Below are 228,549 nucleotides of genomic sequence, written 5' to 3'. Positions count from 1 at the left end.
CCAATGTGGGCTCTATTGTTTGTAACACCGTTTAGCTGATAGTCAAGGTCATGTGGCGGTCTGTTTGAAAAGCGTCCAAACTGCGACTGACAGCTCAATCCGCCCTCAAACGAACATTTCTTTCCATGCATGCATTTAGCAAGATTCGACTAACATTCAATCAGGACAGTCCGCAGTCGCACGAGGACGACGCGGCAGGCATCGCGGTGCAGGACGCCAAGCCGACCCTGCAGGCGCCACCGATGTACAAGGTGGTTTTATTCAACGATGACTACACCCCGATGGATTTCGTCGTAGAAGTGCTCGAGGTGTTTTTTAACCTGAATCGTGAGCTGGCCACCAAAGTCATGCTGGCCGTCCATACAGAGGGACGGGCAGTCTGCGGATTGTTTACCCGCGACATCGCCGAGACCAAGGCAATGCAGGTCAATCAATACGCCAGGGAGAGCCAGCATCCGCTACTCTGTGAGATCGAGAAGGACGGTTAAACGCCGACCACTTGGGTATGAGGTGAAGCTATGTTAAACCGTGAGCTCGAAGTCACCCTCAATCTTGCCTTCAAGGAGGCACGTTCGAAGCGTCATGAGTTCATGACGGTCGAGCACCTCCTGCTGGCTCTATTGGATAATGAGGCTGCAGCCACTGTTCTGCGTGCCTGCGGTGCAAACCTCGATAAACTCAAGCATGATCTGCAGGAGTTCATCGACTCCACCACTCCGCTGATCCCCGTTCATGACGAGGATCGCGAGACACAACCGACGCTCGGGTTCCAGCGTGTGCTGCAACGGGCAGTTTTCCACGTGCAGAGCTCCGGCAAGCGCGAAGTAACCGGCGCCAACGTGCTGGTTGCAATTTTCAGTGAGCAGGAAAGCCAGGCCGTGTTTCTGCTCAAGCAGCAGAGCGTGGCCCGGATTGATGTCGTCAACTATATCGCCCACGGTATCTCCAAGGTTCCGGGGCATGGCGAACACTCTTCTGAAGGTGAACAGGATATGCAGGACGACGAGGGCGGTGAAGCATCTTCCTCAGGCAATCCTCTGGATGCCTATGCCAGCAATCTGAACGAATTGGCGCGCCAGGGGCGCATCGATCCGCTGGTCGGTCGCGAAAGCGAAGTCGAGCGCGTAGCTCAGATTCTGGCTCGTCGTCGCAAGAACAACCCGTTGCTGGTCGGTGAGGCTGGGGTCGGTAAAACGGCTATTGCCGAAGGCCTGGCCAAGCGTATCGTGGACAACCAGGTCCCTGATTTGCTCGCCAGCAGCGTTGTCTACTCGCTTGATCTGGGTGCCCTGCTGGCCGGGACCAAATACCGCGGCGATTTCGAGAAGCGTTTCAAAGCGTTGCTCAATGAGCTGCGCAAGCGTCCTCAGGCTATTCTGTTCATTGACGAGATCCACACTATCATTGGTGCTGGTGCGGCATCAGGCGGGGTGATGGATGCCTCCAACCTGCTCAAACCGTTGCTGTCGTCTGGCGAGATTCGTTGCATCGGCTCCACGACCTTTCAGGAGTTTCGCGGGATTTTCGAAAAAGACCGCGCCTTGGCGCGTCGCTTCCAGAAAGTCGATGTGTCCGAGCCTTCGGTCGAAGACACCATCGGCATCCTTCGTGGCCTGAAAAGCCGTTTCGAGCAGCATCACAGCATCGAGTACAGTGACGAAGCGCTGCGCGCCGCAGCTGAGCTTGCGTCGCGTTACATCAATGACCGTCATATGCCCGACAAGGCGATCGATGTTATTGATGAAGCCGGTGCCTACCAGCGTCTGCAGCCTGTCGAGCAGCGCGTCAAGCGCATTGATGTGCCTCAGGTCGAAGACATCGTCGCCAAGATCGCGCGTATTCCGCCAAAACACGTCAACAGTTCGGACAAGGAGCTGCTGCGTAACCTGGAGCGCGATCTGAAGCTCACCGTGTTTGGTCAGGATGCAGCTATTGACTCGTTGTCGACGGCGATCAAGCTTTCGCGTGCAGGCCTCAAGTCGCCTGACAAGCCGGTCGGTTCGTTCCTGTTCGCAGGCCCTACCGGTGTCGGCAAGACCGAAGCCGCTCGCCAGTTGGCCAAGGCGTTGGGTGTCGAGCTGATTCGTTTCGACATGTCCGAGTACATGGAGCGGCATACCGTTTCCCGTCTGATCGGCGCGCCTCCGGGCTACGTCGGTTTCGATCAGGGCGGTCTTTTGACCGAAGCCATCACTCGTCAACCGCATTGCGTGCTGCTGCTCGATGAAATCGAAAAGGCTCACCCGGAAGTCTTCAACCTGCTTTTGCAGGTGATGGACCACGGTACGCTGACCGATAACAACGGGCGCAAGGCAGATTTCCGCAACGTGATCGTGATCATGACCACCAATGCCGGGGCTGAGTCCGCCGCGCGTGCTTCGATCGGTTTCACGCATCAGGACCACTCGTCTGATGCGATGGAAGTGATCAAGAAGAGCTTCACGCCGGAGTTCCGCAACCGTCTGGACACCATCATTCAGTTTGGCCGTCTCAGCCACGAAGTCATCAAGAGCGTGGTCGACAAGTTCCTTACCGAGCTTCAGGCCCAGCTGGAAGACAAGCGCGTACTGCTCGAAGTGTCCGAGGCGGCGAGAAGCTGGCTGGCGCAGGGTGGTTACGATGCGGCGATGGGTGCCAGACCGATGGCTCGCCTGATTCAGGACAAGATCAAGCGGCCGCTGGCTGAAGAGATCCTGTTCGGCGAATTGTCAGAGCACGGCGGTGTGGTTCACATCGATATCAAGGATGGCGAGATTACCTTCGACTTCGAAACCACAGCAGAAATGGCCTGACGCCGAAGCCTCGCTCCGCATCGTGAATGGATGCGGGGCAGGCCGGGGTCTCTGGTTGTATGAAACAGGCAAACAAAAACGCCCGGCTTATGCCGGGCGTTTTCGTCAATGCCTGTTTAACGAGCGCGGTAGGTGATGCGCCCTTTGCTCAGGTCATAGGGCGTCAGTTCTACACGCACTTTGTCACCGGTCAGAATACGGATGTAATTCTTGCGCATCTTGCCGGAGATATGCGCGGTTACGACGTGCCCGTTTTCCAACTCCACGCGGAACATGGTGTTGGGCAGGGTGTCGACGACAGTGCCTTCCATTTCGAAGCTGTCTTCTTTCGACATGCAGTAAAGCCCTCGGTATACAAATGAGTGGCCCGGTGCAAGTGGCGCCAGGCAAAAGCGGCGTGCATTGTGCCCGAAAAAACCAGTTTAAGCCAAGGGGTTCAATACAGAGTGACCCATCTTTGATTGGTAAGTAGCTCAATGGGCCGATATTGGGTCTTGTAATTCATCTTTTTGCAGTTTTTGATCCAGTAACCCAGGTACACCGCCTGCAGTTGAAGTCTGGCGGCTTCGGCGATCTGCCACAAAATCGCGTAACGGCCCAGACTGCGGCGCTCTTCATCAGGTTCGTAGAACGTGTAGACCGCGGAAAGGCCGTTGGGCAAAAGGTCGGTGACCGCAACTGCCAGCAGTCGTTGGTCGACGCGAAATTCGTAAAAACGCGAAAAGGGCAGGTCGCGAACCAGAAATGTCGAAAACTGTTCACGGCTGGGTGGAAACATGTCGCCGTCAGCATGCCGTTGCTCTATGTAACGTTGATAAAGATCGAAATATTCCTCGGTGAAGGCCGGTCTGGTGCTTTGCACCTGTACATCGGCATTACGTTTCAAAATCCTTTTTTGCTGTCTGTCGGGTACAAACAGGTTCACGGGGATGCGCGCGGGCACGCAAGCGCTGCAGTTCTGGCAGTGGGGGCGGTAAAGATGATCGCCGCTACGGCGAAAGCCCATGTCCGAGAGGTCGGCGTAGACCTGCACATCCATTGGCTGGCTGGGGTCCAGAAACAGGGTAGTCGCCTGCTCTTCAGGCAGGTAACTGCAGGTGTGCGGTTGAGTGGCATAAAACTTCAGCCTCGCCAGCTCTGTCATGGTCGTCGCCTAATGGTAAATCCTTACCTGTGAGTGTATGCCAGCCTGTCAAACTCGCCTAGATGACCAGTCGGCACCGCTTGGCTGATCAAGATGCCCGGACAGATAGTCGGCAAAAGTCTGCCGAGGAATCGAGCGTGCGCCGAAACTGTGAAGGTGTTGGGTCGGCATCTGGCAATCGATCAATACAAAACCCCAGTCGGTCAGGTGCTGCACCAGCGTGGCGAATCCGACTTTGGAGGCGTTGTCTGCACGGCTGAACATGGACTCACCGAAGAACAGCTGGCCCATTGCCAGGCCATACAGCCCGCCGACCAGTTCATTCTGATCCCAGACCTCGACGCTGTGCGCATGGCCGCGTCGGTGCAACTCAAGATAGGCATCCTGCATCGAGCCGGTGATCCAGGTTTCATTGGCGTAACTTCTCGGCGCAGCGCAGGCCTTGATCACGCTCGCAAAATCCCGGTCGAAGGTCACGTGGTAGCGAGACTGGCGCAACATTTTGCCGAGGCTGCGCGAAACATGCAGTTCTTCGGGAAACAGTACGGTACGCGGATCGGGAGACCACCAGAGAATCGGCTGGCCGTCCTGAAACCACGGAAAGCAGCCGTGCCGGTAGGCATTGATCAGGCGATCGGCTGACAGGTCTCCACCGGCGGCAAGTAATCCGTTGGGCTCGCGGAGGGCTTTCTCCAGTGGCGGGAAATCCAGGCTATTGCGGTTCAACCAGGTCAGCATGGCATCACAACTTTGCGGAAGGGGAGGGCGCACCCGCCTGTCAGTGCAACTCTGTGCGGCAGGCGTGGTCACAAGCGGTTGTCATTATGGCGCGTACCTGGCACATACGGTAGGGCAAGAGCGCGGCGATGATGGTGCAGCCCTTGAAGTTGTGGGCGGTTGATAGAAACACGTCATAAGCCTTTGTCACAAAACGGAATGCATGCTCAAATTGAACATCATCAGCGAACATGAAAGCATGTCCCGCATTGCGGAACTGTCTGAAGTCGGTCTGACGCGTTTTCGTACAGACCCCAGCGCCTGTAAAGCCGTACAATGCCCGCTTTGGGCGTTATCATTCAAACGTCTGCCGAACGGGCTTCCCGATGTCTGCTATCCCTGTTCATGCGGGAGCATTCAGCGCCGTCCGACAGCCGTTTCTGGTCAATCAACGAGATGTTCGCGCTACAGCGCAGGAATTAAAGCGTTTTGAAGAAATCCACCCCAGCACCCAGCGCTGTTCCGCTTTGGCGGCAGCAATTGCACTACCGGCTCAAGGAAGGGGCCCTGATCGCCTTTGGCGCCCTGTGCCTGTACCTGATAATGGCATTGTTGACCTACGATCAGAGTGATCCCGGCTGGAGCCACACCAGCAGTAACGCCGCGCAGGTGCAGAACGCTGCGGGGCGCGCAGGTGCCTTCTGTGCCGATATACTGTTCATGATCCTGGGCTATTTCGCCTATATCTTCCCACTGCTGCTGGCAATCAAGGCCTGGCAGGTGTTTCGTCATCGTCACGAACCCTGGCAGTGGAGCGGCTGGCTCTTCTCCTGGCGTCTGATCGGGCTGGTATTCCTGATACTGGCGGGCGCGGCGCTGGCGCACATTCATTTTCACTTTTCGGCAGGCTTTCCGGGCTCTGCTGGCGGCGTGCTGGGCGAAGTGCTGGGCGATCTGGCCAAGAAAGCCCTGAACATCCAGGGCAGCACTTTGCTGTTCATCGCCCTGTTTCTATTCGGTCTGACAGTATTTACCGATCTGTCATGGTTCAAGGTCATGGACGTCACCGGCAAGATCACCCTTGACCTGTTCGAACTGTTCCAGGGGGCGGCGAACCGCTGGTGGACCGCCCGTGCCGAGCGCAAGCAGATGGTCGCGCAGTTGCGTGAAGTCGACATGCGCGTCAACGATGTGGTCGCGCCCGTTGCACCTGACCGTCGCGAGCAGGCCAAGGCCAAAGAGCGCCTGATGGAGCGCGAAGTGTCGCTGAGCAAACACATGACCGAGCGTGAAAAGCACGTGCCTGCGGTTATTGCGCCAGCCCCTTCAAAGCCTGCAGAACCGAGCAAGCGGGTCATGAAGGAAAAACAGGCCCCGCTGTTCGTTGACAGCGCAGTCGAAGGCACCTTGCCGCCCATCTCCATCCTTGATCCGGCAGAAAAGAAGCAGCTCAACTACTCGCCAGAGTCCCTGGCGGCGGTCGGTCATCTGCTGGAAATCAAGCTCAAGGAATTTGGTGTCGAGGTCTCGGTTGACTCCATCCATCCCGGCCCGGTCATTACCCGTTACGAGATTCAGCCGGCCGCTGGCGTCAAGGTCAGTCGCATTGCCAACCTCGCCAAGGACCTTGCCCGCTCACTGGCGGTCACCAGCGTGCGCGTGGTCGAGGTGATCCCGGGCAAGACCACCGTCGGTATCGAGATCCCCAACGAAGACCGCCAGATCGTGCGCTTCTCCGAGGTGCTGTCGACCCCTGAATACGATAATGCCAAGTCGCCGGTCACCCTGGCGCTGGGCCACGACATCGGCGGCAAGCCGGTGATTACCGACCTGGCCAAGATGCCCCACTTGCTGGTGGCCGGTACGACCGGTTCCGGTAAGTCGGTTGGTGTGAACGCCATGATCCTGTCGATCCTGTTCAAGTCCGGCCCGGAAGACGCCAAGCTGATCATGATCGATCCGAAGATGCTTGAGCTGTCCATCTACGAAGGCATTCCGCACCTCTTGTGTCCGGTCGTTACCGACATGAAGGACGCTGCCAACGCCTTGCGCTGGAGCGTTGCCGAGATGGAACGCCGTTACAAGCTGATGGCGAAAATGGGTGTGCGTAACCTTTCGGGCTTCAACCAGAAGGTCAAGGATGCGCAGGATGCCGGGGAGCCACTTGCCGATCCGCTGTACAAGCGGGAAAGCATTCATGACGAAGCGCCGTTGCTGAGCAAGCTGCCGACCATCGTGGTAGTGGTGGATGAATTCGCCGACATGATGATGATCGTCGGCAAGAAGGTTGAAGAGCTGATCGCCCGTATCGCCCAGAAGGCTCGTGCGGCAGGTATCCACCTGATCCTCGCGACACAGCGTCCATCGGTGGATGTGATTACCGGTCTGATCAAGGCCAACATCCCGACGCGCATGGCGTTTCAGGTGTCGAGCAAGATCGATTCCCGGACCATCATCGATCAGGGCGGTGCCGAACAACTGTTGGGCCATGGCGACATGCTATACATGCCGCCGGGCACCAGCCTGCCGATTCGCGTGCACGGCGCGTTTGTTTCCGACGAGGAAGTGCATCGCGTGGTAGAAGCCTGGAAACTGCGTGGTTCGCCTGACTACAACGACGATATTCTCGCCGGTGTGGAAGAGCCCGGCAGCGGCTTTGATGGCGGTGGCGGCGAAGGCATTGAAGACAGCGAAAGCGACGCGCTTTACGATGAGGCGGTCAAGTTTGTACTCGAAAGCCGCCGCGCATCGATTTCTGCCGTGCAGCGCAAGCTGAAGATCGGCTACAACCGCGCAGCGCGCATGATCGAAGCAATGGAAATGGCTGGCGTCGTGACCTCCATGAATACCAACGGATCGCGTGAAGTTCTGGCTCCAGGACCGGTGCGCGACTGATTTTTATCACCCCGAACTGCGGCGGCAGCGTGCAAGTCACGCTGCCGCATCATCATCGACTTCAAAGAGGAATCCCATGCGTCTTATCCGCATGCTGTTGGCCACCGCACTGACCTTCTCCGTGATGTCCGCCCATGCCGACAGCAAGGACGTGGCACGCCTGACCCAGTTGCTGGAGAAATCCCAGACCCTGACCGCACGCTTCTCGCAATTGACGCTGGACGGTGGCGGCACGCAATTGCAAGAGACTACCGGCGAAATGACGTTGCAGCGTCCAGGCCTGTTCAACTGGCACACCGATGCGCCACAGGAGCAGTTGATGGTTTCCGACGGCAAGAAAGTGTCGTTGTGGGACCCTGATCTGGAGCAGGTCACCATCAAGAAGCTCGATCAGCGCCTGACCCAGACCCCAGCCTTGCTGCTGTCCGGTGACGTGTCGAAGATCAGCGAAAGCTTCGATATCACGGCGAAAGAGGCGGGTGGTGTGATCGACTTCGTGCTCAAGCCCAAGACCAAGGACACCCTGTTCGACAGCCTGCGTTTGTCATTTCGTAACGGCATCATCAACGACATGCAACTGATCGACAGCGTGGGCCAGCGCACCAATATCCTGTTCACCGGCGTCAAGGCCAACGAGCCTGTTGCGGCCAGCAAGTTTCAGTTCCAGATTCCCAAGGGTGCTGATGTCATTCAAGAGTAAAAGGGTTAATTCCTGATCATGGATCTGTTCAGCCGTGAACCGATAGCTCAGCCTCTGGCTGCACGTTTGCGTGCTACCAATCTGGATGAGTACGTCGGTCAGGAGCACGTGCTTGCCCACGGCAAGCCTCTGCGTGAGGCACTGGAGCAGGGTGCGCTGCATTCGATGATTTTCTGGGGCCCGCCCGGTGTGGGCAAGACTACCCTGGCGAGGCTGCTGGCCAAGGTGTCGGACGCGCATTTCGAGACTGTTTCCGCCGTGCTGGCGGGGGTCAAGGAAATTCGTCAGGCAGTGGAAGTCGCCAAACAGCAGGCCGGGCAATATGGCAAACGCACGATTCTGTTCGTCGACGAAGTGCACCGCTTCAACAAGTCGCAACAGGATGCGTTCCTGCCTTATGTCGAGGATGGCACGCTGATTTTTATCGGCGCTACTACCGAAAATCCTTCGTTCGAACTCAATAATGCCTTGTTGTCCCGTGCCCGTGTCTATGTGCTCAAAAGCCTGGACGAGGCGGCGCTGCGCAAGCTGGTCCATCGTGCTCTGACCGAGGAGCGCGGGTTGGGCAAGCGCCAACTGACCCTGAGCGATGAAGGCTTCACGATTCTCATGGCCGCCGCTGATGGCGATGGTCGGCGCATGCTCAATCTTCTGGAAAACGCGTCCGATCTTGCCGAAGACGGCAGCGAGATCGACGTCGAGCTGCTGCAGAGCCTGCTGGGTGACAGCCGACGTCGCTTCGACAAGGGCGGCGAGGCGTTCTATGACCAGATATCGGCTTTGCACAAGTCAATACGTGGTTCTGATCCCGACGCAGCCCTGTACTGGTTTGCCCGGATGATCGACGGCGGCTGCGATCCGCTGTATCTGGCGCGTCGCGTGGTGCGCATGGCCAGTGAAGATATCGGCAATGCAGATCCGCGCGCCTTGCCGCTGTGCATGTCGGCCTGGGACGTGCAGGAGCGTCTGGGCAGCCCCGAGGGCGAACTGGCAGTAGCGCAGGCCATCGTCTATCTGGCCTGTGCGCCAAAAAGCAACGCGGTTTACATGGCCTTCAAGGCTGCAATGCGCGAAGCCGGCGAGCATGGTTCGCTGGAGGTTCCGCTGCATTTGCGCAATGCGCCGACCAAGCTGATGAAGCAGCTCGGTTATGGCGAAGAATACCGATACGCCCATGACGAGCCTGAAGCCTATGCGGCAGGTGAGGACTACTTTCCGGACGAGCTGGAACCACGGCAGTATTACCAGCCTGTGCCACGCGGTCTGGAACTCAAGATCGGTGAGAAGCTCAGGCATCTGAGCGCATTGGACGATGCCAGTCCCCGCCAGCGGAGAAAGTGATGATCCAGACCATTCTTGCGGTGTCGATTGCCGGGATCGCTGGTACATTATTGCGTTTTGCAGCGGGTACCTGGGTAAGCGCCAACTGGCCACGACATTTTTACGCAGCAACGCTTGCGGTCAACATCGTAGGGTGCCTGATAATCGGCGTACTGTATGGATTGTTTCTGCTGCGCCCGGAAGTGCCCATCGAAATTCGTGCCGGCTTGATTGTCGGCTTTGTAGGCGGTCTGACGACCTTTTCATCCTTTTCACTGGATACGCTGCGCCTGCTGGAAAGCGGGCAGGTACCGCTGGCCCTTGGTTATGCCGGTATCAGCGTATTCGGCGGGCTGCTCGCAACCTGGGTTGGCCTGTCCCTGACCAGACTTTGATAGACGAGAGAACGATATGCTCGATTCCAAACTGTTACGTACTCAACTTCAGGACGTAGCGGATCGCCTGGCTTCCCGTGGCTTTACACTGGATGTGGCGCGCATTGAATCGCTGGAAGCCCAGCGCAAGGTGGTGCAGACCCGCACCGAACAGCTGCAGGCCGAGCGCAATGCACGTTCCAAATCCATCGGTCAGGCCAAGCAGCGCGGCGAAGACATTGCGCCGTTGATGGCTGACGTCGAGCGCATGGGCAACGAGCTGAGCGAAGGCAAGGTCGAGCTGGACGGCATTCAGGCCGAGCTGGATGCGCTGGTGCTGAGCATTCCGAACCTGCCTCACGAATCGGTGCCGGTCGGTGCTGACGAAGAAGGCAACGTCGAAGTGCGTCGCTGGGGTACGCCGACTGCCTTCGATTTCGAGGTCAAGGATCACGTTGCTCTGGGCGAGAAGTTCGGCTGGCTCGACTTCGAGACCGCTGCCAAGCTGTCCGGTGCGCGTTTTGCGTTGCTGCGTGGCCCAATCGCGCGCCTGCACCGTGCGCTGGCGCAGTTCATGATCAATCTGCATATCAACGAACACGGCTACGAAGAGACCTACACGCCTTATCTGGTGCAGGCACCTGCGTTGCAGGGTACAGGCCAGTTGCCCAAGTTCGAGGAAGACCTGTTCAAGATCACCCGCGAAGGCGAAGCTGATCTGTACCTGATTCCGACCGCGGAAGTGTCGTTGACCAACATCGTGTCGGGTGAAATTCTCGATGCCAAACAGCTGCCTCTCAAGTTTGTTGCCCACACCCCTTGCTTCCGTAGCGAAGCGGGTGCGTCGGGTCGTGACACGCGTGGCATGATCCGCCAACACCAGTTCGACAAGGTCGAGATGGTTCAGATTGTTGCGCCTGAAGACTCCATGGCTGCGCTTGAATCGCTGACCGGCAACGCCGAGCGCGTTCTGCAGTTGCTGGAACTGCCGTACCGTACGCTGGCGCTGTGCACCGGCGACATGGGTTTCAGTGCCGTGAAGACGTACGACCTGGAAGTGTGGATTCCAAGCCAGGACAAGTACCGCGAAATCTCTTCGTGCTCCAACTGCGGTGATTTCCAGGCGCGCCGCATGCAGGCCCGCTGGCGCAATCCGGAAACCGGCAAGCCGGAACTGGTCCACACCCTCAATGGGTCGGGGCTGGCGGTGGGTCGTACACTGGTCGCGGTGCTGGAAAACTACCAGCAGGCGGATGGGTCGATTCGTGTGCCCGAGGTGCTCAAGCCTTACATGGGCGGCCTTGAGGTCATCGGTTAAATGGAATTTCTGCCGCTGTTCCATAACCTGCGTGGCAGCCGGGTGCTGGTGGTCGGCGGTGGTGAAATTGCCCTGCGCAAATCACGCCTGATTGCCGACGCTGGCGCAGTGCTGCGCGTGGTTGCGCCAGAAATCGAGGCCCAACTGAGCGAGCTGGTCGTCCAGAGCGGCGGTGAGATGATCCTGCGTGGCTACAGCGAAGGCGATCTTGATGGTTGTGTGCTGATTATTGCCGCGACGGATGACGAGCCGCTCAATGCCCAGGTTTCCCATGACGCCCGGCTGCGCTGCGTTCCGGTCAATGTGGTGGATGCCCCGGCGTTGTGTACGGTTATCTTTCCGGCGATTGTCGACCGCTCGCCATTGGTGATCGCTGTGTCCAGTGGTGGCGATGCGCCAGTGCTGGCACGTCTGATCCGTGCCAAGCTGGAAACCTGGATTCCCTCCACCTATGGGCAGCTCGCCGGGCTGGCTGCGCGCTTTCGCAATCAGGTCAAAGGTCTGTTTCCGAATGTGCAGCAACGCCGAGCGTTCTGGGAAGATGTTTTTCAGGGTGCCATTGCCGACCGCCAGTTGGCCGGGCAGGGGGCCGAGGCCGAGCGTCTGCTGATCGCCAAGATCGCTGGCGAGCCGCCGCCGGAGACCGGCGAGGTGTATCTGGTCGGTGCTGGCCCCGGTGATCCTGACTTGCTGACTTTCCGGGCCTTGCGCCTGATGCAGCAAGCGGATGTGGTGCTGTATGACCGCCTTGTCGCGCCTACGATTCTGGACCTGTGCCGTCGCGATGCCGAGCGTGTCTATGTCGGTAAACGCCGTGCAGAGCACGCTGTTCCGCAGGAACAGATCAACCAGCAACTGGTTGCACTGGCCAAGCAAGGCAAGCGAGTGGTGCGCCTCAAAGGCGGCGATCCATTTATCTTCGGCCGTGGCGGTGAGGAAATCGAAGAGCTGGCTGCGCATGGCATTCCGTTTCAGGTGGTTCCGGGTATTACCGCCGCCAGTGGTTGTGCGGCGTATGCCGGTATACCGCTGACGCACCGTGATCACGCACAGTCTGTGCGTTTCATTACCGGTCACTTGAAAAACGGCACCACAGACCTGCCCTGGTCCGACCTGGTTGCGCCTGCTCAGACGCTGGTGTTTTACATGGGGCTGATCGGTTTGCCGGTCATCTGTGAAGAGCTGATCAGGCATGGTCGCTCTGCCGACACGCCTGCTGCGCTGGTCCAGCAGGGCACGACGGCCAATCAGCGTGTGTTTACCGGCACTCTGGCCAATCTGCCGCAACTGGTTGCCGAGCATGAGGTGCATGCGCCAACGCTGGTAATCATCGGCGAAGTGGTCAAGTTGCGTGAAAAACTGGCATGGTTCGAAGGGGCTCAGGCGACTGTCTGAAGCCGATTACGGATAGCCCGTTCGGGCTATCCATCCTTTTTTGCCAATCTGTCAATTGCTCCAGACACCCTCACCGGACAGCCGCTCCCGGTCGTGACCTGCCTGCAGATCAAGCGCTGGACCCTTGGGTATGATGCCGGTCGGATTGATGGTGCGATGGCTCGCGTAGTAGTGGCCCTTGATGTGCTCGAAGTTCACGGTCTCCACGATACCTGGCCATTGGTACAACTCACGTAGCCAATTGCTGAGGTTCGGGTAATCCGCGATGCGCCGCAGGTTGCACTTGAAGTGGCTGTAATACACCGCATCGAAGCGCACGATGGTGGTGAACAGGCGTATGTCGGCTTCGGTCAGGTGTTTTCCCGTCAGGTAGCGCTTTTCGCCCAGCAGGTTTTCCAGCACGTCCAGTTCGGCAAACACATCATTGAATGCATCTTCGTATGCCCCCTGCGAGGTGGCGAACCCGGCCCTGTAGACACCGTTGTTGACGTTCGGATAAATCTGCTCGTTGAGCTCGTCGATGCTCGCCCGCAAGGCTTGCGGATAAAAGTCCAGCGTGTTGCCGGTCAATTCGTCGAATGCGCCATTGAACATGCGAATGATTTCCGCAGACTCATTGCTGACGATGCATTTCCGCTGTTTGTCCCACAGCACAGGGACAGTAACGCGTCCGGTATAGCTGGGATCATCGGCCGTATAGCGTTGGTGAAAGAACTGGAAGTCATCCAGTGCATCGCCGCTGGAGCCTTTCTGCTTATCGAAAGTCCAGCCATTTTCCAGCATCAACCAACTGACCACTGAAACGCCGATCAGGTTTTCCAGTCCCTTGAGCTTGCGTACGATCAGTGTGCGGTGTGCCCACGGGCATGCCAGTGAGACATACAAGTGGTAGCGGCCGGCCTGTGCAGCAAAACCGCCCTCACCGGATGGCCCCGCTTGTCCGTCGACTGTGACCCAGTTGCGTCGTTGCGCATTTTCGCGCTGAAAGGCGCCATCTTTGCTGCTTTCGTACCACTGGTCTTGCCAGTGTCCTTCGACCAGAAGACCCATGTCTGACTCCCATTTCCAGGTTGTAGAGCTTGGAGGTCAGCCAGGGCGCATCGGTTCGACCTAAAACGCGCAAGATTATGGGGGCTGGTGATCGTCACAGCCGATAGGTCAAAGGTTCTTGGCGCGGCGATCCCAGAACACTCGGGCTTGCTCGAAAGCGTCGTCGCGAGCGACACCCAGGCCGCGCAGGGCAAGCGCGATTGTCGATATCAACGCCAGTTGCGGGTAGCTTTCTTCGATTTCCCCGCGCCATAAGGCCAACAGTTGCTGCGGGTCGAGTGTCGCCGGTTTTACGTGACGGCGCGGCGAAAGCGCTGGCCACTCCTCGTCCCAAGGCTGGCCGCCAGTGGTGCCGTACAAATGGCTGATGGTGTCCGGATTAATCTCGATTTCGCCACCGTCACCCTTGACCACAATGGCGTTGTCGCCCAGCAGGCTGCTGGCATCGCGATGCACGCTCTGATAGCCCGGATGAAAGATGCTTTGCAGGCCGCAACGGGCCTGAAGCGGGTTGAGAATGCGTGCCAGAGAATGAATGGGGGAGCGCAGGCCCAGCGTGTTGCGCAGATCAATCATGCGTTGCAGCTGCGGTGCCCAGTCCCCTAGCGGAATGAACGCTATATTGCCTTGCTCAAGCGAGGTTTCGACTGCTGACCAGTTGCGGCACGGGGGAATATTCAGCAGGCCGAGCAATTGTTCGGTGTACAGGCGTCCAGCAGTATGGGCACCGCCGCCGTGCAGGAGGATCTTCACGCCGTTTTGCGCCAGACACTTGGCCGCCAGCAAGTACCACGGCAGATGACGCTTTTTCCCTGCGTAGGTCGGCCAGTCGATATCGACCTGAATCGCCGGAGCATTCAGGCGTTCGCGCACGGCTTCGGTAAACCCCGCCAGTTCCTCAGGGCTTTCTTCCTTATGGCGCAGCAGCATCAGGAATGCCCCGAGCTGAGTGTCCTCGACTTTCTCATCGAGCAACATGCCCATGGCCTCTCGCGCTTCTTCGCGCGTCAGGTTGCGCGCACCGCGTTTGCCTTTGCCCAGAATGCGCACAAATGTCGCAAAGGGATGCTCTTCAGGTGTTTCGGTAACAAGCGCGGCGTAATCGTTCATATGCAATTGGTCGGTTTAGGCAGGCCCGCCAGCTTGGCGGCGAGTTTGGCGGGAGTGCCGTTGAACAGGCGGTTGAGGTGCATGCTGTTGCCTTTTTCCGTACTCAGCTTCAGTGCGGTGTATTTGATCAGCGGCCGAGTGGCTGGCGAAAGCTGAAACTCGGCGTAGAAATCCCGCAGCAACTGGAGGATTTCAATGTGCTCGGCACTCAGGGCGATACCTTCCTCAGCGGACAGGGCGTGGGCGACGTCCAGCGACCAGTCGTTGAGGTCCTGCAGAAAGCCATCCTTGTCCAGTTCGATGCTGTGCCCGTCAATCGTCAACTGTTTCATAGCCAGGTATTGACCTTGTCGAAGCGTAAGGACAGTTCCACGAAGGCAGGGTAGTCGATGCTGTTTACTCCGGCGGGCAGTGGCAGATTGCGTGCCTTGAAGTCTTCATCAAGCACAAACAACTGCAATGAATCGGCCAGGGGCTGTAGGGATTTCAATGGTGCGCATGACGGCGTCAGTGCATAAGTAGCGTCGCCACAGAGCAATACACCGTCGTCACGGCCCAGCAGGCGCAGGCAGCTTTCCAGTCGGGTGTCGGCAAAAGGCGAATGGGAGAGAACGTGCAAAGTAGCCATCAGATCGTAATCACCTCGTCGTAGCGGTCAAAAAGTGCCGACAGTTCGGAGCGTGTGTACAACTGACTGATTTCTTCGCTCAATGCGCTGGCAGGGATGCCGCGCTCGGTCAGGCTTTGCCCGCAGGCATACAGGTCTTCAACGCCGAACATCGACAGGGCCTTGAGGTTTGCGGTCAGGTCTTTCTGTTGCAGGGCGTCGGGCAACTGCTGCGGCGACAACTGGAAAACCCCGTCATCCAGAAACAGCAGTCCGACCGACAGATCGAATGCACCACCCGCCAGCACGATGTCCAGCGCTTCACGGGCACCGGGACCGGACCACGGCGATTGACGGCTGACTACCAATAATGATCTGGGCATGTCACGGCCCTCCAAAGCAGATCAAACGATCAGCCGATTGCACGGCATCGTGCAACTGCCCCAGCCCGGACAATTCCCAAGGCTCCCGCAGATTCGCCGCTGGCCGCTGATAACGCTCGGCCTCTTGGGCATCAAGCACGCCACGACGCAGCGCGGCGGCGATGCATACCACGCCATCCAGGTGGTGTTCGGCGATGAAGTCACGCCATTGCAGGGCCATATCCTGCTCATCCTGAGGCGTCACGACATTGGCCGACGCGCTGTGTACGCCGTCTTGATAAAAAAACAACCGGACGATCTCATGTCCGCCTGCGAGTACGGCTTTGGCGAACAGCAAGGCTCGTCGCGAGGAGGGCGCATGGGCGGCGGAAAAAAGCGAGATGGCGAATTTCATGATCGGCTCTGCCAACAAAACATCCGCAATGATAAAGAATTCAAGGGCCGACGTGTGAGTTTGGCGCGGTTCGACCTGCAAGCGCTGGGTCAGGGCGCAACCGTCTGAGTGTCGATTGATGTTCATCGGGCATCAATCGATGAAAACATAGCACTTATCGTTTCAAAGTGTGTCCGGCAGACTCCTTACCCATAAGCGCTTACAACACTCTAATAAGATCGCTGGAGAACACTGATGCACAGCTCATCCCCATCAGGAACAGGCAACACCCGGTCGAAGGCCGGAGCAGTATTTCGCGTCACTTCAGGCAACTTCCTCGAGCAATTCGACTTCTTCCTGTTTGGCTTTTACGCCACCCAGATCGCCTCCGCCTTTTTCCCGGCCAGCAGTGAGTTTGCTTCGCTGATGATGACCTTCGCGGTCTTCGGTGCGGGCTTCCTGATGCGCCCGTTGGGTGCCGTTATTCTGGGCGCTTACATCGATGACGTGGGCCGGCGCAAAGGCTTGATCGTGACTCTGTCGATCATGGCCAGTGGCACGCTGTTGATTGTCCTGGTGCCCGGTTACGCGAGCATCGGCTTGTGGGCACCGGCATTGGTGCTGGTCGGCCGCTTGCTGCAAGGCTTTTCCGCAGGCGCGGAATTGGGCGGCGTGTCGGTGTATCTGGCAGAGATGGCGACACCCGGCCGCAAGGGCTTCTACACCAGTTGGCAGTCAGGCAGCCAGCAGGTGGCAATCGTTGTCGCCGCCGCGCTGGGTTACGGCTTGAACCAATGGATGACACCTGCTGCTGTCGCCGACTGGGGCTGGAGAATTCCGTTCGCCATCGGCTGCCTGATCATCCCGTTCATTTTCCTGCTACGCCGCAGCCTGCAGGAAACCGAAGAGTTCGCCACGCGCGCTCACCGTCCGACCATGCGACAGGTGTTCGCGACGCTGCTGCAAAACTGGCGCGTGGTGATTGCCGGCATGCTGATGGTGGCGATGACTACCACCACGTTTTACCTGATCACCATTTATGCACCGACATTCGGCAAAACCGTACTCAATCTGAATACCTCCGATGCGCTGCTGGTGACGTTGCTGGTCGGTGTCTCCAACTTTATCTGGCTGCCGGTCGGCGGCATGTTGAGCGACCGTTTCGGACGCAAGCCGCTGCTGGTAGCGATGACCCTGCTGACCATCATCAGCGCTTATCCGGCGCTGTCCTTTCTCGCTCAGGCGCCAAGCTTTGCTCATATGCTGGAAGTGCTGTTGTGGTTCTCGTTTCTCTACGGTTTGTATAACGGCGCGATGATTCCGGCGCTGACTGAAATCATGCCGGTAGAGGTACGGGTGGCCGGTTTTTCTCTGGCCTATAGCCTGGCGACAGCAGTTTTCGGCGGTTTCACCCCGGCAATCTCGACCTGGTTGATCCATCTGACCGGTGACAAGGCTGCACCTGCTTACTGGATGACGTTCGCTGCAGCTTGCGCGCTTGGCGCGACCCTGGTGCTCTACCGGCACCTTTCGGTTCGCCCGCAACTGGCTGTTTAATAAAGGAAAAAACTATGAAACTGTTGCATAAACATCAATTGGCGGTGCTTTTTCTGGGCTGTATGGCAGTCAGCGTTGCCGCTCAGGCTGAAGAGCTCAAGGTCATGACATCAGGCGGCTTTACTGCTGCATATAAACTGCTGGGGCCGCAATACGCGACGTCTTCCGGGGATACACTGGACACCATCCTTGGCCCGTCGATGGGCAAGGCCCCCGAGGCCATTCCAAACCGCCTGGCTCGTGGCGAGCATGCCGATGTGGTGATCATGGTCGGCTATGCGCTGGATGATTTGATCAAGCAAGGCAAGGTAGACCCGGCATCGCGGGTCGAGCTGGCCGATTCGCGGATCGGGATGGTGGTGAAGGAGGGGGCGGCCAAGCCTGCAATCGGTACCGACAGCGAGTTGAAAGACACGCTGCTCAAGGCGAAGTCGGTTGCTTACTCCGACAGCGCCAGTGGTGTGTACATCGAAAAAGAGCTTTTCAAAAAGCTCGGTATTGAGAAGGAACTCGCGCCGAAGGGCAAGATGATCGAGCGCATCCCGGTTGCTTCAGTGGTTGCCAAGGGCGACTACGAAGTGGGCTTTCAACAGGTGGCCGAACTGTTGCCGGTTCCCGGCGTGACATTCGTGGCGAAGATTCCGGAAGACGTTCAGTCGGTTACCCGCTACGCCGCTGGCATTCCGGTCAATGCCGAGCACCCGAAGCAGGCGAAGGCATTGCTCGATTACCTGGCGTCCCCAAAAGCGCAGGCCACGGTGCAGTCTACCGGGCTGGATTCAGTTCCCCGCTGAACGTAGCGGCATCTTCCTGACCAGTCGTTCCAGTTCAAGGGCTGCAGGCGTCAATGTCCTCCCGCGACGTTTGATCAGCCCTACGTTGCGAACCACTTCAGGTGCAACCAATGGCACGCTCACCAGAAACGGGTGAGCGGTCATCGGCATGGCAATCGAGGGCACCGCCGCCACGCCGAGGCCGGCCTCCACAAGGCCGATCATGGTGGTGACATGCCGCGTTTCGCAGATACTCTCCTTGTTCGGGCGTGAGAGCGCCAGCGCCTGATCCAGTACCAGACGGTTACCTGACGTTATGTCCAGAGCGATGTAGTCGTGGCGGTACATTTCCTCCCAGCTCACGCTGGCGCAGGTCGCAAGCGGGTGATCCCGGCGGCAGGCCATCACATAGCGTTCCTGAAGAAGCAATTCGAAGTCGACCTCCGGTGCTAGATTGCCGCTGAAACTCACCCCGAAATCTGCCTCGCCAAGGGCAACCGCGCTGTTGACCTCGTTGGCGCTGGCATCCATGACCCGGATTCTGATTTTTGGAAACAGCTTATGAAACTCGCTGATGACCTGCGGCATGAAGTAGTAGGCGGCTGACGGCACGCAAGCAATGGTGACGCTACCCATCCGGGTGGAACCGACGCCATCGATGGTCATCAATGCGATGTCGAGGTCATCCAGTATTCGCTCGACCTGAGGCAGAAATGCACGGCCCACCGTGGTCAGGCTGACCCTGCGGGTGGTCCGTTCAAACAGCTTCACGTTCAGCGCAGACTCAAGCTTTTCTATACGGCGGCTGAGTGCAGGCTGGGTGATCTGCACGGTTTCAGCGGCCTTGCGGAAGCTGCCATTCTCGACCACGGCACGAAATGCCTGGAGGTCGTTTAGGTCGAAATTGATGGGCATTGCATGACCAGGATTATTGATTCGGTATGGACATCAATATATCAGGTTGCGCGGGCAGGGCAGTCAGGCCGTCAAGGTCTTCGCAAGCGCAATCGCGTTCGGTATATCAAGCTGGCTGGAGGCAAATGATTTGATCAGCAACGAATTTGGCAGGGCCCAGTCCCACTTCTCCCGTATCAGATTCTTCACATCTTTCAGCAGTGGTTCCACGTCGGTTGCGTCCAGTTCCGCAATCCTGCCCAGTGCTGTCAGCACGCTTTCCTGAGAGGCGCTGATTTCGAGTACTAGTCCCGAAGCTGTGCACATGACCCCAGCCTGGTTAAGCAGCAAGCACAGCGCATCATTGGTGTAGTCGCCCGCCCAGGTCAGCAGATAGCTGTTTGAGGTCGATCCCGTCAGACACTGGTCAGCTAGCCCCAGCCGGTGAAATGTCTGGCGCGCTTCCGCCAGTAGGACTTGTGCATTGGCATCGAGGAACGGGCAGGGGGTGACCTCCGTCAGTACCGCGCGCATTTCTTTACGCACCCGGTCATGGATCTTTGCGCCCAGTCCGTCGAATACCGGAGGTTCGCCGCCACGGGCGCGTTTGACAGTAATGACTTTCTTTTCCAGGTCCACATCCATGACCTGCCAGCGTTTGCCTGCAAAGATGATGCGTTGCCCGAGGGTCAGCGGGCGGCTGACAGGAATGGAACCTAGCGGCTTGCCATCGAGAAGCAGCCTGAATTCTTCGTCGCTGCTGAACGCGCTGTAGAACTCGTAGTGGTTGACCAGCTTTTCACCGATCTCGCCAGGCAATAGCAGGCCAGAGCTGTCCTGGACGATCAGTTTCTTTTCACCCAGAGTCTTGAGAAGGGCCATGAAGTCGTTTTTATCAACGGCCGCGAATGTTCCGCTCGCGATCAGCTCATTCCAGAGCTGTGAAGCATGTGCACCACCTTGCTGCGCAATCGTAGACAGGCATTGCTGGACCAGCGTAGAGGCGTGCAGGCCGTTTGCTCTTGGAGGTTCGAACCACTTTTCGATCAACAATCGAATCATGGCGATTGTCTGCACCAGGTTTTGCCGGAGCTGATCCGAGAGGTCTGAATCAGGTGTCAGGGTGTCTTCCTGGCAGTAGGCGCGAAGTGTGGCGGGCTCACCTGCGCGACGCCCGGAGCGGCCTAGTCGCTGGCGCAGGCTCGCCACTGATGGCGGAGGTCCGATCTGCGCGACCGCCTTGATGTTACCGATATCGATGCCAAGTTCGAGGGTCGTTGTGCAGACGGCCGAGGCGGGCGGGCTGCCGGCCTTCAGTGCTCGCTCCGTATCTTCACGCAAGTCTCGGGACAAGCTTCCGTGGTGAGGCAGGAACTCGTTCGGCAAACCGTCGTTTTCGCACAAATGCCGCAGCCGGTCGGCGTACCATTCAACTTTGTCGCGGCTATTGGGAAAGATCAGATTGTTACTGCCACGTAATACCTTGTACATATGCGCGGCTATAGCGTGTCTGGTCCCGGAGACATCCTCTTTCTGCTCTTCATCCTGATCGTTGTCGTCGTCTTTTGTGACGACCATCTGCAGGTTTGCCGCCAGTTTCTTCATCGGCAGCATGGTGTAACCACGTACCTGAACCTGAAGGTCCTGGCCCGACGTTTGAGAAATGATTTCGTCCATGCGCTGGCCTTGCCCCGGACGCAGGAACTCGCGGGCGAGCGCCATCTCACCTAGGGTTGCAGACAGCCCTACGCGTGGCAGCTTTTTGCCGACGACCGTTTCCACGCGATGCATCAGGGACTGCAATTGTTTGCCGCGCTCGCTGCCGATGAAAGCATGTAATTCGTCGATGACGATGTAGCGAAGGGGCTGAAAGAGGCCAGCAAGTGCCGAGCCCCGGTTCACGAACAGGGCTTCCAGCGACTCGGGGGTTATGAGCAGTACACCGCTGGGCGATTTCAGAAAACGATGCTTTCTGCTTGCCGAAACATCCCCGTGCCAGCCGACCACCGGGATCTCCAGATGCTCGCAAAGACGTGTCAACCTGTCCCACTGATCATTGATCAAGGCTTTGAGCGGGCTGATATAGAGCACAGCGCCCGGCGCATCGGTATTGTTGAGCAAATGGGTCAGAATGGGCAGAAATGCCGCCTCGGTCTTGCCCGCTGCGGTGGAGGCCGCAATTATAACGTCGCGATCAGCGTCGATCAGCGCAGGGATGGCCCATTCCTGAGCATCCCTTAGCGATGTCCAGCCTTGCGACCACACCCATTGCTGTACATTGGGGTGAAGCCGTTGGAATGCGGATGAGTCAGAGCTTGAAGCTTGTGAGTTCATTATCGGCCTCTACAGTGAAATCACTTTTGCCGCCGTCATCCCTGGCAATGTCAATGGCGCCCACAAGGTTTCTCCAGTTGGCCTCAGGGTTTTGCTCCAGAACCGCCAACAGGTTGATAAACGCGGTAATGGTGGTGCGTGGCGTTCTAAAGTAAGCCTCACCCAGACGCTGACCGCAGTGCTCGATAAAGGCCGGGATCGCCTCTTCCGGAAGCAGGTATTGTTCCGCGTCGCCGTATGCATAAACGTTACGCAGGTTCAGCAGCAGGACATAGAAGTCCTCCGGGGTCAGGCTGGTCAGCCGAATGACAGGGCCGGAAAGATCAACGTAGCCTGTCTTGGCAAAGGTGTTTTCTGCAAGGCGCGATTGCAGGGCCGGGTAGCTGTAGAGGCCGCGGCGAGTGTCCATCAGAAATTCCGGCGTGCCGCCCAGAACAAAGCCCAGCCCGTCAGTCGATCCTTGCAGGGAGTCATTGAGGATGCGCAGGATCTGTTCATAGTTCGCATTGCGAGCCTGCGTGTTGGCAAGCTTGTAGAGGTTGACCAATTCGTCCAGGCACACCATAAGCCCGCCGAAGCCTGCCAGACGCACAAATCGGGAAAGCAGTTTGAGCTGATCGTAAACGGACGCGTCGTCAACGATGCTTCTGACTCCCAAGGCCGCGCGAGCGTCTGTCCTGGTTGTGAATTCTCCCCGAAGCCAGCGGATTGCATCGGCTTTCAGCTGTTCGTTCCCTTCGTTAAAGCCTCGGCAGTAAGCGGCTATGACTTCGGCAAAGTCATAGCCGTTGACCATTTCCGTAAGCTCGGCGAGGTTCTGGCGTATGACCGTCTCGCTGTCTACGCCTTTGCTACTCGCGTGGGTTCTGGCCTGGGAAATAAACTTTTCGACAATACCCTGAAGTGCGCCACCGTCCGGCTTGGTGCGTGTAGACATGTTCTTCGCAAGCTCGGCGTACAGGGAGCGGGCCTGACCGCCCGAGGCGTGCAGGCGTCGATCGGGGTTCAGATCGGCGTGCATCGTCACCAGCTTGCGTTCCATCGCAATGCCTCTGACCAGGTTGAGGAAGAAAGTCTTGCCCGCGCCATACTCGCCGACCACGATGCGAAAGGCAGAACCGCCTTCGGCCAGCCGGTCTACATCCTTGATAAGAGCTGACAGCTCACCCGCCCGTCCGACCTGGATCAAGTGCTGTCCGACACGAGGAACGACACCCGCGCGCAGTGATTGAATGACCGCATCGCGATCCTTGGCTCGTATCTTGTTCATAGGGCAAGCTCGCTTAAAATATCCGGGTTGATTTCGATAGGGTCATCGCCCTCGGAAACCGGCATGTCGAACAATTCGAATGCCATATCGTTGATTTGCTCCAGCGCGCCGTCGAGCATCAACGCCATCTCCGCCGTTGCGATTTCCAGCTCTCGTCGACTCCATTGGTTGCGCGAAACCAGCAGGCGCAGAAACGTAGAGTGGCCCGCATCAAGCCCATGAAGATGGGCGTCAGTGTCTGGGGTGTCTTGTGATGCATCGTCTTCGGCTATCTGCTTGTCATCCTGCTGCTCGTCCTCCTGATCGTCGCGAAAAACATCAGCCAGCAGCGCCGACGCCTCTGCCGTTTCACGTCGCAATTGGGCAACCCTGCCCATGTCCAGCACGATTCCGGAGCCTGGCTTCTTGTCGGGCCCTGTTGCTGTAGTGGCTGACAGCGCTGTCGATACCGGGCCTGTCTGCGAACCGGCCGCAGCACCATGGAGGTTGCTGTAAAGGGTGTGAGGATCGAGTCGAAGTGCCCTGTATATCCGCTCAAGCAGTCTGACTTTCTCAGGCGTAACCGCTCCGTCAGCGTGGGCCAGGTGAGTCAGGCAACCGACGATGGTCTGCTTTTCGTCCTGATTTAGCGAGCTCAGCTTCTTTTTCAGGCTTGCCAGGTTGGGCGGCTGCTGCAGTTGCATCAACATATATGCCTTGAGACGTGTTCGATGCGAGATACGCAGATGACCCCATGAGTCGATATGCTGTTCGAGCAGTGCAACTGCACGCTGGCTTGTGCCTCTATCAACCGTTGCAACACTGCTGGCGAGATCCAGCGTGACAACAGCCGCATTGTAATCCACTGTCACCCTCGACATGCCTGGATCGGGCTCGGTCACAAACAGAACGATGCTGTCCTCAGGTTTGGGCGCACGATTGCCTGCCAGCACATCCGGCTCCATACCTATGTGCATGCCTTCAAGCACTTTTGTCAGCGCGACGATCTGGTTGCGTGCCTGGGCACCGTCAGACTTGAAACGTATGGCCAGTTGATCAAGCGTCGTCAGCTTCGTAGCAGTCCTGACCTCCGATTGAAGCTGTCGCAGTTCATGTCTGGCGTATTCGGGCCATAGCGACACGGGCAGCAATAGCAGCGCCTCCAATGACTCATGCTTATTGAGATCATCGGCATTGCGGCCCATGTACCGACTGAATGGAGCAAGTACTGAAGCACAGCTCTGCACGAGGAGTTGAATTTTCTTGCGAGTGGCGGACGTAATGCTGACGTCTGGCAGGTCGCCCACCGGTATTTCCGGTACATCGAGGTAGGCGGACGATGGGCGATAGGCGACCCATAGTCTGGTCTTGTTTCTCAGCAGCTTCAGGCCATCGGGAAACTGTTCTTCATATTCGGCCCTGAACAGCCGCTGAAACAGATCTGTGCATCTGCCAACAGGTTTGCCACGCGAGATATTCGGATCCGTCAGCGCCCAAGACAAGGCCCAGGATGCATTCAGCGGGTGTTTGTCGATGGCCATCTGACCTAGCGCCACTCGCAGCACGATGGGCATTTCATAGTAGTCGGCCGACTCCATTGGTGGCTCGCGCAAATACATCTGCCCTGAAATGACAGGCATGCTCAGGTATTCGAGAAGCCGCGAAGCCTGGTTGCAAAACGAAAAATCCCGATGATAAACAGTCCGCAAACGCTCGATTTCCTCTCTTAAAGCGGGAATTTCTTTTCGTGCGTCGGGATCAGAAAGGCTGTCGATCAGTAAACGCCGTTCAAGGCCGTGGAAAAACATGAACAGGTAACCGCTGCTTGCTTCAGGATCGCAACGTCCCCCTGCCAGCCACTGCAGATAGCCCCGGCGTGCCGCAGGTTCGAGGTCTTTATAGGTCGACCAATAGTATGCCGACCGTGCAGCGGGAGGCGCATCGGAACCGGCCACCGGCAAGGCAGCGTCTATGAAAGAAGGTTCGGATAGCCTGAATTCCGGGTTTTGCGTTCCTGTGTAGATCATGCCGCCGGGCAAGGTGATATCGGCCACGTTGAACGGCTCCCCTGGACGCAGCCATCTGGCCTTCGCCGGACGATCAGGTGCCTTGGGAATGCTGAAAGAGTTGGTGCCGGGAGAGTACTGCCGGATGGTAAAGAACTCAGACTCACGCTCTGTATGGCGCATTTGCGGAGCGAAGGCCGAGGGCGCCTGTTCCGGCGCTATGTCCGCCTGCGGTTGTGTACCGCCAACAAGGTTGGGAGACGGTCTGCTGAAGCGCGCATAGCGCCCTATGGCCAGGTCGGAGAAGCCCTCATCGGAAGCCGTTGTATGGATACGGTCGGGATAAGGCTGAGTGCCGCCCGCGAGATTGCCTGACGCTCGACTGAAGCGGGCATATCGACCGATCGCGAGGCGTTCGAGCTCTTCATCGATAAGGCGTATTTCAAAGGTGTCTGACACTGAGCCGTGACTGTCAGACTCGGCAGCATGCCGAATCTCGCCCGCGTGGGGTTGCGTGCCTCCAACAGGATGGACAAGCGTTCGGCTGGGTGCCATTGGGATCTTCCATGGTTCATCGGCTGGCAAACTGGCAGTATCCACATTTTGTCAGCGCGGGCCAAGCGTGGGCGGATGAGCTTGCGATTGCATTAGCCAAACCCCAGAAACGACAAAGCCCTGAATAATCAGGGCTTTGCGCTACCAAATATGGCGGAGGCATAGAGATTCGAACTCTAGGACCTGTTACAGTCGGCAGTTTTCAAGACTGCTGCCTTAAACCACTCGGCCATACCTCCACTATCGTTGCGGGCGCCATAATACCGGAATGAAACAAGCTGTCAAACTCTGTGACTAGCCAGTTGCAGCGCCTCTGTTATGATCTTTGCAACTCAACATTTCAACAGGAAGGAGTTTCGCCATGCGCGAACAGGATTACAGCCTTAAAACCGGCATGCAGGCCGACCAGCTAGAGGTTAGTCGTGTCCTGCGCAACACTTACGGTCTTCTCGCTCTGACGCTGGCTTTTAGTGGTGTCATGGCATTTGTCGCTCAGCAGATGCGCGTCGGCTATCCGAACATTTTCGTGGTACTGATCGGCTTCTATGGTCTGTTTTTCCTGACCAATAAATTGCGTGATTCGGTCTGGGGCCTGGTTTCGACCTTCGCCCTGACAGGTTTCATGGGTTTCCTGCTTGGCCCTATCCTTAACCGTTATCTGGGCATGGCCGGTGGCGCCGAAGTGGTTAGCTCCGCTTTCGCGATGACCGCACTGGTTTTCGGCGGTCTGTCGGCTTACGTGTTGATCACCCGCAAGGACATGAGCTTCCTGGGTGGCTTCATTACCGCAGGCTTCTTCGTTCTGCTTGGCGCGGTAGTGGCCAGCATGTTCTTCCAGATCAGCGGTTTGCAACTGGCGATCAGCGCAGGCTTCGTGCTGTTCTCGTCGGTCTGCATTCTGTTCCAGACCAGCGCGATTATTCAGGGTGGTGAGCGCAACTACATCATGGCGACGGTCAGCCTGTATGTATCGATCTACAACCTGTTTATCAGCCTGCTGCAGATTTTCGGCATCATGAGCCGCGACGACTGATGACTTCGGCCTGAGTACTCAGGCCGTTGCGCTTCAAATGCGTTAAACAAAAGCCCCGATCTTTCGGGGCTTTTGCATTTCCGGGATTTGAGAAGTGTCAGGATCTCAGGTGATGGCGATATGCCTTTCCGGCAGCCTGGGAAGGGCAAGCCGGATTGGTCAGAGACTGTCCGTCCAGTCAAATTATGCATGGTAGGCAACCTGACCGATCAGTCATCTTTATCAAGATTGTCCTAGTCTGCTCAAGCACTTATCAGCTTTTGATCATCACAAAAAATAATATCGGACGATTCCCCAAGGCCTGTGGCACTTCCTCGTTTTGGGCTAATTGACATCATGGAACAGAGCTGGACACAAGATTTCTAAATGTGTCAGCTTTGTTACGCTTCAACGCATTACGCACCACAAGGCGAGTGACTGGACTCTCTCGCTACAGGGGGAGTCCTGCCGTACCTAACCTGTTAATCAGCAAACAAGGAAGTGTCATGACGAAAGTCAAAGAAAATGCTGCAATTCAACTCTCTGCTGCTACCAGCACCTCTTTCGACCAGATCAATACGTTCGCTCACCAGTATGACCGTGGCGGTAACCTCACGATCAATGGCAAGCCTTCGTACTCGGTCGATCAGGCCGGCGATTACATCCTTCGCGACAACGCTGCGTGGACTGATCGCGATGGCAACGGCACTATCAACCTCACATACACCTTTCTGACCGCCAAACCTGCCGGGTTCGACAATTCGCTGGGGACTTTCAGTGCGTTCAACGCACAGCAGAAAGCACAGGCCGTATTGTCGATGCAATCCTGGGCAGACGTTGTCAAGGTCAGCTTTACCCAGGCCGCTTCCGGCGGCGACGGGCATATGACCTTCGGTAACTACAGCAACGGCAGCGCAGGCGGGGCGGCTTTTGCCTACCTGCCCAGCGGCAACAGCCGCACTGACGGCCAGTCCTGGTACCTTGTCGATAACAGCTACTAGGTCAACACCACCCCGGACAATGGCAACTACGGCCGTCAGACCCTGACCCATGAAATTGGCCACACCCTGGGCCTGTCTCACCCTGGCGACTAAAACGCTGGCGAAGGCAGCCCGACCTACAAGGATGCCAGCTACGCAGAAGATACGCGTGGCTACAGCGTCATGAGTTACTGGAGTGAGTCCAACACCAACCAGAACTTCGTCAAGGGCGGCGCTCCGTCGTACTCTTCGGCACCGTTGCTGGATGACATCACTGCCGTTCAGCAGCTCTATGGCGCGAACATGAGCACCCGTGCCGGTGATACGGTCTACGGTTTCAACTCCACCGCCGGGCGTGATTTCTACAGCGCCACTTCTGCCTCTTCCAAGGTGGTGTTCTCGGTGTGGGACGGCGGGGGCAAGGATACCCTCGACTTCTCGGGTTTCACCCAGAACCAGAAGATAAACCTCAATGCGGCCTCGTTCTCGGACGTGGGTGGCATGGTGGGTAACGTTTCAATTGCCAAAGGCGTGGTGGTTGAAAACGCGGTGGGCGGTTCGGGCAACGACCTGTTGATCGGCAATGCCGCTGCCAACGACCTTAAAGGTGGTGCCGGCAACGACATCATCTACGGTGGTGGCGGTGCCGACAGCCTGACCGGTGGTGCTGGTGCAGACATTTTTGTGTTTGGTGCCAGTTCCGATTCCAACCGTGCAGCGCAGGATACGATTCGTGACTTTGTCAGCGGTCAGGACAAAATCGATGTATCGGCCATTTCCACGCTGAGCGCGCTGCAGTTCGGCAACGCGTTCAGCGGCCATGCCGGCGAAGCGATCCTCAGCTACAACCAGAGCAGCAATCTGGGTAGCCTGGCGATCGACTTCACAGGTCAGGGTGTGGGGGACTTCCTCGTAGGGACTGTTGGTCAAGCGTTGGCTACTGATATCGTGGTTTAATCTGTAACAATCATGGACGACCCTGCTGTCGTCCATGATCTGGAAAGTACCCCATCATGAAGATCAATCACGTTGTTCGAATCGTGCCAGTGGCTTTTGCGCTGCTGGTGGGTATTTCTGGAGCAAGCATGGCCATGAGTTTGAAACTGCCCGACCCAGCTGAGCGAAGTGGCAAGTGGCGACTTTCGCTTCAGGGAAACACGGACGAAGTTTGTGAGCTGCACCTCAACACTGATGTACCGAAACTGACGGGCGATCTCGCCTGTGCAGTAAAGTGGTTGCACGAAGCCCCCACGGGCTGGTTTCCGACTCCGGATGGCCTGGCATTTACCGACAAGGAAGGCAATCGCCTGATTCACCTCAATAACATGGGGGAGCAGATCTATCAGGCGCGTCTGCCCGGCGGTGAAGTGCTGGTTCTTGGACGGCTCGCCGATTAAGCGTTTCATGGACCTGCGCGAGTTGTTTGTTAAAACCCAGGGATGTCACTCCGTCACCAGCAAGACCATCAAGGAACAACCATGAGTGCGTTGCCCCAAAGCGCCCGGCCGCCGCTTTATAAAGCGCTGGCTGACTACAAGAGCGCGTTGATTGGTGTCGGTTGTTTTACCGCGCTGATCAACGTGTTGATGCTCGCTCCATCGATTTACATGTTGCAAGTCTATGACCGTGTACTGACGTCGCAGAACCAGACTACCCTGGCCATGCTGACGCTGATGGTGGTCGGGTTCTTTGCGTTTATCGGCCTGCTGGAGATGGTCCGCAGCTTTGTGGTAATCCGCATCGGCAGCGAGCTGGAGAGGCGTTTCAATCTGCGCGTCTATCAGGCTGCGTTCGAGAGCAACCTGCACGCCGGACAGCGTCAGGCTGGGCAGGCGCTGGGTGACCTGACCTTTATCCGTCAGTTTCTCACCGGACCGGCGTTGTTCGCGTTCTTCGACGCCCCGTGGTTTCCCATCTACCTGGCGGTGATCTTCCTTTTCGACCCTTGGCTTGGCGTGCTGGCCAGTGTGGGGACAGTGTTGCTGGTCGGACTGGCCTGCCTCAACGAATGGCTGACCCGCAAACCGCTGGCCGAGGCCAGCGGGTACTCGCAGCAGTCTGCGCAATTGGCGACCCGGCACCTGCAACAGGCCGAGGCGATCCAGGCGATGGGCATGCTCGAAGTGTTGCGGCGTCGCTGGTTCCATGTGCATGGGCGCTTTCTGGCCTTGCAAAACCGTGCCAGTGACACTGGAGCGGTGATCAGTTCGATCAGCAAGGCCCTGCGCCTTTGTCTGCAGTCGCTGGTGCTGGGCCTGGGCGCACTGCTGGTGATAAACGGAGACATGACCGCAGGCATGATGATCGCCGGTTCGATCCTCATGGGAAGGGTCCTCAGCCCCATCGATCAACTGATCGCAGTCTGGAAACAATGGAGTTCTGCACGCCTGGCTTACGGACGTCTGGACCAGTTACTCAAGACCTACGCCGAGCCCGCGCCGCGCATGCCACTGCCAGCACCGCGCGGTCAGATCAGCGCGGAACAGGTCAGCGCTGCGCCTCCGGGCAAGACATCGGCGACGATTCAGCAAGTGAGCTTTCAACTGCAAGCTGGTGAAGTGCTCGGTGTACTGGGAGCATCCGGTTCCGGCAAATCGACCCTGGCACGCGTGCTGGTCGGTGTCTGGCCGGTGCTGGGTGGAACGGTACGTCTGGACGGGGCCGACATGCATCGCTGGGACCGCGAGGCGCTGGGCCCCTATATCGGTTATCTGCCGCAGGACATCGAGCTTTTCGGTGGCACCGTGGCAGAAAACATCGCGCGTTTTAGCGAGGGCGACGCGAGCGCCGTGGTTGCTGCTGCGCAACTGGCGGGCGTACACGAATTGATTCTGCGCCTGCCGCAGGGTTACGACACGCGGCTGGGCGACGATGGCGCTGGCTTGTCAGGCGGTCAGAAACAGCGCGTCGCGTTGGCCCGAGCATTGTATGGCGATCCGCGACTGGTGGTACTTGATGAGCCCAATTCCAATCTGGACGCCGCGGGCGAAGCGGCTTTGACTCAGGCGATCGCTGAGCTCAAGACCCGCGGTTGTACCGTCGTGCTCGTCACCCACCGCACACAGTCTCTGAACCAGACCGATCGTCTGCTGGTGCTGAGCGAAGGTCGCATGCAGGCATTCGGCACCACGGCTCAGGTGTTGCAGGCCTTGTCCGGACAGGCATCGCCCGGGCAAGCACCGCAAGCGCACCCTCAATCGCAATCTCGCCCTGCACCCGCCGGGCTTTCCATGAGCCGTCAGTACGGCACGCAGAACAGGCAGTCCGACGTATGAACAGCCCCATCGACACTCATTACGCCGTGCCGGGCAAGGAGCGCGGCGTGCAGTTCTTCGTTCGCGCAGGCTGGATTCTCATGCTGGCAGGGGCGGGCAGCTTCTTTCTGTGGGCCAGTCTCGCCCCGCTGGATCAGGGCATTTCCGTGCAAGGCACCGTCGTGGTGTCGGGCAAGCGCAAGGCCGTGCAGTCGCTGGATGGCGGCGTTGTAAGCAAAATTCTCGTCAGCGAAGGCCAGTCGGTAAAGGAGGGCGAGCCGCTGTTTCGCCTTGATCAGACTCAGGTCGAGGCCGACGTGCAATCGCTGCGTGCCCAGTATCGAATGGCCTGGGCCAGCCTGGCCCGCTGGCAGAGCGAGCGCGACAACCTGGATGAGGTGCACTTTCCCGCAGAACTGATTGCCGCCGGGCAGGGGCAGAACCCCGACCCGCGTCTGGCGCTCGTGCTTGAGGGCCAGCGGCAACTGTTCAGCAGTCGGCGACAGGCGCTGGCTCGAGAGCAATCCGGTTTGCAGGCGAGTATCGAAGGTGCCGGGCTGCAACTCGCCGGTATGCGCCGCGCTCGATCGGACCTGCTGGCTCAGGCTGACTCGCTACGCAAGCAACTGAGTAACCTGGAGCCCTTGGCGCAGAACGGTTTCATTCCAGGCAACCGTCTGCTGGAGTTTCAACGCCAGCTTTCTCAAGTGCAGCAGAGCCTGGCGCAGAACGCAGGCGAAACCGGGCGGATAGAGCAGGGGATCGTCGAGTCGCGGTTGCGTCTTCAGCAGCAGCGCGAGGAATATCAGAAAGAAGTGCGCAGCCAGTGGGCCGATGCCCAGGTCAAGGCGCTTACCCTTGAGCAACAACTGGCTTCGGCAGGTTTCAGTCTGCAGCACAGTGCAATTCTTGCCCCTGCTGATGGCATCGCCGTCAACCTGGGCGTGCACACCGAAGGCGCAGTGGTGCGTGCCGGTGAAACCCTGCTGGAAATTGTACCGCAGGGCACACGGCTTGAAGTCGAAGGGCGTCTGCCGGTGCAGTTGATCGACAAGGTCGCCAGCCATTTGCCGGTCGATATCCTCTTCACTGCGTTCAATCAAAGTCGCACGCCGCGGGTTTCCGGTGAGGTAAACCTGATTTCCGCCGATCAGATGCAGGATGAGAAAACCGGCCAGCCCTATTACGTGCTGCGCACTTCGGTGGGCGATGCGGCACTGGAAAAACTCAACGGGTTGGTGATCAAGCCGGGCATGCCCGCTGAAATGTTTGTGCGCACGGGTGAACGCTCGCTGCTCAATTATCTGTTCAAACCTTTGCTGGACCGTGCCGGCTCCGCGTTGACGGAGGAATAGGATGTCTCGTCATCCCCTGAAAGCCGCTTTGCTGACGGCCATCCTGCTGGGCACTGCTTCATTGAGTCATGCGATGGGCCCGTTTCAGGTCTATGAGCTGGCGCTTCGCAACGACCCGACTTACCTGGGCGCGCTCAAGGAGCGCGATGCGGGCCTGGAAAACCGGGTGATTGGTCGTGCAGGCTTGTTGCCGCGTGTTTCATACAGCTACAACAAAGGACGCAACGACTCCAAGGCCACCCTCAAAGGCGGCCGTGAAGACACCACTGACCATCGCCACTACAACAGCTTTGGTTCAAGCCTGACGGTTCAGCAGCCGCTGATCGATTACGAAGCCTATGCCAATTACCGCAAAGGCCTGGCCCAGGCGTTGTTTGCCGACGAGACCTTTCGCAGCAAGAGTCAGGAATTGCTGGTGCGGGTTCTGACCCTTTATACCCAGGCACTGTTCGCGCAGGACCAGATCAATATAGCCCGCGCTAAACAGCAGGCGTTCGACCGCCAGTTTGCGCAGAACCGGCAAATGTTCCAGCAAGGCGAGGGTACCCGCACCGACATTCTTGAAGCGGAATCGCGCAACGAGCTGGCGATTGCCGAGCAGATAGAAGCCAGCGACGAGCAGGACGCGGCCCTGCGCGAACTGGCCGCGTTGCTGGGCGAGCCGAGTATCGATGTTGCGCAGTTGGAGCCGTTGAGGGACAGTTTTCAGGCGCTGGTGCTGGCACCGTCCAGCTTTACCGAGTGGCATGCGCTGGCCATGGCCAACAGCCCGATCCTGGCCTCGCAACGCCAGTCGCTGGAAGTGGCGCGATACGAGGTGGAGCGCAACCGCGCCGGGCATCTGCCGACGGTGAATGCTTACGCGAGTATCCGTCAGAACGAATCGGACAGCGGCAACACCTACAATCAGCGTTACGACACCAACACGATAGGTATCGAGCTCAGTCTGCCGCTGTACGCCGGAGGCGGCACCAGCGCCTCGGTGCGTCAGGCCAACAGCAAGCGCGAGCAGGCGGAATACGAGCTGGAGGGCAAGACCCGCGAAACCCTGATCGAGCTGCGTCGCCAGTTCAACGCCTGTGCGTCAGGGGTGAGCAAGTTGCGCGCTTATCAGAAAGCACTGGTCTCTGCACAGGCACTGGTCGAGTCGACACGTCAGAGCATTCTCGGCGGCGAGCGCATCAGCCTGGACGCACTCAACGCCGAACAGCAGCTTTACAGCACCCGGCGTGATCTGGCGAAAGCCCGTTACGATTACTTGATGGCCTGGATCAAACTGCATTACTACGCCGGTACGTTGCGCGACACCGATCTGGCGCGTATTGACGAGGCCTTCGTTGTGGCGCGCTGAGTGTCGTTGGTCAGTTCTGCGCGGTGAAACGCGCCAGCGAGAAGGCTGAAAGGTCTACATCGCTGGTGCCGTGAATACAGCGTTGCGCAAGGGCCAGCCCGAGCCCGGCTGAGTGTTTGAAGCCGTGACCGGAGCAGGCCGAAACCACTGTCACGTTCTTCAGATGGGGGTGTTCATCGATGATGAAGTGGCAGTCCGGCGTGACGGTGTAGGCGCAGACCGAAGACTTGACCACGTTCGGCGTCAGTCCCGCAATCTTGCCCTGCACCTGGGTCTGGAACATTTCCTGCTCCTCCCTTGCCGTAACAGTGCGGTCCAGCTGGTCGGCAGCGGATGCTTCAATGTATTGCTCGGTGGCGACCTTCATACTGTTTTCACCGGGCAGGGGCGGGAAGCCATAGTTGACATCATCCTCCCCGGGCCCGTGAGTCAGAATGAAGCTCGGCGAACGTGGTGCAAAAGCGGCATTCTCCTGCAATTCGAACCAGAACAGCTTTTGCCGGCACACCCGCAGCAGATCGCTAAAAGGCGCGCCGAGCAATTCGGCTGACCACATGCCCGCACTGACCACGACCTTGTCAGCGATGATCGTGCCCTTGTCGGTGGTAATACGCACCTGATCACCCTGTGCCTGTAAGTGCGTGACCGTCTCATGGGTCAGCAACCTTGCGCCGTGTTGCCTCGCCAGACGCAGCTGTACCGCGATGCAGCGCTCTGGCCGGACAAATCCGCCTTCGGGTTCAAAGTAGCCAATGGCGGTATCCCGAACAGGGGTGAATTGGGGAAAGCGCTCGCGAATGGCCGCCGCCGACAATACTTCGTGCTTCACGCCATAGGTGCGGGCCAAAGCGATGGTCTGGTGGGTGAAGTCTTTACTGTCTTCAGGATCGTACGCAGGGCTGGAGGTCATCACCAGCACTCCGCACTGCTCGAACAGCGACTCGCCGCTCAGCGCCTCAAGTTCGCGCCAGATGCTGTGCGAACTGCGTACCAGCGGCAGGTATTGCGGGCCCTCGCCAACCGACAGTCGTGTGATGCGGGTATCGCCGTGGCTGGAGCCTTGTGTGTGCGGAGGGGCATAGCGATCGACGCCAATTACATCGACTCCGGCCTTCGCCAGTTGATAGACAGTGGCTGCACCCATGGCACCCAGACCGAGCACGGCCACTTCACAACGCTGCTGCATAATCGGAATGCCTTGATAAATCGCCTATTTCACGCCGGACGGCCTGCCGAATCAACCGCCAAACGTGCATAAGGTTATGTCACGGAGCCCCAAGGGCCATTACCAGTGCCATCACACATGAGGGTGTGGGGAACCTGTAAAAATTTACGCTTGCGCTGCTCAGGGTTTTTAAGGTCCGAAATTGATGAAAAGTTGTCCACGGAAATCGTGGGTATGTCTGTGGGTAACTTTTTGAAACCCTTGTTACACGTGGCTTACAGCTGTGTGGTTATTTTATGAACAGCTCATGTTTTGCACTTCCATGGTGCTGCCACCAGGCTGGAAGACAGGTCCGCCATAAGCGATTTAAAGCACAAAAAAGAAATATTTTTCAAAAAAAAGCGCGACCCTCATCAGGTCGCGCTGCTTTTTTTACGAGTCAAGCGATGGTTGTTACACGAGAGGCTGATCGCTCCATTCACCGTTGACCAGACGACGCAGGCCCAGAGGGTTGGCATTCTGCAACGCAGGCGGCAACTGGCTGTCGGCCAGGTTCTGATAGCAGACCGGGCGCAGGAAACGGTCGATGGCCAGAGTGCCTACCGACGTGCCACGTGCATCCGAGGTTGCCGGGTACGGGCCGCCATGCACCATGGCTTCACAGACCTCAACACCGGTCGGGTAGCCGTTGAACAGAATACGGCCGACTTTCTCTTCCAGTATCGGTTGCAGCCAATTGTATTGGCTCAGGTCTGCAGGTTCGCCGATCACAGTCGCGGTCAACTGGCCACGCAAGGCTTGCAGCGCGTCTTTCAACTGCGCATCGTCAGCGACCTCGATTATCAGCGTGGTCGGGCCGAAAACTTCTTCCTGCAACAACTGGTCGCCGTTCAACAGCAGACTGACGTCAGCCTTGAACAACTGAGCCTGAGCCTGTTTGCCTTCCTGCGGCTTGCCAGCCAGATGCGTCACGCCCGGATGCGACAGCAAATGCTCGACGCCTTTGCTGTAGCTGCGCAGACCACCCGCGTTGAGCATTGTCTGCGGCGCCTGACTGCCCATCTGTTCGGTCAGTTGCTCGACGAACGTCGAAAACGCCGGGGAGCGCAGGCCCATGACCACACCGGGGTTGGTGCAGAACTGACCGGCACCCATCACCACCGAACCGGCAAGCTCTTTGGCCACAGTTTCGCCGCGTGCCTGCAGTGCACCTGGCAGCAACACTACCGGGTTGATGCTGGACATCTCGGCAAACACCGGAATCGGCTGTGGACGCTCGGCGGCCATTTTGCAAAGAGCGTTGCCGCCGTTCAGCGAGCCGGTGAAACCGACGGCCTGGATAGCCGGGTGTTTGACCAGACCTTCACCCACGCCGTTACCGAAGATCATGTTGAATACGCCTTTCGGCATTTGGGTGCGTTCTGCGGCGCGGATGATAGCGCTGGCCACCAGATCGGCAGTCGCCATGTGGCCACTGTGCGCCTTGAACACCACCGGGCAACCGGCAGCCAGTGCAGCAGCGGTGTCACCGCCAGCAGTGGAAAACGCCAGCGGGAAGTTGCTCGCGCCGAACACGGCAACCGGGCCCACACCGATGCGGTACTGGCGCAGGTCGACGCGTGGCAACGGCTTGCGATCCGGCAGGGCCAGGTCAATACGTGCACCGACGAAATCACCGCGACGCAGAACCTTGCCAAACAGGCGCATCTGGCCGCTGGTACGACCGCGCTCACCCTGAATACGTGCCTGGGGCAGAGCGGTTTCCTGGCAGACGATGGCGACGAAATCATCACCCAACTGATCCAGTTCATCGGCAATGGCGTCGAGGAAGTCGGCGCGACGGGCCGGGCTCAGTTGACGGAATTCTGGAAAGGCAGCCTTGGCGGCGAGGGCGGCAGCGTCGATTTCGCCGTCGGTAGCCTGATGGAAGCTGTAAGGCAGTTCTTCGCCTGTTGTGGCATCCAGACTTTTTTGCAGGCTTTGGCCAAGAGCGCTGCGGCCGCCAGCGATGAAATTCTGGCCGAGAATGTTAGGCATCGGTATCTCCTGTTGTTTTGAGGTTGGAGGTCGGTATGGAAGGTATCCGGACCGGCGCTCCTTATGGGTTGCCGAGTTGCTTTACAGATTGTCAGTGATGTGGCGTGTAAAAGCAGGCCAGCGATCATTTTTTCTAAAACCAGTGGGCAGTCATCGTACAACCTGATTCGCTGCTGATGCAACTGTCGGCCTGATTTGCCAAGTCAAGCGCCGCTGCTCTTTATAGCGCATGGGCGCGATCAGGCTTCTATCGTGGCGCGCTTTTGTGACCTTTTAAGGTGGTGTAGCGTTGAGGTTGTGCAATGCATCCAGCACCTGGCGCAACGCCTTGCTGACCGGTTTGTCCTGGCGCAATGCAATTCCCAGCGTGCGGCTCAACCCCGGCACCAGCTGCAGCACCTGCAAACCGCGGCGGTGATGGACTGCAGCAACCGCCATGCGCGGCACGATGCTGTAGCCCAGGCCCGCAGCAACCATTTCCTTGATGGCCTCGATGCTGCCCAGTTCCATGACCGGCTTTACCCGGATCCCGGCCTGCAAGAACCATTCATTGATCAGCAGCCGCGTACTGCTGCCTGCTTCGAAGACCACCAGCGGTAGTTCGCAGAGGTGCTCCGGGGTCATTTCAGCGGCAATCGGCTGCTGGCTGCTGGCGAAGATCGCCAAGAACTCATCCTCAAGCAGCGGGGTGATATGCAGACTGCGACCCGAGGCGGGCAGCGTCACCAGTGCGAGATCCAGACGGTTTTCTTCCACAGCCTTGAGAATGCCGTCCGTGTTGCCGGTGCTGACCCGCACATCCAGTTGTGCAAAGCGACGGCGCAGTGCCTGCAACATGGGCGGCAGCAGATGAATGCAGGCGGTTGCGCCGGTACCGATCGCAACCTTTCCGGCAACGCCGCTGGCGTGACTGGACAACTCCAGCAGGGCGTCTTCGACCACCGCCTCAATGCGCGCAATATGCTCCAGCAACGTAGTGCCCGCCGAGGTGGGCTTGAGCCGCTTGCCTACGCGCTCGATCAATTTCAGGTTCAACTGGTCCTCCAACTGCCGAATTTGCAGGCTTACCGCTGGCTGGGTCAGGTGCAGTCGCTCGGCCGCTGCGGAGAAGCTGCCGTGCGCTATGACCAGCGAGAAGGTATGCAAGTGATTCAGGTTGAGTCGGCGCATGGCAAAGTATTTCTTATGCTGTGAATGATAAATCATAGCTTTTTTAACGGCTTGGTGAGCGGCATGATTGCACTCATCCAACGACATTTGCCCAGAGCCCGATATGACCCCGACCTTTATCCTGCGTGATGCGTGTGATCAAGACATACCTGCCGTACAGGCGATCTACGCCGATCATGTGCTGCATGGCATTTCCAGTTTCGAACTCGATCCGCCGAGTGTCGCCGAGCTGCTGCAGCGCCGTGCGCAGGTGCTCGTCAACGGTCTGCCATATCTGGTGGCCGAGCTCGCCGGAGAGGTGGTTGGCTATGGCTACGCCACACCCTATCGTCCGCGTCCTGCCTACCGCTTTACTGTAGAAGACTCGGTCTATATACGGGATGGTATGGGCGGGCGGGGCATCGGTCTGGCATTGCTTGGCGAGCTGGTACAGCGCTGCGAACAGGGCGGTTGGCGACAGATGGTCGCGGTGATCGGCAATAGCGAGAATATCGCGTCGCTGCGTCTGCACGAGCACCTGGGTTTTCGCCGTGTCGGGGTATTCGAGTCAGTCGGCTTCAAGCACGGTCGCTGGGTGGACACCGTGCTGATGCAGCGCATGCTCGGCGACGGCTCGGGCAGTGCACCTTCCGAACGGGCCTGACTGACGTGGACCGCGCTGATCTGTCCAGGCTGACGGTAGTCAAACTGGGGCTCGCGCAACTGATCAGTTGGGGGGTGACGTTTTATCTAACGGGGGCTTTCGGCAATGCGATTGCCGATGATCTGGGCTGGAGCGGCCAGCAGGTTTTTTCCGGGCTGTCAGTTGCGCTGCTGGTCATGGGCCTGGTTTCGATCTTCAGTGCGCGTTTGCTCCAGCGTCTCGGTGCACGGCAGGTATTGCAATACGGGGCCGGGCTCAACGCGCTTGGCTGCTGCATGCTGGCTGTGTGCGAGACACCTCAGTCGTGGTTTTTTGGCTGGGCAGTGCTGGGCGTCGGCATGCGTCTGTCACTTTACGATGCGCTGTTTGCTGCATTGGCAGCGCTGTTCGGTGCACGCTCTCGGGCGCTGATGGTGCAGATTACCTTGTTGGGCGGGCTGGCTTCGGCGGTATTCTGGCCGCTGGGCCACGGCTTGTTGAATGCGTTGGGCTGGCGTAGTGCGGTTGCTGTCTACGGCTGCCTGGCATTGCTCAGCGGGTTATTGGTCAGCGGCCTGCCGGACTCCCGGTTGCCGGTCTTGAACGCCGGGCCAGCCGCGCCTGCGCCCGCTGACACCACTGCCTGGATACCTCAGTTCGGCTACGCCCTGAGCATGTCCCTGATCGCGTTCCTGTCAGCCGGCTTGTCTGCCCATTTACCCGCGTTGCTGGCTGGTTTGGGCGTGCCGGTCGTGCTGGCAGCGCTGTGGGGCATCGGTCAGACCTGCGCGCGTCTGGCGCAGGCTTTGTTGGCGCAGTCGATGCCAGCGCTGCGCCTGAATGTCTGGGTCGCTGCCGGAATGGTGCTGTGTTTTACCCTGGGGCTGCTCAGTCAGGGCCATACCCTGCTGGCCTGCATGTTCCTGTTCGGTTATGGCGCGATGAACGGGCTGGCCACATTGCTGAGGGCGAATCTACCCTTTGAGCTGTTTGCACATTCGCATTACGTACACCTGCAGGGCCGATTGCTGGCTCCTGCCTTTCTGCTGTCAGCTGGCGCTCCGTGGTTTTTTGCGTGGGTGCGTGAAGCGCAGGGCGGCAGCGGTCTGCTGTGGTTGTCGCTGGCGATCAGCCTGGTGTTGATTGCAGTGGCAATTGCATTGAATCTAAATGGCCGCGCAAAATGAAATTGTCCAACAATCCGGTTCAATAGCGTTGCCAGTAGTCGCCTGAATGGTTAGGGTACGCGGCTGTTCAAGAAGGAGCCTGATATGACTCTGCATGACCCCACGGAAACGGGCACGGCAGTCACCCGGCAGCGGCGCGCGCCAAAGGGTGAAAAGCGCCGCAAAGAGCTGCTTGATGCGGCCTTGCAAGTGTTTTCCCTTGAGGGCTATACCGGCGCTTCGGTGGCTAAGGTAGCGGCCATCGTCGGTATTTCCGTCGCCGGGCTGCTGCACCATTTTCCCAGCAAGATTTCGCTGTTGATGGGCGTGCTGGACCGACGCGATGAGGTCAATAGCCGAATTGCTGCCGAGGTGCGCACCGACAACACGTTGACCGGCCTGCTTGGCGGCCTGCGCGCAATCAACCGTTCAAACGCCACGGCGCCCGGCGTGGTGCGTGCCTTTTCGATTCTCAATGCTGAAAGTCTGCTGGAAAACCAGCCAGCCTTTGAATGGTTCCAGACGCGCTACGAGCGTATTCACGCGCACTTGATGGGACAGTTTGCAGGTTTGGTGGAGCGCGGGGAGGTGCGTGCGGATGTGGATCTGGACAAGATCATCCGGCAGATTCTGGCGATGATGGATGGCTTGCAGATTCAGTGGTTACGCTTTCCCGATCAGGTGGACCTGGTCGAGTGTTTCGATACCTACATTGCGCAGGTCGATGCAGCGGTAAGGGCTCGTCCCTGAGCCTTTATTTGTCCGTTTACCCTTCAGTCAGCTAACGCTTACTCGACGGTCTGCTTGAATACACCGCCGGTCTTGACCGGTGGTTTCTCGACCAGAACCGAGTTCAGAGCGGAGCGTGGCAGCGGTTTGCTGGTGGTGGTCGACAGTTCCTGACGGAACGAGTTGACCAGCTTGGCGTTCAGGCGGATGTCCTGCGACGAACCACCGAGCGACAAGTTGAAGGTGTCGGCATCAACCACCCACTGATTGGTTTTAACGTCGAAGTAGGCCAGCGAGCGGTCATTGAGCTCAATGGTCACGCGCTTGCTTTCGCCCGGCTTGAGGAACACTTTCTTGTAGCCTTTGAGTTCCTTGATCGGACGCTCGACTTTCGGGTTCTGCTGGCCCACGTACAACTGAGCGACTTCAGAACCGCCAACCTTGCCGGTGTTGGTCAGATCGAAGGACACCTTGATCGGCGTATTGCCCACCGCAACGCCCGGCGTCACTTTGATGTTGCTGTAACCGAACGTGGTGTACGACAGGCCGTAACCGAACGGGTAGAGCGGCTTGATGCCTTTCTTCTCGTAACCGCGATAACCCAGCATCAGGTCATCCTTGTAATCCATGTCGGTCAGAGTGTTCTGATTGTCGAATTTCGGGAAGGAAGCGTAAGCCGGGTTGTCTTCGATGTTGCGTTCGATACTGATCGGCAGCTTGCCCGACGGGTTGACCTTGCCGAACAGGATCTCGGCCAGAGCCTGACCACCGTTCTGACCCGGGTAGAAGGCATGCAGCGCTACCGGAACCTGTTCGATCCAGTCGCTCATCTTCAGACCCGTACCGCCATACATGGTCACCACGGTGTTCGGGTTGACCTTGGCGATGTTCTGGATCAGCTCGTTCTGGAACTCAGGCAGATCGAAGCTGTGGTCGAAACCTTCACCTTCGTATTCGTTGCTGTTACCCACGGCAACCACAACGGCGTCATAGCCGGACAAGTCCTGAGGAGCGTTCAGCGAAGCCGAACTCAGCTGCACACCTACCAGGCCACCCATGGTCGACAGGTAACCGGCGCGACGCGAGTACTCGAGCTTCACATCGTAAGACTGGCCAGCTTCCAGATTGATCTTGGCGAACTCTGGAATGGTCGGCGGGATGCTGTTGCCCGGCAATGGCTTGCCGTCACCGTTGTCGATGATTTTCTTGCCGTTGACCCACAGACGCACGGCGCCGTCGGCACGAACCTTGAACACCTGCTCGCCGCTCTGGGTCGGGGTGACCTTGCCGGTGTAGCGAATCGAAGTCGACGATGTATCGCCATTCAGTTCGCCAGCGGTCGAACCTTTGCTGGTGTACGGATCGGACGTCGAAGTGTTGCTTTCGAACGGCAGGTTCTTGTCGTTGGCCCAGTCCAGGTCAACATGCTTCTCGGTACGGGTGACCGCTGCATCACCAGACCAGTTGGTGTTGCTGAAGTACTCGACTTTCATGCCCTGGACTTCATTGCCAGTTGCGTCGGTGGTGGTCCAGGCACTGGTGCTTGGGTCCAGCGACAGGCCTTCGATGAAGTCGACTTTGGCGTTGGGCGCGATTTGTTGCAGACCGCTCAATTCGCTGACGTAATGGCTGGCCAGGACGAAGAAAGACAGCTCGCAAGTTGCGATGCGTGCTGTACGCTATTTCTTGCCCGGTCTTTATCCGATTTCTGCCTTTTGCAGAATTCACTTCTTTTTTCTGTGGAGTTAACTACGATGAAATTCTCTGTAATCAGTGCGGGCGTTGTTCTGGGTCTGGCCCTTAGTGGTGCAGTAGTTGCCGCTGAAGCGACCGATGACGATGCAACATCCGGTGCAAGCGATTCGACGGTCATGACTCAGACCCAGGACGCCAAGGCAGCGCAGAAGGCGCAAAAGCAGAAGACCGAGACGACAAAAGGTGGTCGTCCACAGAACGCAACTCCTCAAAAGCAGTCAAATTGATCGTTTGAAGCCTTTGAGCACAGCACTTTCCAGTCGGAGAGTGCTGCAACATGTCCCTCCGAAGTAGCAAAATGCCCTCATTCATGCCGCCAGTTCCCGTCGATGTTTCCCGCCTCCTCATTCCGGATGCCGCGCAGGTTTGCGCCTGGCTGACCGAGCACGCGGGTCTGAAAATGGCCGATCTGGAGCGGGCGCAACGTTTGCAGCAAGAGTCTGAAGGCACCGAGCTGCTCGGGCTGTTGACTCGTCTGGGTCTGGTTTCCGAATTTGAACTGGCCCGCGCATGGGCAGCCCTGTTGCAGGCACCGCTGCTACTTGCTGACGCTGTGCCGCCGCTGCTCGACCCCTTGCCGCCTTTGACCGAGCGCTTCATGCGCCACTATCAAGTCGTGCCCGTAGGCTGGAGCGATCAAGGGCTGCAAGTGCTCAGCGCCAACCCCGGTACGTTGTACCCGTTCCAGGCCATCGCTTATGCCTGCGAAGTGCCGGTGCGGCTGTCCATCGGGCCGCGCAATGAAGTCGAAACCCTTATTGAGCGTTATTACGGACAGGGCCGCTCGGCAATGGGCACCCTGATCGAGAACCTGGATGAGGAGGGCGGCTCGCTGGAAGACATCGAGCACCTCAAGGATCTGGCCTCCGAAGCGCCGGTCATTCGTCTGGTCAACCTGATTCTGCAACGCGCGGTCGAACAGCGTGCGTCGGACATTCATATCGAGCCGTTCGAGAGCCAGTTAAAAGTGCGCTATCGCATCGACGGCGTGCTGCATGAGGCCGAAGCGCCACCGTCCAGTTCTTCGGCGGCGGTTATTTCCCGGGTGAAGATCATGGCGCGGCTGGACATCGCCGAGCGTCGTCTGCCGCAGGATGGCCGGATCATGCTGCGCATCCAGGGCAAGGAGCTGGACCTGCGGGTGTCTACGGTGCCCACCAGCTTCGGCGAATCGGTGGTCATGCGTTTGCTGGACCGGCAGACCATCAATTTCGATTTCCCCAGCCTGGGTTTCGACGGCGAGCGGCTGGATGAATTTCTCGACGTGCTGGAGCGTCCGCACGGCATTCTGCTGGTCACCGGGCCGACCGGCTCCGGCAAGACCACCACTCTTTATACTGCGCTCTCACGGCTCAATACCGCCGAGCGCAAGATCATCACCGTCGAAGACCCGGTCGAGTATCAGCTCGAGGGCATCAATCAGATTCAGGTCAAGCCTTCCATCGGCCTGGACTTCGCCGGGGCACTGCGCTCCATCGTGCGTCAGGACCCGGATGTCATCATGATCGGTGAGATGCGTGACCTGGAAACCTGCCGTATCGCCATTCAGTCCTCGTTGACCGGTCACCTGGTGCTCTCGACGCTGCACACCAACAGCGCGGCGGCGAGTATTACCCGTCTGCTGGACATGGGCGTCGAAAGCTACCTGATCGCCTCGACGGTCAACGGCATTCTGGCCCAGCGTCTGGTCCGCCGTCTTGATCCGGCAACGCGTGAAGCCTTCGATGCGCCGCCGGAGTTGATTGCCGAGCACGGGCTGGAGCGCTTCACTGACGAGCGCCCGATTCGCCTGTATCGCCCGCGTGCCGATGCACCTGGCGGCGGTTACCGGGGGCGCAGTGCAATCACCGAGTTGCTGGTCATGAACGAAGAGCTGCGCAGTCTGTTGATGCGCCACGCCGACGCTTCGACGCTGGAAGAAGCTGCCAGACGCGGCGGGTTGCGCACGCTGCATGAAGAGGGCCTGCGCCAGGCCGTTGCCGGGATGACCTCGCTGGAGGAAGTGCTGCGCGTCACCCGAGGTGAAGGCACATGAGCCTGTTCAAGTACCGCGCACTGGATGCTCAAGGTGCGCCGCAGAACGGCACGCTGGAAGCCCGCGACCAGGATGCTGCAATCGCCGCGCTGCAAAAACGTGGCCTGATGGTCTTGCAGATTGACGCGGCCGGTATGGGCGGGTTGCGCCGCGCACTGGGCAGCGGCTTGCTCAATGGGGCAGCGCTGGTCAGTTTCACGCAGCAGCTCGCAACGTTGCTCGGTGCCGGACAGCCGTTGGAACGATCTCTTGGAATTCTGCTCAAACAGCCTGGACAACCGCAGACCAAGGCATTGATCGAGCGCATCCGCGAACAGGTCAAGGCCGGCAAGCCGTTGTCCGTTGCGCTGGAAGAAGAGGGCACACAGTTTTCGCCACTTTATATAAGCATGGTCCGCGCCGGTGAAGCCGGGGGCGCGCTGGAAAGCACGCTGCGTCAATTGAGTGATTACCTTGAACGTAGCCAGCTGCTGCGTGGCGAGGTCATCAACGCGCTGATCTATCCGGCCTTTCTGGTGGTCGGCGTACTGGGCTCGCTGGCCCTGTTGCTGGCCTATGTAGTGCCGCAATTCGTACCGATCTTCAAGGATCTCGGCGTGCCGATTCCGTTGATCACCGAGGTCATTCTCAACCTCGGACAATTTTTGAGCAACTACGGCCTGGCTGTTCTGGCGAGCCTGATCGCGCTGATCTGGGGCATGGCCATTCGCATGCGCGACCCACAGCGCCGTGAACGCCGCGACCGCCGCATACTCGGCATTCGGGTAATCGGTCCCTTGCTGCAACGCATCGAGGCAGCGCGTCTGACTCGAACGCTTGGCACGCTGTTGACCAATGGAGTGGCGTTGTTGCAGGCGCTGGTGATCGCTCGCCAGGTCTGCACCAACCGCGCCTTGCAGGCGCAGGTGGAGCAGGCTGCCGAGTCGGTGAAGGGCGGCGGCACGCTGGCCAGTGCGTTCGGCGCGCAACCGCTGCTGCCGGATCTGGCGCTGCAAATGATCGAGGTCGGCGAACAGGCGGGCGAACTGGACACCATGCTGATGAAGGTCGCCGATGTGTTCGACGTCGAGGCCAAGCGCGGTATCGACCGCATGCTCGCCGCGCTCGTACCGGCGCTGACGGTGGTGATGGCGGGCATGGTCGCGGTGATCATGCTGGCGATCATGCTGCCGCTGATGAGCCTGACCAGCAATATCTGAATCCATGAAAGAGGAAACCACTCCGATGACTTTTAGCCGCACACGCTTCAAACCCGCACGCCGACAGGGCGGTTTCACTTTGCTGGAAATGCTCGCGGTTATCGTATTGCTGGGCATTGTTGCGACCATCGTCGTGCGCCAGGTAGGTGGCAACGTCGACAAGGGCAAATACGGCGCAGGCAAGGCTCAGTTGGCCAGCCTGGGCATGAAGATCGAAAGCTATGCGCTGGACGTCGGTTCGCCACCCAAGACTTTGCAGCAACTGACCGAGAGACCGGGCAACGCCTCGAACTGGAATGGCCCTTACGCCAAGCCTTCGGACCTTAAAGACCCGTTCGGCCACGCGTTCGGCTACCGCTTCCCGGGCCAGCACGGCAGTTTCGACCTGATTTTCTACGGCCAGGACGGTCAGCCGGGCGGCGAAGGGTACAGCGCCGACCTGGGCAACTGGGAGTAACGTTCAGCATGAGAACGCCTGTCGCAAGCCGGGGTTTTACCCTCATGGAAATGCTGGTAGTGCTGGTGTTGATGAGCATTGCCGTCGGTCTGGTGGGGTTCGGTCTGCAACAGGGTTTGAGTACCGCCAGTGAGCGACGCGCGGTCGGCGACATGGTCGAGGCGCTTAGGGCAACCAGAGTGCGTGCGATTGTCACCGGTCAGCCTGCACGCACTGAGTTCAATCTGCGCAAGGCGACTTTCAAGGCGCCCGGCAAGCGTGAGGTGCACTGGCCTGAAAATCTGCATGTGACCATGCAGACCGCGTCGGATCTCGGCTCGTCCGTGGAGTTCTACCCGGATGGCGGTTCCAGTGGCGGCAACGTGGTTGTCGCCGACGGCGACCGGCGCTGGCGTATTGATATTGGCTGGCTGACCGGTAGCGTTCAGGTACGGTCGCTTTAATGAAAACATCGCAGTCGGGGTTCACCCTGCTGGAGATGCTTGCTGCATTGACCGTTATGGCAGTGTGCAGCGGCGTTCTGCTGGTTGCATTCGGGCAGAGCGCTCGCTCTCTGCAACAGGTGTCGCGCAGTGACCGGATCAGCCATGCAGCACGCACGATTATGGATCAGGAAAGTGCCGGCCCGCTGGAAAACGGTACGCGTCAGGGAACACTCGCAGGCATCGACTGGACCCTGGATATCCGTCAACTGTCGGGTGCCAATGGTGAGGCACGGATGTTTCGCCTCGACCTGATGCTCAGCGAGCACCAGCGCAAAGCGCAGTTCAGTACGCTTAAACTGCGCGGCGCTGTCAGCGGGGCCGGATCATGACCCGCACCCAGCGTGGCTTCACGCTGCTGGAAGTACTGTTGGTGATCAGTCTGTTGGGCGTGCTGCTGGTGTTGGTTGCGGGGGCGCTGCTCGGTGCCAACCGTGCGGTGCTCAAGGCCGAACGTTACACCGTGAACCTGGACGAAGTCCGCGCCGCGCAGGCGTTTCTGCGTAGCTCGATTGGTCAGGCCCTGCCGCTGGATACGTCTGCCGAAGACGACGTCAACAGCGGTTTTTTTGAAGGCTCGGCGCAGCAGTTGCGCTTTGTCGCCACGCTGCCCGGTGAGCTGGGCGGTGGCATACAGGTGCACAGCCTGGAACTTGGAGGGCCGCAAGGCCATCGGTCTTTGCAAGTGTCTTTTGCTCAGGTCCAGTCTGGTGCAAACGGCATTGCCCTGAAACCTTGGGGTGAGCCTCAGGTGTTGTTGCAAAACGTCGAGTCACTGACGTTCAGTTATCGCGGGCTGACCCCCAAGGGCAAGCCGACAGGCTGGATGGCCGAATGGCCCTGGCCGAATCGTTTGCCCGGTGCTGTAAGGATCGACCTGAAGACCAGCGGGGCGGTGAAGTGGGTCCCCGAAGTAGTCGCTTTGCGTCTGGACCTGTCCGGTGGGGCGGGCGGCGAATGAATATAGCCAATCGACAGCAGCGTGGTGTTGCGCTGCTGGTGGTGCTTTGGGTGCTCGCGCTGTTGAGCCTGCTGCTTGGCGGGCTGGCCGGGTGGGTGCAACTGGAAAGCCGACAGGCACTCTGGTTGCGCCAGAACACTCAGGCGCTGATGGCCGCCGAAGCTGGCATGAATATGGCTGTGCAGGGTTTGCTTGATCCTGCGCAGCGCAAACGCTGGATTGCCGATGGGCGTCTGGTGTCGTTGCGGATGGATGATACGCAATTGCTCGTCAGCATCAGGAGCGAGCGCGGCAAGCTGGACCTCAACAGCGCGCCGGTGGCGGATGTATCGCGGCTGTTGCAGGCCTGCGGCGCGGCTAAGAATCAGGCCAGCGGTATTGCCCAGGTGCTGGAAGAGCAGCGCAACGGCGGTCAGTCACCGTTGCGGGTGGTTGAGGAAGTACGCCAGTTGCCGGGCATGAGTCAGGCGTTGTATGCCCGGCTGTTGCCGGAAATAACATTATGGAGCGGCCTTGATCGGCCCGACCCGGCATTCGCTTCGGCGTTGCTGCGACGGGCCTTGAACCTGCCGAACCAAAGCGCGGTCGGGGCCGATCCAGGTGAAGTGCTGGCCATCGACAGCCGCGCAGAAAGACCGGGCGGTGTGACTGCCCTGTTACAAACCACTGTTTTATTGAGCCCATCGGAGGGAGGCGCACAGCCCTACAGGGTGTTGCGTTGGCAAGAATGAATTCATCAGTTTCTGCACGTCTGGCGCCTGTCTACGCGTTACGCGAACAGGTCGCCCGGCAGTGGCGTGGCAGTCCGGCGCAACACGGTTGGCAATGGTGGGTCGCGGAGCTTCGCGCCTGCCTGCCGCCGCGTGTGCGTCGCTGGCTGGGCCGCGAGACCCTGGAGCAGGCGCACGTCTGGCCGCTGGTCGAGCCGCTGCCCGATGCATCGCCTCAGGCACGACGTGTGCTGTTGCTGCCAGCGTCGGCGGTGCTGGTGCAGCCCCTGCAACTGCCAGCTGCCGCGGCGCGCAATCTGTCGACTGTCGTCGGTTACGAGCTGGACCGCTTCACCCCGTTCGACGCTGGCCAGTTGTATTTTGTGGCCCGTCAGGACAGTCGCAGCGCCAGCTTTGTGCAGGTCACACTGGTGGCGATATTGCGCGAGCGGCTGGACGCGATACTCAGTGAGTGCGCCGAGCGCGGTTTGCGTCCCGATGCGGTAGATGTCGTCACTGACATGGGGACTGCCGACATGGGTACTGGCGGGCAGCGTATGGGCATCGACCTGTTGCCGATGCCACTGCGCCCGCAGCAATCGCACTCCGGTCATCGTTTGCAGCGCTGGCTGCTCTGGCTGTGTGCCGGTTTGCTGCTGAGCGCCATGCTGTTGTGGCTGAATGACCGGCAGAGTCTGCTCGATGACATGCAGGCCAGTGTCCAGGCGCAGAAGGCCCAGGTGGGTGAGATTCAACAGCTGCGTCAGCAGTTGACCAACACGCTGGGCGCAGCCAATTACCTGATCCGCCGCAAGGCTGCGCAACCGCCGCTGTCGGCGCTGCTCAGTGAATTGACCGCTTGCCTGCCTTCGGACACCTGGATCGAGCATCTGGAGATCAGTGACAGCGCCGAAGTTGCGTTTTCCGGGCAAAGCGCCAAGGCCAGTGCCCTGATCGGCCGCGTCAAGGATTGTCACAGTCTGGACAACGCGCAGTTTCAGGGCGTGATCCAGCCCGACACCAAGACCGGCAAGGATCAGTATTCACTGCGTGCGCATTTGCACCAGAACCAGCATCAGGAGAACGCCGATGCGCCGTCCACTGACAAGCCGTGAGCGGCGGGGCGCGGCCCTGATGATTCTTGCCTTGGTGCTGTGCCTGGCTTATTGGCTGTTGATCGACAGTTGGTTCGCCGGACCCTTGCGCGACATCAGCGAGCAGACCGACCAGTTGCGCGAACAGCAGCAGCGTTACGCCGGCCTTCTGCAGCAGGGCGACTCATTGCGTGAGCAATTGGAACAGGCCCGTAGTGACCCGGCCAGCAGCACCAGTCTGTTGCCCGGCGAAGACCCGAGTGCTGTGGCGGCGGATCTGATGCAGCGCATTGCCGACCTGATCAGCAGCCAGGCAAGCACTGGCGGCGGCTGCGAGTTGACCCAGCGTATGCCGATCACGCCAGAGCAGGACAGCGCCGAGCCGTATCGGCAGGTCAAGGTCAGCCTGACCCTGAACTGCGCCATCGAACCGCTGACGGCCATTCTGCATGCGCTGGAGTACCAGCGCCCGTTTCTGTTCATTGACGAGATGAGTATGCGTCGCGATGCCAATGCTCCGGCCAGCGGTGCCGCCGGCAAACTGGTGGTGCACCTGCTGGTGCGCGGCTACCTGCAACCGGCCAGCGCCGGGGAGGGTGAGCAATGATCGGTTCCTTACGCCCGCTGGAGTGGTCGCTACTGGCTCTGGCCGCGCTGCTGGCGGGGCTGATCGCCCTGATTTTCAGTGGCGCTGCACACTCGCCCGACTGGCTGCCGGAGCAGGCACCGCGCAACCCGATCGATCAGAAGGCGCAGACCCACAATGCGCCGTCGGCGACGCTGGACAGCCTGGCCAATACCTGGAAAACCCCGCTGTTCAGTCCTGACCGCAGCCCGGACGTGGCGGTTCGCAAAGCCGACGCGCAGGCCACCAGCCTGGCCGGCCTGACCCTGACCGGGGTGATCATGGACGGCTCGCTGCGTGTTGCACTGATCAAACAAGCCAGCGGTCCAGCGTTGAAGATCCGTCAGGGCGATCGCCTGCCCAACGGCTGGACGCTGGACCGTCTGGAGCCTACCCAGGCCACCTTTCAACTCGATGGCCGTACGCAAATGCTACGCCTGCCCGCGTTGCGTCTGCCGCCGCCGTCGAGTACACCGCCGATTACCTTAACCAACGATTCCACCCTGTGATGGGTACCTTTTCTGGAGTTTCTGCCATCGCTACCTTGCGCACACCCTTGCTTTGCCTGGCTACCGCCGTCGCCCTAGGCGGCTGCGCGTCAAAGCCCGACACTCTCGATCCCGACAATGGCATGCTGCAGGAAGCGCTCCAGGGAACCGGTTCACAACGCCCGCCGGTAGACCCGCGCAGCGAACGACCGCCAGTCGAGCCACCTTCACAGCAACCGGCGAGCTCGCCGCAGCGCCAGATCATCAAGGGCAACCAGCGTTTCATCCGCCAGCCCGCTGCTGCTCCGGCGGCGCGTCCGGCCGAAACCGGCGACATCGTCTTCAATTTCACCAATCAGCCGATTCAGGCGGTGATCAACAGCATCATGGGTGATCTGCTGCACGAGAATTACAGCATTGCCCAAGGTGTAAAGGGCGATGTCAGCTTCTCGACCTCCAAGCCGGTCAACAAGCAGCAAGCGTTGTCGATTCTTGAAACGTTGCTGTCCTGGACCGACAACGCCATGATCAAACAGGGCAATCGCTATGTGATCCTGCCCTCGAATCAGGCCGTTGCCGGCAAGCTGGTGCCGGAAATGCCGGTGGCGCAACCGTCGGCGGGCATGTCGGCGCGGTTGTTTCCGTTGCGTTATATCTCGGCGACCGAAATGCAGAAGCTGCTCAAGCCGTTCGCCCGGGAAAACGCGTTCCTGCTGGTTGATCCGGCGCGCAATGTACTGAGCCTGGCGGGTACGCCCGAAGAGCTGTCCAACTATCAGGACACCATCGACACGTTCGATGTGGACTGGCTCAAGGGCATGTCGGTCGGCGTATTCGGTCTGCAACGTGCCTCGGTCGGTGAACTGATGCCTGAGTTGCAGAAAATGTTCGGTCCGGAGAGCGGCATGCCGCTGGCGGGCATGGTGCGTTTCCTGCCGATCGAGCGGACCAATTCGGTGGTGGCGATTTCCTCGCAGCCTGAATACCTGCGCGAAGTCGGCGAGTGGATTCATACCATCGATGAAGGCGGCGGTAACGAGCCGCAGATGTACGTGTACGACGTGCGCAACATGAAAGCTACCGATCTGGCCAAATACCTGCGGCAGATCTACGGGTCGGGTGCCATCAAGGAAGACTCGGCAGCCAAGGTTGCGCCGGGGCTGCGCACCACCACCTTGTCATCGCTCAACTCCAATGGCGGCAGCGGTGTTGGCGGCATGAGCAGTTCCAACGGGCTGGGCAGCAACGGCGGTGGCATGAGTAATGGCGGCGGCTTTGGCAACAGCCAGGGCATGAACAACAGCCAGAACAGTGGCGACAGTGAATCCGAGAGCGACGATCAGAGCGGCGGTGAATCGGATTCGGCCAGCCAGGAAGGTGGAGGCGCGAACGGCAACAGCAAGTCGCTGGACGCCAGCACGCGCATCACTGCGCAGAAGAGCAGCAACCAGTTGCTGGTACGCACCCGTCCGGCGCAGTGGAAGGAAATCGAGTCGGCGATCAAGCGCCTCGACAATCCGCCGCTACAAGTACAAATCGAGACGCGCATTCTGGAAGTCTCGCTGACTGGCGAGCTGGACATGGGCGTGCAGTGGTATCTGGGACGCTTGGCGGGCAACTCGGGTACAACCGGCAACGTTACCAACACTGCGGGCAGTCAGGGTGCGATTGGTACCGGCGGGGCTGCGCTTGCTTCTACTGACGCGTTCTTCTACTCCTTTGTCAGCAACAACTTGCAGGTCGCCTTACGTGCGCTGGAAACCAATGGTCGAACCCAGGTCCTGTCGGCACCATCGCTGGTGGTGATGAACAACCAGCAGGCGCAGATTCAGGTTGGTGACAACATCCCGATCAGCCAGACTTCGATCAACACTAACACCTCCACCAACACCACATTGAGCAGCGTCGAATATGTGCAGACCGGTGTGATTCTCGACGTCGTGCCGCGCATCAATCCGGGCGGACTGGTGTACATGGACATTCAGCAGCAGGTCAGTAGCGCCGACACCAATTCCACTAACAACGACGCCAACGGCAATCCGCGTATCTCCACGCGCTCGGTCGCTACGCAGGTGGCCGCGCAGAGTGGCCAGACAGTGCTGCTGGGCGGTTTGATCAAGCAGGATAACGCCGAGACGGTCAACGCTGTGCCGTATCTGGGACGCATTCCGGGCTTGAGGTGGCTGTTCGGCAGTACCAGTAAGTCCAAGGGCCGTACCGAACTGATCGTGCTGATCACGCCGCGAGTCATCACCAGCAGTAGCCAGGCACGTCAGGTGACGGATGACTACCGTCAGCAGATGCAGTTGATCAAGCCGGAAGTTTCGCGGACCAGCATGCAGAACTGAGGCTGTGTCAGTTTCTGCTTCCGAGCCCACTCACGACGCTGCTTGCTGGCAGCGTCAAACAGAGGTCATGAACCGATGCTGAAATTTTTCACTGCCTTGCTGTTTGCCGTTGCCGTTGCCGGCATGGCGCAGGCGCAGGACACCCTGCACACTGATCTGCCGCTGGATTACCTGGCACAGGTCAACGTCGAAACCCCGAACCGGCCGCTGGTGATCTTCATTCATGGCTACGGCAGTAATGCGGCTGACTTGTTCGGGCTCAAGGAGCATCTTCCGGCCGATTACAACTACCTGTCGGTGCAGGCTCCAGTGGAGTTGCGCGCTGACAGTTACAAGTGGTTCACCCAAAAACCAGGCGTGCCTGACTACGATGGCGTGACCGAAGACCTCAAGAGCAGCGGCAAGCAGTTGAGTGCATTCATCACCCAGGCCACCGGCAAGTTCCACACGCAGCCGGGCAAGGTGTTTCTGGTCGGGTTCAGCCAGGGCGCGATGATGAGCTACGAAGTCGCCCTGCGTCAGCCCAAGCTGGTAGGGGGGATTGCGGCGTTGAGCGGGCGGTTGTTGCCGGTGGTGCAGTCCGAGCTCAAAGCCTCTGATGACCTCAAGCGCCTGAACGTCTTCATCGGTCACGGGGTACAGGATCGCCAGGTGGCCTACGCCAGCGGCCCGCAAGCCGAAGCCACGCTGAAGTCGCTTGGCCTGTCACCGCAATTTCATGGGTATGAAGGGCTGGGGCACAGCATCAACGAAACCGAAGTCATTGACCTGGCTAACTGGCTGCAGCAGTCAGTCCGGTAGCGAATACGTGCGTCGTCATACTCAAGACGACGCACCCTCTATGTTTGCTACTTAATTGACCTTGACCTCGTTGAACTTGAGCACGTTGTCCTTGTTCTCGCGATCACGGAAGGTCAGCTTCAAAGCAGGTGACTGCTTGACCCGGCCCTTGGCCGCTTCAAAGATCAGCGTCACGCGGGTAGGGACGTTACGGATCAACTGGAAGCTGTCCCAGCGGTCGTATTTCGCATCGCCGACACGCAGTTGCGAAAGGCCCAGAGCGCCGCCTGTTTCTTCGAACAGGCTGATCGGGTTCAGAAAACGGAAGTCGCGGTCTGTACTTTTGTTGGTCAGCTCCAACATGCAGGTAGGCGACTGGCCATTCTGATCACAACCCAGCAACTCCATACTCACGTTGTCGACCGTCTCGGAGCGTTTGCCGAACAGGTTGGCGCTTTCATTCTCGGTGAACAGTGTTTGACCGCGGGCGAAATCGACCGAAGGTTTAGCGTATTCGCCGCCCAGTTTGAAGAACACCGCGCAGAGAAACAGTGATAGCGCCAGCCAGACACTGAGTTTGAGAATTGAGGGAAGCTTTCTGGCCAGGAAGGCGATACAAAACCCGCTTATCACCATACCTGTGCCGACGATAATGACCAGTGTCTTCCAGTTGATGAAGTCAATACTGAGGCCAAGAACGGCCGGGTCCGGGAAAAGGTAGGTGAAGATGCTCCAGATAACTCCAATCATGCCGCTGACGCCGATCGATATCCTGGCGAAAATCGCGGAAATTTTGCTTGTTCGTAGTGCTGCGTCCATTGCTGTTTTGCCTTGTTCGGGTTGCGCAAGTGCGTACCGATGCGCTTGAAAAGCAGTATCGGCGGATTCGGGGCCTTGGGATGAGGCGTCTGTACAATCCGTGTTCAATCGCGCAGATCCAGAGGTGCCGGATACGCGGGCCTTGAGGTGCGAGAGAGAGCCAGAAGGGCGATGGGCCATGCCATCGCCGCGGTATTATCCTGCAAATCAGTTACAAAGTGCAGCGTTTACGCATTCTGTCCGGATCGATCCCTGAGCAGCGCCAGCAAGGCAGTCAACGGCAGCACCGTGCCTGCGATCAGCACCCAGGTCCAGCCGCCATGATCAAACAACGGGCTAGCCACCGCCGAGCCAATCGCGCCACCGATGAAAATGCTGGTCATGTACAGGGCGTTGAGCCGGCTGCGGCTGGCGGCATCCAGTGCATAGACGGTTCGCTGGCCCAACACCATGCTGGTCTGCACGCAGAAATCCAGCACCACGCCCGTTACCGCAAGGCCTATCACGCTGTAGGCAGGATGAATAAGGCCCGGAAGAAAGCTCAGTGCACCGAACAGAAGTGCGCCCAAAGACGCGATGCGGGTGTAACCGGCGTCTGCCAGGCGTCCGCTGATGGGTGCCGCAATGGCACCGATTGCGCCGATCAGGGCAAAGATCGCGATCTGGCTTTGCGACAGCCCGTGATTGCGTGACAGCTCCAGGGGTACGGCGGTCCAGAACAGACTGAAGGTCGCGAACATACATGCCTGATAAAAAGCCCGCTGGCGCAGCACCGGCTGGGTGCGCAAAAGCGTCCAGAGCGAGAACAGCAACTGGCCGTAGGATGCACGATGATCCGGAACGCGTTTGGGCATGGTGGTTGCCAGCACCACACTGATACCGATCATCACCACGGCCGCTGCCCCGAACACTGCGCGCCAGCCGAAATGGTCGGCCACCAGACTGGCAATCGGCCGCGCCAGCAGAATCCCCAGCAACAGCCCGCCCATGATTCCGCCCACCACTCTGCCGCGGGATTCTTCCGGTGCCAGATGCGCCGCCAGCGGGATCAGCATCTGCACCGACACCGAACTGAAACCCACCAGCAGCGACACCAGCAGAAACAGATTCGGCTGCTCGGCAAACGCAGCGCCCAGCAGGCTCAGCACCGCAACCGCAGTGGTGATCAGCATCAGCCTGCGGTTCTCCAGCAAATCCCCCAGTGGCACCAGAAAGAACAAGCCCAGCGCATAACCGATCTGCGTTAACGAAACGATCAGACTCGCCGCCGTACTCGACAGCCCGATGTCCGGGGCAATCAGCTCGATGATCGGCTGCGCATAGTAGATGTTGGCGACAATCGCGCCGCAGCAGAAGGCAAACAGCATGACCATGGCCGGGGTCATGCTCACGGCTTTGTGCGCCGCGTGGGACGAGTGGGGCATGAAGATTCTCGCTTGAGCGTATACCTGACAGGCACGCGAGGCGCATCTGTCAGGCGGGTTTTTGACTGATGGCAAGCAGGCTAACGGTTTTGTCGGGTATTAAGTAGGTGCGGCGAGTTGATACAGGATATTTCCAGGAATGATGATGACAAGTTACATAAGCCTGTACGGGCGTCTGCCCCTATTGACGTCCGCTAACCACGGATGAATACTCGCGTCCGAATATTCATATATATGACTGGATAACTACAACAATGAACAAGCTCTCCAGCGACGAACGCCTTCCGCTTTATCAACGCCTGCGCGACAGTCTGGCCGAACAGATTGCCAATAATCGTTGGCGTCCGGGTGAAGCCATTCCTACTGAAGCGGCGCTGTCCGCTGAGTATTGCCTGTCCACCGGCACCGTGCGCAAGGCCATTGATCTGCTGGTCAGCGACAACGTTCTGGAGCGCCAGCAGGGGCGTGGCACGTTTATTCGGCGTGCCAGGTTTCAGTCGTCGCTGTTTCGTTTCTTCCGTTTTCAGACCGAAGCGGGCGAGCGCCGTGTACCGGAAAGCCGGATTTTATCAATAGAGCCTGTGGCTGCGCCTTCAGCGGTCAGTCAGGCGCTGGGTCTGGTGGCCAATGCGCCGGTCATTCGGATGATCCGGCTGCGCTTGCTGGATGGTCAGCCGGTGCTGGCTGAAGAAATCTGGCTGCCTCGGATCCGCTTCCAGGCGTTGCTGGATCTGGATCTCGATACCCAGGGGCCGTTGCTTTATCCGATCTATGAAGAGGCTTGCGGTCAGGTTGTGGCTTATGCGCAAGAGAGCCTGACGGCTGAAGCGGTCAACGAGGTGTACGGCCGGTTGCTGCAGGTTTCGGCCGGCAGCCCGGTAGTGGTCATTGAACGACTGGCGCGTAATTACGCCGGTGAACCTCTGGAGTGGCGACGTTCACGAGGGCACGCCAGCCATTTCCGCTACAGCGTGGAAATTCGCTGAGCGCACTGCAATCACCCCGACTCATTCGACGCTCATAAGGATAGGAAGCCATGTTCAACTGGTATCGCGAAGTCACTCCCAAGGAGCGCAAGACCTTCTGGGCCTGTTTCGGCGGTTGGTCGCTGGACGCTCTGGAAGTGCAGATGTTCGGTCTGGCCATCCCTGCCTTGATTGCCGCCTTTGCCCTGACCAAAGGCGACGCAGGGCTTATCAGCGCCGTGACGTTGGTGACGTCGGCACTGGGTGGCTGGGTCGGCGGAACGTTGTCGGATCGCTATGGCCGGGTTCGCACGTTGCAATGGATGATCCTGTGGTTTTCCTTCTTCACCTTCCTGTCTGCCTTCGTGACCGGCTTCAATCAGTTATTGATCATCAAAGCGCTGCAGGGCTTTGGCATCGGCGGTGAGTGGGCGGCGGGCGCGGTGTTGATGGCCGAGACGATCCAGTCGCGCTACCGCGGCAAGGTGATGGCAACGGTGCAAAGCGCCTGGGCTGTCGGCTGGGGGCTGGCGGTGGTGTTGTTTACCCTGATCTATTCGTTTGTGCCGGAGGATATTGCCTGGCGGGTAATGTTTTTCGTTGGCCTGCTGCCAGCACTGATGATTATCTGGGTGCGCCGCAACGTCGAGGAGCCGGACAGCTTCCAGCGCATGCAGAAAAACGCTGCGCCGAAGGGTAATTTCTTCAAGTCGATGGCCGGAATCTTTCGCCCCGAATTATTGCGCGTCACCTTGCTCGGCGGCTTGTTGGGCCTTGGTGCGCACGGCGGTTATCACGCGGTCATGACGTGGCTGCCCACCTTTCTGAAAACCGAACGCAACCTGTCAGTGCTCAGCTCCGGCGGCTATCTGGCGGTCATTATCGTTGCATTCTGGTGCGGTTGCGTATGCAGCGGTCTGTTGATCGACCGCATTGGCCGACGCAAGAACATCATGCTGTTCGCGCTGTGCTGCGTGGTCACGGTGCAGTGCTATCTGATGCTGCCGCTGAGCAATACGCAAATGCTGTTTCTTGGCTTTCCGCTGGGGTTCTTCGCCGCTGGCATTCCGGCCAGCCTGGGTTCGTTTTTCAACGAGTTGTACCCGGCAGACGTACGTGGGGCAGGGGTTGGCTTCTGTTACAACTTCGGGCGCGTATTGTCGGCGGTGTTCCCGTTTCTAGTGGGCCATATGAGCGAATCGATGTCGCTGGGCACTGCCATCGGCATCGATGCCGGTATTGCCTATGGCGTGGCGATGGTGGCTGCTTTCTGCCTGCCGGAAACCCGTGGACGCAATCTTGATGCCACGCTGATTGCTGCCGAGCCGCTGGATAAGGGCGCAGCGCAGCAGGCTTGAATATCCTTTCACCCGCGGTGTTACGGCACTGCGTTGACTACAGATGAACTCATGACCGACCCCTGTACCACGCCAATCCTGGGCATTGATGCCCATGCTCATGTCTTCAGCAAGGATTTGAGTCTGACGTCAGGACGACGTTACAGCCCGGACTACGATGCCACTGTGCAAGCGTATCTGGCCCACCTGCACGAACATGGTTTGAGTCATGGCGTACTGGTGCAGCCCAGTTTTCTGGGCACCGATAACCGATTTCTGTTCGACGCTCTGGCGCAGGCCCCTGATCGGTTGCGCGGTGTGGCGGTGGTTGATACCGATATCAGCCGTGGTGCCTTGCAGCGTATGGCGGGGCTGGGCATTGTCGGTATTCGCCTGAACCTCATCGGCAGGGCATTGCCTGACTTCACCGCACCTGAATGGAAGTCGTTGTTCAAGAACGTCTGGACCCTTGGTTGGCATGTTGAACTGCACCGTGAGGTTGCGGACTTGCCGGGGCTGATCCGGCAGTTGCTGCCATTCGGTTGCAAGATTGTGATCGACCATTTTGGTCGGCCCGATGCGCGCCTTGGTATTGATGACCCGGCGTTCCAGGCATTGCTGGAGTTGGGCCTGAGCGGGCAGCTGTGGATGAAAGTCTCGGCAATTTATCGACTGGGCGGCACTGCCGAGCAAAATGCGGCGTTTGCCCACGCTGCATTGCCTCTGCTGCTGCAAAGCTTTGGTCCGCGCCGGTTGGTATGGGGCAGCGACTGGCCACACACCCAGCATGAGCAAGAGGTCAGTTACGCCAGTGTGGTCGAGCAGTTCCGGGCGCTTGAGTGCCCGGAACCGCTCAAAAACATGTTGCTGGTCGAGGCTCCTCAGGCCCTGTTCGATTTTCTGCCAATCGAAATCTGACCCGCTAAGCCGCAGGCGGCCTGATCCTGTAGCTCACCACATACAGCGCAGGCAGAAAAAACAACGTCAGCAAGGTGGCAATGGCGATACCGCCGATCATGGCGATCGCCATCGGGCCCCAGAACACCTCGCGGGCAATCGGGATCATGCCCAGGCTTGCGGCTGCTGCGGTCAGCAGAATCGGCCGGCAGCGATGTTCGGTGGCCTTGACCACCGATTTCCAGGCGCTCTCACCGGCAGCGATGAACTCGTCGATCTGTGTGACCAGAATCACCGAATTGCGAATAATGATGCCGATCAGCGCCAGAACGCCAAGAATCGCGACGAAGCCCAGCGGATAGCCGGATATCAATAACGCTGCGACAACGCCAATCAGACCGAGCGGCACCACGCTGACCACTAGCAGAAGTTTTTTGACACTGTGCAGCTGGATCATCAAAAAGCTCACCACCAGCAGCAACATCAGTGGCACGACCTTCAATATGGGCCCTTGCGAGCGGGCGCTGGCCTCGACCGCACCACCAGTAGCCAGCGAATAGCGTAGTGGCAGGCGGGCGCTGAAGGCGTCGACTTCCGGTTTTAATTGCCTGACCAGCGCGGCCGGTTGCAGTTTTCCGAGCACGCTGGCTTTAAGGGTGATGGTCGCCAGCCGGTCGCGACGCCAGACCAGTGGCTGTTCCTGCTCGTAGCTGAGCGTGGCGAACGCCAGCAGCGGCACGCTCGCACCGTTGGGTGTCGGGATCTGCAGGTTGCCGAGGCTTTGTACCGAGTTGCGCTCATCGTTTTCTGCGCGCGCGACCATGTCGATCAGGTAGGTACTGTCGCGCACCTGAGTGATGGTCGTTCCGCTGACCATACTGTTGAGGATTTGCGCCACGTCTTCCGAAGACAGGCCGAATTGACGCACCTTGTCCTGCGCGATATCAATCTTCAGCACTTTGCCCGGCTCGTTCCAGTCATAGATGACCTGGCCGATGTTTGGGTTGGCGTCGAGGATGGCCGCCAGTGCCATCGCCTGGCTGCGCACCTGTTCGATGTCCGGGCCGCTGACCCGGTATTGCACCGGCCAGCCCACTGGCGGCCCCATGTTCAATGGCTGGACGTAGCCGCCCACCCCGACATAATCGTCACGAAAGCGCTGGCGCAGACGCTCGATCAGACGATCACGCGCTGCGCCGCCCTGGCTCACGATCACCAGTTGCCCATAAAAGGGATTGCTCAGTTGCTGGTCCAGTGGCAGGTAGAAACGCACCGCACCTTTGCCTACATAGGAACTCCAGCGCAGCACATCGGGATCGTTCTTGAGCGTGGCCTCAAAGCGATCCATGGTCTGGCGTGTGCCTTCGATGGAGCCGTTTTGCGGCATATAGATATCCACCAGAATTTCCGGGCGGTCGGAGTCCGGAAAGAACTGGTTCTGCAGCATTCTGGTGGCAAACAGTGAGCCGATGAACATCAGCAACGTGATGCCGATCACCCACCAGCGGCGCTCCAGGGTCTTGATCAGCAGGCCGCTGAAGCCGCGCATCCAGCGCCCCGGCGCGGCATGCGGCGCCGACGCCTTGAGGATATGCACGCCAATCAGTGGCGCAAACAGCACCGCCACCAGCCAGGACAGCAACAGGGCCACGGCGATGACTGCGAACATGGTGAACACGTATTCGCCCGCTGAACTGGAATTCAGGCCGATGGGCACGAAACCGGCAACCGTCACCAGCGTGCCGGTCAGCATCGGGAAGGCCGTCGAGGTATAGGCGAAGGTCGCGGCCTGTGGCAACGAATCGCCGCTTTCCAGGCGGGTCACCATCATTTCGACGGTAATCATGGCGTCATCCACCAACAGCCCCAAGGCGATGATCAGCGCACCCAGCGAGATGCGCTGCATGGTGATGCCGCTGTACTCCATGAACACAAAGACCAGCGCGAGCACCAGTGGAATCGAACAGGCCACCACCAGACCTGCGCGAATGCCGAGGCTGATGAAGCTCACGACCAACACAATCAGGATCGCTTCAAAGAGTGCATGGGTGAAGCCGCCGATGGCTTTTTCAACCACGTCGGCCTGGCTGGACACCAGATGCACGTCGATGCCCAACGGTAGCTCGGTGGTCAGCTCGTCGATGCGCTGCTGCAACTGCGTACCGAATGCCTGAATGTTGCCGCCTTGCTTCATGGCCACCGCAAGCCCGATGGCCGGTTGGCCATTGAAACGGAACAGCGAGGAGGGCGGGTCAGCGTAGCGGCGTTCGATAGTCGCCAGATCGCTGAGGCGAAAGAACCGCTCACCAAAGCGCAGATTGACGGCCTCAAGGTCCTCTTCACTGCTGAATTGACCGCTGGCGCGTACCGCAATGCGTTCCGGGCCTGACTCAATCACCCCGGCGGGCGTTACCGAGTTTTGCGCTTGCAGGCTTTGCAGCACCTGGCGCTGATCGATGCCCAACGCCGCGAGCTTGCGGATCGAAAAATTCAGATAAATGACTTCGCGCTGGGCACCGAGCAGCTCGATCTTGCCCAGGTTGGGCACGCTGCGGATATCGGCGCGCACCTGTTCGACGTAATCGCGCAACTGGCGGAACGACAGGCCGTCAGCGGTGAACGCATAGATACTGCCGAACACATCACCAAACTCGTCGTTGAATGCAGGGCCCTGAATGCCGCTGGGCAATTCGCTGCGTACATCGCTGATCTTCTTGCGTACCTGATACCACGCTGCCGGGATGTCGGCGCTACGGGTCTCGCTTTTGAGGAAGACAAAAAGCGTCGATTCGCCGGCCAGCGTGTAGCTTTTCACGTAATCCAGCGCGTCGATTTCTTCGAGCTTCTTTTCCAGCCGGTCGGTGACCTGTTGCAAGGTGTCGGGCAACGTAGCACCCGGCCAACGCGCCTGAATGACCATGGTCTTGATGGCAAAGGAAGGGTCTTCCTCGCGGCCCAGATTCAGAAACGACCAACTGCCCATCAGCAGTGAAACGAACATCATGTACCAGACCAGCGAGCGATGCCTGAGCCCCCAGGCCGACAGATTGAAACGCTCCCTCACAAACTGACCTCTCGCTGCATGCGTATTTTCTGTCCGGACTGCATGCCGTTAACGCCGGCAGTCACCACTTTTTCGCCCTCGTGCAGCTCGCCGCTGATCCGTACCTTCGAGCCCGTGCGCGTCAGTACCTGCACCGTGCGCGCAACGAGTGTCGAGGTCGATGGGTCGATGACCCATACCTGAGACAGGCCGTCGCACTCCACAACGGCGCTGCCGGGCAGCTCGTGAAACGGCGGTGCGTCGCCGCTGATTTCGACCGTGACCGTCGAGCCCGGACGAAAGCTGTCGGGCATGTGCTGCAAGGCCAGGCGGACATGTTGAGTGCGGGTTTCGGCGTTGATTTGCGGTGCAAGCTGGCGGACTTTTGCGGCCACTGAGACTTGCTCATCGAGTTGCAAAATAACCCTGATGCGCTGATTGTCATCCAGTGCCCCCAGCGGCAAATCGACCACCGCTTCGCGGCTTTCCGGACGCGCAAGGCTGACCACTGCCTGACCGGTCGCGATGACCTGACCGACTTCGGCTTGCCATTCGGTGATCAGGCCGTCGAATTCGGCTGACAGGCGCGTGTAGGACACATGGTCAGTAGCTTATTGCAGCGCAATGCTGGCCTGACTGCGAAGTGCGTCCTGAGTGCGCACTTCACTGTTCAACTGGTCCAGACGCGCCCGCGAGCCGATACCGCGCTCGTAGAGTTGCTGGTAACGCGTTTGCTCATCGCGCGCCTGCTGCCAGGCAGACCGGGCTCTGCCGAGTTCTGCCTGGCGGGCACGCAAACGATGTTGCTGATCGCCTGGCTCCAGCGTGGCGAGCAGATCGCCTTTGCGCACTCGGTCACCGACCTCTGCGTGCCGGGTTGCCAGTCGTCCGGCCACACGAAAACCCAGTGCCACCTCGTATTGCGGCTGGATGACTCCGGCGAAGCGTGCATAAGAGGCGCTGCGCTGATCGGCAATTTCGGTGAACAGCACGGGCCGCTCGACCGCTTCGCGAAGCGGTTTGTCGCGGCAGCCCGGAAGCGTCATGATCAGCAAACAGAGCAGCCAGCAAGCATGTGTCGGTCGTGGTTCTGCAGGTGTGCTGCTCATTGCCCAGGTGCCGATGACGCCAACGAGACGGCCACCTCGACTGGCACTCGCTCGGCGACCTCGACCCGTTGCCCCGGGTAGAGAAACTGCAGCCCTCGGGAAACCACCCGATCGCCCTCGGACAGCCCCTCGGAAACGATCACCTGGCCCTGTTCATAGCGCAGCACGTTGACCCGCGTCAGCTTGACCCTTGCCTGAGCGTCCACCTGCCAGACTGCCGGTTGGCCCTTGGCGCGGCTCAGCGCTGACCAGGGCAGAGCGTACGCCCGTTGTGACCGAACCTGCAGGCGGGCGCTGACCACTGAGCCGAGTGCAGGTGCAACGGCGACGTCCGGCAGCGCAACGCGCACTCGCAATGTGCCGTTAGCGGCGGAAACGATGGGCGTGATTTCCCTGATGATGCCGGTCAACTGAATGCCCTGTTCAGCGATAGGGCTAATGATCACCGTAGCGCCTGTCTGATCGGAGCGCAGCAGCGATTCATACACGGAAAATACCGCTTCGCGTTCGCCATCGTGAGCGACACTGAACACCGGTGCGGCGGCCTGGACCACCTGACCTTCTTCGGCATGCCGTGCAGTGATGACGCCATCTGCTACTGCGAGCAGTTCGGTGTAACCGACTTGATCACGTGCATTGGCCTGTTGAGCTTGCAGCGCTGCCAATTCAGCTCGCGCACTCTCAAGGCCGGAGCGTGCCTTCTGGTATTCACTGAGATTGGTATAGCCCTTGGGCAGCAGTAACTGCTGACGCAGGTAATTTTGTTCGGCGAGGTATAAGCGCGACTGTCGCATGGCCACTTCGGCATTGGCCGACGCCAGCTCGTTCTTCTGTTCTTGCGGGTCCAGCCTGGCAAGCACTTGCCCGGCACGCACGCGGTTCCCGACATCCACGTAGCGTTTGATCAGCTTGCCCGACACGCGAAACGCTTGCTCGGTTACTTTGCGCGCCTGAATATCGCCTGTCAGCGCCACACTGCTTGAGACGTCCACCAAGGCAACTGGCTGCACCTCGACTCGCACCAGCGCCTTTTCTGCAGGTTTCCCTGCGGAACAAGCGCTGAGCGAGAGCAGTGAAATGAACCCCAGCACCAGGCTGGGCTGAACAGGTATGAGGTGCGATGGCCGGACATTTCCGGTAGCACGGCAGTACCAACGCAAGCGCGTTGCAAAGGGAAAAGTCATCAACGAATAGCACTGCCCGATCAAAGAAACCAACACCGGTGAACCACTGCGTCACGCCGGAAAAGCTGAACGGCTTCCCGGGCGCAGGCGAGCGTGTTTCAGGCCATCGCGGTGACGCTTGGCCACACCTGTTGAGTGGCTTCGGTGCCCAGGAACGTCAGTGCGGTGCGTTGCGAGTGGTGCCACGCCGCCTTGCTCTCCAGATCCAGAAAGTGCCCGGTGTCCGGAACGACGTTGAAACTGCTTTTGGCGATGTAGTTGGAAAACATCCGCGCATCTTCAACGGTGGTGTACTCATCTTTTTCACCGTTGATGAACAGCACCGGAATCTTGATCGAGGAAAAACGCTCGACGTAGTTAGTGGCGCTTAGTTTGCGAATCTGGCTGATGTGAAAGTCGATCTGGCGATATTCGTGTTCGGCAAGGCTGATCAGGTGCTTGTAGTTATAAAGTTTGAACAGGCGCGGCAGGTACTTGCCCACGGTGTCATTGAGCAGTGAGCCGATCTTGCGCTTCTCGCGGGCGGCCAGATAGATCTGGGCGTTATCGATGTAATCGAGCATGGCCTCGTTGAGGACCGGCGAGAACGAGCTGATGATCGCCTTTTCCACGGATGGCGGGCACTCGGAAAGGGCCAGCAGGGCCGATACACCGCCCCAGGATACCGACAGCAGGTGGTTCACCTGATAAAGGTCGATCAACTGCAGCAGGATGTTTACTTCATCTTCCTTGCTGACAATCATGTCGTCCGGGTTGTGGGCTCGGGACTGCCCCGAAAACGGCAGGTCGAATAGTACGAGGTTGTAGTGCGGTTGCAGGTACTTGACGGTCTGCCCGAAAGAGCCGGTGGTCGATAACGCACCGTTGACCAGCAAGATGGTCTTGGCCTCGCTGCCTTTCCAGTAAGTCTCGGTGTAAACCTTGTACTGACCTACGCTTAAAATCTTTGATTGTGCGCCCATAACAGCCTCCCAGCCGATGTTGATCCAACTAATTAGTACAGCGTTCTCTGCTTTGGCAGCCATGTCAAAGCCTCGCCTTGTTAGTGGCGAAATCCGGTGAGTTATTATTTTGGGTGCAGCCAAGCGGTGCAGCAGGAACCTTGTTTGCCCGGTTATAGATAGCGCAGCGCCAGCGAAGCGACAAGACGCTGACGTCATAAAAATGTCTATTCGTTCACATTTTGCCTGGAAGGCGAAGAACCGCCATCTGCTCGATGGGGTGATTTATTCGGGGAAAACCGTCATATAAAGCCAGAAAAGCGCATTTATTGAGTGGAACTTGTGAGCGCTGAAACGGTCAAGCTACAGCGTTTTTTGAAATATATTGTTACAAATTAGCGCTTGGCAGGCTGCGCCAGATAACTATCGAAAGTTCTGGAACCACTGACCCAGACGCTTCAAGCTCGTCAAAAAGCAGGCACGTAGTGTTTTGCGCAGGGGATCGCGATTGAATCTCAGGCCAGAGTGTTTACGGTGCGACATTCCAGCAACAAGCTTGCGCCGCCGTATTCGCTGATGCCTATTTGCAGCGTAAAACCATGCAGATTGACGATAGCGGCGACTACGGAAAGACCGAGCCCGAAGCCGCTCTGTTCAGTGCCGGTTTCGCTGCGATAGAAGCGCTGGAAGACGGCTGCGCGCTCGGCGACGGGGATGCCGGGCCCTGAGTCCTGTACTTCAATGCACGGCGTGATGCCGTCGCTGGAGGGGTAGGCGCTGATTTTTACAATCCCGCCGGAAGGGGTGAACTTGATTGCATTTCCCAGCAGGTTGGTCAGCGCTTCAAATAGCAGCGCTCGGTCGCCTACCAGCGTGGGTAATGTGTCGTGCAGGTCCAGCAGCAGGGTGATCTGGTCTTCTTCGGCCAGTGGCAGGTAGAAATCATGCAGTTCCTGCAACAGTGGTTGCAGCTCCAGCTCAATGAACGCCGAACGTCGCTGGCGGTCTTCCAGTTCCGAAATGCGCAGCAGCCCGCGGAAACGCGCCATCAGCGTGTCTGCTTCACTGATGACCTGGGCAATCTGGGTGGAATGGGGCGAATCGTGTGCTGATTGCTGCTGAATGCGATAAAGCTGGGCGCGCAGCCGGGTCAGTGGCGTGCGCAGGTCATGGGCGATATTGTCGCAGACGCCCTTGACCTCGTTCATGAGCTTTTCGATACGGTCGAGCATGGCGTTGACGATCACCGCCAGCATGTCCAGCTCATCACGCCTGTTCGAGACCGGCAGTCGGCCAGCCATGTCGCCGGCGATGATTGATTCGGCGCTGGCCTGAATGGCGCGTATGCGGCGCAACGGGCGGCGGCGCAGCAAATGCCAGCCGGCGACCCCGGGAATAATGGTCAGAGAGATGCCCCACAGCAAGGCATGCAGGATCAGAGTGCTGACGGCAAGCAACGAGCCATTCTCGCGCACCAGTACCAGCCAGCGCCCGTCGGACGTTCGGTTGACTATCGCATCACAGCTGCCTTGCGGCAGGCCCGGGTCATCCGATTCGATGCAGTCGCTCAGTACATGGATCTGGCCGTCGATGGGCAGATTTTTCGGCACACGGGTGATGGGGCCTGCCACGGGACGAAAGTTTCGGTCGAACAGGCCATAGGCGTCCACTGCGCGCGTATCGAAGGTCATGCTGGTGGCCAGAGCATCAACCAGGGCCTGGCCTTCAAAGCGCGAAAACAGCTGCTGGCGGTGAGTGAGTGACTGGCGGGCGAGGTTGTCCAGGTAGGAGTTGACCTCCCAGTAGAGGACGCCCAGCAGCATCACGCTCCAGGCGACAAACAGGGAGCTGTATAGCGCCAGTAATCGGCTTGTTGAAGATCGCCAGCCCTTAGACGGGTTCGGCAATAACATAACCTGAACCTCGCACGGTCTGGATCAGCTGTGCGGTGCCAGGTTGGTCTATCTTCTTGCGCAGACGGCCAATGTGCACGTCGATCAGGTTGGTGCCCGGATCAAAGTGATAGCCCCAGACTTCCTGGAAAATCATCATGCGGGTGATGATCTGGCCGCTGTTACGCATCAGGAACTCCAGCAGCTTGAACTCGGTGGGCAGCAGGGTCAGCGGCTCACCGCCACGGCAGGCTTCGCGGCTGATCAGGTTCAGTTCCAGATCAGCGACCTGTAGCACTGTCTTGCCCGCGCTGACCGGGTTGCTGCGGCGCAGGAGCACTTCGACACGCGCCGCCATTTCGTCGGAAGCAAATGGTTTGGGCAGATAATCATCCCCACCTGCACGCAGCCCGCGCACCCGCTCGTCCACGTCGGAAAGAGCGCTGATCATCAGGATTGGCGTGGCGATACCCTGGGCGCGCAGATGGGTGACGATGGTCAGACCATCCATCTCCGGAAGCATGCGGTCCAGAGTAATCAAGTCATAATCGCCGCTCACTGCACGTGCAAGACCGTCACGGCCGTTGTCCACCCAGTCCACTTCCAGTCCGTGGTTGCTGAGTTCGGTCACGATTTCCTTTGCTGTGATGGCATCATCTTCGATTGCCAGAATTCGGGTCATGGTCCCTGCCTGAATAAGTGCGTTCAAAAACTCATTCTGCCTTTAAAAGCCACTGCGCTTCCTGAAAGAAAGTTTAATGATAGGGATCATATGTCATTCTGCATGCTGATATCCGCGTCCTTGAGCGTTTGCTGCTGCTTTTCCCGGCGGCTTTTTTCTGCCTTGTCCTGACGATCGCGTTCCAGTTTGGCGGTCGTGTCTTTTTCGCTGCGGATCTGTGCATGGCTGATCAAGGCAAAGATAAAGCTGCCACCAATGATATTGCCTGCCAATGTAGGACCGGCAAAGGTAAACCAGAAATCCTTCCAGCCCAGCTCTCCGGCAAATACCAGATAGGACACTTCGGCCGAGCCCACGACAATGTGCGTGAAGTCCCCGAGCGCCATCAGGTAAGTGATCAGAATGATAATGGCGATCTTGGCATTTTCCATGGATGCAATCATCCAGACCATGGTCGCGATCATCCAGCCGGACACGATGCCCTTGGAAAACATCTGACTGACGTCGTTTTCCATGACCTTGTGGCCAATCTCCAGAAATGCCTTGTCTGTACTGGTGTCGAAAATCGGCAGATTGAGCATGACATACGCCACCAGCAGCGTTCCTGCGAGGTTGCCCGCCAATACCACACCCCAGAGCCGAAACAATCGACCGATGTTGGCCAGGTTCAACTTGCTCATGACCGGCAGCACGGCGGTAATAGTGTTTTCAGTGAACAATTGCTGGCGCGCCAGGATGACCGCGAGAAACCCGGCCGAATAGCCAAGGCTGCTGATTACGTGACTGCCGGGTATGCCTTCCAGCCGCGACTTGAACAGCCCCATCGCCATCAACGACAGGCCCATCGTCAGCCCGGCCGCGAGCGCCGACCACCACAGGGCGGCAACACTGCGCTCCAGTTCGTGATCGCCCTGAATACGGATGGTTTCGTGCAGCACCGCCGCGCGGGGCGGCTGGTTCTCATCAATCTCGCGCTCTTCCTCGGCTGACAGGCCGGGGGTCTTGCCGTCTACTTCGTGATCCATACAACATCCTCAGCGCCAGTGATGAAAGGGACCGGCAAGGGCATTGCCGGTCCGATGGTTCAGACAGGCGCCGCGCGCGGTCGTTCGCTAACAGCGGGACGTATCAACGATTGTTTGCGCCGGTTGCAGGGTGCGCCCGTCTAGCCCAGCAGATCTGAGCTTTGCACGCGTTCTACACCCATGCTCAGGAGGGTCTTCCAGGCATTCTCCAGCGAGCCGTTCATGTCGATGGCGCGACAGCCATCTTCGATGACATACGTATTGAAACCGGCACTGCGTGCATCCTGAGCAGACCAGGCGACGCAGAAATCCAGCGCCAGACCGACCACGAATACCGTGTCGATGCCGCGCTCTTTCAGATACCCGGCCAGTCCTGTGCTGGTCGTGCGGTCTGCCTCCAGAAATGCCGAATAGCTGTCGATATGCGTATTGCAGCCCTTGCGCAGGATCAGTTGTGCGTGAGGCAGGTCAAGATCAGCGTGCAACTGCGCACCGTGGCTGCCTTGCACGCAATGGTCCGGCCACAGGGTTTGCGGGCCGTAGGGCAGGGTGATGCTCTCGAACGGCAGGCGCTGAGCGTGGCTTGAAGCAAACGAAATATGCCCGGCAGGATGCCAGTCCTGCGTAATGATCACTTGGGCAAAACGCGCGCCCAGACGATTGATCAACGGCAGCAACGCGTCGCCGTCAGCCACCGCCAGTTGTCCGCCGGGCATGAAGTCGTACTGCATGTCGATCACCAGCAAAGCACAATGCGGGTCGGCGGGCTTGTTGGAAAGAGGCATTGTCGGTTCTCTTGTCAGGTGCGATGAGCGCCAGTTTGCCTGTTTGTCCCCACGGTTGCGAAGTGTGATGCGCAGCATGGGCAAAAGATATTTTTGCGAATTTGTATCAGGTGTTAATACGAATCTGTACTATTCGCGAAAAATCCTGCCGGGTCCCAAGAGGCCTGGTTTCTTGCCAAGGGCTGCACGTCGATGCGTCGTACTCTCGTTTCACTTTGCGTCATTCAAGCGATCTCTCAAGCCGCCTGGGCTGACCAGGTTACTGCCGGGCAACCTTCCGTAGAGTTGCAGAATATCGACATCCAGGGCGCTGCCAATGCCGAAACGGCGCAAGGGCCGGTCGAAGGCTATCGGGCCACACGCTCCGCCAGCGCCACGCGCACCGATACCTCGCTGCATGAAACGCCACAGTCCGTCAGCGTTGTGACCCGCGACGCGGTAGAAGACATCGGTTCCACACGATTGCAGGACGCTCTGGACTACGCGGGTGGCGTCGGGCGGGCCAACAACTTCGGCGGTCAAGGGCTGACTACATTCACGGTGCGCGGTTTTACCACCGGCGAGTTCTATCGCAACGGCTTCCCGATCAATCGCGGCTATCCGAACATGCCGGATGCCAACACCATCGAGCGCCTTGAAGTGTTGCGCGGTCCGGCCACCACGCTGTACGGCCGGGGCGATCCGGGCGGCACCTTCAACGTGGTCTCCAAGCAGCCACTGGCCGAGCGCAAGGTCACGCTGGGCAGCCAGCTCAATGATCAGGGCATGAAGCGCGGCACGCTGGACGCGTCCGGTCCGCTGGATGACGAAGGGCGTTTCGCCTATCGCCTCAACGTCGTGGGCGAAGGCGGCGATACCTTTCGTGATCACGTCGAGACCGAACGCTATGGCGTGGCTCCGGTTTTGAGCTGGGAGGTCAACGACGTCACGCGCATTACCTTCGAAGGCGACTTCATGCGCAACAATGCACCGCTGGATCGTGGCCTGACGCGTTATGCCAACCAGGCGAGTACCGCCTCGCGCGATACGTTCTTCGGTGAGAAGAGCGTGGGCAAGCTGCATAACGACAACAACATGGCTCAGTTGCGCTTCGACCATGACCTCAATGCCGACTGGAAGCTGGGTGGCGGCGTCCAGCTTCTCGACGGTTCCCTGCAAGGCAATGCCATCGAGGCCAACGGCCTGGCGGCAGATGGTCGCACCCTCGGGCGCAACTTCAACTATCGCAAGCTGGAATGGACAGATCGCGATGTGCAGTTGAACCTGACCGGGCACTTTTCCGTCGGTGGTTTCGACCACACGCTGCTGACCGGGGTCGAGTATGAGGATTATGACTACAAGTCGATCATCCAGCGTTCCAGCGGCGCCGTCGGTGCCTACCCGATAGACATCTTCAACCCTGTCTATGGTCAGGCCCGGCCAGCACTTACCCGGACCACGACCCACGACAAGGAAAACCTCAAGACCTGGGCTGCCTTCGTGCAGGACCAGGTGGCGTTGACCGAGCGTCTGAAGCTATTGGGCGGCGTTCGTCTGGAACGTTTTGAACATGATTACGATTCCTTCCTGCCTGGCACCAGCAGTTGGACCGCCAGCGATAATGCCGTCACACCGCGTGTTGGCCTGAGCTACGACCTGACCGACACCATCGCTGTCTACGCCAATACCGCACGTTCATTCAAACCCAACAGCGGCGCGAGCCGGCTGGGTGGCGGCTTCAAGCCGGAAGAGGGCAAGTCTTACGAAATCGGCACCAAGTGGGAAGCGCTGGAAGGCCAGTTGAGTGTTGATGCGGCGATCTACCAGATCGAGAAGCGTAACGTGCTGACCACCGACCCGGTTGATTCCACATTCAGTGTAGCGGCAGGCGAAGTGCGCAGCCGTGGCCTGGATCTCAACGTGGTCGGCAACCTGACGCCCGAATGGCGGATGATGGGCAGCTACGCTTACGTCGACGCCGAAGTGACCAAGGACAACACCCTGCGCTCCGGCACACGGTTGATGAACATCCCTGAGCAGACCTTCAGCCTGCTCAACGTCTACGAGTTTCAGGAGGGTGCCTTGCGCGGCCTGGGTCTGGGCGGCGGCGGTCGTTATGTCGACCAGCGCGCCGGGCGCACCGCCAATGTCGCCTTTTCGATGGACAGCTACACCGTGTTCGACCTGCTGGCCTACTACAAGGTCAACCAGCACGTGAAGCTCAACCTGGACCTGAAGAACGTCTTCGATACCGAGTATGAGGAAGGTGCGTTTGGCAACGTCTATGCGTATCCGGGGGCGCCGCGGACGGTGCAGGTGGGGATTGCTTATACGTTGTGATGGTGCAAGTACCTGAGATGCAAAGCCTGGCCCTTTGAGGGTCAGGTTCAGCAGCGTGTGTGATGGATACCGGACCCTGATCACGCGCCGTATTGAATCATAAGAACTGATCTGACTTTGAAAAGCCGGCACGGCGGCGAAGTTTGCCATCCTGGAACTGGTCCTTGCCAGGTAGAATGTCCGCTCCGGCTGCTTTGAGAGCGGTCATATTATCCTGCAAGGCTTTGGTGGCTTCGTCCTTTTGCTGGAACGTGTTTCCTACCAGAAATTTGGCGTTACCCACTTCGCCAATCTGGAATTTATAACCAGCCTCTCGCAGTGCCTTGATCTGTTTTCCGAGCCGGGAGGAGGCTTCGCTTTCCCTGGCGTACACATGAAAACTGCCAATCAGGGCAGGGTTGCCTTCGCCATTGGCGGCCTTTAATTGATCGGCAAACTTGACCAGGCCGCTTTGCGGGCCAGCAGTCAGGCCACCTCCCCAGTTGCTGTCCTCGACAACAATAGTTCCTTTATAGCCGGAATTGCGCGCGGCTTTAATTAATGTGGTCTGCATGTCAGCCCAGTCCTGACTGGCGCTTTTGCCGCCCTGATTGAAAGTGTCCAGTACGAAACTGGTACGACTGCCAAACTTTTTGACCACATTACTGATGTCGGCCGAGGCCTGCTTCAACTTTTCTCCGGTCAGCACGTTTCCGCCACCCTGGTTCGCATTGTCGCGAAAGGTGAACTGAACTTTCACACCCTGTTTGTCTCCTTCGCTAAGCAATGCCCTGAGCTTATCCATCTGCCTGGCGTTCTTGATCTGATCATGCGTCATCTGGAAGCGTAAGGTCCCGCCTCCAATCGTTTTCAGGTCCTGAATCATCTTCGTGGCAGCAGCAGGTGTGGCGATGTCATCAGGATTGGCGTTGGCTCCCCCGCGCGCGACGGTCTGGGCAGCTTTGGCTGCCTCTGAAGAAGCGGCCTTTTCTGCTTCCTTGGCTTTTTTTTCTGCGTCCGAAAGGGCCGTGCTGTCCTTCACCGCGGCCACTTCGCTGCCAACAGCCTTTGTGTCGTTCTGGCTGACAAGCGCTTTTTGACTGGCAAGCAGAGCCGTGTCTGACGAGGAATCTTCGCTCTCCAGTGACCGGGTATTTCGGCTGAGCATCATTCTTGTATAAACAGGGGACGCTTCCGGTGTCTCGGCGGAGCGGCTGTCGGAGGCCGTATAGGTGTCGAGTTTCGCCTGCTTTTCAGGGTTCGCCTCAGTAACGCCAGCGTCCACGGCCCGCGTGGTTCTGTATGCCGTTGCAGGCTTTTCACTGGTGGCCGTGAGGGGGTCATAGGACCTGGCGGTATGGATGTTCATCGAATGTCTCTGTGGGCTCTTTGCGAAAAGTGGTTGCGCTCGGTGAAGCAGAAAAATGAGTCGCCAGGGAAGCGATAACGTATTGAATGACAGTGTTCATCTTGATGATTGGTGACGTTTCGATGACGCTTTTATTAGTGTTTCGCTTTTTTTGTTTTTTTTTAGATGGTTTTTTGGCGAAATTGTACTTTAGTGTATCTGAATTGTATCTGGCGGCGAGGAGGTTTTCCTACATAGAGCGTGTAGGGCAACAAAAAGCCTGATGACTGATTTTTTAGCTTTTTCTTAGAGGGTGGCGGTCATCGACGCTCAACAAGGGTTTGCTATCTGGATCGTCGTTTTAAAATAGCCACGCGAACGTTGGCATGCTTTGCTGTCATGGTTTTGTTGGTCTTGGGATTGGGTATTTTCAGCCTGGCACAGTTGTCCAGTATTCGTGCCAAAGGCCTTGAGATCGAAAACGACTCATTGCCCGGAATTGCCTTGGGCGACGCCATTGCTCTAGCGTTTTCAAACACACGCTACGACGTAATGAAAATGTTATCCGCTCGCAGTGCCGATCAACTGGTTCAGGCGCGCGATGAATTAATGCAGCGCGAATCAGTGTTCGCAAAAGCCATAGATGCGTACCAGCCTTTCATCGATTCACCGGGCGAGCGGGAGTTGATTGAGGGCGTGGGCAAGACGTTTAAAGACTACGCGTGCCATGCCGAACAGGTTCACGCACTGATCACGGTAGGCCAGGAGGACGCAGGTCGTCTGCTGGCCTGGACCTCAGAAACACGCTGAGCCATGTCGGGCAGGCGGCGGGACAATTGTTCACGGCGACCGAAGAACTGAACATATTGATGCGCGATAACAACGCTGACCTGCGTGTACAGAATAGCGAAATAGAGATGTCTGCCGCTGCGGTGACCGAGATGAGCCAGGCGGTACAGGAAGTCACGCGTAATGCTGTTTCCACTTCAGAAGAGTCAAAGGCGTCTGCTCGTGCTGCGCAAGAAGGGCAGGGTGCACGTACAACAAGGCACCCAGGGCACCGTAGCGGCATTGTCGCTAAGCCGCGAGCAGGCGCATCGCACCAAAGCGCAGGCAGAACTGGCCAACGCAGCGTTGGCCTCTATCGCCAACTCGGTGATGATCATTGATGATCGCAACCTGGTAATCGCCAGCGCCTGCGAAGAGCAAACGCAAGTCGCCCGCGAGGTCGACAACAACCTGGTGCGCATTCGGGACCTGGCGGCCCAGTCGGCAGCTCGCGCGGACAAGACCACCAGCGCAAGTCAGCTACTCGCAGAGCTTGCCAACGGCCTGAACGAAAGGTTGAGGCATTTTCAGTTGTAGCAGGCCAGAGCCTCGGCGCAGGCGCAGTGTCGTTATGTTGCAGGACTCGTCACCCAAACACCCGAATCGGCGACCCCGCATGCCAGGCCTGAATGTCTTCGATCATCTGCCCATAAAAGGTCCGGTAGTTGTTTTCGGTGACGTATCCGATATGCGGTGTTGCCAACACGTTGTCCAGCATGCGGAACGGGTGATCGGCGGGCAGCGGTTCGATGTCGAACACGTCCAGCGCGGCGCCGGCGATGTGGCGTTGTTGCAGGGCTTTGATGAGCGCAGCCTGATCGATGATTGGGCCGCGGGACGAGTTGATCAGGTAGGCGCTCGGTTTCATCCAGCCCAGTGCCTCCGCGTCCACCAGGCCACGGCTGCGGTCGCTGAGTACCAGGTGCACCGAGAGCACGTCCGCCTGTTCGAACAGTTGCTGTTTGCTGACGTACGTGACGCCCGATTCGGCAGCGGCTTCGGGTGTTAGATTCTGGCTCCAGGCAATGACCTGCATGCCGAACGCCTGACCGTAGCGGGCAATCCATTTGCCGATACTGCCCAGCCCGAGAATGCCCAGGGTCTTGCCGTGCAGGTCGCTGCCCAGCCCGACCTGCCAGTTGCCTGCACGCAAAGAGTTGGCCTCGGCCACCAGATTGCGGGTGATGCCCATGATCAGCGCCCAGGTCAGTTCCGGTGCCGCTTGTTTATAGCTTTCTGTTCCGCACACCACAATGCCGTGGCGCTTGGCCGCAGGGATATCAATCGCCGCATTGCGCATGCCGCCTGTGACCAGCAATTTGAGCGCAGGCAGTTGGCTGAGCAGTGCCTCATCGAACAGGGTTCGCTCGCGCATCAGGCAAATGATGTCGAAGCCTTGCAGCCGTTGCACCATGGTTACGGTGTCGGCCGGGAAGTCGTGCAGAAAGCTGATGTCGCCCGCGGAGTCGAGCACCGACCAGTCCACCACATCGCTGGCTATGTTTTGCCAATCATCGAGCACTGCGATTTTCAACGGGGTCATTGTCTGAAGGCCTCTTGACGGGTTTGTATGAAACCGAGCACTAATTGAACAGGCTGGCAGCGATATTAATCGAAAAGCCCAGAATCGCGGTGTTGAACACAAAGCAGATCAACGACTGACCAAGCACAACCTTGCGCATTTCGCGGGTCGCGACGCCGACATCGGAGGTCTGTACCGCAACGCTGAGGGTGAACGAAAAGTACAGAAAGTCCCAGTAGTCAGGGTGCTTTTCTCCGCCGACAAACGCCAGCGCGGGCTCCTTGCCTTTCCAGGTATAGAACATGCGTGCGTAATGCAGGCTGAAGATCACCCCGATCATCAGCCAGGAACCGATGACGGTAAGACCGGTAAAGGCGTGATGGAGCATTTTGGCGTCGCTGGACAGGCCCTTGCTGCTCGCGACTTCGAAGATGATCGCCGCCAGACTCGCCAGTGCCGCCACGCAGACCGTTACCAGAATGACGCCCGCGTTTTCGTCTTCCATCATCGCGACTCGGCGGACATCGTCGGCATTGCTGCGCAGTGTGCGAACGAAAATAAGGATCAGATACAGCCATACCCCTGTGTCCCAGCCGGTCAGCAGGCTCTGCGTGAGTGTTGCGTGGGGGATCAGCCAGGCCCAGGCAATGCCGGCGGTGAGGCCAACCAAAGCTGCGAGCGTCAGGCGAGGGCGGGTGCGGGCAAGATGGCTCATGCGGTCTAGTCGTTACAGGAGATTACGAGACAGTAGCATGCCCATTTTGCATGCCAAGCCGGATTTGAAAAAAACGGCGCGCAAGGGGGTTGCGCGCCGTGTGCCAGCCAGATTGTCAGCAGGCGGCGAGTGGTTTTTTAAGCTGGTTCAACGCATCAGGCAAGGCTGCTTGTTGTTGAATTTCCAGTCCGGGATCAGAAACTGCATGGCCACTGCGTCATTGCGTGCGCCCAGGCCCATGCCTTTGTAGCGTTCGTGAGCCTTGGCCAGCTGGTCCATGTCCAGCTCGACGCCCAGCCCCGCCTGCTTGGGCACGTCGACCTTGCCGCCGATAATCTGCAACGGGGCCTTGGTCAGGCGCTGGCCGTCCTGCCAGATCCAGTGGGTATCAATCGCCGTGATGTTGCCCGGCGCCGCAGCGGCAACGTGGGTGAACATCGCCAGAGAAATATCGAAATGGTTGTTGGAATGCGAGCCCCAGGTCAGACCCCACTCGTTGCACATCTGCGCCACACGTACCGAGCCCTGCATGGTCCAGAAGTGCGGATCAGCCAGTGGAATGTCCACCGATTGCAGTTGAATGGCATGGCCCATTTCCCGCCAGTCGGTGGCGATCATGTTGGTGGCCGTCTTCAGCCCGGTGGCGCGGCGGAACTCGGCCATCACTTCACGACCGGAAAAACCGTTTTCCGCTCCGCACGGGTCTTCGGCATACGCCAGCACGTGATGCTGATCGCGGCACAGGCGGATGGCTTCCTTGAGCGACCAGGCTCCGTTGGGGTCAAGCGTAATTCGCGCATCGGGAAAACGCTCAGCCAGCGCCGTGACGGCTTCGATCTCTGCGTCACCGCTCAGTACGCCGCCCTTGAGCTTGAAGTCCTGAAAGCCGTAACGCTGGTGCGCAGCTTCAGCCAGACGGACCACCGCCTGCGGAGTCAGCGCTTCTTCATGACGAATGCGGAACCAGTCATTATCGGCGTCGGGCTCGCTGCGGTAGGCCAGGTCGGTTTTGCGCTGGTCGCCGACATAAAACAGGTAGCCGAGCATCTCGACCTGATCACGTTGCTGACCTTCGCCCAGCAATGCAGCAACCGGTACGTCCAGGTGCTGACCAAGCAGGTCGAGCAGGGCGGCTTCCAGCGCGGTGACAGCGTGAATGGCAATGCGCAGGTCGAAGGTCTGCAGGCCGCGGCCGCCCGAATCGCGATCGGCGAAGGCTTTGCGTGCCTCATTGAGGATCTTCTGGTAAGTGCCGATGCTGCTGCCGACCACCAGCGAGCGTGCGTCTTCCAGCGTCTGGCGGATCAACTCGCCACCCGGCACTTCGCCGACGCCGACATGCCCGGCATTGTCCTTGAGTATCACGATATTGCGGGTGAAGTAAGGGCCATGCGCGCCGCTGAGGTTGAGCAGCATGTCGTCATGGCCAGCCACTGGCACTACCTGCATCTCGGTAATGACAGGGGCCTTGCTGGTGATGTTGGCTTGTTGAATGTTCATAGCTGATCCCGTAAAAAAATATGGCCTGTAATGGCGTCGCTTCGAACCTGCATCAATGCGTGGCCGGGGTATGGATGGCGGCTACCGGCGTCGCGCCTGGCTTGGGCGTATTGCGCGCAGCGAAGACGATGATCGCGGCAATGATCGATGTGACCGTCAGGCCATACAGCCCGCCCTGGATCGAGCCGGTGTGCTCTTCCAGCAAGCCGAAAGTGGTCGGTGCCACGAAGCCACCCAGGTTGCCCACCGAGTTGATCAGCGCAATGACCGCCGCAGCGATACGTGCATCCAGATACGCTTGCGGGATGGGCCAGAACAGCGACGAAGCCGACTTGAAACCCAGTGCTGCAAAGCAGATGGCAACGAAGGCGAAGATCGGGCTGCCAGTGGTGGACATGAACATCCCGGCAGCGGCAATCAGCAGCGCAATCGCTACCCACGCCTGCTGGCGCTTCCACTTGGCGGACAGCGTGGCGAAAGCGTACATGCCGATGATCGACAGCAGCCATGGAATGGAGTTGAACATGCCGACTTCAAAGTCAGTCAGGCTGCCCATTTTGCGGATGATGCTCGGTAGCCAGAAGGTCGCTGCGTAGATGGTCAACTGAATGAAGAAGTAGATCAGGCAGAACAGAATGATCTGGCTGTCCTTGAGCAACTTGCCGATGGAGGCTTTGACTGGCGTCGCCGCTTCGCGGGCAGCCTGTTCGGCATCGATGGCGCTGACCAGCGCGTCCTGTTCTTCGCGGGTCAGCCATTTGGCGTCGTGCGGTTTGGAGTCCAGCCAGAACCAGACGAAGAAGCACAGGCCCACCGAGAACATGCCTTCGATGAAATACATCCACTGCCAGCCTTTCATTCCGAAACCGGTGATCTGCAACAGCAGGCCTGATAACGGTCCCGAAATCAGCGAAGCGATGGCCGAGCCGCTGAGGAAAATGGCAATTGCCTTGCCGCGCTCAACCCCGGGCAACCAGCGGGTGAAGTAGTAGATCACGCCTGGAAAGAAGCCTGCCTCGGCCACACCCAGCAGAAAACGCAGGATGTAGAAGTGGGTTTCGTTCTGGATGAAGGCCATGCAGGCAGCAACGATGCCCCAGGTGAGCATGATCCGCGTCAACCAGATACGTGCGCCGACTTTCTGCAGCAGGATGTTGGAAGGGACTTCGAAGAGGGCATAACCGATGAAGAACAGTCCGGCACCCAGGCCATAGGCAGCAGCACCGATACCCAGGTCATGCTCCATGTGCGAACGCACAAAGCCGATGTTCACCCGGTCGATGTAGTTGACGATAAACATGATGACGAAAAGCGGCAGGACGTGACGTTTGACCTTCGATACGGCTGAACTCAGAACCGAATCAGTGCCGTCGGCCATCCTGGAATTGGATGTGCTCACAGTTGAATCTCCCACTCGTTGTTTTTATGCGGGTATGTGCGAAGTGTGTCCCTTGCATTGTCGGTCATCATACAAGTAAAAAAGGCTTGTGCAATCCCCTGATGCTGATGATTTGGACGATTGGGAAAGTTTTTCTGGATGCAGGTACATGCGCAGGGTGCGTCAGTATGACGATGTTAATTTAACATTTTTACCCATTGATTGCTGGGTATCAGCCTTTTTATGAGCCGGGTATGACCTATTCACGGGCCGTTTCTTTCAAGCTGTGCTATTGAAAAAAACGCTTCGAGGTAAATCAAGAGCTTTGACAGTGACAGATAGCTTGTAATACAAGTAAGACAACTGCGCAGGCCGATGCCACCGGCCTTTTTGCGCACTCAACCTCACATTCGCGCTGTCATGAACGTGATACGGCAGCCCGACCAGACAAGTCAGGATTCATTCGCCATGCAAGAGCCTGTCAGCGCAGCGCCCAAACGTCGTCAGCACAGCCTGGCCACCGATCTGGTCACCGAACTGAGCCAGCGTATTTTGCTGGGCAAAATCGCACCCGGTCAGAAGCTGCCTTCCGAAAACCAGATCGTTCGTGAGCACGGCGTCAGTCGCACTGTCGTGCGCGAGGCCATTTCCAAGTTGCAGGCGTCAGGGCTGGTGGTGACCCACCACGGTATCGGTACGTTTGTGCTGGAGCGCAGTGACCAGACCGGCCTGCGTCTGAAGGTTGAAACCGTTTCACGGGTGCGCGATATCATCGAACTGCGTATTGGCCTGGAAACCCAGGCCGTCGCGCTGGCGGCTGTGCGCCGCACCGATGAGCAACTGGCGGCCATGCGTCAGGCACTGGACGATTATCAGGATCTGCTGGCCAATGACGACAGTTGTGTGGAGGCCGACAAACGCTTTCACATGCTCATCGCCGAAGCCACCGGCAACCCGTACTTCATGGAAATCATGCAGCACCTGGGCAGCGCGATCATTCCGCGTAGCCGCATTGCGTCAAGCGAGCGGGCGGGCAATAACCTCGCGCATCAAGGCTATCTGGCCAACCTTGAACACGAAGCACTGCTCAGCGCTATTCGCCGCAAGGACCCGGATGCAGCGCGTGCGGCGATGTGGACGCACCTGAGCAACAGCCGTGAGCGACTGGTGCCGCTGGAGTAAGAGCCTTTGAGTTTTACTGTGTTGCATTCAGCACGCCGAGCATCACTTGGGTTTGCCACTCGAAATACGGGTTGAAGGTCAGGCGTGCGTGGATCTTGCCCGGTTCGGTATAGCCCCAGTCCGAATACCACACCGGCTCGCCCGCCATGCATTTCGCGGTGTCCGGTGTGCTCTGGCCGTTCCAGCAGATGCGCTGGCTACCGGATACGCCATAAAGCGGGTTATCCGCTGAAAAAAGCAGGCCCATGTGGGAAAAGCGGCTGATGCGGTATTCCGGCAGGTAGTCCTTGCGCACCTCGACGCGCGGCGTATTGGCAGCGCGGGCGGGCAGGTCGCCGTACCAGATCAGGCGACTGGCGGGGTTACTGAAGCGCTGGCTGAAATTGTCCAGCACGTAATCAGTGTCGAGTACCGAGTCGTGCTCGGCGATGGCGATGAACACCGGCTTGTCATAGCGACGTTGATGCAGGCGGTCCTGAGTCAGCGCGCTGCTGCGATAGAACTGGGCGAAACCGTTGGTGGGCATGTTCATGTAACGAACCGGCGTCTGCATCGGGCGCAGGCCGTCGTTGGGGGCGGCAAGCCACGGCCTGGCCCAGCCGATCCACGGGGTCAGCCAGGCATAGCCGCTGTTGGAACGAAATGCCGGCGAGAACAACACCAGCCCGGCAATTTCTTCGTGGTCATAGGCGTAATCGAGCACCAGATTGGCCCCGGTTGAAAAGCCCCCCAGATAGACTTTCGGCACCTCGCGGCTTAGCTGTTGGGTCTGCTCTCGCACCACCTGCTGCCACTGCTCCAGACGCACTTCGAGCATGTCTTCGGGCCTGGTGCCATGCCCCGGCAGCAGCACAGTCCTGACCAGATAGCCCTGATCGGCGAGTTTCTGTGCCACGTCATTGAATGACCACGCTGAGTCACCCAGCCCGTGCACCAGCAGAACGCCGCCTTTAGGCGTTCCAGTCGGGGTCCATTGGCGCGGCGCGTTCCAGCCCAGTTCGGCCTCATGGTCGGCGGTCTGGAAGTTGCGTTGCTTGCGGATCAGTTCAATGGTTTGTTGACGGTAGTCTTCAAAACGCTGCGTCGGTGCTTCGCTTTCCGCCATTGAGGTGCAGGCTTGCAGGGTCAATAGCGAGAGCAGACTGGCGAGTCGGGATTTGATCAAAAGGGGCCTGTGCACGTGTGTGGAAATTCAAAAGGTCGACGCGGGCACTCTGCCATGTACGTCGCGCCGGTGACCACTTTCAGGCACACTCGGGCGTTCTATAACTTCAACAAAATGTATCCATATGCCTAACCATTGCAAGCCTTGCCACGCGTCTGGAGCTTTTCATGTTCGCCCTTGATCGGGCGCTGGCCCAGGACATTGTCGACCGGGCCATGGCCATTCTGCCCTACAACGTCAATGTCATGGACTACCTGGGTATCATCATCGGCAGTGGCGACCCCGAGCGCTTGTGTACCCGTCATGAGGGCGCGCAGCGGGTGCTGGCCAACCGGCAGGTGGTGGAAATTGATTCGCAGGCGGCGTTGCAGCTCGGTGGCGTCAAGCCGGGGGTCAATCTGCCGCTGATGCTTGACCATCAATTGGTCGGCGTGCTCGGCATCACCGGCGAGCCCGACGAGGTCCGGGTGTACGGCGAGCTGGTGAAGATGACCGCCGAGATGCTTATGGAACACCGTCGTCAGCAGGCTGACCTGCAATGGCGGGCACAGCGCAGCGAAGACCTGCTGGCGCGCCTGCTGCTGCCGGATTGCCCCGATAGCCTGGTGGATGAAGCCCGCCAGCTTGGTTTGCAGCCGCATGTGGCGCGTCAGGTGGTATTGATCCAGTTTGACCAGCAAGGGCAGGTTGCCAGCCAGGTGGCAACCTGGCTTGGCACGCGTTACGCCGACAGCTGGTGCGTGCTGCGCGAGCCCACCTTGTTGTACTGGTGCCGCGCCACTGGCAAGGAACGTGACGATGCGCTGCTGCTCAAGCAGTTCGATGAGCACCGCTGGCCGGTGCTGCGCATGGCCACCGTGGCTCAGTCTGCTGACCTGCCTGCCTTGCGTCATGCCTGTGCGGCGGCGCGGGATCTGCTCGATTACGCCAGTCAGGCTCTGCCGGGGCAACGCTTGCTGCGTCTTGAGGCGTACCGTTTGCCGGTGCTGTTCTGGCGCTACCGCCACGACTGGCTGGCTGAAGACGTCGCCGAGCCGATTGGCCGTTTGCATAACCACGTACAACTGCTTGACACCCTGTGCAAATGGTTCGAGTACAGCGGCGAAAGCCAGGCCTGCGCCGAAGCCCTGGGCATCCATCGCAACAGCCTGCGTTACCGGCTGGAGAAGATCGGCGAGCTGACCGGCTGCGATCCTTACAAGACCAATGACCTGCTGCGTCTGTATCTGGGCACGCAGATGATCACTCGTCACGACTGAACACGGTTTTTGTTCAAATGCCCGATAACGGTTGCCGATCGTTGTGCGAAGGGCTGGCGGCAAACCCGGTGGCGGATGAGAGCATGCGAGCATCGGATATGGAGAACAACAATGAAAATAGTCATCGCCCCCGACTCGTTCAAGGACAGCCTCAGTGCACAGGCCGTTGCCGACGCCATCGCCAGTGGTCTGGCCGAGGTCTGGCCGCATGCCCAACTGATCAAATGCCCGATGGCAGATGGCGGGGAGGGCACCATCGAAGCGTTGCTGGCAGCCTGCAATGGTGAACTGATGAGCGCCCGGGTCAGCGGACCGCTGGGCGATCCGGTCCAGGCTCATTGGGGCTGGCTGGCCGAGAGCAGAACGGCAATCATCGAAATGGCCATGGCCAGTGGCTTGCAATTACTGACGCTGGCACAGCGCGATGCCTGTGTGACCAGCACAGCAGGTACGGGCCAGTTGATCTCGGCGGCACTGGATGCGGGTGCCCGTCGCGTGATTCTGGCCATCGGTGGCAGCGCAACCAACGACGGCGGCAGCGGCATGCTCTCGGCATTGGGCGCACGCTTTCTCGATGCCGACGATCAGCCCTTGCCACCGGGCGGTCTCGCGCTTGCCGATCTGGCCCGTATCGACCTGAGCGGCTTTGATCCGCGCTTGTCTGACGTGTGCGTCGAGATTGCCGCCGACGTCGATAATCCTCTGTGTGGACCGAATGGCGCCTCGCATATCTTCGGCCCGCAAAAAGGCGCATCGCCCGAGCAGGTTGTGGCGCTGGATGCCGCACTTGGGTGTTTCGCCGACCATTCGGCGCGGATCCTCGGTCTGGACCAGCGCAACAGCCCTGGCAGCGGCGCGGCAGGCGGAATGGGCTTTGCTGCCAAGGCGTATCTGAATGCCTCGTTTCGCGCAGGCGTTGAGGTGGTTGCCGAGCTGACCGGGCTGGAGCAGGCGTTGACCGGGGCCGACCTGGTCATCACCGGCGAAGGCCGTTTTGATGCGCAGACCTTGCGCGGCAAGACGCCGCTTGGCGTCGCGCGCGTCGCGAAGCGCCAGCAAGTGCCAGTGATCGTGCTGGCTGGAACGCTGGGCGAAGGCTACGAGCAGCTTTACCCGCACGGCATTGGCGCGGCCTTCGCGCTGGCCAGCGGGCCGATGAGCCTTGAACAGGCCTGTCGCGATGCCAGTCGCCTGCTGCACGACCGCGCGCGTGACCTGGCGCGGCTCTGGCAAATGGCGGCAGGACGCTGAAGGCTGCCCTTCGGGCAGCGCCTTGCACAGGCTCGGTCCAGTTGGCCGATCGGCCTTTTGAGTAAAAAACCTGATTATCACCAGCAATCCTAAAGAATTGTCGGACAAGGACGATACGCTCTCGGTTGTCTGACAACTTGGCGTCAGATACTGCCCTCCAAATACAAAAGAGCACTGGTCATGAATCTACGCACACTCACAATCGCTCGTCGTGCCGGTCTGGGTTTTACCCTGATTTCCCTGTTGGTGGCTTTACTTGGATGGTTCGCGCTGGCACAGATGTCGACCATTCGCCAGAGCGAAGTGGCAGTGGAGACCAATTGGCTGCCCAGCATGCGAGTGGTCAACGATATCCGGGAAATCATGCTGCGTATCCGGACCATCTCCTTGCGCATGGCGCTCGACACCGACCCTGCGAGCATTCCGACCTATCGCGGGCAACTGGACGTACGTCTGGGTGATCTGGACAAGAAGCTGGGCATTCTCAAGACGTTCGTCGACACCCCTGAAGAGAAGACCCTGACTGACCAGTTCATGGTCACCATGGGTCAATACCGCAGCGCGCTGGATCGCTCTTTTGTTCTCGCCGGGCAGGGCGACAGCACCGGTCTGAACAAGCTGCTGCTGGTCGATATGAAGCAGATCGTCGATGGCTCCGGCAAACAGCTCAATGATCTGGCTGATTTCTATGTCACCAAGGTGGATGCCGAAGGCAAGTCGGCCGAAGCCCAGTACGACAAATCGCGTGACATCGTCATTGTCTTTGTCGTTATCGCCGCATTGTGCACCATCGGTTTGGCGCTCTGGCTGACCCGCAGTATCGTGGGGCCGTTGCAACGTGCCGTCACTGCTGCCGAGCAGGTTGCCAACGGCGACCTGACCCATACCATCGAGGTCGACGGCGAAGACGAAGTCACCCGACTGCTGCGTGCGCTGGCAATGATGCAGGTCAATTTGCGTGAAGCCATGCGCCACATCGGCAGCTCGGCTACCCAGCTGGCGTCGGCGGCCACCGAGCTAAACTCGGTCACCGAGGACAGCTATCGCGGATTGAACCAGCAGAATGCAGAGATCGATCAGGCCGCCACGGCGATCAACGAAATGACCTCGGCGGTAGAAGAAGTCGCGCGTAACGCCGTGTCCACGTCGGACGCCTCCACCCAGTCCAGTACCTCGGCACTGGCAGGCCAGACGCGGGTGATCGAGACGGTGCAGTCGATCCAGACACTGACCGACAACGTGCAGGCCACCTCGACACTGGTGCAGAACCTTGCCAATCAGTCTCAGGATATCGGCAAGGTGCTGGACGTGATCCGCTCGATTGCCGAACAGACCAACCTGCTGGCGCTCAACGCGGCCATCGAGGCGGCGCGCGCGGGCGAGTCGGGCCGTGGTTTCGCGGTAGTGGCGGATGAAGTCCGTGCGTTGGCGCATCGAACACAGCAGTCGACGCTGGAAATCGACTCGATGGTCAATGCCATGCGCAGCGTTTCTGCGCAGGCGCTCGACTCGATGAACACCAGCCGCGACCGGGCCGATTCGACGTTGGCGCTGGCCAAGGGCGCGGGCGAGTCGTTGAGTGATATCACATCGTCGATCAATCAGATTTCCGAGCGTAATCTGGTGATTGCCAGCGCTGCGGAAGAACAGGCGCAAGTGTCGCGTGAAGTCGACCGCAACATCGTCAACATTCGCGATCTGTCCATGCAGTCGACTCAGGGTGCCAACCAGATCAGTGCGTCGAGTCATGAATTGTCGCGTCTTGCTGCTGACCTGAATCAGGTGGTCTCACGCTTCAAGGTGTAAAACCCTACATTGATACAGGTTGTGTCCGCTTGCCGACGATCGACCGGGCGCGCATTATGCCCTCGGTCGAAATGACCTCCGGTACAGTCTGGGCACAACCTTATCGAAGGGGGCGGCATCGCGTCATGGATAATAATAATCACACCTTCAGCAGTTGGCTGCGCTCGCCAGCCCATCATCAATGGCTGGCACTGGAAGGCAACCGTCTGTTGACCTTCGCCAAGGCTTCCCGACTCGACAACGGTTTTGGCAGTCTTGATGACTACGGCCGTCTGATGGTCGGCGCCACGGCCGAAACCATGAATACCGCACGTATGACCCACTGTTTTGCCATGGCCCATGCGCAAGGCATACCCGGCTGTGCCGCACTGGTCGATCATGGCATCGCCGCATTGCGTGGCCCGTTGCGCGATGCCGAACACGATGGCTGGTTCAGTGCCGCGCTCGAAGACGGCGGCAAAACCGACAAACAAGCGTATCTGCACGCTTTCGTCGCACTGGCGGCCAGTTCTGCCGTGGTGGCGGGGCGGCCTGGCGCGCAAGCATTGCTGTCCGAGGCCATCCAGATCATCCAGACCCGTTTCTGGAGCGAGCAGGAAGGTGCCATGCGTGAGTCGTTTGCGCAGGACTGGAGCAACGAAGAGGCCTATCGCGGTGCCAACAGCAACATGCACAGCACCGAAGCCTTCCTCGCGCTGGCCGACGTGACCGGCGATGCTCAATGGCTCGACCGGGCGTTGAGCATTGTCGAGCGGGTGATCCATCAACATGCCGGGGCCAACAATTTTCAGGTCATCGAGCACTTCACACAAAACTGGCAACCGCTGCCCGATTACAACCGCGAAAACCCGGCTGATGGCTTCCGGCCGTTCGGCACCACGCCGGGGCATGCCTTCGAGTGGGCACGGCTGGTGCTGCATCTGGAGGCCGCGCGTCGCCACGCCGGGCGTTCAAATCCGGAATGGTTACTGGATGACGCCCGCCAGCTGTTTGCCAATGCCTGCCGCTACGGCTGGGATGTCGACGGTGCGCCGGGTATCGTCTACACCCTTGACTGGCAGAACCAGCCAGTGGTCCGTCATCGCCTGCACTGGACCCACTGCGAAGCGGCCGCTGCTGCTGCAGCGTTGCTGCAACGTACCGGCGAGCAACAGTACGAAGATTGGTATCGCCGTTTCTGGGAATTCAACGAGACCCTGTTCATCGATCATGAGCATGGCAGCTGGCGCCATGAGCTGAACCAGCGCAACGAACCAAGTGCTGATATCTGGCCGGGCAAGCCGGACCTTTATCACGCCTATCAGGCCACGCTGTTGCCGGTGTTGCCGCTGGCACCCAGCCTGGCCAGTGCTCTGGCGGGGCATGAGTGAACGGCTGAGCCTGGCATCGGCAATCAGAGCGCAGGGATGCGTTTGTCGCTCAGGCGGATAATCTGCCGGGCCAGGAAACTGCCGGTCAGGATCACGCCGAACAGGCGCAGGGTCTGCATGGCCAGCACGAAGCCGACATCGGCATGAGTATCGATGGCAATAATGGCCATGGTGTCCAGGCCGCCCGGGCTGGTTGCCAGGTACACCGAGAGGTAATCCTTGCCCATCATCACTGCAATCAGCCAGGCCGACAGGGCGCACAGAACGATCAGCAGCAGTGAGGCCAGAATCATCATCGGCAGTCGTCGCCACACGTATTGCACTGTCGGCCGGTCGAAACGCAGCCCTACATAACAGCCGATAGCACCATAGCCAATTGGCAGCAGCCAGTCAGGAATGCTGATCTGCATGACGCCGCTCAGTTGCAGCGCGCCGCCCAGCATCAACGGCACCAGTAAGGCACCCGCTGGCAGGCGCGAGCCCAGTGCTACGCCCGTTACGATCACTGCCAGACTCAGGGCGAGGTCGATCAGGTTCAGGCTATGTAAGGCGGCTGCGGTGCTGTGCAGGTCAGCCCCGGAATCCGGTGCGCCGATGAAATGGCTGACCAGCGCGCCGATGGTGACCACGCAGACCACGCGCACATATTGCATGGTGGCAACGACTCGCGAGTCTGCGCCGTAATCCTCGGACATGGCGACCATCGCCGAAGCTGCGCCGGGCGACGTGCCCCAGGCGGCAGTGTTACTCGGGATTCCGCCAAAGCGCACCAGTACCAGACCCACCGCCGCGCTCAGCACCACAGTCAGGATCGTGGCCAGCAGCATGACGTGCCAGGACTGTAGCGCCGTGAGCAATACGCTGACTGACATGGCATGCGCAATCAGCACACCAACGGTGCCCTGGCCGAGTTGAAACGCCCGCTTGGGCATGCGGATGGTGGCGCCCGACACGCCAAAGCCGATAGCAACCAGCATGGGGCCGAGGAACATCGCAGCAGGCATATTGAACAGTTTGAGCAGTTGACCGGCAGCACCGGCCATCAGGATCAGGCCCGTCCATTGAGTCAACGGGGCAAGGGTGGAAAGTGAAAAGCGTGAAGCGTGTGACAAGGACGTTCTCCTTGAATCGGGTGGATCACATGCAAACAGTATCGACTTGGCAACCGATCAAGTCTATTTTCTAATAATCATGAATTGATAACTTTGGTTGATAGATATGGACCTGCGCGATCTCACTTATTTTGAAACCATTGCCGAACTGGGCCACCTCGGGCGAGCCGCGGAAAAGCTCAATCGCAGTCAGCCCGCGCTGACAAAAAGCATTCAGCGGCTGGAGGAATCATTCGGAACGCGGCTGTTTCAGCGTGACGGTCGACGCATCAAACTGACCCCGGTGGGTGAGCTGTTGCAGGCACGCGGCAAGGAACTGCAGCAGAGCATTGCCCAGACCCAGCGGGAAGTAAGGGATTTCGCCAGTGGCATGGTGGGCAACATTCGCGTCGGCTGCGCCGCGACGATGGCGGAATACCTGATGCCGAAACTGACCTCGGCCCTGTTACAGCGTACGCCGGATGTCACTTTCAAGCTGGTGATAGGCCAGGATGACCTGTTGCGTGAGTCGCTGCGTTCAGGGCAGCTGGACATGATCATCTGCGCACTGGCACCCGATAGCGAAGACGTCACCAGCTTCGCCATACTCAGGGACGAAGCCGTGGTGGTCGCCAGCAAACACCACCCGATCTTCAAGACCTCATTGAAGATGAGTGACCTCTGCGCGTATCGCTGGGTACTTCCGCCAGTCAGCGTTTCATCACGCAAGTGGCTGGACGCGACCTTTGCTGCCAACGGCCTGCCGCTGCCGACAGTGCAGATCGAGGCGAACTCGATCTCCCTGTTGCCAGGCTTGATTGCTCAAAGCAACCTGCTGAGCTTCATCGCCCGCGAGTCGCTGGAGTTTGGCAAGACCATGCAACACCTGCGTGAAGTGCCACTGGAACAGACCACGCTCAAGCGCACAATCGGCGTGACCCTGCGCAAGGGCGGCTACCTGTCGCCAGCGGCAGAGGGCATGTTGCAGATGCTGCGTGACAACGGCGGGGACTTTCTGGGTTGGGGGTGAGCGCGTGCGTTCAGCTACTCGCCGGGCATGACCTTTAAGCCATTCAGGTACCTTGCCAGTGCCTCGGCACCCAGCTCCACGGTAGAGCTGGTACCCGCCCAGCTACAGGCGAGCATCAGGTTGCGGGGCAAGTCGAAGTCCTCAACCATAAAGCCGTCGCGATCAAACCCGTGTTCATCATGAGAAACCAGTTCGCGCAACGAGGTCACTGGCTCGAAGTACGCCCAAACGGGCTTGTTCAATGCCACCGCCATACCGACTTCAAATGCGCTGCCCGAATCCGGCTCCAGACCGCGAAACACATTCAGGTTGACCAGTACGGCAGAGCAGCGATGAATCATCGCGATATTCATCGAGTAAATCTGCTGCGCAGTTTCATGCGGCGTGCGCCCGAGGGTCACTTCATTGTCGAAGGGGTACAAACCTTCAAGCCCGTGTGCCGAGCATAACGCCTTGAGGTAGCGTCCGTACTCGACGGCGTCGGGCCGGAACACGTCGAAGCCTGCGAGATAAACCAGTGGCGTTTGCATATCCGACTCTTGGCTACAGAGGTTATCCCACTGATTCTAAGGCCGACTGTCTGGCCGCGATACGTGCCATTGATCGGCCGACCGGCGCTCAGCAGGTATTTGAGCTGGAATCTGTACGGATAACCAGTATTCTTGTCCAGTCTGATCATTTTCATGTGAACGCTGGCCTTGAATACTGCTCCTCTCGACAATCCGTTCTATTACCTGGAAAACTTCCGGCAGGTCCTTGCCTGGATTGCCCTGCGCTACGACGACCTGCTCGACGCAGCCGAGCGCCGTTTCATCAGCGAGTTTGCCGAGGCGCCCGTGCGTGCCCAGGGTCTGCTGGTACGCATGGTGATGCGCAAGGGCGTATTGTTTCGGGCCAGCAAACTGAGTTACGTCGAAATCGGCGACCCTCGTGAGGCAGTGCAGCCGCTGCTGGATCGCGGCTGGGTCGTCACCAGCCCGCCACTGGGTTTGAGCGAACTGTTCCAGTTGCTGCGCCGCGACGAGCTGACCCAGTGCTTCAAAGCCCATGCAGTCAAGGGGCCAGAGCGCAAGCAGGCATGGCTGGAGCGCTTGCAGCCGTTGTATGAAGCGCCACAGGCACTTGAGCAATGGCACCCGACGTTGTCTGACGCCGTGTTCGGCCTGAACATCATGCCGCTCTGTGACCGCCTGCGATTGTTGTACTTCGGCAATCTGTATCAGGAGTGGTCAGAGTTCGTGCTGGCTGATCTGGGTATCTACCGCTACGAAAAGGTCGAATTTTCGGTGCAGTCGCGCGTCATCAATCAGCGCGCCGACATCGATGTGTGCCTGCAATTGCATGCCTGTCGAGAAGCGCTGGAAGCCTGCATCGATCTGCATGCGCTGGCCGAACAGGTCATCGCGGTCCAGTGCGGCAATGCGTGGTTGCATATGCGCCGCGCCAAACTGCTGTTTCGCATCGGGCAACAGGCCGAGCGCCTGCAGGACTGGCCTCTGGCGATGGCGGTGTACCGTCAGTCCAGCTACCCCGGCGCGCGTTCGCGGCAGATCCGGGTGCTGGAACGCAACGCCGAATACGCAGCCGCCATGACGCTTGTGCAGCAGGCGCGGAGTGCCCCGGAAAGTGATGCCGAGGTTCAGCATTTGTCGCGCGTGTTGCCACGACTGCAACGCAAGCTCGGCCTGACGGTCGAGCGCAGGCGCGCGGCGCGTATCGTCTCGCGGCTGGACGTGCAGGTTGCGCCATTGGCGGGGGTGAGTGTCGAACGTCTGATACGCCAGCACCTTGAACAAGAGCAGGGTGGGGAAGTGCATTACGTCGAGAATGCGCTGATCAATTCCCTGTTTGGTCTGCTGTGCTGGAAGGCCATTTTCGCGCCCTTGCCTGGCGCATTCTTTCACCCGTTTCACAGTGCGCCCAGCGACCTGTACAGCCCGGATTTCTATCAAAACAGGGTGGCATTGTTCGATGCCTGCCTGATGCAACTGGAGTCAGGTGAATATCTGACGACCATTCGCGAGCATTTTCAAAGCAAATTCGGCCTGCAATCACCCTTCGTATTCTGGGCTGCATTGACGCCGCAGCTATTGGAGCAGGCACTGTATTGCCTGCCCGCTGAGCACCTGCGTCACTGGTTTCGTCGTCTGTTGCAGGATGTAAAAGCCAACCGGACCGGAATGCCGGACTTGATCCAGTTCTTCCCGGAGCAGCGGCGTTATCGAATGATAGAGGTCAAAGGACCAGGGGATCGTCTCCAGGACAACCAACTGCGCTGGCTGGATTTCTGCGCCGAGCATGGTATGCCGGTGGAGGTGTGTTATGTGCAGTGGGCAACTGAACATGCTGCCGACGTCATTGAAGAGCTGGCCTGCCATCAAGGCGCTTTGTGTTCATCCTGACTGTCTTGGTGATTGGCGTCATGCGGTTGTTTCGAGTCATGAGGCTTGTCAGCCGCACTGCCGTTCTTTCCGGGCAGCGGGTCCATGCCTTTGGTGCCGGGGCTTGTGCCTGGCGCGCCGGGACTGGTTCCGTCCACGTTCTTTTCCGTTCCGGTGCCGGGTACTTTCGGACCGTCGCCTACCGGGTTCGTCGGGCCTGTAGAGCCTGCGAATGCGCTTGCGCACGAGAGCGCCAGCAGTGCTGCAAGGCCTAATGCCCCCAATCTATTCCTGATCATGCTGCAACCTCCGTGAGTGCAATGGGGTAGAACGGTGTTACGGGATCTGCCACTGACCCGCGAGCAAAACATGTTGTCCTGCCCGCGTCAGAAGCATAATTACTGAGTCTTGGTTTTTTCAGTAACGTTGCTCTTGTCGTGCGTGCCATGTGCGCCCTTGTCATGATTCATCGACTTTTCGGCAGCCGCTTTTTTGCTGTCTGTTTGCGCGCCAGGAGTTTCGGAAGAGGTGCGGTCCATCGGCTGGGTGTTAGTGCCCGGCAGCTTGGTCGCATTCTTGTTGATTGGCGTTTCAGAGCTGGTCGTCGATTCGGCAAAGGCTGCACCCGAAGCGACGGCCATCAGGCCTGCCAGGGTGAGGGCAGTCAGTTTGGTCTTGATCATGATGCTTACTCCGTTGTTTTAAAGTAGTTCTTTAACGTACGTATATTGGTCATTGGTCATTGGTCATTGGTCATTGGCCAGTGGCCATAGGTGCCGTTGAACCCGACGAACGGTAGCTTCGTGCGACACGCTCCCACCAATGCCGACTCCTTGCGTCGGCGGTTTCAAACCTTTTGCATTCGCTGATTTGCATAGATGTGATGAGCGCTGATGGAAAATTTTTAAGTTGATTTAGCTATAACGTGACCGTCTGGTCATCCCCAACGATTCTTAAAATCATACTTTCTTACATTTTTATAACGCAGATGGCGTTTGGCTATCTATCTAAGGGTGGCAAAAAGCTATTTTGCGCTGTGGGGCATGATTTCGCCGTAAACATTGGGCTCTACAGGGTTTTTCAGCGTCGGCAGCGTAGGAAATCGCCTACAAAAAAGTTCCCTCACCGACACGATTCGTTGGATTGTCATGAAACAGCAACATTTCAGGTTTTAAATCCGCCTCGGGCCTCCTTAACTGGGCCACCACACAATCTCCTGGACTGAGGTATTACCGTGATACTGCTGACTAAAAAACGCTTGTCGCTTCTGATCGCTTCGCTGTGCCTCAGCGGTGTGGCCCATGCGACTGATGTCACAGGTGCTGGTTCGAGTTTCGTCTACCCGGTTATTTCAGCGTGGTCCCAGGACTACAGCAAAACCAAGGATAACCGTATCAACTATCAGTCCATCGGTTCGGGCGGCGGTATTGCCCAGATCAAGGCAGCGACTGTTGACTTCGGTGCATCCGACGCCCCTATGTCCGCTGAGGACCTGCAGGCTGGCGGTCTGGGTCAGTTCCCAAGCGTCATCGGCGGTATCGTGCCGATCGTCAACGTCGAAGGCGTTGAAAGTGGCGAGCTGAAGCTGGACGGCCCAACTATCGCCAAGATCTTCATGGGCGACATCAAGAAGTGGAACGACCCGGCAATCACTGCCCTGAACTCGGGCGTGAAGCTGCCTGATACTGCGATCACCGTTGTTCACCGCTCGGACGGTTCGGGTACAACTTACAACTTCACCAACTACCTGAGCAAAGTCAGCCCGGAGTGGAACGAGAAGCTGAAGTTCGGTTCGACCGTGCAGTGGCCAGCCGGTGTGGGTGGCAAGGGTAACGAAGGTGTTTCTGCCTACGTGAAACAGATCAAGGGTTCGATCGGTTACGTTGAGTACTCCTACGCGACGACCAACAAGTTGTCTTACACCCAGTTGAAAAACGCTGCCGGCAAATTCATCAAGCCAGACGCCAAGGCTTTTGCTGCCGCTGCTGACACTGCCGACTGGGCGAGCGCCAAAGACTTCAACCTGATCATGACCAACGCGCCGGGTGAGGCTGCATGGCCGATCACCGCGACCACCTGGATCATCATGTACAAGAAAGCCAAGAACGAAGAGAAAAGCGCAGCCGCTTTCGACTTCTTCAAATGGTCCCTGGAAAACGGCCAGAAACAGGCCGAGAAGCTGGAATACGTAGCATTGCCGAAATCGCTGGTCGAACGCGTGGAAAGCTACTGGAAAACGGAATTCACCAAGTAAGTGATTCAACCCGTACCACCCCTGTCATCAGCCGCGATATAGGCTCGGTGACAGGGGCTTTTCCTTGCGAGTGGCCTCAACATGACTGAAAACCCCCAATACCTGTCCGCTAACGTCTCCGCTGGTGAGTCCGAGGGCGAGAAGCGCGCCAAACGGGATCATCGTCATGACCTGTGGTTCAAGCGTTCATTGCAGGCCGCAGCAATGCTGGTGCTTGCTTTGCTGGGTTGTATTGCCTTGTCGACCCTGTGGGGCGGCAGTCTGGCATTCCAGACTTTCGGGTTTGGCTTTCTGACCAGCACCGAGTGGGACGTGAACGCCGGCAAGTTCGGCGCGCTGGTTCCGATCTACGGCACCCTGGTTACCTCTTTTCTGGCTTTGCTGATCGCCGTCCCGGTGAGTTTCGGCATTGCAATCTTTCTGACCGAAGTAGCTCCGCCTTGGCTGCGCATGCCGATTGCCTCGGCCATCGAGCTGCTGGCAGGTATCCCGTCGATCATCTACGGCATGTGGGGGCTGTTTGTCTTTGGCCCGTTCATGGCTGAACACCTGTCACCCTGGATCACCGAAAACCTCGGCGCACTGCCGCTGATCGGTCCGATGTTTCAAGGCCCGCCGCTGGGTATCGGCATGCTGACCGCCGGTATCGTGCTGGCGATCATGATCACGCCGTTCATTACCTCGGTTATGCAGGAAGTCTTCCGTACCGTGCCCGTGGCCCTCAAAGAGTCGGCCTACGCACTGGGCGGCACGACCTGGGAAGTGGTCTGGGACATCGTGCTGCCTTACACCCGTTCGGCAGTGGTCGGCGGTGTGTTCCTCGGCTTGGGACGCGCGCTGGGTGAAACAATGGCGGTCACCTTTGTACTGGGCAACGCCCATCAGTTCTCTGCATCGCTGATGATGCCGAGCAGTTCCATTGCTTCGGTGATCGCCAACGAGTTCAACGAAGCCTATACCGACTTGCACCGTTCGGCACTGATCGCCCTTGGCTTCCTGTTGTTTGTGGTCACCTTCATCGTGCTGGCCCTTGCACGTCTGATGCTGTCGCGCCTTTCGCGTAAGGAGGGGTTATGAGTAAGGATGTGACAGGCAGCGAGAGCCTGTATCGGGTTCGCAGCATCAAGAACAAGATTGCGATGGTGCTCAGCTGTGGTGCCACTGCCTTCGGCCTGCTGTGGCTGGTGTGGATTCTGCTGACCACTATCATCAAGGGTATCGACGCGCTAAACCTGCAGTTGTTCACCGGCATGACCCCGCCGCCTGGCACCGAGGGTGGCCTGGCCAACGCGTTCTATGGCAGCGTGCTGATGTCGGGCATAGGCCTGTTGATCGGTACACCAATCGGCCTGATGGCCGGTATCTGGCTGGCCGAGTTTGCTCGCTACACCAAGCTGGGTAACGCAGTACGCTTTATTAACGACATCCTGCTGTCGGCACCTTCCATCGTGCTCGGCCTGTTCGTTTACACCGTTGTGGTACTGCCGCTCAACGCAGTCACAGGCCATCAAGTGGGCTTTTCGGCGATTGCCGGCGCGCTGGCTCTGGCATTGCTGGTGATCCCGGTGGTGGTGCGTACCACTGACGAAATGATGCAACTGCAACCCTCGACCATGCGTGAAGCCGCACTGGCGCTGGGTGTGCCGCAATGGAAGCTGACTCTGCAAATCGTCTTGCGCGCTGCCAAGGCGGGTGTGGTTACCGGCGTATTGCTCGCATTGGCACGTATCACCGGCGAGACCGCGCCGCTGCTGTTCACCGCTTTCGGCAACCAGTTCTGGAGCAGTGATCTGCTCAAACCAATCGCCAGTGTTCCGGTGGTGGTTTTCCAGTACGCCATGAGCCCGTTCGATGACTGGCACTCCCTGGCATGGGCCGGTGCGCTGGTCATGACGTTGTTCGTACTGATACTGAGTCTGCTGTCTCGCTTAATTCTTCTGCGCAATAGGGCGTCCTGATGAACAACCTTTCCCTGGCCAACGAAAAGACCAAGATCCAAGTGCGCGGTCTGGAGTTTTTCTACAACAACCAGAAGTCGTTGAAGTCCATCGACATGACCATCCCCGAGAAGCGCATCACTGCGATCATCGGCCCGTCGGGTTGCGGTAAATCGACCCTGCTGCGCGTTTTCAACCGTATCTACGCGATGTACCCGAAACAGGAAGCGCGCGGCGAAGTGCTGCTCAATGGCGAAAACATCCTGGCGCCAGGCTACTCGATGAACCGCCTGCGCAGTCACGTGGGCATGGTGTTCCAGAAGCCAGTGCCGTTTCCGATGTCGATCTACGACAACATTTCCTATGCCATCAAGCACCACGAAAAGCTGTCGCGTCGGGAAATGGAAGATCGCGTCGAGCAGGCACTGCGTGGTGCGGCGTTGTGGGATGAGGTCAAGGACAAGCTCAAGCAGAGCGCAACCGGTCTGTCCGGTGGTCAGCAGCAACGTCTGTGCATCGCCCGCACCATCGCGCTGCGCCCTCAGGTGTTGCTGCTCGATGAGCCCACTTCGGCACTTGACCCGATTTCGACCGGGCGTATCGAACAGCTGATCACTGAACTCAAGGAGCAGTTCACCGTGATCATCGTGACCCACAACATGCAGCAGGCGGCGCGTTGCTCCGACTACACCGCCTTCATGTTCATGGGTGAACTGATCGAGCACGGCGACACCGACACCATCTTCACCAAGCCCTCCAAGACCCAGACCGAAGACTACATTACCGGTCGTTTCGGCTGATCAACCGGCCAGGGCGGGCGCTTCCTGGCGCTCGCCCATGAACTCCTCGATCCTGCTGCGCAGCCAACGCTCGGCAGGGTCGCTGTCCATCACACTCAGCCATGTCATCGACAGGTCCAGCCCCGGCGTGGGGAAGGGCAACGGCTCGTCATACAGCAGACCCAAGGCGCTCATGGCCTTGGCCGCGTAGTCGGACAGGCCCGAAATCATGTCGGTGCCAGCCATCAGTGCGGGCAGGGTGGCGAACTGCGGCACTGACAACACGACCTGACGCTTGCGACCCAGTGCGGTCAGCCACTCATCGGCAAAGCTGCTGATGCTGGCCACGTGCGACACCACCACATGAGGTCGTGAACAATATTCGTCGATGCTCATCGGGCCGCGTGGTTTGTCGGCGCGTACCAGCCGTGGCTGCACGTTGCGCAGCGTCTTGCGTTTGGCATTGGCCGGCAGCTCACGGGTCAGGCAGACGCCGACGGTGATGTCTCCGGACATCAGCACTTCGGAGATATTCAGATAGTCGACGTGCTTGACCACGATCACCACGCCAGGCGCCTCCTCGCGGATGGCCTTGAGCATGGCGGGAAACAGGCCGAATTCGACGTCGTCGGTCAGGCCGATGCGAAAAGTCATCTTGCTGACCGAGGGATCGAAATCGGTGGTCAGGCTCAGCGCGGTAGACATGGCATCCAGCGCTGGCGTCAGGTGCTTGAGAATCTCATGGGCGCGCGCGGTCGGCTCCATACGATGCCCGACGCGGATGAACAACGGGTCATTGAGCAGGTTGCGCAGGCGATTCAGTGCGGCGCTTATCGTGGGTTGGCCGAGAAACAGCTTTTCGGCTGCCCGGGTGACGTTACGCTCCTGCATTAATGTCTCGAAGACCACCATCAGGTTGATGTCGGCCTTGCGCAGTTCATTTCGATTCATTGCTGTTCCTTGGCATCAGACCTGGCTGACCACGACGGCCTGTAACCGACGGCTCAGTCTAGGCAAGCGTGGCAGGGGGCGTCCAGCGTTTTGCCGCCGTCGGGCTGGCATGATGAAACGTCTGCTTACGGTTCTACAGGCAGGAAAGGGGCGAATCTGTAGTGGGAAACAAGGTCTACTTGCTGGTCTGCGGTTTAACGTGGAAGCGGCTGCAGATTTCGACCCCTATCCACAGGCTACAGGAGGTGCCCCTTATGCGGGCTGCAAAGATTGCCGGCATGTTGATGTCGTTGACGCTGTCAGGCGCAGCACTGGCTGAAACGCCCGGTTATGGCCAGCAACTGGAAGGTTTCACTTACCCCCACGCGCTGCACAAATTCAGTTTTCAGTCCCAGGGCCAGACGCTGGAAATGGGTTACATGGATGTCGCACCCACCGGCAAGGCCAATGGCCGCACCGCGGTGCTGATGCATGGCAAGAATTTCTGCGCCGCGACCTGGGAAGACACTATCGAGGGGCTGAGTGCTGCGGGCTATCGCGTTGTTGCGCCTGACCAGATCGGTTTTTGCACCTCGACCAAACCTGCGCACTATCAATACAGCTTCCAGCAGTTGTCGATGAACACCCACGCGTTGCTCGAAAAGCTGGGTATCGACAAGGCGTCGGTCGTCGGCCATTCCACCGGCGGCATGCTGGCCACGCGTTACGCGCTGATGTACCCGAAACAGACCGAGAAACTGGTGATGGTCAACCCGATCGGTCTGGAAGACTGGAAGGCCCTTGGCGTGCCTTACCGCAGCGTCGATCAGTGGTATGAGCGCGAACTGAAAACCACCGCCGAAGGCATTCGCGCCTACGAGCAGAAGACCTACTACGACGGGCGCTGGAAGCCTGAATACGACAAGTGGGTCGACATGCTGGCGGGCCTGAACAAGGGGCCGGGCCATAAGATCGTTGCCTGGAACTCGGCGCTGATCTACGACATGATTTTTACCCAACCAGTGTTCTACGAGTTTCCCAGGCTGCAGGTGCCGACCGTGTTGATGATCGGCGATGCCGATACCACTGCCATCGGCAGCGATATCGCACCGCCCGAGGTCAAGGCCAAGATCGGCAATTACAAGGTATTGGGCAAGCAGGTGGCGCAGATGATCCCTGGTGCCAGACTGGTGGAGTTCAAGGGCAAGGGGCATGCCCCGCAGATGGAAGATCCGCAGGGCTTCAACAAAGCGCTGTTGTCCGAGCTGCAATAGTCGGTCATTCATCCCACGCAACAGCCTGGTCGGCCAGCGATCAGGTTGTCTGGCCCTATTGTTATCAGCTAGACGGCAATCTCTACCTGATCTCCGTTAAGCCGTACCGGCCAGACCTCCAGACGTTGTTCCGGGTACTCAATGCAACTACCGTCGTGCAGACGAAAATGCTGCTTGTACAACGGCGAGGCAATCACCAGCTCGCCAGCGATATGGCCAATCAGTCCGCGACCGATCACATTGGCACCGGACTTGGGGTCGCGGTTGTCGATGGCAAAAAGCTGTTCGCCCTCAGGGGTTTCAGGCAGGTAGAACAGCGCTACCTGCGCGCCGTCCAGCCACGCTACCACGCCGGAGTTGGCGACCAGATCCTTGCGTCCGCACAGGGCATGCCAGTGCAGTTGCAGTGCAGAATGGGCGTTTTCGCCCGCTAATACGGTGTTGGACGAATTCATTACACCACCTCCTTGAACAGCGGGATAAGGGCCAGCTCTTCGGGTTTTGCCGGACGACGCTGGGCGCGCTCCTTGACGAAATGCACGTCCGGGTCGCCACGTCCGTCGTTGACGAAGGTGCGGAAGCGCTTGAGCTTCTCCGGGTCCTTGAGGGCATTGGCCCATTCGCATTCATAGCGGTCGACCACCAGTTGCATCTGCGACTCCAGCTCTGCGGCCAGCCCCAGGCTGTCATCGACAATCACCGCCTTGAGATAGTCGAGGCCGCCTTCCAGCGATTCACGCCAGATCGAGGTGCGTTGCAGCTTGTCGGCAGTGCGGATGTAGAGCATCAGGAAACGGTCGATGTAGCGAATCAGGGTTTCGTCATCCAGGTCGGTGGCGAACAGCTCGGCGTGGCGCGGACGCATGCCGCCGTTGCCGCACAGGTACAGGTTCCAGCCGTTCTCGGTGGCAATCACACCCACATCCTTGCTCTGCGCTTCGGCGCACTCGCGGGTGCAGCCGGATACGGCGAACTTGAGTTTGTGCGGTGAGCGCAGCCCCTTGTAACGGTCCTCGATGCGCAGTGCCATGGCGACGCTGTCCTGCACGCCATAGCGGCACCAGGTACTGCCGACGCAGGACTTAACCGTCCGGGTCGATTTGCCGTAGGCATGCCCGGTCTCGAAACCCGCCTCAATCAACTCACTCCAGATGTCCGGCAGTTCATGCAGTTGCGCGCCGAACAGGTCGATGCGCTGGCCGCCGGTGATCTTGGTGTACAAGTCGTACTTCTTGGCCACGGCACCAATCGCGATCAGCCCGTCGGGGGTGATTTCGCCGCCCGGAATACGCGGTACGACCGAGTAGGTGCCGTTTTTCTGCATGTTAGCCATGAAGGTGTCGTTGGTGTCCTGCAGTGGCACCAGCGAAGGTTCGGTGATGGGGCGGTTCCAGCACGAAGCGAGAATCGAGCCGACCGCAGGCTTGCAGATGTCGCAGCCATGCGCGCCTTTGCCATGGCGAGTCAGCAGCTCGTCAAAGGTCTCGATACCTTCGACGCGGACCATCGAGTACAACTCCTGGCGGGTGTAGGCGAAGTGCTCGCAGAGGCTTTTGTCGACCGCCACACCGCGCGCCATCAACTCATGCTCGAACACCTGCTTGAGCAGCGCGGTGCAGCCGCCACAGCCGGTGGCCGCTTTGGTGCAGGCCTTGATCCCGGCGAGGTCGGTGCAGCCATTGTCGATTGCCGAACAGATAGAGCCCTTGCTGACGTTATGGCAGGAACAGATGGTCGCGGTGGCGGGCAGGGCATCGGCACCCAGCGTCGGCGCGCCTTCGCCACGCGGCAGAATCAGGCTCAATGGATCGGCGGGCAGCGGGATGCCGTTCTGCGCATATTGCAGCAGGGTGTCGTAGTAACTGTTGTCGCCGACCAGCACAGCGCCGAGTACCTGTTTGCCATCGGCCGACACCACCAAGCGACGGTAGCTGGCGGTGGCTTCGTCAATGAAACGATAACTGACAGCCCCGGCCAGCGCACCGTGCGCGTCACCAATGGAGCCGACATCCACGCCCAGCAGCTTGAGCTTGGTGGACATGTCGGCACCGAAGAACGGCTCAGTGTCCTTTTCGCACAACTGTGCAGCTACGCCACGGGCCATCTGATAACCGGGTGCTACCAGGCCGAATACGCTGCCGTTCCAGGCCGCGCACTCGCCGATTGCATAGATATCGGCGTCACTGGTGCGACAGTGCTCGTCGATTGCAATACCGCCACGCGGGCCGAGTTCCAGTTCACACTGGCGAGCCAGAGCGTCCTGCGGGCGGATACCGGCAGAGAACACGATCAGATCGGTTTCCAGAAATTCGTCGTTGGCGAAGTTCATGCGATAGCGGTATTGCTTGCCGTCGCTGATCGATTGTGTGGCGCGCGACAGGTGTACGCCGACGCCCAGCGCTTCGATACGCGCTTTCAAGGCGGCCCCGCCGTGCTCGTCCAGTTGCACCGGCATCAAGCGCGGGGCGAACTCGACAACATGGGCTTCCAGGCCAAGCGATTTCAGTGCATTGGCCGCTTCAAGCCCGAGCAGACCACCGCCGACTACCACGCCACGGCGAGCTTTCGAGGCGGCGTAGCGAATGGTGTCCAGGTCCTCAAGCGTGCGATAGACCAGCCGCGAGTTGCCCTGTGCGCCCTCGATCGGCGGTACGAACGGGAAGGAGCCTGTGGCCAGGATCAGCTTGTCGTAGCTGAAGCAGCCTTCGGCGGTGATGATTTCATGACGATCACGATCAATCTCCAGCACCGGTACGCCCAGGTGCAGCGTCAGGCCAGGTTGTTCGTAGACAGACATTTCACTCATGGCCAGCGACTCGGCATCGCGGCCGGTAAAGTATTCGGACAAATGCACGCGGTCGTAGGCACGCTGTGCTTCTTCGCCAAATACATGGATGCGATAACGCTCCAGTGCGCCGCCTGCGATCAACTGCTCGACGCAATGGTGTCCGACCATGCCATTACCGACGACGATCAGGGTTTTTACATCGTTCATGGGGAAGACTGTGGTGTTCATAGCAAGTCCCGGCCGAGGCCAATCAGGTTTTTTGAAGCAAAAAAAAAGCGCCCGGAACCTTTCGGTTCCAGGCGCCTTTGCCTGTTCTCTTATTGGGTGTTCGGGGATGCCATCAAGCCACGTTGCCGGATGCACCCATGTGGCCCTCTGGTCTCTTCGAGACTGGCGATCAACGTCGATCAACCGGGGCGGCCCGACCACATTCATGGTGGGGTTGTTCAAGATTATGCAGGGGCTGTGCCAGCTTGCGTCGGCAGTGCTCCAGGCCCGAATTGGCAATGCCCGCAAGGCTGCGCAGCGTTTACAACGGCGTCCGGCGCATGATTTTTCCTGCCTTGCATTGGTGCGCATCGAAGGGTTTGCGCTGTAAAGCTGTGCGCCGCATTGCCCGCTCACGATAATCGGCGTTTTTACCTCCGGGCGCCCCAGTCGCTCCAGGCACATATCGTTCCTCACGCTCCGCGTGGGAATGCCTGTCGTGACGCTCCGCGTCACAATTCTGCGCCGCGCCGCCTGCTCTATAGTCAAGCCGTGCGTCCAAAGGCCCATCTCTGGCGTAACATTTGTATCACCCTGCAATTCCCCCAATAAGTCCGTGCTCATGAACATCACTATTACTGAGGTACACCCCTCCGAGATCCCGCACACCGTCGATTTCGTCATGCGTGCACGTGCCGGGATCTTTCCCTTGCTCGACACCGTCACCGTTCCGCCCGATCTGGCCGGTTTCGAGCAGGTGTATCTGGGCGGGGAGGACGGCAAGTTTCTGATCGCCCGCAGTGAAGGGCAGATCATCGCGGCTGTGGGCTACCTGCCGTTCGATCATCGTTTCCTGCAGCTCGATTATCGCGGGCGCAGAACCGTTGAGATCGTGCGCCTGTTCGTCACGCCGGAGTTTCGCGGCGACGGGCTGGCCAGCCGTTTATGTCAGGCGCTCTGGGCGCATGCCGAGGCAGGTGGCATAGAGGTTTTGTACCTGCATACCCATCCGTTTCTGCCCGGCGCGATCCGTTTCTGGGAGAAACAGGGTTTTGCTGTGACCGATGTGGAAAACGACCCGGTGTGGAATACCACCCATATGGAGCGCGTTCTTTAAGATTGCTTTGTCAGAAGACGCAAGGGGCTGGCAGGGCGCCAACCCCCCCTCATACCGATCAGCGAGTGGAACGCTGACGCGCAGTCTTGAGCAGGTCTTCCGGTGTGATATGGCCGACCACCGATTTGGCCGCCGCGCTGCCGGGGAGCGGCAAGTCGAGAATGTGACCTTTCATCTTGCCGATCACGTGCATTTCGCAAGGCTTGCAATCGAACTTGAGGGTCAACACTTCATCACCGTGCACCAGTTGCATCGGCGCGACCTTGGTGCGCACGCCCGTCACACCTTTGGCCTGTTTCGGGCACAGGTTGAACGAGAAGCGCAGGCAATGCTTGGTGATCATCACGGGCACTTCGCCGGTCTCTTCGTGGGCCTCGTAGGCCGCGTCGATCAGCTGTACGCCGTGGCGATGATAGAAGTCGCGAGCCTTCTGGTTGTAGACGTTGGCCAGAAAAGACAGATGCGACTCCGGGTACACCGGTGGCGGGGTCGTCTCCGCCTTGCGGCCACCGCGTGGATGCGCCTCGATGCGCGCTTCGGTCAGCGCCTCGATGGCATCGCGACGCAGGGTCTTGAGCTGCGAGTTGGGCACGAAGAACGCCTGTGGCGCGTCGAGCCTGACATCCTGAGCATGGTAGATCGTGGTGCCCAGCTGAGTGAGCAGGTCACGCAGTTGATCCAGCGCCTGCTCGGGCTTGTTGGCTGCGCCGAACGGGCCGTCAAGGTTTACCGCGACGCTCACACCTTCTTCACTGATGGCTTCCAGGCGCAGGTGGTCTTCACGAAGGGTAACCTGCCACTGAATGCCGATGCGGCGCTCGACCGAGGTCTTGAGCAGCGCCTGCTGCCAGTTGTGGTCCAGGTTGCGATTCAACGGATGGTTGGGGCGCACACGGGAAAGGGCCGCAGGCATCTCGTTGGGTTCTACACGGTAGCGCCAGCGCTTCTGGCCGTCTTCTTCGAACTCGCCTTTGAGCTCGGCGATATTGGCACGGAAGCCCACCACTTCACGCTTGATCTGCACGTTAAGACCGTCACCGTTGGACAGCGGCTCATGGGTCACAGCGATCAGGTCACGCTTGCCGAGTTTTTCGACGGTGCCGACTGCCAGACCGGTAAACGTCGGCGTATCGAAAGCACCGATGTCGATCTTGCGGTCACTGACGAAATAGTCGGTGCTGCCGCGATGAAAGGTCTTTTCCGGGTCAGGCACGAAGAAGTGTGCGGTACGGCCGCTGGAAGCGCGGGCGAGGTCCGGACGGTCTTCGAGAATCTCGTCCAGACGCTGGCGGTAATAGGCGGTGATATTTTTGACGTAGCCTGCGTCCTTGTAGCGACCTTCAATCTTGAACGAGCGCACGCCTGCGTCCACCAGATCGCGCAGGTTGGCGCTCTGGTTGTTGTCTTTCATCGACAACAGATGCTTTTCGAAGGCAACGACGCGGCCCTGATCATCCTTGAGCGTGTACGGCAGGCGGCAAGCCTGCGAGCAGTCGCCGCGGTTGGCACTGCGGCCGTTTTGCGCGTGGGAAATATTGCACTGCCCGGAGAACGCCACGCACAGGGCGCCGTGGATGAAGAATTCGATGGCCGCATCGGTTTCATCGGCGATTGCGCGGATTTCCTGCAGATTCAGTTCCCGGGCCAGCACCAACTGCGAGAAACCGGCCTGATCGAGAAACTTCGCCCGGCTCAGGGTGCGAATATCGGTTTGCGTGCTGGCGTGCAGCTCGATGGGCGGAATGTCCATCTCCATCACCCCGAGGTCCTGCACGATCAACGCGTCCACGCCGGCGTCGTAAAGCTGGTGAATCAGCTTGCGCGCGGGCTCCAGCTCGTCGTCATGGAGGATGGTGTTGATGGTGGTAAAGATCCGCGCGTGGTAGCGGTGCGCGAATTTGACCAGCTCGGCAATGTCGCTGACCTCGTTGCAGGCGTTGTGCCGCGCACCAAAGCTCGGCCCGCCGATATACACCGCATCGGCACCATGCAGGATGGCTTCACGGGCGATGGTCACATCCCGTGCAGGGCTGAGCAATTCCAGGTGGTGTTTGGGTAACGACATGGCAACGGGATCCTGCGGCGTGCAAAGCGCGCATTGTAGTGCTACAGGCCGCGCGGCGCACCTGTTGAAGCATGCGCCAGGTGACCGGCTGACCATCGGCGCGTCTTCAGTGTGAGCGCAAACGCAGGATTTTCGCGCCGTCGAAAGGGTCGGTCAGCCAGTGCGCCACGACGCCGAAGGTGCTCAGCAGGCGTTCCGGGGTCAGCACCTCGACCGGCGCCCCCAGTGCGACCAGCCGGCCTTTCTCCATGACCGCCACGCGGTCGCAATCCAGCGCCTGATTCAGATCGTGCAGGGCTATCACAGTGGTTACCGGCAAAGCCCTGACCAGACCGAGAATGGTCAGTTGGTGCTGGATATCCAGGTGATTGGTCGGTTCGTCCAGCAGAAGGATCCTGGGTCGTTGCGCCAGTGCCCTGGCGATGTGCACGCGCTGCCGCTCGCCACCGGACAAGGTGTGCCAGGCACGTTTCTGCATGTGCAGCATGTCCACATTCTGCAACGCCTGGCGAACGATTGCGTCATCGTTAGCACTCCACGGCTCGAGTGCCGACAGCCAGGGCGTGCGGCCTAGCTCGACGGCATCCAGAACCGTCACGGCATCGCTGGTTTCCGCTTGTTGTTCGACCACCGCCAGCAAGCGCGCCACGTCTCTGCGGCTCATTGCCTCAAGTGGTTGCCCGCCCAGTCTGACCGTGCCGCAGACCGGTTTCTGAATACCGGCCAATAGTTTCAGCAGGGTGGATTTTCCCGAACCGTTAGGGCCGACCACGGCCAGTGTCTCGCCGGCTGCGATGCTCAAGTCGACGTCGCGCAGCAACGCAGTGCCACGAACCGAATAACCCAGCCCGGAGCAGCCCAGCACCGGTGCGTTGACCAGATGAGGAAAGGCGTTCATCGCGTGCTATTTCCCCGGATAAGAATCAAAGCGAAGACCGGTGCGCCGATCAGTGCGGTAATGACGCCAATCGGCAGCGCCTGGCCCTTGATCAGCGTGCGCGAGAGGATGTCGGCAGCGATCAGAAACAGCGCGCCGCTCAATGCACTCAACGGCACCAGCCGTGCGTGGCGCACACCGATCAGCATACGCACCGCGTGCGGGATCACCAGCCCGACAAAACCGATGGAGCCGACGATCGATACCATCACTGCGGTGACCAGGGCTGCGGTCGCGATCAGGATGATCTGCACGCGCCGCACGGCAATCCCCAGTGACGCCGCCGAGTCGCTGCCGAAAGTGAACGCGTCCAGCGCTCGCCGGTGCCAGAGGCACACCAGCAGACCGACCAGCACCGTCGGCACTGCCAGCCAGACCGAGTGCCAGCGTACGCCGCTGAGGTTGCCCAGCAGCCAGAACATGATGCCGCGTGCCTGTTCGGAGCTGGCGGATTTGGTGATCAGAAACGACGTCAGGGCATTGAACAGCTGTGAACCGGCGATTCCGGCCAGAATGATCTGCCCGGCTGCTGTGGTGCCTCGCGACGAGTGCGCCAGCAGGGCGACCAGCGAAAACGCCGCCACGGCCCCGGCAAAAGCGCCTGCCGACATCGAAATAGCCCCCGCGCCGAAGCCCAGAATGGCGACCAGCACCGCGCCGGTCGAGGCTCCGGCGGAAATTCCCAGCAGATATGGGTCTGCCAGCGGGTTGCGCAACAAGGATTGCAACACCACGCCACAGATCGCCAGCCCGGCCCCGCAGGCTGCCGCGACAATGGCGCGGGTCAGCCGGTAGTTCCAGACGATGCCTTCGTCGATAGGGTCGAGCACATAGCCGGCAGCCCAGAGTTTGTTGGCCAGCACCTGAAAAACCACCTTCAGGCTGATCGAGGTTTCGCCAATCGCTGCACCGACCATGATTGCCAGCACCAGCACTGCCGAGACCCAGAGCACATGGCCCAGTGCTACCTGTAATCTCATTGTGCAGCGTTGAAACGGTTGGCGGCGTCAGCAAGTTCCTCGAACCCGGTAAACAGGCGCAGGCCAGCCTGCATGCCTTCGGCGTCGATGATCACGATCCGGTCATGCTTGACTGCGTCCATGTTGCGCGTCACCGGGTCGCTCTTGAGGAATTCGATCTTTTTCAGGTAGTCGTCGGCCGGGAAGCGGCGGCGATCCATGCGTGCAATCACCAGAATGCTTGGGTTGGCCTTGGCAATGGTCTCCCAGCCCACTGTCGGCCATTCCTCGTCGGACTTGACGATATTACGCATGCCCAGGCTGTTGAGCATGAAGTCCGGGATGCCTTTGCGGCCTGCCACGAACGGGTCGCTGGCGAGGTCGGAACTGGAAAACCAGAACAGCGCCGAGACGTCGTTCGCCTTGTTCTGTTTGACGTTGGCAATCGCCGCGCTCAGGCGGGCCTTGAGGTCGGCGACCAGCGTGTCACCGCGGTCCTGTACGTCGAAAATCTGCGCCAGTTGCTCGATGCTCTTGTAGATGGTCTCGATGCGGAACGGCTCCAGGCGTGTGCCGTCGGCACCGACCAGATTGTCTTTGCCTTCGCAATCGGACGGCAGAATGTAAGTGGGTATTTTCAGGTCATGGAACTGCTCGCGTGTGCCGACCACGCCCTGTTTGCCGACCATCCACTCCAGCTGCACCGCCACCAGTTCCGGACGTTTGCCAATCACCGATTCAAAGCTTGGGTCGTTGTCGGCCAGACGTTCTACCTTGTCGTTCTGCGCCTTGAAGCGTGGTAACACGTTGTTGAACCACAGCGAAGTGCCCACCAGCCGGTCGCCCAGGCCTAGTTCGTAGAGCATTTCAGTACCGGCCTGGCCAATGGTCACTGCCTTGGTCGGCGCATGTGCGAACGTCAGGGTCGAACCACAGTTTTCGAGGGTCAGCGGATACTGAGTAGGCGCGGCGAGGGTCAGGGTGGACAGCGTCAGGCTGGCGGCAAGTACGGCAAGGCGGGGCAGCGACATGAAATGCGGTCTCCGTTGGAGCAGGTGCCAAGGCGCAATGCACATCAGGAAACACATCCCCGGCAAATGACCGGGCACGACGGGAAATGCTGCCGCGTGCGGATGTCCTTCCCGGACACCCCGCCGGTTAGTGGATTGAAGCAGGTCGGCAGGTCTCCTGACTGGCATGTCATCGCCAGGCTCCGGCCTTCCCGGAGCTGAATCCAGTGGCAGTCATGGAGCAGGCTCGATGCCTACAGTTGCGGGGGCAGTTTCGTTTTGGCCTTGTGCAGACAAAGCGTGCGAATTCCCTGTTAGTTCCTCTCGGAAACCGACGGGCGGCATGGTAAACGATAAGCGTTTTAGTGGCTAATCCTTTGCGCGCAGGCGCAGCAGACTGTTGATCAGATGCAGACGCATCGCGGCTCGGGCGGCATCCCGATCCTGATGGACAATGGCGTCGAAGATGGTCTCCTGTTCGCGTTGCTGGATGCCTGGGTCGTCCTCTGCGTGCAACGACGTGATATTGCCGAAGCCGCTGCGGGTGCGGGGCAGGATGCTGCTGCCGAGCTGGCTCATCACGTCGGTAAAGAAGCTATTGGCTGTGCACAGTGATATCTGCCGGTGAAACTCGAAATCGGCCTTCATGGTGTCGTGCCCCAGGCGCGCACAGCGATGCAGCTCATCGAGTGCCTGACGGATGGCATCCAGTTGTTCGGGCGTGCGGCGTTGAGCCGCGAGCGCGGCGGATTCCGGCTCGATGCTCAGGCGCAGCTCGATGATGGATACCGCGTCGCCGGATGTACCGATTGGCGATTCAATCTGCTGGAAATGCCCTGGCTGCGCGGCATCGACTACGAAGGTGCCGATGCCATGCCGGGTTTCGACCAGACCTTCGGCTTGCAGGCGCGACATCGCTTCACGAACCACGGTGCGGCTGACCCCGGTTTCACGGATGATCACCTGTTCGGTAGGAAGCTTTTCACCGCTCTGGATCTCGCCTTCGCGAATTCTGCGCGAAAACTCGGCGACCAGTTGCTGAGTCAGACTGGAGCGACGGCCTTTTGATGTGGAAGGTTGTTCCATGGCGGGTGATCGGGTCCGTGTCGGGTGGCTGAGTATAACCGTACTCAAGGCGTGTTTTGTGTGGTGATCGCAGCCTATACTCGCGTATCGGACAGAACTGAGGCTGCAATGTCGGACAACGCGCTTTCCTCGCAAAAGAACCATCGACGCCTGGCAGAAACCCTTGTCGACCGCTTCGCCCAGCGCATGCGTGACGGTGTGCTGGTGCGCGGCGAGAAATTGCCTTCCGAGATCCACATCATGGAAGCCGAGGGTGTCAGCCGCACGGTGGTGCGCGATGCGCTGTCGCGGATGCAGGCCGCCGGGCTGGTGGAAACCCGGCATGGTGTCGGCACCTTTGTTCTAGACATGCCACCGCCTGAAGGTTTTTCGGTAGGGCCTGCGACCATCGCCACCTTGTCCGATGTGCTGAACCTGCTGGAGTTTCGCTTGAGCCTGGAAGTCGAGGCAGCAGGGCTGGCTGCGCAGCGACGCAGCCCTGAAGCGTTGCTTGAGCTCAAGCGGGCGTTCGATGCGCTGCTCGAAGGCCCGCAGAAATCCGGAACCACCATCAATGCCGATTTTCAATTTCACCTCAAGATCGCCAAGGCGTCTGGCAATGCGTACCTGATCGATATCATGAAACATCTGGGCACCAAGCTGATTCCCCGCACGCGGATGAACTCGGCCTACACAGGGCAGAGCGATCGCAACGCCTACCTGGCCGGAATCAACACCGAACATCGGCAAATCTACAACGCCATCGCCGAAGGCAACGTCGACGCAGCGCGCTCGGCGATGTACCTGCACCTCAACGGCAGCCGCATGCGCCTGCGTCGCGCTCAGGCGCTGTACAGCGACTGAGCGATTCAGGGCCGGACGCGGAGTTTCTGCCAGACACCTATCGTTCCTCATGCTCCAGTGTGGTGATGCCTTGAGTGACGCTCCACGGCACAAATCTGCGCCGCACCGCATGCTCTAAAGAGGACGCAGAGCGTCCAGAGCTGCATGTCGACGCGGAGCGTCGGCACGATAATCTGCGGAGTTTCTGCCAGACACCTCTCGTTCCTCACGCTCCAGTGAACTGCCCCCAAGAAGTTGGACACCAATCCGACCTCACGGGGGTGTTCAAATGGGTAAGTATTCAGAGCAGTTCAAGCTCACTGTCGTCAAAGCGTATCTTGAAGACAACATGGGCTTTCGTATGGTAGCCCGCCAGTTCTCGATCGATTTCAGCCTGCTTCGACGCTGGGTCGCTAACTACAAGAGTCATGGTCACACCGGCCATCGCAAGCCTGGTCTTCGATACAGCGAAGCTTTCAAGCGCTCAGTGCTTGAGCACAGGCGTGAACACAAGCTATCGCTCCGTCAGGCCGCTGCGCATTTTGGTATCGGGGATCCCGGCCAAATAGTCATTTGGGAAAAGCGGCATTACAGTAGCGGTACAGCCCCGTATGTTCCTGCCAGAAGAAAGCCTGTCGCCATGCCAAAGAAGCCTTATCCCGCCAAACCAGTAACCGCCGACGATACGCAGAAGACGCGCGACCAGTTGATGAGCGAGCTTGAATATCTGCGCATGGAGAACGCTTACCTAAAAAAGTTGGAAGAGCTGAAGGAGCAGAAACGACGGCAACCGAAAAAGCCCTGAGCATCAAGCAACTGAGGGGCCGGTTCCCGCTTTGCGCTCTGCTGAGGCTGGCGGGCTTGGCACGCAGCACGTTTTACTATCAGGTTCAGGTGCAATCCAGACCCGATCCCTATGCTGCTTTGAAACAGTTAGTCGAAAGCATTTACCACGAGGAGAAAGGCCTTTATGGCGCTCGGCGTATCACGGCGGTCATTCGCACTGCAGGTATTTTGGTCAACAAGAAGGTTGTAGAACGACTGATGGCAGAACTGGGCCTGCGATCAGTGGTGCGCCCCAAAAAATACCGCTCCTATAAGGGCGTAATCGGAACCATTGCGCCGAATTTGCTGGAGCGCAATTTCAGCGCGCAACGCCCGAACCAGAAGTGGGTGACCGATGTGACTGAGTTCAAGGTAGGCAATCGAAAGCTGTATCTCTCACCCGTGATGGACTTGTACAACGGTGAAATCGTGGCGTATGAAGTGTCGACAAGGCCGAGCTTTGAGCTGGTCACCAGCATGCTGGACAAGGCGCTTCAGCAGTTGCAGGACGAGCCGAAGCTTGTGATGCACTCGGACCAGGGCTGGCAGTATCAACACGCGCAGTATCGCCATAAGCTATCGGTACGAGGCGTCAAACAAAGCATGTCCCGTAAGGGCAACTGCCTGGACAATGCGGCAATGGAAAGCTTTTTCGGTACACTGAAATCCGAGTTTTTCTACCTGAAACAGTTTGAAAGCATCGATGAGTTGAAAGCAGGTCTGGATGAGTACATCCACTACTACAACCATGACCGCATCAAGCTGAAGCTCAACGGCCAAAGCCCCGTAAAATACAGGGCTCAGGCGGCAAGCTAAAACCGTCCAACTTTTGGGGGGCAGTTCATTCGCCAGCGCCGCAACTGTCCAGCCAGTAAAGGTAGGCAAAATGCTCATCCAGCTCCAGACGCGGCGTCAGCAGCGGGCTGAGCAGCGCATGCTGGTGGATCAGGATTTCCAGCGCCTGATGCAGGTTTTGCGCATGACGCAGCGCATGGCTTGCGGCGCCGTAATGGCCGGGAAACAGTCGCTGGCCGAACAGGAAACTGGTGTCGTCGGCTTCCATCTGGCGTTGCGCGTTACCGATCAGAACGAAGAATTGCTGCGCACTGAGCCGCGTCTTGCCCGCAACGATGTCTTCGTAGAACAGGCCTGTGCCTTTGAGCAGGCGATGGCTGTCGATCCCGCGCGACAAGGCCAGATCAATCAGCGTAGCCGGCTGGTAATGGCCGGGGATGAAGCGGCTGTCGGCTTCGTACCAGTCACTTTTGAGAGTCACGGCAGTCGCTCAGGCAGTACGGGTCAGGGGACGTCGGGCGCGGGCCAGCGACAGGTTGAGGCGGCGCAGCAGGTTGTCCGGCGTTTCATTGAGGGCCATGACCACCGCCACGCTGGCCGACAGTTGAATGCGTTCACCTTGTTGCCGAGTCTTGTGCGCCAGGCTGGCAACCGCCTGTTGCAGCTCCAGCGCCAGCAGTTTCGCCTGACTCTCTCCGGTATTGGGCAACAACACCACAAACCGGTCGCCCGCCAGACGGCAGAGCAGGTCCTGGCGGCGCAAATTGAGTACCAGCAGATGGCTGAGCGCCGATAGAACCTCATCGCCCTCGGCATGACCGAATGCGTTATTGATCGCGCTGAAGTCATCCACATCCAGTACCAGCAGCGACAACGGTTGCTGCTGGCAGAGGCTTTCTTCAAGGCTGACGACCAGTTGGCGTTTCAGATAGTCGGCGCTGCCCAGCGGTGTGAGCTTGTCGTAAAGCCGATGCTCACGAAAGCCACGCTCGCGCTTTTCCATCTGAGCGCTGATCGCCAGTTGCTCGCGATGCCAGTGATAGATACCGAGGGTCAGCAGGATAAGGCCGATTGGCATCGGTCCGGATTCCAGCCAGTGACCCCACTGGATGTGGCTGGGCAGGCGAATGAACTCGTCCAGCGCGTCGATCCACCAGGAAAAGAACACACAGCTGAGGCCTGTCGACAGGTAATTGGTGACCCGACCGGCTGGTCGGCTCTTGAACACCAGAAACAGCCAGACCAGCGACAGCAGCGCGGAGCCGCCTTCGCCGACGATGTCCAGCCATTGCCATTCGCTGACCTGTTTGACGTTGCCAAATGCCAGAAAGGCCAGCAGGCCCAGGTTGGAAGCGACCATCAGCGCAGCGAGTTTCCAGCGATGGGGTTGGATGATCCTGAACATGAAAAGACGGCTCCCGAGCTGCTGGTTATCGGCCAGCAGAACAGATGTACATGACACTTCGGTGACGGGTAACGCGGACCGCTAAAGGTCGAATCAGCTCACGTGTGTTGCAGGTTTTTTCTACGCGCCTGACTGCCACCCGGCTGGTTCGCCTGCCAAACGCATGCGGTTCGTGACGCTTTGCGTCACAAGTCTCCGGAGCAGCACAATGTCATGATGCGTCTGCAGGAGGTCGCCATACGTGCTTCTCGATCACGGTGGCACTGGCGACGCGGAGCGTCACGAACTCCATTCCAACGCAGAGCGTTGGAAAGAGAGTCATACGCACATCGGCTTTTGATTCCGGCCAGCCCCGCCTGAAAGTCAAATCAGCTCATTTGCCTGCCAAATCACCCTCAAACCCGCTGTTTCCAGCCCCTGCGCCCGTTACCTGTCACAGAACCGTCACTGCGCGGCTCTAGCTTGCGCCTCCAGTTGCCGGGTCATTTGCCTGGCCTGTCGGGATTATGGGGGAGGACTTAACATGCACAGGCGTCGCAGCAGGGCTCAACTGGTCGGCTTCACACTCAGCGCGCTGGCATTTGCCATTGCCAGCGAACGTTTACAGGCGGCCGAAGCCGATACCACCGAGCACGTGCAAGTGGTCGGGCAGGCGGCGAGTATCGACAACGCGCTCAAGGAGCAACGCAGCTCCGACAACATCAAGAGCGTGGTGCATGCCGACGGTGTTGCGCAGTTACCGGACCAGAACGTCGCCGAAGCAGTGCAACGCATGCCGGGCGTCAGCGTCGAGCGCGATCAGGGCGAGGGGCGCTTTGTCACCGTCAGGGGACTGGCGCCTGACCTCAACAGCGTGACCATCAACGGCACGCTGGTGCCTGCCCCGGAAAGTGGCCGACGCGCCGTAGCGCTGGATGTGCTGCCTGCCGAACTGGTGCAGTCACTGTCAGTGATCAAAACCCTGACCCCGGACATGGACGCCAACTCGCTGGGCGGTACAGTCGATGTCGAAAGCCTCTCTGCCTTCGACCACAAAGGGCTGTTCTACACCGGCAGCAGCGAAGCCAGCTACGACAAGAACACCCACCAGACCAGCCCCAAGTTTTCTGGCGCGGCGAGCAATCGTTTCAGCCTTGGCGACGGCATCGACAACTTCGGTGTGGCGGCAGCACTGAGCTGGCAGAAGCGTGATTTCGGCTCCGACAACGTCGAGACCGGCGGAGACTGGGACGGCTCGCGACTGCAATCGTTTGAACAACGCGACTACGACATCAGCCGCGAGCGCACCGGGGGTGGTCTTAACTTCGATTACAAACCCGATGACCTCAGCAAATACTACCTGCGCACCCTGTACAGCCGTTTCAAGGATGATGAGGTGCGCACCACCAACGGTTTCGAATTTGCCAATGCCCAGAGCGCAGGGCAGACCGGCGATGCCGAGGGCACGCGCAAGCTCAAGGCGCGCACCGAAACTCAGGAAATCCAGTCCTACGTGTTCGGTGGCGAACGTATGGTCGGCCTGTGGACGCTCAGCGGCCAGGCCGGTTACAGCGAGTCCAGTGAAGACAGCCCTAGCCATATTGCCGGGGCCACATTCGTGGGCAACGATGATTTTGCCGACACCGGTTTCTACGACCGCGACAAGCCAAGGCCCATCGTCGATCCCTCGTTCTACGACAATTCGAACTTTACTCTGGACAAGGTCGACCGGGAAAAGCAGTACACCAAAGACACCGAGAAGAACGTGCGCCTCGACCTGGCCCGCGATTACGACTTCAAGGGCTATGCCTCGCAGTTCAAGTTTGGCGGCAAGGTCAGCCGACGCGACAAAAGCAACGATCTGGAAGTCTGGAAATACGACGATTTCGATGATCAGGGTTTCAGCGATCAGCAACTCAACCTGACACAGTTCCAGAAAGGCACCATCGACTATCGACTGGGCAATTTCGGCAGCGGTATCAGTCCCACTGCGGTCAAGGGCCTGATCGGCGGCCTGAACGCCGCCGACGCCTACGACGCGTCGGAAAGCCGGGCCAATGACTTCAAGATCAACGAAGACATCAATGCCGGTTACTTCATGAATACGCTGGATGTCGATAAATGGCGCTTCATCGCCGGTCTACGTTACGAGGGCACGGAGATGGACGCCAAAGGAACTGGCGTGCGCGATGGGGCATTCGAGTCCAGTACCACCAACCGCCGCTATCACCACTGGTTACCAGGTCTGCATGCCCGTTATCAGATCGACAAGAGAACCCAGTTGCGCGCCGCCTGGACCAAAACCGTGGTGCGCCCGACGTTCGGGCAACTGGCGCCGGGCTTTGTGATCGACGATGACGAAGCCTCTTTCGGTAACCCGAATCTGAAGCCGCTGGAGTCGAGCAACCTTGACCTGGGCATCGAACACTTCATGGGCCGAGCGGGGACGGTGTCGGCGTTCGTGTTCTACAAGGACATCCAGAATTTCGTCTACAACACCGACCTGGCGGGCACCGGGCAGTGGGCGAACTTCTCCGAAGCCAACACCTACGCCAACGGCGACAAGGCCAAGCTCTATGGCCTGGAGCTGGCCTATTCGCAAAAGCTCGACTGGCTGCCATCGCCATGGAACGGTCTGCTGCTGGGCGCCAACGCCACGTTGAGCCGTTCCGACGCCAGCATCAACGGTTTCGACCAGAGCACCGGCACCAACCGCAAGCGCGACATCGACCTGCCCAGCCAGTCGAAAACCGTCGGTAACGTCATGCTCGGCTGGGAGAACGACAAGCTGAGTCTGCGTCTGTCCGCCAACTACAAATCGGCCTATCTCTACGAGTTGGCGTCGATCGGCGACAAGGACCACGACCAGTACGTGGATGCGCAGACTTTCGTCGATTTCAGCGCCCGCTATTCACTGACCAAGAACCTCAAGGTCAGCTTCGAGGCGCAGAACCTCACCGATCAGCCGTATTTCGTCTACAGCGGTCATCGCGCCTACAACGGCCAGTACGAAGAATACGGCCCGACCTACAAAGTCGGCCTGACCTTCACTCACTTCTGATCGACCTGACGCGCTCATTCAAAGGATTCAACCGTTCATGATCATTTCGTTATCACCCAAGCCAGCGTGCCTGGCGCTACTGCTTTGTCTTGCGGTCGGGGCTGCGCACGCTTCGCCGCCGATGGACCTGAACCTGACACGCTGGGCTGAAAATGCTTCGTTCAAGGCTCAATCGGCGAGCTTTCTGCCGGGCAGTGACGGCACCCGCCGCCTGGCCGCGAGCGTCAAGGCCGGTCTGTTGCTGCTGGATGAGCAGGGCCGCGAGCTGGCGAAAATGCCGGGGTCGTTCCAAGGGCTCGACAGCCGTACTAAAGGCTCAAGTGTGCTCATTGCAACGCTGGATAATGCCCGCCAGCAGGCCATGCTGACCCAGCTCGATCCGACCGGAGCACACTGGTCAAAGCCGGTATATCTGCCCGCACGCGATTATTCAGTGGCCGGTCTGTGCCTGTACCGCGATGACGCCAGCAACCTGTTTGTGTTTCTGGTGGGCGAGGAGGGCAAGGGCGAACAATGGCTGATTGGCGCAGATAATCGACTGAACGACGCGCCACGCCTGGTGCGCAACCTGCCGCTACCACCCAAAGCCGAGTTTTGTCAGGTCGATGACGCTGCGCACAGGTTGTTCGTCAATGAACAAAACATCGGTTGGTGGGCTTATTCGGCGCACCCCGAGGCTGAGGTCGCGCGTCAGCCTGTGGCTCTGCGCGAACCGTTTGGCGATTTGAAACAGGCGGCGGGGGCAATGGCCATTGTTCCGGGCGGTTTGCTGGCGCTGGACCCGAAAGGCAAGGCGTTGCATCTCTATCAGCAGCAGGATTCGCTGGAGAGCTGGACGCCGGTGGCCGATCTGTCGCTGATGAGCCTGAAAAAGCCGGAAGGGCTTTCTGTGCGTGAGAGCAAGAACAGCTTGCAGGTGTTGGTTAACGACAATGACGGCGAGCGCCTGTATCAGGGGGAACTGAGCTGGTCGCCCAAACCGGTGAATAACGCCAAGCCGTTGCCGACTGTCATGGCGGCGAGTCAGAGCCAGCCGGTCGGGCGTCAGGGTGACGCCGCCGACGACCCGGCCATTTGGGTCCACCCGAAAAATCCGGCGCTCAGTCGCGTGTTGGGCACCAACAAAAAGCAGGGCCTGCTGGCTTATGACCTGACTGGCAAGCAGCTGCAGGAATTACCGGTAGGCCGCCTGAACAACGTCGATCTACGCCCAGGCTTCATGCTCGGCAAGAAGAATGTCGATCTGGCGGTAGCCAGTAACCGGGATCACAACAGCCTGAGCCTGTTCAGCATCGACCGGACCAGCGGCGTCATTCGTGAAGCGGGAGAGATCCCCACACCATTGGCGGAAATCTATGGCGTCTGCCTGTTCAAACCTGCCAGTGGCGAGCTATACGCCTTCGCCAACGGTAAAGACGGCAGCTTTCTCCAGTATCGGCTCAGCGCGTCCGACGGTAAGGCAAAAGGCGAGCTGGTACGCCGCTTCAAGGTCGACACCCAGCCGGAAGGCTGCGTGGCCGATGACCAGCGTCAACGCCTGTTTCTCGGTGAAGAGGACGTTGGCGTCTGGGAAGTCGATGCGCGCGCCGATCAGCCTGCGACGCTTTCCAGTGTGATCAAGGTGGGCGAGGCGGTGCATGCCGATGTCGAGGGGCTGGCGCTGTATCAGAGTGACAAGCACGACTATCTGGTGATCTCCAGTCAGGGCAACGACAGCTACGTGGTGGTCGATGCCGAGCCGCCTTACGCACTGCGCGGCGCTTTTCGGGTCGGTCTCAACGCGAACGCGGGGATTGACGGTACCTCGGAAACCGACGGCATCGAAGTGACCTCCATGAACCTCGGCGGCCCTTGGAGCAAAGGCATGCTGGTGGTGCAGGACGGGCGCAAACGCATGCCCGAGCAGGCGCAGAACTTCAAGTTCTTACCGTGGGCCGAGGTGGTGAAAACCTTGAAGCTGCCGTAAGTCGTTTGTCATCAAGCGGTGCTAATCATTCGTTCCATTACAGAGGACTACCACGATGCACGCCACCCTCGAACACATGACTATCTGGGGCCTGATCAGCGATGCCAGCCTGCTGGTCAAGGCCGTGATGCTGATTCTGTTACTCGCTTCGCTGGTCAGCTGGTACCTGATCATCCAGCGCAGTCTTGCGCTGGGCCATTACGAGCGGACACTGGATGCGTTTCAGCAGCGCTTTCGCGCTGAAGCCGAGCTGGCACCACTGTACGCCGAAAGCCGTTCGGCTCAAGAGGGCGCTGACGGTATCGAGCGCGTCTTCAACGCCGGTTATGCCGAGTACGTGCAACTCAAGCCACGTCCCGGCATCGAGCCTGACGTGGTGCTGTCAGGCGTCGAACGCGCATTGCAGGTCGCCATCAGCGAGCAGGAGCTGCAACTGGAAAAAGGCCTGCAGTTTCTCGCCACGGTTGGCTCGGTCAGCCCCTACATCGGCCTGTTCGGCACGGTCTGGGGGATCATGAATTCCTTCATCGGCCTGTCTCAAGTGCAGCAGGCCACACTGTCGACGGTCGCGCCGGGTATTGCCGAAGCTTTGATTGCCACGGCCATCGGCCTGTTCGCCGCCATTCCTGCCGTTATCGCCTACAACCGCTTTGCCGCGCGTGGCCAGACGCTCACGGCCCGTTACTACAGCTTCGGCAATGAACTGCAGGTGCGCCTGAACCGCACCCTGCAAGGCCTGACCCGCAACATGGCCGCTGCGGCCTGAGGACTTGTCATGCTGGTCAAACCGCAACGCAAACATGGCCCGAAAGCCGAAATGAATGTCGTGCCCTATATCGACGTGATGCTGGTGCTGCTGGTGATTTTCATGGTCACGGCACCGATGCTGACCCAAGGGGTGAAAATCGAGTTACCCAAAGTCGCCAGCGAAGCACTCGCCAGCGATACCCGGCAGCGCATCGTGACCCTGTCCGTCAAGGCGCAGGGCGGCTACTACTGGAACCTGGGCGACACGGTCGATACTCAGGCGCAGACCGATAAGGCTGCGAGCCTTGAAGACATGCAGGAGCGCATTGCCCGACTGGTTGCCGAGCGCAAGGACACGCAAGTGTTCATCCGTGCCGATGACAAGGCTGATTATGGCCGGGTAGTCGCCGCCATGGCGGCGCTGCAACGCAGTGGCGTAACGCAATTGGGCTTGGTGACCGAGGCCCCGCAATGAACACCCTGGCCCTCGATTACCACCCGCCGCGCCGCGAATGGGTGAATGGGCCCTGGCTGCGCAGCAATGGCCTGGCCGCTGCCATCGCGCTGGCATTGCATGGCGTGCTGCTGGGCGGTCTTATGTTCGGCTGGAGCCCGCACGAAGCACCGCCCGCACAGAGCAGAACCCTGACCACGCAATTAGTGATTTTGCCGCCAGCGCCTGAGCCGGTTCCAGTCGCCGCTGCGCCGGTTGTCGAGCCTTTTCAGCTGCCGCCACCTGCACCGGCCTCGCTGCCGATCACCCAGCCGGTAGAAGCTGCAAAACCGCAGGCAGAGCCGCAGCGCCAGGTCGAACAGGCGGCGTTGGCACGCAAGCGCGTTGATGAGCAAAAGCGTGAGCGCGAACAGCAACAGAGCGTTCAGCGCCTGCACGAAGCCGAGCAGCAAAAGCGCCAGGAACAGCAGCGGCTGGCCGAACAGCAACGTCAGCAGGTTGAGCAACAACGTCAGGCCGAACAGGCGCGTCAGTCTGCCGAGCGCGCCCGCCAGGCGCAGCAATCAGCACAACAGCAGGCCGCCGCTGACAGCAGCCAGTATCAGCCACTCAGCAAGGAGGCTCCGGACTATCCCGAACGGGCTCTGGACAAAGGCATCGAGGGTGATTGCACGGTGGTCTACGACGTGTCGCCGCAAGGCACGGTGGTCAACCCGCAAGTGCAGGGTGCGTGCCATCCATTGTTCATCCGTCCGTCACTGGCCGCAGCGCAAACCTTTCGTTATCAGCCACGGGTTGTCGAGGGCAGGGCAGTGACCGTGTCCGGGGTGAAGAATACTTTCCACTACCGGATCAAATAGACAGCGGGCCTGACGCAAGCTGCGGCAGGCCCGCACAGGTTTTAACTGACCTTGAAGCGCCGTACCAGCGCAATCAGGCGAGTGTTGGACTCGGAAAGGGCAGCGGTGCTGCGTTCGTTACTGGAGCCGCCTTCGACCAGCTCTTCGACGATGTGCCGAACGGCAATGATGTTACGGCTGATTTCCTCTGACACCGCGCTTTGCTCCTCGGCCGCTGTGGCGATTTGCGTGCTCAGGTCGTTGATCTGCAGAACCGAGCGAGTCATGTCGTCCAGGCCGCTTGTTACGGCAGTGGTTTTGCCTGCCGTGGTCTGGCAACTCTGGCGGGTTTTTTCCATCGCGGCTACTGCTGCGCTGACGCCTTGTTGCAGGCTGCCGAGCATTTCGTTGATCTCCGACGTGCTGGCCTGGGTGCGAGCGGCGAGGGCGCGCACCTCATCGGCCACGACCGCAAAGCCACGACCCTGTTCGCCGGCGCGCGCGGCTTCAATGGCGGCGTTAAGTGCGAGCAGGTTGGTCTGCCCGGCGATTTCGCCAATCACCGCCAGCACCGCGTTGATGCGCTTGGCGTCCTGCTCCATCGACTGCACTTTGCTGGTGGCCGAATCGACCTCGCTGATCAGTGCATTCACGCTGTCAGAAGCGTCCGCAACAACGGTTTTCGATACCTGAGCGTTCTCGTTGGCCGACTGCGTGAAGCTTGCGGTCTGCGCCGCGCTGCGGGCCACTTCGTCCGCGGTGGAGGACATCTCGGTGATCGCAGTAACGGCCTGATCGGTTTCGTTGGCGTGGCGGATCAGAATGGCACTGGTAACGCCCGCCTGACTGCGCAGTTGTTCGATACCGCTGGCAATCTCGCTGGTGGAACTGCTGACGTCGAGCATCATGCGTTGCAGGTAGGCAATGAAGTTGTTGACCGACTCACCCACCTGATCCACTTCATCGTGCCCTTTGACGGCAATGCGCCGGGTGAGATCGGCGTCACCGGCCGACAGCGTGTCGATGTTGGTTTTGAGCACGCCCAGACGGTTCATCAGCGTGCGCAACGCAACGCAACGATCATCAGCACCAGCAGCACCAGAACCATCGGGATCTGCAGCCAGGCCAGGGTCTTGAGGACGGTTTCGCTCTGGCTTTTCAGCAGATCGGTGTTTTGCGAAACGGCCAGCAACCAGGGCGTTCCAGCAACCGGCATCAGAAACAGGGTTGACTCCTCGCCATCGCTGTTCTGGTAAGTCAGACGCGAGGTGCCAGTACCTTTGACGGCGAGTGCCGACTTGATGCCATTGATGAACGGCGATTGCGCCGCCAGTTCGGAGACGTTGCGCAGCACGATCTTGTCGCTGCTGCCCGGCACGTTGGACAGAATCTTGCCATCGGCCTCAATGATCATGATCCGGCCATGGACTTCCTGCTCTTTGGCTTCAACCAGCTTGTTGAAGAAGCCCAGCGTCACGTCGATGGTAGACACGCCCCAAGGCTGTCCGTCCTTGGTAATGGCCATGGCGCAGTTGGTGCGCGGTTCCGGGCTGGCGGCATCCTGATAGGCGGGCGCCCAAGGCGCATTGGCCAGCAGGGGAGTTCAAGCCGCCTTTGTGCCAGCCCTGTTCGAAATAGTTGAGCGACTCAGGCGAGTTCCAATGGGTGTTGACGATCAATTTTCCCGACGCATCGCGATGGTAGAAGGTGCTGTGCTTGGCACGACCGGGCGTGCGCACGTTCGGCAAAGGCCAGATCCCGCCGCCGAATACCTTGGCTTCGCCGTACTGGTTGACCATGAACGGCAGCAAGCGGTCGATATCGTCACTGGACAGCTGCGGCACCAGCTCGGTGATCACCCGCGCCTGCGCCTGTACGCGCGCCAACTCGGTCTTGATCTCATCGCTGATGTCTGCCGCCTTGGCGGTCAGCATGTTTTCATCGTTGGCCGTAAGCCTGGGGGACACGAACTGACCGATGCCATAAACCGTCAGAACAACGACCAGCGCCATGAATCCTACGAAGGTTGCGGTGTAGCGAGCTTGTACTGTCTTGAGCGAGGCCATTTTTTTGTTATACCTGATCCGTAGGAAAGGAATTACCTGACTCAGGTGTCGACCGGGATAGATATTTCTTGATGTGACAAAAGTGCCAACTTCAGTACGATCGGCTGCGTCCAGCGTCGCGCAAGGCACTAGAGGTATTCTCCCGTGGGTCATCAGGAACAACCGATATCGCGCAAGCCGCAACGCAGAAAATTTTTCAGTCCCTCGCTTGACTTCCTTTTCCTAATCAGTAACATAGCGCTCATTCCGCGATAGCTCAGTTGGTAGAGCAAGTGACTGTTAATCACTGGGTCCCTGGTTCGAGTCCAGGTCGTGGAGCCAGACAAGGTTTCAGAGAAGACTTTAAAAATCTTTGAAACACCGAAAACCCGCCTTCTGGCGGGTTTTTTAGTTTTAGCGCCGAGCACTGGCAACGCGACAATTCATGGACTTGGCAAAGAAAACACCTTGAGTAGTTTTTAAATCGCCTCCAGTACCAGAAATGAATCTTACGTCTGCACCGAACGCGTCGTTGATCCGCTCGCATCGGAGGACTGCGCTTTAGACCTGCGCTTGTAATCCGCAGGCGTCATCCCGGTAAGTTGAATGAAAGCCCGTCGGAACGAGGTATCCTCGTTGTAGCCGCACTTGAGTGCCACTTTTTTAATGCTGGCTCCCGGTGTCTGGAGGAGGACGCAAGCCGTTTCTATCCTCACTCGGGTAATGAGCTCTTCAGGCGACTCATTGGTTAATTTCTTGAATTGTCGATGCATTGTCCGCTCGCTCAGATCCAACATTTTGGCGAGCTCTTCAGCCGTCAGCCCGGGTCTGGCATGGCGAATGATTTGCTCGGTTTCCAGAAGCAGCGGATCAGCACTATTTATAAAACCGCGGGGTGCATAAACCAGTTGAGGCAGTGACAAGACTAGACGGGTAAATCGGCAAGGGTATATGAGGAAGACTAATTAATCGGCTGCTGAACGAGTTTCGAGCAGATTTTCGCGCCAATGCGCAGCATGGGCGCGATAGTCATCAGGACGTGTGTATAACCGTGAGCGATGAGTATCACGGCGATAATCAATGCTCAATACGGCGAAATAGTCCCCAGCAAACCCACCGCTATCGCCAGCAACAAAAAACCTATCAATGAAAGTCCGAGCTTGCCCATGAGCGTCTCCTGCTGATCGATCTGTCTGTAACGAGTCGCAGGTTCCGGTCTATGACGGTTGTCCTGCGCGTTTTAATGCGTGGCCATTATCCTGCGCAGGCAGATTCTGGTACAGATTCAGAAATAGCTTAAAAATACGGATCAGTTGTACGTGGGCCGAACGTAAACACTTCAGAACGACGCGATGATTCGTCCAAGCATCGCCATGGCCTGCTCGCTGCGTTCATCCCAGGGCGTGCCGTAGTTCAGGCGTGCGCAATTCTTGAAGCGCTGCGAGGCCGAGAAGATCGGGCCGGGTGCCAGGCTGATGCCTTGGGCCAGGGCCATCTGGAACACCTGCAGCGAGTCCACTTGCTCGGGGAATTCGAACCACAGAAAGTACCCGCCAGCGGGGCGGGTGACGCGTGTCGCTGTCGGGAAATAACGAGCGGCAGCGGCCAGCATCGCGCCCTGTTGCAGTTCGAGGGTGTCGCGCAATTTGCGCAGGTGCCGGTCGTAGCCGCCATGTTTGAGGTAGTCGGCAATCGCTGCCTGGGCGGGGACAGAGGGTGAAATGGTGGTCATCAGTTTCAGCCGATTGATCTGTTCGGTATAACGCCCGCCTGCCACCCAGCCGACACGGTAGCCGGGGGCCAGGGTCTTGGAAAACGAGCTGCAGTGCATCACCAGCCCGCTGTGATCCAGGCTTTTGACCGGATGGGGTGCATTGGCGCCGTAATACAGCTCGGCGTACACATCGTCCTCGATCAGCGGGATCTGCTGTCGTTCCAGCAGGTTGTAGAGCCTGATTTTTTTCGCCTGGGTCATGCTCGCGCCCAGCGGGTTCTGGAAGCTGCTCATGAACCAGCAGGCTTTGATCGGCAGGCGTGTCAGGCTGTCCTGCAAAGAGTCCAGATCCACGCCGTCACGCGGATGCACGGGGATTTCGACGGCTTTTAGCTTGAGCCGCTCCAGCACCTGAAGGCAGGCATAGAACGCAGGTGCTTCGATGGCGACCAGGTCGCCGGGCTCGGTAACGCATTGCAGGCACAGATTCAGGCCTTCCATCGCGCCGTTGGTGATCACCAGTTCGTCGGCGGGCAGGCGCACGCCACTGATCATGTAGCGCAGAGCAATCTGTCGGCGCAGTTCAGAGTTCCCGGTGGTCATGTCGCTGACAATGCCCGCTGGCGTCATCGCCCGCACCGCTGAAGACATCGACTTGGCCAGGCGCGGCAATGGGTAAAGGTTCGGGCTGGGAAATGCCGAGCCGAAAGGGACGGTGTCCGGGTTCTTGAGCGAGCCAAGCACGGAAAAAATCAGGTCGCTGACGCCCAGCTCGGTGCCTTCGCTGGTGTGCCTGACCAGTTCAGGCTCTGTCAGCGCATTGGCAGCATGCTCGCGCACGTAATACCCGGAGCGTGCACGAGCCTGAATCAGGCCTTTGTCTTCCAGCAGGTAATACGCCTTGAAGACGGTGGCGGGGCTCACCGAATAGGTGCGACTGGCAACCCTGACGGAGGGGACTTTCTCGCCTGCTGGCAACACGCCGCTGCGAATCATTTCCGAAATGTCGGCGGCGAATTTTTCGTAGCGTTTCATAGAAGGCATCGGGGCAAATAATGCCTGCATCATGAGTGAAAACAGCCCTTGCAAACAGGAGCAAGTTATCCTGGAAAAAGCATATGAGCTGCGCGGTGTCGCTGTCGGGCTAGCCTCTGCGTCTTGAAACCCTTAAACGGATGGGGCTATGATAATCGCGTCGTGCGACCCATCGAAGGAATCACTCTTGTCCCGTTCCAGCTGGCTGCCTACGCCGCCTTAGCGCTTCGCCCCCTCGCCACACCTGACTGCCACTGACTGCGGTCGCCTGTCGCTGTGTCCGTTTTACGGTCGCCGCCACCTCCATCACTACTCATTCGAAAACCGATGCACACGTACGTCCGGCATTCGCTGCTGCGCGTCCTGCTGTGCTCGACACAGGTATTTCCATGCTCGAAAAAATCAAAGCTACGTGGTTTTCCAACGTCCGGGCCGATGTTCTGGCCGGGCTTGTCGTTGCACTGGCCCTGATTCCAGAGGCTATCGCGTTCTCCATCATCACGGGGGTAGACCCGAAAGTCGGGCTTTACGCCTCGTTCTGTATCTGTGTGGTCATTGCTTTCGTGGGCGGCCGCCCGGCGATGATTTCCGCCGCCACAGGTGCGATGGCACTGCTGATGGTGAACCTGGTGAAAGAGCACGGTCTTCAGTATTTGCTGGCGGCCACTTTGTTGTGCGGCGTGTTGCAGATCATCGCCGGGTACTTGCGCCTCGGAGAGCTGATGCTCTTTGTTTCACGATCAGTGGTGACCGGCTTTGTGAACGCGCTGGCGATTCTGATTTTCATGGCCCAACTGCCGGAACTGACCCATGCGACCTGGCCGGTCTATGCCATGACGGCGGCGGGCCTGGCAATTATCTATCTGTTCCCGTGCGTGCAGTTGCTGGGCAAGCTGCTGCCGTCGCCGCTGGTGTGCATTCTGCTGCTCACGGCAATGTCCATTTACATGGGCCTTGATGTACGAACAGTTGGTGATATGGGCGCGATGCCTGACAGTCTGCCGGTGTTCATGTGGCCGGACGTTGCGCTGAATCTCGACACGCTGTTGATCATCCTGCCGTACTCCGCGGCTTTGGCGGTGGTGGGCCTGCTTGAGTCGATGATGACCGCAACCATTGTCGACGATCTGACCGATACCACCAGCGACAGGAATCGTGAGTGCAGAGGGCAGGGCATTGCCAATATTGCCAGTGGCCTGATCGGTGGCATGGCCGGTTGCGCGATGATCGGCCAATCAATGATCAACGTGAAGTCGGGGGGCAGAACACGACTCTCGACCCTCAGCGCGGGCTTGCTGCTGTTGATCATGATGCTGTTTCTGGGCGACTGGCTGGCGCGTATTCCGATGGCGGCGCTGGTGGCGGTGATGATCATGGTGTCGATAAGTACGTTCAGCTGGGAGTCGATCCGCAACCTTAAACAGTACCCGCTCTCGACCAATATCGTGATGGTCGTGACGGTGATCATGGTGGTAGCCACCCATAACCTCGCCTATGGCGTGCTGGTGGGGTCCCTGCTGGCCGCGATGTTCTTTGCCAGCAAGATCGCCCGTTATCTCGACGTCACTTCGCAACGCGACCCCGAGCACAGCCACCGCACTTATTACGTGACCGGTCAGGTGTTTTTTGCTTCTGCCGAGCGCTTCATGGCGTCCTTCGACCTGCGCGAAAACGTCGAAACACTCGCCATTGATCTGCGCGAGGCGCATTTCTGGGACATCACTGCGGTTGCCGCGCTGGACAAGGTGGTGCTCAAGCTGAGGAGGGCGGGTATCAGTGTGGACGTTGTAGGTATGAACCGGGCGACGGCCACGCTGGTGGATCGGTTTGGCGTGCACGACAAACCGGACGCTATCGATTCGTTGATGGGGCATTGATCCGCAGGTTCGGGTCAGCAGGATCAGGCCGGGATTTCCAGGCGGATCACCGACCCGCCGCCAGGCCTGTTGCGCACCCCGATAGTGCCGTCATGCTCGAGGCAAATAGCCCGGGCGATGGACAGGCCAAGGCCGCTGCCTCCCGAATAGCGCGCCCGCGAACGTTCGGCGCGCCAGAAACGGTCGAACACCTGCTCAAGGTTTTCCGAGCCGAAGCCGGGCCCGCGGTCGGAGACGGTCAGTTCCATGCTCCGTGCGCGGGCCCTGCCGACAATCAGCAGTTCACCGCCCATCGCCGAGTAGCGCAGCGCATTATCGACGAGAATATTGACCACTTGGCCGATCCGGTCACGGTCGGCGTTGACGGTCAGTCGTTGGGGGATGTCGATCGTCACGACAACGCCCGCTTGATCGAGCTGTGCGGCAAACCAGCTCAGGCGTTCGGCCACCAGTTTCTCAAGGGAAAATACCGTCTTGTCCAGGGTCAGCTGGCCAGCGCTGGCCAGCGAGAGAAGGTGCAGATCGCTCACCAGTTTGTTCAACTGGTTGAGCTGGCGGTGGACCATTTCCAGTTGTGCCAGATCGCGCGGGAACACTTCATCGATCATGCCCTGAATGCGCCCCATGGCCGCGTTCAGTGGCGTGCGCAGTTAATGGGCGATCATCGCGCTGGACTCGCTGACCTCCAGTTCGTAACGGCCTAGCTGGGTGGTCATGGTATTGAAGTCGCTGACCAGCGCCTGTAGCTCGTCCGGGTCTTTGTCGCTCATGGGCAGGCGCGTCTTGAAGTCGCCCTGGGCGACCTGACGTGCGCCTCTGGCAATCGAAGAGAACTGGCTGGAAAGCGGGCGGGAGAACAAAAAGCCGAAAAAGATGATGATAGGGATGGCCATCATCACCAGCGCTGCCAATACCCACCATTCCTTGTTGGCGATGCCCGGCAGCAGGTTTTCGATCGGGTAATACTCGAAGAACAGCTCGCGAAGCTTGACCATGTCCATGGCAGGTTCGGCCTGCAATCGTATGAACTCCGTGCGCACATCGGCTGGCATTGCCTGCAGTGTGAGCCAGTCAGACACTGTGACGTGCAGCCACATGCAGAACGCGATCACGATGACCGCACCGACCGCCAGCATGCTCATGCGCATGCCGACCCAGTGCCATAAAGGTTTCTGCCGGTGTCTGAAAAAACGTCGCATGAGGCTCACCTGAATCGATAGCCGACAGAGCGGACTGTCACCAGCACATTATCCACGCCGTGAATTTCGAGTTTGCGACGCAGATTGTGCACGTGCGCATCGACAACCCTGGCCAGCGCCTCGCTGTCGGGCAGGCAGATTTCCAGCAATTCTTCGCGGGTGAAGGCTTTGGAGGGTGTTTTCAGCAAGGTCGAAAGGATCTTGAACTCGGTGGGTGTCAGGTCGAGCAGTGTGTCTGTGCCGTCGTGTCCTTCAATGATGGCGGTGACTGCATTCAGGTCCACCAGCAGGTTCTGGTAACGCAAATGGCGGTCGTTACTGGCGTTCTGCTGGGAGCGGCGCAGCACCGCGTGCACACGGGCCACCACTTCCTTGGGGTTGTAGGGTTTGACCACGTAATCGTCAGCCCCGTAGCGCAATGCGCCGAGCTTTTCCGGTTCGTCGCCCATGGCCGTGACCATGATCACCGGTGTGTCGCTGCAACGGCGCACTGCCGACAGCACGTCCGTACCACTGACCAGCGGCAGCATGACGTCCAGCAGAATCAGGTCGGGTTTCCACTGGCGATGCATATCGATACCGCGCTGCCCGTTTTCGGCCAGCCCTACGCTGAACCCGTCACGACGCAGATAAGCCTCGAGAATGCTGGCGCTGTCGGCATCGTCTTCGACGATCAGAATGCGTTTTCCTGACACAAGAATGCCTCTTGATCAAATCTTGATAATTCACGAACGGTTTATTGAAAGTCGACGTTCAGGATTGCGTCCAGAGCCCACTGTCGCGGACAGATCCTATGCTGATGAGTACACCGCTGTCCAAGCGTATCCGCAACCTCGGATGCTGTTGCCTGGCTATGCTGCTGAGCCTGGTTTTTTCGGGTTGCTCATTGATTCCCGAGTATCAGCGCCCGGCCTTGCCGGTTCCTGCAGACCAGTTGTCTGCTGTCGTCCCGGCCGGTGATGCGTCCATTGCCATCGCGCTGACCGCTGACGAAGAAGCGCTGGCTGCCGAGCTGTCGCCAAAGGGTGAACTGCGGGTTCTGCTGCAATCAGCCCTGACGTTCAATCGCGATTTTCGCGTGGCGGTGCTGAGAGTGGATGAAGCCAGGGCGATGCGCGGCATAACCCGTGCCGATCGTTTCCCGACGATTGCAGCAGGCGTCCAGCGTAACCGTCAACACTTCGATAATGCGGCTGCCGATGAGCGTTACGGCCAGGACCTTTCCATCGCATCGGTGGGCGTCTCGGACTTTGAGCTGGATTTTTTTGGGCGCGTGCGCAGCCTGTCCGAGGCCGCGCGGCATGATTATCTGGCCAGCACGTATGGCCAGCAGGCGGCGCGCAGTGCGCTGGTTGCCGAAGTGGCTCGCGCCTGGCTGGCCGAGCGTCTGGCCGCCGCCGTGCAGCAGGATGCGCAGACCGTTCATGATGCCCGGCTGATGCTGGTAAAGGCGGCCGAAGAGCAGCAGCGCCAGGGTGCCATTTCACTCGACGATCTGATGGCGCAGCGCCTTGATACCTTGACTGCACAGCAACAGGTGCAGGATGCGCTAAGCGATCACGCGAATGCTTCCCAGGCTTTGCTGCTGCTCACCGGCTACTCGGCAGTGTTGCCAGCCACCACGCCGGATACGCCGGCGCTGACCGCCGCGCTGGTCGAGACCCCGGCCTGGCTGTTCTCCCCGCAACTGAACCTGCCGTTGTTCGACGGAGGGCGTAATCAGGCCAACCTGGATCTGGCGCATGTGCGCCAGCAGATCGCGGTCGCCGAGTATGAAAAAGCCATTCAGAACGCCTTCCGTGAAATGGCCGGTGTGCTGACCCGTCGTCAGCAGGCCCTGGGCCATGTCCGCAACGAGATAGAGCGCGTAGCGCTGGTCCAGGAAAAAGTGCGCCGCCTGTCCTTCGAACTCAATGCCGGTGCTACCGAACGCACGGCATTGCTGGGCTCCACCATCCGTATCGCCGAAGCCGATGCAGCCGGTCGCAAGTCACTCGATGAGCTGCAACAAAACCGGATCGACCTGTTTCGAGTGCTTCGCGGCGCAGAACCGACAACCCCACCTCAATCCTGAATGAAACCGGAGTATCACCATGAGTCCTGAAATCGCTCGTCCTCACGTTCGTCCTGCACTGCTCAAGCCTGCGCTAGGCGTGTTGATCGCCTCAGTGGCCATGACACTGGTCGGTCAGGCCTGTGCTCAGGACAGCGCGTCCACGCAAAGCCAGTCCATTTTCGGCGACAGGTTCAACGTCAATTTCGGCCTCGGCATGGCCGTGCTGCCACGCTACATGGGGGCCGATGAATACCGCAGTCAGGTGTTGCCGATGCTCACTGTCCAGCGCGGTATCTTTTTTGCGGATACCGCACGGGGAGTGGGGCTGCAGTGGCAGTCGGATTCCGGGTTCGGGGCCAGCGCAGCGCTCAACTACGATTTCGGCCGTACCGAGAAAAACAGTACAAACCGCCCTGGTTCCAATGAGCTCATAGGGATGGGCACCGTCAAGGGTGCAACGGTTGGCGACTTCATGATCTCTCAACAGCTCACGCCATGGTTGTCGGCCAGTGCCGAGGCCGAACTGCGTGTGGCCGGTGAAAAGCGTGGCAACCGTTACCGCTTGGGTTTTGAGGGCATCGCCTACCACAGCCAGACCGATACGGTGACGCTGGATATCGATGCGCATGCCGGTGACGGCCGTTACAACCAGACCTACTTCGGTGTGAGCCCGATCCAGAGTCAGCGCACCGGCTTTTCCAGATTCACGGCAGACAGCGGGATTTACGCTTACTCGGCTGCGCTCGCCTGGCAGCACACCTTTGATGCCCACTGGTCAACCGTTGCAAGCGTCGGGGTGACTCACTACACCGATCAGACCCGCGGCAGCCCGCTGGTCGAGACCGATGCTGAAGGCAGCGGTTTGATTGCCTTGAACTACGCCTTCTAAAGGGGTGAAGCCTGCCATGCGATTACATCCCGATGGGTTTCCTGATCTACAGCGATGTGTTTTACACGCTTGCAGTATCGTAATGATTGCCCTGATGGTCAGTGGGTGCAGCGATAAGCATACGGCCAGCGTCTCGGCCGTCCGTGCCGTCAAGGTTGAAGCTGCACGGGCAGGAGAGGGAACCACGGTGCGCTTTATCGGCACCGTTCGGCAGCAGGAGCGCGCCAGTCTGGCGTTTGAATCGGCAGGCACTTTGACAGAGCTGCGGGTCGACATTGGCGATACCGTTGAAAAGGATCAGGTGCTCGCCAGCATTGACCTACAGCCTGCGCAGCTGCGTCTGCAAGAAGCTCTGGCCAGTCTGCGTCTGGCCAGAGCGCAGGCGGTTGAACGTGAGCTTAATTATCAGCGTCAGAAGCGTCTGCTTGCGGCAGGCAGTGTCGCCCAGAGTGTGGTCGAGTCGGCCCTGGCATCCAGCGAGCAGGCCAAAGCCGAGCAGGTCCGGGCCCAGGCCGAACAGGCTCTGGCCCATCGCGAGCTGGACCGTACCCGTTTGATCGCACCCTTTGCCGGGCGAGTAGTAGCGCGGCATGCACAGCCGCGCACCGTGTTGCCCGCCGGGCAAGTGGTGCTGGACATCGAATCCGCTGCCGGGCAGGAGGTGGTGGCTGCTGTTCCGCTAGCACTTGCCGAAACCCTCAAACCTGGTGACCTGGCCAGAGCCTCAAGCACGGCAGATGGCACTTCAGGGTTTGATCTGGCACTTGAAGGCATCTCACCCCGTGCCGATGACGGGCTGGTCAGAACGGCTGTGTTTCGTGTGCTGCGACCTGCCAGTAGATTGCCCAGTGGCATCACGCTGCTGGTGCAGATGCATCCCGATACCGGTACACAGCCCTTGTCGGTCCCGGTCCAGGCGTTATGGATGGGCACCGGCAGCAACTCCGCCGAGGTCTTTGTTTACCAGCCAGGCGGAACAGTCGCCCTGCGCTCTGTTTCGCTGGGTACGGTTAAAGATGGCCGGGCGCTGATCGCCAGCGGCCTGGCTGTCGGGGAGCGAGTGGTTACTGCCGGCGCGGCTTTCCTGCAGGACGGCGAGACCGTCACCCTGTTTCAGCCTGGCACACGCTTGACCGGGGGCACGCAATGAGTCTTACCTACCGCGCAATGAGCGCGAGCCGCCTGACCCTGTTTGCGGCCTTCCTGATTTTGCTGGCCGGTGTCGCGACCTTTTTGGGGTTTCCGTCGCAGGAAGAGCCTTCGGTTACGGTTCGCGACGCACTGGTCAGCGTATCCCTGCCAGGACTCTCCACCGAGCGGACGGAAGAGCTGCTTGCCAGGCCACTCGAAGAACGCATCCGTGAACTGGCCGAGATCAAGAACATTGTCACCACGGTCCAGCCAGGCCGGGTGATTGTGCAAGTCACGGCGTATGACACCGTCAAGGATCTGGGGCTGCTGTGGCAACGACTCCGGGCGAAGGTCAGCGAAACGAACGGCGTTTTCCCGGCCGGTACCCAAGGGCCCTTTGTGGACGATGATTTCGGTCGCGTGGCAGTGGCTTCCGTTGCGTTGACGGCGCCGGGTTTTACCATGAGCGAGATGCGCGCGCCGATAAAACGCCTGCGCAATCAGCTTTATGAGCTCAAGGGTGTCGATCAGGTCGAGCTGTATGGCCTGCAGGACGAGCGAATCTACCTCGACTTCGATCACCAGACCTTGGCGGCAGCCGGGCTTTCGCCGCAACAGTTGCTCCAGCAATTGCAAAACCGCAACCTGATCGCGCCGGGAGGCAACCCGGTCATCGGGCAACAGAGCACCACGCTCTCGGTCAGCGGCGAGGTGCTGTCGCTGGATCAGCTTCGTCAGTTTCCCGTGCAGTTGCCTGGCGGACAGATGGTAGCGTTGCATGACCTGACCCGAATATCGGTGAGCCCTGTCGACCAGCCGGAAACCGAAGCGATCTATCAAGGGCAGGATGCTGTGGTGCTGGCCGTTTCGATGCAGCCCGGGCTCAATGTCCAGACGTTCGGTGCCGCTCTGCGCAAAAAGCTCGGTGAGCTGGAACAACAACTTCCAGCGGGTTTTACCCTGCACATCGTGACTTTTCAGTCCAGCGTGGTTCAGCACGAAATGAACAAGATGTATCACGTCATGGCCGAAACGGTCGTCATCGTGATGTGTGTGGTCATGCTGTTTCTGGGCTGGCGTACCGGCCTGGTGGTCGGGGTGATTGTGCCCCTGACCATCCTGAGTACATTGCTGGTCATGCGCTCGCTGGGGATCGAGCTGCAGACGGTGTCGATTGCCGCGATCATCCTGGCCCTCGGCTTGCTGGTGGACAATGGCATTGTCATCGCCGAGGACATCGAGCGGCGTCTGCACGCCGGGGAGGACCGACGGCGGGCATGCGAGGAAGCCGGGCGCACGTTGATGATCCCTTTGCTGACCTCGTCACTGGTCATTGTGCTGGCGTTTTCGCCGTTCTTTCTGGGGCAGACCAGCACTAACGAATACCTGCGTTCGCTGGCGATTGTGCTCGCCACCACGCTGATCAGCTCGTGGCTGCTCAGCATCACCGTGACGCCCCTGTTATGCTTTTACTTCGCCAAGGCACCGGCAGTCTCGGGTGCGGCTGACAACGCCGATGAGTATGCATCGGTGTTCTATCGAGGCTATCGAAAAGTCATCGAGAGTCTGCTGAATAACTCCTTGATCTTCATCGCCAGCATGCTGGGATTGCTGACAGTTGCGGTCGTCGTGCTGACCCAGGTGCCTTATGACTTTCTGCCCAAGTCCGACCGCATGCAGTTCCAGATTCCGCTGGTGCTGGAACCCGGCAGCAGCTCGCGTGCCACGTCTCAGGCCGTGCGCGATATCAGTCAGTGGCTGAGCAGCGATCAGGACGTCAAACACAGCATCGGCTATGTCGCCAATGGCGGACCGAGAATTGTTCTGGGTCTCAATCCGCCTCTGCCTGCGCCGAATATTGCCTACTTCACGGTCAGCGTGCGTGACGGTGCCAACCTCGATGCAGTCATTGAGCGAACCCGGCATTTCATCCTGACTCAGCACCCCGAAGTCGAAGCGCAGCCCAAGCGGTTTTCCATGGGCACCACCGAAGCCGGGATTGCGGTCTACCGGGTCATTGGTCCTGACGAAAAAGTGCTGCGAAATATTGCCCGCAAGATCGAGCAAGCCTTGTCGGCATTGCCCGGAACCCTGGACGTACGCGATGACTGGCGTACCCGGCTTCTGCGTTACGACGTAGTCGTCGGTCAGTACAAGGCGCTGCATGCCGGTGTTTCCACTCAGGACATCGCTCAGGCCCTGCAACTGAGGAACAACGGGCTGTCTGTGTCATCGCTGCAGGATGGCGAAACGGCTGTGGCGATTGTGGCTCGTGAGCAGGGCACACCGATTACGCCTGCCAATGATCTGGACAGCACGCTGATTTACCCGGCTTCCGGGGCGGCACCGCTGATGTTGTCCGCCATCGCGACGGTCGAGCCCCAGGCCGAGGCATCGACCATTCAGCGCCGCAACCTGGAGCGTGCGATTACTGTCGTCGGACACAACCCGTCGTTGACCGCCACCTCGATCATTGAGCATCTGGCACCACAGATTGCGACGCTCAACATGCCAGCGGGGTATCGCATCGAACTGGGTGGCGAAATAGAGGATTCGGCCGAAGCCAACCAGGCGCTTCTGCAATACATGCCGCACGCGCTGGTGGCGATGCTGCTGTTGTTCGTGTGGCAGTTCAATTCGTTTCGCAAGTTGCTGATCGTCATCTCCAGTGTGCCTTTTGTGCTCATCGGCGTGGCGTTGGCCCTGGTGCTCACCGGATATCCCTTCGGCTTCATGGCGACCTTTGGACTGCTGTCGCTGGCCGGCATTATTGTCAACAATGCGGTGTTATTGCTTGAACGCATCGAGGTTGAGCGCGGGCACGGGCTGTCGGTTCGTGAGGCGGTGGTCAACGCAGCGATCAAGCGGTTGCGGCCGATCGTGATGACCAAACTGACCTGCATCATCGGCTTGGTCCCACTGATGCTTTTTGCCGGCCCGCTCTGGGAGGGTATGGCGATCACGATCATGGGCGGGCTGGCGTTGGGCACACTGGTGACGCTGGGGTTGATCCCGATTCTGTATGGGCTGCTGTTTGACACGTTCGAGCGCTGGCGTACCGCGAGTTGACTCATTACGGCCGGTGTTTGTGTAAGGTATGGTCCTGAAAACCTCGACGAACCAAACACAAGGACGGAACAACATGCGCTCATTCTCCCGCTCGCCACTGGCAGCTCATCTCGCTTTGGCGCTTGCGCTGACAGCTCTGGCACCAGCGGCCATGGCCGAACCGCACAAGGCGATCCAGGCCGATGCCGAGCAATACAAGGACGAAGCCTTGAAGCTGCTGGAGCGTCTGGTGAACATCGATTCAGGCTCCGGGTATGTACCGGGCCTGACCAAAGTCAGTGACATCGCGATTGAAGAACTGAAAAAGCTCGGTGCCACCATCGAGCTCGTTCCGAATACACCAGAGGCCAGCAATCATGTAGTCGCCACCCTGAAAGGCACCGGCAAGGCGAAGATTCTGCTGATGGCACACATGGATACCGTGTTCAAGGAAGGCTCTGCGGCCGAGCGTCCGTTTCATATCAAGGACGGTCGTGCCTATGGCCCTGGTGTGATGGATGACAAGGGCGGCATCGTTGCTGCTATCTATGCTCTGAAGGTGCTGCACAACCTGAAATTCACCGACTACGCACAGATCACAGTGTTGCTCGACGCCAGCGAAGAAACCGGTTCAGGCGTCGCTACCGAGCTGATCAAGAAAACAGCGAAAGAGCACGATGTCACGCTCAATCTGGAGCCGGGTCGTCCTGCTGATGGTCTGGTGGTGTGGCGCAAGGGTTCTGCGACGGCACTGGTCGAAGTCAAGGGCAAAGCCTCGCATGCGGGCGTTGCGCCGGAACTGGGGCGTAACGCTGCCACCGAGGTTGCGCATCAGATCCTGCAACTCGGCAAACTGGGCGACGAGGAGAAGAAAACCACCGTCAACTTCACCGTGCTCAAGGCGGGTGATCGCACCAACGTGATTCCTGATCAGGCCAGCGCCAAGGCCGACGTGCGTGCCGCAGTGCCGGAGGAGTTCGATCGCGTCGAGCAGGACCTGGCCAGGGTGTCGGCCAACAAACTGGTGCCTGACACCGAGGTCAAGACCAGTCTGGTCCGTGGCTTGCCGCCAATGCCGCAGACCCCGCAGTCCGATGCTTTGGTCGCTATGGCACAGGGCATCTACGGTGAACTGGGGCGCACCCTGACCATCGAGGGCAGCGGCGGGGCGGCTGATTCAAGTTTGTCTGCCAGCGTAGGAACGCCAACACTGGATGGTTTCGGCATCGTCGGTGGCAACATTCATACGCCTGAAGAGTACGCCGAGGTGGGCAGTGTCGCGCCACGGATCTATCTGCTGTCACGGATGATCATGAAGTTGTCCGGGCAACAGTGATTCGATAGGCCTCCCGCTTGTGCTGCGGGATGCTTGTTGACCCGATGACTGTTCTGGCACTCAGGCAGGCAGCACCTGCGGCAAACCCAGTGTCGCGCGAGTCTGCGGTTGTACCGCAGTTATTTGTCCATAGGCAGAAGGTATCTCACGCGCGGCATTCTGGGTGAAGAAAGAGCAGGCCAACAGTAACAGCCCTACTGCAGCGGGCAGGGCGCCTTGCGGTTGACGCATGCCGATATAAGCCAGCGCGGATAACAGCAAGTGGTAGAACACGCCTGCATACGCAAGATCGCTCAGGCCCACGTTGATGCGCGACAGTATTGCCGCCACCGCGAGAAGTTTCAGTGCAGCGAGCACAGGGACCAGATAGCCCGGATAACCGAGACCGGCAAGCGCGGTGCGGGTCCATTCGCTTTTAAACAGGTAAAGGCCTGCAGAGGCCAGATACAGCAGGCAAAGCAGGGCCGTACTGATCCAGTAAGGTGTGGATTCATTCATGAAGTATTCCTGGCAAATAGTTGTTATCGACGGTGTGCAAGAGTGTCGTCCAACATGGCCGTCCGCAAGTAGGGTGAATGAATAGGACTTAGTATGGAAAAGCAGACTAATGAACCTGCCATTATTAATATGCATGAAGAAATGCGCCGCGCGTTTGCACTGCTTTCGGGTAAGTGGAAACTTGAAATCATGTGGTTGCTCAATCAGCGTGTGTACCGTTTCGGTGAATTGCGAAAAGCCATTCCCGGTGTCACTCAACATATGTTGACGGCGCAGTTGCGCGAACTTGAAATGGACGGTCTGATCACCCGGACGGTGTTCGCCCAGGTGCCACCCCGCGTTGATTACCAGATAACGGAAAAAGCACGTGGGCTTGGGCCCGCGATGACGGCCCTTGCTGAAGGGTGGATGGAATACGGCGCAAGCGTGCTGGCAAGGCCCTGCGTGCGCGGTCGCAAGGGTGGGGAGAGTGGAGCCTGATCAATCCGAAGGGGGCTTCCGGGTGACGCGAAGTCGGCTTATTAAAATAAGTTCAACAAATCGGATACACGGTCGATACAATTATTTGACGCGATCATGATGGCGTTCTAGTATCTCCCTCTTTTTTGATGTCAATATGCTACTGCAAGGATGCGCAGTGTATCTTCATGCCCTCAGAGTGGTCTTGCTGTTCTTCCTCGCCGTTGCGCTGGCTCCCTCGTTTGCAGCGCCTGCCACTGTCAATGTGCCAGACGATCAGTGCCTTGCTCATGACCGTCAGGGTCTGCTTAAGCAGCATGCGGATCTTTTAGATGTTTATAGAGCCGCCTTTTTCAACGATGCGCAATTGTCTGCCGCACGTCATGCGTACAAGGCGCAACGCGAAGCAGTGCCTCAGGCTCGGGCAGGCCTGCTGCCGAATCTGACCGCCGGGGCAACGTCTGAAGTCACCCGTCTGGAGCGGGACGAGCCTTCCTTGAGCCGTGAGCGAAGTGGCACAACGTTTCGTGCGAATCTCAGTCAGCCGTTGTTCCGCATTGATCGCTGGTTTCAATTGAAGGCTGCGCAATCGAGCGTGGATCAGGCCGAGCTTGAGCTGTCCGCTAAAGAGCAAAACCTGCTGCTGACTGCTGCCCAGGCCTACTTCGAAACACTGCGCCAACTGGACGCTTTCGCAGCCGCTCAGGCGGAAGAGGCTGCGCTGTTGCGCCAGCGCGACCAGGCTCAAGGGCGTCTAGAGGATGGTGCTTCAAGCATCACTGACGTGTATGACGCTCAAGCCGCCTATGACAATGCTCGCGCCAACCGGCAACTGGTGCAGCGGAAAGTAGATGATGCCTATGAAGCGCTGGAACGCCTGACCAAGCACAGCTACACGTCAATTGCAGGCATGAAGCATCAGATGCCGGTTGAGGCTCCCGTACCCAATGACCCCCGAGCCTGGGTCGACGTTGCCGTGCGACAGAATCTTGAGCTGCAAGCCAGCGAGCGTGCAGTCAGTGCTGCCGAGCAAACGCTTAATCAGCGTAAGGCCGGGCATGCCCCCACGGTTGACGCTGTTGCTTCTTATCGCAAAGGTGATAACGACAGCTTTGGCTACAGCAACCCGACTGACTTCGGTGCTAACGGCTATCGCGACAATGTTGCCCAAAGTAGCATCGGCATTGAACTCAATATCCCTCTTTACTCGGGCGGAATGACCAACTCCCAGATCAAGGAGTCCACCGAGCGTCTTTATCAGAGCCAGGACGAACAGGAAGACCGCCGCCGCGAAGTGGTGCTGAATACGCGTAATGCGTTTCGCGGCATCAATACGGGCATAGAGCAGATTGCAGCCCGACGCCAAAGCATCGTTTCCGGTCAGAAATCCGTGGAAGCCAATCAGGTCGGCGTTGATGTGGGGTCGCGCAACATCGCCGACGTGCTCAATGCCCAGCGTCAGTTGTATGCCGCAGTTCGTGATTACAACAATGCCCGGTATGACTACATTCTCGACAACCTCAAGCTTAAACAGGCTGCTGGCACTCTCAATCCTGATGACTTGAAAGCACTTGCGTTATACCTGAAGCAAGACTACGACCCTGCCCGCGATTTTCTGCCGCCAGGAGTTTGATATTCGTAATGTCGTTTAGTTAACGCAGTCGAGGGCTGAATCCGTCGGTTATGCCAGTGGCATATCCATTGAAGTGGCCTTTTACAATTAATTTAATCAGTAAATTGATCAGATTTGCCTACCAGTGGCAGGTCGGCAGGGAAGCACTATGAATGATTCGGAAATGAGCGCTCGGACGCCTGGCAATGCCCCTCGCCTCGACACCGGACTGGCCTCGCTGGTCATGCTTGCGCGCTTCCATCAGGTGGCCGCTTCGCCAGAACAACTTGCCCATGAGTTTGGCAGCCCCGACCAGTGCCTGTCGCAAGACAGCCTGTTACTTGCGGCCCGCAAGCTCGGCTTGAAAGCCAAGGCTGCGAAGACCATCACGGAGCGTCTGGACCGCACACCCCTTCCTGCCATCGCCGCGGACAATAACGGTGGGTTCTTTATCATTGCGCGCCTTGATCAAGGCAAGGCATTGATTCACGACCCACTGGCTCAGCGCCCTGAAGTGGTGACTTTCGAGGCGTTACAGGCGCGCTGGACTGGCCAGTTGTTGCTCATTCGTTCTGAAGCTGGCACCCCTGGCGAGTCCTCTAGTTTCGATTTCACCTGGTTCATTCCCGCTATTGTCAAATACCGGAAGTTGCTGGGCGAAGTGATGCTGGTCTCCTTCGTTCTGCAGATTTTCTCGCTGATCACCCCTCTGTTCTTTCAAGTAGTGATGGACAAAGTGTTGGTTCATCACGGCCTGACAACGCTTGATGTCATTGCAATTGGTCTTGCCGGGGTCATGCTCTTTGAGTCGGCCTTGTCGGGCCTGCGCACTTACGTATTTGCACACACCGCCAGCCGGATTGACGTAGAGCTAGGGATGCTCCGATCAACTTGCCGCGCAGCGGTGGCAAGCCGTAATTTGCCAGGCACATAGCGCTATTTTTCTGAAAACGGTCTGATGCAGTGTGAGTCGAGCGCGTTTTTCGCTCGGTTTTCCGTGTTAAGCGCGCAACTCACCCAAACCCATTAGTCGCTTTCGAGCCATCCACAGGTTCGACAGGGCGAACAGCGTGGTCAGTTGGGCCGTGTTTTTCATCAGCCCACGAAAGCGTACTTTCACGTAACCAAACTGGCGCTTGATGACCCGAAACGGATGCTCGACCTTGGCGCGTGTCTGCGCTTTGCAGTACTCGATCTTGAACCGCCCCGGGTTTCTCGGAGACTCCAACCTTTGAGAGGATGGAGCGATGAAAAAACTACCGAAGTATTCCCCAGAGGTCCGTGAGCGGGCCATCAGGATGGTTTTCGAACACCTTCCTGAGTACGAGTCGCAGTGGGCCACCATCAGTGCCATTGCCCCCAAGATCGGCTGCACGCCCGAGACATTACGGCTGTGGGTTCGCCAATCTGAGCGCAACAGCGGCCAGCGTGATGGGCTGAGCACAGTCGAACGTGAGCGAGTCAAGCTCTTGGAGCGTGAGAACCGTCAGTTGCGTCAAGCTAACGAGATCTTGCGTAAGGCCTCAGCCTATTTTGCCCAGGCGGAGCTCGACCGCCCATTCAAACGATGAAGACGTTTATTGATGAAAACCGCCAGTCTTACGGGGTCGAGCCGATTTGCAAGGTGTTGCCAATCGCCCCGTCGACGTACTACCGGTACGCTGCTCAGCAGGCTGACCCCAGCCAGCAGTCAGCGCGTGCGCAGCGTGACCAGGAACTGGGTGAGCACATCCAGCGAGTCTGGGATGAGCACTTCCAGGTATATGGCGTGCGCAAGGTCTGGCGACAATTGCTGCGTGACGGACTGCAAGTCGCCCGCTGTACGGTGCAACGTCTGATGGGAGAGCTGGGCCTGCAAGGCGTGGTACGCGGCAAGCCCGTCAAGACGACGGTCAGCGACCAAGCCAGGCCGTGCCCGCAGGATCATGTCAACCGTCAGTTTGTGGCTGAGTGCCCGAACGCCCTATGGGTATCGGACTTTACCTACGTCAGTACCTGGCAGGGTTTTGTTTACGTGGCCTTCATCATTGATGTCTTTGCCCGATTCATCGTCGGTTGGAAGGTGTCCAGTTCAGCGCGTACCGATTTTGTACTCGATGCACTGGAGCAAGCCCTTTACGCCCGTCGCCCAGTCAAGCAGGGTGGACTCATTCACCACAGTGACCGTGGCGTGCAGTACGTGTCCATTCGCTATACCGAGCGTCTTGTCGAAGCCGGTATTGAGCCATCGGTCGGGAGTGTCGGTGACTCTTACGACAATGCTTTGGCTGAGACCATCAATGGTCTTTACAAGGCTGAAGTGATTCATCGACGCTCTTGGCCCACACGGGGGGCGGTGGAGCTGGAAACCCTGAAATGGGTGGACTGGTTCAATCACCGCCGCCTGCTGGAGCCAATCGGTCATATTCCACCGGTCGAAGCAGAAGCAATCTATTATCAGCAACTCACCGAGTCTGCCCAGGTGGCATGACTCAAACAAAAGGGTCTCCGAGAAACCCGGGGCGGTTCACCGGTGCTCGCCTTTCCATAACTAACCCGGATCAGATCGAGCAATTGATTGGTGGTGAGTTCGGCGACTCGCTGACAGGTAGCGATGCGAATAACCAGCTATCGGGTGGTCGAGGTAATGACCTGCTGTCTGGTGGTGCCGGAATCGACACGCTGATCGCAGGGCAGGGCAATGACACCCTTACGGGTGGTGCCGATACCGACTATTTTGTAATCGATAAAATAGCTGGTGACTCAGACGTGATTACCGATTTCGTCATTGGTACCGACAGAATCGTCTTGTCCGGTTTTACTGCTAATGTGTATTCATCAATGGGCATTACCCAGCAAGGTGCTGATACGCAACTGACACTTGAGGATGGTCAGATCCTGCTGCTCAAGAATGTCCAGTCTCAAGGACTGTCTTTGAGCAATTTCGTTCATGTACCGGCAGGCGTGACTCTGAGTCAGTTGGCGAAGTACTCGGGTTTTGGTTTCGGGCTGGATGGCACAGTGATTGAACGTGTCCTGCCGGATACGAACGATGGATTCCTTTATCGGGCTAACGATGGCGGCGAGCGTGTGTTTGGCGGCGCCGGTGCTGACGCGATCTTCGGTGGCATGGGCGATGATGTCTTGGTAGGTGAAAGTTCGACTGCCTCCACTCCTGGTGGCAACGATACCTTGAGTGGCGGTGAGGGTAACGACGTGGTGCGTGGTGGAGCGGGTGATGACGTGCTCTACGGCGGTGCCGGACTGGATTATCTTGGCGGTGATGCCGGCAACGATGTCCTTTATCTGGAAGGTGATCAAGGCATTGCCGACTACGCGAGCATGACTCTGTTGTCGCCCGCTATCAACCTGGGTGGCGTAGCCTCGCACACAGGTGCATCGGCAGGCGGTGGTGCAGGCAATGATCGTTTTGTCGTGGTTGAAGATCTCGGGGCGAGTGCTTCACAAGGCATCATGGCTAACCTGATTGATGATTTCGAGGTGACCAACCCCAACGAGAAAATCGATCTATCGCAGATTCGTGCCGTACACGGTTTTGCCGAGTTGAACTTCACTGATGTCACGGTCGATGGCGAGCAGTATCTGAGAGTCTGGCTGGGGACAATGGCCAGCGGTACGCAATACCTGACCCTCAAAGGCATTACTTCCAGCCAGCTTTCAGCTGCCAATTTCATTTTCGGTGAGGCGGTTGCACAGCCTAAAGTGCTGCTGAGTGGCACGGCTGCCGACGATTTGCTGATCGGTGATGCAGGTGGCAATACGCTCGACGGTGGGGCGGGCGCGGATGTTCTTGAAGGGCGGTCGGGAGATGATACCTACATCGTCGACAACGAAGGTGATGTGATTAAGGAAGTTGTCGGGGGTGGCTATGATCTGGTCAAGTCAAGCGTCAGCCATGTTCTGAGTGATGAAGTCGAGTCTCTGCAGTTGCAGGGTAGCGCGGCGATCAATGGCACCGGCAATCGATTGGCCAACCGTCTGGTAGGCAACAGTGCAAACAATACCCTGGATGGCGCTGGTGGCTCCGATGTATTAATCGGTGGCCTGGGGGACGATACCTATGTGGTCGACGATGGTTCCGATCGAGTCGTGGAGTTGGAGGGAGAGGGGGTTGACAGGGTCCTTTCCTCTGTCTCTTTCACGTTGGCCAGCCATCTGGAGAACCTGACCCTTATGGGTAACGCCGACATCAATGCCACTGGCAACACCGACAACAATATTCTTCGGGGCAACGCTGCAGACAACCGTCTTGATGGCGCTCAAGGTGCCGATCGTATGAGCGGTGGCATGGGGAATGACACGTACTTTGTAGATAATGCAGGCGATTTTGTTCTGGAGGGTATCAACGCCGGTAATGACAACGTTATCTCCACGATTGACTACACCCTCACTACGAATGTCGAAATCCTTACCTTGTCCGGCTCAGCCTTGATCGGCAGTGGCAACCAACAGGACAATGAGCTGTTCGGCAATGACAACGATAACCGCTTGTATGGTGCTGCCGGCGACGACTTCCTGCAAGGTGGGAAGGGTAATGACCGTTACGTTTTCGGCATCGGTGATGGGCATGACATCATCAGTGAACGTCTGGATTCCAGCGGGGGCGTTGACACCATTGTATTTGAGGCAGGCATTAACGAAGGGGATGTCGCAGTCGATCATTCCGCACAGGGCATGGTGTTGCGCCTGAACGATGGCCAGCAAATCATTTCTGGCTGGACCGCTACCGATGGGCACGGTATCGAGCGCATCGAGTTCGCTAACGGTACGGTCTGGAATACCGCAACAATGGCAACCCAAGCCAATCGTGCTCCAACCGTGGTGAGCGCGACTGCCGACCAGAGCGTTGCTGAAGACAACCGGTTCGTCCTGACGCTGGCGGCCAACGCGTTTATAGATGCCGATAACGGGGACTCCTTGCAACTGCTTGCGACGACCGCTAATGGGGCCGTTTTGCCGGATTGGTTGAAATTTGATGAGGTAACCCGAACTTTCGTCGGTGTTCCGACAAACAGTGATGTGGGTGTGTACATCATTAACGTCACGGCGACCGATAAAGCCGGTGCAGCCACTTCAGATGTATTCACCCTGACGGTAGTCAATGTGAACGATGCTCCACAACTCGTCAGCGCGGTTGCCGACCTGAGCATCGAGAGCGGTCAGGCGCTCAAATATGTAATGCCGGCGAGTGCATTTGTGGATGTCGACGCCGGAGATCAGCTGAGCTATCGAGCCACCTTGGCTAATGGCTCGGCGCTTCCCGCCTGGCTGATTTTCGATGCGGCCACTCGCACTTTTAGTGGCACCCCCGACAACGAAGGAACAGTGTCTGTGAAAGTTTCAGCTATTGACTCTTCCGCAGCGGTGGCAACTGATGTGTTCGACATTGTAGTCAGTGGCAAGGCTGGATTTATTATTGGAACTCAAGGCGGTGACTATCTCATGGGCGATGCAAAGGCGAATGTCATCAACGGGCTTGATGGCAACGACACGCTCTATGGCGGCGCCGGCAATGACACATTGGATGGCGGTGCAGGCAATGACAGGTTATACGGCGAATCTGGCAATGACACTTATCTTTTCTACCGAGGCATGGGGCAGGACACGGTCACTGATTTCGACTGGACAGTTGGCAATATCGATACGATCAAGGTAGCAGCCGATATTGCGCCCGCCGATGTGACGGTTAGTCGCGATGGTACCTACCTGTATCTCTCGATAAACGGAACGACTGACAAAATGTCGGTCACGTTCTTCAATAACATCAATTATCAGGTGGAGCGTGTCGAGTTTGCCGATGGGACGGTATGGGATATCGATACCCTGAAAACCATGACTCGTGGCGTGGCCAGTGATGCGGCGGATACCTTGTATGGCGATGTCGGGGATGATGTGCTCGATGGCCTCAATGGCAACGACAAGTTGTATGGTGAAGAAGGCAACGACGTGTTGAGTGGAGGTGAGGGTAACGACACCTTGTATGGAGGCGCAGGCAACGACACTTTGAACGGCGGTGCAGGTAACGATTTTCTCTATGGTGATGATGGCGATGACACCCTGGACGGTGGTGCCGGTAATGATTACTTGACGGGATCTCGTGGCAATGACACTTATCTGTTCTACAGAGGGATGGGTCAGGACACGATCAGCGAGTTTGATACGACCGCTGGTAATGCAGATACCATTAAAGTGGCTGCCGACATTATTCCTGACGATGTCGTCGTGAGGAGAGAGAACACAGATCTTTATCTCTCCATAAAGGGCACCACTGACTGGATGAAGATCTACAGTTATACCGATTCCGGCTATCAGGTTGAACGAGTCGAATTTGCTGACGGGACAGTCTGGTCGGTTAGCGATCTCAAGCGTCTTTCGCGGGTCGTGGCCAGTGAAGGAGCAGAAACAATCTATGGAGACGAGACCAGTGAGCAGCTCGATGGGCGGCGCAGGCGATGACTTGCTTGATGGCGGAATGGGGCTAGATACGCTGGATGGTGGCGCTGGTAATGACATGCTTTATGGCGGCTCCGGCAATGACACGTATCTGTTTCAGCGTGGCGGCGGTCAGGATGTGATCTATGATCGCGACTGGACCGCTGGCAATATCGACACGATCAAACTGGCACCAGGTATTGTTTCAACCGATATCAAGGTTTCGCGTGCAGGAAACAATCTTGAGCTGGCGATTATCGGTACATCGGACAAGATAACGGTTCGTGACTGGTTTTATTCTGCCGATTCGCAGGTTGAACAGGTTCAGTTTGCGGATGGCACACTCTGGGATGTAGCCGCCCTGAACGCGATGGTCAAAGGCGTTGCAACTGAAGGCAACGACGTCCTGCAAGGGGAGGAATCTGTCGCAGATACCCTGAACGGATTGGGGGGGGGGACGATACACTTTACGGTCTGTCGGGTAATGACACGCTCAATGGCGGTGCCGGCAACGACACGCTTTACGGTGGTGCAGGTGCGGATACCCTTGATGGTGGCGCCGGCAATGACAACCTTTATGGTGATGCTGGTAACGACACCTATCTTTTCTATCGTGGAGCCGGGCAGGACTGGATCAGTGATTACGACAGTTCTGCAGGCAATCTGGATGTCATCAAGATCGCCGACAGTCTCACGCCTGCCGATATCCAGCTCAGCCGCAGTACGTATGATCTGTATGTAGGCATCGCAGGGTCAGCCGACAAGCTTACGGTGTCTGGATGGTTCTCCAATACATCGACCCAGGTCGAGCAGATTCAGTTCTCCGATGGAACAAACTGGGGGGCTGATGTGATCGCAACAATGAGTAGCGGTACGGCCAGTCAGGGCAACGATGTCCTCTATGGGAATGACGCTCTGGCTGATTCGTTGGCGGGTCTGGATGGCAACGACGAACTTCACGGGTTGGGCGGCAACGACTTCCTGTCGGGAGGGGCAGGTAACGACCAGCTTTACGGTGATGCGGGCAACGACACTCTGACAGGTGGGACCGGCAATGATCGGCTGGACGGCGGAAGGGGTAGCGATCTCTACCAATTCGAACGGGGCGACGGTCAGGATGTGATCGATGATTTTGATCCTGATGCAAACACCGATGTCCTTAAATTCGGTGCCGGTATCTCTGCCGATCAGCTGTGGTTTACTAAGAAAGGTTGGGATCTGGAGGTCAGTGTCATCGGCACGGAGGATAAAGTGACTGTGTCCAAATGGTCGTTCTGGGGCGCTGGCAGCTGGGAGAAGGCTCAGCAGATCGAGCAGTTCCGCACCGACGATGGCAAGGTCCTGCTGGGAGGGCAGGTTGATCAACTGGTAGAAGCCATGGCGGCTTTTGCACCGCCGGCTGCCGGTGAACTTAAGTTGTCCGAGAGTTACCAGGCATCATTGAACGTGGTGATTGCGAGCAACTGGCAATAACAGTAATTCAGGCTGTCGTACCCGGAGGTACGGCAGCCTGAAGCGTTCTCTGTCATTAATACGTTGCGCGAGTGGAGACTGTCAGAAATTTTGTGTTCGGGCATAACATGTAGCTAGAGGTGCATGTATGCCGACCAAAAAGAAGTCCGCCAATGCAACAGCGAGGGAGTTGCCCTCGATTCCCCAAGAGCTGATCGAGCAGTTTGTTAAAGGCCCGATGAGCGCCGAAGCCATTCAAGACGCGTCCATGGCGTTCAAGAAGGCTCTGATCGAGCGTGCGCTAGGCGCCGAGCTGGGTCACCACCTTGGTTACCCTCAGGGCGCGGAGCGCCCTGAGGAGTCGACCAATCAGCGTAATGGCAAAAGCAGCAAGACGGTTCTGACCGACGACGGGCCGCTTCGCCTGGATATCCCCAGAGACCGCGATGGTAGCTTCGCCCCGATCCTGATTCCCAAGCACGAACGACGTTTTACAGGCTTCGACGACAAGATAATTGCCATGTACGCCCGGGGCATGACGGTGCGTGAGATCCGCGCTTTTCTATCTGAGCAGTATGGAACTAACGTGTCCCATGACTTCATCAGCTCAGTCACCGATGCGGTCATGGAAGAGGTGGGCACTTGGCAGCAACGACCCTTGGAACCGATGTATCCGGTGATCTTCTTCGATGCGTTACGGGTCAAAATCCGGGACGAGGGGTTAGTGTGCAACAAGGCTATTTATCTGGCGCTGGGGGTATTACCTGATGGCACGCGCGACATTCTGGGTATATGGATCGAGAGCACCGAGGGTGCCAAGTTTTGGATGAAGGTGTTCAACGACCTCAAGACTCGTGGCGTTGAAGATGTTCTGATCGCCGTCACGGATGGCCTCAAAGGAATACCGGAGGCGTTGGGGGCGGTTTTTCCTGCCACGACGCTGCAAACCTGCATCGTGCATCTGATCCGCAACAGCTTGGACTATGCCGCTTGGGATAAACGTCGGGCACTGGCCAAAGCACTCAAGCCGATCTACCAGGCGATCAATGCAGATGTGGCTGAGCAAGAGCTTAACGCCTTTGAAGCGGGCCCCTGGGGCAAGCAGTATCCGACTGTGGTTGCTGCATGGCGTCGCGCCTGGGATCGGGTTATACCGTTTTTTGTTTTCCCGGCGGGCATCCGCAAAGTGGTTTACACGACCAATGCCATCGAGAGCATCAATGCCCAGTTACGCAAGATCATCAAGACTCGAGGGCACTTCCCGACCGATGAGGCCGCGACGAAACTGATATGGCTTGGGTTGCGCAACATCACCGCCAACTGGGGTCATGCGGCACACGACTGGAAAGTGGCAATGAATCAATTTGCGATCCTGTACGGAGACCGATTTACCAGACCGAGCTGGTAAAACAAGGGCCTGCCTGACGGCAGGCCCTAACCAGCCCGAACACAAAAAAACTGATACTCCCCGCGAGTGGGCTAAGCACTAATCCCGCTAGTTATAATTCAAAGAAACTACTCCGGACACCCCCGTCCCAAATCATCCGAACCCCTCTCCGCAATACCCACCCGCTAATAACCTAAACTACCCAGCGGCACCCGCTCGCTCTTCGGGCCTGAGGAAGTTATCAGCATTATCCTTATCGTTCTGCACGTCTGCCGCTACTCATCGTCGATACGTAATGAAGACTTTTATTCGCGCGAACCGTATAAGGACATGACTTGAATGACAATGACTCCATTGGATGGATCAGTTTCCCTTGACGTTAATAACCTGTTCAGAAAACCGAAAGTCTGTTTTGACTGGGAGGACTTGCATTACTTCGTGATGTTTTCCGCCATCCGTTCCTTGAGTGGCGCTGCCAGGGTGCTGGGTGTGGAACACGCTACTGTTTCGCGGCGTATCGCTTCGCTGGAAAAATCCCTGAATGTAAAGCTTGTCGACCGTCGCAAGCGGTTGTACGAGTTGACTGATGAAGGGCGGCGTCTGGCGGCTATCGGGCGGCAGATCGAGGCGCAGACCCAGGCCATTGGCCGCCTCGCTGTTGCCGCGCAGGTAGCGCAGGGTGTGGAAGTGACTATCAGCGCGCCGCCCTCGGTGGCGGTCGAGAAGCTGGTGCCGCAACTGGGGGCGTTTCGTGCCATGCCCCCCGGCATTGTGCTGCGCTTGTTGGGGGATCATCAGTATTCGTCGTTATCCAGTTGCCAGTCTGACTTGTGCATACGGTTTTCCAGACCGGTTGAAAATGGCATCGTCGCACGACGTATCGGCACCGCCTCATTTTCATTTTATTGCGCACGTTTTTATCTGGAGGAGCGGCACCCGGAGCACTATGAGTTTATTGCCTACGACAATGAACTGATGAGCGACAGTCAGAACGGTTGGCTCAGAAATATTGTCGGTGAACGCCCCTTCGTGCTGGAAGCCAAAACAGTAGAGCTGCAAATTCGTGCTGCGGAAACCGGTGTGGGCATTGCCTTGCTTCCAAGTTTTGCGGTAGAGGCGAACTCTCGTCTGTGCCGGGTAGAGCTGTCGGCACCGCTGGAGGTCGATGTCTGGCTGGGCGTGCATGAAGACTTGCGCGCGGTGGCTTCCATTCAGGCCGCGATGAATTATGTAGAAAGCTGTTATCGCTAGTCGGGCCAGTGACAGAAATCCTTATTTCGGCAGACGCATAAGGTGACGGTGAAAAAATTCACATCCCCTGATTAAATATCGACAATTTACAACGCGGTCGATTTTGACGAGGATCAATGCCGAGTTAAGAAGTTAATGATTCGAAACTCCGAGACGTTCAGGTGTCGGCTCGGCAATGTTTGCAGGTGCGGCGCTGTTGGATAACTACAAGAATAGAGGCAGTGGCAAGATCATCTCAAGCACCCTGTTTACACCCTAAGGACAGCCGGAGATTCTCATGGCCGACATAAAGATTCTCGACGTTACATTGCGTGACGGTGGTTATCGAAACAACTTCAACTTCACGGAAGACCAGGCTCGGGCTATTACTTCAGGCCTGGCGGATGCAGGCGTCGACCTCTGTGAAATTGGTTACTGCAAGGGATCATTTGCGCCGAAGGGCGAGCACGGGCTGACCAGTGATGTAGGCGCACGCTTTATTGAGAACATTGCGCAGGCCGCCGCTGGACGTATTGAGCTGGCAGTGATGGTTCACCCTAAAAACATCACGGTAGATGACTTCGCCATGCTCAAGGAGCAGGGTGTTTCGATGATTCGTGTCTGTTTGCGCCGCGATCAACTGGATGAAGGGCTGGCGACCTTGTCACTGGCCCGTGATCACGGCTTCAGTGTCAGCGCCAATGTAACGCATGTGACATCGCAGACGCCGGGAACCGTGCTCGATACGGCCGCTCGTGCGGAGGGTGCCGGTGCGGACATCATCTGTTGTGCGGATTCCAACGGTCATATGCTGCCGGTCGATGTGCACCGGCTGTTCAGTCGCCTCGCAAGCCGGTTAATGGTGCCACTGGGGTTTCACGCCCATAACAATCTGTCGCTGGCGCTGGCGAATGCATCGGCGGCTATCGAGGCCGGTGCTGAATACATCGACACGTCCATCTGCGGCATGGGTAAAGGGGCCGGGAATCTTCACTTGAGCATGCTGGTGGCTTATCTGGAGCGTATAGGCGTCAGCCACGGTTTTGACCTGGTCAAGGTGATCGAATTGTCCGCTGTCACAGCCAACTCGATACCGCATAACAATATGCCCAGCCCGCTGATGGATATCATTCTGGGCACTTACAACTTCCCCTACGATGTCAGTCAGCGGGTGGCAGACACCCTTGAACGGTTTCAACTGACCTCCGAGTACCGAGCGATCGAGGTCATGCATCAACAGGACAAAGTGGCGCGCCTTGCTCCGCGAGCGGCGTTGTCGAATATCTTCAGTGACCTGTCTCAAAGCGTAAAAGGAGTTGCGCTATGACCGCCCAAATATCCCGCAAGCGTATATGCATTCTGCCCGGCGACGGTATCGGCATTGAGGTCATGGAAGCGGCGTTTCCGGTGATTGCAGCGTTGCACCTGCCGTTTGATCTGATACCGGCGGATATCGGCTGGGAATGCTGGAAGCGCGAGGGTGAAACGGTTCCTGCCCAGACCTGGGAAGTCATGGCCAGCTGTGACGCAACGTTGCTGGGGGCAATAACCAGCAAGCCGCTGGCAGAGGCGGAAGCAGAGCTGCCCCTGGCACTTCAGGGCCGGAACCGGCGCTATGTCAGCCCGGTCATTCAGCTCAGGCAGAATCTGGACCTGTACGCAAATGTACGCCCGGTTACTGACATGACCGGTGAAGACAGATTTCGCTTTGTCGTGATCAGAGAAAACACCGAAGGTCTTTATGCGGGGCTGGACTTCGGGCATGTCCCGGATGCGCTGGTGCCCTTGCTTGAAGAGCGCGAAGCACTTGGCGCGCCGTGGCAGCGGGAAGGGCAGGAGGATGCGACCGTCACGTTGCGCCTGCAGACGCGAAGTGGTTTGACTCGTATTTTTGAATACGCATTCGATTACGCGCGCAAGAACAACTTCACCCGGGTCACGTTTGTCGACAAGCCGATGGTGCTGCGACACAGCAGTGCGTTTGCACGGGGTATCTTCGAAGAAATCGCACAGCGTTATCCGGACATAACCGGTGTTATCGAAAATGTCGATGCGGTTGCCTTGTGGATGGTGCAACGGCCCGAACGCTTCGGGGTGATTGTTGCCGAGAACATGTTCGGCGACATCCTTTCCGATCTGGGTGCTGGCGTGATGGGTGGCCTGGGTTTTGCGCCCAGCGGCAACTTTGGCAATTCAGGTGCTTACTTCGAACCTGTACATGGCAGTGCGCCTGCTCATGCAGGGTTGAACAAGGCCAACCCCAGCGCGATGTTCATGGCCATTGCACTGATGCTGGAACATCTGGGATACCCGGCCCAGGCGGCATGTATCACTCACGCCGTCAGCCTGGTTTCACAATCTGGCGTTCGCAGTTACGACCTTGGCGGTTCCCACACCACTGACCAGGTGGGCGAAGCGATTGTCCAGCAGTGCATCGAGTTGCAGGCCAGCTCTGTCGGGTACCGCATCGGGCAGGCCTCAGCTCAGGGAGAACGTCATGTCAGCGCATATTGAACCGGTGGCAATTACGCAAACCGTGCTGGACGCATGTGAACATCTGGATACCGCTTCGCTGTCTGATGCACTGGACAGTCTCGGGATCAATGGAGGGCTGCCGGGTATTGTTTCGCAAGTGCCGGGCACTCGTTGTGTCGGTGTTGCGTTCACCGTGCAGTACGAAGCTGTCGATACGCCAAGGGCATTCAAAGGGGCTGCCAACTACATCGATCATGTGCCTTGCGGCGCGGTGATTGTCTCCTCCAACGCCGGGCGTCATGACTGCACGGTATGGGGCGATATCATGACCCACTTCGCCTTGGCCAACGGCATCAAAGGCACTGTTATCGATGGCGTGGCACGTGATATCGATACCGTTATCAGGTGCAACTATCCGTTGTTCAGTCGTGGCCGTTTCATGCAGTCAGCCAAGAACCGCGCACAACTCAAAGCGGTACAAGTGCCTGTGGTCATTGATGGGGTTACTGTCCGGCCCGGTGATCTTCTGGTCTGTGATGGCAGTGGTTGCGTGGTTATTCCACAGCAACTGGCCGCCGAGGTTGTACGCCGTGCTCAGGCGGTCGAGCAGACTGAGCGCAGCATTATCGAGGCCATATCCACGGGCTCGACACTGGAGAATGCCCGCAGCACCTATCGTTACGACCAGCCCTGGCTGACGGACGCTGAAAAAGTCAGCGTGGGAGAACGACCATGAATCAGGCTTCCCGATTGGCAGCACGCGCAAATGTGCCTGAACCTCAAACTCGACTCAGCGCACTTGAGTCTCCCGACATGGATGTCGCTGCCTTCAAGAAAGCCATGCGCCGCCTGACGTCGACCGTCACCCTTGTGGCAACCGAACATGAGGGCACGCCTTACGGTATGGCAGCCACTGCCGTCAGTTCGGTATGCAGTGACCCGCCGTCCATTCTGGTGTGCATCAATCACAGCGCCAGCGTTTACCTGCCTTTGCTTGAGCGGGGAAAGTTCTCGGTCAACCTGTTGCAAACCGGGCAGGCGGAACTGGTCAGCGTGTTTGGCGGCGCGGTCAACGGGCCTGCGCGGTTTGAAAGCGGAGACTGGCAGCAGGACCAGGGAGTGCCGTATCTGCGCACGGCCCAGGCGACGCTTTTCTGCTCGGTGGCCCAACGAATGACCTGCGGCACTCACGAGATCATTATCGGGCTGGTCGAGAAAACAGCAGTGGCCGAGGTGATTTCCCCGCTGCTCTGGCAAGACGGTAAACCGGCGGCTTCAACGCCGCTTCTGGTTTGACTACGTGTTCTTATACTTCTTTTTATAAATGGAACTGACTATGAAAATGGAATTGTTCGATGCTCACTCCGTCACCGATGACAAGGCGGTGTATCTGATCAATGTTGTGCAGGTCAATGAAGGTGCTCAGGATCTGGCTATCGAGATTCTTGAAGAAACGGTCAGTTATGTCGCACGTACTTACAGTGCGTTCAAATGGAGCCGGTTGATGAAGAGCACGGACGGCAAGACCGTCATCAATCAGGCGCAATGGAGTGATCGCAGTCAGTTCGAGTCGCTGTTTACCGACAAAGAGTTTCTGTCGCGATACTCGCGGTTAAAGGAAACCGGTACCTGGGAATATCACCTCTATAACGTGGCCGAGTACATCACCCCTGAAATTGCACTACAAAAAGCGGGTTGATCCATTAACTGCAGAGGAGGGCGGCGTATACGTCGCCTTCGTCTGACATTCACCCGGCTTTTCACAGGTATCAGCGATGGCCACGATCAATACAGCACTGACTTCTCTTCTTGAAATTGAACATCCTCTGATTCTGGCACCGATGGGCGGGGCGTCCGGAGGGCGTCTGGCGGCTGCGGTTTCCCGGGCCGGTGGTCTTGGTCTGGTGGGTGCCAGTTACGGCGACCCGCAATGGATGGCGCGTGAACTGGAGATGATGCACGACGTGCAGCAACCATGGGGTGTGGGCCTGGTCATGTTTACCGTGGCGAGGCAGTTCGAATTGCTTCAGCTGGCTCTCGAGTACCGCCCGGCAGTGGTTGCGTTGTCGTTTGGCGATGTACGTCCTTTCGTCCGGCCCATTCAACAGGCCAACGCCAAAGTCATCGTTCAGGTGCATGACGTCGACCAGGCGCTAGAAGCGCTGGACGCCGGTGCCGATGCGCTGATCGTGCAAGGCGCCGAGGCGGGTGGTCACAGTTTGCGCCGAGCTTCATTGCCGCTGTTTCCGGCAGTTCGCGACGCGGTGGGTGACGATGTTGTGCTTATCGGTGCCGGCGGGATTGCCGATGGCCGTGGCATGGCTGCTGCGCTTGCGCTCGGCATGGATGGCGTGATGATGGGGACGCGCTTTCTGGCTTCGCAGGAAGCACTGCCTTCCGAACGGGTAAAACAGCGCCTGGTGCAGGCTGTCGCGAGCGATACGGTGCGAACCCGGATCTTCGATGAGGTGCGCGGCATCGACTGGCCGCAGGGCTACAGCGGACGAGTGATCGCCAATAAATTTTCCGACAGTTGGGTAGGTGAGGAGCAGGCGTTTGCTGCATCAGCCGATCAATTGCGTCTTGAGTATGAAGCAGCACTGGCGGCCGATGATGTGAGTATCAGGGCGATCTGGGCCGGCGAGGTGGCGGACCTGATCAAGGAGGTGCTGCCCGCACAGCTCATTATCGAGTCAACCCTGCGCGGCTATGCCACCAGTGTTGAACGTCTGCGCACGACCCGCTGACCCGTCAGGATGGATCAACGACCGGACCCGCTCGAAACAGCGGGTCTTGTCATTTTTGCAGGAGCAAAAGCCATGAGTCATTGCATCACCTGCCAGACCTTCGGTGTCGGGCAATCAAGCGTATTCATTCTTTCACCGGTGATGCCGGTCTGGGACGCGGGTGGCTTCGCCAAACCGCTGATCGAGCATTTCACTGCGGCGGGTTATCAGGTCAGGGTTTTTGATTCCCTGTCCCTGCCGGTCAAGGCGGGCGAAGACTTTGACGGGTTTACCCAGCGCTGGGTCAGCGCGCTAGAGCCTTGGGGTGTGCCGGATCTACTCGTCGGCGTGGCCTTGGGTGGTGCGTTGGTACAGGCGTTGGCAGGCACTTCATTACTGCGTTCGACGCCTGCGTTGTTGCTGCTTTCTTCCCCCGCCAAAGCCGATGCGCTGCTGGATTCCAGGCTGGGACGTATGGCGGATCTGGCAGAACAAGGGGATGTCGAGCAAGCCAAACGCCTGCTGGACGATCTGGTGTTGCCTGAAGGCCAGAAACACGAGCACCCGTCCGTCAGCGAGAATGACGCAACGCTATCAACCCAGGGACAGCGTCTGACCCTGGGATTCCGGCTACTGAGCGGTCTGGATATCAGTGAGTGCCTGCTCGATTACAAAGGGCGTGTGCTGAGCGTGTTTGGCGAAAAGTCGCAACTGGTGGGGGCGGGTCATGTGCTGCGTACCAAAGGCCACAAACAACGCTCACTGTGTGTGCCGGATGGCGGGATGCGCCCGCTGGCGGATGATCTGGACCGGGTGCTGGAGAGCATCGATACATTTCTGATCGCCAGAGCGGAGTGTGTGCAATGAGTCAGATCGAGGAGCCAGGCTTCATTGATGTGCATTATCACGCCAATCCTGACGCGTTCATTCGCCGTCATGGCGCGATAGAGGCGGGCCGGCGCTACGCGGCGGTGCAGGGCCGGGTCGTATTGAAAAATCACCTGGGATGCACGGCGGCCCAGGCATGGGAAGCACGCAATCAGGGTTTTCCGGTCAGTGGTTCAGTGGTCCTGAACGAGATCGCTGGCGGCATCGACTACCGCGTGGTCGAGCGCAGTCTCTGTTTGCGCGGCGATGAACCTGGACGTTTCATTGTGCACTTGCCAACCGTCACCGGCAGAACGCATACCAGCACGCTGGCCCGCAACCTGAGCCATCCGCTGTTGCGCGAAAAGCCCATCAAGCCTGCCAGAGTGACAGCGCAGAACGGACGCCTTACGCCGCAGACGCTGGATATTCTCAAAATGGCCCGTGACTATCCGCTGGTCATCTCGACAGGGCATGCCGACGCCGATGAAGTCAGGATGCTGATCGAGGAAGCACTGCGCATCGGTGTGCCAAGGCTGATGCTCAATCAGCCCGCCAACCCGTTGACCGGTCTGAAAGCAGCCGAGCTTGCGGTGATTGGCAGTGAGCCATCGGTCTACATCGAACAGACGGCGCTGACCTACTTGTTGGGCTATCAGGACCGACAGGATTTCACTAAGGTATTGAGTCATGTTCCCAATGTGGTCTACAGCTCCGACCTTGGGCAGACCAGTCAGGTCGATGTGCACGAGTGGCTGTCGATGAGCGGGCAGTGGTTCGACGCGTTCGGTTTGAGTTGCGAGCGTCGTGCCGAGATGACTCTTTTGAATCCACAACGCATGCTGGCCATTTAAATCGTTCGGGTAAAGCTCCCTGGCTAACTACGCCAGGGAGTCCTCATCATCAGGCTACTTCGGCAGCTACTTTCGGAGTGATTGCCTCGACAGTGATTGCTTCGCGCAGGCCCGCCTGTTCCATCAATGGCAATGTTTCTCTGACGAAATCCTTTATGCCTTCGTGGTAATCAAGCCATGTCAGTGCGATGCCATCGATCCCCCAGTCAGAATATTTCTTGAACAGTTCCACGATCTGCTCCGGAGTGCCTACCAGCGGCACGCCTGCAAACCCTGCCTTGAAATGAAAGCGAAAACGGACCGCGTCTTCCGGGGTGAAAATACCGGTCTGAATGCCCAGCTCGCTGGTGATGATATCGCAGCCCTCATCGTCACCCAGCTGGTTGGCGTAATAGTCCAGGTAGGCGTCCGCTTGTTCTTGCGTGTCCTTCTGCACCACGTAGCCGTAACACCATATCTTTATATCGCGGTCGAACTCCTGCTTCGCCAGGTCCTTATAGGATGCAATCTGCTGACGCACGGCGTCTTCACCGTCCAGGTGTTTGACGATCAGGAAGGCGGCATCACAGTGTTTGGCGCAAAACCGTTTGCCGCGCGGTGAACCGCCGGCATTGATCAGATAGGGGGTGTTGAGGGGGTGCGGCTGCGAGATAGCGTCGCAGATGTTGAAATATTCTCCTTTGAAGTTGAACGGTGTTTGCTGTTCCCAGGCATTTTTTGCGATGTGCAGCCACTCTTCCGCGTAGTCGTAGCGTTTGTCGTGTTCCATCATCTGGCCGTTGAACATGCGCATTTCCGCGCCGTACCAGCCGCACAGAATATTCAGCCCGAAGCGCCCGCTGCTGATGTGATCGATGGTCACCGCCTGCTTGGCTGCAAACAGCGGATGAACCGTGGGCAAGTGCGATGTGGTGAACACGGCAATCTGGTTGGTCAGGGCGGCAATACCGGCAGCCCAGGTGTAGGTTTCGAAACAGACACCGCCGGTGTTGTTGGTGCCGCCAAAACCTTTCCAGCGGCCTACCGGTATGAAGGCTTCAAACCCCGCATCGTCGGCCACCCGGGCGATTTCCAGATTACCTGCCCAATCGTCTCCGCGAAGGCGTTCCGGCGCATTGGTGACGGTGCAGCCGCCCTCGGTGTTAGTGGAGAAAACACCCAGCTGTATCTTGTTGCGGCTGCTGCGCATCGGGTTAGGTTTTATCGGATAAGCTTTTTCAGTGCGCATGATGACCTCCCAGGTCGGTTTTATGTCGTTCTTCCCTGCTAGATCCTTTGCCGACAGTGGCCGTGTAGGCGAAATACTCGCTCAGGCATGCTCACTGCGTCGGGTCGGGAAATACGGCAGCACATACTCTTCCAGCTCCTGTAACACTTCCGTGGCCGGACGTCTCAGTGGTTTCAGGTTCAGCGCAACATGCGAAACGCCCTGTTCCCGTTGACGCTGCCACAGCTCGATGAGGGCGTTGCGCCCTGTACTGATGCCACGGCCGACTTTCATGGGCGCGTCCTTGTTGTCCTCCAGATCAAAGAACGTCGCATAACCGTAGGGCTTGAATCGTTTTTGCTCGTTGGCATCGCGCCAGTGATTGATCACGTCGGGCAGGGTGTTGAAGCCACTCTGATGCCATATCCAGGCGTCCATATGGTTGGCCAGCCATTTGATGTCCTGCTGACAGCGACCGATGGCGAGCATCGGCAACCGCCCGAAAAAAGGTTTTGGCAGTAGGTCCAGCGTGCCATTGAGTTTCCCGTAGTGGCGCGACGTGAAGGCCGGAAAAGAGTGCTCGGTTACGGCGTGCAGCATCTCGACCCCCTCTCTGAAGCGCTCTGCGCGTGTGTCGAAATTCTCGCCGAATGCAGGGTATTCGCCGGGCCGATCACCCGTCGACAACCCCAGCAGGAAGCGTCCCTCCAGCAATACATCAAGGCTGCAGGCCTGTTTGGCGACCATCAGCGGGTTGCGCAGCGTCAGTACGATACCGGCTGTACCGATGCAGATTTGTGTGGTCACCGCAGCAAGCAGTGCTGCATACACGAAAGGGTCGAATATCTGGCCAGCGTCACCAAAGCCTGGGTCGAGAAGCGGTACATCCCTCAGCCAGAGTGCTGCAAAACCGGCTTTGTCGGCCTGTTTTGCGAGGGCAATGTGATTTTTCATGGTCGGCGCGGCAGCGTCGGGATAGCCTTCCAGCGGCGCAATCAGGCCGAAGGTGAGATGGCCCGGTGCGAACACCTTTGCAAAGGCAGGATGCCGCTGTGTTCCGGTCATCTCATGTGGGCTCACTTGGCTTCTCCCGCCAGGTCAAGCGTGTCGGATGGCTCGAGTGGCGGTTCGTCATGAGCGCGCACGCGACCAAGCAGCGCAAAGACCGCCACGGCCGTCAGCACGGTGGCGGCGCTGAGAATGAACAGCAGATTGCGGAACGCGGTGGCGTACTGTTGGTGCAGCAGTTCTGCCTGGCCGGGCAGAAGACCGATCGCATTCTGCAGGTCGCCCAATGCGGCGCGGTTGGCAGCGTTTGTCACCACATCAGGCGCGACACCCGTCAGGGCATCGAACAGACCCCACTGAATGAACGTGGCGAGCAGTGCGCCTGCGATCGCAATGGCTATGCCGTCGGCAGACACGCGTACGGCATTGAAGATGCCGGTAGCCATACCGGCGCGTTCCTTTTCAACCACACTGATCGCCATGCCATCCATCAGCCCCCAGGGCAGACCGATGCCGATGCCGATCAAGGCCATCGGCAGCAAGGCGGTTTTGATTGCTCCGCTGTCCAGCGCCAGCGCGAGCCACAGCAGGCCGACAGCCACCAGCAGCAAACCGATACCGGACAGTAGCCCGGAGGTGAAACGACGTGCCAGCTGTGCGGCAAGCATCGGTACGATCAGCAGGGGCGCGGCCAGTGCGGTCATCATTTGCCCGGTTTCCAGAGCGCTGAGACCGTCGATGCCAATGAAGCGCGCTGGCAACATGATGATCAGCACGACAAAGAAAAATGCCGGACTGGCCGCAAGAATCTGCACGCCGACAAAGCGCGCGCTCTTGAACAGCGACAGATCAAGCATGGGTCTGGCCACGCGCCGTTCCACTGCAATGAATATCCAGAACAGCAACAGTGAACCGATAATGCCGCCCATGACCAGTGGATGGGTCCAGCCGTCTTCAGGGGCGAGCAGGATTGCGTAGGTGAACAGGGTCAGTGCCGCGGTAAAGCTGATCGCTCCTGGCCAGTCCATGCCGGTGGCATTGGGGTCTCTGGATTCTGTAGCGCTGAAAAGCACCAGAAAGAATCCTGCAACCCCAATAAGAGCCGTTGCGTGGAATGACCATTTCCAGCCAGCCGAGTCGACCAGCGAGCCCGCCGCGAGAGGGCCGAAGGCCAGGCCTATCCCGAACGTGGTGCCGAGCAGGCTGAATACTCGGGTGCGGTCAGCTCCATGGAAGGTCTGGGCCAGCGATGACATTGCGCCAGCGAACGCCGCTGCACCGCCCAGCCCCTGAATCAGGCGAAGTACATCAATCTGCACGACGGATGACGCCATCGGAATGGCAAAGGTCGACAGCACGAATATCGCCAGTCCGATCAGCCATACGCGTTTTCTGCCGTAGATATCCGTCAGGCTGCCAGCGGCCATCATGGCGCTGCCGTAAGTCAGGATGTAAGCGTTGATGACCCACGTGAGCTCGACGGCTGATCCGCCCAGCGCCTTGTTTATCGAGGGCAGGACCACGGCAGGGCCAGTGAAGCACAACGGAATCAGGATGCCTGTCAGGCAGGCGGCAAACAATTGTCCCCAGCGTCTGGTAGCAGACGATGCTTGAACCTGGCTTGCTGAAGTCATGTGCAATTTCCCTGTGAAGCGTGCGCAGTTTTCGGTGCATTGCACGCATTTATCCAAGGGCAGTTGCCCTGTCGGGAGATTAGGGGTTGCGTCTGCAAACAAAAACAGGCTTATGTTCCGAAGGTATAGGACAGGGCTGTCCTTAATAGGAGTGGGTATTGGAATCGCTCGGTAGCATTGCGGTGTTTGTTCTGGTCGCTGAAACACGGAGTTTTACCCAGGCTGGAAAACGCCTGGGCATTTCATCGTCGGGGGTAGGCAAGAGTATCGGCCGTCTGGAAGAGGGCCTGGGTGTCAGGCTTTTTCATCGCAGTACGCGCAGTATTGCCATGACCCTGGAGGGCTCGATATTTCTGGAGCGCTGTCGCCGTATTCTGTCGGAGCTTGAAACGGCAGAAATGGAGTTGAGCAATGCCAGGGACCTGCCCAGAGGCCGGTTGCGCATCAGCCTGCCCTTGGTCAGCGGCCTGGTCATGCCGGTCATCATCGAGTTCATGCGCACCTATCCCGATATCGAACTGGACATCGATTTTTCCGACCGCATGGTCGATATCATCGAGGAAGGCTTTGATATCGTCCTGCGCACGGGAGACCCTGGCGACTCGGGCCTTATGTCGAGGCGGATGGGGGGCTTTCAATTGAAAATCGTCGGCGCTCCGGACTATTTTGCCCGGCGCGGGACACCTCAACATCCAGCAGACTTGAGTCGGCACGCCTGTCTGTTGCACAAGTTTCCCTCTTCGGGCAAATTTGAACACTGGCCGCTACGTCGCGAGGCCGGTGCCGATGATCTCGATTTGCCCCAGGTGATGGTGTGCAACACGACGGAAGTTCTTGTTGATGTTGCGCGGGCGGGGTTGGGAATTGCCTGCCTGCCGGACTTCATGATTTCATCGGCCATTCGCAGTGGCGAGTTGGTGCCAATACTGACCGACTACACGGTGCACACCGGAAGTTTCAGGTTGCTCTGGCCATCGAGCAAGCACCTTTCCCTGCGCCTGCGGGTATTCATCGACTTTATGCACGCCCATTTGTTTGCTCCTGCGTCTGTGTGACTGCGCGGACCGAGCATGTAGCACCTGACAAGGAGCATTGGCATGTACACGCTTTTTGGCACAGAGGGTTCGGGGTCCGCAGCCATCGAGATAGCGCTTTGGCGCTGCTCGGTTCCTTTTACCTTGTTCAGGGCCTGCGCGTGGGAGGAGGGGCCAGGCAAGGAAGCATTGCGGCGGGTCAACCCATTGCTGCAGGTGCCCACACTGGTCCTGGCCGATGGCACGGTGCTCACCGAAAGCGCTGCAATTCTGATTCATCTGGGACTGGAGCATCCCGAATCCGGGCTGCTGCCCAGCAAGCCTGCCCTGCGCGCTCAAGCCCTTCGCGCGCTGGTCTACATCGCCGCCAACTGCTACGCCCCGATCGGGATTATCGATTACCCGCAGCGCTGGCTGTCGGGCTCCGACGATACGCTGGATACGCTACTCGAAACCGGCACCCGCGCGCGGTTGCATGAAAACTGGGAGACATTCGCGGATCTGTTCGCTAACGCAGGCTTCTGGCGTTGTGATGATCCCGGTGCAGTGGAGATTCTGGCCAGTATCGTGACCAGATGGGGCGGTGCGCGCGAGCATCTGCATACCACCCGGCCTGACTTTCATGCGCTGCTGTTGCAGGTCGACGCTCAGCCGGTGGTCAGCGCGGTGATAAGGCGTCATTGGGGCTTGAGAGGTCTGGGGGCGTGATTAAAGCAGACCCTTTTGAAGACGTGACGGCAGAATGGACTCAAACCATCGTCTCTTAGTCGGCTGTAGGCAATGCTCGCTAATCCAGCGGCCCCAGCACCTTTCGATAGCGCTCGTCGCCATTACGGGTATGTAGCGTGAACACGATTTCCAGCCCGTCGGGATTGTCTTCCCTGTGGCTGTCGAGCGGTTGCCAGCCTCCGACAGTTCTCCAGACCCTTATTTTTGCCTCGACGACCTGATCGAGCACCGCTATTCCTTCGTCGGGAGCGGGTAGGGGGTAGCGGTTGCTGCTGTCTGCGGCCGCGCGATACAGAGTGTTGTCCTTTAGCCACCAGCGGATTCGCTGCAGTCCTTCCCCGGCCGTGGCCGCACTGCGAATGACGTCAAGGCGCATACCGTTTCTTTCCGCACTGCAAATACTGATGGGTATCAACGTTTTTGCCTGCGGATCGGTTTCTTCACCAGGCAGCGGGTTTTGCAGCTCGACGCCTGCACGCATGGCCACGTCGCGCTCCAACTGGTTCAGCGCTCGCAGTACCGACTCGGTGTGCCCGGTGCTTTCGCGTAACTGGATATCGGTGCGAGTCATGCTCTCCAGCCCACGCCAGGCAATCAGGCTGACGATGGTCATCAGCAGGATAGCCACCATTACTTCCAGTAATGTGAAGCCGCTTTGCCTTGCTTTCATGGAGGGCTGACCACCTGCAGTTGATCCAGCGAGCTACGCTGCAGGCTCAAGGATCGTTCACCGTCAGAGAGCTGGATGCGCAGCGGTGCGACGATCCATTCGGGACCTGACACCACTCGTTGCGCCGGGTCTACGCTGATGCGTATGGAGGGTGTTTCCCAGGCTCTGAAACGCAGCTGCGGGTCGTTCATGAAGCGGTCGTAGCCCACACCTTGCTCGGCACGTCGTGCGAAACCAAAGCCTTTGCCATCGACCAGCAAGGTGATTGGCCGACCGTCGACCCTGGCCTCGACCTGTGCAATGTGCAGCATATGTGCAAGGCGTTCAGCGTCCTTGCGCAGCAAAGCGGCAGGATCGGGTTTGATGCTCATGCTCACCGTTGCGCTGACGGTGCCAATGATGACCAGAACCACCATCAACTCGATCAGAGTAAAACCCCGTTGTGTGTCCATACTCATGATCGGAGGCTCCCTGATGACGCTTGCATACTGATCAAAGCGGGTGCCAGGCATTCTGATGCAGTGATGTAGACTGCTCCGGCAGACGAACAGGAGGTTCAGTCATGGCATTTTCGTTTCATCCATTATCAGCGCCGCGCCTGGTGCAATCGGCGGCCTTGATTGCAGCACTGGCGGGTATCGCACTCTGGTCGTCGCTGTTGCTTGCGCTCGAGCCTGTGCGCGCACCCTTGCCGGAAAGCGCGGCTCCCGCTGCCGATGTCGGCAGTCCTGCCCGACAGTGGTTCGCCAACCAGCCACTTCAGGTCCGGATCAAGGTCACCGGTGTCATGACCGGGAGCAAAGGCGCGGTGGCGATTCTCACTGTCAACGATAGACCGGCGCGCAGCTATCTGGCGGGGGAGTTGCTTGCCAAGGATGTACGTCTGGTGGCTATCGAGAGTGACGCAGTAGTGATCGAGCAGGGTACCGAGCGCACACGATTCAAGGTCGCCAGCCTGGCAGGCCTGCCGGAGTTGCCCAGCCTGCTGCGTCGTTGAAACGCTCATGGAGACTCTTTCGGCTGGCGTCGGATCGCTATAACGGTATCGAGGCGGGCCAGTGGTGGCGCTTTATTGTCCCGCTGTAATACTCGCAGACTGACCCGCATCAACATTCCGTCTGCACTGGCTTTGAGTGTCTGTTCACAGGTCAGCGAGCGCCTGCCCTGGTCGCACTTGCGGGCTGTGAAACCAGGCCTGAGCCTTGTCATCATGCGTAATTCGGCCAGTTGGTTCTGCGCCTCCAGCAGCGCAATGGCGCGGTCGCGCAACACACCGTTGTTGAAGGTCATTACCCCGCTCAAGCGCACGGCCGCCGCCATTGCCACGGCGATGATCAACAGCGCCACCCGACGCCCTGGGCATACACAAACGGGTAGACCTTATGGCTGGTACTTCCAGTGTGGTAGTTGTTGTAAAGATGAACCTGACCAAACCGCACGCGCGGCCCGCGAGAGGAAATATTCTCGAACAACGAGTTATGAATGGTCACCTTCAGTTTGCCGTCATCGGTTGTTTTACTGTCACTTGAACCGATCAGGTTATTCTTTTCATGATTCCGGAACACGGAATACGAGATGGTGACGTAGTTGGCGCCGTTCTTGACGTCCAGTGCGCCATCATGGTGTCGTTTTGGACGGCCATTGGCCGTGCCATTCTGATCATCGGTACGACGGCCGTCGGTAAACGTCACATGATCGATCCATACATTGCTGGCACCTTCGACCGTCAGCCCGTCGTACTCCGAGTTCCAGTTGCCGGCGCTGCCATCTTCCGGGTCCCAAGGGTTTTCAATGGTCAGGTTGCGAATGATGACGTCGTTTTCCTTCGCGTAGAAAAACCCTTCCCTTATCTCGGCACTGCTGGAGGTGCCGACAATCGTGGTTTTGCCGGGGATGTCCAGGCGGGCGCGCTGCTTCATATCAGAGGTTTTGGTGTACGGTTTGCCCTCGCTGACATCAATAACCCCTGTCACCTTGATGATCCGGCCGTTGCTGCCTGCCGACGCAGCCAGTGCGGCTTTCAGCTCGGCGGCGTTTTTCACCGTATAAATGTTATTCGCTGCTGCCCTCGAACCACCCTTGGTGCCCCCGTTTTGAGTAGCCCAACCGGTAGTGGCAATATCGGTGGCGGTATCGGCGTGGGCAGACAGGCTGACAGACAATAGCGATACAAGAATGCCGCCCGTCAATGCGAGCGGCGTTAAACCATGAGGCTTCAACATATAATCTATTCCTTGATTAATGTGTGTACAACGTGCAGTTATTGCAACTGCGTATCCCACAGCAAACATCCTGTTGCCAAGGCAGTAGCGCAAACAGAATGTTTGCTGTTGATTGAATATAGTCGTGAATCGGAAAGCGCCATTGTTGTGAGTGTATTTTTTGTAAAAGAGAACCCACGCTGTTTATTTTTTACAGGCATCTAACGCGCAATAAGTACATTGCTATTGTCGCCATGATGGTAATGTAATTCATGAGGTGAATGCGTCTGATGCGGCCTTGTTATTCATCTAATGAATAACAAGGCCGCGTCAGACGTCTGTGAAGTAGTGGGGCGCTTAATTCGTTGAATTGATCGGACCCAGTATTCTCAGATAGAGATGCACGGTCGTCCCGTTTTCAGGTGCTGTTTCGACGCGTGCGCCTCCGCCTGCGTTCACCGCAAACTCCTGCACCTGAACAAGGCCCAGGCCGGCACCTGGTTCGGAGCGTCTGGTGGTGAAGAAGGGTTCGAATATCTGTTCCTTGAGATCGGCGGCCATGCCTGGGCCATTATCAGCCACGCTGAGTACCAGGTAGTCGCCTTCCGGCAATCGTGGGTCTTCCTTGACTGACTCCAGTCGAGTGGCGATATGTACCTTGCCAGACCCTGACATTGCATCACGGGCGTTGGCCAAGAGGTTCAATACGGCGGCGTGCAACTGCGCTTCGGCGCACAGGACGCCCCAGCCCTGTGCGCTAAGGTCGAACGACAGTTCCAGATTGTCGCCTGCCGAGCGCAATAACAGATCACGGGCGGCATCGATCCGTTCGCTGACATCGATGCAGATCAGTTCGGGGCCGTCCTGACGAACGCTATCGAGCAAACGGGTGACCAATTGTCGACCGTGATCCACAGCTCGCAGGCCCGTGTCACTGAGCGTCTCGACATCAGCTGGGCGACGCGAGCGCATGCGGACAAGTTGCAGGCTGGCGCTCAGCGCCTGGAGCAGGTTGTTGAAGTCGTGGGCGATGCTCGCTGTGAGCATTCCCAATGACGACACCCGCTGTGACTCGCGCAGATTGCGTTCAACGGCCAGGCTTTGACTCTGTGCGCTTTCGAGTCCCAGGGCCAGTTCTGCGGCATGTTGGTCGCGTTGTTGTGTAAGCAGGCGATATTGCATCAAGGCTGCGGTCTGGCGGGCCAGTGCCAGCAGGGCCAGACGTTGTTGTTCGGTCAGAACACGCGGCCAGATATCGATTATACACACCGTGCCCAGCGCATGGCCCGTGTCGGTGCGAATCGGTGCGCCTGCATAAAACCGGATATAAGGAGGGCCCAGCACCAGCGGGCTTTCTCTGAAGCGGGGGTCGGTGGTTGCATCTTCTACGACCAGCACATCGGAAGGTTGCAGGATTGCGTGTGCGCAGAAGGCCAGATCGCGATGGGTTTCCTTGACGTCCAGGCCGATGCAGGCCTTGAACCACTGGCGTTCCCGGTCAACCAGCGAAACCAGGGCGATGGGCGCGTCGCACAGCGTGGTAGCGAGCAGCACAATGTCGTCGAAGTCCTGCTCGGGAACGCTGTCCAGTATCCTGAGATGCTCAAGAGACAGGACTCGTTCTTCTTCGTTGGCAGGAAGTGGCGCAGGGTGGTGGGTCATGGGGCGCACCGCGATCAGATGAGATAAGGTCTTATGATGCCTATGATTTATACAGGGCAGCAAGGTACACAGCGTATAAATGCACGCGATCCGGCCGGACGCGTCAGACTTCAGTTCTGTGCCTGTCGCGAACGCTGAACCGTCCAGCGCGTCGACAGCCGTTACACGATAGCTCAACTGTACCGCCTTCGTTGCCGGTCTTGATCGGGTTCTCGCGTTTTGCCGTGAATGCTCATTGGCGGCTTGGGCAATGAACCCGGTCAGTTGGAATCGTGGGTTTAAAGAAGGTTTCATGTAGCGTTATTAGTAGGAGGCGTATAATAGCTATAAAAGTACATTCGTAATAAGAAGTCTGCGGGTGTTGGCAATGCGCGTCCGGCATCCCTAAGTAGTTTGCTTGTAACTTATTGTGCCCATAGTGTGCCTGTTATGTAATAAACTGCCTGGCGATTTTTGCGTGGGCAAAGATCGTTGGTTAATCACTAACGTGTGTATTCTTCAGGAGCATTGCTGATGCCCGGCCCAAATGATTCAAGTCCTGCCGAACTTTTGCCCGAAGGGTCTCCCGACGACAGAGTCACCAGCCTGTTGTGGGGGCCGTTCTGGTTAGGCGATTCAACCGGTACTCACCTCACTTACAGCTTTCATACTGCCAACTCCGTCTATGCCACTGACTACAGTCGCTCTCAGGAGCCCAGCGATGCCTATTCACTGACCGATGCCCAGGCAGCGGCGGCAAGAAGTGCGTTGGGTGCATGGAGTGCAGTGGCAGACATCAAGTTCACCGAGGTTCAGGACACCCCGGACAATGTCGGAGACATTCGTTTTGGCGGCTTCAAGAGTCTGCAAAGTACTGAGTACGGCCAGGCTTACGCGCCAGGCACACTGGGCCGGTCCGGTGATGTCTGGATCGGGCCGAAAGTCAACGCGGCTGATCCTGCCAAAGGCACGGATGATTACCTGACGTTCATGCATGAAACGGGTCATGCATTGGGTTTGAAACATTCGTTTGAAGCCTCGCAATACAACGATGTTCTGCTCGATGCCAAGTTTGAAGATGCCCGTTACACCATCATGAGCTACACCAACAACTACAGTTTCAAACCCACCACGCCGATGTTGCTCGATGTGGCGGCCATGCAGTTCATATACGGTGCCAACACCAGCTATCACACCGGTAATGACGTCTACAAATGGGCACCCGATCAGTCGGTGTTCGAGACGATCTGGGACGCTGGTGGCAAGGATACGATCGATGCCAGCAATCAGGCTTCGTTTGTGAAGATCAACCTCAACGAGGGTGAGTTCAGCACCATCGGCAAGGCGTTCCTCGATTACAACCAGAATCCTGATGCCCCGACGCTGATGAACTCAGGGCTGGCGATTGCCTACGGTGCGCACATTGAAAACGCCATTGGCTCTGCTTTCAATGACACGCTGATCGGCAACAGCCTGGATAACGTGCTTGATGGTCGTGGCGGTCTGGACACCATGATTGGCGGTCTGGGTAACGACACCTACGTTATTGATCAGGCTGGTGAGCTCGCTTTGGTGCAAGAGAAGGCCAATGAGGGCATCGATACACTCAAGATCACCTATGACAACACATCGCCGGTTGCCACAGTGATCGACCTGAATGCCGGCCCGCTGGCCAACTTTGAAAACGTCCACCTCAAAGGTGAGGGCGAGTTCACTTTGCTGGGCAATGATCGCAACAATACCCTGATCGGTAACGATGCGAACAATGTGCTGTTCGGCGGCGCGGGCAATGACAAGCTGGTTGGCGGTCTGGGCGCAGACATCATGACCGGTGGCAGCGGCGCTGACCGTTTTGTGTTCAATGACCTGGCAGAAATGGGCAAAGGCCACGCCAGCGACGTGATTACCGACTTCAACAGCCAGCAGGGCGACAAGCTGAGCTTCCTGAAGATGGATGCCAACGTGGACACCAAAGCCCTTGATGCTTTCAGCTTCATTGGCAGCGGCGAGTTCACAGGCGCTGGCCAACTGCGTTTCGCCGACCACGTGCTGTCCGGCAACGTCAATGGTGATTTGCATGCAGACTTTGAAATCCAGCTGGTCGGTGTAACCGAGTTCCATGCTCACGATCTGGCGGTTTGATCGCTGACTTGAAATACCGGTTTCAATGACAGGACTGCGCCACGGACAGGCGCCGTTCTATCTGCTTGCCCATCGCCTCCTTCTTTCTTTCTCCTGCCTCTTCCCGCCGTTTTAACTGCGCACCGCAATTGGGCGACGCAGGGTTTTGAGCTTTTTTTGGCACCGTGACGGTGCTGTTACAAAATTTAAAACCACAAATTCAATATATCCAACAAAACCCACTTGACGCGCCAGCCCCTGCTGAATGTAATGCGCCGACAGTCGTCGGCACTGGGCATTGCGCAGAAGTATCTCACTGATGAAAGAGGTATCTACATTGATTGAGCCACAGCCATCGTCCATGCCTACCGTGATTGAAGCTGCCGCGCTTGTCCGCAAAGGCTGCATGACGCCGATACGCTTGACTGAGTTATGTCTGGCAACGATTGAAACCCACAATTCCACACTCAATGCGTTTGGTGACGTATACGCCGATGTCGCGCTCGAACAGGCCTGGACGATGACTGCCGAACTGCAGCGTGGTCAGGTAAGAGGTCCGCTGCACGGCATACCCTTTGGCATCAAGGACCTCTTTTCGACAGCGGGACTGCGCACCACGCGTGGCTCGTTGACTGCTCTGGACTCGGTGCCGGTCCAGGATGCACCGATCATTCGCCGCCTCAAGAATGCTGGTGCGATCATTCTGGGCAAGACAGCGACGACCGAATTCGGCTGGACCGGCGCGAGTACGTCACGGGTGTTCGGCAACGGGCGTAACCCCTGGGACCCGGCACTGACCAGTGGTGGCTCCAGTTCCGGCTCGGCGATTGCGGTGGCGGCGCGCATGGTGCCGGCCGCACTGGGCTCCGATGGTGGCGGCTCGGTGCGCATACCTGGCTCGTTCTGTGGTGCGTTCGCCCTCAAAGGCACTCTGGGACGCATTCCGACCTGGCCCTGGTCAGCCACCGAGATGCTCAGTCATGCCGGACCGATTACCCGAACCGTGCGTGATAGCGCGTTGCTGTTCGATATCCTGTCGGGGCCGGATCCGCTGGATCACCAGGCGCTGCCAGCCCCTGACGAGTCATTTCTGGCACGGTGTGACCAACCGTTGAGTCCGTTGCGTATCGGCTTCTGCCCGACGCTGTTTGACACACCGGTCGACGCGCAAATCGCCTCAGCAGTCGAAGCCGCCGTAGGCAACATCGCCAGGTCGCTGCCCGTCACGGTCAGCACGCTCAAACCGAACTGGCAGGACCCGCTGGCGACGTTCGAAACGCTGTGGGTTGCCGGGCGCGGTATTGCTTATGGCAAAGCGCTTGCGCAGCAACTGGACCAGCTTGACCCTGGCTTTGCCGATCTGATCAGGCGTTCTGCCCAGCACAGCCTGAGCGATTACTTGCAGGCACTTCAGCAGCGCGCTGCGTTTGCCAATCAGGTCCATGCGCTGTTTGAAGATTACGATTTGCTGATCATGCCCACGTTGCCGATTCTGCCGTTTGCTGCCGACGACGTGGCACCGGCCGGTTATGCCGGGCAGGACGGCGCTTTGCCGTGGGCGCGCTGGACGCCATTTACTTACCCTTTCAACATGACCGGCAACCCGGCGGCCAACCTGCCCTGCGGGTGGAGTTCCGGCGGGCTGCCCATTGGTCTGCAAGTGGTCGGGCCACGCTTTGCCGACGCTCAGGTGCTGCAGTTCTGTGCCGCTGTGGAAGCCATCGCGCCATGGGATCAACACTTGCCACCGATTTTGGGGCAGTAGCCATGTCCCTCTTGCTTGCGGATCAACGGCCAACGGGCCCGGACACTGGAGTTCTTACTTTGCAACGGAATGCCACCCCCATGCTCAATCAGCCGCGCCTGGACGAAATCATGCGCCTGCTCGCCCAACAGCAGCGTGTCAAGGCGTCGGACCTTGCACAATTGCTGTTCGTGTCCGAAGAGACCATTCGCCGCGACTTCAAGTATCTGGAAGAAGAGGGCCGATTAAGGAGAATTCACGGTGGCGCGATTCTGCCCAGATCCAGCGAAGAACTGCCTTTGCAGGAACGCAGCAGGCTCAAGCCCCGCGCCAAGGCAGGTATTGCTGCCCGCGCTGCGCAACTGGTCAGCGAAGGCATGGCGATCTTCCTCGACACCGGTACTTCGACGCTGGCGCTGGCCCAGCAACTGACGCGGTTCAGCCAGTTGAAGATCATCACCAATTCGCTGGACATCGCCCAGTTGATATCGCACCAAAGCGACAATCAGGTGCTGGTTGCGCCCGGCGATGTGCGGCGTACCGACAACGCCTTGATCGGGCCGCACACGCTGGAGTTCGCCCGGCAGTTTCATTACGACATCGCCTTCATGGGTATCGGCGGCATTGATCTGGACCTGGGGCTGATGGATTACCAGGAGCCGGAAGCCATGTTGCGCAGGACGCTGGTCAGGCACTGCGCGCGCAGTGTTGTGCTGGCTGATGATGGCAAGTTCGGTCATCGCACCTTTATCAATACTCTTCCGTTCGCCGCGATCACCACCCTGGTCACCAATCGCGCGTTATCCGACGAGTTTGTGACACGCCTGGAGAAAGATCATGTCGACACCCTCTATCCCTGAATTGATCGAGCCAGGTGCAGCTGATCTGGCGGCATTTGAAGCGCTGTTTCAGCAAAGCTCGGCCATTGGTGCAACACCGGCGGGTGGCTTGCACCGGCTGGCGGCATCTGCTGAAGACGGTCGGGTGCGCGACCTGTTTCGGGACTGGCTGAAAGAGCACGGCTTTGAAGTGCGTGTCGATGCGATCGGCAACCTGTTCGGCCTCATGACGTTTGATCCCCAGGCGCCTTATCTGCTGTGCGGTTCACATCTGGACAGCCAGCCGAGCGCGGGTCGTTTCGACGGTGTGTACGGCGTGCTTGCCGGTGCCGTCGCGGTGTCCAGTCTGGCGCGGCAACTGCGTGAACGCGGTGAAATACCTGCCTGCAATCTGGCCGTCGTCAACTGGACCAACGAGGAGGGCGCCCGCTTTCAGCCGAGCCTGATCGGCAGCGGTGTATTTACCGGGGCACTGGCCCTGGAAAATGCCTGGGAAAGCCGCGATGGCGATGGCATCCGTTTGAAGGATGCGCTGCAAGCCATAGGTTATCTGGGTAATGATCAGGTTGATTTGAACATTGCCGGATACGTCGAAATTCATGTCGAACAAGGCACTGGCCTGGAAAGCAGCCAGACGGCAATCGGCGTGGTCCGGGAAACCTGGGCCGCGTTGAAACGGCGGGTGCGTTTCGATGGCGAGCAGAATCATACCGGCCCTACGCCCATGGCCGCCCGCCGTGACGCATTGCTGGCCGCCGCACACACCATCACGGCGGTGCGCGACGAAGCCGGGCAACATGGCTTGCAGATGCACAGCTCGGTAGGACGTATCGAGGTGTACCCCAATTCACCCAATGTCGTGCCTTCCCGGGTCTCCCTGCTGATCGAGTACCGCTCCCGCGATGTCGGTCTGCTGAGCGCGGCAGGTGAACGCCTGGACGCAACGTTGCACACTATCGCCGACAGGACCATGACCGGGTTTGAGGTGGAAAGCAGCGTACTGCGCCCGCCCGCCAGGCTGCATGAAGGGTTTGCGGAACTGGCGCACGCAGTAGGCGGCGAGCTGGGCCTGTCGACCGCCGACAGCATGACGGTCGCCGGTCATGACGCGATCAGCATGAACCGCCATTACCCGGTGTGCCTGCTGTTCATCCCCAGCAGCAATGGCGTTTCCCATAACGAGGCCGAATACACCAACGATCAGGACATGCGCAACGGTTTGCGCATGCTGACCGGGCTGTTGTATCGGGCTTGCACCTCATCCGCTTCGTTTAGTTGAGGACTGACCATGTCATATGCTGACGACCTGACCACACGCCTGCTCGGCGCATTGGCAAACTGCGGGCTGGATGCGAACGCGCACACCGAGGTCGTTACGCAGGGCGTGGCATCGCCCTCCAGGCTGTCGACCGAATGGACGGGTTTTCGAGTGGCCGGTGCACAGGGCGCTGTTTACGCCAAGGTGCTGCATACCGATATGGCGCAACTGATTGATTTCGAAAAGGCAGCGCAGGCCAGTGAATGCGCAGGCCGTAGCGGCGCGGCACCGCGCTTGCTTGGCGCAGACACGGCCTGCGGTGTGCTGATTTTCGAGGATCTGGGTCTGGACTGGCGTGCTGCCCGGCTCGATGACCTGCTCGCGCCGGGCCACCTTCAGGCGCTGTGGGCGCTGAAGCGGCTGGTGCATGTCGGGCCTGTGCCTGATGTTGTGCGCTCGCCGATGATGGATATCGAGCGCCTTCGCACACTCTGCGAACGTGACAACGTTGCACTGCCCGCAGAACACCAATGGATTGACCGCTGTGTTGACATGGTCTGGCAGGCATTGCAGACCCGCTCTGTGCAGGCGGTGCCGCTGCACGGCGACGGCGTTGCCAGCAATGTGATGGTGTCAAGCGAAGGCCGGTTGCGCCTGGTGGATTTCGACTACGGCGGCTGCATGGACCCTTGGTACGACGTTGCGATTACCCTCAACGAGCTTTATTCGTTTGAAAGCCAGTGGCGCGAAGGGATCAGCGCATGGGCGGGGCAGTGTCTGGAAGTCGACTATGCCGTCTGCCGCTTGTATGCGCTGATCAACGACTGGTACTGGACATTGTGGGGGCTTTGGGCAGGTGCGACGTCCGTGCGGCCACTGGAGTTTTCCAAGGTCGGTCAATGGACGCTGCTGCGTTGCCGGCAGTGTGTTCAGGACCCGCGCCTGGAAGGCTGGATGCGTCAGGTTCAGGAGGGTAGAGCATGAAAACGTTAGGGCAGTCTGTCAGTACCCAGGAACGACAACTGGAAGCTGCGGTGCGCAGTATCGACAGTTGGCAGGGGCGGCGCGTCGGCTACGAGCCGGTCAGCGGCGGTATCTCCAACACTAATTGGCGGGTCGAGGTCGAGGGGGCCGACACGGCGTACTTCTTCAAGGTGCCGGGCGCCGGCACAGAAATGTTCATTGACCGCCACACGGCCCACGAGGCCAGTGTGAAAGCGGCGCAAACCGGCTACGGTGCGCCGGTGTTTGCGTTTCTTGAAGCGTTCGGTGTCGAAGTGTTCGAGTTCATGGAGGGCTGGCGGGCATCCTCCAATCATGACTTCCTGCAGCGCGACATACGCCACGGCGCTCTGCACGGGCTCAAGGCGTTCAACGATCAGCCGTTGCTGAAACAGACCAAGACCGTGTTCGACATGATTGCCGAGCACCAGAGCCAGGTGGCCGAGCTCAAGGGCATCAAGCCTCAGGATGACGACTGGTTGTGCCTGCAATATCAGCGCGCAAAAGCTGCCCTGCAAGCTTCCGGAATTGATCTGGCACCGTGCATGAATGACACGCTGGCAGGCAACTTCATGCTCAACGCGGAGCGTCAGATTCGTCTGGTGGATTTCGAGTACGCCTCCAATAACGATCGCCATTACGAACTGGCGCTGTGGTTCGGCGAGATGTTTTTCAGTGACGAGATGGAGCTGGCGCTGATCGAGGACTACTTCGGTCAGGTCAGCGCGCAAACCGTAGCGCGGATCAAGCTGAACAAGGCGTTGGCAGATATCAAATGGTCAACCTGGGCAATGGTCCAGCACGCCGTGTCGCAACTGGACTTCGACTTCTACAAGTACGGCACCTGGAAGCACATGCGCGCGCGCAGCATCATCAATGATTCGCAATGGGAAACCTGGTTGCGGCAAGCATGACCCGTCCTCTCCAGGCATACCTGTAACAAGCACTCCAATAATAAAAAAGTAGCGGGTGACCGCGTGTTCCTTTTCCTGCTTGAGTTTTATCCGATCACTTATCCATAGCCAGATCCTGAAATTCAAGGAGCACTCCATGAGTAACGTTCCGTCTTCTGAAAATCCCGGCCGCCTGAAAAATCTGGTGTTTGGCCTGTACTTCTTCGCGCTGTTGACGATGGCGCTGTTTCCACCGTTCTACCTCAAGGTCAGTGGAAGCACCGCGCTGGTGATCGGTGTACCACTGCCGATCTTCTACTGGATTCTGATCGCCGTGCTCATGGGGCTGGGCCTGTGGATGCTGTACGTGGTCGAGTCTCTGCTGGGTGAAATTCCACAAGAGGGGGACGGACAATGATCAGCACGACTACGGTTTCGGACCTTTACATCACTTTCGGCCTGATCGGCGTATTCCTGGCGGGCATGATTGCCGTGTTGTACGCGACCAATCGCAAGAGCGAGAGCTTTTCCGACTACGCGGTGGGCGGTCGTTCCTACGGCCCCTGGTTCATCGCCATGTGCTACACCAACTCGTGGTGGCCGGGTGCAACCTTTACCGCGTTCTTTGCACTGTCTGTCGGTGGCGCGCTGGGCTTTTACGGCATGGTCTACGCCACGCTCGGCGTGACCGCCATGTACCTGATGGCCAATCGTGCCTGGACCTGGGGCAAGCGTTTCAACCTGACCACCCAGCCGGATTTACTGGGCATGCGCTTCAATAGCCCGGTGGTCAAACGCATTGCCTCGATCATTGGCATCATCTCGGTATTTCCCTGGGTGGTGATGGGAATTCAGGCCCTCGCGACTCTTTTTCAGTTCGCCAGTTTCGGCCGTTGGGGCGTGACGACTTGCCTGCTGGTCGGGGTGGTGGTGATCCTGATCCGACAGTACTGGACGGTGAGCATGGGCATGCGCGGCCTGATCATGACCGACATGTATCAGGGGCTGATTGCCTACGTGCTGTGTGCCGCGCTGTGCATTTTCCTGCTGTTCGGTGCTCAGGCGTCGTTCGCCAACCTGTCGCAACTGCCCGCCAGCATGCTGGTGATCCCCGGCGGCGCAGGCAGCACTTACGGCCCGATGTACATGTTCAGCCTGATCTTTACCGGGGTGATCGGCTCAATGTGCTGGCCCATGAGCTTTCAGCGTATCTATACCGCCAGCGGTGTGCGTTCGGTGAAGAAGGGCACACTCCTGACCATCATGCTGGTGGGTGGCTTCTACGGCATTCTGATGCTGTTCGCCGCGGCAATCAGTCAGGACCCCAACGTGGCCGCGCATCCGCAGCATGGCTGGTTCCTGTCACTGTTCGATATCGGCGGGCCGTGGTTGCTGGGGCTGGCAATCATGATTGTCCTGGCGGCCAGCATCGGCCATGTCGACGGCTGCGTTCAGGTGTGCGGTACACAGTTTGCCAACGATCTGGCGACCTGGAGCAAGCCGCGCAGTGATCGCGAGAAGACTGTTCTCGCCAAGGTGGGCATGGTGGTTTTCATCGCGGCGGCGTCGCTGTTGGCGTACCTGACCTTCGATTACGCGCGCCTGCAACTGCTGGCACAGATTTCCTATCAGGGCATCATCCAGCTGGCCGTGCCGCTGTTCTTCGGCGTCTTCAGCCGTCGTGGCAACAAGCAAGGCGCGATTGCCGGCATGCTGGTCGGTATTGTGATCGCGATTGTGCTGACCACAATTTACCCCGACGACATTCCGGCACTGGGTTCGTTGACCAGCGGCATCATCGGCCTGATCTTCAATGCGGGCATTTTTGTCGCGTGCGCCATTGCGATCAAGCCAAGTGCGGAGGAGGTCAGACGCGTTGATGAGTTGTTCGCCATGGCAGCACCGGCGCGCCATGGCGTGCGCCCGATTGCTGCTATGGGCTAGTCGATAAAAGCCCTGAGCGGCGAGGGCAGGTAGCGGCGTTCTGGATAGTACAGATACGGCCAGGTGAGGCGCTGCCACCTGGGCTCAAGTATCGGTTCCAGTGCGCCGCTGTCCAGATGAGTACGTAGCCGGTTTTTGAACAGGAGGCGGCTGCTCAATCAGAGCCTGCCTTGCTCGCGCAGCACTGCGCCGATTCGCTCTATTTCCAGTTCGCCCTGATTAAGCGCGGCCTTACTGGTGTGCACCGAATAGTAGCCGGTGACCAGATCATGCGGATGCTTGACTGCCGACCCCAGCACGAAATGGGTATCGCCTTTTGCGACGAAGTCGATAGGGCGATCCGATTCCTCGAAAATAGCCAGTTCGCCAGCGCTGATCGGGCCGCCTGCGTCGAGGTGTCCGGCGTTGATCGCCAGCCAGGCGACGCTATGACCTGCGGGCGGCGTGTAGCGCCAGTGCTCGCCGTCTTTCAGTTTTACGGCCAGATAATTCATGCCCTGTGGTGCAGGTATGCTGCTTTGTGCTGCACCGTAACGCCCCAGCAGCACCTGTGCCGGGCCTTGCCGCGCAACCTGCGACGCCGCCAGATAAACGCTGTGTGCAGGGCCATTCTCTTGCGCTGCGGGCAGGGCTATCCATAGCTGAAAGCCTGTAATCGGCGCATCGCTTACCGGCTGGGCGTCATGCCATACGCCATTGCCCGCGCTCATCCATTCCACACCACCGTTGGGCAATATGCCTGATTTACCGGTGGTGTCTTCGTAGGCCATTTCGCCTTCGATCATATAGGTCAGCGTTGCAATTCCTGAGTGTGGATGCATGCCGAAGCCTTTTTTTCCCGGCTCGGGTTTGAAGCCGAATTGATCAAGAAATACGAAAGGCTTCAATAACTGACCCAGATCGCCAGGGCTCATCAGGCGAGTGATAGGCCCTCGGCTTTTGCCGCTGGTGCGATGGGTGATGGCGCGTGGCTGAATGCTGACGATAGTGTTCATAGCGTTGTCCTCTAGGCCTTGATGCCTGAGCACAAAGAATAAGCCTCTGTGGATTACTTGATTAGTCGGTATAGTTGGTTTGGACTCATCCATAAATGGAAGGAATAAACCCCGTGGCGCTTGACCTCAACGATGTCGCCCTGTTTGTGCAGGTCGTGCGCAGCGGCAGCTTTGCGCAGGCGGCAAGGCATCTGGGCATGCCTTCCAATACGGTCAGCCGCAGGGTTCAGCAATTGGAAATACAGCTGGGCACTCGATTGTTGCATCGGTCGACACGCAAGCTGGTCCTCACCCAGGCAGGTGAAGACTTCCACGAACGCTGTGTGGGCGCTGTCGATGGTTTGATGGATGCCGCAGAGCAACTTGTTTCACATCGAGAAGAACCTGGCGGTCGGCTGCGCATCGCCGCAATGGCGGATTTCTTCGATTTCTTTTCGATGGAGTGGGTGGCTGATTTTCTTGCCGAATATCCTCTGGTTCAGCTGGAGTTCGTGCTCAGCGATGAGCGCGCCGACCTGATCGCTGACCGGCTGGACATCGCGTTTCGCGGCGGCCCTTTGCAGGATTCGGGCTACGTAGGGCGTCAATTGATCGAAGAGGGGCATGACACTATGGTCGCCAGCCCGGCGTATATCGCCGCTCACGGCTTGCCGGACTCGCTGCAGAGCCTGCACGGGCATTACTGCGTCAGCACGGCGCATCCCGGCGGGAGCACTGTCTGGCGGTTGCTCGGGCCGGACGCGAAGATGCATGAGGTGCAGATGGCCAGCCGATTCAATGCCAACACCGCGCAGGCATTGCGTAAAGCGACCCTGGCAGGGCTTGGTATTGCGCTATTGCCCGCGACGCTCATCCGCTCGGATTTGCGCGATGGCAGACTGGTGCCGGTACTGACGCAGTACCAGCGCACCAGTCATGGTCTGCATGTGCTTTATCCCAGTCGGCAACATCTCCCGCCTGCGGTGTCGGCATTCATAGCGCTGGTCATGGAAAAACTCAGGGACAAGGCGTTTGCGGCGCAATGAGCCGCCTTGGCGGCACACTACATGCTCTGCGTCACTTCAACTTCGAGGTCATGTAGATCAGCCGAACGGTCGCAACCGTAATGGCTTCTGCGTCGTTCTTGATGTTTTCCAGCTGGTCGCTGTCGACGTTGCTTTCGCCTGCATTTGATTCAATCAAGCGGGTCACGTGGTACAGGTTCTGAGTCACGTCGTGCAGGTTGCCGTGCAGGCGAGCAACAACGCGGTTGAGAGGAGCGCAGGCCTGGCTATTCGAAATCGTGACGGCGGGTGAGCTGAGACCGGTCACCACGTAGGCCACATCCACGCCCGCATTCGAGACGCTGGAAAGGTAGTCTGCCCGAGGCGAGCGAACACCGTTTTCGTAGTTGCCCTGAGCGTTGGTTTCCACGCCACCTATCGCGCCCAGTGCGCTTTGCGAAAGTTTGAGGCGCAGACGTTCCTTTTTCAGCCGTGCTCCGATCCCTGTCATCCGTTTGTCCTCGATAGACTGTCCGCTGCAAGCCAAAGGCTTGTTGCCACACATCAGGGTTAACAAGCGTTACTGGCACTGATCGATAAGGCACTCCAACAGACCCGGAAAACTGAGCATTCGGGCCGATCAGGTACTAACGTGCCAGACAGGCGGTAGAGTGTACGTAGGAATTAAACAGGGTGATACATTTTTGTACGGACTTGAACGCTTTTAAACGGCGGTTTTGCAAGGCTTTCTGCAGCCATGTTGCCTGAAACCGGGAGGTCTTTAATGGACCTCCCGATAGGCTTACAGGCAGTGAGAGGCGGGTTGTGCGGTCCAGCTGGCGGCAGTTGCGGCGATCTTGTCAGCTAACCGGGACACGGCCTTCTGATGGGCGATGATGAGATTTTCCATGCCTTCCCCGGCCTGTTCGCGAATCACGCTGCTGCACGTCAGACTCTGCCGCTTGCTGCCGGCGGTGGCGCCTGCATCGCGAAGCCCGAGCGTCCAGACCACATCGATCAACGCATAATTGCCAGGCATCGACTCGAAGCGGCGTACATCTGTACGGACCGAAAGCACCGGTTGATCGCTGTTTTTCGGCAGACCGGCCATGTCGCGGCTGCCGAAATGACGTTCAAGTTGCGGCGTCAGCGCATCGTGAAACTCGTCGCCCAGTGGCGAGCCCCAGCGTTCGGTGTCCAGAATCGCAAGGCTGCCGTTGCCCTGGCGAACCACCAGTGGCGGCTGGTCAACCTGAACCGGCATCAAGACCGGCAGCATCTCGAACTGAAACGGCATGGGTCTGGCCGCTACGCTGCTGGCCGCGCCCATGGGCGCAATCAGGGTGTAATAGTGGGTCTGCGTCGATGTGCAGGCACCCAGGCCCAGGGCTGCGGCAAGTAACGCCAGTTTCAGGCGCAAGGTCATTGTTTTGGCTCCAGATCAATGGCTCGGGATGAGGACGGGGCGTTGAACGAGCGTGGGGCTGCATCGCCCGTGCGACCGCGAATCAGCGATTCTGGATGGCGGCTGAGGAAGTCAGTCAGCACCCGTACCGAACGAGCGGTGCGCTGCACTTCATCCAGCGCCTGGCCCAATTGTTGACGCGCAGGCGAATCTTCAGCGAATGAATCGTTGGCGGTGCCCAGCGTTTTTTCAGCCTGTTGCAAGGTGCCACGCATCTGCGGCAGCACACTGCTGTTCACCTGTTTGAGGGTTTTCTGCAGCTCGCTCAGGCTGCCATTCAGATTCTTCGCCAGCTCGTCGATCGGCAGTTTGCTGAGCTTCTCGACGAACGCCTGCAATTGCTCCTGCAACTTGTCGAAGCTGCCCGGTACGGTCGGGATTTCCAGCGGACGGGCCTTGGCATTGAATGCCACTTTCGGTGCCTTGGGATCGAATTCCATGGCGATGTACAACTGGCCGGTCAACAGGTTGCCGTTGCGCACTTGAGCGCGAAGGCCGTTGGCGACAAACGCTCCCAGCACTCTGGCGGATTGTTCCTCTTCATCGCCCTTGCCGCCGAGTTCCTGCAGTTTCGACTCGGCCGCACCCAGGCGCTTGGGATAAATCACTGCACCCACGATACCTGGGAAGGTCTTGGTCGCCGGGTCGTAATCCAGATCGACCGACACCACCTTGCCGATATTGACGCCCAGAAAGTCTACCGCTGCGTTGACCGTCAACCCGCGAAGCGACTGATTGAAGCGCATGCGGATATAGCGCGGTTCGCCGTCGGGCGGAGCCAGCGCGGTGGCCTGATCATCGAATATCTTGAATTCGGCGTTCTCGTCGGCGAGTTTCGAGTCCGGGCTCCAGTTGGGCTCGCGGAAGGCAATGCCGCCGGAGATGATCGAGGTCAGCGACTGGGTATTGACCTTCACCCCTGACGCGCCAACCGTGATGTCGACCCCGCTGGCATTCCAGAAACGGGTGTCGGTGGTGATGTACTGATCATTTGGTGCGTTGATGAAGATCTGAATATCGACCCCGCGACCATCCTTGGACAACTCGTAGCCAACCACCTGACCGACCTGAATGCGTCGATAGTAGATCGGTGAGCCAATGTCCAGAGAGCCGAGGTCGTCGGTATGCAGTTTGAAGCGCTTGCCTTTTTCACCAAAAGTGACCGGTGGCGGTGTTTCCAGACCGGTAAAGCTGGTTTTAGTCTCTTCGGAGCTGCCCGCGTCGGCGCCAATGAAGGCGCCTGACAGCAACGTGTCGACGCCCGATACGCCGTGCGCGCCGATGCGCGGTCGCACCACCCAGAACTGGCTGTCGATTCTCGTGAACGGCGCGGCGCTGGTGTTCAGGTCGATGCTGGCCAGTACATGGGTACGGTCTTCACTAAGGGTGATATCGGTAACCATGCCGATGATCACGTTTTTGTATTTGACCTGGGTCTTGTTGGCCTCAAGGCCTTCTGCGGTCAGGAAGCTCACGGTTATTTTCGGGCCGATGTTCATCCAGTCATGCAAAGCCATGGATACGCCAATGATCGCTGCAACGATCGGCACCAGCCAGATCAGCGAGACGCGCAGGCGACGACGTTTGACTTCAGGGCGTGGCACTGAAGCAGACGGGGGGAGGGTATTGTCAGACATCTTCAACCTCTGCGTCCCAGATAAGCCGGGGATCGAAACTCATGGCGGCGAACATCGTCATCACCACTACCAAGCCAAAAAACAGAATACCGATCCGCGGCTCGATGGTGCTGAGCTCGCGAAACTGAACCAGAGACGCCACAAGGGCCACAACCAGCACATCGAGCATCGACCAGTAGCCGATCAGCTCGATGAAACGGTAAAGACGTGCGCGCTCGCGCATCGCCCAGGTGCTGCGGCGCTGACACGTGATCAGCTGCATGCCCAGCACCAGAAATTTGATACAGGGCACCAGAACACTGGCGACAAAGATCAGGATGGCAATGTCCCAGGAGCCGCTTTCAAAAAACTCCAGTACGCCGCTCATGATGGTGCTTTCACTGCGGTTGCCCAGAAGGTTGGTGTACATCACCGGCAGCACATTGGCCGGGATATAGAAGATCAGTGCGGCAATCAGATAAGCCCAGGTGCGGCTGATACTGTTGGGCTTGCGTCTGTGTACCGGTGAGTCGCAGCGCGGGCAGCGCGTAGCGCCCTCCTGGCAGGCGTAACCGCAGGTATGGCACAGGCAGAGCTTGTGTTCATGGGCGAAGGGAATGCCGTTCATTGCGGCGGCACTCCCAGTTCATCCCACAACCTGCGGATGTCCTTGTTGGCGATCAGCAGAATCAGCACCATCAGCATGGCCATGGCCCACAGCCCGACGCCGGGATGCACGTCGAGCATTCCTGACAGCTTGATGATCGCCACCAGAATACCGAGCATGCACACTTCGAGCATGCTCCACGGCCGCAGGTGTTCCAGGGCGCGCATGCAGGCCCTGAAGCCGGGCGCGATGATGCCTTTGTGCGCATGTACTAACACCCAGAACAGCAAGGCGATCTGCAAAAGCGGCGCAAAGATAATCGAAAGGCCGGCGACCAGCGCAATGATCGTGATTCGCCCTTGGGCAAGGGCTTCAACCGATTGCCAGAGCGTGACCTCGTTGGTCAGGCCCTTCATGCTGATGCTGATCACGGGAAACAGGTTGGCGAATACAAAAAGCATGGCCGCAGCGACGGTCAGTGCCAGTAACTGCTCAATGGTCATTCGGTGGCCGCGCCCGAGCAGTGCCTCGCAACGCAGGCAGAACGCTGCTTCACCGGGCTTCAGCGGTTGCGCTTCGTACAGCGAGTCGCAATGCTCGCAAATGATCAGGCCAGGAGAGTGTTCAGTAGGATGCACAGTGCTCATCGACGCCATTGCTGCAGAGGTAAGGGGTGAGAACGCGAAGCACGAAAAGATACCTCGTTAATGGCAGTGTGAAGCGTTTTTTTTTTGTACAGTCCATGCCAACGTATTGGTACACGTCATTGACCGCGATAGCGGTGGGTGGTTCACATGTCATAGCGCCATTATTCCATGCGGGAGCACATGCAGGAATAAGGGTGGAGAATATGTCGGCAACCGATGCCTTTTACACTCATCTGCAAGGCATCGGTCGCCGTATTGTTTTCAAACAGGCCTGTCCTAGAGCTTGCCGGGCTTTACGCGTTGCTTGAGGAACCCTAGCAGCTGGCGGGCGGACGCTGGCACGTTGTGTTCGTCAAACGTGAGGCAGATTTCTCTGGCCTCATCCTCAATAGTGATTTCGTACTGATTCAGATCCCGCGCCTGATCATTGAACGCGCTGCTGGACTGATTCAGGCCGCTGTCACTGACCAGCCGCTGCAGTTGCTCGGCTTCCGGCTGCTCAAGGGTGGACGTATCGACTTCACAGCGTTTGACGGCGCCCGCAAAGCCGCCGGATTGCACTAGACAGACTTTCATTTCAAGCACCTTTGTGTTCGGCTAAACCTTGACCCCGACTTCCTTCCAGGCCGCTTGTACGGCTTTTTTGGCTTTAGGGCCGAAGCGTGAATCCGAGGCGATTTTTATGCTGGCTCTGGCGCAGTCGACAAACTGACTGTCAGAGGCCAGCTCCAGCATCGTTTCATACCAGATTCTGCCCGCTACTTCCCAGGCATTTCCGCCCAACGCCTTGGCGACCAGCACGAACGCCCGATTGGGGATGCCCGAATTGATGTGAACGCCGCCGCGGTCCTTGGCACCAGTGTACAGATCGGCCATCGTTGTCGGTTGCGGATCATCGCCCAGGTCCGGATCGTTGGAATAGGCGGTGCCCGGTTTTTCCATGTCGCGAATACCCCGTCGTGTAGGAGCGGGCACTAGCAATTCCTTGCCGACTACCCAGTCCGACTCGGCGGCGCTGGTGCCCTGTTTCCATTGACGCACCAGCATGCCGAAGACATCGGCGAAATGCTCGTTGAGGGCTCCGGACTGTCCGCGGTAATCCAGGTTCGAGGTGAAACTCTGCACCCCGTGGGTCAGTTCATGGGCGATTACTTCCAGGCTGCCGGTGAAGCGCTTGAAGACCAGATCATCACCGTCGCCATACGCCATCTGGCTGCCATTCCAGTAGGCGTTGCTCAGCGGTACGTGGTCGCCATTGAAGTCCACCTCGGCGACGTGCACCGTAGACACCAGCGACATGCCACTGTCGTCCAGCGAATTGCGCTCGAACAGTTCCGCGTAGAAATCGTAGACATCGCCGGAACCGTCGTATGCTTCATCGGTTGCCTTGTCACCAGTCGGGGCCTGGCCTTCCTTGCGAGCCACAGCGCCGGGAAGATCGTCGGTTCCCTTGGCATCGTGAATCACGCAGTGCTTTCGACCGTCAGGCGATTTGATCGCGTGCATGGAGGGCATGGTTCGGGCTGAAAGTCGTGATGCCAGGAACGCCGAGCTGCTCGTCAGGTTGGCAATGGCCCGGGCGCTTACCAGAGTCTTTGGGGACTGCGCCATACGCTCGAGCATATAAGGCGGAATGAAGCAATGCAGGGGGTTACGGTCGTCGCACATGATGAACTCCTGTTCTAATGCACCAACGGCGGCAAGCCATCGGTCAACATGGTCGCAGGCGTTTGACACTTCATGTTGCGTTTATATGCAAAGAAATATCTGATCACATGACCAGTGATCGCAAAAAATATAACTGATTGTTGCGAGAACAGCGCATGGCCAGTGCCCAAAGCCCTTTGGCCGGGCATGCGACACCTCGACACAGTCCATCAACGGGCATTGCGAGAATGTTAGACTCGCGCCACTTCAGACGAGGAGCAGACCTACGTGCGCAAGACGGTAATGATGATAGTGGTACTGGCTCTGGCCGGATGCGATGCAGGCAACTCGAGTGCGCCCGCCAGGGAAAAAGCCCAGGATGCGGCGGTTACTGCTCCGGTCTCCACGCCACAGTGGTTCATCCAGATGAATTCGCGCGAAGCGGTGAGCGATACCAGTGCCTGGCTGCTGGAACGCAGTTATGCCCCAGTCATCGTGGACATCGACGGTAAGCAGCAATTGTTGATCGGACCTTATGAAAGCCAGGCCCAGGCTGAGGAACAGCGCGTGTTGTTGCAGGCCAAAGTGAGCAAATCCCACCGGTTTGCCGAGCCGTCGGTGGTACAGCACGCCCGCTTAAGGTAATTCATCAGACCTACACCATCGTTACAACAGCATCAAGCATTGCGGGCCCGTACCCAGGCCCGCGATGCTTCTCATCAGCGGCTGTCGATCAACGACGACCCAGCAACAGGCCGACTACCAGGCCGAAGCCTGCAGAAATAGCCACGGTTTGCCACGGGTGACCACCGATGTAGGTTTCGGTCGCTTCAACGACTGGTTTGGTGCGGTCGCGCACGCTGGCCATCGAGTCCAGTGCCTGCTTAAGCTTGAGGCTCAGTTGTGCACGCAGCGTTTCTGCTTCTTCGCCAACCAGCGCAGCGCTTTCCTTGAGCAATTTGTCGGATTCTTCGATCAGTGCCTGCAGGTCACTGAATGCCTGATCCTTGATTTGATCGGCAGCTTGTTGAGCAGGGGTCTTACGAGCCATGGGTATCTTCCTTTCAAGTGATGGCAACAGTGATCAATGGAGTCTCGCGCATCCTGAAAAGTTGCAATTGCTTGAATGACCCGACGCAAGACTCTGCAGGTAACGCCCCTTACGGGTGTAAGATGCAGCCGTTTTTAGCCGTAGGTGACTGTGATGAGTTTCAATCTGGCCAATCGGCCGCTCCCCGAACGTACCGCTCTTGAAGACGAGAAATCCCGTTTGTTCGACCTCTGGCAGAGCAATCTGGGCAAGGCCAAGAGTGAGGCTGCACGCTTGATGGGCGAGCGCGCCAAGCGCAAGGGCAAGTGGTCCGAATGGGTACGTTCCGAACTGGACACGATGAGCCCGCCGGAATACGCCAACATGGTTCGCAGTGAAGTGAATCGTCTGGTGGCGGCGAGCAAGTAGCCCGCGACAGCGACCCTCGCATTTGGCGGTGATCGTTGCTCGTGCCAGTGTTGGCATGACGGTTACAAACTTCCGTTCCTCATGCACTTGCATGCCGGGCTGACCAGGCTTTTTGAGAACATTGATGGCCCAAGCCAGCGCAAGATTCACCCAGGGCAGCGTAGCGCGCCACATCGTCGTCACCGCCAGTACCAGTGCCTTGAGCCTGTTTGCGGTTTTTCTCGTCGACATACTGACGCTGGTCTATGTCTCGATGCTGCATGACCCTGTGCTTCTGGCTGCGGTCGGCATCGCCAAGGTGCTGATTTTTTTCAACAGCGCGCTGGTGACCGGCGTGATCATCGCTGCGACTTCGGTATTGTCGGAGCGCATCGGTCATCGTGCGGTGAAGTCCATCCCTCGATTGACCGGCAGCCTCATGCTGATGGTAGTCACGGTCGCCGCTCTGGCGTCTGTCACGCAGTTGGCGCTGGTGGTGCCGATTACCCACTGGCTGGGGGCCGAGGCGGCCACTTACGAGGCGGCGCGCAGTTTCATCTGGCTGACACTGCCTTTTACCGTGCTACAGGCCGTGATGCAGATGTCGGCGCAGATGCTCAGAACCACCGGTGATAACCGTCGGGCGCTGGCAGTGGTGCTCTCAGCGGCCGCCACGCTGGCGGTCGCAGACCCGCTGTTCATCTTTGTGCTGGACCTGGGGCTGAACGGCGCAGGCATCGCCTTTGCCATATCGGCAGCGGTGTCCGCTTCCATCGGCCTGTATTGGGTGCGCAGCCGCATGGGGATGGTCTTCACACGCAATCTGAAACTGCTGCGCCTGCATGCCGTGCGTACCTTCAGGCTTGCGCTTCCTGCCATGGCGGCGAATCTGGCGACACCGATCGGTTTGGCTTATCTTGTCGCCTCACTTTCGGCATTCGGCACCTCCGCCCTGGCCGCCATGGCAGTGCTGGATCGGGTCCTGCAGTTTTCGTATTGCGCCTTTTTTGCTTTGCCCGGCGCGCTGGCCCCGGTGCTTGGCCAGAATATTGGTGCGAACCGCGATGATCGCGTACGTTCTGCGGTCATCTTTACCCGGCGGCTGGTGGTCTGTTACGGGCTTGCAGTCTGGTTGATGCTGGTGCTGTGTAGCGGCATGATTGCCGATCTCTACCAGCTAGGAGCCGAGGCCCGCGCTGTGTTCATGGCCTTTTGCTTGTGGGGCGGCGGCCTCTGGGTTTTGATTGGTCTGGATTTCGTCGCCATCGCCGTATTCATAACCATGAACAAGTCATGGTGGGTGGCGGTGTTTGCCTGGCTCAGGGCAACAGCGGGTACAGTGCCCTTCGTATTCGCCGGTATTCACTGGTTCGGCAGCAGTGGTGCATTGCCTGGCATGTTTACCGGTAATGCGATCATTGCGCTGATCTCCATCACCACCGCTTCACTGACAGCGAAGCGGTTTTTTACCAGCAGGGCCCCGGTTACCAGCATCGGGGTACATTGAATCAAGGCGTTATCAGGTTTTTATGGTTATCGAAGAATCAGGGAATGAATCCGAAGAAACAGCTGCGCCCAAGCGCCGTCGTGCGCCCAAGGGTGACATGCGCAGAAAGGCCTTGCTGGATGCCGCCACGGTTGTTTTCGCCAGGGACGGCTATTCGAGTGCATCAATGCGCGAGGTTGCATTGCTTGCCGGCATCACCACCGTCGGCTTGCTGCACCATTTCCCCAACAAGGAAGCCTTGCTCGCTGCGTTGCTGGAGCGCAGGGATCAGCGGGTTACGTCACGCTTTCAGGATCTGGTGACCGAACCGACGCTTGACGGGTTTCTGAAATTTCTGAAGCTGAGCATGAGCTTCAGTATCGAGAATGCCGACGAGTGTCAGGCGGCACTGCTGATGAATACCGAGAGCCTGTCGAAGTCGCACCCTGCGTGGACATGGCATCGCGAGCGATTCCAGCTGACTCATGAGCATGCACGCGGCCATTTGCAGGCGTTGATAGAGGCGGGAGAAGTGCGTGCCGACATCAATGTCAAAGCCCTGGCCCAGGAAATCTTCTCGGTCATGGACGGTTTGCAGATTCAGTGGCTGAGAAGCCCGCAAGACGTCGACGTCATGGCGGTTTTCGATATCTACGTGCAGCGTCTGGGCAGGGATATCAAGGCTCATCCCTGAGCCTTGACGGGGTGCATCAGTAAGTCTGTGCCGCGCTGACCTGTACTGCCTTGCGCAGTGGCAGTGGCAGCGGGTTGCTGTCACGAGTGGTCAGTTTTTCCGGGTACAGGGTGATCAGCGTCCTGTTGAGGGTCAGGTTCTCCGAGTCTGCCCCCACGAGAATCTTGAACTTCCCGGCGTCCACGTCCCAGCTTGCCGTCTTGTCGACGTAGTAGGCCAGGGAGCGGGAGTCTATCGGTACGCTGACAGTCTTGCTCTCGCCGGGTTGCAGGTACACCTTGGTGAAGCCCTTGAGCTCTTTCTCCGGACGGTCCACCGCAGGTTTGACCGGCTGCACATATAGCTGTGCCACTTCGAAGCCTGCCTTGTCACCCGTATTGGTCACGGTGAATTTGACGTCGATTGTCGAGCCCGGCGTCAGCACGTTGGTCGACAGTTTCAGGTCGCTGTAGCTGAACGTGGTGTAGGACAGGCCGTAACCGAACGGGTAGAGCGGCTTGGCGTGTTTCTTGTCATAGCCGCGATAACCCATGTACAGGCCTTCGCTGTAGGTCATTTCGGTCAGCGGATTGCTGCCGCGATAGGCAACCGGGTCCGGATAGGAGGCGTAGCTTGGGTTATCCTCGATTTTCTTGTCGATCGTGACCGGCAACTTGCCCGACGGGTTGACCTTGCCATAGAGGATCTCAGCCAGCGCCTGACCGCCTTGCTGGCCCGGGAACCAGGCTTGCAGCGTAGCGCCCACCTTGTTTGCCCAAGGCTGCATGTTGGCCACGCCGCCGCCGTGCATGACGACGATGGTGTTGGGGTTGGCCTTGGCAACGAAGCTGATCAGCTCAGCCTGTTGATCGGGCAGATCGAAACCGTGGTCAGAGCCTTCGCCTTCGTTCTCGGACGTATTCCCTGTAGCAACCACGACTGCATCGTATTTCGACAGGTCTTTTGGCGGACGCAACGACGCCCAGCTCATCTGCACGCCCGTCAGGCTACCCAGCACAGGGATAAAGTTGCCTTGTACACGCTGGTATTCCAGCTTCACGCTATAGGTCTTGCCAGCCGACAATGCTGCGGTTTTCCCCGACGTTGTCAGCGCGTTCACTACGTCACCGGAGTAAGGCACGCCATCGCTCTGCAGAACGAGTTCATCGTTGACCCACAGTTTGTAAGGGCCGTCTGCTCGCACCTTGAACATCTGAGCGCCCGAGACGGTTGGTTTGATGGTGGTGGTAAACCGCGCCGAGAATGCCCCGGGTGACGGGCTGAAGCCAGACACCGCAGTACTGCCTGCGTTGGTGACGTTGCTGCCGGTGGTCCAGTTCAGGTTCAAGCCTGGTTCCACGCGCGTTAGCACCGGGTCGCCGGAAAAGGTGGTGTTGGAGAAGTACTCGGCTTTTACCCCGGCGTTGCTGATTCCGTTGTCGCCGGTTGCTGGCTGATACCACACCGAACTGGCCGGATTCAGGCTCATTTCCGAGAGGTAGGTGACATCGGAGCTGCTGGACGCCAGTTGCTGCAGGCCGCTCAGCTCGGTTACATAGCTGTTGGGCGGCGAGTTCGCAGTGCCAAAAGGAGATGCAGGGACATCGTGGGCCCAGTTGCCAATCACAGCGATTTTCGCCGAGCGCGCCAGCGGCAGCAACGGTTTGCCCGCAGCGGTGTTTTCGTTGCGCAGTAATACGATGGATTCGCGCGCGGTATTCAGTGCAGCGCGCATGCCGTACTCGGGATGCTCCAGAGTCTTGGCGGTGTTGAGGTTTTCCTGGAGGTCGTAGCTGACGATGGCGCGCAGGTTACGTTTGACCTTGTCGTCGATCACGTTCTGGGTCAGTTGCCCGCTCCACAGGTAAGGCAGCAGTTTGGCTTCGGTAAACTGCAGGCCGGATGGCATGTCGATGTCAGTACCGGCCCATGCGCCCTTGAACGCATCGTGAATGGCGTTGAAATCACTGATGACCATGCCCTGATAGCCCCATTCGCCCTTGAGCACTTCAGTGATCAGGTGATGGTTTTCACAGGCATAGTCGCCGTTGACCTTGTTGAAACCGCACATGATCGAGGCGACATTGGCGTTCTTCACCATCGACTCGAAGCCCGGCAGGTACAGTTCACGCAGGGTGCGCTCATCGACCTTGATGTCGACTGCCTGACGATTGGCTTCCTGCTCGTTGGCCAGGTAGTGCTTGCCGCTGGCCTGGATGCCCTGGGCCTGAATGCCGTTGACAATTGCCGGTGCCAGTACCGCGCCGAGGAACGGGTCCTCACCGCTGACATATTCTGCCGAACGACCGTTGTAGGGCGTGCGGTACAGGTTGACGCCTGGCGACAGCATCTGCTGGCCGCCGGAAATCCGTGTCTCATAAGCGATGGCCAGGCCGAATTCCTTGGCCCGGTTGATGCTCCAGGTCGCTGCCAGCGCCGACTGCGAAGGGTACTGAGCACCGAACGTGGCATTGTTGACGTGTACGCCCATGGACGAGTCATACGCCACGGTGCCCTTGATGCCCCACTTGAGCAGGGAAGGGATCATGTGGCCGTCGTCGACGCGAGTGAAGTTGATCTTTTCCGACTGGTTCATGTTGTCGAGAATCGAGCTGACGCGCGCTTCGACTGCGTTACCGGTCGCCGGGGTCACGGCGGCGAGCGCAAGGTTGGCCTGCATGACGCTGAACGTCAGCAGGCTCAGGCTCAGCGTCTGTTTGAAGGCTGACAAGGCAAGTGTCCTTCCGGTCGATGTGATCGGTTGATTGAGGTTGTTCATGGTCGTTGTGCCTGGGCAGGGGCGTCGTCGGTGTCCACTGGCGCTTCGAGCAGGGACGACGAACTCTGTTGTTGAGCCGGGTTGATCTTGTCAGCGCCTGATAACTGGTCGCGCTTGGCTTCCACCTGCGTCCGGATCTGTTGATCGGACACAGCGGTATTTGTGCTGGAAGTTGAGTCCGCTGACAGTGCGCAGACACTGTGCGCGCACAAAAGTACTGCACTGAAAACAGACAGCATGGTTCTAGTCATCGATTGCATCTCGATTAATGGTTTGCAGGAGAAAAACAGACGGCTGTCGCAATGACACATCGCTGAACAGTAAGTCCAACGCGACAGTAAAAAGTTCACCGGTAGATAAAGTATTACTAACCTTATTTTTATTAAATGATGTCAGTTGGCCTTCATCAGGTTTTTCTTGACGAAAAAAAATTGAGATGATGATTTTTACGGGTTTAAATAGCTATTTTTGCTATTAAATTGGTTTTAATTTTTAAAAAAATTGGAATTTTCAGGTTTTAATTGCTTTTTAGTAAACCTAATTGTCGCTAGGTTTAGTGATCTGGTAAGCTTTTCATTCTGACGCTTTTATGTGCGTTCAACACAAGCGACTAATAGTCTATTCAGGGCGGTTCTATAAAAGATTGATGGGCTCAATGATTGTTTTTGAATGCGCTTCAATAAATAGAGTGTTCTAAAAAGTGTGCAAAAATTGACGCTTTGTGCACGGCTTTATTTAAGGTTGAGCGTGTGTTGTGCAGGTCGGGAAGAACGGTATCGGGTGTCCACTGTTTTGCGCGTCAGGCTTCATTAAGTTAAAGGCAAATGCGGTGAGTTACGAATGTCCACGCGTTGACCTCGCGATCTTGAGCATCGTCAAGCGATTGTGCTTGAGCAAACCCCAAAAGCTTACGTTTGGTCAGATCTACCGGGAGCTGGTGCGCGCGTACGCTCGTGCCCCGGCCATCCACGTTTGTGTGGGAGCGGTCGACACGCTGGTCAGGGAGGGGCTTCTGGTCTCCGCAAGAGTCCTGGAGCCCGATCAGTCATTTCCTTATACCCAGCACATCATCAGTGGCCTGACCGAGATTGGCGCAGCCTCGCTTGCCAGCTGTGAAGACCCCGTGGTCACTCAACGCAGTGTCACTCGTTATACGGCAACGAGAGGTAGTATTGGCCCAGTTCGGTCAGCTTACCCTCATTGTTCAACAGGCTGGAAAAGTGCGGGTCCGGGTTCATCCGGCCAGTGAACCAGGCGTACCTGAACACGTCCGTGCGCTGCTCAAGCGTGGCGACCATCTCGGCCATCTGCTGCTTCTGCTTTTCGACCGTATCAATCTGCGCACCGTCATCCAGGGCGTGCCAATTGGCGAACTCGGTGACCCAGAAGGGTTTTCCGTACTTCGACAGCCGATCGAGCATTCCTGGCAAACCATAGTCGTACCAGTGAAAAGCCAGGTAATCGATGCGCGGGTCGCGATTTTGATTCATCGATCGATAGGCTGTGTAGAAGGCATCAAGCCATACCACCGGGTCGCCGTAGCCCGGCATGGTTCCCCAGTTCATCGCTGGCCCAACCAGTTTTACGCCGGTCTGGGCAGCGATCTGTTCCAGCCTCGGCCAGAAACTGGCCGCCGCTTCGGGCGTCATGTTGGCCTGGTCGAGCAGATTCGGCTCATTGATCACCAGCAAATAGCGGATGGCGGGATGGGCCAGCAGGTATTGCTTCAATTGACCGTCGTCAACGTTGCCGTTCCATACCATCGGGATGAAATCCACACCGTACATTGAGGCGTAGTCGTAGGACGCCAGGCGGTCGTGGGGCTTGGGGCTCCAGTTGTACCACCAGCTCACGCCCGAAGATAACGCACTCAGGTCGGCGGGCAGGGCGATGTCGTAGGCAATGCCGCGCTTGGCGCTTTTTTCTGCAGCCCATGTCGGTGCCATGCACAGGCTGAGCATCAGCGTCACAAGAGACAGAAAGGTCGGGAAAAAACGTGCTGACGGGTTCTGCGGGGTCATTGGCAAATCTTCCTTGAGGATGGGGAGGCATGGAGCATGCTCAGCAGTCAGCCAGCAGAAAGCATGCCACCTGTATCGCCCCGTTTACGCTGCCAAACCCTGACAGGCATTACTACCCGTAATGACTGGTTACCAGGGATCTCCCTCGGCCTGGCGCAAATCCAGCGTGCCGCTGTCACTGAAGCGCATCGTGCCGAACAGGCCGCCAGCCAGTTTGCCGCGAAGCGTATAGGGCAGATTGTCCAAACGCTGGCTCTGACTAAGCCCCAGTGCCTGGCGCAAGGCGGCGAACGCCGACACGCTGACCGGCACCACCAGCACCGCCTCGGAGAAGCGTCCTACGGTGCCTTTCTGGTTGCTCACGCCAGAGGCGAGCAGCTTACCGTTCACGTCCAGATCCAGCGCCACGCCGGTGTAGTTGATCTCGGTTTCGTTCGGGTTCTGCACCCGCAATGTGACCGCCATGCGCAGTTCAAGTCCCTGCCCGGGAACGGGTTCGATACCGACGACGTTGATCGTCAGCGGGTCTCGATGGGGGATGAGTGCACACGCGCTCAAACCAAGGATAAGCAGGCCTGAGAGCAGGGCGCGGATCGGGCGTAGCGACATTCGTGTGCTCCAGCGTCGGGTTCAGTCATCTTCAGACCTCGTCTGCCATGAGAGATTCGTCCTGTCGGGCGCAATGCCGGGATACCCGCTAATCTGCCTGTTTCAACCATTGCGTCCGCAAGGCAGCAGGTTGATGATTCGACCGATCCTATAAAAACAAGACTGGAGATAATCATGTCCATCGAAAGGACACCCCTTCATCAAGACCCTGTGGTCATTGTCAGCGCTGCGCGCACGCCCATGGGCGGTTTTCAGGGTGATCTGCAGAGCCTGAGTGCCACAGAACTGGGTTCGATCGCCATCCGCGCGGCCGTTGAGCGGGCAGGCATTGAAAGTGCAGACGTGCAGCATGTGCTGTTTGGTTGCGTGCTGCCGGCGGGCCTCGGTCAAGCGCCCGCCCGACAAGCTGCGCTCGGGGCCGGGCTAGGCAATGCGACGCTGTGCAGCACGGTCAACAAGATGTGCGGTTCCGGTATGCAGACCGCAATCATGGCCCATGACCTGTTGATGGCAGACAGCACGGCGGTGGTAGTGGCTGGCGGCATGGAGAGTATGTCCAATGCACCTTACCTGCTGGATCGCGCTCGCAATGGCTACCGCATGGGGCACGGCAAGGTGCTGGACCATATGTTTCTGGATGGCCTTGAGGATGCCTATGAGCCGGGTCGGCTGATGGGTGCCTTCGCCGAAGACTGCGCCGGGTCGAACGGTTTCAGTCGCGAGGCGCAGGATGCGTTCGCTCTGGCGTCACTGGCCCGCGCGCAGGAGGCCATCGCCGACGGTCATTTCGACGCAGAAATCGTGCCGGTGCAGGTCACCGTGGGTAAAGAGTCCAGGCAGATCATTCACGATGAACAACCGCCCAAGGCGCGTCCGGACAAGATCCCGACGCTCAAACCCGCCTTTCGCGAGGGCGGCACGGTTACGGCAGCCAACTCCAGCTCAATCTCCGATGGCGCCGCAGCACTGCTGTTGATGCGTCAGTCCGAGGCGCAGCGGCGAGGGTTGCGGCCCTTGGCGGTGTTTTACGCACATGCGGCATTTGCTGATCAGCCGTGCCTGTTTCCAACCGCACCGATAGGCGCCATTCAGCGTCTGCTGAGCAAGACAGGCTGGGCGCTGGATGACGTCGATCTGTTCGAGATCAACGAAGCGTTTGCAGTCGTGCCGCTGGTAGCGATGAGTGAACTGGGCCTTGCGCACGAGAAGGTCAATGTCAACGGTGGGGCGTGCGCGCTGGGTCTCCGATAGGCGCTTCGGGCGCGCGGATCATTGTGACGCTGTTGGCGGCTTTGCAGCGCAGGCAGCTCAAGCGCGGGGTGGCGGCGATTTGCATCGGTGGCGGAGAGGCCACCGCCGTCGCCATTGAAATCATCGATTAGATAATTTATTCAAAGAGTTACGGTTTTTTTCGAATGTAGATTCTAGGTTTTATGCCTGTGCATGGTTATTAATTTAAAAGGATATTTATCAATGTCTTACGAGACAATTCTAGGTGAGGTTATAGGTAAGGTTGGCGTGATTACGCTGAACCGTCCCGAGGCACTTAATGCATTGAATGCTCAATTGATTGACGAGTTGAACCACGCACTCGACCAGTTCGAAGCAGACAGTGCCATCGGCTGCATCGTGCTGACCGGTTCGGAAAAAGCCTTTGCGGCCGGTGCCGATATCAAGGAAATGGTCGACCTGTCCTACCCACAAATCTACCTCGACGACCTGTTTCGCGAAAGTGATCGGGTGGCCGCGCGGCGCAAACCCATCGTGGCGGCAGTGGCCGGTTTTGCGTTGGGTGGCGGTTGTGAACTGGCGTTGATGTGCGATTTCATTCTGGCGGCTGAAAACGCCAGGTTCGGGCAGCCGGAGATCAATCTCGGTGTGTTGCCGGGCATGGGCGGGACGCAGCGTCTGACTCGCGCCGTCGGCAAGGCCAAAGCCATGGAAATGTGCCTGACCGGTCGCCTGATCGATGCTCACGAAGCCGAACGTGCCGGGCTGGTTGCGCGGGTAGTGCCACTTGAGCAGTTGCTGCCGGAAGCCCTCGCGGTAGCGGCGGTGATCGCCGGCAAGTCCCTGCCGGTGGCGATGATGGTCAAGGAGAGCGTCAACCGCGCGTTCGAGGTCAGTCTGGCCGAAGGCATCCGGTTCGAGCGCCGGGTGTTTCACGCAGCCTTCGCCAGTCACGATCAGAAGGAGGGCATGAACGCGTTTATCGACAAGCGCCAGCCGGATTTCAAGGACTGCTGATCTACGCGACCCAGAATCTGGATGTGCTGCGCATCAATGTGCAGCTCTGCCGCCTGCCCGTGAACAATCAACTCGCTGTCTGTTGTAACGCGCAGGTGCTGGCCGCTCGCAAGTCGAATGCAATCGGCTGGTTTTGCAGACTGGTCGCCGTGCCACAGACTGTCTTGCGAGGCATATTCAGCCGGTGGCAGGGCTGCGCAGATAACCGGGCGCTCGGGATGACTGTCCAGATAACGGACCAGTACGCGTGAGCCAGGCAGCAACTGATGAATCTCGCGGCAGGCCACCAGCGCCATCGGCCAGCGCTGGGTGGTTCGGTCTTCCGGGTGTTGCGCTTGCCAGTCGAAACGAACCGGTCGGTAGCCGGGCTGTTCTGCGTACGTGTCGCTGTCTTGCAGCGTGGCTATATGATCGCCTGTGGCGGCCGGTCGAGGATGTCTGGCTGAAGGGCGAAACGGCATCGCCCAGGGGATGGCCTTGAAACGGTTGCCATAGCCATTGCCTGATAGCTGTGCGGCTGCGGGTGATGAGCGCTGCTCGTCGGTGAGGATGCGCAGGATTGCCAGGGCATCATGGGCGGTGGCCCCTCTGAGCACCTGTAATTGCCGACCTGCGTGCAGCACTTCGGTCAGCAACCATTGGTCGTTAAGCAATGGCTCCGGGTGATCAAGCACCTGTATGACTTCGCCACTGCGCAAGCCAGACCGGTTACTGTGCCCGCTGACCTCGCGCCGTTCGCAGCGCAAGCGCTCCAGCTCGCGCATGCCGCGCTGGCGACCTAGCGCCTCTTCCTGGCTGATTGGGCCGAGAACGCCTGACGGTTGAAATGCATGATTGGCTGCGGGTGTTCTGGCGTTCTCGTCGTGCTTTGACGAGGGGGGCTGCGTCTGTTTCAGGCCTGGAGCGGGTTGTCGCGAAACGCCTGGAAGCGTCAGCACTTCTGCCATGTGCAAGAGCGTCCCGGTCGATGTGCCTGACTGTTCCTGACGCTTGAACCGTAAGGGTACTGGCTGTGCCGGAAAGCTTGCAGAGTCATCCGAGAACACCAGCCGATGGCCGCTCTGACGATGTTCGAAACGGAAATGAATGCCTTCTTCCTCGCACAGGCGTTGCAGCAGGTGCAGATCGCTTTCGTCGTACTGGATATGCAGCGGTCTGGCCGGGTAAAGACCGTTCATGTGCTCGAAGCGGTAAGCGTTTGCGCCAATACCGTGTGTCTCAAGCAACTGAGCGATCAACTGAGGAGGCGCAATATCCTGATAGATGCGCCGGTGCCGATGGGCTGCAAGCTTGCCAAGGCTGGGCATCAGGATCAGGTGATAAAGGCTCACGCGAGCCCCGCTGTGGATTCGGGCCGCATGGCAGATCTGGCCATGCACGCCGCCGCGACGCTCACCGAACCTCAAAAACGCTTCTCGGTGCAGCAGGCTGCGCACATCCAGAAGAGGGGCGCCGATCAGCCAGATATCGAAGCGATACGCTTCATTGAGAGCATCACGGCCGGTGAAGCTGATGACATGCAGATCCGTCTGGCAGTCGGTAATCGCCAGTATGATTGGCATTTGCAGGTCCTTGCGCATCTGCGGGGCTCTCTACCTTCAAAATCAGGGTGCGCAGGTTACGGAATACCTTGGCCTAAAAGCATTGCTGCAAGGTTTTTCGGAAAAAGACTACAAGCAGTGATGGAAAGCGGATGATTGCCGTCGGCCCGATTGGCAGCCATCTTGGCGAGTTCGTTCGAGCAATGTGCGCGGCGGGGGTTTCATCTGCCGTGATCGCGTATAAAATGCGCCGCGCCGGACAGGATATTTGCCGGTGACCCTTTTTCAGCGCCTTGCCAGCGCCGCGTTCTGTCAGTCGTGCAGGCGCAGGCGGCGAGGTGCCTAGCGAATCAAGAGAGCAGACATGGGCGCACAGTGGAAGGTCAAGCATAAAGAAGCGGCAGCCAATGCCAAGGGACGCACGTTTGGCAAGCTGTCCAAGGAGATCATGATCGCCGCACGCGCTGGCGCAGACCCGGACATGAACTCGCGTCTGCGGCTGGTAGTGGAACAGGCCAAAAAGGCCTCGATGCCGCGCGAAACCCTGGAGCGTGCCATCAAGAAAGGCGCAGGCCTGCTGGGCGAGAGCGTCAACTTCGAGCGTCTGACTTACGAAGGATTTGCGCCGCATCGCGTACCGGTGATCGTCGAGTGCCTGACCGACAACATCAATCGTACGGTCTCGGAAATTCGCGTGCTGTTCCGCAAGGGCCAGTTGGGTGCTGCGGGCTCGGTTTCGTGGGACTTTTTGTATCAGGGCATGATCGAGGCTGTCCCTGCAGCAGCGGATGCCGACCCGGAGCTGGCGGCAATCGAAGCCGGTGCCCAGGATTTCGAGTCGGCTGAGGAGGGCGCTACGCTGTTCCTGACCGAATCCACAGACATGGATGCGGTTTGCAAGGCGCTCCCTGAATTTGGTTTCACCGTGCAGTCGGCGCAATTGGGTTATCGCCCGAAAAGCACCGTGGATGGTCTGACCGAGGAGCAGATGGCCGAAGTCGAAGCGTTTCTCGAAGCCATCGACAATCACGACGACGTGCAGAACGTGTACGTGGGTCTTGCAGGCTGATCACTGTGTAATGGAGCGCTTTACGCGCCCCATGCTTTTATCTGTAGAAGAATCTCCGCCAGTGACGGTCGTCGCTGGCAATCAGTCTGTACGCAACTCGCCTGAAGCGCCCTTAGCCCCTCGATGACGTTCTGGTTCTGCTCATCTGCATCGCAACGCTCCAGCAATTCTCCCAGCAAGATACCGAATGCCCGTGTTTCGATGCGCTCCAGCGCCTTTCCCTGTACCGCTGACGGGTGAAACGACGCCGCGCCGAAGTCGCTCAGCAGGCAGTTGCCATCTTCCTGCACAAGAATGTTGTGGCCATAAAGATCGCCATGCGTGATGCCGTTGGCATGCAGGTGCGCAGTGACCGACGCGATGCCTTCGGCGATACGTAACAGTACCGGCAGCGAAAAGCGTGTTTCGCGGGCATAGACATCGCGGGTGCAGGACTCCAGGCTCGGCGGCCCGGCAAGATTGCCGAAGTCGGGCGCTATCAGTTCCATGACCAGACCACGCTGTTGATCGGGATGCCCGCTGATTTGCCCGAGCACCTCGATCAGGTTGGCGTGACGGCCAGCGGCGATGCAGGCGGCCATTTCATTGAGCGGTGAGCCATCGCTGGTGACACTGCCTTTGTACAGCTTGACCGCCGTCATTCGCTCATTGTTTGCGTGCTGCCAGAGCGCCTGCTGAATGATCCCGGAAGCGCCTTCGCCCAAGCGCTGACCGATGCTCAACTGATGCCACGGGATCTGACGGATCGGCTCGGCACGGTGCTCGGCGCACAGTGGATTGTCGGCATAGGCAAGCCATGCCAGGGCAGGCAGGCTCAGCAGCCAGTCCGGCAGCTCGGTCAGGCGATTGGCCGCAATGCGGATCAGCTCCAGTTTGTGGCAATCAGCGAGGGTCGCGGGCAGCGTACGCAAGCGATTGCCAGCGAGCATCAGCTTTTGCAGGTCCGGGCGACGGCCCAGTTCATCAGGCAGGTACTCGATACAGTTATCGGTCAGTATCAGCCAGCGCAGGCGCGGTGGCAGTGCTGCGGCGCTGACCTGTTCAATGCGATTGGCCTTGAGGCCGACAATCTGCAGCTGCTGGCATTGGCCGATGCTTTCCGGCAGGTGCGTGAACGCGTTGTCTGACGCGAACAGCACGCGCAGCCGGGTAAGGCGGCACAGGTCGTCAGGCAGCGAAGTCAACGAGTTGCCGCTGAGGTTCAATACTTCCAGGGTGTCCGCCAGGTCGAATATCTCGACCGGGAATTCGCTCAGGCCGCAGGAAAGGTCAAGCCGTTTGATACCTGCCAGCTTGCCGGCGCGTAGATCTGCGAGGGTGTGCATGAATAGGCTCGGTCATTGATATCGGACAAGGCGCGCATCATAACGGGAGTTTCAGCCACTGACTGCAGCAAGTGTTGCCTCAGCTCAGGCAGCGCTCGACCCATTGACGCACGCGTTCGGGCGTGGGGGCCGATTCGGAATACAGAATCCGGTAGATCATCGGCGCAACGATGGCATCAATCAGGTCATCGGCGGTCGGCGAGGCTTCGCCGCGAGCCGTCGCACGATCAATCATCACCTGCAATTGCTCACGGACCATTGCCGCGCACCTGCCGACACAGCCAGAGGTGCTGGCGACCACATCGCGCATCAGGGCTCGACCTGGAGTCGATGACATTTCGTCGAGATACATTTCGCTCCAGGTCAGCAGGTCCTGGTGCAGACTGCCTTGATCTATTGGCGCATCAGGGCGCAGATGCTCAATGGCGGCGTCTGCCAGCAAGGTGGTCAAGTCACCCCAGCGGCGATAAATGGTCGACGGCGTAACGCCCGCCCGGAGCGCGATCATTGGCACGCTGAGCGCCGAACGATCATGCTCCAGCAACAAATCGCGGACCGCGCGGTGAATGGATTCCTGCACTCGGGCGCTGCGGCCTCCGGTGCGTACTGCTTCTTTGATAGCCATACGGCGGACCTTAACACAAAGTATTTGCTTTAAGCGCTCCTGCGTCGCACACTCCGCAAAAGCTAATTTATGGCTTTAACAGGTTGCATTGGCGGAGAGCGTATTCATGTCCCTTCCTTCACAAGGTTCGACGCTATCAGACCTCAAGTCTGATGGCCGGGCGCGAAGCCATCTCGGGTTTCTGGCCTTCACTACACTGTGCTTCTTTGCCGCGTCCAGCACACCCACGCCGCTTTATCACCTGTATCAGGAGGCATGGGGCTTCTCGTCCGGCGTGCTCACCCTGATTTTTGCAGTGTATGCATTCAGCCTGCTGGCCGCCTTGCTGATCGGTGGCTCGTTGTCTGATTACCTGGGGCGGCGTCCGGTGATTTTCGGTGCCTTGCTGCTGCAAATCGTTTCGATGTTGCTGTTCATTTTTGCCAGCGATGTTAGCTGGCTGATGGCCGCGCGTCTGTTGCAGGGGTTTGCTACAGGACTTGCTGCCAGTGCATTGGGGGCTGCCTTGCTGGACAGCGATTCAGTCAAAGGGCCGCTGATCAACAGCATCTCGCCCATGCTCGGCATGGCGGTGGGGGCACTGGGCACGGCACTGCTGGTGCAGTTCGCGCCGTTGCCACTGGTGCTGGGTTACTGCTTCCTGTTGGCCGCCTTTGTGGCGCAAGCGATTTACCTTGGCCGAGTGGAAGAAACCGTCAGCCGCCAGCCAGGCGTCTGGCAATCCCTCAAGCCATCGCTGCACGTTCCGCAGCAGTCGCGGCGCATGTTATGGCTGGTACTGCCGGTGGATATAGCAGCCTGGGCACTGGGCGGTTTTTTTCTGTCGCTGAGCCCATCCTTGCTGGCAGCGGCGACTGGCTTGAACTCGCCACTCAACGGTGGCCTGGCGGTTGCGGCGCTGACGCTCAGTGGCGCGCTGGCGATTCTGAGCTTGCGTCAGCGCGAGCCGGTGCTGGGATTGTGGGTAGGCGCAAGCTTTTTGCCGCTCGGTGTGGCGGTCATTCTACTGGCGGTCAACCTTGGCATGTTGTGGCTGTTCTTCGTCGGTGCCGTGGTGGCGGGCATCGGTTTCGGATCAAGTTTTCTGGGCGCACTGCGGATGCTCATGCCAACCGCGCATGCCCATGAGCGGGGAGGGCTGATGTCAGCCTTCTGGTACTCAGCTACCTGGCCTTCTGCATACCGGCACTGGTTGCCGGATTCTTTGCCCACTCGGCAGGGCTGGTGATGACCAGCAATGTCTACGGAGCAGTGGTGATCACGCTGGCATTAATCGCATTGGCGAGTTTGATCGTACGCCGTACAGCCAGCAAAAACAAAAATGCCCACGTTTAAGTGGGCATCTCGGCTTGCCGACAGGCGGGAGTCTTCAGCGCAGGTCGTTAACCATCTCGGCCAGCACGGTCAATACATCCCCGGCCAGTTGCGCCGAGCGTTCGCCTGACCATCCTGTTACCGGGTCCGGCGCGTTATCGTGGTCCTTGAACGGCATCTCCAGCGTCAGCGCCAGGCATTTATAGCGTTCGCCCACGGCATTTGCCGCCAGGTTCACATTGGCCTGGCCGGGCGCGCTGCGCGGGTAGCCGTAGACCGTCTGGAAGCTGTCGCTAACCTCGCACAGACGGCTGCGAAAGCGCTCTTCAAGCTGGCGTTGATGCGCGGTGTACCCCGGGTTGCCCTCACACGCGGCGGTGAATACGTAGGGGATTTCCTCGTCACCGTGCACGTCGAGGAACATGTCCACGCCGTATTTTTCCATCTGCTGCTTGATGAAAAAGACTTCCGGGCTTTGTTCTTCAGTGCTGTCCTGCCACGCGCGGTTGAGATCCTTGCCGTTGGCATTGGTACGCAAGTGGCCATGAAAGGCGCCGTCCGGGTTGACGTTAGGCACCAGATACAGGTTCGCGTTGGCGAGTAATTGCTGCAGCACTGCGTCGTCTTTTTGCTGAAGGCGTTCGATCACGCCTTCCATGAACCATTCAGCCATGTGCTCGCCGGGATGCTGCTGGGCAATCATCCAGATCTTGCGCTTGCCTTCGGCACCGTCACCTTTGCGCAGCAGCTGAATATCACGACCCTCGACACTTTTGCCGACAGCCAGCAAGTGTGCGCCGGCCTTTTCCTGTGCCTGTTCGATCAGCCGGTCATGGCGCTCACGGCTGTAGGGTTCGAAATACGCAAACCAGACCTGCGGTTGGTCAGGCGCAAGGCTGAAGTTCAGTGCCTTGCCGTCAAAACCGGACGGCACCCGAAACCAGCTCTGCTGGTCGTAGGACGCTACGGCGTTGTAGCCGGTCCAGGCATTGTTGAAGGTGGACTCGCTGGCATTGGTCAGGCTGAAACCATAGGTTTGGCCGACGTTCAGGCCGTCAGCCTTGAAATGAAACCACTGGAAATGCGCGCTTTGCGTGTCTGGCCGGATCGCCAGGCTTATATGCGCGGGGTCGCTTGCGTCGAGAACCTGAATATTGCCACTGTCGAAATCTGAACTGATCGTGAGGGTCAAGATAGGTGCCTGCTTACGTAGATGCCTTTTCAGGCCGCTACTGTACACCGATCAACCGGGCACCTTGCGACGTAAACTTCATCGCAGCGGTCATCCTGTGTCAAGAAATAGCCTCGGCGGTGACCATCAGGCTGCAGATGAATGCCGTCAGCAGGCACCACACCAGATAGGCACGTCGCTTGCGCCGATGCCAGCCGGACGCACCGAGCAACAGGGCGGGTGCCTGCAACTGGCGCCACATGCGCTCGCTGTTCTGGAACGCTGAGAGGTGTGCAGCATCGGCGTCCAGCCAGTGGCGAAATTCGATGCGTTCACTGGCCGTTGCAGCAGGGCTCTGCAAGTGCGCATACCAGCGGCTGGCCTGGTCCTGAATGGCACGGCTGTCATCGGTGCTCTGAAGATGTGCCTTGCCCAGTGCGCGAAGCATCGCGCGCTCTACCCGGGCGATATCGACATCCATGAAACGGGCGATGTCGGCATACGCCAGACCGTCGAGCCGACTGAGCAGAAATATCTGCCGGGTACGGCGCGAAAGCTTGCCAAGCCGGTGGCCGAGTTCGATGACCTGCGGCGCGGGTTGCGGCTCAGGCAGGCGGGCGGGGAGGTGCAGCAAAGAAGGGAGCTGATTACTCATGATGTATCGCTCGCTGATCTTCCATGGGGATTGTTCCTTGCAATGACAGGCATCGTCCGTGACAAGAGTAGACTAGTGAATGCGAGAATCATTCTCAAGTGAAAAGTTGCAGCATTTACTTTTTATATGCCTTATCCGGGCATTTTCGCTGCAAAAACATGACCCGTATCAGGGTTGCTTTGCTATGATCTGCGCCATTGCTACACACCTGCGCAGTACCCAGACTTCATTAGCCTGAAGCAGCGAAACCAAAAGAAAGAACCAAAAAAAGACCCGGCAAAAAGCCGGGTCAAAAACCGTGATTAGCCTGATGAGGAGATAATCAGGAAGCCGACCTAAGACTTCCAGGTTATCCAGCGGATCTCGCGACCCGCTGATTCAATAATAATCATTATCATTTGCAAGTCAAATGTTTTTATTGCCCTCATCGACCCAGATAATCCGCCAGCGCCTGCTCGACGGATTTTTCTTTTTCGGTCCCACCCTACACCCTCTAGTCCAGCGGCAACTCCGTGGTGCGTTTCACCGTGCTCATGGCAATGTTCGAATGGGCCTCATGTACGTGCGGCAACTGCAGCAAATGATCGCGCAGGAAGCGCTCATAGCTGGCGATGTCCTGGGCAACCACCTTGAGCATGAAATCCATCCCCCCGGCCATGGTGTAGCACTCCAGCACCTCCGGGTGGCCGATGATCGCTTCTTCGAATTCGGCCAGATAGCGCCGGCCATGGCCCGACAGCTTGACCTCGACAAACACGGTCATGCTCAGGCCGAGCTTCTGAGTGCTGAGCAGGGCGACAGTGCGTTCTATCACTCCGTCTTCCTGAAGCCGGTGGATGCGCCGCCAGCAGGGCGATTGCGATAACTCGACCCGTTCGGCGATTTCTGCCGCCGACAGGCTGGCGTCATGTTGCAGTAGACGAAGAATCTTGCGATCGATGGGGCTCAATTTAGGCTGCATGAATTGACCTTGTTTTTTGTTCTGGTCGAAAAAAGCATGCTCAATATCAGCAGATTTGCACGCATTTAGAAAGAAAAAGCCTCTTTGCTGCTGGCAGTCTAATGGCAAGGCTGCCGGGTTGGACCGTCCCTGCGCAAAAGCCTGACACCTATAAGAACAAGACAAGAACAAGAGAGGTATCCGCATGTCTCTGGCTGATATTCGTCTGGATGATAAATACCGGCTTGCCACCGGTAATCTGTACCTGACCGGCACACAGGCCCTGACTCGCCTGCCGATGCTGCAAAAACAACGTGATGAAGCGCAGGGCCTGAATACCGCCGGTTTTATTTCCGGCTATCGCGGCTCGCCGTTGGGCAATCTGGACAAAAGCCTTTGGGACGCCAAAGACTACCTGCAACAAAACGCCATCCATTTTCAGCCGGGCATCAACGAAGAACTGGCGGCTACGGCCGTCTGGGGCAGTCAGCAGGTCAACCTGTTCCCCCACGGCAAATACGATGGCGTGTTTGCCCTCTGGTACGGCAAAGGCCCGGGCGTGGACCGTTGCGGGGATGTCTTCAAGCACGGCAACTCGGCAGGCGTTGCAGCCAATGGCGGTGTGCTGATTCTTGCGGGCGATGACCACGGCTGCAAATCATCGACCATTGCCCATCAGAGCGAACATGCGTTTATCGCTTCGATGATCCCGGTACTCAACCCCAGCAATGTTCAGGAAATTCTCGACTACGGCATCATCGGCTGGGAATTGTCGCGTTACAGCGGTTGCTGGGTGGCGATGAAGACCATTGCCGAGAACGTGGATTCTTCAGCCGTGGTCGAGGTTGACCCGTTGCGGGTCAAAACGCGCATTCCGGAAGATTTCGCACTGCCGGAAGGCGGTTTGCACATCCGCTGGCCGGATCCGCCGCTGGCCCAGGAAGCGCGGCTCAACACCTACAAGATCTACGCGGCCAGGGCCTTCGCGCGTGCCAATCAGCTCAACAAGGTGGTTATCGATTCTGCGCAGCCCAGGCTGGGCATCATTACTACCGGCAAGTCCTATCTGGATGTGCGTCAGGCGCTTGAAGAGCTGGGTATCGATCAGGAGCTGTGCGACCGGGTCGGGATTCGCGTGCTCAAGGTCGGCATGAGCTGGCCGCTGGAACCGGTCTCGGTGCACGACTTTGCCGAAGGGCTGGACGAAATTCTGGTGGTCGAGGAAAAACGCAGTGTCATCGAAGATCAACTGACCGGGCAGCTTTACAACTGGCCCGTGGACCGCCGCCCGGTGGTGGTCGGTGAGTTCGATGAACAGGGCCGTTCACTGCTGCCGAACCTCAGCGAACTGACCCCGGCGATGATCGCCAGGGTCATCGCCAAGCGTCTTGCTCCGTTCTACAGCAGCCCGCAGATCGAGGCACGTCTACAGTTTCTCAGCGACAAGGAGCAGGCGCTTCAGGCTCCGCTGTTCAACACCCAGCGCACTCCGCATTTCTGTTCCGGCTGCCCGCACAACACGTCGACGCGTGTGCCGGAAGGCAGTCGCGCCCTGGCCGGGATCGGTTGCCATTACATGACCATCTGGATGGATCGGGAAACCGATACCTTCACCCAGATGGGCGGCGAGGGCGTGACCTGGATCGGTCAGGCACCGTTCACCGAAACACCTCACGTCTTCCAGAATCTGGGCGACGGCACGTACTTTCATTCCGGGCATCTGGCGCTGCGTGCAGCCGTGGCCTCCAAGGTCAATATCACCTACAAGATCCTCTACAACGATGCTGTTGCCATGACCGGTGGCCAGCCAATCGACGGAATACTGCGCGTCGATCAACTGAGCCGCCAGGTGTTCAACGAGGGCGTGCAGCGTATTGCGCTGGTCTCCGACGAGCCGGACAAGTACCCGAGTCGACAGAATTTCGCGCCGATTACTACCTTTCATCATCGGCGTGATCTGGACAGCGTGCAGCGCGAGCTGCGTGAGTTCAAAGGCGTATCGGTGATCATCTACGATCAGACCTGCGCGACTGAAAAGCGCCGCCGTCGCAAACGCGGCACCATGCCGGATCTGGAAAAGCGTGCGTTGATCAATCCGGCTGTATGTGAAGGCTGCGGCGACTGTGGGGTTAAATCCGGTTGCCTGTCTGTGCTGCCCAAGGAAACGGCTCAGGGCCGCAAGCGCGAAATCGATCAGAACGCTTGTAACAAGGATTTCAGCTGCGTAGAAGGTTTCTGCCCAAGCTTCGTCACCGTGCATGGCGGCAAGCTGCGTAAGCCGGCATTGCCCAAGCAAGTCGAGGCGTTCGCTCGCTTGCCCGAACCTGTACTGCCGTCGCTGGAGCGACCGTTCAATATTTTGTTGCCGGGGGTTGGCGGAACAGGCGTAACCACCGTCGGTGCGATGCTGGGTTATGCCGCGAATCTGGAAGGCAAGGGTTGCAGCGTGCTCGATCAGGCCGGGTTGGCACAGAAATTCGGCCCGGTGGTCAGCCACATCCGTATTGCAGCGCGTCAGCAGGATTTGTTCGCGGTGCGTATCGCGGCTGGGGAGGCGCATCTGTTGCTGGGGTGTGACCTGCTGGTAGCGGCCGGGCCGGATGCGATTGCCAAGCTCGACAGCAAGATTTCCCACGCGGTGGTCAACAGCCAGCAAACGCCGACTGCCGAGTTTACGCGCAACCCGGATGCCGTGTTTCCGGCCGAGGCCATGAAGCAGACTATCATCGAGTCGGTCGGCGCTGCGAAGACCCACTTCGTCGAAGCCACATCGCTGGCCACCCGGCTGATGGGCGACAGCATCGCCAGCAACCTGTTCATGCTCGGTTACGCGTTTCAGCTGGGCCTGATTCCGCTGACCTCGGCGGCCATCGAAAAGGCGATCGAACTCAACGGGGTGGCGGTCAATCTCAATCAGCAGGCGTTTCTCTGGGGCCGTCGTACCGCCCATGATCCTGCGGCGGTCGAAGCCTTCGTCAATCCGCAGCAGAAGGTCAGCGAGCCGCAGCAGCCAATGGACCTTGATCAGCGTATTCAGAGCAATGTCGAAACCTTGAAGGCGTATCAGAACGGCGCCTATGCCAAGCGCTATGTGGAGTTGCTGCAACGTGTGCGCGATACCGAATCACGCGTGTTTCCCGGTCAGCAGCCGATGCTCTCTGAAGCGGTTGCGTTCAACTATTTCAAATTGCTGGCCTATAAGGATGAATACGAAGTGGCACGGCTGTACAGCAACGGCGAGTTTACCCGCCAGCTGGAAGCGCAGTTTGAAGGCGATTATCGGCTGGAATTCCACTTGGCCCCGTCATGGTTGGCAAAACGCGATCCGCACAACGGCCTGCCGCGCAAACGCAGTTTCGGCCCCTGGATGCTGCGCGCCTTCAATGTATTGGCGAAATTCAAATTCCTCCGTGGCACAGCGCTTGATCCTTTCGGCCACAGCCTTGAGCGCAAACAGGAGAGGGAGCTGATTGACGGTTACGTGCGTGACATCGAACTGATTCTTCAGCACCTGCAAGCACAGAATCGCCATACCGCCTTGAACCTGGCACGTCTGCCGGAGCGAATTCGTGGTTATGGCTATATCAAGGAGAGCGCCATGAAAGCGGCTGCATTGCAGGCCGACATTCTGCGCAAGAGCCTGGAAAGTGGCGAAGTGGTTGCACCGAAGTTGTACGAGGCGGCTGCCTGACGGGGAGATGCTTCGCATCGACTGGTCGCAGCGACCGGGGGTGATCCGCTGTGTTCAGCGCCGGGAGTACCGCCTTCGCCAATATCAGCTCGGTCTGAACAGGTGTGCATGCCCGGCGCGGTACAGCGAGGAGTCGCTGAACGTGTCGTCGGCAAGCACACGTCCGACCAGAATCAATGCAGTGCGACGAAAGCCTTTGGCCTGCACTTTGTCGTGAATGTCCGCCAGTGTGCCAACTGCCCAGTCCTGATCCGGCCAACTGGCGCGGTGCACCACGGCAATCGGGCAATCGGCTCCGTAATGTGGAACAAGCTCGTCGACAATCCGCTGCAGGTTGTTTACACCCAGATGAATCGCCATGGTTGCCCGGTGACTGGCCAGACTGGCCAGCTCCTCGCCGCTGGGCATTGAGGTCTTGTCGGCATAGCGAGTCAGAATCACGCTTTGCGACACATCCGGCAGGGTCAGCTCGACGCCCAGCAGCGCAGCGCAGGCAGCGGTCGCGGTGACGCCGGGAATGATTTCGAATGGAATACCCAGTTCCCGCAGATGGCGGATCTGCTCGCCGATGGCGCCATACAGGCTCGGGTCGCCGGAATGCACACGAGCAACGTCCTGGCCCTGCGCATGCGCGGTCTTTATCAGCTCAATGATCTGCTCCAGATGCAGCTCGGCGCTGTTGGTCACCTGCACGGCCTGATGGCCCTCCAGCACGGCGAGCGGCATCAGTGAGCCTGCATAGATAATGACTGGGCATGTGCGAATCAGGCGTTGCCCCTTGACGGTGATCAGCTCGGGATCGCCAGGGCCGGCACCGATGAAATAGACAGTCAATGAATTCTCCGGAGTGGATGAGCGCGGGGAGATTATCCGCTGTGTGCAGGGCTGATTGCCAAGGCAAATGTGGCGTTGGCGCTTTTTTGCCGTTCGATCAGCAGGGTGGCGGTGCCGTCTCCCAGTTGCGCGGCCAGCGCCAGTGCCGAACCTTCGGCGACACCGTGACAGCCCGTGGTCTGGAAGACCTGCGCAGAACGATGGGTGAGGTGCAGCTCCCACGCAACCAATTGCGCTGCGTTGAAGAACACCAGCGGCACTGCCAGTTGCGCGGCCAGTTCAAGCAGGCCCGGTTCCTGGTCTTTCAGGTCGATACATGCCAGCGCAGTGACGCTGGCAATCTCCAGGTCGATCACGCGAAGGCTGTTCTCGATCAGCTCGCGCAACGTCGCTGCGGAGCAACCGCGCCGACAACCCAGCCCGGCCACCAGTGACGCGCCGGGCTGAACGGTCGGTGAATCAGGCCTGATGCAGGTCGGCATCGTTTCTGCGGAACAGCCAGGCACTGATCAGCCCCATCGCGACCCAGAACAACGCGTTGGTCAATAGCGAGGCGATCATGAATTGCGATTCCAGAGCTTTGGGTGCCATGCTCTGATGGACCAGCGGCTGTGGTGCGCCGATCACGTGAGGAACGACCAGAATCGCCACGCCCAGCACTTTTAGCAGCCAGTTCTGACCAAATACCAGCAAGGCCAGCCCGGCGGCAGTCGATGCGGCCGTACCTATCCACCAGGCCTGACGCTGACTCAGTTCGGCGGCAGCTGTGCCGGGCAATTCAGGTGGCAGGCCAAGCGTGGGTGCCAGCACAAAAACCGCGAAACCGGCCAGCCCCCACCATACGCCTTGCACCGTGCGGCCCGGCGCACGCAGGGTGTAAAGCCCGGCAAGCATCAGGGCGAAGCCTACTGCGACCACCAGGTTGCCGCCCGTGGTGGACAGCACGCGCTGCCAGCCGTTTTCAGGTTCCCAGGCAGCTTCTTCATGCGCATGACTGTGTTCGGCAGTCGCGCCGTCAGCATGCTCATGGACCTGTTCGGCAGATGCGTTTTCGTAAGTTTCGGCCTGCTGGATCAGTGGCACCACCCAGAAGCTTTGCAGCACGGTCAGCAGCAGGGCCGCAAGCAGGCCCGTGAACCCGGCAGTTTGTGCGATTCGCTTGAACATTGTGGAGTCCTTAATGGCAAGGAAAGGCAGCGCTGTGACGTGTATCGTGTGCGGCGTTGTGTACGGCCGCGATGTGCGAGAAACCGGCGAAGTACACCAGACATGCACCCAGCAGCGCAGCGCTGATGGCGGCTGTCAGGCGTTGAGTGCGTGTGGAGCTGGTAGTGGCGGCGTGGCTGCTGCTGATGGTCGACATGGCGATCCCTCTTGGTGATTGGCAAGCGGGCCACGCGCAAAGGAACCTGCCGGCAGACGCCGAAGGTTTCAACTGCGCCCGCCCACCGCGGGTTTGTCATTCAACGATGTCGGGCCGGTCTCCGGGCTCGCGAGGGGCTCAAACGTCGCGCGTTCAAGGCCTGCAAGGTCACCTTCCCATGCCGTGGCACAGTGGATAAGACCTTCTCTCGCTTACCGTTGCGGGGGCAGCACCGGACTTGCTCGACAGCGTGAGCGCACCGGTTTCCCGTTTCACCCCGTGAGGGGCACCCGAAACAAGGCGTACAGGAGAGCATGGGCGGCGGGGAATCGTCAATCTGAACGATTGACCTGTCTGCGGTCACTGCGTAGCCTTGCCGGTTCGAGGTTCTCCATGCGTAAAGCGTTACACATGGAGCTAAGACGGGAATGCGGTACACGCCGCAGCTGCCCCCGCAACTGTAAACGGTGAGGTTCATTGCACAGCCACTGCTACGGCGGGAAGGCGCGATGAATGCGTGTCGGCACGGTCTTGATTGCCTGCCACATGCCGCCGTGAGCCAGGAGACCTGCCTCGAACCGGGCTGACCAAAAGGCCTGCGAATTCTCACTACAACCGGGCGGGGTGATCCGGTGGCGATCCGATCCGTGTGCCAGGCATGCGGTTCTCGTCCTGTTTGCCCGCCGCATTGCCAAAGGGCACCTGATGAAAACACTGGCCAAGCTTCCCGTCACCATCGTCACCGGCTTCCTCGGCTCGGGCAAAACCACCCTGCTGCGGCACATGCTCGATAACGCCGAAGGGCGGCGCATCGCGGTCATCGTCAATGAATTCGGTGAACTGGGCATCGACGGAGAAATCCTTAAGCAGTGCACCATCGGTTGCACCGAAGAAGAGGCCAACGGCCGGGTATATGAGCTGGCCAACGGCTGCCTGTGCTGCACGGTGCAGGAAGAGTTCTTCCCGGTCATGCGCGAGCTGGTCGCTCGCCGTGGCGATCTGGACCACATCCTGATCGAAACCTCGGGGCTGGCATTGCCCAAGCCGCTGGTTCAGGCTTTTCAGTGGCCGGAAATTCGCAACGCCTGCACGGTCGATGCGGTGATCACTGTCGTCGACAGCCCTGCGGTATTGGCCGGTACGTTTGCTGCGTTCCCCGATCAGGTCGATGCGCAGCGCAAACTCGACCCGAATCTGGACCATGAGTCGCCTCTGCACGAGCTGTTCGCTGATCAACTGGCCAGCGCCGATCTGGTGATCCTCAACAAGGCCGACATGATCGACGCCGAAGGTCTGGCAGCGGTGCGTGCCGAAGTTGCCGAAGAACTGCCGCCAGCCGTCAAGGTGATTGAAGCCAGCAGCGGTCGTCTGCCGATCAGCGTACTGCTGGGTGTTGGCGCCGAGTCCGAGCTGCACATCGATGGTCGCAAGACCCACCATGATCATCACGACAATGACGATCATGATGACCACGATCACGATGCTTTCGATTCGATTTCCCTGAAATTGCCTCAGGCCGATGAAAAGTTGTTGCTCGACGCACTGAATCAACTGGTCGTGCAGCACGGCATTCTGCGCGTGAAGGGCTTCGCGGCCATTCCCGGCAAGCCGATGCGCCTGCTGATCCAGGGTGTGGGTACGCGTTTCGCCAAGCACTTCGACCGCGCCTGGCGCGCCGACGAAGAGCGTGCCACGCATCTGGTGCTGATTGGTCAGGAGCTGGATGCCGTGGCCCTGCAAGCGCAGCTCAACGCTGCAGTTGTCGGCTGACCCCATGCATTTACTGAGAACCCAGCCCGGCGGTTTCGTACCCGACGACAGCATTGCCGATCTGGGCCAGACCCCGGCCGAGCTGGTGATTCTCTGTAGCGGAGACTCCAGCCTGGCGCTGCTGGCCGAAGCTGCACGCCAGCTTCCTGACGACTACCCGAGCCTGCGTCTGGCCAACCCCATGCAGGTACAGAATCACGCCTCTGTCGACTTGTACGTCGATGAGGTGCTGCGCCACGCAAAGGTCATTCTGATTTCCCTGCACGGTGGCATCGGTTACTGGCGTTACGGCGTCGAGCGGCTGATGGAGCTGGCGGCACGCGGGGTTCAGGTCATTCTGGTGCCAGGTGATGATCGTCCCGATCCTGAGCTGAGCGACCTGAGCACGGTGCCTGCCGCAGAACGCGACCGGCTCTGGCAGTTTCTGCGTCAGGGCGGCTTGCAGAATGCGCTGGAAATGTATAGTTGCATGGCCAGCCGCTGGCTGGACCGGGACTATTCCTGGACCGAGCCCCAACCGTTGCCACGCACAGCCATTTACCACCCTCGACTGGCAAGTGCGCAGCTCACCGATTGGCAAGCCGACTGGGTTGCAGGACAGCCCGTCGTGGCGCTGCTGTTCTACCGCTCGCACTTGCAGGCCGCCAATACCGGTTTTATCGACGAGTTCTGTGCGCGCTTGCAGGCGCACGGCATCAACCCGCTACCCATAGCCGTGGCCAGCCTCAAGGAGCCCGGCTGTTTCACTCAGGTGGAGAACTGGCTGGACGAGGCCGAAACCGAGCTGATCCTCAACACCACAGGCTTTGCCCAGTCGAGCCCGGAAGCGCCGCATCTGCGCCCGTTTCGGCGCAACGTGCCGGTCATTCAGGCGATCTGCGCGCAGGACAACGAACCTGCCTGGCAGGCCAGCGAACAGGGCCTTGGTGCGCGCGATCTGGCGATGCACATTGCCTTGCCGGAGCTGGACGGGCGGATCATCAGTCGACCGATCAGTTTCAAGGACCTGGCCTGGCGTAGCGAGCGCAGCCAGTCGGACGTGGTGTGTTACCGCGCCCAGCCGGACAGGATGGATTTTGTCGCGCAACTGGCGCGGCGCTGGATCGAACTGGCGCGGCTGCCCAACGGCGACAAGCGTGTGGCGTTGATCCTGGCCAACTATCCGACCCGCGACGGGCGCATCGGCAATGGTGTGGGGCTCGACACGCCTGCTGCGGCGCTGAACATCCTGCGCGCCATGCAGGCCGAGGGTTATCCGCTGGCACAGTTGCCGGACAGCGGCACCGAGCTTATCCAGCAATTGCTGGGTGGCGTGACCAATGATCTGGACAGCATTGACCTGCGGCCCTGCCAGCAAAGCATGGCACTGGAGGAATACCTGGCGGCGTTCAACGAGCTGCCGCAGGAAAACCGTGATGCCGTGAATGCCCGCTGGGGCGCGCCGGACAGCGATCCGATGTTTCGCAGTGGCAGAATGATGATTGCCGGGCTGCGCTTTGGCCTGACCTTCGTTGGCATTCAGCCTGCGCGTGGCTATCAGGTCGACCCCAGCTCGGTGTACCACGACCCGGATCTGGTTCCGCCCCACGGTTATCTGGCGTTTTACTTCTGGCTGCGCAAGGCGTACGGCGCTCATGCCGTGGTGCATGTCGGCAAACACGGCAACCTTGAGTGGCTGCCGGGCAAGGGCGTCGGCCTGTCCCGAACCTGCTGGCCGGACGCCGTACTGGGCGCGATGCCGAACATCTATCCATTTATCGTCAATGATCCGGGCGAGGGCGCACAGGCCAAACGGCGCACTCAGGCGGTGATCATCGATCACTTGATGCCGCCCCTGACCCGTGCGGAAACCTATGGCCCGCTGCGCAATCTGGAACTGCTCGCCGACGAGTTCTATGAGGCGCAACTGCTGGATCCGCGCCGCGCGCGCGAGCTGCAACGGGATATTCTCGAACTGGTCCGTGAAACCCATATAGATCGCGAGCTGGCTCTGGGCGAGAACCTCGACAGCGACGCCGATGCGGCGCTGTGGCTGCCGCGTCTGGACACTTACCTGTGTGACCTGAAAGAGTCGCAGATTCGCGATGGCCTGCACATCTTCGGTCAGTCGCCGCAAGGCCGCCTGCGCACCGACACCTTGCTGGCCCTGCTGCGCATCCCGCGCGGCGACGGGCGCGGCGCGCAGTCGAGTCTGTTACGGGCGTTGAGCAAAGCGTTCGGTCTGGATTTTGACCCGCTGGATTGCGAACTGGCCGAGCCCTGGACCGGCGCGCGTCCCGCTGCGTTGCTGGCGGTCAGCAGTGACCCGTGGCGCACTGCCGGTGATGCGCGTGAACGGCTTGAGCTTTACGCCGCTGCCCTCATCGAACGCGTGACCCAAGGCGAAGCGCTTCATGACCTGCCGGTCGACGATGATCTGGCACTGATCCTCGACAGCCTGCGTGAAGTGGTCGCGCCGCGTCTGGACGCCTGCGGCCCCGGCGAAATGCAGGGCATGCTAGATGCACTGAGCGGCCGCTTCGTTCCGGCAAGCCCCAGCGGCGCGCCGAGTCGGGGGCGTCTGGATGTGCTGCCCACGGGGCGCAACTTCTTTACCGTAGATGTCCGCAATCTGCCGACCACCACAGCGTGGCGTATCGGTTTCCAGTCCGCCAGCCTGTTGCTGGAAAGGCATCTTCAGGACCATGGCGACCACCTGCGTCAGTTGGGGCTGTCAGTCTGGGGCACTGCGACCATGCGCACCGGTGGTGACGATATCGCTCAGGCGATGGCGCTGATGGGCGTACGCCCGGTCTGGGCGACGGGCAGCCAGCGGGTCGATGATTTCGAGATTCTGCCGGTCAGCCTGCTGGACCGTCCGCGAGTGGACGTGACATTGCGGGTGTCCGGCTTTTTCCGTGATGCCTTCGCCAACCTTATCAAGCTGTTCGACGCTGCGGTGCAGGCAGTTGCCGCGCTGGACGAGCCGGACGACCTGAACCCGCTGGCGGCCAGGGTGCGAGAAGAACGCCAAGGTTTTATCGCAGAAGGGTTGACCGAAGACGAAGCGGCACGTCAGGCGGGCTGGCGGATCTTCGGTGCCAAGCCCGGTGCCTATGGCGCTGGCGTGCAGGGCGCGATCGACGGCCGTCTGTGGCAGAGCCGTGAGGACCTTGCCGAGGTTTACCTGAACTGGGGCGGCTACGCCTATGGCGCTGCCGATGAAGGTACGCCTGCGCGTAAGCGCTTTGCCCAGCGTCTGTCTCAGGTACAGGCCGTGCTGCAGAATCAGGACAATCGCGAACACGACCTGCTTGATTCAAACGATTATTACCAGTTTCAAGGCGGCATGCTGGCGGCTTCGGAAACCCTCAGCGGGCAGAAGACCGCCAGTTACCATGGCGATCACAGCCAGCCGGACCTGCCGAAAATCCGCACCCTGAAGGAAGAGCTGAACCGGGTGATACGCTCGCGCGCAGCGAATCCGAAATGGATCGACGGGGCCAGACGTCATGGCTACAAAGGCGCGTTCGAGATGGCCGCCACGGTGGATTTCCTGTTCGCCTTCGATGCGACGACCGAGCTGATCGATGATCACCAGTACGCGCTGCTGGCCGACGCCTATCTGCTTGACCCGGCCACGCGCGATTTCCTCGCCGAGCACAATCCCGATGCCTTGCGCGACATGACCGAGCGCATGCTCGAAGCCCAGCAGCGCGGCCTCTGGCAGGAGCCGGGCGAGTATCAGCAGGCGCTGGAAGACCTGCTCCTGGACATAGAAGAGAACTGATGACCTTGCCTGACCCGAACATCACCGAAACTCCACATTTTCCGCTGGCCGCTGTGGTCGGTGCCGATGACCTGAAGCTGGCGTTGTGCCTGACCGCCATTGACCCGCGCATCGGCGGCGTATTGATCGAAGGGCCTCGGGGCATGGCCAAGTCGACGCTGGCGCGGGGGTTGGCCGATGTGCTGGCCAGTGGTCAGTTCGTCACCTTGCCGCTGGGTGCTACTGAAGAGCGTCTGGTCGGCACGCTGGATCTGGACGCCGCGCTGGCCGAGGGTCGTGCACAATTTTCCCCGGGTGTACTCGCCAAGGCCGACGGCGGTGTGCTGTATGTCGATGAGGTCAATCTGCTCGCCGACCATCTGGTCGACCTGTTGCTGGACGTTGCTGCCAGCGGCGTCAATATGGTCGAGCGGGATGGTATTTCCCATCGCCATGCAGCGCGCTTCGTACTGATAGGCACCATGAACCCGGAAGAAGGCGAATTGCGCCCGCAGTTGCTGGATCGCTTTGGCTTGAACGTCGCATTGAGTGGCCAGACCCAGCCTGCCGAGCGCAGTCAGATCATCCGTCGCCGTCTGGATTTCGACAGCGATCCGGTAATGTTTTGCCAGCAATGGCAAGCGCAGCAGGACGCCTTGAAGCTTCGTTGTGAGCAGGCGCGTCAGCTGCTGGCAGGTATCGAGCTGGATGACCATTCATTGGCAATGATCACCGAGCGATGCTTTGCTGCAGGTGTCGACGGTATGCGCGCCGATCTGGTCTGGCTGCGCGCCGCGCGCGCCCATGCTGCATGGCGTGGTGCCGGTCGAATTGAAGAACAGGACATCGAAGCGGTCGCCGAGTTTGCCTTGCGTCATCGGCGGCGCGAGCCGGCCCCGCCACCACAAAACCCGGAAGCGCCGCCGCCCGGATCGTCCAGCAGGCAGGCCGACCCTGAAAGCGGGCAGGGCAACTGGGGCGAGCTGCCCGCCCAGGCCGTCACTACCGGCGCACGCCGCGAAGTGCCGAGCTGGCCAAAAAAGCCTTAGGCATCCGCCCTCGTATCGCGCAGGGGGCGGATGCCGTTCCCCGTCCTGGTCGACTGGCCACTGGCAGACAAGGGGCCATGCGTGCCGGTGCTGATGGCCCGGTGCAATGGTTGTCCACACTGTTGCGCGGTCGGCCGAAAAGCCGCAAGGACCTGATTCGCCAGCCGCGCAGCAGCCGTCCCAGTGAGTTATTGCTGGTGATTGTCGATGCTTCAGCTTCTACACGACGCCATCAGGCGTTGAGCCAGGCGAAGGGGCTGTTGTCGCAATTGTTCGACGATGCGTATCGACGCCGCGCGCGTCTTGCCTTGCTGACCGCCAGCGGTGACACGCCACGCTGGCAACATCAGGGCCTGAAAGCGTCCTCGGCATTGAGTCCATGGCTGGATGCACTGGGTGCGGGCGGCGGCACGCCACTGTCTGCAGCGCTCCAGCAGGCCGGTGAATGGCTGGCAAAGCGGCAAAAACGCTATCCGGCCGAGCAGCAGCGGGTTCTGGTGCTGACCGATGGCAGGATCAAGCAGTTACCCGTCCTGCCTGCATTCAATTGCGCGAGTGTGTTGATCGATATCGAGAAAGGCCCGATCCGCTTGGGCAGGGCGCGGGAACTGGCGTCCAGCCTGGGGGCTGATTATCAGCACATTGATGAGCTGAAACCGGTTTGAGCTATCAGGTCTGGCAGTTCTGAAACTGCGTGCCAATGCGCTGAAGCATTGGCACGACAGTCAGTTGCAGTGCACGGGCAACGCTCAAACCTGCGTCAGGCTGGCATGGTCCAAGGCTCAAGGTCGTAGCCTTCGTTGCTGATTTCTTCACGCGCCTGTTCCAGAGCGCTGGCCAGTTGCCGCTTGTCTGAATAGGTGCTGCTCGGGATCTGCTTGCGACCGATACGGTTGCTGGTGCGGTCGATCACCGTCAGGCTCAGTTCGCCGTTACCATCCTGTGGTGCCCAGGCAACACACTGGAAGGGTTCAAAAGCGTGTCCAGCGATCAGAAGTGCATCGTTGAAGCGCAGTGGGACGTTCATGGTTTTTTCCTCAAGTGCCCATATCAATTCAGTCACGGCGGCGGGCTGACCGTCCGGCTGGTTACTTGTGTTGATGAACGACAAGGGGGCATGAGTCACACCCTTCAACGAAAAATATGCGAATTTTTTTCAAGGGTCGCCCGCGTGACCTTGCAAATAAACATCCTTCAGCAGCGACGGCGTTAGTGACAGAGGGTTATGAGCGTTAGACCCAAACGGTACAACGCTGCGTCAAAAAGTTGCTAGGGTGATAGTTGGGCTCGCCAACATGCTGTTTATGAAAAGCTTTTAAAAATCCCACTCCACGTCGGGCACCAAGGAAACTTCATGCATGGATCGGCCCCAACGCGACGTCTGCTAATCATCGACGGCGGTGACGACTGTCATCCTCTGATCCCTGCTTTGAGTGATGCCGGATGGACGGTGCAGGAAAGCACCTCAGGTTCTACCTTCAATCCCGATCATGACGTGGGCCTGATTCGCCTGACGTCCGGTCATTTCGAACAATTGCCCAGGCTTCAAGAGCTTGTCGCCCATAGCAACATGCGCTGGGTTGCAGTGCTGTCAGCCAACGATCTGCAACGCGAAAAAATAGGCGATTTCGTTTGCCAGTGGTTTTTCGATTTTCACGCCCTTCCTTTCGATGCAGCGCGGTTGCATGGCACGCTGGACAAAGCGTTCGCGGCTGGCCGCCCCGAAGCGCAAGGCGGGCTGGCGCTTTCCGAGGCCGAGCCCGAGCTGCTGGGCGACAGTCGGCCCATTCGTGAGCTGCGCAAGTTGTTGAGCCGGCTGGCACCTATCGATTCACCGGTATTGATTCGGGGCGAGCGAGGTACGGGCAAAGAGCTGATCGCACGCAGCCTGCATGTACAGTCTCAGCGACGCGGCAAGCCCTTTGTCGTCGTGGATTGCGGTGCGTTCACCGGGCATTCGATCCAGGCCGAGCTGTTCGGTCATGAGGATGATGCGTTTGATGGTGCTCAGGCGCACAGGATCGGGCTGCTTGAAGCTGCTGACGGCGGCACGCTGCTGCTTGACGAGGTCGGTGATCTGCCGCTGGAAACCCAGGCGTCGCTGTTGCGCTTTCTGGAAGACCGGCAAATCGAGCGCCTGGGCGGCGGTGAGTCGATTGCAGTGGATGTGCGGGTGCTGGCCGCGACCCGTGAGGATCTTGAAACGGCTGTGCGGAAAAAGCGCTTTCGTGAAGACCTGTATTACCAGCTCAACGTGCTGCAGGTCGGGGTGGCGCCGTTGCGCGAGCGTCATGGCGATCTGGCGTTGCTGGCCAACCATTTCGCCCATTTGTACAGTCAGGACAGCGGCAGGCGAGCACGCAGTTTCAGTCAGGATGCGCTGGTGGCGTTGGGCAAGCACGACTGGCCGGGCAATGTGCGAGAGCTGGCCGGTCGGGTACGGCGCGGGCTGGTGCTGGCCGAAGGCCGGCAGATAGAAGCGGCAAACCTGGGCTTGCTGGGCGAAGAAGACAGTGCTGGCAGCATGGGCACGCTGGAGGAATATAAATCGCGTGCCGAGCGTCAGGCATTGTGCGACGTATTGACCCGCCACAGTGACAATCTGAGTGTGGCGGCCAGAGTTCTGGGCATATCGCGACCGACCTTCTATCGGCTGTTACACAAGCATCAGATTCGCTGAGCTCCCAGCAACTGCGCGACAGCCGTCATCGCCTGCTCGCGGCGCTGCGGCCAGTCACCGCCCAGCACTTTATAGGCCTGCCGATGGTGGTCCAGCCATTCCCGGCTGCTGTCGAAGAAGGCCTGGCGTTCGCATAACTGCGGCTGGCAGCGTTGCCCGTCGCTGATCCAGTCCACGCCCTCAGGTGAAAGCAGCAGGTGCAGGTCGTAGGAGCGGCTCAGCAGTTGCTGTTCGATCCACGCCGGACAGTCGCCGAACAGGGTTCGGCTCCAGAGCACATTGCTCAGCAAGTGTGTGTCGAGTATCAGCAAGTGCGGCTCGCTGGCGCGGGCAGTATCCTCCCAGTCCAGCTGGCCGCGAGCAATGGCCGGGATGTCGGCGTAGTGGGTATCGCGCCCCTGTTGATCGATGAAATGACGTACGTATTCGCCGACCAGCACGCCGCCGAACCGATCCTGTATTTCGGCCGACAGCCAGCTCTTGCCGCTGGACTCAGGCCCGGTCAGGACCAGGACTTTCATCGCGCCAGCGCCAGATCGTTACGCCACTCGCGCCAGCCCTGTACGGCCAGCAGGGTAAACAGCGCATAGAGTGCAGCGGTCAGGTACAGCTCTTTGTAGATGAACAGGCCGACAAAAATCACATCCAGCACAATCCATAGCGGCCAGCACTGAACGCGTTTGTGTGCCATCCACACTTGTGCCACCAGGCTTAAGCCCGTGAGAGCTGCGTCAAGCCATGGCTGTGCGGCGTCGGTGAAATGCGCCATGCCAGCGCCCAGCGCGAGGCTGATGACTGCGCCGACAGCCAGCCCTTTAAGCACTGAATGGCTCGGCAGCACAGTGACAGCCTTGACCGGCAGGCCGTCGCCATGGCGAGTCCACTGCAGCCAGCCGTAGATCTGCAAGCCTGCATAGATGACCTGCAGCAGCATGTCCGAATACAGCTTCACGTCGAAGAATATCCAGATGTAGATCACCACCATCACCAGCCCGATTGGCCAGCACCAGGGATTCTGCTTCACTGTCAGCCAGACCGCGATAACGCCAATGGCGGCAGCGAAGAGTTCAAGCCCGGACATGGCGGCTCCTTGGTTAGGGTTGTGAGGGGCAGGGGCGGCGATTGTATGCGCTTCTGCGCGCGGCGTGGAGCTTGTGTTGCGTCAGGCTGCACGTCAGCAGGCTTTGTGCGCGGAGGTCTGCTAGCATTCCGCGCCTTGCATTTGCGCGACTTTCTTCAAGCTTCGTTCAGGCACGCGACGGCATAGTGGCAAGCATTTTTTATACGACAACATTAAACAGCGAGCCTGCGGCATCGCTTCATGGGGGAATGATGGATCTTTGGACCGCTGCTCAGGCGTTGATATTGGGTGTTGTAGAAGGGCTGACGGAGTTCTTGCCGATCTCCAGTACAGGGCATCAGATCATCGTCGCCGACCTGATCGATTTTGGCGGCGAGCGCGCCATGGCCTTCAATATCATTATCCAGCTGGGTGCGATTCTGGCGGTGGTCTGGGAGTTTCGGCGCAAGATTCTCGACGTTGTCACAGGCTTGCCGAAGCAACAGCAAGCGCAGCGTTTCACCCTCAACCTGCTGATCGCCTTCATGCCGGCCGTGGTGTTGGGGGTGATCTTTGCCGACATGATCCACCATTACCTGTTCAATGCCATTACCGTGGCAACGGCGCTGGTCTTGGGTGGTGTGATCATGCTCTGGGCCGAGCGCCGCGAGCACACTGTGCGCACCGAAACCGTCGATGACATGACCTGGAGCGATGCGCTGAAAGTCGGGCTGGTGCAGTGCCTGGCGATGATCCCCGGCACCTCGCGCTCGGGCTCGACCATCATTGGCGGCCTGCTGTTCGGCTTGTCACGCAAGGCAGCGACCGAATTTTCGTTCTTTCTGGCCATGCCGACCATGGTCGGTGCAGCCGTGTATTCGGGCTACAAATACCGGGACATGTTTCGCCCGGACGACTTCGCGGTGTTTGCCATCGGTTTCATTACCTCGTTCATCTTCGCGATGATCGCAGTTCGCGCGCTACTCAAGTTCATCGCAACTCATAGCTATGCAGTGTTCGCCTGGTATCGCATCGCCTTCGGCCTGCTGATTCTGGCGACCTGGCAGTTTGGCTGGATCGACTGGGCATCGGCCAAGGCATGACGCGGGCTCGCGAGCCGCAGCGGCCAGCCGGTCGGGGCAGGGCACCGGTCCGGCAATTGCGCCTGAAGGTGTCGGCGTTCCTGCTGCTGTGTGTGCTACCGGTCTACGGCTCGGCGTCGCTGGGGTTCAGGCAGGTCACGTTGATCCCGGCGCTGGCTTTGATAGTCATGAGCCTGCTGGCGTTTGTGCTCTATAGGCATGACAAGCGACAGGCCGGAAACGGCGGTCAGCGTACGCCGGAGAACGTCCTGCATGCCACCGAGCTGCTCGGTGGCTGGCCCGGAGCATTGCTGGCGCAACAGGTGTTTCGGCACAAGACCCGCAAGGTATCTTTCCAGATCGTGTTCTGGCTGATCGTGCTGGCGCATCAGGTGCTGTGGCTTGACTGGCTGTTTCTGGGCAAGCGGCTTTTACAGCTGTTGCCTTTATAGTTTCAAGCCGATCTGCTGTCGTTTCGGTAGCCTGCCGACTACAAGCTGGTGGGAGCGGGTCAGCAGATCACGCACTTCATCGTCGCTCAGTGTGTGCAGGTCTGCCACGCTGATCCAGTGCGCGCGGGCCAGGTAAGGCGCAGGCCGTATGCCGGGCCGATCCACGTAACCCAGAAACAGTTCCGGATGGACCTTGAATGAAAGGTCCTGGCCGACCAGGTCCATGACCGCAAACATCTTTTTTTCGGCAACGGAAAATACGCGCACACCGCCCCATTTGTAATCCTCTCGGGCGCCTGGCAAGTCCAGGCAGAACCGGGCGATGTCTTCTTTGTGACGGGTCTTGTTCATGGAATGCTCCTTCAATGGGGCGTCGAGCGGTAAGCTGTTCGATAGCCGCACGGATATTCGATCAGCGGATTGTATGCTGCTGCGACACTCATTAGTGTGCAGGTTTGTCCTTCTCCGGAGTCTTGAATGTCTGCCGTGCAACTCGCCGATGGTGAACTGAACTACCTGCTCGAAGGCCCGGCCGGTGCGCCGGTGCTGGTGTTGTCCAACTCGCTGGGCACTGATCTGCATATGTGGGACAACCACATTCCTGCGTTCATTCGTCATTTTCAGGTGTTGCGCTACGACACGCGCGGGCATGGCAAATCGCTGGTCAGCGAGGGCAGTTACAGCATCGAGCAGAATGGTCGCGACGTATTGGCGTTGCTGGATGCGCTGCACATAGACACGGCTTTTTTCTGTGGCTTGTCCATGGGCGGCCTGATCGGTCAGTGGCTCGCCATCAATGCGCCGCAGCGCCTGCGCAAGGTCGTGCTGTGCAATACGGCAGCCAGAATCGGCAACCCTGATATCTGGAACCCCCGCATCGAAACCGTTCTGCGTGACGGGCAGTCAGCCATGGTTGCATTGCGTGATGCTTCTGTTGCGCGCTGGTTCACGCCTTCATTTGCGCACGCCGAGCCTGCTGTGGTCGACACGGTTGTCGGTATGCTGGCCCGCACATCGCCACAGGGATACGCAGCTAACTGCGCTGCCGTGCGTGATGCAGATTTCCGTGAGCAGATTGCCTCCATTCAGTTGCCGGTATTGGTCGTCTGCGGCACTGAAGATGCGGTAACCACCCCGGCGGACGGGCGCTTCATGGTCGAGCGCATTAAAGGTTCGCAGATGATCGAATTGCACGCGGCTCATCTGTCCAGTGTCGAGGCCGGGGAATCATTTACGGTGCCGGTGCTGGCATTCCTGACGGCCGAGTGAGCTGGCGGGATCTGAAACCCGGTATTGAGAGGCTTGCCATGGCGCTGCATACTCGCGGCTCTGAAAGCGAGGTGGCCGGGTGTTTGATCTCAATGATCTGTTTTATTTCGTTCAGGTGGTCGAATGCCTCGGCTTTGCGCCCGCAAGCCGTAAACTGGGAATTCCCAAGTCCAAGCTCAGCCGTCGTATTGCCGGGCTGGAAGAGCGCCTGGGTGTAAGGCTGATTCACCGCTCGACGCGCACTTTCGCCGTGACCGAGAGCGGGCGCGATTACTACGCTCACTGCGTGGCAATGCTGGTCGAAGCCGAGGCTGCCGAAGAGGCGATTCTGCGTTCCAAATCCGAGCCGCAGGGCAGGGTGGCGATCAGCTGTCCTCCGGCACTGGCGGCGATGGGCTTCAACGAGACCATTGCCCGGTTCGCGGCCGATCACCCGAAGGTTCAGGTGCAGGTCGAAAGTACCAACCGCCGTGTCGACCCGCTGACGGAGAACATCGATATTGCGTTGCGTGTGCGCTTCCCGCCGCTGGAAGACGACGGGCTGGTGGTCAAGCTGCTCGGGCACAGCGCTCAACGTCTGGTCGCACGCCCGGATCTGGCTGCCAGGCTGTCCGCAACATCGACACTCGAGGCGCTATCATCACTGCCCAGCCTCGACACGCCGTCTGCAAGCCATGAGCATCGCTGGCTGCTGGAAACTACTTCCGGCCACTATGCTGAAATTCGCCACACGCCGAGGCTGATCAGCTCGGATCTGGACATGATGCTGCAGGCCGCCCTGCAAGGGGTTGGGGTGGCGCAACTGCCGGAACTGATTGTCCGGGAAGCCTTGCAGGACGGACGTCTGGTGGAACTGTTCAGTCAGCATCGGCCAAAGTGCGGCATCGTGCACGCCGTGTTTGCTTCACGCCGTGGGCTGCTTCCCGCGGTCAGAGGGCTGCTGGATGTGTTCGAAACCTCGTTCAAAGAGCTAAGCCTTAGTCCCGACTCGCTTTATTGTTCTCTTCATAGAACGAACAGTCGCATTCAAGACCACTAATCATCTATTGCGATCAAGGATAGGATGCTCGCCACTTCATCGCTAAGTGGCGATTTTCTTTAAGGAGCTACGTTATGAATTTATTGCACCTCGATTCCAGCATCCTCGGCGATCATTCCGCTTCGCGTCAGTTGACCCATGAGGTCGTTCAGGCCTATCAGCGCTCGCATGCCGACAGCCAGGTAACCTACCGCGACCTCGCCAGCGAAGCCCTCGGGCATTTCTCTGCTGCCAGTCTTGCCGCAGCGGGTACCCCTGTAGAAGCCCGAGATGCGTCCCAGCAACAGGAAGTCGACACTAATGAAGCCACCTTGCAGCAGTTTCTTGCCGCCGACGTGCTGGTGATCGGTGCGCCGATGTACAACTTCACTATCCCGTCCCAGTTAAAAGCCTGGTTTGACCGGATCATGGTTGCCGGCCGCACGTTCCGTTATTCCGAAACCGGCCCTGAAGGCCTGTGTGGCGGCAAGAAGGTTATTATCGTTTCCACTTCCGGTGGCCTGCACGTCGGGCAGCCAACCGGCGCTGGCCACGAAGAACTGCTCAAGGCGCTGTTCGCCTTCATCGGTATCACCGACCTGCAATTTGTTCGTGCGCACGGCCTGGCCTATGGTGAAGAGCCGCGTGCCAACGCCATGACAGCCGCGCAGCAACATATCGAGAGCGAGCTGTTCGCCGCCTGAGTCGGTGATGGTCTGAACAAGACTCCACAACTTGCGCGAGCAACGTGCGCCGGGTTGTGGAGTTTTTTTGTGCGCCGCATAAATGCACGCAGTTTTGAGCGTACTCAACCTTGACAGCTTCCTTACAGGTAAGCGGGCTATTCAAGGACTAAACTGCATCTTCGCGGCACTGTGTTTGCGGTTTGTGGTGTTTTTCACGATTGCTGAAAAGAGCGGGCGGTTTATGGCCCGGCTTGTGCACTATTTCTGTTTTACACACTCTCATCTGGGTGAGAGCGGCGCGCTGGAGCACGATGCTCGACACAAGCGCTGAATGGACTATCCGGGCGAGCCTCCGGATTTGCAAAGGTTGGGCCTTTCGATGGTACGTCTTTGTGCAGTGATGCTGGTTTGCTTGCTCGACAGCCTGATTGCGGTTCACGCTCAGGCCGATGACGCCTGGAGCGCGGGCTATCACGAGCTGAGTTTCCCCGACCCGCTGGATTCACAGCCGGTGCAGGCCATCGCTTTTTACCCGTCGACCGCCAGTGAGCAGTGGAGCACCCTGCACGGCTATCGCGTCGAGGCCGGCGAAAATGCGCCGATTGCAATGGGCCGGTTCCCGTTGCTGCTGCTGTCTCATGGCAATACCGGTACACCGCTGGCGTTGCATGACCTGGCCACATCATTGGCGCGCCAGGGGTTTGTGGTGGTTGCTGTGGTTCATCCTGGCGACAATGATCGTGATCACAGTCGGTTGGGCAGCCTGAGTAACCTGTATGGTCGCCCGCTGCAGATCTCTGAAGCGATCAGCACGGCCTTGCTCGACCCTATGCTGGCCCCTTATCTCAATGCTCGTCAGGTGGGCGTGATCGGCTATTCGGCGGGTGGCGAAACTGCGCTTATTCTTGCGGGCGCGCAGCCTGATCTACAGCGCCTGCGCCAGTATTGCCTCGAACGCCCCACAGACCGTGACGCCTGCAAGACTCAAGGGGAGCTGGTCGCTGACCGCGATGACCTGCATGCCCAGGCTGACCCCAGGGTCGGTGCGCTGATGTTGATGGCCCCGTTGAGCCTGATGTTCGGCCGTCACACGCTGGGCGATGTGCATGTACCGGTGCTGATGTATGCCGGGGATGACGACCAGTTGCTGGCCATCGACCGCAACGCCGAAGCGCTGGCGCGCAAACTGCCGCAGGCACCGGATTATAAGTTGTTGGCGGGGGCAGGGCACTTTGTCTTTATGGCACCGTGCAGTGACGAACAGCGTTCGAGCGCACCGTTACTGTGCAACGACCCTGACGGAGTGGACCGCGAAGACATTCACCGCAACCTGAGCGCAGAAGCTGTGCGCTTCTTCAGCACGGCGCTCAATTCTGCCGACTCTGACCATTCAGGTATGCAGACAGCGCATCACGAATAAGCGCTTTTCAGGCGTTCAGCGAACTCAGAAAGTCGCCAAACCCGCCTCTGGCTTTTGAGTCCAGGCGGGTACTGGTCGTGACCCGCGGGCGGCAGCTCCAGGCGATCCGCGCGCCGATCAGCTCCAGCTGGCGAACCAGATGCACGTCTTCGTGGCAGGCCAGTGCCGGAAACCCGCCTGCACTGATATAGGCAATTGAGCTGACACCCAGGTTGGCACCATGAATGTGCCGATGGCCGTCCCGGTGCTGGTAATGCTTGAGGTAAGCCGCCTGCGCAGCCGCAGAGATATCCTTGTTCCAATCGCCGGGCATGACGGTCCCGCATACCGCATCGGCATCCAGTGCCAGTTGCTCGGCAAGCCAGTCATTCGCCACGGTGCTGTCGCCATCGGTGCAGGCCAGCCAGCGCGCACCTCGGTCGAGGAGAAAAGCTGCTCCTTCGGCGCGTGCCTGTCCGACGTTGCGGGCCGAGACCTCAAGGACCATCACCCCGTGCGCTCGCGCGATGTCTGCCGAGCTGTCGGTGCAACTGTCGAGAACCACCAGCACCTCTACTCGCTCACCCTTGAGATCCGGGTGTTCAGCCGCTTGCTTTATCGTTTCGAGGCACAAATCGAGTAGCTGCTCTTCATTGTGCACCGGGATCAGAATGCCGATCATCGGAGAATTCCTGTTCTGCTACGGAGGTTCCATCACGACTCCACAGGTCCAGCAGGAAATCCTGTTCGTGATGACTGAAAAGACGGTGCATGGCCAAGCGTTCGGCAATGATGTCGTGTACAGCCTGTGCGTTCAGCGGGCAGCCCTCGATATCAGGGCGCCAGTGACAGGCGAGCAACTGACCATCGGGTGAAAGCGAGGATAGAATGCAGTCGATCAGGCGGTGCAGGTCATCGACGTCTAGGTAGTAACCCAGCTCGCTGAAGACGATCAGATCAAATTGTCCCTGCGGCCACTGCTGTGGCAAACGGGCCTGCAGCACGCGCACATGGGGCAGGCCTGCCAGACGCTTGCGTGCCAGTTCTACCGCCAGGTTTGACGTGTCGCAGCACACCAGTGCGTCACAGCGCCCGGCAAGGTCGGCACTGAGTTCGCCATTGGCACAGCCAGGCTCGAATACCGAGCGATAGTGTTCACGGGGCAGCGCGGCCAGTGTCAGCGCACGCTTGCGCCGCTCATACCAGCGTTGCTTGAACGCCCACGGGTCATCGTTGTTGCGAAACAGCTCATCGAAATAGCCGTCTTCGACGCTCATACAAACACCAGTTCAAACGGTTGCAGCAGTCTTTCCAGAACAACGGCTGGCAGAACGGGCGCAAGACCGATGGCCGGGTCACCCTGCAATTGGCTGACGAACGCCTGAGCGGCATTACGTTTACGAGCAAGGGTCGCCGGGTCCAGCAGCAACTTGCGTGCGCGGTCCCATGGCAGACGCTCATCTTCAGGGTCAGCCCAGTGCCAGGCCCAGATCGGTACTTCGCAAAGCTGCGCTCCGGTAGACGCACAGGCTCTTGCACTGGCGCGGCCAACGGCTTCGTGGTCGCCATGACCATCTTCTGCCCAGGTGGCGAACACCACGTCGGCAGGGCCCAGATGACGTTCAAGAAACTCTGTCAGCTGATCTTCGGATTCGGCCACAGTCCCATCCTGCAAGCCGCAGCGCAGCCACTCAAGACGCTCGAGGGGAATATCGAGACGATTCAAGGCTTCGGCGCTTTCCTGGGGCCGGATTGCAGAAAGTCGCTCGACAGGCCAGAGCGTGGAGCCCGGATGGCTGGCAGTGCCGTCAGTGACCGAGATCAACAACAGATTGCGTTCCAGCTGCGCCAACTGGCTCATCAAACCGCCGCATGCCAGTACTTCATCGTCCGGATGCGGGGCGATGATGACCGCCCTGCAATTGTTCGGCACCAGCAGGTCTGCAGTAATCGCAGGTACGCTGCGCAGTTTGCCGGAGGCGTTCCAGGCAGCCAGAGGCGTGCCCTGGCCAGACTCGTCGTCGCTGACTAGAAAGCCTTTGCTCATGATAGATACGCTCTCATAGTGACCACGTGCGTAAAGCTGGCAGCCGTTTACCCGTCAATTGACCCAGTGCAGCAAGGTCTTGCTCGGCATGACTCTGGCGCAGAAAAACCGGCAGGTCGGTGATCAGTCGAGCGAAGTGCGGGTCCTTGCAGTAAGGACCCGCACCTACCGCGCGGCCCACGTGCTGAATGACCAGTTCCGCAGCGTGCTCCACGTAGGCACGACAGCGTCTGGCGAGCACCTCGGCATTTTCAGCCGGGGCCTGATCCAGATGCGCAGCGGCGGCACGCAGTACATCGATTGCGGCGTGCAACGCGACATCTACAGCACCCAGGTGCGCAAGAGCGTGTGGCTCTTCGTGTTTGCCGACCTGTGCCAGCAAGCGTTGGGCGATCGCCCGGGAGGCACCATACCAACACGCCGCGATGCCGATGCCGCCTTGCCAGAAGCCAGGCCGTTCCAGGTAGCCGCCCGGCGCTCCAATCGCTTGCCCGGTAGCGTGCTCGAACACGACTTC

Annotated in this window: 197 protein-coding genes, 2 tRNA genes, 17 pseudogenes, 3 riboswitches and 1 other annotated feature (1 of these 220 running past the window's edge); of the genes and pseudogenes, 117 read left to right on the top strand and 99 right to left on the bottom strand. The window is 58.7% G+C overall.

Annotated elements, in window-relative coordinates; genetic code table 11:
- The first annotated feature begins 125 nt into the window (after positions 1–125).
- Positions 126–488 (top strand): ATP-dependent Clp protease adapter ClpS, encoded by a 363-nt coding sequence (gene clpS / locus AC4ANE_RS16845; RefSeq protein WP_002554001.1) that lies wholly within the window; start codon positions 126–128, stop codon positions 486–488.
- A 30-nt stretch (positions 489–518) separates the two neighbouring features.
- Positions 519–2,792, top strand: coding sequence for an ATP-dependent Clp protease ATP-binding subunit ClpA (gene clpA, locus AC4ANE_RS16840; protein WP_004665689.1), 2,274 nt, complete (start codon positions 519–521; stop codon positions 2,790–2,792).
- Positions 2,793–2,908: 116 nt separating this feature from the next.
- Here clpA and infA read toward each other — a convergent pair whose 3' ends face one another.
- The 4 genes from infA to AC4ANE_RS16820 all read right to left on the bottom strand — a co-directional run bounded on the left by infA (position 2,909) and on the right by AC4ANE_RS16820 (position 4,906).
- Complete coding sequence (gene infA / locus AC4ANE_RS16835; protein WP_002553999.1) at positions 2,909–3,127, bottom strand: translation initiation factor IF-1; 219 nt, start codon at positions 3,125–3,127, stop codon at positions 2,909–2,911.
- A gap of 101 nt (positions 3,128–3,228) precedes the next feature.
- On the bottom strand, positions 3,229–3,936 hold the full coding sequence (locus tag AC4ANE_RS16830) for an arginyltransferase (protein ID WP_010214796.1): 708 nt from the start codon (positions 3,934–3,936) through the stop codon (positions 3,229–3,231).
- A 48-nt stretch (positions 3,937–3,984) separates the two neighbouring features.
- Positions 3,985–4,674, bottom strand: coding sequence for a leucyl/phenylalanyl-tRNA--protein transferase (gene aat / locus AC4ANE_RS16825; protein WP_002553997.1), 690 nt, complete (start codon positions 4,672–4,674; stop codon positions 3,985–3,987).
- A 40-nt stretch (positions 4,675–4,714) separates the two neighbouring features.
- Positions 4,715–4,906, bottom strand: coding sequence for a hypothetical protein (locus tag AC4ANE_RS16820; RefSeq protein ID WP_044320342.1), 192 nt, complete (start codon positions 4,904–4,906; stop codon positions 4,715–4,717).
- Positions 4,907–5,142: 236 nt separating this feature from the next.
- On the opposite strand from AC4ANE_RS16820, the gene ftsK reads away from it, so the two are divergent.
- From ftsK to cysG, 6 genes are all read left to right on the top strand, one after another.
- Entirely contained in the window at positions 5,143–7,548 is a 2,406-nt protein-coding gene (ftsK, locus tag AC4ANE_RS16815; protein ID WP_460408417.1) for a DNA translocase FtsK, read from the top strand.
- A gap of 76 nt (positions 7,549–7,624) precedes the next feature.
- Complete coding sequence (lolA, locus tag AC4ANE_RS16810; protein WP_002553995.1) at positions 7,625–8,248, top strand: outer membrane lipoprotein periplasmic chaperone LolA; 624 nt, start codon at positions 7,625–7,627, stop codon at positions 8,246–8,248.
- Between the two features lie 18 nt (positions 8,249–8,266).
- Complete coding sequence (locus tag AC4ANE_RS16805; protein ID WP_002553994.1) at positions 8,267–9,589, top strand: replication-associated recombination protein A; 1,323 nt, start codon at positions 8,267–8,269, stop codon at positions 9,587–9,589.
- The gene (crcB, locus tag AC4ANE_RS16800; RefSeq protein WP_002553993.1) at positions 9,589–9,963 is read left to right on the top strand and encodes a fluoride efflux transporter CrcB; all 375 of its coding nucleotides are present in this window, start codon (positions 9,589–9,591) and stop codon (positions 9,961–9,963) included. The genes AC4ANE_RS16805 and crcB overlap by 1 nt, the downstream gene beginning before the upstream one ends.
- Before the next feature lie 16 nt (positions 9,964–9,979).
- Positions 9,980–11,260, top strand: coding sequence for a serine--tRNA ligase (gene serS, locus AC4ANE_RS16795; protein ID WP_002553992.1), 1,281 nt, complete (start codon positions 9,980–9,982; stop codon positions 11,258–11,260).
- The gene (gene cysG, locus AC4ANE_RS16790; protein ID WP_460408416.1) at positions 11,261–12,655 is read left to right on the top strand and encodes a siroheme synthase CysG; all 1,395 of its coding nucleotides are present in this window, start codon (positions 11,261–11,263) and stop codon (positions 12,653–12,655) included. It begins immediately after the preceding gene.
- Between the two features lie 51 nt (positions 12,656–12,706).
- Here the strand turns inward: cysG and AC4ANE_RS16785 are convergent, their stop codons facing one another.
- From AC4ANE_RS16785 to tusD, 6 genes are all read right to left on the bottom strand, one after another.
- Positions 12,707–13,705: a glutathione S-transferase family protein gene (locus AC4ANE_RS16785; protein ID WP_031594954.1), complete on the bottom strand. Its 999-nt coding sequence runs from the start codon at positions 13,703–13,705 to the stop codon at positions 12,707–12,709.
- A 108-nt stretch (positions 13,706–13,813) separates the two neighbouring features.
- Positions 13,814–14,815 carry a glycosyl transferase family protein gene (locus AC4ANE_RS16780; protein WP_460408414.1) on the bottom strand — a complete coding sequence of 334 codons (1,002 nt, stop codon included), beginning with the start codon at positions 14,813–14,815 and terminating at the stop codon, positions 13,814–13,816.
- Positions 14,812–15,147 carry a TusE/DsrC/DsvC family sulfur relay protein gene (locus AC4ANE_RS16775; RefSeq protein ID WP_002553988.1) on the bottom strand — a complete coding sequence of 112 codons (336 nt, stop codon included), beginning with the start codon at positions 15,145–15,147 and terminating at the stop codon, positions 14,812–14,814. The genes AC4ANE_RS16780 and AC4ANE_RS16775 overlap by 4 nt, the downstream gene beginning before the upstream one ends.
- A complete protein-coding gene (gene tusB / locus AC4ANE_RS16770; RefSeq protein ID WP_002553987.1) occupies positions 15,144–15,443 on the bottom strand; it encodes a sulfurtransferase complex subunit TusB in 300 nt (99 codons plus the stop codon). Before tusB ends, AC4ANE_RS16775 begins: the two co-directional genes overlap by 4 nt.
- Positions 15,443–15,805: a sulfurtransferase complex subunit TusC gene (tusC, locus tag AC4ANE_RS16765; RefSeq protein WP_002553986.1), complete on the bottom strand. Its 363-nt coding sequence runs from the start codon at positions 15,803–15,805 to the stop codon at positions 15,443–15,445. Before tusC ends, tusB begins: the two co-directional genes overlap by 1 nt.
- A gap of 1 nt (position 15,806) precedes the next feature.
- Positions 15,807–16,199 (bottom strand): sulfurtransferase complex subunit TusD, encoded by a 393-nt coding sequence (gene tusD, locus AC4ANE_RS16760; protein ID WP_002553985.1) that lies wholly within the window; start codon positions 16,197–16,199, stop codon positions 15,807–15,809.
- A gap of 234 nt (positions 16,200–16,433) precedes the next feature.
- Here tusD and AC4ANE_RS16755 point away from each other — a divergent pair, with 234 nt between their 5' ends.
- Both AC4ANE_RS16755 and AC4ANE_RS16750 read left to right on the top strand, forming a co-directional pair.
- Positions 16,434–17,735: an MFS transporter gene (locus AC4ANE_RS16755; RefSeq protein WP_002553984.1), complete on the top strand. Its 1,302-nt coding sequence runs from the start codon at positions 16,434–16,436 to the stop codon at positions 17,733–17,735.
- Positions 17,736–17,749: 14 nt separating this feature from the next.
- On the top strand, positions 17,750–18,529 hold the full coding sequence (locus tag AC4ANE_RS16750) for a substrate-binding domain-containing protein (protein WP_004665682.1): 780 nt from the start codon (positions 17,750–17,752) through the stop codon (positions 18,527–18,529).
- Here AC4ANE_RS16750 and AC4ANE_RS16745 read toward each other — a convergent pair.
- From AC4ANE_RS16745 to AC4ANE_RS16725, 5 genes are all read right to left on the bottom strand, one after another.
- Positions 18,515–19,423, bottom strand: coding sequence for a LysR family transcriptional regulator (locus AC4ANE_RS16745; RefSeq protein ID WP_004665681.1), 909 nt, complete (start codon positions 19,421–19,423; stop codon positions 18,515–18,517). The genes AC4ANE_RS16750 and AC4ANE_RS16745 overlap by 15 nt on opposite strands.
- Positions 19,424–19,486: 63 nt before the next feature.
- Entirely contained in the window at positions 19,487–21,667 is a 2,181-nt protein-coding gene (locus tag AC4ANE_RS16740; protein WP_031594953.1) for a DEAD/DEAH box helicase, read from the bottom strand.
- 43 nt (positions 21,668–21,710) lie between these two features.
- The gene (locus AC4ANE_RS16735) at positions 21,711–23,006 is read right to left on the bottom strand and encodes an ATP-binding protein (protein WP_031594952.1); all 1,296 of its coding nucleotides are present in this window, start codon (positions 23,004–23,006) and stop codon (positions 21,711–21,713) included.
- Positions 23,003–25,546, bottom strand: a complete 2,544-nt coding sequence (locus AC4ANE_RS16730; RefSeq protein WP_031594951.1) for a tellurite resistance TerB family protein — start codon at positions 25,544–25,546, stop codon at positions 23,003–23,005. The genes AC4ANE_RS16735 and AC4ANE_RS16730 overlap by 4 nt, the downstream gene beginning before the upstream one ends.
- Before the next feature lie 151 nt (positions 25,547–25,697).
- Positions 25,698–25,785, bottom strand: a tRNA-Ser gene (locus AC4ANE_RS16725).
- Positions 25,786–25,907: 122 nt separating this feature from the next.
- On the opposite strand from AC4ANE_RS16725, the gene AC4ANE_RS16720 reads away from it, so the two are divergent.
- The 6 genes and pseudogenes from AC4ANE_RS16720 to AC4ANE_RS16695 all read left to right on the top strand — a co-directional run bounded on the left by AC4ANE_RS16720 (position 25,908) and on the right by AC4ANE_RS16695 (position 33,498).
- The gene (locus tag AC4ANE_RS16720) at positions 25,908–26,579 is read left to right on the top strand and encodes a Bax inhibitor-1/YccA family protein (RefSeq protein ID WP_002553978.1); all 672 of its coding nucleotides are present in this window, start codon (positions 25,908–25,910) and stop codon (positions 26,577–26,579) included.
- A 485-nt stretch (positions 26,580–27,064) separates the two neighbouring features.
- Positions 27,065–28,495, top strand: a pseudogene (locus AC4ANE_RS16715) (serralysin family metalloprotease).
- A 56-nt stretch (positions 28,496–28,551) separates the two neighbouring features.
- Positions 28,552–28,935, top strand: coding sequence for a protease inhibitor Inh/omp19 family protein (locus AC4ANE_RS16710; protein ID WP_002553977.1), 384 nt, complete (start codon positions 28,552–28,554; stop codon positions 28,933–28,935).
- A gap of 81 nt (positions 28,936–29,016) precedes the next feature.
- Positions 29,017–30,813, top strand: a complete 1,797-nt coding sequence (locus AC4ANE_RS16705) for a type I secretion system permease/ATPase (RefSeq protein ID WP_002553976.1) — start codon at positions 29,017–29,019, stop codon at positions 30,811–30,813.
- The gene (locus AC4ANE_RS16700) at positions 30,810–32,147 is read left to right on the top strand and encodes an HlyD family type I secretion periplasmic adaptor subunit (RefSeq protein ID WP_031594950.1); all 1,338 of its coding nucleotides are present in this window, start codon (positions 30,810–30,812) and stop codon (positions 32,145–32,147) included. The genes AC4ANE_RS16705 and AC4ANE_RS16700 overlap by 4 nt, the downstream gene beginning before the upstream one ends.
- 1 nt (position 32,148) lies before the next feature.
- Positions 32,149–33,498 carry a TolC family outer membrane protein gene (locus AC4ANE_RS16695; RefSeq protein WP_002553974.1) on the top strand — a complete coding sequence of 450 codons (1,350 nt, stop codon included), beginning with the start codon at positions 32,149–32,151 and terminating at the stop codon, positions 33,496–33,498.
- Between the two features lie 10 nt (positions 33,499–33,508).
- On the opposite strand, the gene solA is transcribed toward AC4ANE_RS16695, so the two are convergent.
- The 3 genes from solA to AC4ANE_RS16680 all read right to left on the bottom strand — a co-directional run bounded on the left by solA (position 33,509) and on the right by AC4ANE_RS16680 (position 37,870).
- On the bottom strand, positions 33,509–34,684 hold the full coding sequence (gene solA, locus AC4ANE_RS16690; protein WP_031594949.1) for an N-methyl-L-tryptophan oxidase: 1,176 nt from the start codon (positions 34,682–34,684) through the stop codon (positions 33,509–33,511).
- 432 nt (positions 34,685–35,116) lie between these two features.
- The gene (locus AC4ANE_RS16685) at positions 35,117–36,700 is read right to left on the bottom strand and encodes an aldehyde dehydrogenase (NADP(+)) (RefSeq protein ID WP_054082525.1); all 1,584 of its coding nucleotides are present in this window, start codon (positions 36,698–36,700) and stop codon (positions 35,117–35,119) included.
- 273 nt (positions 36,701–36,973) lie between these two features.
- Complete coding sequence (locus tag AC4ANE_RS16680) at positions 36,974–37,870, bottom strand: LysR family transcriptional regulator (RefSeq protein ID WP_002553971.1); 897 nt, start codon at positions 37,868–37,870, stop codon at positions 36,974–36,976.
- 103 nt (positions 37,871–37,973) lie between these two features.
- On the opposite strand from AC4ANE_RS16680, the gene AC4ANE_RS16675 reads away from it, so the two are divergent.
- The 3 genes from AC4ANE_RS16675 to AC4ANE_RS16665 all read left to right on the top strand — a co-directional run bounded on the left by AC4ANE_RS16675 (position 37,974) and on the right by AC4ANE_RS16665 (position 40,408).
- Complete coding sequence (locus AC4ANE_RS16675) at positions 37,974–38,513, top strand: GNAT family N-acetyltransferase (protein WP_002553970.1); 540 nt, start codon at positions 37,974–37,976, stop codon at positions 38,511–38,513.
- Positions 38,514–38,518: 5 nt separating this feature from the next.
- Entirely contained in the window at positions 38,519–39,679 is a 1,161-nt protein-coding gene (locus AC4ANE_RS16670) for an MFS transporter (protein ID WP_002553969.1), read from the top strand.
- 84 nt (positions 39,680–39,763) lie between these two features.
- Positions 39,764–40,408 carry a TetR/AcrR family transcriptional regulator gene (locus tag AC4ANE_RS16665; protein ID WP_002553968.1) on the top strand — a complete coding sequence of 215 codons (645 nt, stop codon included), beginning with the start codon at positions 39,764–39,766 and terminating at the stop codon, positions 40,406–40,408.
- Between the two features lie 38 nt (positions 40,409–40,446).
- On the opposite strand, the pseudogene AC4ANE_RS16660 reads toward AC4ANE_RS16665, so the two are convergent.
- Positions 40,447–42,027, bottom strand: a pseudogene (locus tag AC4ANE_RS16660) (glycoside hydrolase family 3 C-terminal domain-containing protein); the annotation flags it as partial.
- A gap of 114 nt (positions 42,028–42,141) precedes the next feature.
- On the opposite strand from AC4ANE_RS16660, the gene AC4ANE_RS16655 reads away from it, so the two are divergent.
- The 13 genes from AC4ANE_RS16655 (at position 42,142) to AC4ANE_RS16595 (ending at position 53,342) form a co-directional block, all read left to right on the top strand.
- Positions 42,142–42,369, top strand: coding sequence for a hypothetical protein (locus AC4ANE_RS16655; RefSeq protein ID WP_010214293.1), 228 nt, complete (start codon positions 42,142–42,144; stop codon positions 42,367–42,369).
- An 83-nt stretch (positions 42,370–42,452) separates the two neighbouring features.
- Entirely contained in the window at positions 42,453–44,177 is a 1,725-nt protein-coding gene (gene gspE, locus AC4ANE_RS16650) for a type II secretion system ATPase GspE (protein ID WP_031594947.1), read from the top strand.
- Complete coding sequence (gspF, locus tag AC4ANE_RS16645; RefSeq protein WP_002553964.1) at positions 44,174–45,376, top strand: type II secretion system inner membrane protein GspF; 1,203 nt, start codon at positions 44,174–44,176, stop codon at positions 45,374–45,376. The genes gspE and gspF overlap by 4 nt, the downstream gene beginning before the upstream one ends.
- A gap of 25 nt (positions 45,377–45,401) precedes the next feature.
- Positions 45,402–45,833 (top strand): type II secretion system major pseudopilin GspG, encoded by a 432-nt coding sequence (gspG, locus tag AC4ANE_RS16640; RefSeq protein WP_002553963.1) that lies wholly within the window; start codon positions 45,402–45,404, stop codon positions 45,831–45,833.
- A gap of 8 nt (positions 45,834–45,841) precedes the next feature.
- The gene (locus tag AC4ANE_RS16635; RefSeq protein ID WP_002553962.1) at positions 45,842–46,276 is read left to right on the top strand and encodes a prepilin-type N-terminal cleavage/methylation domain-containing protein; all 435 of its coding nucleotides are present in this window, start codon (positions 45,842–45,844) and stop codon (positions 46,274–46,276) included.
- Positions 46,276–46,647 carry a type II secretion system protein gene (locus tag AC4ANE_RS16630; RefSeq protein WP_002553961.1) on the top strand — a complete coding sequence of 124 codons (372 nt, stop codon included), beginning with the start codon at positions 46,276–46,278 and terminating at the stop codon, positions 46,645–46,647. Before AC4ANE_RS16635 ends, AC4ANE_RS16630 begins: the two co-directional genes overlap by 1 nt.
- Positions 46,644–47,276, top strand: a complete 633-nt coding sequence (locus tag AC4ANE_RS16625; protein WP_002553960.1) for a type II secretion system protein GspJ — start codon at positions 46,644–46,646, stop codon at positions 47,274–47,276. The genes AC4ANE_RS16630 and AC4ANE_RS16625 overlap by 4 nt, the downstream gene beginning before the upstream one ends.
- Positions 47,273–48,007, top strand: coding sequence for a general secretion pathway protein GspK (locus AC4ANE_RS16620; protein ID WP_002553959.1), 735 nt, complete (start codon positions 47,273–47,275; stop codon positions 48,005–48,007). The genes AC4ANE_RS16625 and AC4ANE_RS16620 overlap by 4 nt, the downstream gene beginning before the upstream one ends.
- Positions 48,004–49,101 (top strand): type II secretion system protein GspL, encoded by a 1,098-nt coding sequence (locus AC4ANE_RS16615; protein WP_002553958.1) that lies wholly within the window; start codon positions 48,004–48,006, stop codon positions 49,099–49,101. Before AC4ANE_RS16620 ends, AC4ANE_RS16615 begins: the two co-directional genes overlap by 4 nt.
- Positions 49,076–49,687, top strand: coding sequence for a type II secretion system protein GspM (gspM, locus tag AC4ANE_RS16610; RefSeq protein ID WP_002553957.1), 612 nt, complete (start codon positions 49,076–49,078; stop codon positions 49,685–49,687). Before AC4ANE_RS16615 ends, gspM begins: the two co-directional genes overlap by 26 nt.
- Complete coding sequence (locus AC4ANE_RS16605; RefSeq protein ID WP_002553956.1) at positions 49,684–50,214, top strand: type II secretion system protein N; 531 nt, start codon at positions 49,684–49,686, stop codon at positions 50,212–50,214. The genes gspM and AC4ANE_RS16605 overlap by 4 nt, the downstream gene beginning before the upstream one ends.
- Entirely contained in the window at positions 50,214–52,541 is a 2,328-nt protein-coding gene (gspD, locus tag AC4ANE_RS16600; protein ID WP_005745666.1) for a type II secretion system secretin GspD, read from the top strand. Before AC4ANE_RS16605 ends, gspD begins: the two co-directional genes overlap by 1 nt.
- A gap of 75 nt (positions 52,542–52,616) precedes the next feature.
- Positions 52,617–53,342: an alpha/beta hydrolase gene (locus AC4ANE_RS16595; protein ID WP_057421862.1), complete on the top strand. Its 726-nt coding sequence runs from the start codon at positions 52,617–52,619 to the stop codon at positions 53,340–53,342.
- A gap of 51 nt (positions 53,343–53,393) precedes the next feature.
- Here the strand turns inward: AC4ANE_RS16595 and AC4ANE_RS16590 are convergent, their stop codons facing one another.
- Both AC4ANE_RS16590 and AC4ANE_RS16585 read right to left on the bottom strand, forming a co-directional pair.
- Positions 53,394–54,140 (bottom strand): hypothetical protein, encoded by a 747-nt coding sequence (locus AC4ANE_RS16590; RefSeq protein ID WP_002553954.1) that lies wholly within the window; start codon positions 54,138–54,140, stop codon positions 53,394–53,396.
- 227 nt (positions 54,141–54,367) lie between these two features.
- Positions 54,368–55,564, bottom strand: a complete 1,197-nt coding sequence (locus tag AC4ANE_RS16585; RefSeq protein ID WP_002553953.1) for an MFS transporter — start codon at positions 55,562–55,564, stop codon at positions 54,368–54,370.
- Between the two features lie 254 nt (positions 55,565–55,818).
- Here AC4ANE_RS16585 and AC4ANE_RS16580 point away from each other — a divergent pair, with 254 nt between their 5' ends.
- From AC4ANE_RS16580 to AC4ANE_RS16570, 3 genes are read left to right on the top strand one after another with little or no spacing between them, the layout of a single operon-like run.
- On the top strand, positions 55,819–56,550 hold the full coding sequence (locus AC4ANE_RS16580) for a GntR family transcriptional regulator (protein ID WP_002553952.1): 732 nt from the start codon (positions 55,819–55,821) through the stop codon (positions 56,548–56,550).
- A gap of 50 nt (positions 56,551–56,600) precedes the next feature.
- On the top strand, positions 56,601–57,887 hold the full coding sequence (locus AC4ANE_RS16575; RefSeq protein WP_002553951.1) for an MFS transporter: 1,287 nt from the start codon (positions 56,601–56,603) through the stop codon (positions 57,885–57,887).
- 51 nt (positions 57,888–57,938) lie between these two features.
- Positions 57,939–58,784: an amidohydrolase family protein gene (locus AC4ANE_RS16570; RefSeq protein ID WP_002553950.1), complete on the top strand. Its 846-nt coding sequence runs from the start codon at positions 57,939–57,941 to the stop codon at positions 58,782–58,784.
- Between the two features lie 4 nt (positions 58,785–58,788).
- On the opposite strand, the gene AC4ANE_RS16565 is transcribed toward AC4ANE_RS16570, so the two are convergent.
- The 8 genes and pseudogenes from AC4ANE_RS16565 to pncA all read right to left on the bottom strand — a co-directional run bounded on the left by AC4ANE_RS16565 (position 58,789) and on the right by pncA (position 69,424).
- A complete protein-coding gene (locus tag AC4ANE_RS16565) occupies positions 58,789–61,827 on the bottom strand; it encodes an efflux RND transporter permease subunit (RefSeq protein WP_002553949.1) in 3,039 nt (1,012 codons plus the stop codon).
- Positions 61,824–62,915 (bottom strand): annotated as a pseudogene (locus AC4ANE_RS16560) (efflux RND transporter periplasmic adaptor subunit). Before AC4ANE_RS16560 ends, AC4ANE_RS16565 begins: the two are co-directional and overlap by 4 nt.
- On the bottom strand, positions 62,912–64,099 hold the full coding sequence (locus AC4ANE_RS16555; RefSeq protein WP_002553946.1) for an efflux RND transporter periplasmic adaptor subunit: 1,188 nt from the start codon (positions 64,097–64,099) through the stop codon (positions 62,912–62,914). The pseudogene AC4ANE_RS16560 and the gene AC4ANE_RS16555 overlap by 4 nt, the downstream one beginning before the upstream one ends.
- 98 nt (positions 64,100–64,197) lie before the next feature.
- Positions 64,198–65,124: an alpha/beta fold hydrolase gene (locus tag AC4ANE_RS16550; RefSeq protein WP_005731927.1), complete on the bottom strand. Its 927-nt coding sequence runs from the start codon at positions 65,122–65,124 to the stop codon at positions 64,198–64,200.
- Between the two features lie 431 nt (positions 65,125–65,555).
- Entirely contained in the window at positions 65,556–66,953 is a 1,398-nt protein-coding gene (locus AC4ANE_RS16545) for a sensor histidine kinase (RefSeq protein ID WP_031594943.1), read from the bottom strand.
- The gene (locus tag AC4ANE_RS16540) at positions 66,931–67,614 is read right to left on the bottom strand and encodes a response regulator transcription factor (protein ID WP_002553943.1); all 684 of its coding nucleotides are present in this window, start codon (positions 67,612–67,614) and stop codon (positions 66,931–66,933) included. The genes AC4ANE_RS16545 and AC4ANE_RS16540 overlap by 23 nt, the downstream gene beginning before the upstream one ends.
- An 86-nt stretch (positions 67,615–67,700) precedes the next feature.
- Complete coding sequence (locus tag AC4ANE_RS16535) at positions 67,701–68,639, bottom strand: formate/nitrite transporter family protein (protein WP_002553942.1); 939 nt, start codon at positions 68,637–68,639, stop codon at positions 67,701–67,703.
- 140 nt (positions 68,640–68,779) lie between these two features.
- Complete coding sequence (gene pncA, locus AC4ANE_RS16530) at positions 68,780–69,424, bottom strand: bifunctional nicotinamidase/pyrazinamidase (protein WP_002553941.1); 645 nt, start codon at positions 69,422–69,424, stop codon at positions 68,780–68,782.
- A gap of 192 nt (positions 69,425–69,616) precedes the next feature.
- On the opposite strand from pncA, the gene AC4ANE_RS16525 reads away from it, so the two are divergent.
- Positions 69,617–71,743, top strand: a complete 2,127-nt coding sequence (locus AC4ANE_RS16525) for a TonB-dependent siderophore receptor (RefSeq protein ID WP_002553940.1) — start codon at positions 69,617–69,619, stop codon at positions 71,741–71,743.
- Between the two features lie 97 nt (positions 71,744–71,840).
- On the opposite strand, the gene AC4ANE_RS16520 is transcribed toward AC4ANE_RS16525, so the two are convergent.
- A complete protein-coding gene (locus AC4ANE_RS16520) occupies positions 71,841–73,091 on the bottom strand; it encodes a cellulase family glycosylhydrolase (RefSeq protein WP_002553939.1) in 1,251 nt (416 codons plus the stop codon).
- Positions 73,092–73,469: 378 nt separating this feature from the next.
- Here AC4ANE_RS16520 and AC4ANE_RS16515 point away from each other — a divergent pair.
- Positions 73,470–74,435 (top strand): annotated as a pseudogene (locus AC4ANE_RS16515) (MCP four helix bundle domain-containing protein).
- Positions 74,436–74,484: 49 nt separating this feature from the next.
- Here AC4ANE_RS16515 and AC4ANE_RS16510 read toward each other — a convergent pair.
- From AC4ANE_RS16510 to AC4ANE_RS16495, 4 genes are all read right to left on the bottom strand, one after another.
- Entirely contained in the window at positions 74,485–75,441 is a 957-nt protein-coding gene (locus AC4ANE_RS16510; RefSeq protein WP_002553936.1) for a D-2-hydroxyacid dehydrogenase family protein, read from the bottom strand.
- Between the two features lie 40 nt (positions 75,442–75,481).
- Complete coding sequence (locus tag AC4ANE_RS16505; protein WP_057412409.1) at positions 75,482–76,135, bottom strand: DUF1345 domain-containing protein; 654 nt, start codon at positions 76,133–76,135, stop codon at positions 75,482–75,484.
- A 147-nt stretch (positions 76,136–76,282) separates the two neighbouring features.
- Positions 76,283–77,635: a glucarate dehydratase gene (gene gudD / locus AC4ANE_RS16500; RefSeq protein ID WP_002553934.1), complete on the bottom strand. Its 1,353-nt coding sequence runs from the start codon at positions 77,633–77,635 to the stop codon at positions 76,283–76,285.
- 52 nt (positions 77,636–77,687) lie between these two features.
- The gene (locus tag AC4ANE_RS16495; protein WP_005745896.1) at positions 77,688–79,013 is read right to left on the bottom strand and encodes an MFS transporter; all 1,326 of its coding nucleotides are present in this window, start codon (positions 79,011–79,013) and stop codon (positions 77,688–77,690) included.
- 468 nt (positions 79,014–79,481) lie between these two features.
- Here AC4ANE_RS16495 and AC4ANE_RS16490 point away from each other — a divergent pair, with 468 nt between their 5' ends.
- Positions 79,482–80,195, top strand: coding sequence for a FadR/GntR family transcriptional regulator (locus tag AC4ANE_RS16490; protein WP_002553932.1), 714 nt, complete (start codon positions 79,482–79,484; stop codon positions 80,193–80,195).
- A gap of 13 nt (positions 80,196–80,208) precedes the next feature.
- Here the strand turns inward: AC4ANE_RS16490 and AC4ANE_RS16485 are convergent, their stop codons facing one another.
- A complete protein-coding gene (locus AC4ANE_RS16485) occupies positions 80,209–81,300 on the bottom strand; it encodes an alpha/beta hydrolase (RefSeq protein ID WP_031594939.1) in 1,092 nt (363 codons plus the stop codon).
- 227 nt (positions 81,301–81,527) lie between these two features.
- On the opposite strand from AC4ANE_RS16485, the gene AC4ANE_RS16480 reads away from it, so the two are divergent.
- The 5 genes and pseudogenes from AC4ANE_RS16480 (at position 81,528) to AC4ANE_RS16460 (ending at position 87,046) form a co-directional block, all read left to right on the top strand.
- Positions 81,528–82,619 (top strand): sugar diacid recognition domain-containing protein, encoded by a 1,092-nt coding sequence (locus AC4ANE_RS16480; RefSeq protein ID WP_002553930.1) that lies wholly within the window; start codon positions 81,528–81,530, stop codon positions 82,617–82,619.
- A 111-nt stretch (positions 82,620–82,730) separates the two neighbouring features.
- Positions 82,731–83,870: a glycerate kinase gene (locus AC4ANE_RS16475; protein WP_002553929.1), complete on the top strand. Its 1,140-nt coding sequence runs from the start codon at positions 82,731–82,733 to the stop codon at positions 83,868–83,870.
- Between the two features lie 180 nt (positions 83,871–84,050).
- Positions 84,051–84,821 (top strand): annotated as a pseudogene (locus tag AC4ANE_RS16470) (MCP four helix bundle domain-containing protein); the annotation flags it as partial.
- Positions 84,810–85,676, top strand: coding sequence for a methyl-accepting chemotaxis protein (locus AC4ANE_RS16465; protein WP_374191733.1), 867 nt, complete (start codon positions 84,810–84,812; stop codon positions 85,674–85,676). The pseudogene AC4ANE_RS16470 and the gene AC4ANE_RS16465, both read left to right, overlap by 12 nt.
- Positions 85,677–85,801: 125 nt before the next feature.
- Positions 85,802–87,046, top strand: coding sequence for a D-mannose isomerase (locus AC4ANE_RS16460; protein WP_002553927.1), 1,245 nt, complete (start codon positions 85,802–85,804; stop codon positions 87,044–87,046).
- Positions 87,047–87,069: 23 nt separating this feature from the next.
- On the opposite strand, the gene AC4ANE_RS16455 is transcribed toward AC4ANE_RS16460, so the two are convergent.
- A complete protein-coding gene (locus AC4ANE_RS16455; protein WP_002553926.1) occupies positions 87,070–88,158 on the bottom strand; it encodes an AbrB family transcriptional regulator in 1,089 nt (362 codons plus the stop codon).
- Positions 88,159–88,264: 106 nt separating this feature from the next.
- Between AC4ANE_RS16455 and AC4ANE_RS16450 the strand changes: the two genes are divergently transcribed.
- Positions 88,265–89,167, top strand: coding sequence for a LysR family transcriptional regulator (locus tag AC4ANE_RS16450; protein WP_002553925.1), 903 nt, complete (start codon positions 88,265–88,267; stop codon positions 89,165–89,167).
- 14 nt (positions 89,168–89,181) lie between these two features.
- Here AC4ANE_RS16450 and AC4ANE_RS16445 read toward each other — a convergent pair whose 3' ends face one another.
- Entirely contained in the window at positions 89,182–89,697 is a 516-nt protein-coding gene (locus tag AC4ANE_RS16445; RefSeq protein ID WP_002553924.1) for a nucleoside 2-deoxyribosyltransferase, read from the bottom strand.
- Positions 89,698–89,865: 168 nt separating this feature from the next.
- On the opposite strand from AC4ANE_RS16445, the gene AC4ANE_RS16440 reads away from it, so the two are divergent.
- Positions 89,866–91,569, top strand: a complete 1,704-nt coding sequence (locus AC4ANE_RS16440; protein ID WP_002553923.1) for a VRR-NUC domain-containing protein — start codon at positions 89,866–89,868, stop codon at positions 91,567–91,569.
- On the opposite strand, the gene AC4ANE_RS16435 is transcribed toward AC4ANE_RS16440, so the two are convergent.
- Entirely contained in the window at positions 91,545–91,847 is a 303-nt protein-coding gene (locus AC4ANE_RS16435) for a hypothetical protein (protein ID WP_031594938.1), read from the bottom strand. The genes AC4ANE_RS16440 and AC4ANE_RS16435 overlap by 25 nt on opposite strands.
- 99 nt (positions 91,848–91,946) lie before the next feature.
- Complete coding sequence (locus tag AC4ANE_RS16430; RefSeq protein WP_002553922.1) at positions 91,947–92,231, bottom strand: hypothetical protein; 285 nt, start codon at positions 92,229–92,231, stop codon at positions 91,947–91,949.
- A gap of 551 nt (positions 92,232–92,782) precedes the next feature.
- Here AC4ANE_RS16430 and pstS point away from each other — a divergent pair.
- The 4 genes from pstS (at position 92,783) to pstB (ending at position 96,539) form a co-directional block, all read left to right on the top strand.
- The gene (gene pstS, locus AC4ANE_RS16425) at positions 92,783–93,802 is read left to right on the top strand and encodes a phosphate ABC transporter substrate-binding protein PstS (protein WP_002553921.1); all 1,020 of its coding nucleotides are present in this window, start codon (positions 92,783–92,785) and stop codon (positions 93,800–93,802) included.
- 81 nt (positions 93,803–93,883) lie between these two features.
- On the top strand, positions 93,884–94,879 hold the full coding sequence (gene pstC, locus AC4ANE_RS16420) for a phosphate ABC transporter permease subunit PstC (protein WP_002553920.1): 996 nt from the start codon (positions 93,884–93,886) through the stop codon (positions 94,877–94,879).
- Complete coding sequence (pstA, locus tag AC4ANE_RS16415; RefSeq protein ID WP_002553919.1) at positions 94,876–95,760, top strand: phosphate ABC transporter permease PstA; 885 nt, start codon at positions 94,876–94,878, stop codon at positions 95,758–95,760. Before pstC ends, pstA begins: the two co-directional genes overlap by 4 nt.
- A complete protein-coding gene (gene pstB / locus AC4ANE_RS16410; RefSeq protein WP_002553918.1) occupies positions 95,760–96,539 on the top strand; it encodes a phosphate ABC transporter ATP-binding protein PstB in 780 nt (259 codons plus the stop codon). Before pstA ends, pstB begins: the two co-directional genes overlap by 1 nt.
- Here the strand turns inward: pstB and AC4ANE_RS16405 are convergent, their stop codons facing one another.
- The gene (locus AC4ANE_RS16405) at positions 96,540–97,469 is read right to left on the bottom strand and encodes a LysR family transcriptional regulator (RefSeq protein ID WP_002553917.1); all 930 of its coding nucleotides are present in this window, start codon (positions 97,467–97,469) and stop codon (positions 96,540–96,542) included. It abuts the gene before it with no gap.
- A gap of 254 nt (positions 97,470–97,723) precedes the next feature.
- Between AC4ANE_RS16405 and AC4ANE_RS16400 the strand changes: the two genes are divergently transcribed.
- Positions 97,724–98,722, top strand: a complete 999-nt coding sequence (locus AC4ANE_RS16400) for an alpha/beta fold hydrolase (protein ID WP_002553916.1) — start codon at positions 97,724–97,726, stop codon at positions 98,720–98,722.
- Between the two features lie 68 nt (positions 98,723–98,790).
- Here the strand turns inward: AC4ANE_RS16400 and nirD are convergent, their stop codons facing one another.
- Together nirD and nirB are read right to left on the bottom strand one after the other, a co-directional pair.
- Positions 98,791–99,177 carry a nitrite reductase small subunit NirD gene (gene nirD / locus AC4ANE_RS16395; RefSeq protein WP_002553915.1) on the bottom strand — a complete coding sequence of 129 codons (387 nt, stop codon included), beginning with the start codon at positions 99,175–99,177 and terminating at the stop codon, positions 98,791–98,793.
- Positions 99,177–101,738, bottom strand: coding sequence for a nitrite reductase large subunit NirB (gene nirB, locus AC4ANE_RS16390; protein ID WP_460408411.1), 2,562 nt, complete (start codon positions 101,736–101,738; stop codon positions 99,177–99,179). Before nirB ends, nirD begins: the two co-directional genes overlap by 1 nt.
- 106 nt (positions 101,739–101,844) lie before the next feature.
- Between nirB and AC4ANE_RS16385 the strand changes: the two genes are divergently transcribed.
- Both AC4ANE_RS16385 and AC4ANE_RS16380 read left to right on the top strand, forming a co-directional pair.
- The gene (locus tag AC4ANE_RS16385; protein ID WP_134937656.1) at positions 101,845–102,108 is read left to right on the top strand and encodes a hypothetical protein; all 264 of its coding nucleotides are present in this window, start codon (positions 101,845–101,847) and stop codon (positions 102,106–102,108) included.
- Positions 102,109–102,339: 231 nt separating this feature from the next.
- Entirely contained in the window at positions 102,340–102,834 is a 495-nt protein-coding gene (locus AC4ANE_RS16380; RefSeq protein ID WP_002553913.1) for a GNAT family N-acetyltransferase, read from the top strand.
- Positions 102,835–102,892: 58 nt separating this feature from the next.
- Here AC4ANE_RS16380 and AC4ANE_RS16375 read toward each other — a convergent pair whose 3' ends face one another.
- The 5 genes from AC4ANE_RS16375 to AC4ANE_RS16355 all read right to left on the bottom strand — a co-directional run bounded on the left by AC4ANE_RS16375 (position 102,893) and on the right by AC4ANE_RS16355 (position 108,891).
- Positions 102,893–104,899 (bottom strand): peptidase U32 family protein, encoded by a 2,007-nt coding sequence (locus tag AC4ANE_RS16375; RefSeq protein ID WP_002553912.1) that lies wholly within the window; start codon positions 104,897–104,899, stop codon positions 102,893–102,895.
- A gap of 106 nt (positions 104,900–105,005) precedes the next feature.
- Positions 105,006–105,797 (bottom strand): ABC transporter ATP-binding protein, encoded by a 792-nt coding sequence (locus tag AC4ANE_RS16370; protein WP_002553911.1) that lies wholly within the window; start codon positions 105,795–105,797, stop codon positions 105,006–105,008.
- Positions 105,794–106,816, bottom strand: a complete 1,023-nt coding sequence (locus AC4ANE_RS16365) for a FecCD family ABC transporter permease (protein ID WP_002553910.1) — start codon at positions 106,814–106,816, stop codon at positions 105,794–105,796. Before AC4ANE_RS16365 ends, AC4ANE_RS16370 begins: the two co-directional genes overlap by 4 nt.
- Complete coding sequence (locus tag AC4ANE_RS16360; RefSeq protein ID WP_002553909.1) at positions 106,813–107,826, bottom strand: ABC transporter substrate-binding protein; 1,014 nt, start codon at positions 107,824–107,826, stop codon at positions 106,813–106,815. Before AC4ANE_RS16360 ends, AC4ANE_RS16365 begins: the two co-directional genes overlap by 4 nt.
- 130 nt (positions 107,827–107,956) lie before the next feature.
- Positions 107,957–108,156: riboswitch (cobalamin riboswitch) on the bottom strand.
- 18 nt (positions 108,157–108,174) lie between these two features.
- Complete coding sequence (locus AC4ANE_RS16355) at positions 108,175–108,891, bottom strand: FadR/GntR family transcriptional regulator (RefSeq protein WP_031594936.1); 717 nt, start codon at positions 108,889–108,891, stop codon at positions 108,175–108,177.
- A 108-nt stretch (positions 108,892–108,999) separates the two neighbouring features.
- Here AC4ANE_RS16355 and AC4ANE_RS16350 point away from each other — a divergent pair, with 108 nt between their 5' ends.
- Positions 109,000–109,734 carry a FadR/GntR family transcriptional regulator gene (locus tag AC4ANE_RS16350; RefSeq protein ID WP_460408409.1) on the top strand — a complete coding sequence of 245 codons (735 nt, stop codon included), beginning with the start codon at positions 109,000–109,002 and terminating at the stop codon, positions 109,732–109,734.
- A 268-nt stretch (positions 109,735–110,002) separates the two neighbouring features.
- Positions 110,003–111,354, top strand: a protein-coding gene (locus tag AC4ANE_RS16345; protein WP_095077641.1) for an IS3 family transposase whose coding sequence is annotated in 2 segments (ribosomal slippage) — positions 110,003–110,462 and positions 110,462–111,354 — 1,353 coding nt in all. Because the reading frame shifts where the segments join, the coding sequence is not laid out codon by codon here.
- A gap of 28 nt (positions 111,355–111,382) precedes the next feature.
- Here AC4ANE_RS16345 and AC4ANE_RS16340 read toward each other — a convergent pair.
- Both AC4ANE_RS16340 and AC4ANE_RS16335 read right to left on the bottom strand, forming a co-directional pair.
- A pseudogene (locus tag AC4ANE_RS16340) lies at positions 111,383–111,814 on the bottom strand (AraC family transcriptional regulator ligand-binding domain-containing protein); the annotation flags it as partial.
- A gap of 9 nt (positions 111,815–111,823) precedes the next feature.
- Positions 111,824–112,738, bottom strand: a complete 915-nt coding sequence (locus tag AC4ANE_RS16335) for a GGDEF domain-containing protein (RefSeq protein ID WP_044320273.1) — start codon at positions 112,736–112,738, stop codon at positions 111,824–111,826.
- Positions 112,739–113,261: 523 nt separating this feature from the next.
- Here AC4ANE_RS16335 and AC4ANE_RS16330 point away from each other — a divergent pair.
- Genes AC4ANE_RS16330 through AC4ANE_RS16310 form a run of 5 tightly spaced genes read left to right on the top strand, consistent with a single transcriptional unit; the run spans position 113,262 to position 119,805 of the window.
- The gene (locus AC4ANE_RS16330) at positions 113,262–115,778 is read left to right on the top strand and encodes a TonB-dependent receptor (protein WP_031596676.1); all 2,517 of its coding nucleotides are present in this window, start codon (positions 113,262–113,264) and stop codon (positions 115,776–115,778) included.
- Between the two features lie 37 nt (positions 115,779–115,815).
- On the top strand, positions 115,816–117,744 hold the full coding sequence (locus AC4ANE_RS16325) for a phytase (protein ID WP_460408407.1): 1,929 nt from the start codon (positions 115,816–115,818) through the stop codon (positions 117,742–117,744).
- 55 nt (positions 117,745–117,799) lie between these two features.
- Positions 117,800–118,510, top strand: a complete 711-nt coding sequence (gene tolQ / locus AC4ANE_RS16320) for a protein TolQ (RefSeq protein ID WP_004658021.1) — start codon at positions 117,800–117,802, stop codon at positions 118,508–118,510.
- Between the two features lie 9 nt (positions 118,511–118,519).
- Complete coding sequence (gene tolR / locus AC4ANE_RS16315; protein ID WP_031596674.1) at positions 118,520–118,966, top strand: protein TolR; 447 nt, start codon at positions 118,520–118,522, stop codon at positions 118,964–118,966.
- Positions 118,963–119,805, top strand: a complete 843-nt coding sequence (locus AC4ANE_RS16310) for an energy transducer TonB (protein ID WP_031596673.1) — start codon at positions 118,963–118,965, stop codon at positions 119,803–119,805. Before tolR ends, AC4ANE_RS16310 begins: the two co-directional genes overlap by 4 nt.
- A gap of 41 nt (positions 119,806–119,846) precedes the next feature.
- Here AC4ANE_RS16310 and AC4ANE_RS16305 read toward each other — a convergent pair whose 3' ends face one another.
- The 4 genes and pseudogenes from AC4ANE_RS16305 to AC4ANE_RS16290 form a co-directional block, all read right to left on the bottom strand.
- On the bottom strand, positions 119,847–120,554 hold the full coding sequence (locus tag AC4ANE_RS16305; protein ID WP_460409000.1) for a methyl-accepting chemotaxis protein: 708 nt from the start codon (positions 120,552–120,554) through the stop codon (positions 119,847–119,849).
- A gap of 201 nt (positions 120,555–120,755) precedes the next feature.
- Positions 120,756–120,839, bottom strand: a pseudogene (locus AC4ANE_RS16300) (hypothetical protein); the annotation flags it as partial.
- The gene (locus AC4ANE_RS16295) at positions 120,839–121,276 is read right to left on the bottom strand and encodes a hypothetical protein (RefSeq protein ID WP_489981739.1); all 438 of its coding nucleotides are present in this window, start codon (positions 121,274–121,276) and stop codon (positions 120,839–120,841) included. The gene AC4ANE_RS16295 and the pseudogene AC4ANE_RS16300, both read right to left, overlap by 1 nt.
- Positions 121,230–121,850, bottom strand: a complete 621-nt coding sequence (locus AC4ANE_RS16290) for a hypothetical protein (RefSeq protein ID WP_404940500.1) — start codon at positions 121,848–121,850, stop codon at positions 121,230–121,232. Before AC4ANE_RS16290 ends, AC4ANE_RS16295 begins: the two co-directional genes overlap by 47 nt.
- A gap of 245 nt (positions 121,851–122,095) precedes the next feature.
- Here AC4ANE_RS16290 and AC4ANE_RS16285 point away from each other — a divergent pair.
- Positions 122,096–122,171 (top strand) — tRNA-Asn (locus tag AC4ANE_RS16285).
- A 167-nt stretch (positions 122,172–122,338) separates the two neighbouring features.
- Here the strand turns inward: AC4ANE_RS16285 and AC4ANE_RS16280 are convergent.
- Both AC4ANE_RS16280 and mapR read right to left on the bottom strand, forming a co-directional pair.
- The gene (locus AC4ANE_RS16280) at positions 122,339–122,752 is read right to left on the bottom strand and encodes a helix-turn-helix domain-containing protein (protein ID WP_080718939.1); all 414 of its coding nucleotides are present in this window, start codon (positions 122,750–122,752) and stop codon (positions 122,339–122,341) included.
- A 416-nt stretch (positions 122,753–123,168) separates the two neighbouring features.
- On the bottom strand, positions 123,169–124,578 hold the full coding sequence (gene mapR / locus AC4ANE_RS16275) for a GntR family transcriptional regulator MpaR (protein ID WP_460408405.1): 1,410 nt from the start codon (positions 124,576–124,578) through the stop codon (positions 123,169–123,171).
- A gap of 389 nt (positions 124,579–124,967) precedes the next feature.
- Between mapR and AC4ANE_RS16270 the strand changes: the two genes are divergently transcribed.
- Entirely contained in the window at positions 124,968–126,455 is a 1,488-nt protein-coding gene (locus AC4ANE_RS16270) for a SulP family inorganic anion transporter (protein WP_031596665.1), read from the top strand.
- Between the two features lie 23 nt (positions 126,456–126,478).
- Here AC4ANE_RS16270 and AC4ANE_RS16265 read toward each other — a convergent pair.
- Both AC4ANE_RS16265 and AC4ANE_RS16260 read right to left on the bottom strand, forming a co-directional pair.
- Positions 126,479–127,654, bottom strand: a pseudogene (locus AC4ANE_RS16265) (sensor histidine kinase).
- A gap of 5 nt (positions 127,655–127,659) precedes the next feature.
- Positions 127,660–128,349 carry a response regulator gene (locus tag AC4ANE_RS16260; protein ID WP_004665612.1) on the bottom strand — a complete coding sequence of 230 codons (690 nt, stop codon included), beginning with the start codon at positions 128,347–128,349 and terminating at the stop codon, positions 127,660–127,662.
- 98 nt (positions 128,350–128,447) lie between these two features.
- On the opposite strand from AC4ANE_RS16260, the gene AC4ANE_RS16255 reads away from it, so the two are divergent.
- The 5 genes from AC4ANE_RS16255 (at position 128,448) to AC4ANE_RS16235 (ending at position 136,114) form a co-directional block, all read left to right on the top strand.
- A complete protein-coding gene (locus AC4ANE_RS16255; protein WP_031596664.1) occupies positions 128,448–129,728 on the top strand; it encodes a TolC family protein in 1,281 nt (426 codons plus the stop codon).
- A 19-nt stretch (positions 129,729–129,747) separates the two neighbouring features.
- Positions 129,748–130,599: a MipA/OmpV family protein gene (locus tag AC4ANE_RS16250; RefSeq protein WP_004665610.1), complete on the top strand. Its 852-nt coding sequence runs from the start codon at positions 129,748–129,750 to the stop codon at positions 130,597–130,599.
- Between the two features lie 82 nt (positions 130,600–130,681).
- Complete coding sequence (locus tag AC4ANE_RS16245) at positions 130,682–131,749, top strand: efflux RND transporter periplasmic adaptor subunit (RefSeq protein ID WP_031596663.1); 1,068 nt, start codon at positions 130,682–130,684, stop codon at positions 131,747–131,749.
- Entirely contained in the window at positions 131,746–134,799 is a 3,054-nt protein-coding gene (locus AC4ANE_RS16240; RefSeq protein WP_460408403.1) for an efflux RND transporter permease subunit, read from the top strand. Before AC4ANE_RS16245 ends, AC4ANE_RS16240 begins: the two co-directional genes overlap by 4 nt.
- 73 nt (positions 134,800–134,872) lie before the next feature.
- Positions 134,873–136,114, top strand: a complete 1,242-nt coding sequence (locus AC4ANE_RS16235; protein WP_031596661.1) for a M20/M25/M40 family metallo-hydrolase — start codon at positions 134,873–134,875, stop codon at positions 136,112–136,114.
- Between the two features lie 60 nt (positions 136,115–136,174).
- Here AC4ANE_RS16235 and AC4ANE_RS16230 read toward each other — a convergent pair whose 3' ends face one another.
- Positions 136,175–136,612: a DoxX family protein gene (locus AC4ANE_RS16230; RefSeq protein ID WP_032074460.1), complete on the bottom strand. Its 438-nt coding sequence runs from the start codon at positions 136,610–136,612 to the stop codon at positions 136,175–136,177.
- Positions 136,613–136,705: 93 nt separating this feature from the next.
- Here AC4ANE_RS16230 and AC4ANE_RS16225 point away from each other — a divergent pair, with 93 nt between their 5' ends.
- The 3 genes and pseudogenes from AC4ANE_RS16225 to AC4ANE_RS16215 form a co-directional block, all read left to right on the top strand.
- Positions 136,706–137,092 carry a winged helix-turn-helix transcriptional regulator gene (locus AC4ANE_RS16225; protein WP_031596659.1) on the top strand — a complete coding sequence of 129 codons (387 nt, stop codon included), beginning with the start codon at positions 136,706–136,708 and terminating at the stop codon, positions 137,090–137,092.
- A gap of 136 nt (positions 137,093–137,228) precedes the next feature.
- Positions 137,229–138,704, top strand: coding sequence for a TolC family outer membrane protein (locus tag AC4ANE_RS16220; protein WP_080900737.1), 1,476 nt, complete (start codon positions 137,229–137,231; stop codon positions 138,702–138,704).
- A gap of 148 nt (positions 138,705–138,852) precedes the next feature.
- Positions 138,853–139,560, top strand: a pseudogene (locus AC4ANE_RS16215) (cysteine peptidase family C39 domain-containing protein); the annotation flags it as partial.
- A gap of 123 nt (positions 139,561–139,683) precedes the next feature.
- On the opposite strand, the pseudogene AC4ANE_RS16210 reads toward AC4ANE_RS16215, so the two are convergent.
- Positions 139,684–139,881, bottom strand: a pseudogene (locus AC4ANE_RS16210) (transposase); the annotation flags it as partial.
- A gap of 49 nt (positions 139,882–139,930) precedes the next feature.
- Here AC4ANE_RS16210 and AC4ANE_RS16205 point away from each other — a divergent pair.
- The 15 genes and pseudogenes from AC4ANE_RS16205 to AC4ANE_RS16135 all read left to right on the top strand — a co-directional run bounded on the left by AC4ANE_RS16205 (position 139,931) and on the right by AC4ANE_RS16135 (position 156,106).
- Positions 139,931–141,153 (top strand): IS3-like element IS51 family transposase gene (locus AC4ANE_RS16205; RefSeq protein ID WP_095178853.1). Its coding sequence is split into 2 segments (ribosomal slippage): positions 139,931–140,216 and positions 140,216–141,153, totalling 1,224 coding nucleotides; the frame shifts between segments, so codons are not numbered across the junction.
- Positions 140,209–140,325, top strand: a sequence feature (AL1L pseudoknot). (Overlaps the previous gene by 117 nt.)
- Positions 141,150–145,139, top strand: a complete 3,990-nt coding sequence (locus AC4ANE_RS16200) for a putative Ig domain-containing protein (RefSeq protein WP_460408401.1) — start codon at positions 141,150–141,152, stop codon at positions 145,137–145,139. Before AC4ANE_RS16205 ends, AC4ANE_RS16200 begins: the two co-directional genes overlap by 4 nt.
- Positions 145,093–145,461, top strand: a pseudogene (locus AC4ANE_RS16195) (calcium-binding protein); the annotation flags it as partial. The gene AC4ANE_RS16200 and the pseudogene AC4ANE_RS16195, both read left to right, overlap by 47 nt.
- A 74-nt stretch (positions 145,462–145,535) precedes the next feature.
- Positions 145,536–145,682, top strand: a pseudogene (locus AC4ANE_RS16190) (hypothetical protein); the annotation flags it as partial.
- A 204-nt stretch (positions 145,683–145,886) separates the two neighbouring features.
- The gene (locus tag AC4ANE_RS16185) at positions 145,887–146,588 is read left to right on the top strand and encodes a calcium-binding protein (protein WP_178090254.1); all 702 of its coding nucleotides are present in this window, start codon (positions 145,887–145,889) and stop codon (positions 146,586–146,588) included.
- 127 nt (positions 146,589–146,715) lie between these two features.
- Entirely contained in the window at positions 146,716–147,975 is a 1,260-nt protein-coding gene (locus AC4ANE_RS16180) for an IS256-like element ISPsy17 family transposase (RefSeq protein WP_054082596.1), read from the top strand.
- A gap of 318 nt (positions 147,976–148,293) precedes the next feature.
- Positions 148,294–149,205 carry a LysR family transcriptional regulator gene (locus AC4ANE_RS16175; protein ID WP_080718953.1) on the top strand — a complete coding sequence of 304 codons (912 nt, stop codon included), beginning with the start codon at positions 148,294–148,296 and terminating at the stop codon, positions 149,203–149,205.
- A 277-nt stretch (positions 149,206–149,482) separates the two neighbouring features.
- Entirely contained in the window at positions 149,483–150,511 is a 1,029-nt protein-coding gene (locus tag AC4ANE_RS16170) for a beta/alpha barrel domain-containing protein (RefSeq protein ID WP_031596921.1), read from the top strand.
- Positions 150,508–151,698: an isocitrate/isopropylmalate dehydrogenase family protein gene (locus tag AC4ANE_RS16165; RefSeq protein WP_031596922.1), complete on the top strand. Its 1,191-nt coding sequence runs from the start codon at positions 150,508–150,510 to the stop codon at positions 151,696–151,698. Before AC4ANE_RS16170 ends, AC4ANE_RS16165 begins: the two co-directional genes overlap by 4 nt.
- Positions 151,682–152,395 carry an RraA family protein gene (locus tag AC4ANE_RS16160; RefSeq protein ID WP_031596923.1) on the top strand — a complete coding sequence of 238 codons (714 nt, stop codon included), beginning with the start codon at positions 151,682–151,684 and terminating at the stop codon, positions 152,393–152,395. Before AC4ANE_RS16165 ends, AC4ANE_RS16160 begins: the two co-directional genes overlap by 17 nt.
- Before the next feature lie 77 nt (positions 152,396–152,472).
- Positions 152,473–152,955 (top strand): flavin reductase family protein, encoded by a 483-nt coding sequence (locus AC4ANE_RS16155; RefSeq protein WP_031596924.1) that lies wholly within the window; start codon positions 152,473–152,475, stop codon positions 152,953–152,955.
- Between the two features lie 40 nt (positions 152,956–152,995).
- Positions 152,996–153,358 (top strand): antibiotic biosynthesis monooxygenase, encoded by a 363-nt coding sequence (locus AC4ANE_RS16150; RefSeq protein WP_005731728.1) that lies wholly within the window; start codon positions 152,996–152,998, stop codon positions 153,356–153,358.
- A 76-nt stretch (positions 153,359–153,434) separates the two neighbouring features.
- Positions 153,435–154,406: an NAD(P)H-dependent flavin oxidoreductase gene (locus AC4ANE_RS16145; protein WP_031596926.1), complete on the top strand. Its 972-nt coding sequence runs from the start codon at positions 153,435–153,437 to the stop codon at positions 154,404–154,406.
- Between the two features lie 72 nt (positions 154,407–154,478).
- Positions 154,479–155,252 carry a hypothetical protein gene (locus tag AC4ANE_RS16140; protein ID WP_031596928.1) on the top strand — a complete coding sequence of 258 codons (774 nt, stop codon included), beginning with the start codon at positions 154,479–154,481 and terminating at the stop codon, positions 155,250–155,252.
- Positions 155,249–156,106, top strand: coding sequence for a DUF6282 family protein (locus AC4ANE_RS16135; protein WP_031596930.1), 858 nt, complete (start codon positions 155,249–155,251; stop codon positions 156,104–156,106). Before AC4ANE_RS16140 ends, AC4ANE_RS16135 begins: the two co-directional genes overlap by 4 nt.
- A gap of 49 nt (positions 156,107–156,155) precedes the next feature.
- On the opposite strand, the gene AC4ANE_RS16130 is transcribed toward AC4ANE_RS16135, so the two are convergent.
- From AC4ANE_RS16130 to AC4ANE_RS16120, 3 genes are all read right to left on the bottom strand, one after another.
- Positions 156,156–157,334, bottom strand: coding sequence for an LLM class flavin-dependent oxidoreductase (locus AC4ANE_RS16130; protein WP_031596932.1), 1,179 nt, complete (start codon positions 157,332–157,334; stop codon positions 156,156–156,158).
- 81 nt (positions 157,335–157,415) lie between these two features.
- Entirely contained in the window at positions 157,416–158,378 is a 963-nt protein-coding gene (locus AC4ANE_RS16125; RefSeq protein WP_005746894.1) for an LLM class oxidoreductase, read from the bottom strand.
- Between the two features lie 11 nt (positions 158,379–158,389).
- Positions 158,390–159,955 carry an MFS transporter gene (locus AC4ANE_RS16120; RefSeq protein ID WP_010207927.1) on the bottom strand — a complete coding sequence of 522 codons (1,566 nt, stop codon included), beginning with the start codon at positions 159,953–159,955 and terminating at the stop codon, positions 158,390–158,392.
- 158 nt (positions 159,956–160,113) lie between these two features.
- Between AC4ANE_RS16120 and AC4ANE_RS16115 the strand changes: the two genes are divergently transcribed.
- Both AC4ANE_RS16115 and AC4ANE_RS16110 read left to right on the top strand, forming a co-directional pair.
- On the top strand, positions 160,114–161,010 hold the full coding sequence (locus AC4ANE_RS16115; protein WP_005731736.1) for a LysR family transcriptional regulator: 897 nt from the start codon (positions 160,114–160,116) through the stop codon (positions 161,008–161,010).
- Positions 161,011–161,052: 42 nt separating this feature from the next.
- Positions 161,053–161,697 (top strand): glutathione S-transferase N-terminal domain-containing protein, encoded by a 645-nt coding sequence (locus AC4ANE_RS16110; protein WP_031596934.1) that lies wholly within the window; start codon positions 161,053–161,055, stop codon positions 161,695–161,697.
- A 79-nt stretch (positions 161,698–161,776) separates the two neighbouring features.
- Here the strand turns inward: AC4ANE_RS16110 and AC4ANE_RS16105 are convergent, their stop codons facing one another.
- Together AC4ANE_RS16105 and AC4ANE_RS16100 are read right to left on the bottom strand one after the other, a co-directional pair.
- A complete protein-coding gene (locus AC4ANE_RS16105) occupies positions 161,777–162,388 on the bottom strand; it encodes a PulJ/GspJ family protein (RefSeq protein WP_031596935.1) in 612 nt (203 codons plus the stop codon).
- Positions 162,385–162,846 (bottom strand): prepilin-type N-terminal cleavage/methylation domain-containing protein, encoded by a 462-nt coding sequence (locus AC4ANE_RS16100; protein ID WP_031596936.1) that lies wholly within the window; start codon positions 162,844–162,846, stop codon positions 162,385–162,387. Before AC4ANE_RS16100 ends, AC4ANE_RS16105 begins: the two co-directional genes overlap by 4 nt.
- A 104-nt stretch (positions 162,847–162,950) precedes the next feature.
- On the opposite strand from AC4ANE_RS16100, the gene AC4ANE_RS16095 reads away from it, so the two are divergent.
- Positions 162,951–163,385: a type II secretion system protein N gene (locus AC4ANE_RS16095; RefSeq protein WP_002553213.1), complete on the top strand. Its 435-nt coding sequence runs from the start codon at positions 162,951–162,953 to the stop codon at positions 163,383–163,385.
- A gap of 5 nt (positions 163,386–163,390) precedes the next feature.
- Here the strand turns inward: AC4ANE_RS16095 and AC4ANE_RS16090 are convergent, their stop codons facing one another.
- The 3 genes and pseudogenes from AC4ANE_RS16090 to AC4ANE_RS16080 all read right to left on the bottom strand — a co-directional run bounded on the left by AC4ANE_RS16090 (position 163,391) and on the right by AC4ANE_RS16080 (position 166,251).
- On the bottom strand, positions 163,391–163,708 hold the full coding sequence (locus tag AC4ANE_RS16090) for a type II secretion system protein GspI (protein WP_223216213.1): 318 nt from the start codon (positions 163,706–163,708) through the stop codon (positions 163,391–163,393).
- Between the two features lie 26 nt (positions 163,709–163,734).
- Positions 163,735–164,610, bottom strand: a pseudogene (locus tag AC4ANE_RS16085) (pectate lyase family protein); the annotation flags it as partial.
- A gap of 336 nt (positions 164,611–164,946) precedes the next feature.
- Positions 164,947–166,251, bottom strand: a complete 1,305-nt coding sequence (locus AC4ANE_RS16080; protein WP_002553216.1) for a sensor histidine kinase — start codon at positions 166,249–166,251, stop codon at positions 164,947–164,949.
- 513 nt (positions 166,252–166,764) lie between these two features.
- On the opposite strand from AC4ANE_RS16080, the gene AC4ANE_RS16075 reads away from it, so the two are divergent.
- The 8 genes from AC4ANE_RS16075 to AC4ANE_RS16040 all read left to right on the top strand — a co-directional run bounded on the left by AC4ANE_RS16075 (position 166,765) and on the right by AC4ANE_RS16040 (position 176,031).
- Positions 166,765–168,372 carry a M10 family metallopeptidase gene (locus AC4ANE_RS16075; protein WP_002553217.1) on the top strand — a complete coding sequence of 536 codons (1,608 nt, stop codon included), beginning with the start codon at positions 166,765–166,767 and terminating at the stop codon, positions 168,370–168,372.
- A 340-nt stretch (positions 168,373–168,712) separates the two neighbouring features.
- On the top strand, positions 168,713–170,116 hold the full coding sequence (locus tag AC4ANE_RS16070) for an amidase (protein ID WP_031596941.1): 1,404 nt from the start codon (positions 168,713–168,715) through the stop codon (positions 170,114–170,116).
- An 80-nt stretch (positions 170,117–170,196) separates the two neighbouring features.
- Positions 170,197–170,955 (top strand): DeoR/GlpR family DNA-binding transcription regulator, encoded by a 759-nt coding sequence (locus AC4ANE_RS16065; RefSeq protein WP_002553219.1) that lies wholly within the window; start codon positions 170,197–170,199, stop codon positions 170,953–170,955.
- Positions 170,933–172,213, top strand: a complete 1,281-nt coding sequence (locus AC4ANE_RS16060; protein ID WP_002553220.1) for a M20 family metallo-hydrolase — start codon at positions 170,933–170,935, stop codon at positions 172,211–172,213. Before AC4ANE_RS16065 ends, AC4ANE_RS16060 begins: the two co-directional genes overlap by 23 nt.
- Positions 172,214–172,222: 9 nt before the next feature.
- Positions 172,223–173,176, top strand: a complete 954-nt coding sequence (locus tag AC4ANE_RS16055; RefSeq protein WP_031594747.1) for an aminoglycoside phosphotransferase family protein — start codon at positions 172,223–172,225, stop codon at positions 173,174–173,176.
- Positions 173,173–174,108: a choline kinase family protein gene (locus AC4ANE_RS16050; protein ID WP_002553222.1), complete on the top strand. Its 936-nt coding sequence runs from the start codon at positions 173,173–173,175 to the stop codon at positions 174,106–174,108. Before AC4ANE_RS16055 ends, AC4ANE_RS16050 begins: the two co-directional genes overlap by 4 nt.
- A 136-nt stretch (positions 174,109–174,244) precedes the next feature.
- On the top strand, positions 174,245–174,505 hold the full coding sequence (locus tag AC4ANE_RS16045; protein ID WP_002553223.1) for a hypothetical protein: 261 nt from the start codon (positions 174,245–174,247) through the stop codon (positions 174,503–174,505).
- A complete protein-coding gene (locus AC4ANE_RS16040) occupies positions 174,502–176,031 on the top strand; it encodes a sodium:solute symporter family protein (RefSeq protein WP_002553224.1) in 1,530 nt (509 codons plus the stop codon). The genes AC4ANE_RS16045 and AC4ANE_RS16040 overlap by 4 nt, the downstream gene beginning before the upstream one ends.
- Here the strand turns inward: AC4ANE_RS16040 and AC4ANE_RS16035 are convergent.
- A pseudogene (locus AC4ANE_RS16035) lies at positions 176,028–176,174 on the bottom strand (LysR family transcriptional regulator); the annotation flags it as partial. The gene AC4ANE_RS16040 and the pseudogene AC4ANE_RS16035 overlap by 4 nt on opposite strands.
- Before the next feature lie 15 nt (positions 176,175–176,189).
- On the bottom strand, positions 176,190–177,026 hold the full coding sequence (locus AC4ANE_RS16030; protein ID WP_002553225.1) for a pirin family protein: 837 nt from the start codon (positions 177,024–177,026) through the stop codon (positions 176,190–176,192).
- 113 nt (positions 177,027–177,139) lie between these two features.
- On the opposite strand from AC4ANE_RS16030, the gene AC4ANE_RS16025 reads away from it, so the two are divergent.
- Complete coding sequence (locus AC4ANE_RS16025; protein ID WP_002553226.1) at positions 177,140–178,051, top strand: LysR family transcriptional regulator; 912 nt, start codon at positions 177,140–177,142, stop codon at positions 178,049–178,051.
- Positions 178,052–178,082: 31 nt separating this feature from the next.
- Here the strand turns inward: AC4ANE_RS16025 and AC4ANE_RS16020 are convergent, their stop codons facing one another.
- From AC4ANE_RS16020 to AC4ANE_RS15990, 7 genes are all read right to left on the bottom strand, one after another.
- Positions 178,083–178,520 (bottom strand): helix-turn-helix domain-containing protein, encoded by a 438-nt coding sequence (locus AC4ANE_RS16020; RefSeq protein WP_002553227.1) that lies wholly within the window; start codon positions 178,518–178,520, stop codon positions 178,083–178,085.
- A gap of 291 nt (positions 178,521–178,811) precedes the next feature.
- Positions 178,812–179,435, bottom strand: coding sequence for a PqiC family protein (locus AC4ANE_RS16015; RefSeq protein ID WP_002553228.1), 624 nt, complete (start codon positions 179,433–179,435; stop codon positions 178,812–178,814).
- Positions 179,432–181,111 carry a PqiB family protein gene (locus AC4ANE_RS16010; RefSeq protein ID WP_002553229.1) on the bottom strand — a complete coding sequence of 560 codons (1,680 nt, stop codon included), beginning with the start codon at positions 181,109–181,111 and terminating at the stop codon, positions 179,432–179,434. The genes AC4ANE_RS16015 and AC4ANE_RS16010 overlap by 4 nt, the downstream gene beginning before the upstream one ends.
- Positions 181,104–181,718: a paraquat-inducible protein A gene (locus AC4ANE_RS16005; protein WP_002553230.1), complete on the bottom strand. Its 615-nt coding sequence runs from the start codon at positions 181,716–181,718 to the stop codon at positions 181,104–181,106. The genes AC4ANE_RS16010 and AC4ANE_RS16005 overlap by 8 nt, the downstream gene beginning before the upstream one ends.
- Positions 181,715–182,344 carry a paraquat-inducible protein A gene (locus tag AC4ANE_RS16000; protein ID WP_005731758.1) on the bottom strand — a complete coding sequence of 210 codons (630 nt, stop codon included), beginning with the start codon at positions 182,342–182,344 and terminating at the stop codon, positions 181,715–181,717. Before AC4ANE_RS16000 ends, AC4ANE_RS16005 begins: the two co-directional genes overlap by 4 nt.
- A gap of 276 nt (positions 182,345–182,620) precedes the next feature.
- Entirely contained in the window at positions 182,621–182,920 is a 300-nt protein-coding gene (locus AC4ANE_RS15995; protein WP_002553232.1) for a protealysin inhibitor emfourin, read from the bottom strand.
- Between the two features lie 21 nt (positions 182,921–182,941).
- A complete protein-coding gene (locus AC4ANE_RS15990; RefSeq protein WP_002553233.1) occupies positions 182,942–184,012 on the bottom strand; it encodes a M4 family metallopeptidase in 1,071 nt (356 codons plus the stop codon).
- 267 nt (positions 184,013–184,279) lie between these two features.
- Here AC4ANE_RS15990 and AC4ANE_RS15985 point away from each other — a divergent pair, with 267 nt between their 5' ends.
- Positions 184,280–184,636, top strand: a complete 357-nt coding sequence (locus AC4ANE_RS15985) for a hypothetical protein (protein WP_005731759.1) — start codon at positions 184,280–184,282, stop codon at positions 184,634–184,636.
- Positions 184,637–184,724: 88 nt separating this feature from the next.
- On the opposite strand, the gene AC4ANE_RS15980 is transcribed toward AC4ANE_RS15985, so the two are convergent.
- Positions 184,725–185,042 carry an ElaB/YgaM/YqjD family protein gene (locus AC4ANE_RS15980; protein WP_002553234.1) on the bottom strand — a complete coding sequence of 106 codons (318 nt, stop codon included), beginning with the start codon at positions 185,040–185,042 and terminating at the stop codon, positions 184,725–184,727.
- 153 nt (positions 185,043–185,195) lie between these two features.
- Between AC4ANE_RS15980 and AC4ANE_RS15975 the strand changes: the two genes are divergently transcribed.
- From AC4ANE_RS15975 to AC4ANE_RS15965, 3 genes are all read left to right on the top strand, one after another.
- On the top strand, positions 185,196–185,450 hold the full coding sequence (locus tag AC4ANE_RS15975; protein ID WP_002553235.1) for a hypothetical protein: 255 nt from the start codon (positions 185,196–185,198) through the stop codon (positions 185,448–185,450).
- Between the two features lie 124 nt (positions 185,451–185,574).
- Positions 185,575–186,936, top strand: coding sequence for an MATE family efflux transporter (locus AC4ANE_RS15970; RefSeq protein WP_002553236.1), 1,362 nt, complete (start codon positions 185,575–185,577; stop codon positions 186,934–186,936).
- A 22-nt stretch (positions 186,937–186,958) separates the two neighbouring features.
- Positions 186,959–187,609 (top strand): TetR/AcrR family transcriptional regulator, encoded by a 651-nt coding sequence (locus tag AC4ANE_RS15965; protein ID WP_002553237.1) that lies wholly within the window; start codon positions 186,959–186,961, stop codon positions 187,607–187,609.
- A 16-nt stretch (positions 187,610–187,625) separates the two neighbouring features.
- Here AC4ANE_RS15965 and AC4ANE_RS15960 read toward each other — a convergent pair whose 3' ends face one another.
- Both AC4ANE_RS15960 and AC4ANE_RS15955 read right to left on the bottom strand, forming a co-directional pair.
- Positions 187,626–190,367 carry a beta-glucosidase gene (locus AC4ANE_RS15960; RefSeq protein WP_057425307.1) on the bottom strand — a complete coding sequence of 914 codons (2,742 nt, stop codon included), beginning with the start codon at positions 190,365–190,367 and terminating at the stop codon, positions 187,626–187,628.
- A complete protein-coding gene (locus AC4ANE_RS15955) occupies positions 190,364–190,606 on the bottom strand; it encodes a hypothetical protein (protein WP_002553239.1) in 243 nt (80 codons plus the stop codon). The genes AC4ANE_RS15960 and AC4ANE_RS15955 overlap by 4 nt, the downstream gene beginning before the upstream one ends.
- A 548-nt stretch (positions 190,607–191,154) precedes the next feature.
- Here AC4ANE_RS15955 and AC4ANE_RS15950 point away from each other — a divergent pair.
- Positions 191,155–191,472, top strand: a pseudogene (locus AC4ANE_RS15950) (hypothetical protein); the annotation flags it as partial.
- A 37-nt stretch (positions 191,473–191,509) separates the two neighbouring features.
- Here AC4ANE_RS15950 and AC4ANE_RS15945 read toward each other — a convergent pair.
- Both AC4ANE_RS15945 and AC4ANE_RS15940 read right to left on the bottom strand, forming a co-directional pair.
- Positions 191,510–192,328 carry a glycoside hydrolase family protein gene (locus AC4ANE_RS15945; RefSeq protein WP_004664896.1) on the bottom strand — a complete coding sequence of 273 codons (819 nt, stop codon included), beginning with the start codon at positions 192,326–192,328 and terminating at the stop codon, positions 191,510–191,512.
- A gap of 189 nt (positions 192,329–192,517) precedes the next feature.
- Complete coding sequence (locus tag AC4ANE_RS15940) at positions 192,518–192,997, bottom strand: LEA/WHy family protein (RefSeq protein ID WP_002553242.1); 480 nt, start codon at positions 192,995–192,997, stop codon at positions 192,518–192,520.
- A 174-nt stretch (positions 192,998–193,171) separates the two neighbouring features.
- Here AC4ANE_RS15940 and AC4ANE_RS15935 point away from each other — a divergent pair.
- Both AC4ANE_RS15935 and AC4ANE_RS15930 read left to right on the top strand, forming a co-directional pair.
- A pseudogene (locus tag AC4ANE_RS15935) lies at positions 193,172–194,379 on the top strand (acetyl-CoA C-acyltransferase).
- A 91-nt stretch (positions 194,380–194,470) separates the two neighbouring features.
- On the top strand, positions 194,471–195,244 hold the full coding sequence (locus AC4ANE_RS15930; RefSeq protein WP_002553244.1) for an enoyl-CoA hydratase: 774 nt from the start codon (positions 194,471–194,473) through the stop codon (positions 195,242–195,244).
- Here the strand turns inward: AC4ANE_RS15930 and AC4ANE_RS15925 are convergent.
- Positions 195,184–196,824, bottom strand: a complete 1,641-nt coding sequence (locus tag AC4ANE_RS15925) for a type VI secretion system Vgr family protein (RefSeq protein WP_460408399.1) — start codon at positions 196,822–196,824, stop codon at positions 195,184–195,186. The two genes, AC4ANE_RS15930 and AC4ANE_RS15925, sit on opposite strands and share 61 nt — an antisense overlap.
- A 325-nt stretch (positions 196,825–197,149) precedes the next feature.
- Here AC4ANE_RS15925 and AC4ANE_RS15920 point away from each other — a divergent pair, with 325 nt between their 5' ends.
- Entirely contained in the window at positions 197,150–197,854 is a 705-nt protein-coding gene (locus tag AC4ANE_RS15920; protein WP_002553245.1) for a YebC/PmpR family DNA-binding transcriptional regulator, read from the top strand.
- 20 nt (positions 197,855–197,874) lie between these two features.
- Here AC4ANE_RS15920 and AC4ANE_RS15915 read toward each other — a convergent pair whose 3' ends face one another.
- Together AC4ANE_RS15915 and AC4ANE_RS15910 are read right to left on the bottom strand one after the other, a co-directional pair.
- A complete protein-coding gene (locus AC4ANE_RS15915; RefSeq protein WP_002553246.1) occupies positions 197,875–199,179 on the bottom strand; it encodes a leucine-rich repeat-containing protein kinase family protein in 1,305 nt (434 codons plus the stop codon).
- 79 nt (positions 199,180–199,258) lie between these two features.
- Complete coding sequence (locus AC4ANE_RS15910; protein ID WP_002553247.1) at positions 199,259–199,804, bottom strand: TetR/AcrR family transcriptional regulator; 546 nt, start codon at positions 199,802–199,804, stop codon at positions 199,259–199,261.
- A gap of 106 nt (positions 199,805–199,910) precedes the next feature.
- Here AC4ANE_RS15910 and AC4ANE_RS15905 point away from each other — a divergent pair.
- Positions 199,911–201,139 (top strand): annotated as a pseudogene (locus AC4ANE_RS15905) (MFS transporter).
- Between the two features lie 34 nt (positions 201,140–201,173).
- Here AC4ANE_RS15905 and AC4ANE_RS15900 read toward each other — a convergent pair.
- The 3 genes from AC4ANE_RS15900 to AC4ANE_RS15890 all read right to left on the bottom strand — a co-directional run bounded on the left by AC4ANE_RS15900 (position 201,174) and on the right by AC4ANE_RS15890 (position 203,905).
- The gene (locus AC4ANE_RS15900; protein ID WP_031594742.1) at positions 201,174–202,310 is read right to left on the bottom strand and encodes a M14 family metallopeptidase; all 1,137 of its coding nucleotides are present in this window, start codon (positions 202,308–202,310) and stop codon (positions 201,174–201,176) included.
- Positions 202,311–202,410: 100 nt separating this feature from the next.
- Complete coding sequence (locus AC4ANE_RS15895; protein ID WP_002553251.1) at positions 202,411–202,944, bottom strand: sigma factor-like helix-turn-helix DNA-binding protein; 534 nt, start codon at positions 202,942–202,944, stop codon at positions 202,411–202,413.
- Positions 202,945–203,437: 493 nt separating this feature from the next.
- Entirely contained in the window at positions 203,438–203,905 is a 468-nt protein-coding gene (locus AC4ANE_RS15890; protein WP_002553253.1) for an Lrp/AsnC family transcriptional regulator, read from the bottom strand.
- A gap of 184 nt (positions 203,906–204,089) precedes the next feature.
- Between AC4ANE_RS15890 and AC4ANE_RS15885 the strand changes: the two genes are divergently transcribed.
- On the top strand, positions 204,090–207,575 hold the full coding sequence (locus tag AC4ANE_RS15885) for an indolepyruvate ferredoxin oxidoreductase family protein (RefSeq protein ID WP_002553254.1): 3,486 nt from the start codon (positions 204,090–204,092) through the stop codon (positions 207,573–207,575).
- Between the two features lie 84 nt (positions 207,576–207,659).
- Here the strand turns inward: AC4ANE_RS15885 and cobM are convergent, their stop codons facing one another.
- The 4 genes from cobM to AC4ANE_RS15865 are packed head-to-tail and all read right to left on the bottom strand — an operon-like array spanning position 207,660 to position 209,772.
- Complete coding sequence (gene cobM / locus AC4ANE_RS15880) at positions 207,660–208,409, bottom strand: precorrin-4 C(11)-methyltransferase (protein ID WP_002553255.1); 750 nt, start codon at positions 208,407–208,409, stop codon at positions 207,660–207,662.
- 32 nt (positions 208,410–208,441) lie between these two features.
- A complete protein-coding gene (locus tag AC4ANE_RS15875) occupies positions 208,442–208,891 on the bottom strand; it encodes a cobalamin biosynthesis protein (RefSeq protein ID WP_005731779.1) in 450 nt (149 codons plus the stop codon).
- On the bottom strand, positions 208,869–209,576 hold the full coding sequence (locus AC4ANE_RS15870) for a CbtA family protein (protein WP_002553257.1): 708 nt from the start codon (positions 209,574–209,576) through the stop codon (positions 208,869–208,871). The genes AC4ANE_RS15875 and AC4ANE_RS15870 overlap by 23 nt, the downstream gene beginning before the upstream one ends.
- 10 nt (positions 209,577–209,586) lie before the next feature.
- Entirely contained in the window at positions 209,587–209,772 is a 186-nt protein-coding gene (locus AC4ANE_RS15865) for a CbtB domain-containing protein (protein WP_002553258.1), read from the bottom strand.
- Between the two features lie 95 nt (positions 209,773–209,867).
- Positions 209,868–210,081: riboswitch (cobalamin riboswitch) on the bottom strand.
- A gap of 58 nt (positions 210,082–210,139) precedes the next feature.
- Positions 210,140–210,362: riboswitch (cobalamin riboswitch) on the top strand.
- Positions 210,363–210,477: 115 nt separating this feature from the next.
- Between AC4ANE_RS15865 and cobW the strand changes: the two genes are divergently transcribed.
- From cobW to AC4ANE_RS15845, 4 genes are all read left to right on the top strand, one after another.
- Positions 210,478–211,542: a cobalamin biosynthesis protein CobW gene (gene cobW / locus AC4ANE_RS15860; protein ID WP_002553259.1), complete on the top strand. Its 1,065-nt coding sequence runs from the start codon at positions 210,478–210,480 to the stop codon at positions 211,540–211,542.
- Positions 211,543–211,546: 4 nt separating this feature from the next.
- Positions 211,547–215,311, top strand: a complete 3,765-nt coding sequence (gene cobN, locus AC4ANE_RS15855) for a cobaltochelatase subunit CobN (protein ID WP_031594741.1) — start codon at positions 211,547–211,549, stop codon at positions 215,309–215,311.
- Positions 215,311–216,339 carry a magnesium chelatase ATPase subunit I gene (locus AC4ANE_RS15850; RefSeq protein ID WP_031594740.1) on the top strand — a complete coding sequence of 343 codons (1,029 nt, stop codon included), beginning with the start codon at positions 215,311–215,313 and terminating at the stop codon, positions 216,337–216,339. The genes cobN and AC4ANE_RS15850 overlap by 1 nt, the downstream gene beginning before the upstream one ends.
- A 77-nt stretch (positions 216,340–216,416) precedes the next feature.
- Positions 216,417–217,004, top strand: a complete 588-nt coding sequence (locus AC4ANE_RS15845; protein ID WP_002553261.1) for a vWA domain-containing protein — start codon at positions 216,417–216,419, stop codon at positions 217,002–217,004.
- Between the two features lie 95 nt (positions 217,005–217,099).
- On the opposite strand, the gene AC4ANE_RS15840 is transcribed toward AC4ANE_RS15845, so the two are convergent.
- The gene (locus tag AC4ANE_RS15840; protein WP_002553262.1) at positions 217,100–217,366 is read right to left on the bottom strand and encodes a hypothetical protein; all 267 of its coding nucleotides are present in this window, start codon (positions 217,364–217,366) and stop codon (positions 217,100–217,102) included.
- 327 nt (positions 217,367–217,693) lie between these two features.
- On the opposite strand from AC4ANE_RS15840, the gene AC4ANE_RS15835 reads away from it, so the two are divergent.
- Complete coding sequence (locus AC4ANE_RS15835; protein ID WP_002553263.1) at positions 217,694–219,019, top strand: sigma-54 dependent transcriptional regulator; 1,326 nt, start codon at positions 217,694–217,696, stop codon at positions 219,017–219,019.
- On the opposite strand, the gene AC4ANE_RS15830 is transcribed toward AC4ANE_RS15835, so the two are convergent.
- Both AC4ANE_RS15830 and pnuC read right to left on the bottom strand, forming a co-directional pair.
- Positions 219,007–219,540 carry an AAA family ATPase gene (locus AC4ANE_RS15830; protein ID WP_002553264.1) on the bottom strand — a complete coding sequence of 178 codons (534 nt, stop codon included), beginning with the start codon at positions 219,538–219,540 and terminating at the stop codon, positions 219,007–219,009. The genes AC4ANE_RS15835 and AC4ANE_RS15830 overlap by 13 nt on opposite strands.
- A complete protein-coding gene (pnuC, locus tag AC4ANE_RS15825) occupies positions 219,537–220,100 on the bottom strand; it encodes a nicotinamide riboside transporter PnuC (RefSeq protein ID WP_002553265.1) in 564 nt (187 codons plus the stop codon). The genes AC4ANE_RS15830 and pnuC overlap by 4 nt, the downstream gene beginning before the upstream one ends.
- A gap of 251 nt (positions 220,101–220,351) precedes the next feature.
- Between pnuC and AC4ANE_RS15820 the strand changes: the two genes are divergently transcribed.
- Both AC4ANE_RS15820 and AC4ANE_RS15815 read left to right on the top strand, forming a co-directional pair.
- The gene (locus AC4ANE_RS15820) at positions 220,352–221,182 is read left to right on the top strand and encodes an undecaprenyl-diphosphate phosphatase (protein WP_002553266.1); all 831 of its coding nucleotides are present in this window, start codon (positions 220,352–220,354) and stop codon (positions 221,180–221,182) included.
- Positions 221,179–221,613: a DUF1294 domain-containing protein gene (locus AC4ANE_RS15815; RefSeq protein ID WP_002553267.1), complete on the top strand. Its 435-nt coding sequence runs from the start codon at positions 221,179–221,181 to the stop codon at positions 221,611–221,613. The genes AC4ANE_RS15820 and AC4ANE_RS15815 overlap by 4 nt, the downstream gene beginning before the upstream one ends.
- On the opposite strand, the gene AC4ANE_RS15810 is transcribed toward AC4ANE_RS15815, so the two are convergent.
- Positions 221,608–221,964, bottom strand: coding sequence for an MmcQ/YjbR family DNA-binding protein (locus AC4ANE_RS15810; protein ID WP_002553268.1), 357 nt, complete (start codon positions 221,962–221,964; stop codon positions 221,608–221,610). The genes AC4ANE_RS15815 and AC4ANE_RS15810 overlap by 6 nt on opposite strands.
- A 126-nt stretch (positions 221,965–222,090) precedes the next feature.
- On the opposite strand from AC4ANE_RS15810, the gene pcaD reads away from it, so the two are divergent.
- The 4 genes from pcaD (at position 222,091) to AC4ANE_RS15790 (ending at position 226,006) form a co-directional block, all read left to right on the top strand.
- Positions 222,091–222,882, top strand: coding sequence for a 3-oxoadipate enol-lactonase (gene pcaD, locus AC4ANE_RS15805; protein ID WP_002553269.1), 792 nt, complete (start codon positions 222,091–222,093; stop codon positions 222,880–222,882).
- A 79-nt stretch (positions 222,883–222,961) separates the two neighbouring features.
- A complete protein-coding gene (locus AC4ANE_RS15800) occupies positions 222,962–223,921 on the top strand; it encodes a LysR substrate-binding domain-containing protein (RefSeq protein WP_002553270.1) in 960 nt (319 codons plus the stop codon).
- Between the two features lie 74 nt (positions 223,922–223,995).
- Positions 223,996–224,604, top strand: coding sequence for an FMN-dependent NADH-azoreductase (locus AC4ANE_RS15795; RefSeq protein WP_002553271.1), 609 nt, complete (start codon positions 223,996–223,998; stop codon positions 224,602–224,604).
- Positions 224,605–224,965: 361 nt separating this feature from the next.
- Positions 224,966–226,006, top strand: coding sequence for an alpha/beta hydrolase family protein (locus AC4ANE_RS15790; RefSeq protein WP_010203452.1), 1,041 nt, complete (start codon positions 224,966–224,968; stop codon positions 226,004–226,006).
- A gap of 7 nt (positions 226,007–226,013) precedes the next feature.
- Here the strand turns inward: AC4ANE_RS15790 and AC4ANE_RS15785 are convergent, their stop codons facing one another.
- The 4 genes in view from AC4ANE_RS15785 to AC4ANE_RS15770 are tightly spaced (at most 13 nt apart) and all read right to left on the bottom strand, a layout consistent with a single transcriptional unit that may run on beyond the window.
- Entirely contained in the window at positions 226,014–226,667 is a 654-nt protein-coding gene (locus tag AC4ANE_RS15785; protein ID WP_002553273.1) for a glycosyltransferase family 2 protein, read from the bottom strand.
- Complete coding sequence (locus AC4ANE_RS15780; protein WP_002553274.1) at positions 226,636–227,262, bottom strand: SAM-dependent methyltransferase; 627 nt, start codon at positions 227,260–227,262, stop codon at positions 226,636–226,638. The genes AC4ANE_RS15785 and AC4ANE_RS15780 overlap by 32 nt, the downstream gene beginning before the upstream one ends.
- Positions 227,259–228,032, bottom strand: coding sequence for a PIG-L deacetylase family protein (locus tag AC4ANE_RS15775; protein WP_002553275.1), 774 nt, complete (start codon positions 228,030–228,032; stop codon positions 227,259–227,261). The genes AC4ANE_RS15780 and AC4ANE_RS15775 overlap by 4 nt, the downstream gene beginning before the upstream one ends.
- 13 nt (positions 228,033–228,045) lie before the next feature.
- On the bottom strand, positions 228,046–228,549 hold the final stretch of the coding sequence (locus tag AC4ANE_RS15770; RefSeq protein ID WP_002553276.1) for an acyl-CoA dehydrogenase family protein. Its footprint extends 510 nt past the window's final position; the window shows 504 of its 1,014 coding nt (coding positions 511–1,014); its start codon lies beyond the right edge, outside the window; the stop codon is at positions 228,046–228,048.

Source organism: Pseudomonas sp. Pme6b, from assembly GCF_058129925.1.
This window is presented reverse-complemented; position numbering and strand designations above follow the sequence as displayed.

Bases quoted from the DNA above. Each gene is read 5' to 3' on its own strand.
- clpS (WP_002554001.1), top strand. From the start codon at position 126: ATGCATGCATTTAGCAAGATTCGACTAACATTCAATCAGGACAGTCCG.
- clpA (WP_004665689.1), top strand. From the start codon at position 519: ATGTTAAACCGTGAGCTCGAAGTCACCCTCAATCTTGCCTTCAAGGAG.
- infA (WP_002553999.1), bottom strand. From the start codon at position 3,127: ATGTCGAAAGAAGACAGCTTCGAAATGGAAGGCACTGTCGTCGACACC.
- AC4ANE_RS16830 (WP_010214796.1), bottom strand. From the start codon at position 3,936: ATGACAGAGCTGGCGAGGCTGAAGTTTTATGCCACTCAACCGCACACC.
- aat (WP_002553997.1), bottom strand. From the start codon at position 4,674: ATGCTGACCTGGTTGAACCGCAATAGCCTGGATTTCCCGCCACTGGAG.
- AC4ANE_RS16820 (WP_044320342.1), bottom strand. From the start codon at position 4,906: ATGTTCGCTGATGATGTTCAATTTGAGCATGCATTCCGTTTTGTGACA.
- lolA (WP_002553995.1), top strand. From the start codon at position 7,625: ATGCGTCTTATCCGCATGCTGTTGGCCACCGCACTGACCTTCTCCGTG.
- AC4ANE_RS16805 (WP_002553994.1), top strand. From the start codon at position 8,267: ATGGATCTGTTCAGCCGTGAACCGATAGCTCAGCCTCTGGCTGCACGT.
- crcB (WP_002553993.1), top strand. From the start codon at position 9,589: ATGATCCAGACCATTCTTGCGGTGTCGATTGCCGGGATCGCTGGTACA.
- serS (WP_002553992.1), top strand. From the start codon at position 9,980: ATGCTCGATTCCAAACTGTTACGTACTCAACTTCAGGACGTAGCGGAT.
- cysG (WP_460408416.1), top strand. From the start codon at position 11,261: ATGGAATTTCTGCCGCTGTTCCATAACCTGCGTGGCAGCCGGGTGCTG.
- AC4ANE_RS16785 (WP_031594954.1), bottom strand. From the start codon at position 13,705: ATGGGTCTTCTGGTCGAAGGACACTGGCAAGACCAGTGGTACGAAAGC.
- AC4ANE_RS16780 (WP_460408414.1), bottom strand. From the start codon at position 14,815: ATGAACGATTACGCCGCGCTTGTTACCGAAACACCTGAAGAGCATCCC.
- AC4ANE_RS16775 (WP_002553988.1), bottom strand. From the start codon at position 15,147: ATGAAACAGTTGACGATTGACGGGCACAGCATCGAACTGGACAAGGAT.
- tusB (WP_002553987.1), bottom strand. From the start codon at position 15,443: ATGGCTACTTTGCACGTTCTCTCCCATTCGCCTTTTGCCGACACCCGA.
- tusC (WP_002553986.1), bottom strand. From the start codon at position 15,805: ATGCCCAGATCATTATTGGTAGTCAGCCGTCAATCGCCGTGGTCCGGT.
- tusD (WP_002553985.1), bottom strand. From the start codon at position 16,199: ATGAAATTCGCCATCTCGCTTTTTTCCGCCGCCCATGCGCCCTCCTCG.
- AC4ANE_RS16755 (WP_002553984.1), top strand. From the start codon at position 16,434: ATGCACAGCTCATCCCCATCAGGAACAGGCAACACCCGGTCGAAGGCC.
- AC4ANE_RS16750 (WP_004665682.1), top strand. From the start codon at position 17,750: ATGAAACTGTTGCATAAACATCAATTGGCGGTGCTTTTTCTGGGCTGT.
- AC4ANE_RS16745 (WP_004665681.1), bottom strand. From the start codon at position 19,423: ATGCCCATCAATTTCGACCTAAACGACCTCCAGGCATTTCGTGCCGTG.
- AC4ANE_RS16735 (WP_031594952.1), bottom strand. From the start codon at position 23,006: ATGAACAAGATACGAGCCAAGGATCGCGATGCGGTCATTCAATCACTG.
- AC4ANE_RS16730 (WP_031594951.1), bottom strand. From the start codon at position 25,546: ATGGCACCCAGCCGAACGCTTGTCCATCCTGTTGGAGGCACGCAACCC.
- AC4ANE_RS16720 (WP_002553978.1), top strand. From the start codon at position 25,908: ATGCGCGAACAGGATTACAGCCTTAAAACCGGCATGCAGGCCGACCAG.
- AC4ANE_RS16710 (WP_002553977.1), top strand. From the start codon at position 28,552: ATGAAGATCAATCACGTTGTTCGAATCGTGCCAGTGGCTTTTGCGCTG.
- AC4ANE_RS16705 (WP_002553976.1), top strand. From the start codon at position 29,017: ATGAGTGCGTTGCCCCAAAGCGCCCGGCCGCCGCTTTATAAAGCGCTG.
- AC4ANE_RS16700 (WP_031594950.1), top strand. From the start codon at position 30,810: ATGAACAGCCCCATCGACACTCATTACGCCGTGCCGGGCAAGGAGCGC.
- AC4ANE_RS16695 (WP_002553974.1), top strand. From the start codon at position 32,149: ATGTCTCGTCATCCCCTGAAAGCCGCTTTGCTGACGGCCATCCTGCTG.
- solA (WP_031594949.1), bottom strand. From the start codon at position 34,684: ATGCAGCAGCGTTGTGAAGTGGCCGTGCTCGGTCTGGGTGCCATGGGT.
- AC4ANE_RS16685 (WP_054082525.1), bottom strand. From the start codon at position 36,700: ATGCCTAACATTCTCGGCCAGAATTTCATCGCTGGCGGCCGCAGCGCT.
- AC4ANE_RS16680 (WP_002553971.1), bottom strand. From the start codon at position 37,870: ATGCGCCGACTCAACCTGAATCACTTGCATACCTTCTCGCTGGTCATA.
- AC4ANE_RS16675 (WP_002553970.1), top strand. From the start codon at position 37,974: ATGACCCCGACCTTTATCCTGCGTGATGCGTGTGATCAAGACATACCT.
- AC4ANE_RS16665 (WP_002553968.1), top strand. From the start codon at position 39,764: ATGACTCTGCATGACCCCACGGAAACGGGCACGGCAGTCACCCGGCAG.
- AC4ANE_RS16655 (WP_010214293.1), top strand. From the start codon at position 42,142: ATGAAATTCTCTGTAATCAGTGCGGGCGTTGTTCTGGGTCTGGCCCTT.
- gspE (WP_031594947.1), top strand. From the start codon at position 42,453: ATGCCGCCAGTTCCCGTCGATGTTTCCCGCCTCCTCATTCCGGATGCC.
- gspF (WP_002553964.1), top strand. From the start codon at position 44,174: ATGAGCCTGTTCAAGTACCGCGCACTGGATGCTCAAGGTGCGCCGCAG.
- gspG (WP_002553963.1), top strand. From the start codon at position 45,402: ATGACTTTTAGCCGCACACGCTTCAAACCCGCACGCCGACAGGGCGGT.
- AC4ANE_RS16635 (WP_002553962.1), top strand. From the start codon at position 45,842: ATGAGAACGCCTGTCGCAAGCCGGGGTTTTACCCTCATGGAAATGCTG.
- AC4ANE_RS16630 (WP_002553961.1), top strand. From the start codon at position 46,276: ATGAAAACATCGCAGTCGGGGTTCACCCTGCTGGAGATGCTTGCTGCA.
- AC4ANE_RS16625 (WP_002553960.1), top strand. From the start codon at position 46,644: ATGACCCGCACCCAGCGTGGCTTCACGCTGCTGGAAGTACTGTTGGTG.
- AC4ANE_RS16620 (WP_002553959.1), top strand. From the start codon at position 47,273: ATGAATATAGCCAATCGACAGCAGCGTGGTGTTGCGCTGCTGGTGGTG.
- AC4ANE_RS16615 (WP_002553958.1), top strand. From the start codon at position 48,004: ATGAATTCATCAGTTTCTGCACGTCTGGCGCCTGTCTACGCGTTACGC.
- gspM (WP_002553957.1), top strand. From the start codon at position 49,076: ATGCGCCGTCCACTGACAAGCCGTGAGCGGCGGGGCGCGGCCCTGATG.
- AC4ANE_RS16605 (WP_002553956.1), top strand. From the start codon at position 49,684: ATGATCGGTTCCTTACGCCCGCTGGAGTGGTCGCTACTGGCTCTGGCC.
- gspD (WP_005745666.1), top strand. From the start codon at position 50,214: ATGGGTACCTTTTCTGGAGTTTCTGCCATCGCTACCTTGCGCACACCC.
- AC4ANE_RS16595 (WP_057421862.1), top strand. From the start codon at position 52,617: ATGCTGAAATTTTTCACTGCCTTGCTGTTTGCCGTTGCCGTTGCCGGC.
- AC4ANE_RS16590 (WP_002553954.1), bottom strand. From the start codon at position 54,140: ATGGACGCAGCACTACGAACAAGCAAAATTTCCGCGATTTTCGCCAGG.
- AC4ANE_RS16585 (WP_002553953.1), bottom strand. From the start codon at position 55,564: ATGCCCCACTCGTCCCACGCGGCGCACAAAGCCGTGAGCATGACCCCG.
- AC4ANE_RS16580 (WP_002553952.1), top strand. From the start codon at position 55,819: ATGAACAAGCTCTCCAGCGACGAACGCCTTCCGCTTTATCAACGCCTG.
- AC4ANE_RS16575 (WP_002553951.1), top strand. From the start codon at position 56,601: ATGTTCAACTGGTATCGCGAAGTCACTCCCAAGGAGCGCAAGACCTTC.
- AC4ANE_RS16570 (WP_002553950.1), top strand. From the start codon at position 57,939: ATGACCGACCCCTGTACCACGCCAATCCTGGGCATTGATGCCCATGCT.
- AC4ANE_RS16555 (WP_002553946.1), bottom strand. From the start codon at position 64,099: ATGACTTTTCCCTTTGCAACGCGCTTGCGTTGGTACTGCCGTGCTACC.
- AC4ANE_RS16550 (WP_005731927.1), bottom strand. From the start codon at position 65,124: ATGGCTGCCAAAGCAGAGAACGCTGTACTAATTAGTTGGATCAACATC.
- AC4ANE_RS16545 (WP_031594943.1), bottom strand. From the start codon at position 66,953: ATGTTATTGCCGAACCCGTCTAAGGGCTGGCGATCTTCAACAAGCCGA.
- AC4ANE_RS16540 (WP_002553943.1), bottom strand. From the start codon at position 67,614: ATGACCCGAATTCTGGCAATCGAAGATGATGCCATCACAGCAAAGGAA.
- AC4ANE_RS16535 (WP_002553942.1), bottom strand. From the start codon at position 68,639: ATGGATCACGAAGTAGACGGCAAGACCCCCGGCCTGTCAGCCGAGGAA.
- pncA (WP_002553941.1), bottom strand. From the start codon at position 69,424: ATGCCTCTTTCCAACAAGCCCGCCGACCCGCATTGTGCTTTGCTGGTG.
- AC4ANE_RS16525 (WP_002553940.1), top strand. From the start codon at position 69,617: ATGCGTCGTACTCTCGTTTCACTTTGCGTCATTCAAGCGATCTCTCAA.
- AC4ANE_RS16520 (WP_002553939.1), bottom strand. From the start codon at position 73,091: ATGAACATCCATACCGCCAGGTCCTATGACCCCCTCACGGCCACCAGT.
- AC4ANE_RS16510 (WP_002553936.1), bottom strand. From the start codon at position 75,441: ATGACCCCGTTGAAAATCGCAGTGCTCGATGATTGGCAAAACATAGCC.
- AC4ANE_RS16505 (WP_057412409.1), bottom strand. From the start codon at position 76,135: ATGAGCCATCTTGCCCGCACCCGCCCTCGCCTGACGCTCGCAGCTTTG.
- gudD (WP_002553934.1), bottom strand. From the start codon at position 77,635: ATGAACATTCAACAAGCCAACATCACCAGCAAGGCCCCTGTCATTACC.
- AC4ANE_RS16495 (WP_005745896.1), bottom strand. From the start codon at position 79,013: ATGGCCGACGGCACTGATTCGGTTCTGAGTTCAGCCGTATCGAAGGTC.
- AC4ANE_RS16490 (WP_002553932.1), top strand. From the start codon at position 79,482: ATGCAAGAGCCTGTCAGCGCAGCGCCCAAACGTCGTCAGCACAGCCTG.
- AC4ANE_RS16485 (WP_031594939.1), bottom strand. From the start codon at position 81,300: ATGGCGGAAAGCGAAGCACCGACGCAGCGTTTTGAAGACTACCGTCAA.
- AC4ANE_RS16480 (WP_002553930.1), top strand. From the start codon at position 81,528: ATGTTCGCCCTTGATCGGGCGCTGGCCCAGGACATTGTCGACCGGGCC.
- AC4ANE_RS16475 (WP_002553929.1), top strand. From the start codon at position 82,731: ATGAAAATAGTCATCGCCCCCGACTCGTTCAAGGACAGCCTCAGTGCA.
- AC4ANE_RS16465 (WP_374191733.1), top strand. From the start codon at position 84,810: ATGATGCAGGTCAATTTGCGTGAAGCCATGCGCCACATCGGCAGCTCG.
- AC4ANE_RS16460 (WP_002553927.1), top strand. From the start codon at position 85,802: ATGGATAATAATAATCACACCTTCAGCAGTTGGCTGCGCTCGCCAGCC.
- AC4ANE_RS16450 (WP_002553925.1), top strand. From the start codon at position 88,265: ATGGACCTGCGCGATCTCACTTATTTTGAAACCATTGCCGAACTGGGC.
- AC4ANE_RS16445 (WP_002553924.1), bottom strand. From the start codon at position 89,697: ATGCAAACGCCACTGGTTTATCTCGCAGGCTTCGACGTGTTCCGGCCC.
- AC4ANE_RS16435 (WP_031594938.1), bottom strand. From the start codon at position 91,847: ATGATCAGGAATAGATTGGGGGCATTAGGCCTTGCAGCACTGCTGGCG.
- AC4ANE_RS16430 (WP_002553922.1), bottom strand. From the start codon at position 92,231: ATGATCAAGACCAAACTGACTGCCCTCACCCTGGCAGGCCTGATGGCC.
- pstC (WP_002553920.1), top strand. From the start codon at position 93,884: ATGACTGAAAACCCCCAATACCTGTCCGCTAACGTCTCCGCTGGTGAG.
- pstA (WP_002553919.1), top strand. From the start codon at position 94,876: ATGAGTAAGGATGTGACAGGCAGCGAGAGCCTGTATCGGGTTCGCAGC.
- pstB (WP_002553918.1), top strand. From the start codon at position 95,760: ATGAACAACCTTTCCCTGGCCAACGAAAAGACCAAGATCCAAGTGCGC.
- AC4ANE_RS16405 (WP_002553917.1), bottom strand. From the start codon at position 97,469: ATGAATCGAAATGAACTGCGCAAGGCCGACATCAACCTGATGGTGGTC.
- AC4ANE_RS16400 (WP_002553916.1), top strand. From the start codon at position 97,724: ATGCGGGCTGCAAAGATTGCCGGCATGTTGATGTCGTTGACGCTGTCA.
- nirD (WP_002553915.1), bottom strand. From the start codon at position 99,177: ATGAATTCGTCCAACACCGTATTAGCGGGCGAAAACGCCCATTCTGCA.
- nirB (WP_460408411.1), bottom strand. From the start codon at position 101,738: ATGAACACCACAGTCTTCCCCATGAACGATGTAAAAACCCTGATCGTC.
- AC4ANE_RS16385 (WP_134937656.1), top strand. From the start codon at position 101,845: ATGCCATCAAGCCACGTTGCCGGATGCACCCATGTGGCCCTCTGGTCT.
- AC4ANE_RS16380 (WP_002553913.1), top strand. From the start codon at position 102,340: ATGAACATCACTATTACTGAGGTACACCCCTCCGAGATCCCGCACACC.
- AC4ANE_RS16375 (WP_002553912.1), bottom strand. From the start codon at position 104,899: ATGTCGTTACCCAAACACCACCTGGAATTGCTCAGCCCTGCACGGGAT.
- AC4ANE_RS16370 (WP_002553911.1), bottom strand. From the start codon at position 105,797: ATGAACGCCTTTCCTCATCTGGTCAACGCACCGGTGCTGGGCTGCTCC.
- AC4ANE_RS16365 (WP_002553910.1), bottom strand. From the start codon at position 106,816: ATGAGATTACAGGTAGCACTGGGCCATGTGCTCTGGGTCTCGGCAGTG.
- AC4ANE_RS16360 (WP_002553909.1), bottom strand. From the start codon at position 107,826: ATGTCGCTGCCCCGCCTTGCCGTACTTGCCGCCAGCCTGACGCTGTCC.
- AC4ANE_RS16355 (WP_031594936.1), bottom strand. From the start codon at position 108,891: ATGGAACAACCTTCCACATCAAAAGGCCGTCGCTCCAGTCTGACTCAG.
- AC4ANE_RS16350 (WP_460408409.1), top strand. From the start codon at position 109,000: ATGTCGGACAACGCGCTTTCCTCGCAAAAGAACCATCGACGCCTGGCA.
- AC4ANE_RS16335 (WP_044320273.1), bottom strand. From the start codon at position 112,738: ATGTTCAGGATCATCCAACCCCATCGCTGGAAACTCGCTGCGCTGATG.
- AC4ANE_RS16330 (WP_031596676.1), top strand. From the start codon at position 113,262: ATGCACAGGCGTCGCAGCAGGGCTCAACTGGTCGGCTTCACACTCAGC.
- AC4ANE_RS16325 (WP_460408407.1), top strand. From the start codon at position 115,816: ATGATCATTTCGTTATCACCCAAGCCAGCGTGCCTGGCGCTACTGCTT.
- tolQ (WP_004658021.1), top strand. From the start codon at position 117,800: ATGCACGCCACCCTCGAACACATGACTATCTGGGGCCTGATCAGCGAT.
- tolR (WP_031596674.1), top strand. From the start codon at position 118,520: ATGCTGGTCAAACCGCAACGCAAACATGGCCCGAAAGCCGAAATGAAT.
- AC4ANE_RS16310 (WP_031596673.1), top strand. From the start codon at position 118,963: ATGAACACCCTGGCCCTCGATTACCACCCGCCGCGCCGCGAATGGGTG.
- AC4ANE_RS16305 (WP_460409000.1), bottom strand. From the start codon at position 120,554: ATGTCCTCCACCGCGGACGAAGTGGCCCGCAGCGCGGCGCAGACCGCA.
- AC4ANE_RS16290 (WP_404940500.1), bottom strand. From the start codon at position 121,850: ATGGCCTCGCTCAAGACAGTACAAGCTCGCTACACCGCAACCTTCGTA.
- mapR (WP_460408405.1), bottom strand. From the start codon at position 124,578: ATGAAACGCTACGAAAAATTCGCCGCCGACATTTCGGAAATGATTCGC.
- AC4ANE_RS16270 (WP_031596665.1), top strand. From the start codon at position 124,968: ATGCTCGAAAAAATCAAAGCTACGTGGTTTTCCAACGTCCGGGCCGAT.
- AC4ANE_RS16255 (WP_031596664.1), top strand. From the start codon at position 128,448: ATGCTGATGAGTACACCGCTGTCCAAGCGTATCCGCAACCTCGGATGC.
- AC4ANE_RS16250 (WP_004665610.1), top strand. From the start codon at position 129,748: ATGAGTCCTGAAATCGCTCGTCCTCACGTTCGTCCTGCACTGCTCAAG.
- AC4ANE_RS16245 (WP_031596663.1), top strand. From the start codon at position 130,682: ATGATTGCCCTGATGGTCAGTGGGTGCAGCGATAAGCATACGGCCAGC.
- AC4ANE_RS16240 (WP_460408403.1), top strand. From the start codon at position 131,746: ATGAGTCTTACCTACCGCGCAATGAGCGCGAGCCGCCTGACCCTGTTT.
- AC4ANE_RS16235 (WP_031596661.1), top strand. From the start codon at position 134,873: ATGCGCTCATTCTCCCGCTCGCCACTGGCAGCTCATCTCGCTTTGGCG.
- AC4ANE_RS16230 (WP_032074460.1), bottom strand. From the start codon at position 136,612: ATGAATGAATCCACACCTTACTGGATCAGTACGGCCCTGCTTTGCCTG.
- AC4ANE_RS16225 (WP_031596659.1), top strand. From the start codon at position 136,706: ATGGAAAAGCAGACTAATGAACCTGCCATTATTAATATGCATGAAGAA.
- AC4ANE_RS16220 (WP_080900737.1), top strand. From the start codon at position 137,229: ATGCTACTGCAAGGATGCGCAGTGTATCTTCATGCCCTCAGAGTGGTC.
- AC4ANE_RS16200 (WP_460408401.1), top strand. From the start codon at position 141,150: ATGACTCAAACAAAAGGGTCTCCGAGAAACCCGGGGCGGTTCACCGGT.
- AC4ANE_RS16180 (WP_054082596.1), top strand. From the start codon at position 146,716: ATGCCGACCAAAAAGAAGTCCGCCAATGCAACAGCGAGGGAGTTGCCC.
- AC4ANE_RS16175 (WP_080718953.1), top strand. From the start codon at position 148,294: ATGACAATGACTCCATTGGATGGATCAGTTTCCCTTGACGTTAATAAC.
- AC4ANE_RS16170 (WP_031596921.1), top strand. From the start codon at position 149,483: ATGGCCGACATAAAGATTCTCGACGTTACATTGCGTGACGGTGGTTAT.
- AC4ANE_RS16165 (WP_031596922.1), top strand. From the start codon at position 150,508: ATGACCGCCCAAATATCCCGCAAGCGTATATGCATTCTGCCCGGCGAC.
- AC4ANE_RS16160 (WP_031596923.1), top strand. From the start codon at position 151,682: ATGTCAGCGCATATTGAACCGGTGGCAATTACGCAAACCGTGCTGGAC.
- AC4ANE_RS16155 (WP_031596924.1), top strand. From the start codon at position 152,473: ATGGATGTCGCTGCCTTCAAGAAAGCCATGCGCCGCCTGACGTCGACC.
- AC4ANE_RS16150 (WP_005731728.1), top strand. From the start codon at position 152,996: ATGAAAATGGAATTGTTCGATGCTCACTCCGTCACCGATGACAAGGCG.
- AC4ANE_RS16145 (WP_031596926.1), top strand. From the start codon at position 153,435: ATGGCCACGATCAATACAGCACTGACTTCTCTTCTTGAAATTGAACAT.
- AC4ANE_RS16140 (WP_031596928.1), top strand. From the start codon at position 154,479: ATGAGTCATTGCATCACCTGCCAGACCTTCGGTGTCGGGCAATCAAGC.
- AC4ANE_RS16135 (WP_031596930.1), top strand. From the start codon at position 155,249: ATGAGTCAGATCGAGGAGCCAGGCTTCATTGATGTGCATTATCACGCC.
- AC4ANE_RS16130 (WP_031596932.1), bottom strand. From the start codon at position 157,334: ATGCGCACTGAAAAAGCTTATCCGATAAAACCTAACCCGATGCGCAGC.
- AC4ANE_RS16125 (WP_005746894.1), bottom strand. From the start codon at position 158,378: ATGACCGGAACACAGCGGCATCCTGCCTTTGCAAAGGTGTTCGCACCG.
- AC4ANE_RS16120 (WP_010207927.1), bottom strand. From the start codon at position 159,955: ATGACTTCAGCAAGCCAGGTTCAAGCATCGTCTGCTACCAGACGCTGG.
- AC4ANE_RS16110 (WP_031596934.1), top strand. From the start codon at position 161,053: ATGTACACGCTTTTTGGCACAGAGGGTTCGGGGTCCGCAGCCATCGAG.
- AC4ANE_RS16105 (WP_031596935.1), bottom strand. From the start codon at position 162,388: ATGAAAGCAAGGCAAAGCGGCTTCACATTACTGGAAGTAATGGTGGCT.
- AC4ANE_RS16100 (WP_031596936.1), bottom strand. From the start codon at position 162,846: ATGAGTATGGACACACAACGGGGTTTTACTCTGATCGAGTTGATGGTG.
- AC4ANE_RS16095 (WP_002553213.1), top strand. From the start codon at position 162,951: ATGGCATTTTCGTTTCATCCATTATCAGCGCCGCGCCTGGTGCAATCG.
- AC4ANE_RS16090 (WP_223216213.1), bottom strand. From the start codon at position 163,708: ATGGCGGCGGCCGTGCGCTTGAGCGGGGTAATGACCTTCAACAACGGT.
- AC4ANE_RS16080 (WP_002553216.1), bottom strand. From the start codon at position 166,251: ATGACCCACCACCCTGCGCCACTTCCTGCCAACGAAGAAGAACGAGTC.
- AC4ANE_RS16075 (WP_002553217.1), top strand. From the start codon at position 166,765: ATGCCCGGCCCAAATGATTCAAGTCCTGCCGAACTTTTGCCCGAAGGG.
- AC4ANE_RS16070 (WP_031596941.1), top strand. From the start codon at position 168,713: ATGCCTACCGTGATTGAAGCTGCCGCGCTTGTCCGCAAAGGCTGCATG.
- AC4ANE_RS16065 (WP_002553219.1), top strand. From the start codon at position 170,197: ATGCTCAATCAGCCGCGCCTGGACGAAATCATGCGCCTGCTCGCCCAA.
- AC4ANE_RS16060 (WP_002553220.1), top strand. From the start codon at position 170,933: ATGTCGACACCCTCTATCCCTGAATTGATCGAGCCAGGTGCAGCTGAT.
- AC4ANE_RS16055 (WP_031594747.1), top strand. From the start codon at position 172,223: ATGTCATATGCTGACGACCTGACCACACGCCTGCTCGGCGCATTGGCA.
- AC4ANE_RS16050 (WP_002553222.1), top strand. From the start codon at position 173,173: ATGAAAACGTTAGGGCAGTCTGTCAGTACCCAGGAACGACAACTGGAA.
- AC4ANE_RS16045 (WP_002553223.1), top strand. From the start codon at position 174,245: ATGAGTAACGTTCCGTCTTCTGAAAATCCCGGCCGCCTGAAAAATCTG.
- AC4ANE_RS16040 (WP_002553224.1), top strand. From the start codon at position 174,502: ATGATCAGCACGACTACGGTTTCGGACCTTTACATCACTTTCGGCCTG.
- AC4ANE_RS16030 (WP_002553225.1), bottom strand. From the start codon at position 177,026: ATGAACACTATCGTCAGCATTCAGCCACGCGCCATCACCCATCGCACC.
- AC4ANE_RS16020 (WP_002553227.1), bottom strand. From the start codon at position 178,520: ATGACAGGGATCGGAGCACGGCTGAAAAAGGAACGTCTGCGCCTCAAA.
- AC4ANE_RS16015 (WP_002553228.1), bottom strand. From the start codon at position 179,435: ATGACCTTGCGCCTGAAACTGGCGTTACTTGCCGCAGCCCTGGGCCTG.
- AC4ANE_RS16010 (WP_002553229.1), bottom strand. From the start codon at position 181,111: ATGTCTGACAATACCCTCCCCCCGTCTGCTTCAGTGCCACGCCCTGAA.
- AC4ANE_RS16005 (WP_002553230.1), bottom strand. From the start codon at position 181,718: ATGAACGGCATTCCCTTCGCCCATGAACACAAGCTCTGCCTGTGCCAT.
- AC4ANE_RS16000 (WP_005731758.1), bottom strand. From the start codon at position 182,344: ATGAGCACTGTGCATCCTACTGAACACTCTCCTGGCCTGATCATTTGC.
- AC4ANE_RS15995 (WP_002553232.1), bottom strand. From the start codon at position 182,920: ATGAAAGTCTGTCTAGTGCAATCCGGCGGCTTTGCGGGCGCCGTCAAA.
- AC4ANE_RS15990 (WP_002553233.1), bottom strand. From the start codon at position 184,012: ATGTGCGACGACCGTAACCCCCTGCATTGCTTCATTCCGCCTTATATG.
- AC4ANE_RS15980 (WP_002553234.1), bottom strand. From the start codon at position 185,042: ATGGCTCGTAAGACCCCTGCTCAACAAGCTGCCGATCAAATCAAGGAT.
- AC4ANE_RS15975 (WP_002553235.1), top strand. From the start codon at position 185,196: ATGAGTTTCAATCTGGCCAATCGGCCGCTCCCCGAACGTACCGCTCTT.
- AC4ANE_RS15970 (WP_002553236.1), top strand. From the start codon at position 185,575: ATGGCCCAAGCCAGCGCAAGATTCACCCAGGGCAGCGTAGCGCGCCAC.
- AC4ANE_RS15965 (WP_002553237.1), top strand. From the start codon at position 186,959: ATGGTTATCGAAGAATCAGGGAATGAATCCGAAGAAACAGCTGCGCCC.
- AC4ANE_RS15960 (WP_057425307.1), bottom strand. From the start codon at position 190,367: ATGAACAACCTCAATCAACCGATCACATCGACCGGAAGGACACTTGCC.
- AC4ANE_RS15955 (WP_002553239.1), bottom strand. From the start codon at position 190,606: ATGCTGTCTGTTTTCAGTGCAGTACTTTTGTGCGCGCACAGTGTCTGC.
- AC4ANE_RS15945 (WP_004664896.1), bottom strand. From the start codon at position 192,328: ATGCTCAGCCTGTGCATGGCACCGACATGGGCTGCAGAAAAAAGCGCC.
- AC4ANE_RS15940 (WP_002553242.1), bottom strand. From the start codon at position 192,997: ATGTCGCTACGCCCGATCCGCGCCCTGCTCTCAGGCCTGCTTATCCTT.
- AC4ANE_RS15930 (WP_002553244.1), top strand. From the start codon at position 194,471: ATGTCTTACGAGACAATTCTAGGTGAGGTTATAGGTAAGGTTGGCGTG.
- AC4ANE_RS15925 (WP_460408399.1), bottom strand. From the start codon at position 196,824: ATGCGCAAGGACCTGCAAATGCCAATCATACTGGCGATTACCGACTGC.
- AC4ANE_RS15920 (WP_002553245.1), top strand. From the start codon at position 197,150: ATGGGCGCACAGTGGAAGGTCAAGCATAAAGAAGCGGCAGCCAATGCC.
- AC4ANE_RS15915 (WP_002553246.1), bottom strand. From the start codon at position 199,179: ATGCACACCCTCGCAGATCTACGCGCCGGCAAGCTGGCAGGTATCAAA.
- AC4ANE_RS15910 (WP_002553247.1), bottom strand. From the start codon at position 199,804: ATGGCTATCAAAGAAGCAGTACGCACCGGAGGCCGCAGCGCCCGAGTG.
- AC4ANE_RS15895 (WP_002553251.1), bottom strand. From the start codon at position 202,944: ATGAGTAATCAGCTCCCTTCTTTGCTGCACCTCCCCGCCCGCCTGCCT.
- AC4ANE_RS15890 (WP_002553253.1), bottom strand. From the start codon at position 203,905: ATGCAGCCTAAATTGAGCCCCATCGATCGCAAGATTCTTCGTCTACTG.
- AC4ANE_RS15885 (WP_002553254.1), top strand. From the start codon at position 204,090: ATGTCTCTGGCTGATATTCGTCTGGATGATAAATACCGGCTTGCCACC.
- AC4ANE_RS15875 (WP_005731779.1), bottom strand. From the start codon at position 208,891: ATGCCGACCTGCATCAGGCCTGATTCACCGACCGTTCAGCCCGGCGCG.
- AC4ANE_RS15870 (WP_002553257.1), bottom strand. From the start codon at position 209,576: ATGTTCAAGCGAATCGCACAAACTGCCGGGTTCACGGGCCTGCTTGCG.
- AC4ANE_RS15865 (WP_002553258.1), bottom strand. From the start codon at position 209,772: ATGTCGACCATCAGCAGCAGCCACGCCGCCACTACCAGCTCCACACGC.
- cobW (WP_002553259.1), top strand. From the start codon at position 210,478: ATGAAAACACTGGCCAAGCTTCCCGTCACCATCGTCACCGGCTTCCTC.
- cobN (WP_031594741.1), top strand. From the start codon at position 211,547: ATGCATTTACTGAGAACCCAGCCCGGCGGTTTCGTACCCGACGACAGC.
- AC4ANE_RS15850 (WP_031594740.1), top strand. From the start codon at position 215,311: ATGACCTTGCCTGACCCGAACATCACCGAAACTCCACATTTTCCGCTG.
- AC4ANE_RS15845 (WP_002553261.1), top strand. From the start codon at position 216,417: ATGCGTGCCGGTGCTGATGGCCCGGTGCAATGGTTGTCCACACTGTTG.
- AC4ANE_RS15840 (WP_002553262.1), bottom strand. From the start codon at position 217,366: ATGAACGTCCCACTGCGCTTCAACGATGCACTTCTGATCGCTGGACAC.
- AC4ANE_RS15835 (WP_002553263.1), top strand. From the start codon at position 217,694: ATGCATGGATCGGCCCCAACGCGACGTCTGCTAATCATCGACGGCGGT.
- AC4ANE_RS15830 (WP_002553264.1), bottom strand. From the start codon at position 219,540: ATGAAAGTCCTGGTCCTGACCGGGCCTGAGTCCAGCGGCAAGAGCTGG.
- pnuC (WP_002553265.1), bottom strand. From the start codon at position 220,100: ATGTCCGGGCTTGAACTCTTCGCTGCCGCCATTGGCGTTATCGCGGTC.
- AC4ANE_RS15820 (WP_002553266.1), top strand. From the start codon at position 220,352: ATGGATCTTTGGACCGCTGCTCAGGCGTTGATATTGGGTGTTGTAGAA.
- AC4ANE_RS15815 (WP_002553267.1), top strand. From the start codon at position 221,179: ATGACGCGGGCTCGCGAGCCGCAGCGGCCAGCCGGTCGGGGCAGGGCA.
- AC4ANE_RS15810 (WP_002553268.1), bottom strand. From the start codon at position 221,964: ATGAACAAGACCCGTCACAAAGAAGACATCGCCCGGTTCTGCCTGGAC.
- pcaD (WP_002553269.1), top strand. From the start codon at position 222,091: ATGTCTGCCGTGCAACTCGCCGATGGTGAACTGAACTACCTGCTCGAA.
- AC4ANE_RS15795 (WP_002553271.1), top strand. From the start codon at position 223,996: ATGAATTTATTGCACCTCGATTCCAGCATCCTCGGCGATCATTCCGCT.
- AC4ANE_RS15790 (WP_010203452.1), top strand. From the start codon at position 224,966: ATGGTACGTCTTTGTGCAGTGATGCTGGTTTGCTTGCTCGACAGCCTG.
- AC4ANE_RS15785 (WP_002553273.1), bottom strand. From the start codon at position 226,667: ATGATCGGCATTCTGATCCCGGTGCACAATGAAGAGCAGCTACTCGAT.
- AC4ANE_RS15780 (WP_002553274.1), bottom strand. From the start codon at position 227,262: ATGAGCGTCGAAGACGGCTATTTCGATGAGCTGTTTCGCAACAACGAT.
- AC4ANE_RS15775 (WP_002553275.1), bottom strand. From the start codon at position 228,032: ATGAGCAAAGGCTTTCTAGTCAGCGACGACGAGTCTGGCCAGGGCACG.